Origin of the sequence: Streptomyces cinereoruber (assembly GCF_009299385.1) — a bacterium.
Taxonomy (GTDB): domain Bacteria; phylum Actinomycetota; class Actinomycetes; order Streptomycetales; family Streptomycetaceae; genus Streptomyces; species Streptomyces bikiniensis.
Map to the genome: position 1 here is coordinate 5,393,132 of NZ_CP023693.1, position 228,421 is coordinate 5,621,552.

A 228,421-nucleotide genomic window follows, 5' to 3' on the forward strand; every position below is an offset into this window, starting at 1 on the left:
CACCGGCTCGGTCATCGCCAACGACCGCGCGGCCGCCGCGTACACGATGGAGAAGCTCCGCTACGCCGCGGGCAACTTCTACATCAACGACAAGTCGACCGGCGCCGTCGTCGGCCAGCAGCCCTTCGGCGGCGGCCGCGCCTCCGGCACCGACGACAAGGCCGGCGCCCCGCAGAACCTGATGCGCTGGACGCTGACCCGCGCCATCAAGGAGACCCTGGTCCCGCCGACCGAGTACGGCTACCCGCACATGGGCTGACGCCCGCCCGCCGCGCGAGCGGCCCCTGCCCCTGCCGGGCAGCCACCTGCCCCTCGCGGGCAGGCCCCTGACACCGCCCCCTTCCTCGGTCCCCCAACCGAGGTCGGGGGCGGTTCCCATGGGTGGGGTCAGCGCACCCGCCGGGTCAGGAAGTCGTCCATCAGCTCCGCGATCCGCGGCGCGTGGGTCTCCAGGGCGAAGTGGCCGGTGGGCAGGAGGTGGACCTCGGCGTCCGGGAGGTCGCGGCGGAAGGCCTCGGCGCCCGCCGGGACGAAGACCTCGTCGCCCTCGCCCCAGACGGCGAGGAGGGGGACCCGGGAGGTGCGGAAGTACTCCTGGAAGGCCGGGTACAGGGCGAAGTTGGAGCCGTAGTCGGTGATCAGGGCCAGTTGGATGCCGTCCTGGCCCTCGCGGGCCATCAGAGCGGCGTCGTGGTGCCAGGCGTCGGGGCTGAGGAGGTCGCGGTGTTCGGCGGGGACGCCCGTCTCGTACTGCCACCGGATGCCGTCGACGGAGCGGATGGCGCGGACCGGGGCCTCGGTCTCCGGGGTGCGCTCCTCGATCAGGGCGAGGACCGGGGCCCAGGCCTCGGCGCCGAGCCCCTCCTCGTACGCGTTGCCGTTCTGGGTGACGATCGCGGTGATCCGCTCGGGGTGGGCGAGGGCGAGGCGGAGGCCGATGGGGGCGCCGTAGTCCTGGACGTAGAGCGCGAACCGGTCCAGGCCGACGGCCTCGGTGAACTCTGCGGTGAGGGAGGCCAGTTCGGCGAAGGAGTAGGGGAAGTCGTCGGCGGAGGGCGCGGAGCTGCGGCCGAAGCCGAGGTGGTCGGGGGCGATCAGGTGGTAGCGGTCGGCCAGGAGCGGGATCAGGTCGCGGAACATGTGCGAGCTGGTGGGGAAGCCGTGCAGCAGGAGCAGGGCGGGCGCGTCGGCCGGGCCGGCCTCCCGGTAGGCGATCTCGTGCCCGCGGACGGTGGCGGTGCGGTGGCGGGTCGGCAGTACGGACATCTTCTAACCCCTTGGTCGACAATGAACGGTTAGGCCTCGGCGGGGTGATCCCAGCAGGCCGGGAGTAACCTGTCAATTTACTTTCAACGGTTAGTTCGATGTGGGAGGGTGAGGCGCATGACCGTGAGGACCGCGCCCACCCATGAACTCGGAGCCGCCCGGCTCCGCTCCGTACGCGAGATGCTCGACACCGCCTTCGAGGGCGGCTTCGACGACGAGGACTGGGACCACACCCTCGGCGGCGTCCACGCCTGGATCGAGGACGAGGTGGGCATCGCCGCCCACGGCGCCGTCGTCATGCGCCGGCTGCTCCACGCGGGCCGCTCGCACCGCGTCGGGTACGTGGAGGGGGTCGCCGTCCGGGCCGGCCTGCGCCGCCGGGGGCTCGGCGGGGCGGTCATGGCCGAACTGGAGCGGGTGATCGACGGGGCGTACGCCTTCGGGGCGCTCTCCGCCTCGGACGAGGGGGCCGCGCTCTACCGGGCGCGCGGCTGGCGCGTCTGGGAGGGGCGCGTCGAGGCGCTCTCGCCCGCCGGGATCGTGCGCCTCCCGGAGGAGGAGGGGGGCGTCTTCCTGCGCCCGGCGGGCGGACGCGTCCTGCCGGGCCCCGCCGCCCCGCTGGTCTTCGACTGGCGGGACGGCGATGTGACGTGAGGGGGGAGGGGGCCGCCCGGTGCGTGCGGGATGCGGGATGCGGGGTGCGCGGTGTGCGCTGCCCGCTCGGTGCGTGCGGGCGTTCAGCTCTTCCCGGTCGTCCCCGCGCCCCCCGGCACCGCCTCCCGCCTCGCCATGACCGCCGTCGTGACGGCCCAGCCGACCCCCATGAGCACCATCGCGTATCCCGGCGGGCCGAGGGCGACGAAGGCGGTCGCCGCCAGTACCGTCCAGACGGCGAGCGCCGCCTTCCCGCGCCGGCTCAGGAACAGCCACTGCGCGGGCGGCGGCGGCACGGAGGCCGGGGTCCCCGCAGGGCCCGCGGTCGCCGCCTTCGGGCGCTTGAAGTAGCCGTACGTCAGCCACTCGCCGCACGGCTCCCAGCCCTCCGGCTCCAGCTCGTCCAGGACCTGCGCGCGACGGCGGTCCGTGATCACCTCGCGCCGGTACTCCCAGGCGAGCTCGGCCCCCGGCACCCGGCGGCAGACGAAGCGGCCGATCGCGTCCAGGGACTCGACCTCCCACCCCTGGTCCCCGTGGACGGCCAGCATTTGGCGGTCGTTGAAGAGGTCGGCGGTCCACGTCCAGTGCTCCGCCGACCCGTCCGGCTCCCCGGGGGCCGGGGCGAGTCCGCCGAGCCGGGCCGCGAACCGGGCGGCGGGCCCGAACTCCTCCTCCGGCGCGGTTCCCGTCTCCGCGAGGTGCCCGCGCAGTTCGGCGACGGTCCGCCCGATCTGCTCCTCGGGCACGTCCGCCGCGCGCAGTGCGCCCGCCAGTTCCTCGAAGTAGGCGTCGGTCGTCATGGTGCCGTCCCCCCTGTGCGCAGTTGCGTCCGTACGGCCCGGTGGAACTCCTCCCAGGCCGCGCCCTCGGCCGCCAGGTGCTCCCGGCCCGGCCCGGTGAGCCGGTAGTAGCGGCGGCCCGGCCCGCGCTCGGCGGCGCGGAACTCGGCCTCCACCAGACCGGCCTCCTCCAGGCGGTTCAGTACGGGATAGAGCGTCCCGCCCTTGATCTCGCCCAGGCCCGCCCCGGCGAGCGCCTTCGCGATCTCGTACCCGTAGCTCTCGCCGTCGGTCAGGCAGGAGAGGACGAGCAGGTCGAGGACTCCCTTGAGCCAGCTGGATCTGCGGTCTGCGGCCATGAACGCATTCCATCACTACCTAAGTAGGAAAGCAATCTAGGTGGGTGTGCCGAGTCGGGTGGTGGCGAGCGTCTTTCCCGGGAGCCGCGGGCCGTCGTCGGGTGACCCTCGGTGCCCCGCCGTCTCAGATAGTAGGAAGTCCGAGTAATTGTGGAGACAGATGCGGCACCCTGCCCTAGCTTTGTAGGAGCCGAACGTCTCGCCCCATCGGCGAATGGCGGTCGTGAGTGCGACGCCCCGTGCAGGCAACCCCTGCGGCGGCGCTCCCCGCCCCTTCCGGCACCTTCGATCACCACTGGTCCCCGCGCGCCGCCGACCGTCACCGGTCCGCGTGCGTCGCCGGCCCCCGCACGTCGGATCACCACTGATCTCTAGGAGTCGATCCCCATGGCCCCCACCGCCACCCAGGCCGCCCGCCGCGTCCGCCACTCCGCCGCCCGTCCCGCCGACGAGGCCCGCCAGAACGCCGCCGCCGCCCTCCAGCGCGCCCTCGACCGCCGCGACAACGGCGGCTCCACCGGCCACTGATCCACGCCGTTCCCCCCTCGGACGTTCGTCCACATGGTGGACGTAACGTGTCAGACGATGGGACGACCAGTAGGGTGCCGACATGTCTCACAGCATCGATCTCGCAGTCATCCCCGGCGACGGCATCGGCCAGGAGGTCGTGGCCCAGGGCCTCAAGGTCCTCTCGGCCGTCCTTCCCCAGGACGTGAAGCTGGAGACCGAGGAGTACGACTTCGGCGCCAAGCGCTACCACGCCACCGGTGAGACCCTCACCGACGCCGACCTGGACTCCCTCAAGAAGCACGACGCCATCCTGCTGGGCGCCATCGGCGACCCGTCGGTGCCCTCCGGCGTCCTGGAGCGCGGCTTCCTCCTGAAGCTCCGCTTCGCCTTCGACCACCACGTGAACCTGCGCCCCTCGAAGCTGCTCCCCGGCGTCGCGACCCCGCTCGCCGGGCAGCCCGAGATCGACTTCGTCGTGGTCCGCGAGGGCACCGAGGGCCCGTACACGGGCAACGGCGGCACCATCCGCAAGGGCACCCCGCACGAGGTCGCCACCGAGGTCTCGGTCAACACCGCCTTCGGCGTCGAGCGCGTGGTCCGGGACGCCTTCGCCCGCGCCCAGGCCCGCCCGCGCAAGAAGCTCACGCTGGTCCACAAGAACAACGTGCTGACCTTCGCCGGCCACCTCTGGACGGACACCTTCACCCGTGTGGCCGCCGAGTTCCCCGAGGTCACCACCGACTACCTGCACGTCGACGCCGCGACGATCTTCCTCGTCACCGACCCGGCCCGCTTCGACGTGATCGTCACCGACAACCTCTTCGGCGACATCATCACCGACCTCGCCGCGGCCGTCTCCGGCGGCATCGGCGTCGCCGCCTCGGGCAACATCAACCCGAGCGGCGAGTTCCCGTCCATGTTCGAGCCGGTCCACGGCTCCGCGCCGGACATCGCGGGCCAGGGCAAGGCCGACCCCACGGCCACCGTCCTCTCCGTCGCCCTCCTGCTGCGCCACCTCGGCTACGAGGCCGAGGCCGTCCGGGTCGAGGAGGCCGTCGCGGCCGACCTCACCGAGCGGGGCGACAGCGTCCGCACCACGGACGAGATCGGCGACGCGCTCGCCGCGCGAGTAGCGAGCTGACCCGCGCCGACTGACACACGACATCAGCCGCCGGGTCGCACTGCGCCCGGCGGCTGTCCCATGCGCGGCCGCGGGGTGCGCACCCGAAAGAACCCCGGACCGCGCCCGCCTGTTTCACGCACCGGTCCCCGCGCGCGATAATCGAACGCGGGGCCGCCGTATGCGGGCATCGTCGGACGTCCACTCCGTCAGGGACGAGCCGTCTCCGACAGTGGCGTACGCGCGCGGTCCTCTCCCCACGACCGGTGAAGGACACGCACTCATGACGACGCCCACGATCGAGCTCAAGCCCTCCTCCAGCCCGCTGTCCGACGCGGAGCGCGAGGCGATCCTGGCCAACCCGGGATTCGGCCGCCACTTCACCGACCACATGGTCACCATCCGGTGGACCGAGGGTCGCGGGTGGCACGACGCCCAGCTCGTCCCGTACGGACCGCTCGCGCTCGACCCGGCCACCAACGTCCTGCACTACGCGCAGGAGATCTTCGAGGGCCTGAAGGCCTACCGCCGCCCCGACGGCTCGGTCGCCAGCTTCCGCCCCGACGCCAACGCCCGCCGCTTCCAGGCCTCCGCCCGCCGCCTGGCCATGCCCGAGCTGCCCGTCGAGACCTTCGTCGAGGCCTGCGACGTCCTCGTCCGGCACGACAAGGCGTGGGTCCCGGAGCACGGCGGCGAGGCCTCGCTCTACCTGCGCCCGTTCATGATCGCGACCGAGGTCGGCCTGGGCGTCCGCCCGGCGAACGAGTACCTCTTCGTCGTCATCGCCTCCCCGGCCGGCCCGTACTTCCCCGGCGGCGTGAAGCCCGTCTCCATCTGGCTCTCCGAGGACCGCGTCCGCGCCGTCCCCGGCGGCGTCGGCGACGCCAAGACCGGCGGCAACTACGCGGCCTCCCTGCTCGCGCAGGCCGAGGCGGCGGCCAAGGGCTGCGACCAGGTCGCCTACCTCGACGCCGTCGAGCACAAGTGGGTCGAGGAGCTGGGCGGCATGAACCTGTACTTCGTGTACGGGGCCGAGTCCAATGAAAAGCCCAAGCTGATCACCCCCACCCTCACCGGCTCGCTGCTCGCCGGCATCACCCGCGACTCGCTGCTCAAGCTCGCCGCGGACCTGGGCCTGGAGGCCGAGGAGGGCCGCGTCTCCATCGACCAGTGGCAGGCCGACAGCGAGAACGGCACCCTGACCGAGGTCTTCGCCTGCGGCACCGCCGCCGTCATCACCCCGGTCGGCACCGTCAAGTCCGCGCGCGGCGAGTGGCGGCAGTCGGGCGGCGAGCCCGGCGAGGTCACGATGAAGCTGCGCGACGCGCTCCTCGCCCTCCAGACCGGCAAGGCCGAGGACACCCACGGCTGGATGCACGAGCTGGGATAGCCCTTACGGCTCCACCCGCAGCGGGGTCTCCGAGGCCGTCACGGTCCCGGGGGCCCCGTTCGGCGTCAGTACGGCGTACAGCGCGCCGCCCACGATCCCCGAGAGCACGAAGCTGCAGTCGATCCCGCCCGTCAGGGCGAGCAGCGGCCCCTCGTAGAGCGGCGTCGACACCGCGGCCAGGCCGACCGCCGCGCCGATCGCCCAGGAGGCGGTGGCGCGCGGGTGCCAGCCCGCCGAGAACCAGTAGACCCCGCCGCGCGAGCGGCGGTTGTAGACCTGGAGCGCCTCGGGGTCGTAGACGCCCCCGCAGCGCGCGTGCCCGATCAGGGCGATCACCGCCCACGGGGTGCCGATCGCGGTGAGCAGCAGCACGAACGAGGTCATCGCCGTCTGCGCGTCCGAGGCGAAGTGGCCGAGGAAGACGAAGGCCGTGGCCACCGCCGCGACCACGAGGGTGGCGCGCGCCCGGGTGGCCCGGGGCAGGATCGCGTCCAGGTCGAGCCCCATGGAGTACAGCATCAGACCGGCGTTGCCGACGGTGCCGGCCGTGGCCGCGACGAGCAGCGGCACCAGGTACCAGCCGGGCGAGGCGGCGACGAGCGGACCGGCGTAGTCGAGCGCCCCGTGGGCCGCGAGCGCCGTGTACGTGCCGAAGAGCTGCGGGACGAGCAGGCCCACGAGCAGGCCCAGACAGGTCGCCCGCCACACGGTCCGGGCGCTGTGCCGCTCGGGGGAGACGTACCGCGTGTAGTCGCCGAGCAGGGTGATGAAGGCGACCGGCCCGCTGAGCCCCGCCGCCACCGCAGAGAGCAGCCAGGTCGGCCAGAAGGAGCCCAGGAGGTACGGGGTGTCCGGCACCGCCGCCGTCGTGAAGTCCCCGGCGTACGCGACCAGGCCGACGGCCAGGAGCGCGGTCATGCCGACCGCGAGCGCCTTGCTCAGCCGCAGCAGCAGCCGGTAGCCGTACACCGCACCGACCACGGTGCAGGCGGCGAGCAGCGCGTAGACGACGGCGTGGGCGGCGCCGCCCGTGGGCAGGCCGGTCAGCCGGGAGAGGGTCCCCACCACGACGTCGCCGCCGATCCAGAGGGCCAGGGCGGTGTAGCCGAGCGAGAGCAGCAGCCCCACCACCGAGCCGACGAGCCGGCCGCGGACGCCGAAGAAGGCGCCGGAGGAGGTGGAGAGGTTGGTCGCGGTACGCAGGGAGATCAGCGCGAGCGGGGCGGTGACCGCGACGCCGACGAGGGTGCCGGTGACGACGGAGGTCACCGAGGCCCACAGGCCCAGGCCGAAGGAGACGGGGAGCCAGCCGAAGACGATCACCCCCAGGCAGAGGTTGGAGCCGAGCAGGATCGAGACGAGGTCGCGGGGGCCGCTGGTGCGTTCGGCCTCGGGGACGGTGTCGACTCCGCGCTGTTCTATCGGCATGGCGCCTCCTGGGGAGCTGGGAGAGGGGGCTGAGTGGACTGCTTTTGGAGTGGCGCTCAATGTGAACCGTGCCTGCACTCCGCGTCAATGCTTGGAACCGAGCGTCTCAACATTTAGAGTGATGCTCAAACAGGAGGTGTTTGGGACGTGCGACTGACTCCCACGGAACGCGACCGGCTGCTGCTCTTCGGCGCCGCCGAGCTCGCCCGGGCCCGCCGGGCCCGCGGACTGCGGCTCAACGTGCCCGAGGCGACCGCGCTCGTCGCGGACACGGTCTGCGAGGCCGCCCGCGACGGCAAGCGACTCGCCGAGGCGATCGAGGCCGCCCGCTCCGTCCTCGGCCCCGACGACGTCCTGCCCGGCGTCGCCGACGTCGTCACCGAGGTGCACGTCGAGGCCGTCTTCGACGACGGCTCCCGCCTCGCGGTCGTCTCCGACCCGATCGGCGGAGGAGGTCTCGGCCCGGACGCGCCCGGCGCGCTGCGCCCCGGTCCCGGCCACCCGGAGACCGAGCCCGCGCTCACCCTCCGCGTACGGAACACCGCGACCGTCCCCGTCAGCGTCACCTCCCACTTCCACTTCTTCGAGGTCAACCCGCGCCTGGACTTCGACCGGGCCGCCGCCTACGGCATGCGGCTCGCCATCCCCGCCGGCGCCTCCTTCCGCTTCGACCCGGGCGGCGAGGCCGAGGTCGGACTCGTGCCCATCGGCGGCGCCCGCGTCGCCATCGGCTTCGCGGGCCTGGTCGACGGCCCGCTGGACGCCCCCGGCGCCAAGGAGGAGGCCCTGCGCCGTGCGGCGGCCTGCGGCTACCTGGGGACCGGGGACCACGCGAAGGACGGAGAGAGCTGATGGACCCGTACGAGTACGCCTCCGTGCACGGCCCCCGCGCCGGCGACCGCGTCGTCCTCGGCGACTCCGGCCTCGTCGTCCGGGTCGAGTCCGACTCCCAGAGGCCGGGCGACGAGTTCCTCGCCGGCTTCGGCAAGACCGCCCGCGACGGACTCCACCTCAAGGCCGCCGCCGTCCGCGAGACCTGCGACGTCGTCATCAGCAACGTCCTGGTCATCGACGCCGTCCAGGGCATCCGCAAGGTCTCCATCGGCATCCGCGAGGGCCGGATCCACGCGATCGGCCGGGCCGGCAACCCCGACACCCTCGACGGCGTCGACGTCGTCGTCGGCACCGGCACCTCGATCGTCTCCGGCGAGGGCCTGATCGCCACCGCCGGAGCCGTCGACACCCACGTCCACCTCCTCTCGCCCCGGATCATGGAGGCCTCCCTGGCCTCCGGCGTCACCACCGTCATCGGCCAGGAGTTCGGCCCCGTCTGGGGCGTCGGCGTCAACTCGCCCTGGGCCCTCAAGCACGCCTTCAACGCCTTCGACGCCTGGCCCGTCAACATCGGCTTCCTCGCCCGCGGCTCGTCCTCCGACGGCGCGCCCCTGGTCGAGGCCCTGGCCGAGGGCGGCGCGTCCGGCTTCAAGGTCCACGAGGACATGGGCGCCCACACCCGCGCCCTCGACACCGCCCTGCGGGTCGCCGAGGAGCACGACGTGCAGGTCGCCCTGCACAGCGACGGCCTCAACGAGTGCCTGTCGGTCGAGGACACCCTGCGCGTCCTGGAGGGGCGCACGATCCACGCCTTCCACATCGAGGGCTGCGGCGGCGGGCACGTCCCCAACGTCCTCAAGATGGCGGGCGTGCCGAACGTCATCGGCTCCTCCACCAACCCCACCCTCCCGTTCGGCCGCGACGCGGTCGCCGAGCACTACGGGATGATCGTCTCCGTCCACGACCTGAAGACCGACCTGCCCGGCGACGCCGCCATGGCGCGCGACCGGATCCGGGCCGGGACCATGGGCGCGGAGGACGTCCTGCACGACCTCGGCGCGATCGGGATCACCTCCTCCGACGCGCAGGGGATGGGAAGGGCCGGCGAGACCGTACGCCGGACCTTCGCCATGGCCGGGAAGATGAAGGCCGAGCTGGGCCCCCTGGAGGGCGACGGCGCGCACGACGACAACGCGCGCGTCCTGCGCTACATGGCCAAACTCACCATCAACCCGGCGATCGCCCACGGCCTCGCGCACGAGATCGGCTCGATCGAGGCCGGCAAGCTCGCGGACATCGTGCTGTGGCGGCCCGAGTTCTTCGGCGCCAAGCCGCAGCTCGTCCTCAAGGCGGGCTTCCCCGCGTACGGGGTCGTGGGCGATCCGAACGCCGCCACCGACACCTGCGAACCGCTCGTCCTCGGCCCGCAGTTCGGCGCCCACGGCGCCACCGCCGCCGACATCTCCGTGGCGTTCGTCGCCCAGGCCGCCGTCGACCTCGGCGCCGACCGGATGCCGACCCGCCGCCGGCGCGTCGCCGTGCGCGGCACGCGCGGCATCGGCCCGGCCGACCTGCGGCTCAACTCCCGCGTCGGCGACGTCCAGGTCGACGACCGGACCGGCCTCGTCTCGCTCGACGGCTCCCCGATCCGCTCCGAGGCGGTCGAGTCCGTCTCCCTCAACCGCCTCTACTTCCTCTAGGACCCGCTGACCATGACGTACCGCATGCCCGCCGAGTGGACGCCCCACGAGCGCACCTGGATGGCCTGGCCCAGTCCCAACCCCACCTTCACCGACGCCGAGGAACTGGCCGCCGCCCGCGCCGCCTGGGCCTCGGTGGCCCGCGCCGTCCGCCGCTTCGAGCCGGTCACGATGGTCGTCGCCCCCGGCGACGCGGAGGGCGCCCGCGCGCTCCTCGGCGAGGACGTAGAGCTGGTCGAGCGCGACCTCGACGACGCCTGGATGCGGGACATCGGCCCGACCTTCGTCACGGACGGCACCGCACTGGCCGCCGTGGACTGGGTGTTCAACGGCTGGGGCGCCCAGGACTGGGCCCGCTGGGAGCACGACTCCAAGATCGCCCGCCACGTCGCGGACGTCGCGGACGTCCCCGTGCTCTCCTCCCCCCTCGTCAACGAGGGCGGCGCCATCCACGTCGACGGCGAGGGCACGGTCCTCCTCACCGACACCGTCCAGCTCGGCCCCGGCCGCAACCCCGAGTGGACCCGCGAGCAGGTCGAGGCCGAGATCCACGCCAAGCTGGGCACCACGAAGGCGATCTGGCTCCCGCACGGCCTCACCGCCGACTACGGCATGTACGGCACCCAGGGCCACGTGGACATCGTCGCCGCCTTCGCCCGCCCCGGCACGGTCCTCGTCCACAGCCAGCGGGACCCCGCCCACCCCGACTACGAGCGCTCCCGCATGCACGCGAGCATCCTGCGCGCCGCCACCGACGCCCGGGGCCGTCCCCTGGAGGTCATCGAGATCCCGGCCCCCACCGTCCTCAAGGACGAGGAGGGCGACTGGGTCGACTACTCCTACATCAACCACTACCTGTGCAACGGCGCCGTGATCCTCTGCGCCTTCGACGACCCCCACGACGAACTCGCCGCCGAGATCTTCCGCCGCCTCTTCCCGGACCGCGAGGTCGTCCCGACCGACGCCCGCACGATCTTCGCGGCCGGCGGCGGCATCCACTGCATCACCCAGCAGCAGCCGAAGGTCTGAAACCCGCTGGTGGCGCCCGCACGCCCCGTGGGAGCGTGCGGGCATGCCGATTCCGCACCCCGACGGCCGCTACGCCCTCACCACGATGTACTCCGTGCCCGACGACGCCTGGTACCTGGAGCTGGACGAGGTGGCTCGCGGCCGGACGGCGGTCACGGCGATCGTGCCCGACGAAGATCCCGCGCGGGAGCCCACCGTCTGCTTCGATCCGAACGGCGGGCACCAGGACGTCCCGTACGCGGTCATGCGCTGGTTCATGGACCGGGTGGACGAGGAGGTCCGCTCCTCCCGGGCCTGGATGGAGCTGCGTCCCGCCCTCGTCGCCGTGATCCACCGGCTCCGGCAGGAGTACCTCGGCGTCGTCGGCGACGACGACTTCCCCCTCGTCCTGGCCGAGGTGCGCGCCGAGGTCCCCGAGGGGGACCTGCCCGCCGTCCTGGAGGCCGCCTTCGGGCGGCGGCCCGACGGAACCACCATCCTGTAGAACGTACGAGTGAGTCAGAGCAGCAGCCCCCCGCCCCACCCCCGCCGCCGCAACCAGGCCGCGCCTCCCCGTGAGGAGGTGCTCGCCGCCGCCATGGGGACCATCGCCGAGCGCGGGCTCGACGGGCTCACCATGGCCGGGCTCGGGCGGCAGGTCGGGATGAGCAGCGGGCACCTGCTGTACTACTTCCGCACCAAGGACGAGCTGCTGCTCCAGACCCTGGAGTGGAGCGAGGGGCGGCTCGGGGCCCGGCGCGGCGCCCTGCTCTCCCGGCCCGGGACCGCCCGCGAGCGGCTCGACGGGTACGTGGACGTGTACGTGCCCGAGGGGCCGCGCGACCCGCACTGGACGCTCTGGCTGGAGGTCTGGAACCGCTCGCAGTACGCCGACGGCGACGCCCGCGCCCGCCAGGCCGCCATCGAGGGGGCCTGGCACCGGGACCTGGTCGCGATCCTGGCCGAGGGCGTCTCGCGCGGCGAGTTCCGGCCGGTCGACCCGGACCGGTTCGCCACCCGGATGCGCGCCCTGCTCGACGGCTTCAGCGTGCACGTCGCCGTCGGTCTCCCGGGCACGGGGAGGGGCCAAGTGCTGGAGCACGTAAGGGAGTTCGTCGAGCAGGAGTTGCTCGCGCGACCGTAATGCACGCAAGTACACAGGATCGTTGCCCCTCGCACCCTTGTTGGCCGGGCCGCCGCTCCGGCACGGTTCCTGCCCATGGGACGAGAGCAGTGGAAGAAGATCTGGGTCGGCTCCGCCGGCAACATGGTCGAGTGGTTCGACTGGTTCGTGTACGCGAGCTTCGCCACCTACTTCGCGGGGGCGTTCTTCCCCGAGGGCAACGACACCGCCAAACTCATGAACACCGCCGGCATCTTCGCCGTCGGCTTCTTCATGCGCCCGGTCGGCGGCTGGCTCCTCGGCCGCGTCGGCGACCGCAAGGGCCGCAAGGCGGCCCTCACCCTCACCGTCACCCTGATGTCCGCCTCCGCCGTCCTGATCGCGGTCGCCCCCACCTACGCGGTCGCCGGGTACGGCGGCGCCGCCGTCCTCCTGGTCGCCCGCCTCCTCCAGGGCCTCTCCGTCGGCGGCGAGTACGCGGCCAGCGCCACCTACCTCACCGAGGCCTCCGCCCCCGAGCACCGCGGCTTCGCCTCCAGCTTCCAGTACGTGTCGATGACCGCGGGCCAGGTCCTCGGCCTCGGCCTGCTCCTGGTCCTCCAGCAGACCCTCTCCGACGCGGCCCTGCACTCCTGGGGCTGGCGCATCCCCTTCGTCGTCGGCGCCCTCGGCGCGGCCGTCGTCTTCTACCTGCGCCGCACCATGCTGGAGACCGAGGTGTACGAGGAGTCCGCGGGCGACGGCGTCGAGCAGGGCCGGCAGGGCACCCTCAAGGCCCTGTGGGCGCACCGCCGCGAGGCCTTCCTCGTCGTCGCGCTCACCATGGGCGGCACCGTGGCGTACTACACGTACACCACCTACCTCACCAAGTACCTCTCCAACTCCGCCGGGCTCCCCAAGCAGACCGCCACCCTGGTCTCCTTCTGCGCCCTGATCGTCTTCGCCTGCCTCCAGCCGCTCGCCGGCCGGCTCTCCGACCGGATCGGGCGCCGCCCCCTCCTCATCACCTTCGCGGTCGGCTCCACCCTCCTCACCGTGCCGATCATGGCGATGCTCAAGCACGCGGGCTCCTTCTGGCCGGCCCTCGGCCTCTCCCTCCTCGCGCTCCTCGTCGTCACCGGCTACACCTCCATCAACGCCTGCGTGAAGGCCGAACTGTTCCCGACCGGCGTCCGCGCCCTCGGCGTCGCCCTGCCGTACGCGATCGCCAACGCGCTCTTCGGCGGCACCGCCGAGTACGTGGCCCTCTGGTTCAAGGACGCGGGCATCGAGTCGGGCTTCTCCTGGTACGTGGCCGGCTGCGCGGCCGTCTCCCTGGTCGTCTACCTCACGATGCGCGAGACCCGCGACATCGACCTCGGCCGGGTCGGCAGGAACGGCGGCGCGTCGGCCGAAGCCGGACGGAAACCGGACAGCCTGCCCGTATCGTGAGACCCCCGCCCCACGGGGCGGTCACCTGTGCCAGACTTCCGGCGTGCCTGCTACCACGATGATTATCGGCAGCGGCGCGCCGGTCCGCAGTGACCGCTGACGCGTGGAACGACCCCCACGCAGGCGGACACCGTGCCCCAGACCCGCGCGCAGACCTCTCGCACCCGCGAGGGGTTTTTTCGTTTTCCGGCCCCACCCACGCCGGAGACGGACGCGGCGCGAGAATGGGGGCAAGTGGAGCCAGACATTCCGGAGCCACATCCGACAGGAGCCATGACAGCCATGACCACGGAGAACGCCGAGGCCTCACCCCTCGACGACAGTTTCCACGTCTTCGACACGACGCTGCGCGACGGGGCGCAGCGCGAGGGCATCAACCTCACCGTCGCGGACAAGCTGACCATCGCCCGGCACCTCGACGACTTCGGCGTCGGCTTCATCGAGGGCGGCTGGCCCGGCGCCAACCCGCGCGACACGGAGTTCTTCGCCCGCGCCCGCCAGGAGATCGCGTTCAGGAACGCGCAGCTCGTCGCCTTCGGCGCCACCCGCAGGGCCGGCGGCACCGCCGCCGAGGACCCGCAGGTCAAGGCCCTCCTCGACTCCGGCGCCCCGGTCGTCACCCTGGTCGCCAAGTCGCACGACCGGCACGTCGAGCTGGCCCTGCGCACCACCCTCGAAGAGAACCTGGAGATGGTCCGCGACACCGTCTCCCACCTGCGCGAGCAGGGCCGCCGCGTCTTCGTCGACTGCGAGCACTTCTTCGACGGCTACAAGGCGAACCCGGACTACGCCAAGGCCGTCGTCCGCGCCGCCCACGAGGCCGGCGCCGACGTCGTCGTCCTCTGCGACACCAACGGCGGCATGCTCCCCGCCCAGATCCAGGCCGTCGTCACCACCGTCCTCGCCGACACCGGCGCCCGCCTCGGCATCCACGCCCAGGACGACACCGGCTGCGCCGTCGCCAACACCCTCGCCGCCGTCGACGCGGGCGCCACCCACGTCCAGTGCACCGCCAACGGCTACGGCGAGCGGGTCGGCAACGCCAACCTCTTCCCCGTCGTCGCGGCCCTGGAGCTCAAGTACGACAAGCGGGTGCTGCCCCCCGGCGCCCTCGCCGAGACGACCCGGATCTCGCACGCCATCGCCGAGGTCGTCAACCTCACCCCCTCCACCCACCAGCCGTACGTGGGCGTCTCCGCCTTCGCCCACAAGGCCGGACTGCACGCCTCCGCGATCAAGGTCGACCCCGACCTCTACCAGCACATCGACCCCGAGCTGGTCGGCAACACCATGCGGATGCTGGTCTCCGACATGGCCGGCCGCGCCTCCATCGAGCTCAAGGGCAAGGAGCTGGGCGTCGACCTGGGCGGCGACCGGGAACTCGTCTCCCGGGTCGTGGAGCGGGTCAAGGAGCGCGAACTCCAGGGCTACACGTACGAGGCCGCCGACGCCTCCTTCGAGCTGCTGCTCCGCGAGGAGGCCGAGGGCCGGGCCCGCCGCTACTTCCGTACGGAGTCCTGGCGGGCGATCGTCGAGGACCGCCCCGACGGCACCCACGCCAACGAGGCCACCGTGAAGCTCTGGGCCAAGGGCGAGCGGATCGTCGCCACCGCCGAGGGCAACGGCCCGGTCAACGCCCTCGACCGGGCGATCCGGGTCGGCCTGGAGCGGATCTACCCGCAGCTCGCCAAGTTCGAGCTGACCGACTACAAGGTCCGCATCCTGGAGGGCCGCCACGGCACCGAGTCCACCACCCGGGTCCTGGTCACCACCACCGACGGCAACGCCGAGTGGTCCACGGTCGGCGTCGGCGAGAACGTCATCGCCGCCTCCTGGCAGGCCCTGGAGGACGCCTTCACCTACGGCCTGCTGAGGGCGGGGGTCGACCCCGCCGAGTAGTCGCCTTCGGCCCTCTGTGTCCTGTTGGTCTCTTTGGTCCTCCATGTTCTGTTCGGCACCGTTCGGGTAGCGTCGTTGTATGAGGACCAGGCCGCTCGCCCGCCCCGCGGTTCTCGGCGGGTTGATACTGCTGCTGCTCCTGGTCCTGGTGCCCGCTGCGGGTGCCGGGGCCACGGGCGTGTCCGACGCGGCCGCCGCCCTGCGACGGGGCCCGGTCTACGTCGACCCCGGCGCCGCCGACCAGCTCTCGAAGGCCGACGCGGACGCCCTCGCGCGGAAGATCGAGGACGCGGACAAGCCGCTCTTCGTGGCCGTGCTGCCCGCGAACGCGCAGTTCCCGCCGCAGGGGCTCATCGACAACCTGCGGGCCCAGACCGGCGCCACCGGCCTGTACGCCGTACGGCTCGGCGACCGGTTCGACGCCGGGGTGGACCCCTCCGTGATGTCCCCGGCCGCCGTCCGGAACCTCGCCGCCTCCGTCCGGGCGCCGGACGCGGACGCCGCCACCGAGCTGAACGCCTTCGTGGACCAGGCCCTGCCCGCCATGCGCGGCTCCGCCCCCTCCTCCTGGGGCTCCGCCGGCTCCGACTCCGGAGTCCCGGTCGCCGGACTCGCCGTCCTCGGCGGCGTCGTCCTCGCGGCCGGCGCGGGCGGCTACGCCGTCGTCCGCCGCAACCGGCTCCGCAAGGAGGCCGAGGAGCGGGCCGCCCTGGAGAAGCTCCGGGTCGTCGTCGACGAGGACATCACCGCCTTCGGCGAGGAACTCGACCGCCTCGACTTCCACCCCGCCGAGCCCGGCGCCGACGACGCCATGCGCGGCGACTACGAACGCGCCCTCGACGCGTACGACAGCGCCAAGTCCCTCATGGGCTCCGCCACCCGCCCGCACGACGTGCGCGGGGTGACCGAGGCCCTGGAGGACGGCCGCTTCTCCCTCGCCGTCCTGGCCGCCCGCCGCGAGCACCGCCCGCCGCCCGAACGGCGCGCCCCCTGCTTCTTCGACCCGCGCCACGGCCCCTCCACCGAGGACCGGCTCTGGACCCCGGCCGGCGGAACCGCCCGCGAGGTCCCGGTCTGCGCCGCCGACGCGGCCCGTCTGGACGACGGCCGCGACCCGCTCGCCCGCACGGTCGACACCGACTCCGGCCGCCGCCCCTACTGGGAGGCGGGGCCCGCGTACGGCCCCTGGGCCGGCGGTTACTTCGGCGGCGGCCTGCTCCCCGGCCTCCTCATGGGCACCGTCCTCGGCTCCATGCTCTCCACCCCGGCCTACGCCTCCGAGTACGGCGGCGGCGACTTCCAGGGCGGCGACTTCTCCTCCGGCGACTTCGGATCCGGAGACTTCGGCGGCTTCGACGGAGGCGGCTTCGGGGGCGGCGGGGACTTCGGCGGGGGCGGCGGCTTCGACGGCGGGGGCGGCGGCTTCTAGACCAGGGCTCAGACCAGCGGCTTCACCGACATCAGCAGATGGCGGTGGACCGAGTCCGGGCCGCCGGTGAGCAGGGCCCGCTGGCCGGGGCCCAGGAGGTGGAAGCGGACCTCCGGGCTGTCCAGGGCGGTCAGGGCGTCCAGGAGGTAGCCGGGGTTGAAGGCGACCGTCAGGGAGTCCGCCCCGGTGAGGGAGGCCGGCAGCCGCTGGGACGCCACGTCGTCCTCGTACCCCGCCCGCAGGTGCAGCCCCTCGGAGGAGAAGGCCAGCTGGACCGGGCTGTCGCCCTCCGCGACGACCGCGACCCGCTTCACGGCCTCGGCCAGCGGGGCCCGCTCGGTGACCGCGAGGGCGTGCTCGCCGAGGGCGAAGAGCTTGTCGTGGCGGGGGAGCCGGCCGTCGAGCAGCCGGGTGGTGGTCCGCATGCCGCCGCTCTCGAAGCCCAGGGAGCCGGAGTCGAGCGCGATCCGGGCCGGACCCGCGCCGGCGAGGGAGCGGGCGATCTCGGTCAGGCGCCGGGCCGGGACGACCACGTCTGCGTCCGCCGCCTCCGCCCCGGCTCCGGGCTTCCACTCCAGGGTGCGGACGGCGTAGCGGTAGCGGTCGGTGGCGGCGAGGGTCATGACCGGCCCGTCCAGGGAGAGTCGCACCCCGGTGAGGACGGGCAGCGAGTCGTCCCGGCCCGCCGCCACCGCCACCTGGCCGACCGCCGCCGCGAAGGCGTCCCCGTCGACCAGGCCGAGCACCTCGGGCAGCGGCGGCGGGGCCGGACGGTCGTCGAGCGGCAGCAGCGAGAGGCCGAACCGGGCGTCGCCCGAGGACACCGAGAGGCGGGCGCCCTCCACGGCCAGCTCGGCGCGGCCCCGGGGGAGCACCTTGCAGATGTCGAGCAGCCGCCGGCCCAGGACCAGCGCCCGGCCCCCGGCGAGCGTCTCGGCCTCGACCTCGATCCGCGCCGAGGCCTCGTGGTCGAGCCCCGAGACGCTCAGCCCGTCCTCCGCCGCCTCCAGGAGCAGGCCCCCGAGGACGGGCATCGGGGAGCGGGCCGGCAGGACGCGCGCGGCCCAGGCCACGGCATCGGTCAACACGGCGCTGTCGATACGGAATTCCATGCCGCCGACGGTAGCGACCCGCACTGACAACGGCTCCGACCTGCGGGTCCGCCCTCGGCCGCCCCGCCGCCGACTCCGTTGTCAGTGGCGGTCGTTACCGTCGACGGAGACGACCGGTACGACTGACACGATTGACACAGCCGGGGCCACGGCCGCGGCGACGGCACGCAGGGGAAGAGGCGCGATGAACGACGTCCACGTCCACGTCCACGGCACGGTGGAGCCCGGCTTCGAGTCCGTACGGGAGGTGTTCGCCGGGATCGCCGCGGACGAGGCGCGGGACGGCGGCGCGCAGCTCGCCGTCCACCACCGCGGCCGCCTCGTCGTCGACCTCTGGGGCGGTGACGGCGTCGACGGGGACTCCCTGCTCGCCCTCTACTCCTCCTCCAAGGGCGCCATGGCCCTGGTCGTCGCCCTCCTCGTCCAGGACGGCGTCCTCGACCTCGACCGCACGGTCGCCTCCTGGTGGCCCGAGTTCGCCGCCGAGGGCAAGGGGGAGACCACCCTGCGGCAGCTGCTCGCCCACCGCGCCGGGGTGATCGGCGCGGACGACGGCCTCTCCCTGGAGGAGCTGGCCGACGACCGCAGGACCGCCGCCCGCCTCGCGGGCCGGCGCCCCTTCTGGGAGCCGGGCACCGCACACGGCTACCACGCCCTCGTCATCGGCGCCCTGGTCGGCGAGGTGGTCCTGCGGGCCACCGGCCGGACGGTCCGGGAGCTGTTCGAGGAGCGGGTCCGCGCCCCGTACGCCCTGGACTACTACCTGGGCCTGCCCGAGGAGCTGGAACCCCGCTTCCGCACGGCCCTGCCGCTGGTCCCCACCCCCGAGGAGCGGGCGTTCCTCGACGCGAACCCGATCGCGCCCGACAGTTTGGCGGCCGTCGCCTTCAACCTCCGCGCCGACCCTCCGGTGGACATGGTCGACTACGGCAACTCCCGCGCCGTGCGGGCCCGGGCGCCGCTCTCCGGCGGCGGCGTCGGCTCCGCCCGGGGCCTGTCCCGGATGTACGCGGCGATCGCGGGCGAGCTGGACGGGCGGCCCCCGCTCCTCGCCCCCGGCACCCTCGCCGAGTTCGCCCGGGTCCACTCCGAGGGCACCGACCTCGTCACGGGCTCGCGGAACGCCTTCGGGCTCGGCTTCGTCCCGCTCGCCACCCGCTACCCGTCGCTGGGCCCCGGTGCCGTCGGCCACAGCGGCGCCCCCGGCTCCCAGGCCTTCGCCGACCCGGCCGCCGGCCTCGCCTACAGCTATGCCCGCCGCCGCTTCGCCCTCATGGGAGGCCCGGGCGCCCCGGAGAACGACCGGCTGGTCCCGGCGGTGGTGGAGGCGGCGGCCAAGGCGGCCTGACACCCGCCGGGCCCGCCCCGGAAACGCCGAGCGCCCGCCGTCCACCGTGTTCCGGCGGACGGGCGGGCGCGCTCGTGCGGCCTCGCGGCCGGGGGAGGGGATCAGGCGGCGTTCTTGATCGCGGAGATGTCGAAGGTCAGCTTGACCTTGTCGCTGACCATGACGCCGCCGGCCTCCAGGGCCGCGTTCCAGGTCAGGCCCCAGTCGGAGCGCAGGATCTCGGCGGAGCCCTCGAAGCCGACGCGCTCGTTTCCGTAGACGTCCGTCGCGCTGCCGTTGAGCTCCAGGTCGATGGAGAGCGGCCGGGTGACGTCCTTGATGGTCAGGTCGCCGGTGATCCGGTACGTGTCGCCGCCCAGCTGCTCGGCCCGGGTGGAGCGGAAGGACATCAGCGGGAACCGCTCGGCGTCGAAGAAGTCGCTGCTGCGCAGGTGGTTGTCGCGGTCGGCGATGCCGGTGTCGACGGAGGCGATCCTCACGTCGATCGAGGCGGTGGAGGCGCCCGGGTCCGTCCCGTCCAGCTTCAGCGTGCCCTCGTGCTCGGCGAAGGTGCCGCGGACGTTGGTGACCATGGCGTGGCGGACGGTGAAGCCGATGCTGCTGTGGGCGGGGTCGATGGTGTACTCGCCGGTCAGGGCGGCCAGGGCCGGGTCCACCGGGAGGGTGGCGACGGCGGTGGCGGACTCGGTGTTCTTGCGGCCGAAGAGACCCATGACTGCTCCTTGCTCGGGGGCGGGCTGGACGCCCCGAATTGGTTGAACCTTCAACGAGAACGACTGTAACCCCATTCCGTTCAACATTCAACATCTTCGGAAGATGTTCACCCGGAAGCCCCCGGGAAAGCGCCGAGGCCCTCTTCCGGACGCGCGTAGAACTGCGGCACCATCTCCCTGCGCCGTACGGCACACCGGCGCCACGAGTGCCGTGCGCGCCCTCCGCACCACCTGCACCGCCGTCCCACCCCCTCACGGTCACCAGCAGGAGGAACCCCCGATGAAGCTCCGCTCCGTCCTGACCGCCCTCGCCCTCGTCCTCGGCGCGCTCTTCGCGCCCGGCGTCGGCGTCCTCGCCTCCGCCGGCGAGGCCCACGCGGTCACCAAGATCAGCCACGCCACCGCGACTTCGATGTTCCGGTCCTCCGGGATCACCTGGTCCTCGTCCGGCGGCTGCTCCAACCGCAACGTCCCGACCTGCACGTCCTTCGACCAGCTCAACCTCGCCACCGCCCAGGGCGCCCAGACCCTCAGGAGCGCCAGCGGCTGCGCCCTCAACATCACCGGCGGCACCGAGACCGGGCACGCGAGCGGCACGTACTCCCACTGGAACGGCTACAAGCTGGACTTCAGCAAGTACACCTGCCTCGGGAACTACATCAAGAACACCTTCACCTACATCGGCGTGCGCGGCGACGGAGCCCCGCAGTGGAGGTCCGGCGCGGGCAACGTCTACGCCGACGAGGGCAACCACTGGGACGTGACCTTCTACAACTGCGGCGGCTGCTGACCCCGTACGAGAACGGCCGAAGCGACCCGGCCGGGAACGACCGACGAACCCCCTTCGGAGCCCACTTGGACTAACCGAAGGGGGTTCTTGGACTGGAGGGGCCCGTGCGGCGCGATCTCGTTGACGGTGCCGCCGGGCCGGGGCCAACTAGTGCGCATGCCCCTCCCTCACTCGCCGCGAGGCCGCAGGATCCGTGCGGCCTGCGCGCTCGCCGTCGCCTCCTCCGCCGTGTTCGCCCTGGCAGGACCCGCCGACGCCCGGAGCCCGCTCGCCGGGACCGCGGCGGACGCCGCCACGGGCGCCACCGCGGACGCCGTCCTCTCCTCCCGGCAGCTCTCCGTCGCCGTCGCCCGGGACTTCCCCCGCGTCCTCTCGTACACCGACCGCGCGAGCGGAGCCCGCCTCCTCGGCAGTACGGCCCCGGTCACCCAGGTCGTCCTCAACGGCACCGCCCGCGCCGTCCGGGCCAAGGCCGACCCCGTCCTGACGCCGTCCTCCGCCGCGTACACCCTCGTCCTCCCCGACCTGCCCGGCGTCGAGATCGACGCGCGGCTGAGCGTCGAGGGCCGGACCACCACCTTCCGGATCACCGCCGTCCGCGACACCGAGGCCTTCCGGGTCGGGACCATCGACATACCCGGCCACGACCTGGTCTCCGTCGGCTCCTCGGACACCGGCGGCGCCACGACCGCCTTCACCCGCCTCGACCCGGACTCCACCCGTACCGCCGACGTCTTCGCGCGGGTCACCGACGCCACCCCGGCCGAGGCGAGCCCCGTCGGCGCGACCTACGCGATCGTCGGCACCGGCCGCCTCGCCGCCGCCGTCGAGTCCAACTCCAGCTACGACAAGCCCTCCGGCGCCTCCGCCCGCGACGGCGCCCGCTTCTGGCACCAGGCCCGCAAGAACGGCACCGAGACCCGCGTCGGCGTCTGGTCCGGCCAGTGGACCCACCGCGGCGAGGGCGCCCCGAAGCCCGAGAGCGGCGACGACCTGCCCTGGGCCAAGGTCGTCGTCACCCCCGACGCCAACGCCGACGGCACCGTCGACTGGCAGGACGGCGCCATCGCCTTCCGCACGATCGGGACCAGGGCCCCCGGCAGCGAGCGGACCCCCGGCCGGGTCGTCGCCCACATCCCGTTCAACTTCGCCTCCCAGGCCACCCACCCCTTCCTGCGCACCCTGGACGACGTCAAGCGGATCTCGCTCGCCACCGACGGACTCGGCCAGTTCGCCCTGCTCAAGGGGTACGGCTCCGAGGGCCACGACTCCGCCCACCCCGACTACGGCGGCAACTACAACGAGCGCGCCGGCGGCCTCGCCGACCTCAACACCCTCCTCAAGGAGGGCCGGAAGTGGAACGCCGGCTTCGGCGTCCACGTGAACGCCACCGAGTCGTACCCCGAGGCCGAGAACTTCAGCGAGACCCTGGTCGACAGGACCAAGCCCGGCTGGAACTGGCTCAACCAGAGCTACTACATCGACCAGCGCCGGGACATCAACAGCGGCGACCTCGCCCGCCGCTTCCAGCAGCTCCGCGACGAGACCGACCCCAACCTCTCCACGCTCTACATCGACGTCTACTACACGCACGGCTGGATCGCCGACAAGACGATGCAGGCGGTGCGGGCGCAGGGCTGGAACGTCGCCACCGAGTGGGCCGACAAGTTCGAGCGCTCCTCCCTCTGGTCCCACTGGGCCAACGACCTCGACTACGGCGGCGCCACCAACAAGGGCCTCAACTCGCAGATCATCCGCTTCATCCGCAACGGCGAGAAGGACGTCTGGAACGACCACCCGGTCCTCGGCCAGACCGCCCTGGTCGACTTCGAGGGCTGGACCGGCGAGACCGACTGGAACGCCTTCACCGCCAACGTCTGGCAGCGCAACCTCCCCGCCAAGTACCTCCAGCAGCAGAGGATCACCCGCTGGAACGGCGACGACATCACCTTCACCGGCGGCGTCCGCGGCACCGTCGAGGACGGCCGACGCACCTTCTACGAGAACGGCCGCAAGGTCCTCGACGGCGAGAAGTACCTGCTCCCCTGGGACGGCGGCAAGAAGCTCTACCACTACAACGAGTCCGGCGGCACCAGCAGTTGGCAGGTCCCGGCCGGCACCCGCTCGTACACCGTGTACCGGCTCACCGACAACGGGCGCGTGAAGACCGCCACCGTGCGGCCGGTCGGCGGGAAGGTCACCCTGGAGGCCGCCGCCGGACAGGCCTACGTCCTTTACCCCGGCAAGGCCCCCGCCCAGGCCGACCCGCAGTGGGGCCGGGGCACCCCGGTGAAGGACCCCGGCTTCAACGACGCGAAGCTCACCGCCTGGACGAAGACCGGCACCGTCGCCCGCGACACCGACGAGCAGGGCCGCACCAGCGCGAAGCTCACCGGCACCGCCGCCGCCTCGGTCGGACAGCGGATCACCGGCCTCACCCCCGGCAAGCGGTACACCGCCTCCGCCCTCATCGAGGTCGAGCCCGGCAGGACCCGCCCCACCACCCTCTCCGTCGGCGGCGCGTCCGTCACCGTCGAGCGCTCCCCGCTCCAGAACCGGATCGCCGCCTCCGACTGGAACGACACCCGCCTCCAGCGCGCCAAGGTCACCTTCACCGCACCGCGCGGCGCCACCACCCTGAGGATCGAGGCCGCGGCCGGAAGCGCCGCCGCCGTCCGGGCCGACGACGTCCGGATCGTCGCCAACGACCCCGCCACCAGGGCCGGGACCACGGTGTACGAGGACTTCGAGGCCGTCGACCAGGGCTGGGGCCCCTTCCTCAAGGGCGACGCCGGCGGCACGAACGACCCGCGCACCCACATCGCCCAGCTCCATGCCCCCTACACCCAGGCCGGCTGGAACGGAAAGCTCGTGGACGACGTCATCGGCGGCGCCGAGTCCCTCAAGTCGCACGACGAGAACAGCGGCCTCGTCTACCGGACCGCGCCCTGGACCGTCCCCATGAAGGACGGACACCGGTACCGCGTCGAATACGCCTACCAGTCCAGCCACGCGGGCGCGTACGAGTGGGTCACCGGCTACGACCGCACGAGCGGCACCGGAGCGGCCGTCGAGACCCGGCGCACCCCGATCGGAGAGCAGCGGACGACCGGGCACTTCACCGAGACCGTCACGGCGGGCTGCGGCGACACCTGGACCGGTCTGCGCAAGCGCACCGACGCCCCCGACGGCGCCGACTTCGTCCTCGACGGCTTCACCGTGACCGACCTCGGCCCGGCCCCCGAGCGCGCCGCCTGCGGCACCCTCGCCGTCGCCGCGCCCGAGACCCTGGAGCCCGGCCGTCCGAACCGGGTCACCGTCACCTTCGGCAACGACGAGACCACCGGGGCCACCGGCGCGCGGGCCGTCCTCGACCTGCCGGACGGCTGGACCGCCGAACCGGCCGCGCCCGTCGACCTCGGCACGGTCGCGGCGGGCGGAAAGGCCACCGCCACCTGGCAGGTGACCCCGCCGGTGGACGCCGCCTACCGCTCGTACCCGCTGAACGCCACCCTCACGTACACCGTCGGCGGGGACGGGCGGAGGCTGACCGCCGCCGCCACCGTCCGCACCCTGCCCCCGCCGCCCACCGCCGACACCTGGGCGAGCGACCACGACTGGACCTCGGCGACCAGCGGCTGGGGACCCGTCGAGCGCGACCTCTCCAACGGCGGGACCGCCGCCGGGGACGGCTCCCCGCTGACGATCGGGGGAGTGGCGCACGCCAAGGGCCTGGGCACCCACGCCCCCGCCACCGTCCGCTACTACCTCGGCGGCCGGTGCGCCTCCTTCACCGCCGAGGTCGGCGTGGACGACACCCAGGTCGGCCGGGGCAGCGTCCGGTTCACCGTCCTCGCCGACGGTACGGAGAAGGCGAAGTCCCCGGTCCTCAAGGCCGCGGACCCCGCTTGGCCCCTCACCGCCGACGTCACCGGCGCGGCCTACGTGGACCTGGTGGTGGACGACGGCGGCGACGGCAACGGCAACGACCACGCGGACTGGGGGAGCGCCCGCTTCCACTGCGGCGGCTGACCCGTACGGCCCCTCGACGCCGGGGGGACTTGTAGGGAAGTGAAGAACGCGGGCGGCACCCCGGTACGGTGGGGTGCCGCCCGCGGACGCGCGGCCCCGGCCGAGGTCTATGTCGAACCCCTACAAACACAGGGGGTGTCCGGCTGTTGACTCGGGACGTACGGGACACGGTTCTGTTCGGCCCCGCCAGGAATCGACACGCGAGACTGTACGGAGTGGACGGCAAGGTTTTCTTGTTCGACTTCGTAGGGTCGGTACATGACCGTTGTGGACCAGATCCCGAGCGAGCCCGTCGACGCCCGCGGCCGCGTGGCCGAGCTGCACGTCCTGCGCGAGCAGGCCCTGGCGGGCCCGAGCGAGAGGGCGACCGAGGCCCAGCACGCCAAGGGCAAGCTGACGGCGCGCGAGCGCATCGAGCTCCTGCTCGACCCTGGTTCCTTCAACGAGGTCGAGCAGCTGCGCCGGCACCGCGCGCAGGGCTTCGGCCTGGAGGCCAGGAAGCCGTACACCGACGGCGTCATCACCGGCTGGGGCACGGTCGACGGCCGCACGGTCTTCGTCTACGCGCACGACTTCCGGATCTTCGGCGGCGCCCTCGGCGAGGCCCACGCCACCAAGATCCACAAGATCATGGACATGGCCATCGCGGCCGGTGCCCCGCTGGTCTCCCTGAACGACGGCGCCGGAGCCCGCATCCAGGAGGGCGTCTCCGCCCTCGCCGGCTACGGCGGCATCTTCCAGCGCAACACCCGCGCGAGCGGCGTCATCCCGCAGATCTCCGTGATGCTCGGCCCCTGCGCGGGCGGCGCGGCCTACAGCCCCGCCCTGACCGACTTCGTCTTCATGGTCCGCGAGACCTCGCAGATGTTCATCACAGGCCCGGACGTCGTCAAGGCGGTCACCGGCGAGGAGATCACCCAGAACGGCCTCGGCGGCGCCGACGTCCACGCCGGCACCAGCGGCGTGGCGCACTTCGCGTACGACGACGAGGAGACCTGCATCGCGGAGGTCCGCTACCTCCTGTCGATGCTCCCGCAGAACAACCGCGAGAACCCCCCGGCCGTCCCCTCCGAGGACCCGGCCGACCGCCGCTCCGACGTCCTGCTCGACCTGGTCCCCGCCGACGGCAACCGCCCGTACGACATGCACAAGGTCATCGAGGAGCTCGTCGACGACGGCGACTACCTGGAGGTCCACGAGCGCTGGGCCCGCAACATCATCTGCGCCCTGGCCCGCCTGGACGGCCAGGTCGTCGGCATCGTCGCCAACCAGCCGCAGACCCTCGCCGGCGTCCTGGACATCGAGGCCTCCGAGAAGGCCGCCCGGTTCGTGCAGATGTGCGACGCCTTCAACATCCCGATCATCACCCTTCTGGACGTCCCCGGCTTCCTTCCCGGGGTGGACCAGGAGCACGGTGGGATCATCCGGCACGGCGCCAAGCTCCTCTACGCCTACTGCAACGCGACCGTGCCCCGGATCAGCCTGATCCTGCGCAAGGCGTACGGCGGCGCCTACATCGTGATGGACTCCCAGTCCATCGGCGCCGACCTGACGTACGCCTGGCCCACCAACGAGATCGCGGTCATGGGCGCCGAGGGCGCCGCCAACGTGATCTTCCGCAAGCAGATCGCGGAGGCCGAGGACCCCGAGGCCATGCGCACCCGCATGGTCAAGGAGTACAAGGCCGAGCTGATGCACCCGTACTACGCCGCGGAGCGCGGTCTGGTCGACGACGTCATCGACCCCGCCGACACCCGCCAGGTCCTCATCCGCTCCCTGGCCATGCTCCGCACCAAGCACGCCGACCTGCCCTCCCGCAAGCACGGCAACCCGCCGCAGTAAGAGGAGCCCCCTTCCATGAGCACTCCCGCCAATCTCCTGCGCGTCGAGAAGGGTCACGCCGACCCCGAGGAGCTCGCCGCCATCACCGCGGTCCTCCTCGCCCGCGCCGCCGCCCAGCCGTCCGCCGACACCGCCCCCGCGCACCGCGGCCGCACCGCGGCCGGCTGGCGCCGCCTGGAGCGCGAGCACGGCTTCCGCGCCCCGCACAGCTGGCGCTAGCCGGCACGGAGCACAGAGCACGACGCACAGAGCACGGCGAAGGGCCGGAACCCGGTGGAGACCGGGTTCCGGCCCTTCGCGCTGCCCGTACGCACGCCGAAGGCCGCGCCCCCCTTGCGGGGAGCCGCGGCCTTCGGGACGAGCGGGTACGGACGGAACGCCGGGGGACAGCTACCGCAGCCGGGCCATGAGGGCGTGCTCGACGAGGGTGATGAGCGCGCTCTTGGCGTCGGCGCGGTGGCGGGCGTCGGTGGTGATGATGGGGGTGTCGGGACCGATCTGCAGGGCCTCGCGCACCTCCTCCGGCTGGTAGGGCTGGTTGCCGTCGAAGCCGTTGAGGGCGATGACGAACGGCAGGCCCGAGTTCTCGAAGTAGTCGACGGCGGGGAAGCAGTCGGCGAGCCGGCGGGTGTCCACGAGGACGACGGCGCCGATGGCGCCGCGGACGAGGTCGTCCCACATGAACCAGAAGCGGTCCTGGCCCGGCGTACCGAAGAGGTACAGGATCAGGTCCTGGTCCAGGGTGATGCGGCCGAAGTCCATGGCGACGGTCGTCGTCGTCTTGTCGCCGGTGTGGGTGAGGTCGTCGATGCCCGCGGAGGCGGACGTCATGACGGCTTCGGTACGCAGCGGGTTGATCTCCGAGACCGCGCCGACGAACGTGGTCTTGCCCACGCCGAAGCCGCCCGCCACCACGATCTTCGCGCTGGTGGTTGAACGGGCCGCGCCGCCGTTAGAGCTTGCGAAGTCCACTGAGCACCCTTTCGAGCAGTGTCACGTCTGGCTGACCGCCGGCGGCCTCGTCGCCGCCGGGCTGGTGGATGGCGACGAGTCCGGCCTCGGCCAGGTCGGCGACGAGGATTCGGGCGACGCCGAGGGGGATGGAGAGAAGAGCCGAGATCTCGGCGACCGACTTGATCTCGAAGCAGAGCCGGCAGATCCGCTGGTGCTCGGGCAACTGCCCCTGCAGCCGGGACGGATCGGCCGTCGTACTGACCAACGCCTCGATGGCGAGCTGGTAACGCGGCCGGGTCCGGCCGCCGGTCATCGCGTACGGACGCACCAGCGGGTTGTGCCCGCCCGAACCGCCCTGGGCGGACGGGCCGCGCGAAGCGGACGGGGCTGCGGGTGCCGACGGGACGTGCGGCTGCCGGTAGGGCTGCGACACGCCCTGTCCGCTCGGCGCGGAGGGAAAGTTGAACCGGTTCTGCGCGGCGTCGCCCAGCGGCGCCTGGTGCGCGTCATAACCGTTGTAGGGGCTCGCGCCCGGGGGTGTTCCCACGTTTCCTCCTCCGACTGCCTCGCGGTCCATGTCCCTTGGAGCCGCGCCACCGCACCTTACGGGGCGGTGGCGCGAAACGCACGGTGTGTCTGTTGGTTGAGAACTGTTAGTTGAGAAGACTGCCCTGGAGTTCCGCCCGGAGGTCGGGGGTCAGGACGGTGCCCGCGCGGTCCACGAGCAGGGCCATCTCGTAGCCCACGAGGCCGATGTCCGCCTCGGGGTGGGCGAGCACGGCCAGCGAGGAGCCGTCCGAGATCGACATGATGAAGAGGAAGCCGCGCTCCATCTCCACCACGGTCTGGTTGACCGCACCGCCCTCGAAGATCCGGGACGCGCCCGCGGTCAGCGAGGTCAGTCCGGAGGCGACGGCCGCCAGCTGGTCGGCGCGGTCCCGGGGGAAGCCCTCGGACATCGCCAGCAGGAGTCCGTCGGCGGAGACCACCACCGTGTGGGACACCCCGGGGGTGTTGTCCACGAAGTTGGTGATCAACCAGTTCAGATTCTGCGCCGCCTGGCTCATGCTCACACTAACGCTCCTGGTTGTAGGTACTGCCCGGGCCGAGGCCCGATCCGTTCGTGTCCGTTCCCGCGTTGCGTCCCTGCTGAACGCCCCGGCGCAGGTTGCTCAACCTGCCCCGTACGTCCTCGGGTGCGCGGGAGACCTGGGGGCCGCCCTGCGGGGTCTGCTCAGCCGTGCCCTCGACCAGGTTGGCCTTCGGGACGCGTCGGGGGAGACCGGACGAGGTGACCCCGCCCGCCTTCGGGTCCTTGAGCTTCCCGGCCCGCTGCCAGCGCTCGTCGTTGGTCGAGCGCCATGCGTCGGAACCGTCGGCTTCGCTCTGCTGCTGTTCCGGCTGCGCGGGCCCGGCCGGCTGCGGCGTCCGCTGCGTCGGCGGGGCGACGCTGCCGCGGCGCGGCAGTCCGGCGTCGGTCATCGCGTGGCCGGCGTCCGGGGCGGGACTGGGAGTCGGACCCGGACGGTCGAAGCCTACGCGGTCGGCGGCCTGTTCGGGAGCGCCCGGAGCAGATTCCGGTTCCGCGCGGTACTCCTGCCCGTAACCGCCCTGGTAAGCGTTCTGATCCGGCCACTGTGCCTGGTGGGGCTGGGGGTCGAACGCATTGTCGTACTGCTGGTGTTCGGTTTCCGGAGTCTCGTACGAGGCTTCCGCATAGCCCTGCTGCGGGTAGGCCTCGTAACCCTGCTGCCCGTACGCGTAGCCGTCCTGCTGCGGGTAGCCGGCCGCGTACTCCTGGCCGTACTCCTGCTGCGGCTGCTGCCCGTACTCCTGCGCGGGGGCGTACTCCTGCTGCTGCCCGTACTCCTGGCCCTGCGGCTGTCCCTGGCCGTACTCCTGCTCCTGGGCGTACTCGTCCTGCCGCTGCTCCGCCTCGTCGCGGAAGAGCGGGCGGTCGCCGTTCTGCGCGCGGTCGCCCAGGGCGGCCCGCCGCCCCTCGCGCCGCAGCGAGCGGTTCACCGGGTCGAGGCTCTGCTGCTCCCCGTCCGGCTGCTGCTCGTAGCGCGAGTCGTCGAAGCCGAGGTCGGCCGCGGTCAGCATCGGCTGCGCGGGAGCGGCCTCGAAGGCGTTCTGCTGCTGCTGTTCCGGGATGATCTGGGAGACGGTGAAGTCGTCCTGGATCGGCTGTTCGCCGCCACCGCCGTGCGTGATCGCGTCCGGCAGCATGACGAGCGAGGTCGTCCCGGCCTGCTCGCCCGAGGGGCGGAGCTGGACCCGGATGCCGTGCCGGTCGGCGAGCCGGCCGACCACGAAGAGGCCCATGCGCTGCGAGACGGCGGCGTCCACGGTCGGCGGGTTGGCCAGCTTGTGGTTGATGTCCGCGAAGTCCTCGGCGGTGAGGCCGATGCCCTTGTCGTGGATCTCGACCATCACGCGGCCGTCGGGGAGACGGGTCGCGGTGACGCGGACCTTGGTCTGCGGGGAGGAGAACGTGGTGGCGTTCTCCAGGAGCTCGGCGAGCAGGTGCACGAGGTCGGTCACGGCCTGGCCGTGGATCTCGGCCTCCGGGACGCCCGCCAGCTCGATGCGCTCGTACTGCTCCACCTCGGAGGAGGCGGCGCGCATGACGTCGACCAGCGGGACCGGCTGGTCCCAGCGGCGGCCCGGCTCCTCGCCGGCGAGGACGAGGAGGTTCTCGCCGTTGCGGCGCATGCGGGTCGCCAGGTGGTCCAGCTTGAAGAGGTTCTCCAGCTGGTCCGGGTCGGCCTCGTTGTTCTCCAGGTCGGTGATGAGGGTCAGCTGGCCCTCGATCAGCGACTGGTTGCGGCGCGAGAGGTTGGTGAAGATCGCGTTGACGTTGCCCCGGAGCATGGCCTGCTCGGCGGCGAGCCGGACGGCCTCGCGGTGGACCTGGTCGAACGCGCGGGCGACCTCGCCGATCTCGTCACGGGAGTCGATCGGGATCGGCTGGACGCGGGTGTCGACCCGGCCCGGCTCGGTGCGGGAGAGCTGGTCGACCAGCATCGGCAGGCGCTGCTCGGCGATGCCGAAGGCGGCGGTCCGCAGGGTGCGCATCGAACGGCTCATCTGGCGGGCCATCATCCCGGCCAGGATGAACGCGGCGAGCAGGGCGATCACGACGATGGCGCCGTTCAGCCAGGCGTCCGACTTGGCGTCGTCGGAGATCTTGACGGCCTCGTTCACGGCCTTGTCGACGAGGGCCTTCTCGACCTCGCTGTAGCCCTCGATCTTGGCGGTGGCGATCGCCATCCAGGTGTCGGAGGTGATGCCCTTGGCCTTCAGGGCCTTGATGCCCTCGGGGCTCTTGGCCGTACCGATCGCGGCGGCCGCGCCGGAGTAGACGGAGCCGTCCTTGCCCTTGGGCGGCTCGACGTCGGCGGCCTGCATCTGCTTGGCGCCCTCGGCGGCCTTGGAGGCCATGACCTTCTTGAGGAGCTCGACGTCCTCGGGCATGCCGCCGGAGCTGAACTCGCCGAGGGCGATCTGCTCCAGGTAGTTGTACGAGTTGAACGCCACGGACTGCTGGGCGAAGACGGCCTCGGTGGTGCTGGGCCGGACGAGCAGCTGGGTGCCGATGGAGCGCTGGAGGGACGCGGCGCCCTTGGCGAGCTGGACCGCGTAGACGCTGCGGCCGTACGCGGTGACGTTGCCGGTGCCCAGGCCGAGCTCGTTGGAGAACTCGCTCAGGTAGTGCTGGACGCCCGTGTACGCGAGCTGGGTGTTCACCGGGTCGTAGGAGCGGGCGTAGGCGTCCTTGCGGAGCGCTTCGAGCTTCGGCTCCTCGTCCTTGAACAGGCGCAGCCGGCGCTCCAGGCCCTGGCCCGAGGGCAGGTTCTTGGTGGCCTCGTCGAACTTGAGCCGGGCGGCGTCGGTCGCGGCGTACACCCGGGTGATCTCGTCGGCCTTGCGGTCCTCGGGGGTCTTGGCGACGAGGAGCGGGGCGGCGGTGAGGTCCCGCTCGTTGAGCAGCGCGGTGCTGTACTCCGAGGCGGCGCGCACGATGAGCGCCGTCTTCTCGGCGTCCTGGGCCTCCTGCCAGGTGTCGATCGACCCCTTGACCTGGAAGCCGCCCATGACGAGGCCGACGAGCACGGGTATGAGGAGGATCGCGTTCAGACGGGTGGGCACCCGCCAGTTGCGGGGCGACAGCTTGCTGGAGCTTCCCCCGGCCGTCTCGGCGGGCGGCGGCGGCGTGACGGGCACGTCCGCGGGCGACACCGCCGTGCGCGACGGCGGCGTGAAGTTGCCCCGCGTCTCCTGCTCCGCGGAGCTTTCCTTGCTTCGCCTCACTCGACCAACAACCTCTCGGCGTCGGCACCTACGTTGTGCCGGTGTTTCGTTCAGGGCCGTACTACTCGGGAGTTCATGAATTGCAGCACGTGAAGGGGGTCCGTTCCAAACAGTGGGACACGGCTACTTTCCGTGGTCCGGGCCGCGAATAAATCGGGCATAAAGAGCGAGCCCCGCCAAAAAGCGGGGCTCATGTGAGCGCAGTGGTACCGGCCGGATGCGTCGGGTGTCCGGGGCGCCCCAATTCTCTGTCGAAACGTTATGAACACGGGGGCGGCCGTGTCGAACGACACAGACCACCCCCGGCGGCGGCACGGGGCAACCGCCCGTCCCGTCCCCCTACTTGAGCCGGGCCATGAGGGCGTGCTCGACGAGGGTGATGAGCGCGCTCTTGGCGTCGGCGCGGTGGCGGGCGTCGGTGGTGATGATGGGGGTGTCGGGACCGATCTGCAGGGCCTCGCGCACCTCCTCCGGCTGGTAGGGCTGGTTGCCGTCGAAGCCGTTGAGGGCGATGACGAACGGCAGGCCCGAGTTCTCGAAGTAGTCGACGGCGGGGAAGCAGTCGGCGAGCCGGCGGGTGTCCACGAGGACGACGGCGCCGATGGCGCCGCGGACGAGGTCGTCCCACATGAACCAGAAGCGGTCCTGGCCCGGCGTACCGAAGAGGTACAGGATCAGGTCCTGGTCCAGGGTGATGCGGCCGAAGTCCATGGCCACGGTCGTCGTCGTCTTGCCACCCGTGTGCGTGAGGTCGTCGATGCCCGCCGAGGCGGACGTCATCACGGCCTCGGTACGCAGCGGGTTGATCTCCGAGACCGCGCCGACGAACGTGGTCTTGCCCACGCCGAAGCCGCCCGCCACCACGATCTTCGCGCTGGTGGTCGAACGGGCCGCGCCGCCGTTAGAGCTTGCGAAGTCCACTGAGCACCCTTTCGAGCAGAGTCACGTCCGGCGTGCCGCCGGTCTCTCCGTTGCCCGGCTGGTGGATCGCCACCATGCCGGCCTCCGCCAGGTCGGCGACGAGGATCCGGGCGACGCCGAGCGGCATCGACAGGAGGGCCGACACCTCGGCCACCGACTTGACCTCACGGCACAGGTGGCAGATCCGCTGGTGCTCGGGGAGCAGCGTGGCGAGGTGCGCCGGGTCGGCCGTGGTGCTGACCAGCGCCTCGATGGCGAGCTGGTAGCGCGGCCGGGTCCGGCCGCCGGTCATCGCGTACGGACGCACCAGCGGCTGGTCGCCCTCGTGCCCGTACTCGTCGACTGAGGCGCCGTACGGATCGTGAGAGGCGGGGGGCGGGGTCATGAATCCTCCGGGCGTGACAGCAAGACTTCTGCCGTCTGATGGGGCCGGTGGGGGGCCGGGTGGGGCGGCCGGACGGTGAACGGTTTCCAGGGCGGTACGGAGGGGCGTACCGCCCTGTCGGTCATTCGGTGCGGGGATCGGGGGGTCCGGGTGCGGATCCCGTCACTAGTGGAGCAGGCTGCCCTGGAGCTCCGCGCGGAGGTCCGGGGTGAGCACGCTGCCGGCCCGGTCGACCAGCAGCGTCATCTCGTAGCCCACGAGGCCGATGTCGCACTCGGGGTGGGCGAGCACGGCCAGCGAGGAGCCGTCCGAGACCTGCATGAGGAAGAGGAAGCCGCGCTCCATCTCCACGACGGTCTGCGCGACCGGGCCCCCCTCGAAGATCCGGGACGCGCCCGCGGTCAGCGAGGTCAGTCCGGACGCGACCGCCGCCAGCTGGTCGGCACGGTCGCGGGGGAATCCTTCGGACATCGCCAGCAGGAGTCCGTCGGCGGAGACCACCACCGTGTGGGACACCCCGGGGGTGTTGTCCACGAAGTTGGTGATCAACCAGTTCAGATTCTGCGCCGCCTGGCTCATCGCGTTCAACTAACGCTCCTGCTGATGGTTCGGACCGAGGTGGTGATTACCCGTGGTCGAGTTACCGGCCTGACGGCCCTGCTGAATGCCGCGGCGCAGGTTGGTGAGCCGGCCGCGGACGTCGTCGGGTGCACGCGAGACCTGGGGGCCGGCCGTGTGGGCCTGCTCCTGGGCGGTCCCGGGTACGAGGTTGGCCTTCGGCACGCGCCGGGGGAGGCCGGAGGTGGTGACGCCGCCGGCCGCGGGCTTGCGCACCCGCTCGGCCTGGCGCACCAGCTCGTCGTTGGGCGAGGTCCGCCAGGCGGCCCCGCCGTTCTGGTCGCCCTGGCGGGGGGCCGGGGCGGCCGAGCGCGGTACGACCGGGGTCTGCGCCGTCTGCGCCGGGTCCTGGGCCTGGGCCTGCTGGGCCTGGCCCTGGTCCTGGTGGAACCAGTTGGTCTCCAGGTTGTCGTACAGCGGCGTGCGGCCGTCGCCCGCGCCGCTCGCCGGCGGCAGCGCCTCCGGACGGCGCGGCTGCTGGAGCTGGGGCTGCTGCGGCTGCTGCTGACGGCCCGGCTCGGCCGGACGCGGGGCGCCGAAGTCGTTCCCGTCGACCGGCCGGCGCGGGGCCGGGGGCTGCGGGACCTGGGACTGCGGCTGCGGTGCGAAGGGCTGCCGGCCGAACTGCTGCTGCTGGCCGCCCTGGTAGCCCTGCGGGGCCTGGGGCTGCTGCGGGGCCTGCGGGGCGCCGAAGTCGGGGCGCGGGAACTGACCGGTGGAGCCGGGACCCTGCGGGGCGCCGAAGTCCGGGCGCGGGAACTGCGCCGTGGACGCCGGGTCCTGCGCACCGCCCTGGTACCCCTGCGGGGCCTGCGGCTGCTGGGGCGCCTGGGGCTGCTGCGGGGCGCCGAAGTCGGGGCGCGGGAACTGGCCCGTGGAGCCGGGACCCTGCGGGGCCGCGAACCGGCCCGTCGTCTCCGGGTCCTCGTGGCCGCGCGGGGCGTCCAGCGGGGACATCTCCTGCTGGGGACGCCGCACCGGCTGCTGCTGCGCCTGCTCGTTGCCCCAGCTCGCGGCCTGCGGACGCTGCTGCTGCGACTGCTGCGGACCGCCGGGCAGTTCGGGGCGCGGGAAGTCGTACCCGCCGCCCTGCGGCGCCTGCTGCTGCGCACCGGGACCGGCCTGCGGGCCGCCCTGGTTGCCCCACACGTCCGTACGGGAGGGGATGGCGCTCGCGGCGCCGCCGATGAGACCGCCACCGCCCGGGCGCGGGGCCTCGGGGGCCTGGGGCGCCTGCGGGATCTGCGGAGCCTGGCCGGTCTGCGCCGGCTGGGCGTTCTGCGGCTGCGGGGTGCGGGACTGCGGCGCGCCCTGCGGGCCGCCGGCGAGCGGGGCACCGTCACGGGCGGGCAGCGCGGCCCGGGGGCCGCTTCCCGCGCCGACCTGGCCGCGCGCGGCACCGGCACCGGCGCCGAGGCGCCCGGCCGCCGAGGACGGCGCGCCGCCCTGGCCCGGACGTCCGCCGGGGCCGCCGGCCGCGCCGGGACCGGCGGGGAGCCGGCCGCCGGGGGCGGAGGCGCCCGGAGGCATCGCGCCCTGGCCGCCCGCGCCCGGCTTGGGCATGGGCTTCTTGCCGCCCTGGGCGACGTCGACCGGGAGCATGACGAGCGCGGTGGTGCCGCCCGAGTCGGAGGGGCGCAGCTGGATGCGGATGCCGTGTCGCAGGGACAGGCGGCCGACCACGAACAGACCCATGCGGCGGGAGACCGAGACGTCCACGGTGGGCGGCGAGGCGAGCCGCTCGTTGATCGCCGCGAGGTCCTCGGGGGAGAGGCCGATGCCGGTGTCGTGGATCTCGACCAGGACCCGGCCGTCGGGCAGCGCGTGACCGGTGACCCGGACCTTGGTCTGCGGGGAGGAGAACGAGGTGGCGTTCTCCAGCAGCTCGGCGAGGAGGTGCACGAGGTCGTTGACGACCCGGCCGGCGACCTCGGTCGCCGGGACCGCGGCCAGTTCGATCCGCTCGTACTGCTCCACCTCGGAGGCGGCGGCGCGGAGCACGTCGACCAGCGGGACCGGGCGGGTCCAGCGGCGGCCCGGCTCCTCGCCGGCGAGGACGAGGAGGTTCTCGCCGTTCCGGCGCATACGGGTCGCGAGGTGGTCGAGCTTGAAGAGCGAGGAGAGCTGGTCCGGGTCGGCCTCGCGGGACTCCAGCTCGGAGATGAGCGAGAGCTGGCGCTGGATGAGGCCCTGGGAACGGCGCGAGAGGTTGGTGAACATCGCGTTGACGTTGCCCCGGAGGAGGGCCTGCTCGGCGGCGAGGCGGACGGCCTCGCGGTGCACGTCGTCGAAGGCCGCGGCCACCTGGCCGATCTCGTCCCGGGAGTGCACGCCGACGGACTCGACGGAGGTGTCGACGTCCTGCGGGTCGGACTCGGAGAGCTGCTTGACCAGCTCGGGCAGGCGCTCCTGGGCGACCTTGGTCGCGGTGTCCTGGAGGCGGCGCAGCGAGCGGATCATGGACCGCGCCACGACGAAGGCGCCGACGAGCGAGACGCCGAGGACGAGCAGGATCAGCGCACCGTTGATGATGGCGTCGCGCTGAGCCTCCTGGCGCAGCTCGCGGGCCATGGACTCCATGTCGCCGAGCAGGATGCTCTCGATGCGGTCCATGGCGTTGATCTTGGTGTCGTACTCGTCGGTGAAGTTGAGGTGACCACGCCCGATGGTCTGCATCGCGTTCTCCGTCGTCAGCACGCGCTCGGCGTACTTGTCGGCGGTGGTGATCGACGGGTTGCCCCGGTTCAGGGCCGAGGTCAGGTCGTCGGCGTCGCCGCCGGACGACTTGTAGATCGCCTGGAAGGACTTGAGCTCGTCGTCCTCACTGTTGAGCGCGGCCTCGCCGTACAGCCGGTCGCCCTGGGCGATCGTGCCGCGGGCCCGGTCGCTCGGGGGCAGCGCCGCCGCGATGATCGCCTGCTGGATGGAGGCGTACTCCTTGGCGGACGAGAACGCGGCGAGCGCGCGCGTCCGCTTGATCATCTCGGGGTTGCTGGTCGCCTGCGCCATGTCCTGGGACAGGCTCAGGAGCGAGCGGATGAGACGGCTGTACGCCTCGACCGTCACCGAGTTGGAGACGTCCTTCTTGTACGCGCTGCCCCGGATCGAGTGGAGCTCGGTGACCTGCGAGGCGATCTGGCTGACGTTCTGGCGGATGCTGCGCAGCGCCTCGTCGCCCTCGACCGAGGAGATCTCCTCGGTGGCGGCGAGGAAGGCCTTGAGGTCCAGGTCCGTCTTCCGGCGCGGGTTGGCGACCTGGTAGTCGCTGACCGGGCGGCCGTTGGCCAGCGGGCCGGCGGAGTGGCCGCGCTCGGCCTGGAGGGCCTTGGCGAGGTCCGTCGCCTCACGGGTCAGCTTGGTGAGCAGCTGCATGTGGTCGAGCTGCTCCATGTCCTGGAGCGACTCGTTGATGCGGACGCCGCCCAGGGCGGTCGCCGCGACCACGGGCAGGGTGAGGAGCGCGACCAGGCGCGTGGAGATGCGCCAGTTGCGAAGAGCTATTCGGGGGCCGACCTCGTTCTCGGCCTTGGCCTTGGGGGCGGGGGCGGCGGAAGGCTCGGACGGGGAGGCCCCGGCGCCCGCGCGACGGCCGCCGTCACCGCCCTCGCCGGACGGTCCCTGACCCTGGTTCGGGGTGCGCGGGGCCGAGGGACCGCGGTCGGTCCCGGCACGCGGTTCCTGCTCCGCCGGAGCATCCGCTCGGCCCTGGCGGGCCTGGGGAGACCCCGAGCCATCCCTCTTGAAACGTCCCTGCACTAGCGTCGCAACCTCTGGACCAGGCGTCCTTCCGGGTGAACGGAGAGGACGGTGTCGGTGTCGATCGGGGTGCGTGGAGCACCCCAGGTGGTCGTCGGTGACCGGCGCAGTTCCCCCTTCGTCCCGCCACTCGGCCGGCGCTGCGTTGCGCCTCCTGCGCGCCGGCTTGAAACCCGCGGCGGTGCGGGAATTCCAGCACAGTGCCGGATCTCCAACAAGGGCCGCGTGTCGCGCCGGGTAGGCTATGACAACGCGTGCACATCGTGTCACCCCATGTAGAAGATGATCACGGAGGATTCGGACTTTTCCGTGCCAATGGCACGGCATCCCCGTGTGTCCCAGTCGGCATGATCGGGAGCGGAATAGAACATTCAGTGGCGGAATGTCCCTTTCCGTGGCACCCGACGACTGTCCGTAATGCCGGTAATCTACCGTCGTTGGTGAGCAAACTCACACGCTGATCGATGTCTCAGCCATGCATTCGAAGGGAATCCCGCGTTTAGCCTGACGCTTTACGCCCCATACGCGCCCGCACGGGCGCCCGTCCCGGAACAAGGTCTGATCACCGCGATGAAGAAGACGACGCTCCGCACCACGGCCAACCCCCGCCGCTCCACCCTCGTCCACCTCGCGGACGCCGCGCAGCTCGGCCGGGGCGCCCAGCCGGAGTACGCGGCCGAGCTGCCCGGCCGGACGGCCAACCCGCGCCGCACCGTCCTCATGCAGCCCCCGGCCCCGTACGAGCCCGCCCCGTACGCCACGGTCGCCCGCTGACGGACGCCCCGCGCCCCGGCCCCGCCCCCACCGGCCCGTGCGCCCGGACATCGCCGTTCGGCGGCCCCTCGCCGCGTTAGCCTGGAGCGTCAGACTCCAGCCAGTACCAAGTGAGGGGCGACAGCACGCGTGCGCATCGCCAGATTCTCCATCGACGGCAACGTGGCCTTCGGCGCGGTCGAGGGCGAGGGACCTGCCGAGTCCGCCGCGTCCGGCGGCCTCGTCCTCGACATCATCAAGGGCATCCCGTACACCGACTTCGAACTCAGCGGCACCAAGGTCCCGCTGAGCAAGGTGCGGCTCCTGCCCCCCGTGCTCCCCAACAAGGTCGTGGCCATCGGCCGCAACTACGCCGAGCACGCCGCCGAACTCGGCCACGAGGTCCCCGACGTCCCCGTCGCCTTCTTCAAGCCCACCACCTCGGTGATCGGCCCCGGCGACGCCATCGAGCACCCCTCCTTCTCCGACGAGCTGCACCACGAGGCCGAACTGGCCGTGGTGATCGGCCGCATGTGCCGCGAGGTGCCCCGCGAGCGCGTCCAGGACGTGATCTTCGGCTACACCTGCGCCAACGACGTCACCGCCCGCGACGTCCAGCGGCGCGAGAACCAGTGGGCCCGCGCCAAGGGCTTCGACACCTCCTGCCCGCTGGGCCCCTGGGTCGAGACCGGCCTGAGCCTCGCGCAGGCCGGCGACCTGACCGTCCAGGCCACGGTCAACGGCGAGCAGCGCCAGCTCGGGCGCACGAGCGACATGGTCCGCTCCATCGAGGACCTGGTCGTCCACATCACCGAGGCCATGACCCTGCTCCCCGGCGACGTCATCCTCACCGGCACCCCGGCCGGGGTCGGCCCCCTCAACGTCGGCGACGAGGTCGCCGTCACCATCGAAGGCATCGGCACTCTCACCAATAAGGTGATCAAGCGTGGCTAACGCGAATATCCGCGTCCGTTTCTGTCCCTCGCCGACCGGCAACCCCCACGTGGGCCTGGTCCGCACCGCCCTCTTCAACTGGGCCTTCGCCCGGCACAACCAGGGCACCATGGTCTTCCGCATCGAGGACACCGACGCGGCGCGCGACTCCGAGGAGTCGTACCAGCAGCTGCTCGACTCGCTGCGCTGGCTCGGCCTCGACTGGGACGAGGGCCCGGAGATCGGCGGCCCGCACGCGCCGTACCGCCAGTCGCAGCGGATGGACATCTACAAGGACGTCGCCGACAAGCTGCTCGCCGGCGGCCACGCGTACCCCTGCTACTGCACCACCGAGGAGCTCGACGAGCGCCGCGAGGCCGCCCGCGCCGCCGGCCGCCCCTCCGGCTACGACGGCCACTGCCGCGACCTCACCGACGAGCAGAAGGCGGCGTACGAGGCCGAGGGCCGCACGCCGATCGTCCGCTTCCGGATGCCCGACGAGCCGATCACCTTCACCGACCTGGTCCGCGGCGAGCTCACCTTCACCCCGGAGAACGTGCCGGACTACGGCATCCTCCGGGCCAACGGCGCCCCGCTCTACACCCTGGTCAACCCGGTCGACGACGCCCTGATGGAGATCACCCACGTCCTGCGCGGCGAGGACCTGCTCTCCTCCACCCCGCGCCAGATCGCGCTCTACAAGGCGCTGATCGAGCTGGGCGTCGCCAAGGAGATCCCCGCCTTCGGCCACCTGCCGTACGTGATGGGCGAGGGCAACAAGAAGCTCTCCAAGCGCGACCCGCAGGCCTCCCTCAACCTCTACCGGGAGCGCGGCTTCCTCCCCGAGGGCCTGCTGAACTACCTCTCCCTGCTCGGCTGGTCCTTCTCCGCCGACCAGGACCTCTTCACCGTCCCCGAGATGGTCGAGAAGTTCGACATCGCCGACGTCAACGCCAACCCGGCCCGCTTCGACCTCAAGAAGGCCGAGTCGATCAACGCCGACCACATCCGCAGGCTGGACGTGAAGGCGTTCGCCGAGGCCTGCGAGCCCTGGCTGCGCGCCCCGCACGCCCCCTGGGCGCCCGAGGACTTCGACCGGGCCGCCTGGGAGGCCATCGCGCCGCACGCCCAGACCCGCCTGACCGTCCTCTCGGACATCACGGCCAACGTCGACTTCCTCTTCCTGCCCGAGCCGGTCTTCGACCAGGCCTCCTGGGACAAGGCGATGAAGGGCGAGCCCGCGGCCCTGCTCACCACCGTCCGCGAGAAGCTGGACGCCGCCGACTGGAGCGACCCCGAGTCCCTCAAGAACGCCGTCCTGGCCGCCGGCGAGGCCCACGGCCTCAAGCTCGGCAAGGCCCAGGCCCCGGTCCGCGTCGCGGTCACCGGCCGCACGGTCGGCCTGCCGCTCTTCGAGTCCCTGGAGATCCTGGGCAAGGAGAAGACCCTGGCCCGCATCGACGCGGCCCTGGCGAAGCTCGCCGCGTAGGGACCGCTCGTACGACGCCGGAGGGGTACGGTCACGGGCCGTACCCCTCCGGCGCGTCCGGACACCGGGGCTCACCCGGCACCCGGGCTCAGCCCTCGGCGATGATCCTCCGGGCCGCCGCCACCTTCCGGACGTGCCGGTCGCGCAGCTCCTCCAGGACCGCCGCCTCCGGGCCGATCATCCGCCGCTGGATCCCCGACTCCACGCCGAACCAGGTCTCCAGGAGACCGGTGCTCCGCTTGCAGGCGACATCCGTTCCGGCGGTCGCCCGTTCCTCGGCCGTGACGGGCCCTTCGAGGTATTTCCCCAGCGGTTCCATCGGGGACGCGTAGGAATATCCGGACTCCGCCATGCAGGCGGACCATTTTCCGAGCGCGGCCCGCACCTTCGGATCGGTCAGGGATTCCTGATGGCTCCGCGTCGCTATCCGGCTCGCCGCGTCGGTTCCCTCGGGATGTTCGTACCCCTTGCGGAAATCCTCCATGGCCTGACCGAGGCAGCCCTTCTCCGGAATGGCCTTCCCGTGGTGTTCGAGCTTTCCGGCCCGGCCCCCGGCGCCCTGCCGTCCGTAAAGGACGAGAATCTCCGCCGCGCCGGGCCGCTCGTCGGCCGGAGCAGGGGAGGGCGTCGGGGCCGGCGGCAGGCGATATCCGAACCGGTCGGCGTTGCCTTTCTCCGCCAGACCGTAACGCCGGTCCACGGGCGGAGGCGGGGGAGCGGGCGCCGGCGGCCGGTAGGAGAGCGAATAGCGCGCCATGCACCGTCTCGCCAGCACGTGCTCGGCGGATTGGACAAGGGCGTATTCGGCCTCGGTGTAGCTGTAACGGGCCATCGGCAGCCGGAAGGTGTACGCGCTCTCGGCGGCGGGGGTCGCGGTGGAGGCGGCGGGGGCGCTCGCCGTCGGAGCGGGCCGCGCGGATTGTCCGGACCGCTCGGGCGCGGAGCACCCGGCCAGGACGGCGCAGAGGAGGACGAGCGCGGCCGGTGCCGGACGTCTCATCCCCGTCAGCTGAACTTGTAGCAGTTGACTCCGGACCGGCCGAAACCGAGCGAGGCGTTGTCGTTGTACGTGTTCCGGAGCTGCTTGGCCGTGCTGTGCGGCTCGAAGGTGTCGCACGGACCGCCGTAGTTGCTGTTGAAGAAGACCGTGGTGATCTGGAAGCTGCCGTTGTAGAACGAGGCGGCGTTGTTCTTCACCGGCTGGCCCTTGCCGTTTCCATTGCCCAGGAACTTGTACGCGGCGAGGTCGGGAACGCTGCCCTGCTGGCCCTTCAGGCCGGTGAAGATGGTGTAGGAGCCGCTGAGGTTGCTGTTGAAGTAGAAGGCGCCGCAATTGTCGTAGTAGTTGTTGCAGGAAATGCCCGCCTCGGCCTGGGCGGGCGTGACGCCGAAACCGACGGCGAGTACGGCGGGGATCGCTATGGAGGCGGAGCGGCGCAGCAGGCTCATCTTTTTCTCCCCTTGAAGAAATGGGTTGCGGGCAGGGCTGAAGGATCCTATCCGGGCCGTTCCGGCCAGCGTCAAGGTCGATCCCCGCCACAAGATGCGGAATTTTTAATTCCGGGTGCAATGGAATGTTTGGTCGTCTTCCACGCCGTTCGGGTACGGTGAATGCCATGGTTATCCGGGCGGTCCTCTGGGACATCGACGACACGATCTTCGACTACGCCACCGCCGACACGGCCGGGATGCGCGGCCACCTCGCGGCCGAGGGGCTCCTGGAGGGGTTCGGCACCGTGGAGGCGGCCCTCGACCGGTGGCGGGAGCTCACCGTCCTCCACTGGCGCCGCTTCGAGCGGGAGGGCGGCGACTTCCTGGATCAGCGGCGCGACCGGGTCCGCGACTTCCTCGGCCGGCCGGAGCTCACCCCGGACGAGGCCGACGCCTGGTTCGACCGGTACGTCGTCCACTACGAGGCGGCCTGGGCGCTCTTCCCCGACACTGTCCCCGTGCTCGACCTCCTGGCCCGTGACTACCGTCACGCGGTCCTGTCGAACTCCAGCATCCGCAACCAGGAGCGCAAGCTCCGCGTCCTGGGCGTCCGGGACCGCTTCGAGGCCGTCCTGTGCGCCGCCGAGCTCGGCGTGGCCAAGCCCGCCCCGGAGGCCTTCCACGCCGCCTGCACCGCCCTCGGCCTGCCCCCGCACCAAGTGGCGTACGTCGGGGACCAGCCGGACATCGACGCTCGGGGCGCGGTCGAGGCGGGGCTCATGGGCGTCTGGCTGGACCGCGCGGACGCCGGCGGCCGGCCCGAGCTTGAGCGGATCACGGAGCTGGGCCAGCTCCCCGGCCTGCTGCGCGGGGATACCCGTTTTGGAGCGCGGTCCACCTTCGGGTAATGTTCTTCCTGCGCCGAGGGGAGCAAGCCGAAAGGCAAGAACCCGGAAAGCGCAAGCCGAGCAAGATCCTCCCTGGTGGGGACGTTGCCCCGGTGGCCTATGGTGTAATTGGCAGCACGACTGATTCTGGTTCAGTTAGTCTTGGTTCGAGTCCAGGTAGGCCAGCTCGCAGAGCTTCATCTGCAATCCGCGGATCTTGATCCGCAAGGCCCCCGTTGTGTAGCGGCCTAGCACGCCGCCCTCTCAAGGCGGTAGCGCCGGTTCGAATCCGGTCGGGGGTACAGATCCATCCTGTAGGTCACTTGGGTAGCTCCCGGTGCATCTACGGTGACATCACCCGGCTCCGGCCGGGTGGGATCGCTAGGGCCCCCGTTGTGTAGCGGCCTAGCACGCCGCCCTCTCAAGGCGGTAGCGCCGGTTCGAATCCGGTCGGGGGTACCAACTGGTCTAAACCACCAGTGGCCTATGGTGTAATTGGCAGCACGACTGATTCTGGTTCAGTTAGTCTTGGTTCGAGTCCAGGTAGGCCAGCGGATCATCCCAGATCTTGCCCCCGTTGTGTAGCGGCCTAGCACGCCGCCCTCTCAAGGCGGTAGCGCCGGTTCGAATCCGGTCGGGGGTACGCACAGGAGAAGCCCTTCCCTTCGGGGGAGGGCTTCTTCGCTGTCCCCGGCCGTGTGCTGGACACAACTCCGGCCCACCGCTGCGGCGTTGGAGCGGTGGGCCGGGACGAACGGGGGAGGGGCGGAGGCGTCAGCCGTTGCGGCGGAGCGCCTCGGAGAGGCGGGCGGCGGCGTCGATGACCGCCTGGGCGTGCATGCGGCCCGGGTGGCGCGTCAGGCGCTCGATGGGGCCCGAGACCGACACGGCGGCCACCACCCGGTTCGAGGGGCCGCGCACCGGCGCGGAGACGGACGCCACGCCCGGCTCCCGCTCGCCGATCGACTGGGCCCAGCCGCGGCGCCGTACGCCCGACAGGGCCGTCGCCGTGAAGCGGGCGCCCTGGAGGCCGCGGTGCAGTCGCTCGGGCTCCTCCCAGGCCATCAGGATCTGCGCCGACGAGCCGGCCTTCATGGTCAGCGTCGAGCCGACCGGGACCGTGTCCCGGAGGCCCGAGAGCCGCTCGGCCGCCGCCACGCAGATGCGCATGTCGCCCTGGCGCCGGTAGAGCTGGGCGCTCTCGCCGGTGACGTCGCGCAGATGCGTGAGCACCGGGCCCGCGGTCGCGAGGAGGCGGTCCTCGCCGGCCGCGGCGGCGAGCTCCGCGAGGCGCGGTCCGAGGATGAACCGGCCCTGCATGTCGCGCGCCACCATCCGGTGGTGTTCCAGTGCCACGGCGAGACGATGTGCCGTGGGTCGTGCGAGTCCCGTCGCCGCGACCAGTCCTGCGAGGGTGGCCGGACCGGACTCCAGGGCGCTCAGGACAAGGGCTGCCTTGTCGAGAACGCCTACGCCGCTAGAGTTGTCCATGCAACGATATTCGCGTCTCACTCTGTGAAACGCAAGTTCAATTTCCCGAGGAACTTGTCACTCTGGTGGGGCGGCCGCACAACGGCCCGCGAAACGGGTCTCTAGTTGTGCCGGCGTAGACGTCGGCCGGAGGGAAAGCGATGGGTAGGACACTCGCGGAGAAGGTCTGGGACGACCACGTCGTCCGGCGCGCCGAGGGCGAGCCCGACCTTCTCTTCATCGATCTGCACCTGCTGCACGAGGTGACCAGCCCGCAGGCCTTCGACGGCCTCCGTCAGAACGGCCGGCAGGTGCGGCGCCTCGACCTCACCATCGCCACCGAGGACCACAACACCCCGACCCTCGACATCGACAAGCCGATCGCCGACCCGGTCTCCCGCGCCCAGCTGGAGACCCTCCGCAAGAACTGTGCCGAGTTCGGCGTCCGGCTGCACCCGCTGGGTGACGTCGAGCAGGGCGTCGTCCACGTCGTGGGCCCCCAGCTGGGCCTGACCCAGCCCGGCACCACGGTCGTCTGCGGCGACTCCCACACCTCCACGCACGGCGCGTTCGGCGCGCTGGCGTTCGGCATCGGCACCAGCCAGGTCGAGCACGTCCTCGCCACCCAGACCCTGCCCATGGCCCGTCCGAAGACCATGGCCATCACGGTCGACGGCGAGCTGCCCGAGGACGTCACCGCCAAGGACCTGATCCTGGCGATCATCGCGAAGATCGGCACCGGCGGCGGCCAGGGCTACGTCCTGGAGTACCGCGGCTCCGCCGTCGAGAAGCTCTCGATGGAGGCCCGGATGACCATCTGCAACATGTCGATCGAGGCCGGCGCCCGCGCGGGCATGATCGCCCCCGACGAGACCACCTTCGCCTATCTGAAGGGCCGCGCCCACGCCCCCGAGGGCGAGGACTGGGACGCCGCCGTCGCGTACTGGAAGACCCTGAAGTCCGACGAGGACGCGGTCTTCGACGCCGAGGTCGTCATCGACGCCGCCTCCCTGGCGCCGTTCGTCACCTGGGGCACCAACCCCGGCCAGGGCGCCCCGCTTTCGGCGAACGTCCCCGACCCGGCTTCGTACGAAGACGCTTCGGAGCGCCTCGCCGCCGAAAAGGCCCTGGAGTACATGGGGTTGACCGCCGGGCAGCCGCTGCGCGACATCAAGGTCGACACCGTCTTCGTAGGCTCCTGCACCAACGGCCGCATCGAGGACCTGCGCAACGCCGCCGGCCTGCTCCAGGGCCGCAAGGTCGCCGACGGCGTCCGGATGCTGGTCGTCCCCGGCTCCGTCCGGGTCGCCCTCCAGGCCGTCGAGGAGGGCCTGGACAAGGTCTTCAAGGAGGCCGGCGCCGAATGGCGGCACGCGGGCTGCTCGATGTGCCTGGGCATGAACCCCGACCAACTGGCCCCCGGCGAGCGCTCCGCGTCCACCTCCAACCGCAACTTCGAGGGCCGGCAGGGCAAGGGCGGCCGCACCCACCTGGTCTCGCCCCAGGTCGCCGCCGCCACCGCCGTACTGGGCCATCTGGCCTCCCCGGCCGACCTGTCCGACGCCGCCACGCCCGCGGGAGTCTGAGGAATCATGGAAGCTTTCACCACGCACACCGGCCGGGCCGTCCCGCTGCGCCGCAGCAACGTCGACACCGACCAGATCATCCCCGCGCACTGGCTGAAGAAGGTCACCCGCGACGGCTTCGAGGACGGCCTCTTCGAGGCCTGGCGCAAGGACTCCGAGTTCGTCCTCAACCGCCCCGAGCGGCAGGGCGCCACGGTCCTGGTCGCCGGCCCCGACTTCGGCACCGGCTCCTCCCGCGAGCACGCCGTCTGGGCGCTCCAGAACTACGGCTTCCAGACCGTGATCTCCGCCCGCTTCGCCGACATCTTCCGCGGCAACTCGCTGAAGAACGGCCTGCTGACCGTCGTCCTGCCGCAGGAGACGGTGGACGCGCTCTGGGAGCTGACCGAGGCCGACCCGACCGCCGAGATCACCGTCGACCTGGAGCGCCGCAAGGTCCTGGCCGCCGGGATCGACGCCGACTTCGAGCTCGACGAGAACGCCCGCTGGCGCCTCCTGAACGGACTCGACGACATCAGCCTCACCCTTCAGAACGAAGCCGACATCGCGGCCTACGAGGCGGCCAGGCCCTCCTTCAAACCCCGTACAATTACGGTCTGAGCAGCGCTTTTCCACGACTGCGCCCCCCACCTTCCGGTGGGGGGCGCAGTCGCTTGTTGAGCCCCTGTCGGGCGACAACTCGCCCTAGATGGCACAATCGGTGCATGGAACGCGACAGCCAACTCGAGCTCTACGAGGCAGTCGCCGCCCGATTGAAAGAAGCGCACACAAGGGTGCGCTCACTGCAAGTCCCGGAGGGCGTAAGGATGGCGCTGTCCCGGAAGCTGCTGGTCGTGACGGCCGCGGCGAAGCACGATCTCAAGGACGCGGCAGCGCGTCTGGACCGGTTGATGAAGGACCTCGACGAGGGCCGATTCCCAGAGGACGACTGACACCAGGAACTCCGCAACGGCTCTTCCGCGTTGCGGCACTAGGGTGATTAGACCGTTTCGTGTTTGATTTGCGGTATATACATGCCTAACGTGCGAAAAAGCTTGAACACTTTCGTTCTGGCAATGTCTCCGAAGGGGAAGACGTGAACAAGGCGCAGCTCGTAGAAGCGATTGCCGACAAGATGGGCGGTCGCCAGCAGGCCGCCGAAGCCGTCGACCACGTGCTCGACGCCATCGTGCGTGCCGTGGTCGCCGGCGACCGGGTCTCCGTCACGGGTTTCGGCTCGTTCGAGAAGGTCGACCGGCCGGCCCGCTACGCCCGCAACCCGCAGACGGGTGAGCGGGTCCGCGTGAAGAAGACCTCCGTTCCCCGCTTCCGCGCCGGTCAGGGCTTCAAGGACCTGGTCAGCGGTTCGAAGAAGCTCCCCAAGGGCGGCGAGGTCTCCGTCAAGAAGGCCCCCAAGGGCAGCCTCACCGGCGGTGCCTCCGCGACGGTCAAGAAGGCCGCCGCCAAGAAGGCCACCACCGCCAAGAAGGCCGCCGCGAAGAAGGCGACCCCGGCGAAGAAGACCACCGCGGCCGCCGCCAAGAAGACGACGCCCGCCAAGAAGACCACCACGGCCGCCGCCAAGAAGGCGACCCCCGCGAAGAAGACCGCGACCACCGCCGCGGCCAAGAAGACCTCCGCCGCCGCGAAGAAGACCACCACGGCCGCCGCCGCGAAGAAGACCTCCGCGGCCAAGAAGACCGCGCCGGCCGCGAAGAAGGCCACGGCGACGAAGGCGCCCGCCAAGAAGACCACGGCGCGCAAGACCACCGCCAAGAAGACCGCCGCCAAGAAGTAGGACGTGCGGGAACGATCCGCCGGGCCGGGCTCCCCTCGGGGAGCCCGGCCCGCGGCGCGTCGAACAGCCCCGGAAAGCCTGGAAGGGCTCTAGAACGTCTGCAGCGTCACCAGCGTGATCCGCGGGCCGCCCCCCGGGCCGCCCGGCTCCGTCTCGATCCGTACGCGCTGGCCCGGCCGCAGCAGGAGGAGCCCGCCCGCCTCGAAGGCCTCCGCCCCGAACTCCACCGGGGTGCCGTCGTCGAGCAGCACGCTGCCGCTGCGGGTCTCGGGGTCGTACGTGTACGCGGTCGCCTGCATGGACCGCAGCCTATCCGGCCGCCGGCAGCCACCGGGCGGCCGTCCGCGGGCCGAGCCCCAGCTCCCGGGCCGCCGCCAGGTCCTCCCCGGTGTCCACGTCCCGGCGCACGGAATCCACCCCCGCGAGCCGGATTTCCACCGCGCCCGACGACAAATGCCGCCGCCTCGACGCGCCCCCGAATGCCGGTGCCAATTCCACCCCCGGAGCGGCCGAGAGGAATGTCGTACCGATTTCGGCGGCGTCCGCGAGAAATGCCCTCGGAAATGCCAGGGCCGCGTCCAGGACCCGGGCCAGCTCCGCCGGGCGCAGCGCGGGCAGGTCCGCGTTGAGCGCCGCCACGCGCGCGTGCGGGCGCCGGGCCCGCACGGCCCGCGCCCCGTGCGCGAGCGCCGCGTTGAGCCCCGCCGCCGGCGCGTCCGGCACGACCCGCGCGCCCAGCGCCGCGAGGACCTCGCGGGCCGCCGGGTCGTCGGTGACGACCACCGCCTCCCGTACCCGTACGCACTCCAGCGCCGCCCCCACGGTGTCCTCGGCGAACGCGAGCGCGAGCCGGGGGCGCAGCCGCGCGCCCGCCGCCGCGGCCAGCCGGCTCTTCGCCACGGCCAGGGGCTTCAGGGGTACGACGAGGGACCAGCCGCCGTCCGCATCGGTGTTCATCGCGGACCATTCTGTCCCGCCCGTGCGGTCCGCCGGAGGGGCCGGGGCGTACGGTGTCACTCGACAGAGCAGGAGCATGGGGCGACACTGACCCCCTGCCAGCCCGTCCCGGAGAAAGGTGTCCGCGTGCCCCGCCGCAGAATCGGCTTCTGGTACCGCCTCGCGGCGGTCATCGCCAAACCCCCCCTGGTGGTTCTGTTCAAGCGGGACTGGCGCGGCATGGAGCACATTCCGGCCGACGGCGGATTCATCACCGCCGTGAACCACAACTCCTACCTGGACCCGCTCTCCTACGCGCATTACCAGTACAACACCGGCCGCGTCCCGCGCTTCCTCGCCAAGGCCGCCCTCTTCAAGGGCTCCTTCGTCGGCACGATGCTGCGCGGCACCGGACAGATCCCCGTCTACCGCGAGACGACCGACGCGCTCGACGCCTTCCGCGCCGCCGTCGACGCCATCGAGCGCGGAGAGTGCGTCGCCTTCTACCCCGAGGGCACCCTGACCCGCGACCCCGACATGTGGCCGATGGCCGGCAAGACCGGCGCCGCCCGCGTCGCGCTGCTCACCGAGGCCCCCGTCATCCCGGTGGCCCAGTGGGGCGCGAACCTGGCGATGCCGCCGTACGCCAAGGAGAACAAGTTCCGGCTGTTCCCCCGGAAGACGCTGATCGTGCAGGCCGGACCGCCGGTCGACCTCTCCCGCTTCCACGGCCTGGAGCCCACGCCCGAGGTCCTGCGCGAGGCCACCGAGACCATCATGGCCGCCATCACCGCCCTCCTGGAGGAGGTCCGCGGCGAGAAGGCGCCCGCCGAACCGTACGACCACCGCAGGGCCCGCCTGGAACAGCGGCGCAAGGCCGCCGAAGGGGGCACCAAGTGACCAAGGCAGCCGTCTTCGGCAACGGATCCTGGGGCACCGCCTTCGCCATGGTGCTCGCCGACGCGGGCTGCGAGGTGAGCCTCTGGGGCCGCCGCGCGGAGCTCGCGAAGGAGATCAACGCCACCCGCGTCAACCCGGACTACCTGCCGGGGGTCGAACTCCCCGCAGCGGTCACGGCCACCGCCGACCCGGCCGAGGCCGCCGCGGACGCCGACTTCACCGTCCTCGTCGTCCCCTCCCAGACCCTCCGCGGCAACCTCGCCGCCTGGACGCCGCTCCTCGCCCCCGACACCGTCCTCGTCTCCCTCATGAAGGGCGTCGAACTCGGCACCGCCAAGCGGATGAGCGAGGTCATCACCGAGGTCGCGGACGTCCCCGCCGAGCGCGTCGCCGTCCTCACCGGCCCCAACCTGGCCAAGGAGATCGCCGCCCGGCAGCCCGCCGCCGCCGTCGCCGCCTGCGTCGACGAGACGGTCGCCCAGCGGCTCCAGACCGCCTGCCTGACCCCGTACTTCCGCCCGTACACCAACACCGACGTGGTGGGCTGCGAGCTCGGCGGCGCCGTCAAGAACGTCATCGGCCTCGCCGTCGGCATCACGGACGGCATGGGCCTCGGCGACAACTCCAAGGCCACGCTCATCACCCGCGGCCTCGCCGAGACCACCCGCCTCGGCCTCGCCATGGGCGCCGACCCGCTCACCTTCTCCGGCCTCGCGGGCCTCGGCGACCTCGTCGCCACCTGCTCCTCGCCGCTCTCCAGGAACCACACCTTCGGCACCAACCTCGGCCGCGGGATGACCCTCCAGGAGACCATCGCGGCCACCAAGCAGACCGCCGAGGGCGTCAAGTCCTGCGAGTCCGTGCTCGATCTGGGCCGCCGCCACGGCGTCGACATGCCCATCACCGAGACCGTCGTCTCCATCGTCCACGAGGGCAAGCCGCCGATCGTCGCCCTCAAGGAGCTCATGTCGCGCTCGGCGAAGCCCGAACGCCGCTGAGCCCGGGCGACTCGGACGCGCGCGCGGCGGGGCGCTCAGGAGTTCGGGAACCGCAAGGTACCCTCATCGCGATATGAGCGAGAACACCCAGAGCCCCCGCAAGCCGCGCGTGGCCGTCGTCTTCGGCGGACGCAGCTCCGAGCACGCCATCTCCGTCGTCACGGCCGGCGCCGTCCTGAGCGCCATCGACCGGGACAAGTACGACGTGCTGCCCATCGGCATCACGACGGACGGGCGCTGGGCGCTCACCGCCGACGCCCCGGAGCGGATGGGCATCGCCGACCGCGTCCTGCCGAACGTCGCCGACCTCGCCGAGTCCGAGCGGGGCGGCGTCGTCCTCTCCGTCGACCCCGCCAACCGCGAGGTCGTCCTCGCCGAGCCCGGCGCCGTGCCGCGCGCCCTCGGCGAGGTCGACGTGGTCTTCCCCGTGCTCCACGGCCCGTACGGCGAGGACGGCACCCTCCAGGGCCTCCTGGAGCTCTCCGGCGTCCCGTACGTCGGCGCGGGCGTCCTCGCCTCCGCCGTCGGCCAGGACAAGGAGTACATGAAGCGGGTCTTCGTCTCCTTCGGCCTCCCCGTCGGCCCGTACGAGGTCGTCCGGCCGCGCGAGTGGGAGCAGAACCCGGCCGCCGCCCGCAAGAAGATCGTGGAGTTCGCCGCCGACCACGGCTGGCCGCTCTTCGTGAAGCCCGCCCGCGGCGGCTCGTCCGTCGGCATCACCAAGGTGGACGACCTCTCCGGCCTCGACGAGGCGATCGAGGAGGCCCGCCGCCACGACCCCAAGGTCATCGTGGAGGCGCTGGTCCGCGGCCGCGAGATCGAGTGCGGCGTCCTGGAGTTCGAGGACGGCCCGCGCGCCAGCGTGCCCGCCGAGATCCCGCCCGTCACCGACCACGACTTCTACGACTTCGAGGCGAAGTACATCGACTCGGCCTCCGGCATCGTGCCCGCCCCCATCGGGGACGAGGCCACCGCCGAGATCCAGCGCCTGGCCGTCGCCGCCTACGAGTCCGTCTCCTGCGAGGGCCTGGTCCGCGCGGACTTCTTCCTCACCGAGGACGGCGAGTTCGTCATCAACGAGATCAACACCATGCCGGGCTTCACGCCCATCTCCATGTACCCGCGCATGTGGCAGGAGAGCGGCGTGAGCTACCCCGAGCTGGTCGACCGGCTCCTCCAGGCCGCGCTGACCCGCTCCACGGGCCTGCGCTAGCGGAACGCCGACCGGTCGCCCCCCGGGCACGTCCGGGCGGCGTCAGGAGCACTCCGGTTCGAGCGCGCACGGGACCGTCTCCGCCACGGGGGCGGCGAGATCGGCGAGCGGTCCCGCGTCGTGCTCGAACCGCGCGTCGAGGCTCACCTCGACGTACGTCTCCCGGTACACCGAGGTGAACCGGGGGCCGGAGCCCTCCGGCCGCTCCAGCAGCCAGCGCACGCCGTTCGCGGAGACGCCCTGCGCCTTCGCGTCGCTCATCTTTTCGGGTCGGGGGACCCCGCAGCGCAGTACGATCGCACCGTCACCCCACCCGGCGGTCAACTCGGAGCCGGGCTCCGGGTCACTCCGCTCCAGCCCCGCCACGGTGCCGGGCAGCTCCTTAGCCAGCGCCTGGCAGAGAGCGGCCTCCTCCGCGGGAGGGCCGGGAACCGCGACGGACGCCGGGGCGCCGGACGCGGAACAGCCGGCGGACGCCAGCAGCAGCACGGCGGCCGCGACGGCGGCGGGCAGGCCGAAGGGCCGGTGGGAAGAGGTCACCGGCCAAGCGTAGACGGGGGCTACAGATGAACGACCGGGCAGGTGAGGGTGCGCGTGATGCCGTCCACTTGCTGGACCTTGGCGACCACCATGCGGCCCAGCTCGTCGACCGTGTCCGCCTGCGCGCGCACGATCACGTCGTACGGACCGGTCACGTCCTCCGCCTGGATCACCCCCGGGATCTTGGAGATGGTGTCGGCGACGGTCGACGCCTTGCCCACCTCGGTCTGAATGAGGATGTACGCCTGTACCACGGAGCCTCCAGGGCGACCACGAGGATCTTGTGGGAGAAAGGGACGCCACGGTACCGCGTCGCCGCGGGCCGCGGGGAGACCCGCGCGTCCGGGGGCACCCGGGGCGTGGCGTACGCAGGACAGAAGTTGACGGTCTACTTGACGGTACCCAGCACGGTGACGGCCCGCGACCCGCGGCGCGCCCAGGCGCGCCCCCGCCCGCCGGCCGGCACGAAGACACGAGGTGAGACGCGGTGAAGGGCACAGTCGGAGAGCTGGGCGAGTTCGGGCTCATCAGAGAGCTCACGTCCCGGCTCACCTCCACCCCGGCGGTACGGATCGGGCCCGGCGACGACGCCGCGGTCGTCTCCGCCCCCGACCGGCGCGTGGTGGCCAGCACGGACATCCTCCTCGAAGGACGTCACTTCCGCCGCGACTGGTCGACGGCGTACGACGTCGGCCGCAAGGCCGCCGCGCAGAACCTCGCCGACATCGCCGCCATGGGCGCGGTCCCCACCGCCCTCCTCCTCGGCCTCGTCGTCCCCGCCGAACTCCCCGTCACCTGGCCCACCGAACTCATGGACGGCCTGCGCGACGAATGTCAGGTCGCGGGCGCGGCCGTGGTCGGCGGCGACGTCGTGCGCGGCGACACGATCATGGTCTCCATCACCGCCCTGGGCGACCTGCGCAACCACGACCCGGTCACCCGGGGCGGAGCCCAGCCCGGCGACGTCGTCGCCTACACCGGCTGGCTCGGCTGGTCCGCCGCCGGATACGCGGTCCTCTCGCGCGGCTTCCGCTCCCCGCGCGCCTTCGTCGAGGCCCACCGCAGGCCCGAACCGCCGTACCACGCGGGCCCGGCCGCCGCCGGACTCGGCGCCACCGCCATGTGCGACGTCAGCGACGGCCTCATCGCCGACCTCGGCCACATCGCGGAGGCCAGCAAGGTCCGCATCGACCTGCGCTCCGGACTCATCGACATCCCCACCCAGATGCACGACATCGGCCAGGCCGTCGGCGTCGACCCCATGCAGTGGGTGCTCACCGGGGGAGAGGACCACGCCATCGTCGCCACCTTCCCGCCGGACGTGAAGCTCCCCGCCCGCTGGAAGGTCATCGGCGAGGTCCTCAACCCCTCGGCGCTGCCCCAGGTCACCGTGGACGGCGCGCCCTGGCACGCGGCCGGCGGCTGGGACCACTTCGGGGAGACGGAGTGAGCGCGGGAGATTCGGGGCGGCCGCCGCTGGTCCTCACCGTCGCCGGGTCCGACTCCGGCGGCGGCGCGGGGATCCAGGCCGACCTCAAGACGATGCTGGCGCTCGGCGTCCACGGCATGAGCGTCCTCACCGCCGTCACCGCGCAGAACTCCCGGGGCGTCCAGGGCGTCTGGGAACTGCCCGTGGAGGCCGTCCGCGCCCAGTACCGGTCCGTCGTGGACGACATCGGCGTCCAGGCCGTGAAGACCGGCATGCTGGCCACCGCCCCGCTCGTGGAGACCGTCGCGCAGCTCCTCGCGGACACCGGCGCGCCCGTCGTCGTGGACCCGGTCGGCGTCTCCAAGCACGGCGACCCGCTCCTCGCCGCCTCCGCGCTCGACGCCGTCCGCACGGAACTGCTGCCCCGCGCCACCGTCGCCACGCCCAACCTGGACGAGGTGACACAGCTCACGGGCGTGCGCGTCGCGCGCGAGGACGACATGAGGGCCGCCGCCGAGGCCGTCCTGGCGTACGGGCCGGCCTGGGCCCTGATCAAGGGCGGGCACCTGTCCACGGGCGGGGAGGCCGTGGACCTGCTCACGGACGGCGAGGAGGAGCACTGGTTCCGCGCCCCGCGCCTCGACAACCGGCACACCCACGGGACGGGCTGCACGCTCGCCTCGGCGGTCGCCTCCGGGCTCGCCAAGGGGCGCACGGTGCCGGAGGCGGTGCGGGAGGCCAAGGAGTACGTGACCGGGGCCATCGGCGCCGGATTCGCCCTGGGCGGGGGCATAGGCCCGGTCGACCACGGCTGGCGGTTCAGGGGCTGAAGGGGCCCGGGGGCGTCACGCGCCTCCGGACCCGATCCCGTTTCCGGGCATGGCAAAAGGCCGGTTCACCGAGGTGAACCGGCCTCTCAAGGCAACCGCAGGGGCTGCGCTACGACAGAACGTCGCGGTTAGCGCGAGACCTTGCCGGCCTTGATGCACGAGGTGCAGACGTTGAGCCGCTTCGGCGTCCGACCGACCACGGCACGCACGCGCTGGATGTTCGGGTTCCAGCGACGGGACGTACGGCGGTGCGAGTGCGAAATGTTGTTGCCGAAGCCCGGCCCCTTGCCGCAGACGTCGCAGTTGGCAGCCACGGGTCACTCCAAAGACTTCAGAATTACAGTGAAATCCGGCGCACCGGAATCAGGAGTCTGAAGTGGCTTGCCGGGGAACGGCCCGGACTGAACCGGGCAACCGAAGCAGCATACAACGCCTGCTTCCGTGGAACGAAACTACCATGTTCCCCGCCGGCCCCGCCCCGGGCCCCGGTCACGCCCGGGACACCTCCGGTCTACCCTGCGGTGAGCTCACCGCCGAAGGAGGACCCCCCGTTGTCGCGAGCCCTTCAGCCTGACGAGGAGCTCGTCGAGCTCGACGCCGAAGCGGTCCGGACCTGGTGCGCGAGGGCCTTCGACGCCCTCGGACGGGAGCGCGAGGAGATCGACGCGATCAACGTCTACCCGGTCGCGGACGGGGACACCGGCACCAACCTCTACCTGACGGCGGAAGCCGCCCACCGGGCCGTCGAGGCGGTCTTCGCCGCCTCCGGCCCGGACACCGCCGAGACCGTACGGGCCATGGCCCACGGCGCCCTCCTCGGCGCCCGCGGCAACTCCGGGACCATCCTCTCCCAGCTCCTGCGCGGCATGGCGACCGTCCTCGCCGACGGATGTGACGGGGATCATCTCGCCCGCGCCCTCGCCGAGGCCGCGCGCGCGGCCCGGCAGGCCGTCGCCCACCCCGTGGAGGGCACCATCCTCACCGTGGCGAGCGCCGCCGCCGGGGCGTGCGCGGCGGGCGGCCCGCTCGTACGGGTGGCCCGCGACGCCTACGAGGGCGCCGCGACCGCCCTGACGGCCACCTCCGGCCAGCTGGACGTCCTCGAACGCGCCGGGGTCGTGGACGCGGGCGGCCGGGGCCTGGTGGCCGTCCTCGGAGCCCTCCTGGAGACCGTCACCGGACGGGCCCCGGACCGCGCCGCGCCCGCCCCGCTCCCGCCGGCCGCCCCCCGCGAGAAGTGCGCGGGCGAGGACGGCCCCGCCTACGAGGTGATCTACCTCCTGGAGGCCGACGACGCGGCCGTCGACCTGCTGCGCTCCCGCCTCGACGCCCTGGGGGAGTCCCTGGTCGTCGTCGGCGGCGACGGGCTCTGGAACGTCCACGTGCACGTGGACGACGCGGGCGCCGCCGTCGAGGCCGGCGTCGAGGCCGGCCGCCCCCACCGCATCCGGATCACCCACTTCGCCTCCGACGCGACGCCCGCGCCGGGACGCGGCACCGCACGGGGGGCCGGGAGCGGGACCGACGGCACTCACACGCACCGGTACGGGACCGACGACGGGTACGCGCACGCGTGCGGCCCCGAGAACGACGGGTACGTGCACGCGTGCGGCACCGGAGACGACGCCGCACGCGCCGCACGCGGGGAACGGGTCCCGCGCGCGGTCGTCGCCGTCGTCCCCGGCGAGGGCCTCGCCGGGCTCTGCGCCGAGGCCGGCGCCACCACCGTACGCACCCGCCCCGGCGAACCCCCCGCCGAGGACGAGCTGGTCGAGGCCGTCCGCCGGGCGCACGCACGCGAGGTCGTCCTCCTGCCCAACGACACCGACCTGCGCGAGACCGCCGCGGCGGCCGCCGAACGCGTCAGGGCCGAGGGCGTCCGCGTCGCCCTCATCCCCACCCGGGCCGCCGTCCAGGGCATCGCCGCCCTCGCCGTCCACGAACCGGACCGGCGCTTCGACGAGGACGTCGTCGCCATGACGGCCGCCGCCGGCGCCACCCGCTACGCCGAACTCGCGGTCGCCGAGCACCGGTCCTTCACCTCGGCCGGCGTCTGCCAGGCCGGCGACGTCCTCGGCCTCATCGAGGGCGACGTCGCCGTCATCGGCAAGGACCTCACCGAGACCGCCCGCACCGTCCTGGACCGGATGCTCTCGGCGGGCGGCGAACTCGTCACCCTCGTCGTCGCCGACGACACCCCGCCCGGCCTCGCCGCCGACCTCGAACAGCACGTACGGCGCGGCTACCTGGCCGTCGACACCACCACGTACCACGCGGGCGCGGAGGCCCCGCCGCTGCTCATCGGGGTGGAATAGGGCCCGGTTCCGGGGGTTGTCCACAGGCCTCGCCCCGACTGTCGGTCCCGTGGTGTGCAATGGAACGCGTGCCCGCGCTCGACGAACCACTCAAGAAGTCCCTCGGCCCCGCCACCGCCAAGGTCATGGCCGAGGCGCTCGACCTGCACACGGTCGGGGACCTGCTCCACCACTACCCCCGCCGGTACGCCGAGCGCGGGGAGCTGACCACCCTCTCGGACCTGCCGCTGGACGAGCACGTCACGGTGGTCGCGCAGGTCGCCGACGCCCGCGTGCTGACCTTCAACGGCTCCAAGGGGCGCGGCCAGCGCCTCGAAGTGACCATCACCGACGGCAGCGGCCGCCTCCAGCTGGTCTTCTTCGGCAAGGGCGTGCACAAGCCGCACAAGGACCTGCTGCCCGGCACCCGCGCGATGTTCGCCGGCAAGGTCTCGCTCTTCAACCGGCGCCTCCAGCTCGCCCACCCGTCGTACGAACTCCTGCGCGGCGACCGCGAGGAGGCCGTGGACGTCTGGGCCGGGGCCCTCATCCCGATCTACCCGGCCACCACCAAGCTGGAGTCCTGGAAGATCGCCAAGGCCGTCGACGCGGTCCTGCCGAGCGTCACCGACGCCGTCGACCCGCTCCCGGACGCCCTGCGCGAGGGCCGCGGCCTCGCCGAACTGCCCGACGCCCTGCGGATGATCCACCGGCCCCGCACCAAGGCCGACATCGCCGCCGCCCGGGACCGGCTCAAGTGGGACGAGGCCTTCGTCCTCCAGGTCGCCCTGGCCCGCCGCCGGCACGCCGACACCCAACTGCCCGCCGTCCCCCGCAAGCCCGCCCCCGGCGGCATCCTCGACGCCTTCGACGCCAAGCTCCCCTTCACCCTCACCGACGGCCAGCAGAAGGTCTCGAAGGAGATCTTCGACGACCTCGCCACCGACCACCCGATGCATCGTCTCCTCCAGGGGGAGGTCGGGTCGGGCAAGACCATGGTGGCCCTGCGCGCCATGCTCGCCGTGGTCGACTCCGGGGGGCAGGCCGCGATGCTCGCGCCCACCGAGGTCCTCGCCCAGCAGCACCACCGCTCCGTCACCGAGATGATGGGCGAGCTGGCCGAGGGAGGGATGCTCGGCGGCGCGGACCGGGCCACCAAGGTCGTCCTGCTGACCGGTTCGATGGGCGCCGCCGCCCGTCGGCAGGCCCTCCTCGACCTGGTCACCGGCGAGGCCGGGATCGTCATCGGCACGCACGCGCTGATCGAGGACAAGGTCAAGTTCCACGACCTGGGCCTGGTCGTCGTCGACGAGCAGCACCGCTTCGGCGTCGAGCAGCGCGACGCCCTGCGCGGCAGGGGCAAGCAGCCCCCGCACCTCCTCGTCATGACCGCGACGCCCATCCCGCGCACGGTCGCCATGACCGTCTTCGGAGACCTGGAGACCTCCGTCCTCGACCAGCTGCCCGCCGGCCGCTCCCCGATCGCCAGCCACGTCGTCCCGGCCGCCGACAAGCCGCACTTCCTCGCGCGCGCGTGGGAACGGGTCCGCGAGGAGGTGGAGAACGGGCACCAGGCGTACGTGGTCTGCCCCCGGATCGGGGACGAGGAGGACCAGAAGAAGGCCGGCTCCAAGGCGAAGTCCGCGGAGGACGAGGCCGAGAAGCGGCCCCCGCTCGCCGTCCTCGACGTCGCCGAGAAGCTCCGCACCGGTCCCCTCGCCGGCCTGCGGATTGCGGTCCTGCACGGCCGCATGCACCCCGACGACAAGGACGACGTCATGCGCCGCTTCGCCGCCGGCGACCTCGACGTCCTCGTCGCCACCACCGTCATCGAGGTCGGCGTCAACGTCCCCAACGCCACCGCCATGGTCATCACGGACGCCGACCGCTTCGGCGTCTCCCAGCTCCACCAGCTCCGCGGCCGCGTCGGCCGCGGCTCCGCCCCCGGCCTCTGCCTCCTCGTCACCGAGATGCCCGAGGCGAGTCCCGCCCGGCAGCGCCTCGGCGCCGTCGCCTCCACCCTCGACGGCTTCGAGCTCTCCCGCATCGACCTCGAACAGCGGCGCGAGGGCGACGTCCTCGGCCAGGCCCAGTCCGGCGTCCGCTCCTCCCTGCGGGTCCTCACCGTCATCGACGACGAGGAGGTCATCGCCGCCGCCCGCGAGGAAGCCACCGCCCTCGTCCTCGCCGACCCGGACCTCACCGCGAACCCGGGCCTGCGCACCGCCCTCGACGCCCTCCTCGACAAGGACCGGGAGGAGTACCTGGAGAAGGGCTGACCACCCACCGGCCCCCCTGCGGCCATATCCTGAGACGTACGCACTGGACGACGCAGGACGAGGACACCGATGACCCGCGTGATCGCCGGTACGGCCGGCGGCCGGCGCCTGGCCGTGCCGCCCGGCAACGGCACCCGCCCCACCTCCGACCGGGCGCGCGAGGGCCTCTTCTCCACCTGGGAGGCGCTCCACGGCACCCTCGACGGGACCAGGGTCGCCGACCTGTACGCGGGCTCCGGCGCCGTCGGCCTGGAAGCCCTCTCCCGGGGCGCCGCCCACGCCCTCCTCGTCGAGGCCGACCCCCGCGCCGCGAAGACGATCCGGGACAACGTCCGCGCGATCGGCCTGCCGGGCGCGGAGCTCCGTACCGGCAAGGCCGAGCAGATCGTGACCGGACCGGCCCCCGCCGACCCGTACGACCTGGTCTTCCTCGACCCGCCGTACGCCGTCGGGGACGCCGATCTCCGCGAGATTCTCCTCACACTGCGCTCGGGGGGCTGGTTGAGCGAGGATGCCCTCGTCACCGTGGAGCGCAGCACCCGAGGCGGAGAATTCGGCTGGCCGGCCGGTTTCGAGCCACTGCGGGCCCGTCGTTACGGCGAGGGAACGTTTTGGTACGGTCGCGCCGCCTCTACGTGCGAAGACGCACGATGACCGGACCGGAGAGCGAGGGACCCAAGTTGCGCCGCGCCGTCTGTCCGGGGTCATTCGACCCCATCACCAACGGACACCTCGACATCATCGCCCGCGCCTCCAAGCTGTACGACGTCGTACACGTGGCCGTGATGATCAACCAGTCGAAGAAAGGTCTCTTCACGGTCGACGAGCGGATCGAACTGATCCGCGAGGTCACCGCCGACTTCGGCAACGTCCAGGTGGAGTCCTTCCACGGCCTGCTGGTCGACTTCTGCAAGCAGCGCGACATCCCGGCCATCGTCAAGGGCCTGCGCGCGGTCAGCGACTTCGACTACGAGCTGCAGATGGCCCAGATGAACAACGGCCTCTCGGGCGTGGAGACCCTCTTCGTCCCCACCAACCCGACGTACAGCTTCCTCTCCTCCTCCCTGGTCAAGGAGGTCGCGGCCTGGGGCGGCGACGTCTCCCACCTGGTCCCGCCGCTGGTCCTCGGACGCCTGACCGAGCGGCTCGCGCAGAAGTGACGCGCGGCCACCGCCGCTGACGCTCCGTCACCTGGTGTCGGACGGGCGCCGACTGCCCTTACAGTCGTCCCGTCCTTCTCCAACCGGCTGTAGAGAGTGGCGAGCACCAGGTGGACGTGCAGAAGAAGCTCGACGAGATCACGGCGACCGTGCAGGGCGCCCGCTCCATGCCCATGTCGGCATCCTGCGTGGTCAACCGCGCCGAGCTGCTCGCCCTGCTCGAAGAGGTGCGCCAGGCCCTGCCCGGCTCCCTCGCCCAGGCCCGGGAGCTGATCGGCGACCGCGAGCAGATGGTCGAGCAGGCCCGCCGGGAGGCCGAGCGGATCATCGAGGCCGCCCACGCCGAGCGCGGCTCGATCGTCTCCGACACCCAGGTCGCCCGGGAGTCGCAGGAGGAGGCCGACCGGATCCTCTCCGAGGCCCGCCGCGAGGCCGAGGAGATCCGCGCCGAGGCCGACGACTACGTCGACTCCAAGCTCGCCAACTTCGAGGTCGTCCTCAACAAGACCATCGGCTCCGTCGACCGGGGCCGCGAGAAGCTCCTCGGCCGCGGCCCGGGGATCGGCCCGGACGGCTACGCCGACGAGGACGCCCCCGAGTACAGCGCCGATCCGCAGACCCTGATCCAGCGGGCCGACGAGTACGTGGACGCGAAGCTGGGCGCCTTCGAGGCCGTCCTCAGCAAGACCCTGGAGGCCGTCGGGCGGGGCCGGCAGAAGCTGCACGGCCGGATCGCCTCCGACGCCCTCGGCGAGCACATGGCCGCCCAGGACGGCCTCGGCGGCACGGTCCACACCAGCGACGCCGACTACCTGGCGGGCCTCGCGGAGCTCTCCGACCCCGAGCCGGCGCAGAGTCCGGCGCAGGCGCCCGCCCCGGTCCCGGCGCAGGTCCCGGCCCCGCCGCAGCAGCAGCCCGACCCGTACGGGTACCCGCAGCAGGACCCGTACGCGGCCTACCAGCAGGTCCCGCAGCCGGACCCCTACGCCTACCAGCAGCCGCAGCAGCCCGACCCGTACGGCTACCAGCAGCACGACCCCTACGCGTACCAGCAGCCGGCCCCGCCGGCCCACCAGCCCCAGCAGGCCGCCGCGCTCGACGAGACCAGCTTCTTCGACACGAGCATGATCGACCTGGACCAGCTGCGCCGCTACGAGCAGCAGTACGACCAGGGCGGGCAGCAGTAGGGGAACGGGCGAAGGGCCCGGATTGGGCCCTGGGCGAAGCGTCCAGTATCCTGGCTCTTCGGTCGCGCGTATGCCCGTGACCCGTGCTGCCCACGGTCGGCAGCCCACGAACCTTCCCCGACGCAGAACGATCCGAAAGCAGGAAGAGCCCTGAGCACGCGCCTCGACCACCGCAACCCCCTCGTGTTCGACACGCACGAGCTGGGGCGGCGTCCTGGTGCCCTGCAGCGGCTCTCGCGATCGGTCGAGGCCCCCGCGGCCATGGGCGTCGAAGGAGTGATCGGAGTGCCCGAGGGCGCCCCGATCGACATCGATCTCCGTCTTGAGTCGGTCATGGAAGGGGTGCTTGTCACAGGCACCGCCCGTGCGTCGGCCGAGGGGGAGTGCGTAAGGTGTCTGGAGCCCGTCGAGCTGGAGCTCGACGTGGACTTCCAGGAGATGTTCTCGTACCCCGAGTCCGACGACCGGGGCCGCTCCAAGGCGGCCGCGGACGACGAGGCCGAGGGCGAAGAGGACATGATCCCCCTCGAGGACGGCATGTTCGACCTCGAACCCGTGCTGCGTGATGCGGTGGTGCTCGCACTGCCGATGCAGCCGGTGTGCCGGGAGGACTGCGAGGGTCTGTGCTCCGAGTGCGGAGCGAACCTCAACGAGAACCCGGACCACCACCACGACGCCGTCGACATCCGTTGGGCGGCACTGCAGGGACTCGCCGGTTCGCTGGGAACCGATGAGAAGGACAACATGAGCGGCAAAGCCTCTGACGGGGACGTCCGAAGCGCCGCCGAGAAGCAGGAGAAGTAGCCGTGGCTGTTCCGAAGCGGAAGATGTCGCGCAGCAACACGCGCCACCGCCGGTCGCAGTGGAAGGCTGCGGTCCCCACCCTGGTTTCGTGTGAGCGTTGCCAGGAGCCGAAGCTGCAGCACATCGCGTGCCCGAGCTGCGGCACCTACAACAAGCGCCAGGTCCTCTCGGTCTGATTGGGCTGGTGAGAGGCGCAATGTCTGAGTCCCGCAAGACGGACGACAAGACGGACCATGCCTCGTCCCACACGCTTCTGGAAGGGCGGCTCGGCTACCGGCTCGAGTCCGCCCTTCTGGTGCGTGCGCTGACCCACCGTTCGTACGCGTACGAGAACGGCGGTCTGCCCACCAACGAGCGCCTGGAGTTCCTCGGGGACTCCGTGCTCGGCCTGGTGGTCACCGACACGCTGTACCGCACCCACCCCGACCTGCCCGAGGGCCAGCTGGCCAAGCTGCGGGCCGCGGTGGTCAACTCGCGTGCGCTGGCGGACGTGGGTCGCGGACTCGAACTCGGCTCCTTCATCCGGCTCGGCCGGGGCGAAGAGGGCACGGGCGGCCGGGACAAGGCGTCCATCCTCGCCGACACCCTCGAAGCGGTGATCGGCGCGGTCTATCTCGACCAGGGCCTCGAAGCGGCGTCCGAGCTGGTGCACCGGCTCTTCGACCCGCTGATCGAGAAGTCCTCGAACCTCGGTGCCGGCCTGGACTGGAAGACCAGCCTCCAGGAGCTCACCGCGGCCGAGGGCCTGGGCGTCCCGGAGTACCTCGTCTCCGAGGAGGGCCCGGACCACGAGAAGACCTTCACCGCTGCCGCCCGCGTCGGTGGTGTCTCGTACGGCACCGGCACCGGCCGCAGCAAGAAGGAAGCGGAACAGCAGGCGGCGGAGTCCGCGTGGCGCGCGATCCGCGCGGCCGCGGACGAGCGCGTGGCGGCGGCGAAGGCCGCGGCCGAGGCGGGAGCGGTCGCCGACCCCTCTCCTGCCAAGGACCGGGCCTCGGCCTGACCTCACGTCCTGCCCGCTTTCGGAGCTTTCCGGGAACCCCGCCCCAGGGCGGGGTTCCCGTCTTTCCGCACGCCGTCGGGGCGGCAGTAGGGTGGTTCCGGCCGTCGAAGAAGTGATGAACGAGTCCGGAGGAACACCGTGCCCGAGCTGCCCGAGGTCGAGGTCGTACGGCGCGGTCTGGAGCGCTGGACCGCCGGACGGACCGTGGCCGGGGTCGAGGTCCTGCACCCCAGGGCCGTACGACGGCACCCGGCGGGCGGCGAGGACTTCGCGGCCCGGCTGAAGGGGCAGCGGTTCGAGGGCGCGCGGCGGCGCGGCAAGTACCTCTGGCTGCCGCTGGCCGACACCGGGACGGCCGTCCTCGGGCACCTCGGCATGAGCGGCCAGCTGCTCGTCCAGCCGCACGACGCCCCCGACGAGAAGCACCTGCGGATCCGCGTCCGCTTCGACGACGAGGCCGGCAGCGAGCTCCGCTTCGTCGACCAGCGCACCTTCGGCGGGCTCTCGCTCCACGACCAGAGCCCCGACGGCCTCCCTGACGTCATCGCGCACATCGCCCGCGACCCGCTGGACCCGGAGTTCGACGACGCCGCCTTCCAGAGCGCGCTGCGCCTGCGCCGTACGACGATCAAGCGGGCGCTCCTGGACCAGTCGCTGATCAGCGGCGTCGGCAACATCTACGCGGACGAGGCGCTCTGGCGCTCGCGGCTGCACTACGACCGGCCGACCGCCACCCTGACCCGGCCCCGCTCGGCCGAACTCCTCGGGCACGTCCGGGACGTGATGAACGCGGCGCTCGCCGTCGGCGGCACCAGCTTCGACAGCCTGTACGTGAACGTCAACGGCGAATCCGGCTACTTCGACCGCTCCCTCGACGCCTACGGCCGCGAGGACGAGCCCTGCCGCCGCTGCGGCACCCCGATGCGCCGCCGCGCCTGGATGAACCGCTCCAGCTACTTCTGCCCCCGCTGCCAGCGCCCGCCGCGCGTGGTCACGGTGTGAGCCGGGCCCTGGCGGCAGCTCAGTAGCCGAAGAAGTGAGGGGCGGGGTCTCTGACCTGCGGCTGTGTAATCGATCAAGGCGGTGACCTGGGACTTAGCTGCCGATGGTTGTCAGCGTTGGTCATCGTTGAGCGCCCTTCTACGGCCCCACGACGGCCCGGGAGGGCGCTCTTGGAGTGCGCACAACCTGAGCCGGATCGGGCAAGAAGGAGTAGACACCTGCTGTAGGAGCCGAACGATAGACTCGGGTCGTGACGTCAGGCGGCGGGGCTGGGCCCATCAGAGTCAACACCTCCCTCGAAACAGTGCTTGCCCGGATTACACAGGCAGACAAAAAGACTCTGTCATTGTTTGTTGAGGGCGTTTCTCTAGAGGCTCGAACCTCACGAGTCATATCGGATTTGCAGCACCAGGTTTGTGCCGACCGAATAGACCTTTCTAACTCGTTTCTTGTTTCGGCTGACAAGCTACTCCGCACTAGGCCAGGTCAATACCGGAGTGCCATTAGTCGTTACTACTATTCGATGTATCATTCGGCGCGCGCTGTGGTCTACTTTGCTCACGGTGGCGACGACCACGAAAAGCATTCAGTGCTTCCAACGAAGTTGCCAGGAGATTTCCCCAATAGTAGTTTCTGGCAGAACGAGCTGAAGGATGCCCGTCTAAATCGAAACAGTGCCGATTATGACCCGTATCCGTCGTCTTGGAGGCACTGGCAGGCTCTGGCTAAAGGCCTAAGTGCGACAGCGCCGAACTTCCTGCAACTTGCCACGCAGTATTTGAAGCAGAAAGGATGCGCGCACGTATGAGTACGCCCGCTTCAGGTGACTGGACCGCGCACATTAAGAGCGCTTTTGAGGGGCGTGGCGGAATCTGGGTTGCAGATATCGCCATCCGCGAGTACCCGGATGAGACTAATTACATCGTATATGTTCGAGAAAATGATGTGCCGGATGCGGCGGTCATCGGAAACGAGCTCGATGAAGAAATCTCTTCTCCAGGTAATAGGGCGTTCGTAATTGTCCGGAAGGCCCCTGATGAGCTTCTAGAAAAGGAGATGAGCCCGCTGGCGAGTGGTGTGCAAGATACCCGCTCGACAGACTTGGGTAATTTGATTAGTGCCCGATCCAGGGTTTCCGAGGCGCAGCCGAGTCTGTCCTATGTGAAGGATGCTGATCGAAACCTTTTTGCAGTTACAACCCCGCGTCACCATTTGATCTTTGGTAGGCGAGGTGCAGGTAAGAGTGCATTGCTGGTTGAAGCTAAGCGCAGCCTGGATGGCGATTCCAACATCTCAAGCTGGACGAATATGCAGACGCTTCGCAATGAGTCTGCCGGCAGGGTGTTCCTGCACGTAGTTGAGGACCTTCTCCAAGCAGTTGTGACGCGGCAGCAGAGGATTAGGTCGCAGTCACCGCTCTCTGTGCAAGCAGTCGACGTATATGAAGAGGTGCGTTCCCTTCTCTCGGTTGAGTCGCCTGAGCCTGATTGGCCAACGCGGCTAATCCCCAAAGTGCAGCGCACATTGAAGCGATTCCTGGACTCGAACGGCCTGCGCCTTTACATCTTTGTAGATGACTTCTATTACATCCCTCGCGGGGATCAGCCAATGCTCCTGGACATGCTCCATGGGTGCGTTCGAGACTGTGACGCATGGCTGAAGATCGCATCCATTCGTCACCTCACTAAGTGGTGGCAGTCCTCGCCCCCGCTTGGTCTGCAAACTATGCACGACGCTGATTTGCTGGACCTCGATGTCACTTTGCAGGATCCAGGAAGGGCAAAGCGTTTCTTGGAGAGTATTCTTACGGAGTATGCCCGCCATGTCGGAATTCCTTCCCTTGGTCGCATCTTCAGTTCCCCAGCCCTTGACCGCCTTGTGCTGGCGTCGGGAGGGGTCCCGCGCGATTATTTGATTCTCGCGCAAAGTTCAATTCTCAAGGCTCAGAGGCGGCAAAAGTCAAAGCTTGTTGGTGTGCAAGACGTCAACCAGGCCGCTGGCGACGCAGCGCAAGCCAAGGTCCAGGAGCTCGAAGAGGACATGGCTTCGGATATTCAGTCAGCCACGAGGACATTGGAAGCCCTGAAGCGGGTCCGAGCATTCTGCCTGGAAGAGACAAGCCATACGTATTTCCTTATTGGGTATCGGGATAAGGAAAACGCCCCAAATTGCTACAACGTGCTCACCGATCTTCTTGATCTCCGGCTGATCCATCTAGTGGATGATGGGGTTTCCGACCCGCATTCTGCTGGTCATCGATCAGAGGCGTACATGCTAGACCTGAGTCAGTTCTCTGGTTCGCGGTTGAAGCAGGGTATTGAAGTGCTGGACTTTCAGGCAGGAAATATCATTTCAAGGAAGACTCGGGGTTCATATAGAGGGAAAAGTGAATCCAAGCCAAAGGTTGGAGACACTCCGCTCCGTGCTATCGCAATTCTGCGAACTGCTCCGACCTTTACCTTGAATCGAGTGGCTGATCTTGCCTAAGTTCCTATTCTCCCCACAGTGGGGCACCTAACCACGCGGTCGGTGGAGCGGCTTTGGGCTGGAGCTGCTTTGGGGCGAGTGATCATGGCCCCGTAAGCTTCCGGCGCGTCGGGCAGTCTGTGGACCTGCCCGGTAAAGCACGACGTTGGGGCCATGATCTTAGAGGCTCGCCCCAAAGTGGCTGCCTAAAGCCGTGGAGCCGACCGCCCCAGCCACAGAGGGGTTCTCCACCCATCAACCCGAGCTGTCAGGCGTGCGGCCGGCGGTCGGGCTGGAGCGGGGCGGAGACAGGAGCGCAGGCCCGGGCGACGGGCCGCGCGCGCCGCGCTGTGCGCGGCGGGTGCCTTGATGAGGTAGAGAAACTTGTAACAGCTCCCTGCCATTCCTTGGCTACTCCGCCGCCAGTGCGTCGGCGATGTCCTGCATGTGCTCGGTAACGACATCGGCTTGCGCCTCGCTGAACAGATCCGCCTTGTGGGGCTTGTTGGCGTAGCCGATGACCGTTGCGCCAGCCGCATGGGCCGCCTGAATGTCGGTGAGGGAGTCGCCGATCAGGGTGCAGCTCGTGACGTCGATGTGCATCCGCTCGGCCGCCGTGATGAGCGGGAACGGGTTCGGCTTCATGAGGTGGGGCTGTTCGGAGGGGCGGCCCACGATCTCCGTGACGTACTCCTCCAGACTGTGGAGCTCCAGGAAGGCCCGTACGCACTCGGCGGAGTTGTTGCTCACCACCGCGACTCCTCGACCGGCCGCGCGTGCCGCCTGGAGGGCTTCCGTCGCTCCCGGAATCGGCTGTCCGGCCACCGCGACGGCTCGCACCTCGGCGGCCGTCAGAGCCTGCTCGATCCGCTGACCTAGTTCGGTGTCGGCTTCGTGCGCGATGCGGAGGACCTCGATCGGATCGTTCGTCTGGGCAGCCTTCGCGCCCGCGGCTTCGTCCTGGGCGGAGAGGAGCGCGGTCAGTTCTCCTGCGACCTCGGGTGCCGGCAGTCCCGCGAACACGTCGCACACGGGTCCGTCGAAGTCGAAGAGGACGACGCGGGCGTTCGCCAGGGTTTCGATGAGCGGGTCAGCGTGCGTCAAGGTCAAAGTCCCTTCCGATGGTCTCCCAGACGCTGTCGAACCACATCTGGGCTTGCTGGACCTGCTGGGCTCCGCCGGACGTCTCGCCGTCGTTGATCGAGTGGTGGAAGAGGACGGTGTCCTTGCCCACGAGGTCGTAGATCTCGATCGTCTCGCCCTGGGCGACGACCTTATTCGGGCGGATCGGGTAGTACCCGAAGAAGGCGTCTTCATTGTTGATCACGTAGAGCTTGAAGAACTGCGTGCCGCTGTGGACGCGGACGCTGATCCTGGTTTCAGCGACCAGGCCGAGGTGCCCGAGCTCGGTGATGGCGTCCCGGATGCTGCGGGTGTAGCCGACCATGATGTCGTGCATACGGTCGCGGAGCCGCTTGTCGTCGGCTCCGTCTTCCATGCGTACGGGTGCGGCCTGCGGCACGGACATGTCCGGGACGAGTATCCGCATGGTGATGCTCGACGGCGTGAGCCTGCCGATCCGGATCTTGTCGAGCGGCTCTTGAAGGGCACCGTGCAGGGTCTCGCTGGAGAATCCCGCGAAGTCGATGGTGACGTGGTCCTTGGCGAACGCCTGCTCAACGTACGGCCGTAGCCCCGCCGGCCTTTCCGTTCGATTGCGCACGTAGACGCCACTGCCCTTGCGGGAGACGACGAGCCCTTCGTCTTCGAGGTCACGCAACGCACGCTGGATCGTCGCCCGCGCGAACCCGTACAGCTCCGTCAGTTCCTTGTGGGACGGAAGCTTTTCGCCGGGGCCCAGTCGGCGTGTACGGATGGCGGCTCCCAGGCTGCTGGCCACCTGCTCGTAGGGCGCTCGGTCGTCGTCTGGGTCGAGGGGCTCGGGGACAAAGGTCATGAGCCGATGGTAGGCGAGTGGCCTAGGTCAGGACAGTCATGGCAGTCATGTCATTGACATGGCTAGCCATCTCTCGTACCTTCAAGATGTGACCAACCGGGTTAGCCAAGTTGGTCATCCAGCTTCCTGCTGTCTTCTCTGAAGGAGAGACCATGCCGTCGTTCAAGGTGGACACGTCGACCGCCATGGTGTTCGTCGCCACGGCCCCCGTACCGAAGCTCGTGAGCAAGCAGACCGGTGAGCGCGCGGTGGACCGGGAGACCGGCGCCAACCTCTCCACGGTCGGCCTGCTGATCTCGGACGAGGGGGAGGGCAACCTCTACCAGGTGACCGTTCCGGAGACCGGTCTCCCGGAGAATCTGGCGCCGGGTATGCCGGTGTCGGTGATCGGGCTCAAGGCCCGGGACTGGGAGAACACGTTCAACGGCCAGACCCGTCACGGCATCTCGTTCCGCGCCGTCGCCCTCACGGCCGGGGCCTGACCGTGACGGACCTGTCGATGTTATGGGAGGTCGGTCTCCCGCTCGCCGGAACTGCCGGCGGTCTCGGCTACGCCAAGGTTCGCGCGCCTCGCGTGTTCTGGTCGCTGGTGGGCCTGCCGGTGGCAACGACGCGGTTCGCGGTGACCTACCGGTCCACGATGGACGTGTGCGGGCTGACGGTCCAGCCCTCCCGCTTCCGCGCCTTCCTGGTCCGCAACGTCGCCCGCCGCGCCGACGTCCAGCCGGTCCCGCCGAAGGTCCGCCGGATCCGGGCCAGCATGACCGGCCTGCGCATCACCCTGCGGCTTCCGGCCGGTCTGGAGCCCGCTGATGTGATGGCGGCCTCCGAGCGGTTGCGGCACGCCTGGGGCGTCCACTCGGTCAACGTGGTGACGGTGAAGCCGGGGTTCGTGGAGCTGCGGATGACTGGCTACGACGTGCTTCGCCGGGTGCGGATGCCGCGCCGGATCGTGTCGGGGCCGATGTCGGTTCCGGTCGCGCTGCGGGAGGACGGCACCGCCTTCGTCCGCGACTACCTCAAGGTCCCCCACGCGCTGACCCTGGGGGCGAATCAGTCGGGCAAGTCGATGTATCAGCGCAACCTCATCGCCGGACTCGCCTGCCTGCCCGTCGCCCTGGTCGGCATCGACTGCAAGCGCGGTGTCGAACAGCGCGGCTACGCGCCCCGGCTCTCCGCCCTGGCCACTACCCCCGAAGAGGCCGATGACCTGCTGGATGTGCTGGTGGGGGAGATGGAAGAGCGCTTCGACCTCCTCAGTGCCTACGGGGCCGGTGACATCTGGGCCCTGCCTGACGACGTCCGCCCCGCCCCGGTCGTGGTCCTGGTGGACGAGGTCGCGGAGCTGTTCCTCGTCGCCACGAAGAAGGACGAGGAACGCCGGGACCGCATGGTCACTCAGCTCATCCGCCTGGGGCAGATGGCGCGTGCGGCCGGCATCTTCCTGGAGGTGTGCGGGCAGCGCTTCGGCTCCGACCTCGGCCGCGGCGCCACCGCCCTGCGGGCCCAGCTCACCGGCCGGGTAGTGCACCGGGTCAACGACAAGCAGACCGCCGAAATGGGCGTCGGCGACATCGCCCCCGACGCCGTCGTAACCGTACTGACCATTCCCCCGGACAGGCCTGGCATCGCGGTGGCCGGGGATACCTCCGGCGGCTGGTCCCGCATCCGCACTCCCCAGCTCACCGCCGCCGAAGCCGCCGCCATCTGCGCCGCACACGCCCACCTCACCCCGGACCTGCCCGCCCTCACCCCTTACCGCCCGGCCGCCCCGGTCCACGTCGGCGTTCCGGCTTTCGCCCCGCTGGTCAAGCCGTCCCCGGTGACCCCGTAGCGACTCCCCTCCCCACCTCGGTGGCGTGACCGTCTCACGCCAGGTCCCTACCCGACCCATGCCTGAAAGGAGGTGAACCCCTCATGTTCCGCACCCTCCGCTTCGACGCCGTGCTGATCCAGGCCGTCATCGCCGGGGCCCTGTCCTTCGCCCACCTGCACGACCTGGCGGCCGCTGCCGGTCAGGACGGCTGGAAGGCCTGGGCCTACCCCGTCTCCGTCGACCTGCTCCTGGTCGCCGCGTGGCGCCGGATGCGTAAGGACGGCGGCAACCGCGACGCCTGGCTGTGGTTCGCCATCGCCCTGACCGCCTCGCTCGGAGCCAACGTCGCCACTGCCGGACTCCTCGACATGAACGACGTCCCAGCCTGGCTGCGCATCCTCGTCGCCGGATGGCCCGCCCTGGCCTTCCTCGGCGGCACCCTCCTCGCCCACGCACCCCACCCCGAACCAGAACCCGAACCCGCCCCGGAGCCCGAACCCGCCGCGGCGGAAGAACCCATGACCGAGCTGGTCGTAGAACGCGCTCCGGAACCTGCTCCGCAACCGGCACCGGAGCTCCCGCCGGCCGAACCCGCCGCCGTGGAAGTCCCGCCGGAGCCTGTCCCCTCGGCACCCGTCGTCCCGGTGCCGCCCGCGCTCCTCGCGCATGCGCAGAAGATCGCGGACGCCCACCGGGCCCAGACCGGTGAGCCGATCGACGCGGAAACCCTCCGCACCCGCCACGGCCTCCCGCCCGCCCTCGCGGACTCCATCGCCCTCCAACTCGCCTGACCAGAAAGGAGACAGCACCCGTGCGTCCGAACCGCTTCTACGACGTCACCCGCATCGGCCCGGTCCAGGTCGGCACCCACCACGACGGCCGGGGCCGCACCAAGCACACGGCCGTGTGCACCGCCCCGCGCTGCGACTTCTCCGCCGACTACAACACCCGCGCCGCCGCCGAACTCGCCGCCCGCACCCACCGCTGCCAGCCCCGCTGACAAGGAGACCCGCGCCATGAACGTCCCGCTCTGGCTCGCCCTGCTCGTCGTCGGCGGACTCGGCATCAAGCTCATCCGCCCGCCCTGGTGGCTCGTCGCCGTCCTCCTCCTCGGCGGCTACCTCCTGGCCGACAGCCTCCTCGCCCCCGTCATCGACACCACCATCAAGTAGGGAGACCCGCCTCATGCTCCAGCCCCGCATCCCGGTCAACCCGCTCCCGACCGGCGCCCCCAACCCCCTCAACCACCCGGCACCCGCCCCGCCCGTCGACGTCGAACCGACCGCCTCGGCCCCGGCCCCGGTTGTTCCGGCTCGTACGACGGTGCAGCTCACCCCCGGCAGCGCGCTCGCCCTCGCGGCCGGCGGCGGCGCGGTCGTCCTGGTCGTCGGCACGGTCCTGGTCTCCATGCTCCTCGCGGTCGCCATCACCGGCGTCTCCGTCGCGGTTATCGCCGTGGTGCTGCGGCTCCTGGTCCGCGACATGCAGAAGGGCCGGTGACCCCCATGGACACCTACACCATGGCAGCCGCGGGCTTACCGGCCCTGGGCTGGGCTCTGCACGGTGGGCTGCTTGCGCGTCGTCTGGCCACCGCCCGCCGCGACCCGCTGACCGGCTTGCACACCCGGGCCGGATGGACCGCCCGCGCCGAACGCCTCATCGCCAAACACCCCGGCGCCCTGGTGCTCCTGGTCGACCTGGACGACTTCAAGGCCGTCAACGACACCCACGGCCACGCCGCCGGAGACGCCGTCCTCACCGCCACGGCCCAGCGGCTGGACGACTGGTGTGGGCGATTCGGGGTCGCGGCCCGGCTCGGTGGCGACGAGTTCGCCGCCATCGTCGCCCACCCCGACCGCACCGCCGGCCTTCTCCCGCTCTGGTCCGCGCTGGACAGCCCGGTCACCCACCACGGGCACGTCCTGCCGGTCTCCGCGTCGGTCGGCTGCGCCTACCCCGCCCACCTGCCGGTCCCCACCCTCACCGACGCCCTGTCCGCCGCCGACAAGGCGATGTACGCGGCCAAGGGCCACGGCAGGCGCAACACACACTGAGCGGCCCCCGGGACGGCTCTCTCGCCAAAGAACCGCCGCCCCGGGCGCCTTCAACCCCCTCCAGATCCACCGGACCCGAAAGGGAAAACCCATCATGTCCCAGACCAGCCTGCCCCCGCGCGTCTGCCATCACTGCGACGGCTTCCCCGTCGTCCACATCACCACCGGCACCCGTACCCCCGACGGACAGCGCCGCACCCTGGCCGCCACCTGCCCGGCCTGCAAGGGCACCGGCACCCGCGCCACGGCCGCCGCCCTCACCCACGCCGGGAAGTGACTGCCGTGAACGGTCTCTCGGTCAACGGCCACCTCCAGGTGGACACCCGCATCCGCGTCACCCCCTTCCCCGACCGTCTTCGCCCGTTCGTGAGCCTGCGTATCGAGGGCGACGCCATCGATATCGCGCTCCTGGTCTCCTCCGGCTCGGCCGACGCCCTGCGCGCCCTCGCCACCGCCGCGACCGAAGCCGCCACCGTCCTCGACGCCCTCACCGCCGAAGCAACGGAGGTTCCCGCGTGACCGACTCCGCCCTCGCGGCGGGCCTGGACCCGGCCACCCTGAGCGACCTGCTCAAGGTGGCCGGGTCTCCCGGCTTCGACCGCCTCACCGAACAACTCCGACGCACCGGCGGCTGCACCAACCCCATCCGCCTGACCGGCGGCACCAAGCTCCTCGACCCCGCAACCAAGACCGTCCTGCACGCCTACACCACCGACGCCGAACCCGGTGGGGTGCTGCGGGTGGCGTGCGGCAACCGGCGGGCCTCCCGCTGCCCGGCCTGCGCCTGGACCTACGCGGGCGACACCTACCACCTCATCCGCGCCGGACTCACCGGCGCCCCCGACAAGGGCACCCCGGAAACGATCCGCGACCACCCCCGGGTCTTCGCCACGCTGACCGCGCCGTCCTTCGGCCCGGTGCACAACCGGCCTGGTACCCGGCCCTGCCGCTGCGGCACCCGCCACCCCGAGGACGCCCCCGAGCTGGGCACCCCGCTCGACCCGTCCACGTACGACTACGCAGGGGCGGTGCTGTGGAACAACCACGCCTCCGACCTGTGGCGCTACTTCACGATCTACCTGCGCCGGGAGATCGCCGCCCGCGCCGGCCTCACCCAGAAAGCCGCCCGCGAACAGTCCCGCGTCTCCTTCGGCAAGGTCGCCGAGTACCAGAAACGCGGCGCCGTGCACTTCCACGCCGTCATCCGCTTCGACGGCCCCGACGGACCGCACACTCCGCCCCCGGCCTGGGCCACCCTCGACCTGCTCACCGACGCCATCCGCGCCGCCGCCACCCGCGTCCGCGTCGTCGTCCCCGCCGCCCCCGCCCATGGTGTCGGCCAGGACCTCGCCCTCACCTGGGGCACCCAGCTCGACATCCAGCCCATCAACGCCTTCGGCCAGGGCGAAGACCTCACCGAACAGGCCGTCGCCTCCTACGTCGCCAAGTACGCCACCAAAGCCGCCGAGACCACCGGCACCACCGACCACCCCGTCGGCAACAAAGAAGCCCTGATCCTCCTCGACGTCCCCGACCACCCCCGGCGGCTGATGGAGGCCTGCCTCGACCTCCACGCCGCCTACCCCGACCGCCGCTTACGCGACTGGGCCCACATGCTCGGCTTCCGCGGCCACTTCTCCACCAAATCCCGCAGCTACTCCACCACCCTCGGCGCCCTCCGCCAGGTCCGCGCCGACTACCGCGCCCACCAGCAACGCACCGCCCTCGGCCTCCCCCACCCCGATGAACACCCCGAAGCCACCGTCCTCACCGTCGCCCACTGGACCTACGCCGGACACGGCCACACCGCCGGCGAATCCTGGCTCGCTGCCAACATCCACCGCGACATCCAGCACAACCGCCAACACGCCCGCGAGATCCGTACCGAACTTGAAGCCACCGACATGGGGGAGTGGTGACCATGGCCCGTGCTCTGCCCGATCGATATCTCACGCCGACCGACCTTGCTGACCTCCTGGGCGTTCCACTGGAGACCATCTACCAGTGGCGCCGGAAGGACACCGGTCCCAGGGGCTTTCGAGTCGGCCGGCATCTCCGCTTCGACCCCGAGGACGTTCGTGTCTGGGTGGCCTCCCTTATGTATAAGGAAGCTGCCTGATGGCCGGACACATCCAGGACCGCTGGTTCAAGGTAGAGAACGGCCCGGACGGCAAGCCTCAGCGAATCAAGACGGAGCGTCACGGGACCGGCCTGCGATACCGCGCCCGCTACATCGGCCCGGACGGGACAGAGAAGTCGAAGAGCTTCCCCGACAAGCAGAAGCGCAAGGCTGAGGTCTGGCTGTCCAACATCGAAGCGGACATGTCCCGGGGCGACTACATCGCTCCTGAGGCAGGCAAGGTCACGTTCGAGCAGTACGCGAACCAGTGGATCAAGACTCAGGGAACCGACCCCTCCACGAGAGAATCCGTCGAGATGCGGCTCCGGCTCCACGCGCTTCCGCACATAGGGACGCGCCCCATGAGCTCCTTCAACCCGACGCACCTTCGACTGTGGATGCGGACGCTGGAAGACGCGGGCCTCTCCGCTTCCTATCGGCGTGGAATCTTCGCGCACGTCTCCACGGTCTTCACGGCCGCAGTGGAGGACCGGGTCATCAGGGTCAACCCTTGTAGCGCCCGGTCCGTAAAGGCGCCCCGGCTCGACCCTCGCAAGGTCAAGCCGTGGTCGGCTGCCCGCGTCATGGCGGTCCGGGCCGAGCTGCCCGAGCGGTACCAGGCGCTTGTCGATCCCGCTGCCGGGTGCGGTCTGCGCCAAGGGGAGGTGTTCGGCCTCGCCGTCGAGGACCTGGACCTCAAGGGCGGTGTCGTCCACGTCGTTCGGCAGGTGAAACTACTCCGCAACCGTCCGGTCTTCGCCCCGCCCAAGGGCGGCAAGGAGCGTGACGTGCCCCTGCCCGAGTCCATCGCCCTCGCGCTCACGGATCATCTTCACCAGTTCCCGGCCGCCGAGGTGACGTTGCCCTGGAAGACGCTCGACGGTCCTCCGGTCACGGCGACGCTGATCTTCCGGAGTCCAGAGGGGTTCTCGCTGAACCGGAACCGCTTCAACGACCGGCAGTGGCGCCCGGCCCTACGTGCCGCCGGCATCGTGGGCGGCCGGGACAACGGAATGCACGCGCTGCGTCACTTCTACGCGTCCGTACTCCTGGACGCCGGGGAGAGCATCAAGGCACTGAGCGAGTACCTGGGGCATCACGACCCCGGATTCACGTTGCGGACCTACACCCACCTCATGCCGTCGAGTCAGACGCGCACGCGGGCCGCCGTGGACGCAGTGTGGGCCGCCCCGGATGCCGATCACGGCCCCGGGACGGCCCACACAGAAGGGTAGGGCTCTGACCTGCGGGAATCTCAGTAGCCGAAGTCCTGGGTCCACCACGGGCCGCCGTCGCCGAAGTGGACGCCGACGCCCATCGTCTTGAAGTCGCAGTTCAGGATGTTGGCGCGGTGGCCGTCGCTGGTCATCCAGGACTTCATCACGGCCGCCGCGTCCGCCTGGCCGCGGGCGATGTTCTCGCCGGCCAGGGTCGAGACGCCCGCCTGCTGGGCGCGCGCCCACGGGGTGTCCCCGTCGGGGTCCGTGTGGTCGAAGAAGCCGCGGGCGGCCATGTCCGCGCTGAACGCGCCCGCCAGCGATGCGAGCCGCGCGTCGGCGGTCACCGGGGTGCAGCCCACCGTGGCGCGCTCGGCGTTGACCAGGCGCAGGACCTCCGCCTCGGCGGCGCTGCCCCGGCTCGCGGTGGAGGCGGCCGCGGACTTCCGGGTCGGGGCCTGGGCGGTCGGCTTCGGCTTCGTCCTCGGCGCGGGCGCCTCGGTGGTGGGCGCGGCCTTCGGGGCGACCGGCTTCGGGGCGGCGGGCTTCGCGCTCGCCGTCTTCGCGGGCCCGGTGGCCTCGGGGGCCGCCGGCTTCGTGGCCTTCGGCTTCGGCGCGGGAGACGTGGGAGACGGGGTGGCGCTCGCCTTCGGCTTCGCGCTCGGGGACGCCGTGGTCTTCGCGGGCTTCGGGCTCGGCTTCGCACCCGGCTCCGCGCCGGGCTTCGCGTTCGGCTTCGCCGACGGGGAGGACGGCTTCCCGCTGCTCGTCCCCGTGCGCGCGGTCGTCGGGGTGTCCGTCGCCCCGCCCTGCGTCGTCAGCTCCGGGGCCTGCCGGGACTGCGCCTGGTGGCCGGCCGTGTCGGTGCCGCCGACCGTGAGCGTGTCCCCGCCGGGCAGGAGGCCCGAGGCGACCAGGGCGGCGCCGACCGCGACGGCCGCGGAGGCGCCGAGCAGGCCGGTGCGCACGGACCGCCTGCGGCGGTCACCCCGGTGCCGGCGGCCCGTACCGGCCGCGTAGTCTTCTGCGGCGGGTGCGGCGCCGGAGCGACGGTGGCGTCCCATGGCTCTGCCTTCCTGCTGGTCTTCCGCGGGTCTTCCTGCTGATCTTTGCTGATCTTTGCGGTCGGTACCGTTGCGGTCCGACAGTCGAACGGCGCGCGCCCGAACGGGTGAGACGCGTTCGTCGGGACTGTACGCGAGTGGGAAGCGGGGGGCGATGTGCTCTTCGGGCGGGGTGCCCGCTAGCGTGCAGCCATGAGTGACGACGTACGGATGACCGCCTGGGTACGCGGCCGGGTACAGGGAGTGGGCTTCCGCTGGTTCACCAGGGCAAACGCCCTGGAGATCGGCGGCCTGACGGGCTTCGCGCTCAACCTCGACGACGGTCGGGTACAGGTCGTGGCCGAAGGGGCGCGTGAGAATTGCCACCGTCTGCTCGACTGGCTCCGCTCCGACGACACACCCGGACGCGTGGACGGAGTCACTGAGATCTGGGACACCCCGCGCGGCGGCTACGACGGATTCGCCATCCGCTGACGATCACTCTCCGAGACCCCTTCCGGTGACCCGGAGGGGCCTCGTGCGAACGCGCCGTAACGGGCGTGTGAAGGGGAAAGCCCCTGGTGGTTGCCAAGGAGCGCCCGTCGTGGAAGGCTGCCGTGCAGATGGATCGCGACGCCCCGACGGCGCCGGGTCGAGAGGTGCGGACGCCCCCTGAGCGGCCGCGGACTCCCCGGTCGTCCCTTGGAACGGGGCGTGATCGTGTTGACCGTCAAACTTTTTGGTGAGACTCTGGAAGCCCCGCGCACCTTAGTTGTTGGGCAGTGGAACCGGCACAACGCGTCACTGCCGAACACCGCGGGTGCGAATCCCTCACGACCCACACCGCTTCGGTCGGTCACTCATTGTGGAGGACCATCCATCATGGCAAAGGCGCTTCTCGGTTACGTCGGCGGCTCCGACCCGCGACTCCTCGCCGAGATGCGACGGCTCCAGCAGCGCGTCCAGGACCTCGAATCCGAGCTGGTACGGATCCAGTCCGAGAACGACGCGCTCGCCGCTGCCGCCGCTCAGCACCAGGGAGAGTCGCTGCTGGACAGCATCGATCTCGACGTACCCCAGGCGGAGCCTGCGCTCACCTGACAACCCAGCCCCGAGGGGCCAGGTGGGAAACACACAGGTCGGCGTGGCCGGCCGCCGTACAGCCGCATATGGAGCTCGACACATGCCGGCTGAACACGCAAGGGGCGCTTCGGCGTCCCTTCTTGCTTTCACCCGCTGTTTCCCCGGAGTCCCCCACGTCTCCCCCTTCCTCACACGAGGATCTGCCCTGCACGTTCGCGGGTGAAACGCGCGGGCCCCGGTAGAGTCCCCGACGTGCACCTCAAGGCCCTGACGCTCCGCGGATTCAAGTCGTTCGCCTCGGCCACCACGCTGAGGTTCGAACCGGGAATCACCTGCGTCGTGGGCCCCAACGGATCGGGCAAGTCCAATGTCGTGGACGCCCTCTCCTGGGTCATGGGCGAGCAGGGCGCCAAGTCGCTGCGCGGCGGCAAGATGGAGGACGTCATCTTCGCCGGCACGACCGGGCGCCCCCCGCTCGGCCGCGCCGAGGTCTCGCTGACCATCGACAACTCCGACGGCGCCCTGCCCATCGACTACGCCGAGGTCACCCTCACCCGGATCATGTTCCGCGGCGGCAGCAGCGAGTACCAGATCAACGGCGACACCTGCCGCCTGCTCGACTTCCAGGACCTGCTCTCCGACTCCGGCATCGGACGCGAGATGCACGTCATCGTCGGCCAGGGGCAGCTCGACTCCGTGCTGCACGCCGACCCGATGGGCCGCCGCGCCTTCATCGAGGAGGCCGCCGGCGTCCTCAAGCACCGCAAGCGGAAAGAGAAGGCGCTGCGGAAGCTCGACGCGATGCAGGCCAACCTCGCGCGCGTGCAGGACCTCACCGACGAACTGCGCCGACAGCTCAAGCCGCTCGGCCGGCAGGCCGCCGTCGCCCGCCGGGCCGTCGTCATCCAGGCCGACCTGCGCGACGCGCGCCTGCGCCTCCTCGCCGACGACCTCGTCCACCTCAGGGCGGCGCTCACCGCCGAGGTCGCCGACGAAGCCGCCCTCCTCGCGCGCAAGGAGGCCACCGAGACCGACCTGCGCGCCGCCCTCGACCGGGAAGCCGCCCTGGAGGCGGAGGCACGCGCGCTCGTGCCCCGCCTGGAGCGCGCCCAGCAGACCTGGTACGACCTCTCCCAGCTCGCCGAACGGGTCCGCGGCACGATCTCGCTGGCCGACGCGCGCGTGAAGAGCGCCACCACCGCGCCCCCCGAGGAGCGGCGCGGCCGCGACCCCGAGGACCTGGAGCGCGAAGCGGCCCGCGTCCGCGAACAGGAGGCCGAGCTCGAAGCGGCCCTGGAGGCGGCCGAACGCGCCCTGGAGGACGCCGTCGCCCACCGCTCCGACCTGGAGCGGGCCCTGACCGACGAGGAGCGGCGCCTCAAGGACGCCGCCCGCGTCCTCGCCGACCGGCGCGAGGGCCTCGCCCGCCTCCACGGCCAGGTCGACGCGGCCCGCTCGCGCGCCGCCACCGCCCGGGCCGAGATCGACCGGCTCGCCGCCGCCCGGGACGAGGCCGCCGAACGGGCCGCCGCCGCCCAGGAGGAGTACGAGCGGCTCAAGGACGAGGTCGACGGCCTCGACGCGGAGGACACCGAACTCGCCGAACGGCACGAGGCCGCCCGCCACGGGCTCGCCGAGGCCGAGGCCGCCCTGAACGCCGCCCGCGAAGCCCTCGACACCGCCGAACGCCGCCGCGCCGCCACCCGGGCCCGCCACGACACCCTCGCCCTCGGGCTGCGCCGCAAGGACGGCACGGGCGCCCTGCTCGCCGCCGGACTCACCGGCCTCCTCGGCCCGGCCGCCGACCTCCTCACCGTCACCCCCGGCTACGAGGTCCCCGTCGCCGCCGCCCTCGGCACCGCCGCCGACGCGGTCGCCGCCGGACCCTCCGCCGCCGTCGAAGCCCTCCGCCTGCTGCGCAAGCAGGACGCGGGCCGCGCCTCCCTGCTCCTCACCGGAGCCCAGGAGCCGGACCACGACCCGGACGGGCACCCGGGCCGGGGGCCCGGACCGGTGGGCCCCGCGCCCGGCGGGCATCCGTACGCCGCCGACCTCGTCCGGGGCCCCGCCGAACTCATGGGCGCCGTCCGCCGCCTGCTCGACGGCGTCGTCGTCGTGGACGACCTGGACGAGGCCGCGGAGCTGGTCAGGACCCGGCCCGCGCTGACCGCCGTCACCGTCGAGGGGGACCTGCTCGGCGCGCACGTCGCGCACGGCGGCTCCGCCGGCGCCCCCAGCCTCCTCGAAGTCCAGGCCTCCGTGGCCGAGGCCGCCGCCGAACTCGACGCCCTGGGCGCGCGGTGCGAGGAACTGGCGGCCGCCCGGGAGGAGGCCGGCGAGCGGCGCCGCACCGCCGCCGCGCTCGCCGAGGAACTCGACGCCCGGCGCCGTACCGCCGAGCGCGAGAAGTCCGCCGTCGCCCAGCGACTCGGCCGGCTCGCCGGACAGGCCAGGGGAGCGGCGGGGGAGGCCGAGCGCGCCGCCGCGGCCGCCGCCCGCGCCCAGGAGGCCCTGGAGAAGGCCACCGCCGACGCCGAGGAACTGGCCGAACGGCTCCTGGTGGCAGAGGAGGCCGCCGCCGGGGAGGGCGGCGACGAGGAGCCCGACACCTCCGCGCGCGACCGGCTCGCGGCCGACGGCTCCCGGGCGCGCCAGACCGAGATGGAGGCCCGGCTCCAGGTCCGTACCCACGAGGAGCGGGTCAGGGGGCTCGCCGGGCGCGCCGACTCCCTCGACCGGGCCGCCCGCGCCGAACGGGAGGCACGCGCGCGTGCCGAGCGGCGGCGGGCCCGGCTCCGCCACGAGGCGGAGGTCGCCGGAGCGGTCGCGGCCGGGGCCCGGACGCTCCTGGCCCACGTCGAGGTCTCGCTGTCCCGCGCCGAGCGCGAGCGGGCGGTCGCCGAGGCGGCCAGGGCCGACCGGGAGCGGGGGCTCACGGCGGCCCGCGCCCGGGGCCGGGACCTCAAGGCCGAGCTCGACAAGCTGACCGACTCCGTCCACCGGGGCGAGGTCCTCGGCGCCGAGAAGCGGCTGCGGATCGAGCAGTTGGAGGCCAAGGCCCTGGAGGAGTTCGGCGTCGGGCCGGCCGCCCTGGTCGCCGAGTACGGCCCCGACCAGCCCGTCCCCCCGCCCCCGGCGGCCGAGGGGGAGGAGGACGGGGAGCCCGCCGCGCCCCGGCCGTTCGTCCGTTCGGAGCAGGAGAAGCGCCTGAAGGCCGCCGAGCGGGCCCACCACCAGCTCGGCAAGGTGAATCCGCTGGCCCTGGAGGAGTTCGCCGCCCTGGAGGAGCGCCACAAGTTCCTCTCGGAGCAGCTGGAGGACCTGAGGAAGACCCGGGCCGACCTGCTTCAGGTCGTGAAGGAGGTCGACCTGCGCGTCGAGCAGGTCTTCACCGAGGCGTACCGGGACACGGCCCGCGAGTTCGAGGGGGTCTTCTCACGCCTCTTCCCGGGCGGCGAGGGCCGTCTCGTCCTCACCGACCCGGACGACATGCTCACCACCGGCGTCGAGGTGGAGGCCCGCCCGCCGGGCAAGAAGGTCAAGCGGCTCTCGCTGCTCTCCGGCGGCGAGCGCTCGCTGACGGCCGTGGCGCTGCTCGTCTCCATCTTCAAGGCCAGGCCCAGCCCGTTCTACGTGATGGACGAGGTCGAGGCGGCCCTCGACGACACCAACCTCCAGCGGCTGATCCGGATCATGCAGGAGCTCCAGGAGTCCTCCCAGCTCATCGTGATCACGCACCAGAAGCGGACGATGGAGGTCGCGGACGCGCTGTACGGCGTTTCCATGCAGGGCGACGGGGTATCCAAGGTCATCAGCCAGAGGCTGCGGTAGCGGCTCCGCTCCGGGCCGCCTTCAGGCTGCCTTCAAGACTTGAATCTAAGTGGTATCGCCCTGCCCTCAAATTCGCAGGAGGGGAACTCTTGACTTCGAAACTTGAACGCATAGTCTCTGCAACGTTGCTTTTACCTTCAAGTGGTGGGCGGCGTGAAGTTGTGCGCCACTTGAAGGGCTCGCCCCCCACGCCCCGACAACGCTGCCGGAGCATCCAGGAGTCCATGTGACCAGCACTGAGTCGGCGCCCCCGCCGCCCCCCTCCGAAGGCCGCGCCGCCCACCCGGACCACCTCGGTCACGTCATCTTCATCACGGCCTCCGCCGCGATGGGCGGTTTCCTCTTCGGCTACGACAGCTCCGTCATCAACGGCGCCGTCGAGGCGATCCGCCACCGGTACGACATCGGCTCCGGCACCCTCGCCCAGGTCATCGCCATCGCCCTGATCGGCTGTGCCATCGGCGCCGCCACCGCCGGCCGGATCGCCGACCGCATCGGCCGCATCCGCTGCATGCAGATCGCCGCCGTCCTCTTCACCGTCAGCGCCGTCGGCTCGGCCCTGCCCTTCGCCCTCTGGGACCTCGCCTTCTGGCGGATCGTCGGCGGCTTCGCCATCGGCATGGCCTCCGTCATCGGCCCCGCCTACATCGCCGAGGTCGCCCCCGCCGCCTACCGCGGCCGGCTCGGCTCCTTCCAGCAGGCCGCCATCGTCATCGGCATCGCCATCTCCCAGCTGGTCAACTACGGCATCCTCCAGCTCGCCGACGGCGACCAGCGCGGCAAGATCGGCGGCCTGGAGGCCTGGCAGTGGATGCTCGGCGTGATGGTCGTCCCCGCCCTCCTCTACGGCCTGCTCTCCTTCGCGATCCCCGAGTCCCCCCGCTTCCTGATCTCCGTCGGCAAGACCGACAAGGCCAAGGAGGTCCTCGCCGAGGTCGAGGGCAAGGGCGTGAACCTGGACCACCGGGTGGAGGAGATCAAGCAGGCCATGCGCCGCGAGCACAAGTCCACCTTCTGGGACCTGTTCGTCACCGGCAGCCGCTTCAAGCTGCTGCCCATCGTCTGGGTCGGCATCGGACTCTCGGTCTTCCAGCAGCTCGTCGGCATCAACGTCGCGTTCTACTACTCCGCGACCCTCTGGCAGTCCGTCGGCATCGACCCGTCCAGCTCGTTCTTCTACTCGTTCACCACGTCGATCATCAACATCGTCGGCACCGTGATCGCGATGGTCCTGGTCGACCGGGTCGGCCGCAGGCCGCTCGCCCTCGTCGGCTCCGCCGGCATGGCGGTCGCCCTCGCCTTCGAGGCCTGGGCCTTCTCCGCCGACCTCGTCGACGGCAAGCTGCCCGAGACCCAGGGCGTCGTGGCCCTCGTCGCCGCCCACGTCTTCGTGCTCTTCTTCGCCCTCTCGTGGGGCGTGGTGGTCTGGGTCTTCCTCGGCGAGATGTTCCCCAACAAGATCCGCGCCGCCGCCCTCGGCGTCGCCGCCTCCGCGCAGTGGATCGCCAACTGGGCCATCACCGCCAGCTTCCCGTCCCTGGCGGACTGGAACCTCTCCGGCACCTACGTCATCTACACGGTCTTCGCCGTGCTCTCGATCCCCTTCGTGCTCCGGTACGTCAAGGAGACCAAGGGCAAGGCGCTGGAGGAGATGGGCTGATCCCCGCTGCCCCTCTCCTCGCTCACCGAGACCGCCCCGGTCCGAGGCCCCGCGCCCGTACCGGGGCGGTCTTCGCGTCCGGCACCGCCGAACGGCGGACCGCCCCGGTACGCGGGGGCGTGCCCCACGGGGAGTACGGGGGCCGCGGGCGGGGTGACGCCATACTGGACCCGTTATGGAACTCATCCTTGCTGTAGTCATCGCTCTGGTCGTCGCGGTCGCCGTGACGAGCGGGCTCGTGATCAGCGGCCGCAAGAAGAAGCAGCTGCCGCCCGCCGAGCCGCCGTCCACCCCGCCGACCATCACCGCTCCGCCCGCCGAACCGCACGTCGGCGAGGAGGCGGAGACACCGCGGGAAGAACCACGCCGCACGGTCGAGGAGGTCCAGCTCCCCACGGCCGAGGAGGCCACCGGCACCCCGACCGCCGTCGAGGACCCGGTCGTCGCCGAGCCCCCGGCCCCCGTGATCGAGGTCCCCGAGCCCACCGCAGGCCGTCTCGTACGGCTCCGGGCCCGCCTCGCCCGCTCCCAGAACTCGCTCGGCAAGGGGCTGCTCACCCTCCTGTCCCGCGAACACCTCGACGAGGACACCTGGGAGGAGATCGAGGAGACCCTCCTCACCGCCGACGTCGGCGTCGCCCCCACCCAGGAGCTCGTCGAGCGGCTGCGCGAGCGCGTGCGGGTGCTCGGCACCCGCACCCCCGAGGAGCTGCGCGGCCTGCTCCGCGAGGAGCTGATCACCCTCCTCGGCCCCGACCTCGACCGCACGGTGAACACCGAGAGCCCCGCGGACGTCCCCGGCGTCGTCATGGTCGTCGGCGTCAACGGCACCGGCAAGACCACCACCACCGGCAAGCTGGCCCGCGTCCTCGTCGCCGACGGCAAGTCCGTCGTCCTCGGCGCCGCCGACACCTTCCGCGCCGCCGCCGCCGACCAGCTCCAGACCTGGGGCGAGCGCGTCGGCGCCCGCACCATCCGCGGCCCGGAGGGCGGCGACCCGGCGTCGATCGCCTTCGACGCGGTCAAGGAGGGCATCGCGGAGAACGCCGACGTCGTCCTCATCGACACCGCCGGCCGCCTCCACACCAAGACCGGCCTCATGGACGAGCTCGGCAAGGTCAAGCGCGTCGTGGAGAAGCACGGCCCGCTCGACGAGATCCTCCTCGTCCTCGACGCCACCACCGGCCAGAACGGCCTGATCCAGGCCCGCGTCTTCGCCGAGGTCGTCGACATCACCGGCATCGTCCTGACCAAGCTCGACGGCACCGCCAAGGGCGGCATCGTCATCGCCGTCCAGCGCGAGCTGGGCGTCCCGGTCAAGCTGATCGGCCTGGGCGAGGGCCCGGACGACCTGGCCCCCTTCGAGCCGGGAGCCTTCGTCGACGCCCTGATCGGCGACTGACCGCGCTCCCCGCGCACGCGTGAAGGGCCCCCACCGGGAGAACCGGCGGGGGCCCTTCACGCATGGGGGCGTCGGAAGCACGTGCTCAGAAGTACGCGCTCAGAGGTACGCGCGGAAGCACACGCAGGGGCACGCGCTCAGAAGTGCGTGCGGTGGCAGATGTACGCCAGGGTGCCCAGCAGCAGCCGCGCCTGCGGCGGCGCGCCCGCCGTGTCCAGGGTCGGGGGCCGCAGCCACCGCACCGGACCGAGGCCGCCCAGGTCCGACGGGGGAGCGGTCACGTACGAGCCGGGGCCCAGGCAGTGCAGGTCCAGATCGGCGTCGTCCCAGCCCATCCGGTAAAGGAGCTGCGGCAGTTCGGTCGCGGCCCCCGGCGCCACGAAGAACCGCGCCCGGCCGGTCGGGGTCGCGCACACCGGGCCGAGCGGAAGGCCCATGCGCTCCAGGCGGACCAGCGCCCGCCGGCCCGCCGCCTCCGCCACCTCGATCACGTCGAAGGCCCGTCCCACCGGGAGCAGCAGCGCCGCGCCCGGGTACTCCGACCACGCCTTGGTCGCGTCGTCAAGGCCGGCGCCCGCCGGGACCGGCTCCGCGAAGGAGAGCGGGTGCGCCCCGGGGGCCGCGCACACCGGATCGCCGCAGGAGCACTGACCGGAGACGGCCCGCGCGCCGGGGACCACGTCCCAGCCCCACAGCCCCGTGTACTCCGCCACCGCTGTGCACTCCGTGGCGCGTACGCGGCGGCGTGCGCCGGACCGCATCTCACGAATGCCGCCGATCGTGAAACCCATGTCCCCTCCAACGGGTCGAGCGCGCCGGTGGTTACGACCAGGAGCACCGCCGTCACTCCCCGTCACGCTCTGTCGCCGAGGGTGGCGCACGGTCGTGCGAGGGGTGGTGCGGGCCGCGACACGCGCCTCTCCGCGCATCCGTCCGCCGACTCCGGTTCGTCGCATGTCAAGTGAAGCGCGTTCCACGGGTGGGGGGTTCATTCGAAGGGGTGGCGAATGGTGGCGTTTCTTGAATCCCCCTCGTAGAGGGGTGATCGTAGGATTACTTTCGGTACTCGAACCACGGGGCGCACTGCACGCGTGGGTATGCCGGTGGCAACCCGGTTTCCAGTTCGAAGGAGTGCGAACGCCGGACGGATGCCGCGAGACACGGCATTCTGATAAGGGTTCGCACGACAGGCAATCAGGTGGATGGGGGCGTTCCAGTGGGCGGCAACGGCGCAGACGGTACGACTGCCGGCAAGCGCCCGAACGAGCAGCTGGGCTCGTGGTTCGTGCGCAGCGGCTGGTCCAAGGGCGAACTGGCGCGCCAGGTCAACCGCAGGGCGCGCCAGATGGGCGCGCACCACATCTCCACCGACACCTCGCGCGTGCGCCGCTGGCTCGACGGCGAACAGCCCCGCGAGCCCATCCCGCGGATCCTCTCCGAGCTCTTCTCCGAGCGCTTCGGATCCGTCGTCGCCGTCGAGGACCTCGGCCTGCGCGCCGCCCACCAGTCGCCCTCCGTCTCCGGAGTGGACCTCCCCTGGGCCGGTCCCCAGACCGTCGCCCTGCTCAGCGAGTTCTCCCGCAGCGACCTCATGCTCGCCCGCCGGGGCTTCCTCGGCTCCTCCCTCTCCCTCGCCGCGGGCCCCGCCCTCATCGAACCGATGCAGCGCTGGCTCGTCCCCACCCCGGCCGGCGAGGCCGTGCCCCCCGCCCCCACCGGCGACGCCCGTCGCCCCCAGCGGCTCTCCGAGGTCGAGCTCACCCTCCTGGAGTCCACCACCGCCATGTTCCGCAAGTGGGACGCCCAGTGCGGCGGCGGACTGCGCCGCAAGGCCGTCGTCGGACAGCTCCACGAGGTCACCGACCTCCTCCAGGAACCCCACCCCGCCGACGTCTCCAAGCGCCTCTTCACCTGCGCCGCCGAACTCGCCGAACTCGCCGGCTGGATGAGCTACGACGTCGGCCTCCAGCCCACCGCCCAGAAGTACTTCGTGCTCGCCCTGCACGCCGCCAAGGAGGCCGGCGACAAGCCCCTCGGCTCGTACATCCTGTCGTCCATGAGCCGCCAGATGATCCACCTCGGCCGGCCCGACGACGCCCTCGAACTCATCCACCTCGCCCAGTACGGCAGCCGGGACTGCGCCACCGCCCGCACCCAGGCCATGCTGTATGCGATGGAGGCCCGCGCCTACGCCAACATGGGCCAGCCCTCCAAGTGCAAGCGGGCCGTCCGGATGGCCGAGGACACCTTCGCCGACGTCGGCCTGGAGGCCGAGCCCGAGCCCGACTGGATCCGGTTCTTCTCCGAGGCCGAGCTCAACGGCGAGAACTCCCACTCCTACCGCGACCTCGCCTACGTCGCCGGACGCTCCCCGACGTACGCCTCCCTCGCCGAACCCCTCATGGAGCGGGCCGTCGAGCTCTTCGAGAAGGACGCCGACCACCAGCGGTCCTACGCCCTCAACCTGATCGGCCTCGCCACCGTCCACCTCCTCAAGCGCGAGCCCGAGCAGTCCGTCGTCCTCGCCGAGAAGGCCCTCGGCGTCGCCCGCAGCATCCGCTCCGAGCGGGTCAACACCCGGCTCCGCAAGACCGTCGACCACGCCGCCCGCGGCTTCGGCGACGTCGCCGAGGTCGTCCAGCTCACCGACCGGCTCGCCCAGCTCCTCCCCGAGGCCGCCGAAGCCGTCTGACCCCTCCCGCCCGGGCCCCGCAGGGCCCGCCCGGACCCCGGCCGCGCCGGACGTCCCGTACTGCCCGACTCGGCTCCCCCGCCGCAAGGACACACGGACGCCGGCGCGGCCGGTTCGCGTCCCCCGGCCCGTACCGGACCCCCGTCCGGCGCCGTACGCGCGGAGAGTACGCCGTTACCTGCCCGTGACCCGCGTGTTCACCGTCACGTAACACGCCCCACCCCTTCGTCACGGCTCCGAAACATCGAGCGGCACCGCCGGAAACCGCGCTGCGCGAATCTCTGGGCCATAACCGGCCACCCCTCACGGCCGGCCGCTCTCCGGCCCCGCCCCGCACAGGCCGTACCGACGACGAGGAGACGCCGATGGCACCAGCCATCACGACCCTGGCCGCAGACGCCCCCGCGCTGTCCGCCGCCAACACCGGGTTCATGCTCATCTGCTCCGCCCTGGTCATGCTGATGACCCCGGGACTCGCCTTCTTCTACGGAGGCATGGTCCGCGTCAAGTCGACCCTCAACATGCTGATGATGAGCTTCGTCAGCCTCGGGATCGTCACGATCCTGTGGGTGCTCTACGGCTTCAGCATCGCCTTCGGCACCGACGTCGGCTCGATCGTCGGCTGGTCCTCCGACTACGTCGGCCTCAGCGGCATCGGCATCACCGAACTGTGGGACGGCTACACCATCCCCGTCTACGTCTTCGCCGTCTTCCAGCTGATGTTCGCCGTCATCACCCCCGCCCTCATCAGCGGCGCCCTCGCCGACCGCGTCAAGTTCACCGCCTGGGCCCTCTTCATCACCCTCTGGGCCACGATCGTGTACTTCCCCGTCGCCCACTGGGTCTGGGGCTCCGGCGGCTGGCTCTTCGAGATGGGCGTCATCGACTTCGCCGGCGGCACGGCCGTCCACATCAACGCCGGCGCCGCCGCCCTCGGCGTCATCCTCGTCATCGGCAAGCGCGTCGGCTTCAAGAAGGATCCGATGCGCCCGCACAGCCTCCCGCTGGTGATGCTCGGCGCCGCCCTCCTGTGGTTCGGCTGGTTCGGCTTCAACGCCGGCTCCTGGCTCGGCAACGACGACGGCGTCGGCGCCGTGATGTTCGTCAACACCCAGGTCGCCACCGCCGCCGCCATGCTCGCCTGGCTCGCCTACGAGAAGATCCGCCACGGCTCCTTCACCACCCTCGGCGCCGCCTCCGGCGCGGTCGCCGGCCTCGTCGCCATCACCCCCGCCGGCGGCTCCGTCAGCCCCCTCGGCGCGATCGCCGTCGGCGCCGTCGCCGGCCTCCTCTGCGCCATGGCCGTCGGCCTCAAGTACAAGTTCGGCTACGACGACTCCCTCGACGTCGTCGGCGTCCACCTCGTCGGCGGCATCGTCGGCTCCCTCCTCGTCGGCTTCTTCGCCACCGGCGGCGTCCAGTCCGACGCCAAGGGCCTCTTCTACGGCGGCGGCCTCGAACAGCTCGGCAAGCAGGCGATCGGCGTCTTCGCGGTCCTCGCCTACTCTCTGATCGCCTCCGCGATCCTCGCCCTGATCGTCGACAAGACCATCGGGATGCGGGTCAGCGAGGACGACGAGGTCTCCGGCATCGACCAGGTCGAGCACGCCGAGACCGCGTACGACTTCAGCGGCGCCGGCGGCGGCACCTCCTCCCGCACCACCGCCGCCGCCCCCGCCCCGGCCGTCACGGAGAACAAGAAGGTGGACGCATGAAGCTCATCACCGCGGTCGTGAAGCCGCACCGGCTCGACGAGATCAAGGAGGCCCTCCAGGCGTTCGGCGTCCACGGCCTCACCGTCACCGAAGCCAGCGGCTACGGCCGCCAGCGCGGCCACACCGAGGTCTACCGGGGCGCCGAGTACACCGTCGACCTGGTCCCCAAGATCCGCATCGAGGTCCTGGTCGAGGACGAGGACGCCGAACAGCTCATCGACGTCGTCGTCAAGGCCGCCCGGACCGGCAAGATCGGAGACGGCAAGGTGTGGAGCGTGCCGGTCGAGACCGCCGTACGGGTCCGCACCGGCGAGCGCGGTCCGGACGCACTGTAGGAACACGTGAGGAGCCGCCGGGTGACGAGCCTCGAAGTCAACGCACAGAACGAAGATTCGGGACCCGGCGGTTACGCGGCGGACCGGCTGCTCCTCCTCCACGAGAAGGAGCGGTCCGGGCCGCCGCGCCGTACCGCCCTCGCCCGCCTCACCGACGACTGGCTGGCCGGCCTCTTCGCCGCCGCCGCACCGCCCCGCGGCACCGCCCTCGTCGCCGTCGGCGGCTACGGCCGCTCCGAACTCTCCCCCCGCAGCGACCTCGACCTCCTCCTGCTCCACGACGGCACCGCCGACAAGGCCGCGATCGCCGCCCTCGCCGACCGCATCTGGTACCCCGTCTGGGACCTCGGCCTCGCCCTCGACCACTCCGTCCGCACCCCCGCCGAGGCCCGCGCCACCGCCGCCGACGACCTCAAGGTCCACCTCGGCCTCCTCGACGCCCGGCCCCTCGCCGGAGACGCCGGACTCGTCGCCGCCCTGCGCACCACCGTCCTCGCCGACTGGCGCAACCAGGCCCCCAGGCGCCTCCCCGAACTCGACGCGCTCTGCCGCGAACGCGCCGAACGCATGGGCGAGCTCCAGTTCCTGCTCGAACCCGACCTCAAGGAGGCCCGCGGCGGACTGCGCGACGCCCAGGCCCTCCGCGCCGTCGCCGCCTCCTGGCTCGCCGACGCCCCCCGCGAAGGCCTCGACCGCGCCCGCCGCCGCCTCCTCGACACCCGCGACGCCCTCCACCTGACCACCGGCCGCGCCACCGACCGGCTCGCCCTCCAGGAACAGGACGCCGTCGCCGCCGAACTCGGCCTCCTCGACGCCGACACCCTGCTCCGCGAGGTGTACGAGGCCGCCCGGACCATCTCGTACGCCACCGACGTCACCTGGCGCGAGGTCAACCGCGTCCTCAAGGCCCGCTCGGCCCGCCCCCGGCTCCGCTCCCTCCTCGGCCGGACCGGAGCCGGCCGGACCGGCGGCAAACCCCCGGTCGAGCGCACCCCGCTCGCCGAGGGCGTGGTCGAGATGGACGGCGAGGTCGTCCTCGCCCGCACCGCCCGACCCGAGCGCGACCCCGTCCTGCCCCTGCGGGCCGCCGCCGCGGCCGCCCAGTCCGGCCTGCCGCTCTCCCCGCACGCCGTACGCCGGCTCGCCGCCACCGCCCCGCCCCTCCCCGCGCCCTGGCCCGCCGAGGCGCGCGAGGAACTCGTCACCCTCCTCGGCGCCGGCGAGGCCACCGTCCCCGTCTGGGAGGCCCTGGAGGCCGAGGGGATCGTCACCCGGCTGCTCCCCGACTGGGAACGCGTCCGCTGCCGCCCCCAGCGCAACCCCGTCCACACCTGGACCGTCGACCGCCACCTGGTCGAGACCGCCGTCCGCGCCGCCTCCCTCACCCGCCGCGTCGGCCGCCCCGACCTCCTCCTCGTCGCCGCCCTCCTCCACGACATCGGCAAGGGCTGGCCCGGCGACCACTCCGTCGCCGGCGAGACCATCGCCCGCGACCTCGCCGCCCGCGTCGGCTTCGACCGCACCGACACCGCCACCGTCGCCACCGCCGTCCGCCACCACCTCCTCCTCGTGGAGACCGCCACCCGGCGCGACCTCGACGACCCCGCCACCGTCGAGTCCGTCGCCGCCGCCGTCGGCACCCTCGGCACCCTGGAGCTCCTGCACGCCCTCACCGAGGCCGACGCCCTCGCCACCGGGCCCGCCGCCTGGTCCTCCTGGCGCGCCTCGTTGGTCGCCGACCTGGTCAAACGGGTCGCGGGCGTCCTCGCGGGCGAACCCCTGCCCGACCCCGAGGCCGCCGCCCCCAGCGCCGAACAGGAACGCCTGGCCATCGAGGCCCTGCGCACCGGCGAACCCGTCCTCGCCCTCCACACCCGGGACGAGCACGCGGCCGACCCCGACGACTCCGACCCCGACGACTCCGCTTCCGACGAAGTCGCCCCCGAGCCCGTCGGCGTCGAACTCGTCATCGCCCTGCCCGACCAGCCCGGCGTCCTGCCCGCCGTCGCCGGCGTCCTCGCCCTGCACCGCCTCACCGTCCGCGCCGCCGACCTGCGGGCCGTGGACCTCCCCACCGGACTCGGCTCCGGCTCCGTCCTCGTCCTCGACTGGCGCGTCGCCGCCGAGTACGGCTCCCTGCCCGAGGCCGCCCGGCTCCGCGCCGACCTCGTCCGCGCCCTCGACGGCTCCCTCGACATCCCCGCCCGCCTCGCCGAACGCGAGGCCGCCTACCCCCGGCGCCGGGGCCTCACCGCCCCGCCGCCCCGCGTCACCGTCGCCGCCGCCGACTCCCGCCTCGCCACCGTCATCGAGGTCCGCGCCCAGGACGCCCCCGGCCTCCTCCACCGCATCGGCCGCGCCCTGGAGGGAGCGGCGGTACGGGTCAGGAGCGCCCACGTCTCCACCCTGGGCGCCAACGCCGTCGACACCCTCTACGTGACCCGCCCGGACGGCTCCCTGCTGCCCCCGGAGGAGGCGGTGGACCTGGCGCGGACGCTGGAGGCGGCGCTGGGGTGACGCCCCGGGCCCGTACGTGACCCGCCCGCCGTATATCGGCGGGCGGGGGCGCACACTTCGACCAGCCCGATACTCTGGAGGGCAATCCGAACGCCCCCGACACCCGAGGACCCGCGACCGCCGTGTTCGATACCCTCTCCGACCGCCTTGCAGCGACCTTCAAGAACCTCCGTGGCAAGGGCCGTCTGTCCGAGGCGGACATCGACGCCACCGCCCGTGAGATCCGCATCGCCCTGCTCGAGGCGGACGTCGCCCTGCCGGTCGTCCGGTCCTTCATCAAGCAGGTCAAGGAGCGCGCCACCGGCTCCGAGGTCTCCCAGGCCCTGAACCCGGCCCAGCAGGTCATCAAGATCGTCAACGATGAGCTGGTCGCCATCCTCGGCGGCGAGACCCGCCGCCTCCGGTTCGCCAAGACCGCGCCGACCGTGATCATGCTCGCCGGTCTCCAGGGTGCCGGTAAGACCACCCTCGCCGGAAAGCTCGGCCTCTGGCTCAAGGGCCAGGGCCACTCCCCGCTGGTCGTCGCCTGCGACCTCCAGCGCCCCAACGCCGTCAACCAGCTCTCGGTCGTCGCCGACCGCGCGGGCGTGGCCTTCTACGGCCCCCAGCCGGGGAACGGCGTCGGCGACCCGGTCCAGGTCGCCAAGGACTCGATCGAGTACGCGCGCACCAAGCTCTACGACGTCGTCATCGTCGACACCGCCGGCCGCCTCGGCATCGACCAGGAGCTGATGCAGCAGGCCGCGGACATCCGCGACGCGGTCTCGCCCGACGAGATCCTCTTCGTCGTCGACGCCATGATCGGTCAGGACGCGGTCAACACCGCCGAGGCCTTCCGCGACGGCGTCGGCTTCGACGGCGTCGTGCTCTCCAAGCTCGACGGCGACGCCCGCGGTGGTGCCGCGCTCTCCATCGCGCACGTCACCGGCAAGCAGATCATGTTCGCCTCCAACGGCGAGAAGCTGGACGACTTCGACGCGTTCCACCCGGACCGCATGGCGTCCCGCATCCTCGGCATGGGCGACATGCTCTCCCTCATCGAGAAGGCCCAGCAGACCTTCGACGAGGAAGAGGCCGCCAAGATGGCCTCGAAGCTCGCGTCGAAGAAGGGCCAGGAGTTCACGCTCGACGACTTCCTGGCCCAGATGGAGCAGGTCCGCAAGATGGGCTCCATCTCGAAGCTGCTCGGCATGCTCCCGGGCATGGCCCAGATGAAGGAGCAGATCAACAACATCGACGAGAAGGACGTCGACCGCACGGCCGCCATCATCAAGTCGATGACCCCGGCCGAGCGCCAGGACCCGACCATCATCAACGGCTCCCGCCGCGCCCGTATCGCCAAGGGCTCCGGCGTCGAGGTCAGCGCGGTCAAGGGCCTGGTCGAGCGGTTCTTCGAGGCCCGCAAGATGATGTCCCGCATGGCCCAGGGCGGCGGCATGCCCGGTATGCCCGGCATCCCGGGCATGGGCGGTGGCCCCGGCCGGCAGAAGAAGCAGGTCAAGCAGGCCAAGGGCAAGCGCAAGAGCGGCAACCCGATGAAGCGGAAGGCCGAGGAGCAGGCCGCCGCCGAGCGCCGCGAGCAGGCCCAGCAGGGCGGCGCCTTCGGTCTGCCCGGGGCGGGCCAGAGCCCGAAGGACTTCGAGCTGCCGGACGAGTTCAAGAAGTTCATGGGCTGACGGCCCGTACGAGAAGGGGCCCGGGGCGGCGCGAAACCGCCCCGGGCCCCTCTTCATCCCTCCGGACCGCCCGCGATGCCCGGTTCCTCCCGCTCTTCGATACTGGGGCCACTGCCGCCCCGAGGAGAGTCACGTGGCCGACCCCGCACCCCCGCGCGACCGGACCGACCAGCCCTGGCGCTCGGAAGGGGCCCCGCCGCCCCCGTCGCCGAAGAAGCGGATGCCGGGCGGCTGGGGCGGACTGATCCTCACCGCGCTGGTCGTGTACCTGCTGACCAACATCGTCCTGTCGTTCTTCAACGACGGCGACGGCCCGACGATCTCGTACACTGAGTTCGACAAGCAGGTCGCCGCCGGGAACGTCACCAAGATCTACTCCAAGGGCGACGCGATCCAGGGGCAGCTGAAGAACAAGCAGCCCGTCCCCGACGGCGAGGGCGACTACACCAAGTTCACCACCCAGCGGCCCGCCTTCGCCGACGACGACCTGTGGGCGCAGCTGACGAAACGGAACGTCGTCGTCACCGCCGAGCCGGTCGTCCAGGAGCGCAGCTTCCTGGCCAATCTCCTCCTCTCGCTCGCCCCGATGCTGCTGCTCGTCCTGCTGTGGGTGTTCATCGCCCGCCGGATGAGCGCGGGCATGGGCGGGGCCGGCGGCATGCTGGGCCGCAAGCAGCCGCCCAAGCCGGTGGAGCTGGAGACAGGGAAGCGGACCACCTTCGCGGACGTCGCCGGCATCGACGAGGTCGAGGGCGAGCTGAACGACGTGGTCGACTTCCTCAAGAACCCGGACGCCTACCGGGCCATGGGCGCCAAGATGCCCCGCGGCGTGCTCCTCGCCGGCCCTCCCGGCACCGGCAAGACGCTCCTCGCGCGGGCCGTCGCGGGCGAGGCCGGGGTGCCGTTCTTCTCGGCCTCCGCCTCCGGGTTCATCGAGATGATCGTGGGCGTGGGCGCCTCCCGGGTGCGGGAGCTGTTCGCCGAGGCCCGCAAGGTCGCCCCGGCGATCATCTTCATCGACGAGATCGACACCATCGGGCGGGCCCGGGGCGGCGGCTCCGGGATGGGCGGCCACGACGAGCGCGAGCAGACCCTCAACCAGATCCTCACGGAGATGGACGGCTTCACCGGCTCCGAGGGGGTCATCGTCCTGGCCGCCACCAACCGCGCCGACGTCCTCGACCCCGCCCTCACCCGGCCCGGCCGCTTCGACCGGATCGTGCACGTCAACCCGCCGGACCGGGGCGGCCGCGAGGCCATCCTGCGCATCCACACCCGGGAGATCCCGCTCGCCAAGGACGTCGACCTGGAGCAGGTGGCCCGGACGACCCCCGGCATGACCGGCGCCGAGCTGGCCAACCTCGCCAACGAGGCCGCGCTGCTCGCGGTCAAGCGCGAGCAGAGGGCCGTCACCCAGTCCGATCTGTCCGACGCCCTGGAGAAGGTGCAGCTGGGGGCGGAACGGCCCCTGGTGATGCCGGAGGAGGAGCGGCGGCGGACCGCGTACCACGAGAGCGGCCACGCCCTGCTCGGCATGCTCCAGCCGGGCGCCGACCCGGTCCGGAAGATCACCATCGTGCCGCGCGGCCGGGCCCTGGGCGTCACCCTGTCCACCCCGGACGCCGACAAGTACGCCTACACCGAGGAGTACCTGCGCGGCCGGATCATCGGCGCCCTCGGCGGGATGGCGGCCGAACAGGTGGTGTTCGGGGTGATCACCACCGGCGCCGAGAGCGACCTGGAGCAGGTCACCACCATCGCCCGGGGCATGGCGGGGCGGTGGGGGATGAGCGAGAGCGTCGGCCGCCTCACCGCCATCCCGAGCGACGCCCAGCAGGCGTACGGCCTGTCGGCGGCCCCCGCGACCCTGGACACCGTGGACCGGGAGATGCGGCGGATCGTCGACGAGTGCTACGAGGTCGCCCTGCGGCAGCTGGACGACCACCGGGACAAGCTGGACGCCCTGGCCGAGGCCCTCCTGGCGAACGAGACCCTGGAGGAGGACGCGGCCTACCGGGCGGCGGGCATCGTCCGCCCGGCCCCGGGCCCCGAGCCGGGCGTGGGCCCGAACCCGGAGCGGCCGGGGGAGTGACGGGGCGGCTTTCCCGAGGGCGCGTACGGGCCTCAGGGCGTGCGGGCGATCACGTACCGGAAGACGTTCGGCATCCACACCGTCCCGTCCGGGCGGACGTACGGGGCGAGCGCCTCCTCGATCTCCTTCTCCACCTGGGAGGGGTCGGTCGCGCGGACCGCCTCCTCGAAGGCGCCCGTCGAGAGCAGCCCCCGCACCGCGCTGGCCTCGTCGGCGTACCCGAAGGGGCAGGCCACCCGGCCCGAGCCGGCCGGCCGCAGTCCCGCCGCGGCCGCGAGCGCCTCCAGGTCGGGGCCGAGCCCCGCCGCCGGGCGGCGGTCGGCGAGCCGGGCCGCGACCCGGAGGACCGGTTCCGTGGCGCACCGCTCCGGGGGTCCCCAGCCGGCGAGGACGACGGTCGTGCCCGGTTGGGCCGTACGGGTGACGGCCGCGAGCTCCGGGAGCAGGGCGTCCGTCGCGTGGAAGGCGGTGACCACGTCGTACGGGGCGCACTCCGGCGCCTCCTCGGTGACGGCGACGCACTCCGGGAGCCGCTCCCTGGCCAGCTCCACGCGCGCGTGGTCCCGGTCCGCGCCGGCCACCCGGGCGCCCCGTGCGGCCGCCATGAGGAGGGCCAGGCCCGAGCCGCAGCCCAGGCCGAGGACCCGGGAGTCCCCGCCCACGCCGAGGCGGTCGTACACCGCCTCGTAGAGGGGGACGAGCATCCGTTCCTGGATCTCGGCCCAGTCGCGCGCGGGGTGGTGCGGGACGAGCGTAGGTGTCATGGATAAGCGCCCCAATCAGTGCTCGGACGACAGCCCCCCGTAGTCAGGGAACTGCGCATCGGGGGCCGCGTCCAGTGGTCGGGGCGGACCGATTCGTCCGGGGGAGGGGCGGTGTGCGCCCGCGCGCGGGGACCCGGTAATGTCCCCGCAACACTTCGTGCCCGCTCCAGGCCCCTGGTGGAGGCGGCGCACGTGCCCGGGTCCTCCGGATCACGGGGGGCGTACGCAGCCGGGCTACGTGCCGGGGCGTATGCGCCGCTACGTACGGGCTTGGACCTTCCCGCGCGGCTTCTCCGCAGATCGGCGCACTGGCCCTCGTCGGGACGCATCAACGGCAACTGACTGGTAAGTGCAAAATATTTGGGATGCCCCGGAATGGAACCCGGGAGCGTTCCGGCTCGTTGTACCCGACGTGAGCACGACACCACCTGTTCTCGCCGCAGAGCTGGCACAGGCGTGGGCCGACATTCAGCGGCACCACCCCGAGCTGCCCGACCTTGCCGCGCCCGAATCCCTCATCGGAGAGTCCTCGTCCGCCTGCGGCGCCGAGCTCTCCTTCGAACGACTCCTCCACGAGGCAGTCCACGGCATCGCCGCCGCCAGAGGTGTCCGCGACACCTCCCGCGCCGGCCGCTACCACAACCGCCGCTTCCTCGCGATCGCCGAGGAGATGGGCCTCGACCACCCCGAGGAGCCGCACGCCAGCAGCGGCTTCTCCCTGGTCACGCTCAACGCCGAGGCCAGACGGCGCTACCGGCCCACCATCGAACGGCTCCAGCGCGCCCTCAAGGCCCACACGGTCGCCACCGCCGCCGACACCAAGCGCTCCTTCCGCGGACCGGCCGCCCGGCACGGCTCCTCGGGCGGCGGCGTGCGCGTCAAGGCCGTCTGCGACTGCGGGCGCAACGTGCGCGTGGTCCCGTCGGTGCTCGCCCAGGCCCCGATCGTCTGCGGCGGCTGCGGCAAGCCCTTCCGCATCCCGGAGACGGTGGGCGCCGCCAACTGACCCCGCGGCGTGTGGCACAATGGCTAGCTGTACTCGACAGTCGCACAGGACCCCTCTCTCCTCCGGCTGACGCGTCCATCGGGCATCCGAGTACCGCAACCCCACGTGGCATCTCAAGTGCCCAACCACGTCATAGACCAGGAGACACCACTCCAGTGGCAGTCAAGATCAAGCTCAAGCGCCTCGGTAAGATCCGCCAGCCGCACTACCGCATCGTCGTCGCCGACTCGCGCACCCGCCGCGACGGTCGCGCGATCGAGGAGATCGGCCTCTACCACCCGACGTACAACCCGTCGCGTATCGAGGTCGACTCCGAGCGCGCGCAGTACTGGCTGTCCGTCGGCGCCCAGCCGACCGAGCCGGTCCTCGCCATCCTGAAGCTCACCGGCGACTGGCAGAAGCACAAGGGCCTCCCGGCCCCCGAGAAGGCGCTGCTCGTCCCCGCCACCAAGGAGGCGAAGCGCGCCTCGTTCGACGAGTTCGCGAAGACCCTCGAGGGCGGCGACGACAAGGGTGAGGCCATCACCCCGAAGGCCAAGAAGGCCGACAAGAAGGCGGACGAGGCCGAGGCCGCGTCCACCGAGTCGACCGAGGCCTGATCATGCTCGAGGAGGCTCTCGAGCACCTCGTGAAGGGCATCGTCGACAACCCCGACGAGGTGCAGGTCGCCTCGCGCAACCTGCGCCGTGGCCGCGTCCTGGAGGTCCGGGTCCACCCCGACGACCTCGGGAAGGTGATCGGCCGCAACGGCCGCACCGCGCGTGCGCTGCGCACCGTCGTGGGGGCCATCGGCGGCCGTGGGATCCGGGTCGACCTCGTCGACGTGGACCAGGTCCGCTGAGAAGGTCGGCAGCATCACCTTGAGTTGTGCCGGCACGGGCCGGGGAGGGCTTACGAGCCCGCCCCGGCCCGTTGTCGTACGAGCTGTGTGACAGGAGAGAGTGAAGCAGTGCAGTTGGTAGTCGCGCGGATCGGGCGCGCCCACGGCATCAAGGGCGAGGTCACCGTCGAGGTGCGCACGGACGAGCCCGAGCTCAGGCTCGGCCCCGGCGCCGTCCTGCTCACCGACCCGGCCTCCACCGGGCCGCTGACCATCGAGGCCGGCCGCGTCCACAGCGGCCGCCTGTTGCTGCGCTTCGAGGGCGTCCGCGACCGCACCGCCGCCGAGGCCCTGCGCAACACCCTCCTCATCGCCGAGGTCGACCCCACGGAGATGCCCGAGGAGGAGGACGAGTACTACGACCACCAGCTGATCGACCTCGACGTCGTCCTCGCCGACGGCACCGAGATCGGGCGCATCACCGAGATCTCCCACCTGCCGTCCCAGGACCTCTTCATCGTCGAACGCCCCGACGGCACCGAGTTGATGATCCCCTTCGTCGGGGAGATCGTCACCGAGATCGACCTGGAGGAGCAGCGGGCCGTGATCGACCCGCCGCCCGGCCTGATCGACGACCGCGCCGAGATCGCCTCCTCCCGCGAGGACGAGGCCGGTTCCGGTTCCGGCGAGGAGCGGGCATGAGGCTCGACGTCGTCACGATCTTCCCCGAGTACCTCGAACCGCTGAACGTCTCCCTCGTCGGCAAGGCACGCGCGCGCGGACAGCTCGACGTCCACGTCCACGACCTGCGCGCGTGGACCTACGACCGGCACAACACGGTCGACGACACCCCGTACGGCGGCGGCCCCGGCATGGTCATGAAGACCGGCCCCTGGGGCGACGCGCTCGACCAGACCCTCGCCGACGGGTACGAGGGCGGCGCCCACGGCCCCGTCCTCGTCGTCCCCACCCCCAGCGGCCGCCCCTTCACCCAGGAGCTGGCCGTCGAACTCTCCGAGCGGCCCTGGCTGATCTTCACCCCGGCCCGCTACGAGGGCATCGACCGCCGGGTCATGGACGAGTACGCGACCCGGATGCCCGTCTACGAGGTCTCCATCGGCGACTACGTCCTGGCCGGCGGGGAGGCCGCCGTCCTCGTCGTCACCGAGGCCGTCGCCCGCCTCCTGCCCGGCGTCCTCGGCAACGCCGAGTCCCACCGGGACGACTCCTTCGCCCCCGGGGCCATGGCCAACCTCCTGGAGGGCCCCGTCTACACCAAGCCCCCCGAGTGGCGCGGCCGGGGCATCCCCGACGTCCTCCTCAGCGGCCACCACGGGAAGATCGCCCGCTGGCGGCGCGACGAGGCCTTCCGCCGCACCGCCGCGCACCGGCCCGACCTCATCGAGCGCTGCGACCCGGCCGCCTTCGACAAGAAGGACCGGGAGGTCCTCTCCATGATGGGGTGGGCCCCCGAGCCCGGCGGCCGATTTTGGCGCAGGGTCGAGGGCGTGGAAGAATAGGCCGCTGCCGTCCGTCCGGCGCGCGCCCCTGCCACAGGGGGAACGACGCCGCCAGGAGCGGACGGTCTCCGAAACCCTTTCGAACGTACCGCTGATGACCTGTGGCATCAGCGAGGAAAGAGACCTCCATGGCCTCCCTGCTCGACCAGGTCAACGCGGCTTCGCTCCGCTCCGACCTCCCCGCCTTCCGCCCGGGCGACACCGTCAACGTGCACGTCCGCGTCATCGAGGGCAACCGCTCCCGCATCCAGCAGTTCAAGGGCGTCGTCATCCGCCGCCAGGGCTCGGGCGTCAGCGAGACCTTCACGGTCCGCAAGGTCTCGTTCTCCGTCGGCGTCGAGCGCACCTTCCCGGTCAACAGCCCGATCTTCGAGAAGATCGAGCTCGTGACCCGCGGTGACGTGCGCCGTGCCAAGCTCTACTACCTCCGCGAGCTGCGCGGCAAGGCCGCCAAGATCAAGGAGAAGCGCGACCGCTGAGCCCCGGCTCCCGGCACGCGCCGCGCTTCCGGTTCCCCTCACAGACAGGCCGGATAGGCTTGTCCGGCGATGGACACCGAAGCACAGCACACGGAGCGCGGCCCCTCTTCCGACACGGACCCCGACAGGGAATCCGATACGGGGGAGGGGCCGCGCTCCGCGCGCGTTTCCGAGGACTCCGCCGCTTCCGACGAGCCCGACGGCGCGCCCTCCTGGCGGCGCACGCTCCTCGTGGGCGCCGCCTGCGTGGCCTTCCTGCTGCTCATGAGCCACTTCGTGGCACAGCCGTTCCTGATCCCCAGCCGCTCCATGGAGCCGACGCTCCAGGTCGGCGACCGGATCCTGGTGAACAAACTGGCGTACCGCTTCGGGGACGAGCCGCGCCGCGGCGACGTCGTCGTCTTCGACGGCACCGGCTCCTTCGTACGGGAGGAGCCCGAGGACGACCCCGTCGGCGGCCTGCTGCGCGACGGGGCCGCGGCCCTCGGACTCGCGGAGCCCGCCGAGACCGACTTCGTGAAGCGGGTCGTCGGCACCGGCGGCGACCGGGTCGTCTGCTGCGACGAGGACGGCCGTCTCACCGTCAACGGCACCGTCGTCGTGGAGCGGTACCTGGTGCCCGGCGACCAGCCCTCCGCCGTGCCCTTCGACATCGTCGTCCCCCCGGACCGGCTCTGGGTCATGGGCGACCACCGCAGCCAGTCCAGCGACTCCCGGGACCACCTGGGCAGCCCCGGCGGCGGCATGGTCCCCGTCGACAAGGTCGTCGGACGCGCCGACTGGATCGCCTGGCCCTTCGGCCGCTGGAGCGGAGTGGCGGGCACGGATGCCTTCGACGCCGTACCGGCACCACCGACCGGTGGGCACCCGACGGGGCCGGCGGTCCCGGGAACGGGGAGCCGTGGGTAGCCGGGGCCGGCCCGCCCGCGGGGCCGGCCCCGTCCCCGAGCAGGGCCCCGCACTGCCCGGCCGGGCCGAGCGGCGCAAACTCGCCCGCAAGGTCAAACGGCGCCGACAGCGCTCCGCGCTCCGGGAGATCCCGATCCTGGCCGTGGTCGCCGTGCTCATCGCCCTCGTCCTCAAGACCTTCCTCGTCCAGGCGTTCGTCATCCCCTCCGGCTCCATGGAGCAGACGATCCGGATCCAGGACCGGGTCCTCGTCGACAAGCTCACCCCCTGGTTCGGCTCCCGCCCGCAGCGCGGCGACGTCGTCGTCTTCAAGGACCCCGGCAACTGGCTCCACCAGGACCCCGTTCCGCCCTCCGACGACCCCGTCGGCGTCAAGCAGGCCAAGCAGGCCCTGACCTTCATCGGGCTGCTGCCCTCGGCCGACGAACGGGACCTCATCAAGCGGGTCGTGGCCGTCGGCGGCGACACCGTCCGCTGCTGCGGGGAGGACGGGCGGCTCACCGTCAACGGCGTACCGCTGGACGAGCCGTACCTGCACCCGGGGAACGCGCCGTCCACCATCCCCTTCGAGGTGAAGGTCCCCGAGGGCCGGATCTTCGTCCTCGGCGACCACCGTTCCGACTCGGCCGACTCCCGCTTCCACCTCGACGAGAAGGACCGCGGCACCGTCGCGGAGGAGCAGGTCGTGGGGCGTGCCGTGGTGATCGCCTGGCCCGTCGGCCACTGGCGGAGCCTGGAGGAGCGGGACACCTTCGCCGGGGTACCGGACGCCCGTACGGGCTCCGGCGACGCGCTCGGCCCTTCGCATAGTGTGTCCCAGCGGAATCTGAACGGATTGCCCGGACTCCCGACCCCTGCGGAACTTCTGCTCGTTATGGGAGTGGTGGGCCTGTCCCTGATCCGGGGCAGGCGTTCGCACGGACTGAGGAGTGGATGTGGGGGATTTGGCCGTCGGCGCACGATCCGGACACGATGGGCCCGAGAAGAGGGCCGACGAGGCCAGGGCTGACGACGTGGCGGGTGGCAACGTGACGGATGACGAGGTGTCGCACGGCGGCGGGGCGCCGCACGACGACGGGACGGGCGGGTCCGGTCGGGCCCCCAAGAAGCAGCGCTCCTTCTGGAAGGAGCTGCCCCTCCTCGTCGGCATCGCGCTGGTGCTCGCCCTGCTGATCAAGACCTTCCTGGTGCAGGCGTTCTCGATCCCCTCGGAATCGATGATGAACGCCCTCAAGAAGGGCGACCGGGTCCTCGTCGACAAGCTGACCCCGTGGTTCGGCTCCGAACCCGAGCGCGGCGAGGTCGTCGTCTTCCACGACCCGGGCGGCTGGCTGGAAACCGCCGTGACGCCCAAGCCGAACGTGGTGCAGAAGTTCCTCAGCTTCATCGGCCTCATGCCGTCCGCCGAGGAGAAGGACCTCATCAAGCGCGTCATCGCGGTCGGCGGCGACACCGTCTCCTGCAAGGAGGGCGGCAAGGTCGTCCTCAACGGGGTGCCGCTCGACGAGACCTCGTACCTCTACCCCGGCTCCGTGCCCTGCCAGGACTCCTTCGGCCCGGTCAAGGTCCCCGAGGGCCGCATCTGGGTCATGGGCGACAACCGCCAGAACTCCCTGGACTCCCGCTTCCACCAGGAGCTCCCCGGCGGCGGCACCGTCGCCAACGACCTGGTCGTGGGCCGCGCCGTCGTCGTCGCCTGGCCCGTCACCCGCTGGGCCACGCTCCCGGTGCCCGGCATCTTCGACAACCCCGCCCTGAACAAGGCGGTGGCCGCCGCCCCGCTCGGCGCGGCGAGCCTCGCCGGAGCGCTCCCGCTAGTGCTGTGGCGCCGGAAGAAGCAGCTCGCGGGGCATACCGCCGGGTAATGACCCGCGGGTAGTGTGCCGTCCCGGACCGTCGACCGACCTCTGGGGTGCACATGAGCGGAACCATACGGACCAAGGACGGCCACGGCCGCCTCGGCAGCGTGCTGTCGGGGCTGGCCGTGGCCGTCGGCTGTGCGCTCTTCCTCGGCGGGTTCGTCTGGGGAGTCCTGGTCTACCGGCCGTACACGGTTCCCACCGACTCCATGACCCCCACCCTCGACGTCAACTCCCGCGTGCTCGCCGAGCGGATCGACGGGGCCGAGGTGAAGCGCGGCGACGTCGTCGTCTTCGAGGACCCCCTGTGGGCCTCCTCGCCCATGGTCAAGCGGGTCGTGGCCGTCGGCGGCGACACCGTCGCCTGCTGCGACGGGGACGGGCGGCTCACCGTCAACGGCAGGGCCGTCGACGAGCCGTACCTCGGACCGGGCATCGACGGCCGGAAGACCGCTTCCGGCGAGGAGTTCTCGGCGACCGTCCCCGAGGGCAGCCTCTTCCTCCTCGGAGACGACCGGCACACCTCCCTCGACTCCCGCACCCACCTCGAAGAGGCGGGCCAGGGCTCGGTGCCCCGCTCCGCGGTCGTCGCCAGGGTCGACGCCGTCGTCTGGCCCGCCAAGGGCCTCCTGGACCGCCCGGCAAGCTTCGCCGGCCTTCCGGGGGGCCTCTCGGAGCCGGGGCCGTTCACGACCCTCCTCACGATGATCACGGCCGGCGGCATACTGGTCTTCGCGGGGGCCGCGTACGGGCCGGTGGCACGGCTCCTGGGGCGCCGGTCGGACGGCGGGCGGGCCGGGGCGGCCGGGACCGGAGCCGGGGCCGGAGCCGGGTCCGGGGCTGTGAAGAGGACGGGTACGGGCACGGGGACGGGGACATGACGGAGCGGGTACGAGGTACGGGCGCGGGGCCCGTGGTCCGGAAGGTCGCGCGGGTCGTCCTGCTCGACCCCGACGACCGCGTCCTGCTGCTGCACGGCCACGAGCCCGACGACCCCGGTCTCACCTGGTGGTTCACCCCCGGCGGGGGCCTGGAGGGCGACGAGACCCGGGAGAAAGCGGCGCTCCGCGAGCTCGCGGAGGAGACCGGCATCACCGACGTCGACCTCGGACCCGTGCTCTGGACCCGGCACTGCTCCTTCCCCTTCGACGGACGCCGCTGGGACCAGGACGAGTGGTACTACCTCGCCCGCACCCGCCGGGCCGATGCCGCGCCCGGGCCGCAGGCCCTCACGGAGCTGGAGACCCGCAGTCTCTCGGGCCTGAGATGGTGGACCTCCGCCGAACTGTCGGCCGCCCGTGAGACGGTGTACCCGACCAGACTCGCCGAGTTGCTGCGCACGCTGCTCGACGAGGGACCTCCCCCCGCGCCGGTCGCCCTCGCCCCGGAAATCGTCTAGGGGCGCGTACGACTGGCGCACAATGGGGGGACGCACGGCTGAAGGGGAACATGCCATGAGCGCCGAGGACCTCGAGAAGTACGAGACCGAGATGGAGCTGAAGCTCTACCGGGAGTACCGCGACGTCGTCGGCCTGTTCAAATACGTGATCGAGACCGAGCGACGCTTCTACCTGACCAACGACTACGAGATGCAGGTGCACTCGGTGCAGGGCGAGGTCTTCTTCGAGGTCAGCATGGCCGACGCCTGGGTCTGGGACATGTACAGGCCGGCCAGGTTCGTCAAGCAGGTCCGCGTCCTCACGTTCAAGGACGTGAACATCGAGGAGCTCAACAAGAGCGACCTCGAACTCCCCGGCAGCTGAGCACGGCGGCGGGGGTGCCGCAGGAAACGCACCCCCACGGGTGAGGGGGTTTTCCACAACCCCCCGGTCATCCACAGCGCCGCACACGGAACGCCCCGGGCCGTCACAGTCGGTGACGGAGGTGGTCCGTATGAACACGACCGACAAGACCAGCACGACCGAGACGACCAGCCTGACCGGCGCGACGGAGACGACTGCCGCGACCGGGACAGCCAGCCTGATCGGCGCGGCCGAGGCGACCGACGCGGTCGAGGCGACCGACTCGTCCGGCAAGACCGGCGCCACCCGCGCGCTCGGGCGGTACGGGGAGGAGCTGGCGACCCGCCGGCTCACCGCGACCGGCATGCACGTCCTCGCCCGCAACTGGCGCTGCGGCCGGGCCGGCGAGATCGACATCGTCGCCCGCGACGGCGACACCCTCGTCATCTGCGAGGTCAAGACCCGGCGCCACGGCTCCTACGAGCACCCGATGGCCGCCGTCACGCCCCGCAAGGCCGAACGGCTCCGCCGCCTCGCCGACTGCTGGCTCGACCGCAGCGGCACCCCGGCCCCCGCCGGCGGCGTGCGCATCGACCTCGTCGGCATCGTCCTGCCCCGCCGCGGCGCCCCCGTCCTCACCCACGCCCGTGGGGTGGCCTGAGATGGGATTCGCCCGCACCTGCTCCGTAGCACTCGTCGGCGTCGAGGGCGTCGTCGTCGAAGTACAGGCCGACCTCGAACCCGGCGTCGCCGCCTTCACCCTCGTCGGCCTCCCCGACAAGAGCCTCACCGAGAGCCGCGACCGCGTCCGCGCCGCCGTCGTCAACTCCGGCGCCGAATGGCCCCAGAAGAAGCTCACCGTCGGCCTCAGCCCGGCATCCGTCCCCAAGGGCGGCAGCGGTTTCGACCTCGCTGTCGCCGCCGCCGTCCTCGGCGCCGCCGAGCGGATCGACCCGCGCACCATCGCCGACCTCGTCCTCGTCGGCGAACTCGGACTCGACGGGCGCGTCCGCCCCGTCCGCGGCATCCTGCCCGCCGTCCTCGCCGCCGCCGACGCCGGATACCGGCAGGTCGTCGTCCCCGAGCAGACCGCCGGCGAGGCCTCCCTCGTCCCCGGCGTCTCCGTCCTCGGCGTTCGCAGCCTCCGCCAGCTGATCGCCGTCCTCACCGACGAACCCGTCCCCGACGAGGAACCCGCCGAGGAAGGACGGCCCGACGCCATGCTCGCCGGACTCTTCGTCCCCGGCGCCGGCATCGGCACCGGCCTCGCCGCCGACCCCGCCGAGGGGCCCGACCTCGCCGACGTCGCGGGCCAGCACCACGCCCGCCGCGCCCTGGAGATCGCCGCAGCCGGCAGTCACCACCTGCTGCTCTCGGGACCGCCCGGCGCGGGGAAGACCATGCTGGCCGAACGCCTCCCCGGCATCCTCCCGCCCCTCACCCGGCAGGAGTCCCTGGAGGTCACCGCCGTCCACTCAGTCGCCGGCATCCTCCCGCCCGGCGAACCCCTCGTCCGCCGCGCCCCCTACTGCGCGCCCCACCACTCCGCCACCATGCAGTCCCTCGTCGGCGGCGGGAACGGGCTCCCCAGGCCCGGCGCCGTCTCCCTCGCCCACCGAGGCATCCTCTTTCTGGACGAAGCCCCGGAATTCTCGGGCAAGGCACTCGACGCGCTCCGCCAGCCCCTCGAATCCGGGCACGTCGTCATCGCCCGCGCCGCCGGCGTCGTCCGCCTCCCCGCCCGCTTCCTCCTCGCCCTCGCAGCCAACCCCTGCCCCTGCGGACGGCACACCCTGCACGGCGCCGGCTGCGAATGCCCGCCCTCGCTCGTCCGCCGCTACCAGGCGCGCCTCTCCGGACCCCTGCTCGACCGGGTCGACCTGCGTGTCGAGGCCGAGCCCGTCACCCGCGCCGACCTCCTCGGCCAGGGCGGCAGGGGAGAGAGCACCGAGGTCGTCGCCGAGCGCGTCCGCGAGGCCCGCGCCCGGGCCGCCGACCGGCTCGCCGACACCCCCTGGAGGGTCAACAGCGAGATCCCCGGCCACGAGCTCCGCACCCGCTACCACGCCGCGCCCGGAGCCCTCGCCGCAGCCGAACGCGACATCGAGCGCGGCCTCCTCACCGCCCGCGGCCTCGACCGCGTCCTGCGCGTCGCCTGGACCGTCGCCGACCTGGCCGGCCACGACCGGCCGGACCACCAGGACGTCGCCCTCGCCCTGGAGATGCGCACCGGCGTCGCCCGCGGCGTACCCGTCGGAACGGGGGCTCGCGCATGAACCCCGCCGCGCCTGACACTCCTGACACCTCTGCCACTCCGGACGTCCCCGCCGCGCCTGACATCCCCGTCACGCCTGGCGGCCCCGCCGCACCCGCGGACGAACGGCTCGCCCGCGCCGCCCTCACCCGCACCGTCGAACCCGGCGACGAGCACGCCGGCCGCTGGATCCGCCGGTACGGAGCCACCGGCTTCCTCGAACGGCTCCTCCGGCCGGACGGCGGCGCCCACTCCGACGAGGGGGCCTTCCCCGGCACCGGTCGCAAACGCGTCGCCTCCTGGCGCCTGCGCGCCACCGCCGCCGAACCCGCCCGCGACCTCGACACCGTCCACGCCCTCGGCGGCCGCTTCCTCGTCCCCGGCGACACCGAATGGCCCCGGCAGCTCGACGACCTCGGAGACGCCCGCCCCGTCGGCCTCTGGCTCCGGGGCCCCGCCGACCTGCGCACCTGGGCCCTGCGCTCCGTCGCCCTCGTCGGCGCCCGCGCCTGCACCCCCTACGGCGCCCACGTCGCCACCGACCTCGCCACCGGCCTCGCGAAAAAGGGCTGGGTCGTCGTCTCCGGAGCCGCCTACGGCATCGACGCCGCCGCCCACCGGGGAGCCCTCGCCGCCGACGGCGCCACCGTCGCCGTCCTCGCCTGCGGCATCGACGTCCCCTACCCCCGCGGCCACGACCGGCTCATCCGCCGCGTCGCCGAACAGGGCCTCGTCGCCGGAGAACTGCCGCCCGGAAGCCATCCCGCCCCCAGCCGCTTCATCCTCCGCAACCGCGTCATCGCCGCCCTCACCCGCGGAACCGTCGTGGTCGAGGCGCAGCACCGCAGCGGCTCCCTCGCCACCGTCCGCGCCGCCGCCCGGCTCGGCCGCCACACCATGGGCGTGCCCGGACCGGTCACCAGCGCCCTCTCCGCGGGCGTCCACGAACTCCTGCGCGGCGACGCCACTCTCGTCACCGACGCCGAGGAGATCGTCGAACTCGTCGGGGACATGGGCCAGCTCGCCCCGGCACGCCGCGGCCCCGTCCTGCCCCGCGACCTCCTCGCCCCCGCCACGGCACACGTCCTGGAGGCCGTCCCCGCCCGCGGCCCCACCCCCACCACCGCCATCGCCCGCCGCGCCGGCACCCACCCCGACGAGACCCTCGCCAAGCTGTACGAACTCCACTCCCTCGGCTTCGTCGAACGGTACGGAGAGGGCTGGCAGTTGACGAACACCGCCACACAGGCGTCGAACGCGCGGCGAGGCGGTACTTGACCCGGAGCATTCGGGTGAAAAGGTGAAGGCGATGAACAATCGAGTTCTCTCGGCCGCATCCGAGGGGCCGACCCGCGTCACGGCCCCGGTTCGAAGATGTGGCCGACGGCGTCCACCCGGAGCGGCGCGATCCACCGATGTTCGCTCACCGCGACGGCACACTCACGCTACGCTCACCGGGATTCCCTCCACGACACCCTCACCCACCCCGACACACCCCACAGCAGAACGGCTCAAGGCAACGCATGCCCCAGCACACCTCCGGGTCTGACCGCGCTGCGGTGCCCCCAGCAGCCCGGGGCACCGTGCGACCGCCCGCACCGACCTCCCTCGACGAACTGTGGCGTTCGTACAAGGACACGGGCGACGAGCGGCTGCGGGAGCAGCTGATCCTGCACTACTCGCCCCTCGTCAAGTACGTCGCGGGACGGGTCAGCGTCGGGCTGCCCTCCAACGTGGAACAGGCCGACTTCGTCTCCTCCGGCGTCTTCGGCCTCATCGACGCCATCGAGAAGTTCGACGTCGAGCGCGCCATCAAGTTCGAGACGTACGCCATCACCCGCATCCGCGGCGCCATGATCGACGAACTCCGCGCCCTCGACTGGATCCCGCGCTCCGTCCGCCAGAAGGCGCGCAACGTCGAACGCGCCTACGCCACCCTGGAGGCCCAGCTCCGCCGCACCCCCTCCGAGAGCGAGGTCGCCGCGGAGATGGACATCACACTGGAGGAACTGCACGCGGTATTCAGCCAGTTGTCCCTGGCCAACGTGGTCGCCCTGGAAGAGCTGCTGCACGTCGGCGGCGAGGGCGGCGACCGGCTCTCCCTGATGGACACGCTGGAGGACACGGCCGCCGACAACCCCGTCGAGATCGCCGAGGACCGCGAGCTGCGCCGACTGCTCGCCCGCGCCATCAACACCCTCCCCGAACGCGAGAAGACGGTCGTCACCCTCTACTACTACGAGGGCCTCACGCTCGCCGAGATCGGCCACGTCCTCGGCGTCACCGAGAGCCGCGTCAGCCAGATCCACACCAAATCCGTCCTCCAGCTCCGGGCCAAGCTGGCCGACGTCGGACGCTGAGCGCGGCGCTCCGGTCGTACAGTGGAGCCGTGCCCAGGATTCGAGCGGCCTCCGTGGCCGAGCACCGGACGATGCAGCGCGGCGCCCTGCTGGACGCCGCGCGTTCCCTGCTGTCCGAGGGCGGGACGGAGGCGCTGACCTTCCCCGCACTCGCCGAGCGCACGGGCCTGGCCCGCTCGTCGGTCTACGAGTACTTCCGATCGCGCGCCGCCGTCGTCGAGGAGCTGTGCGCCGTCGACTTCCCGGTCTGGGCCGCCGAGGTCGAGCTGGCCATGGCCGACGCGGAGACGCCCCAGGGCAAGGTCGAGGCGTACGTCCGCAAGCAGCTGGAACTGGTCGGGGACCGGCGCCACCGCGCGGTCGTCGCCATCTCCGCCGGCGAGCTGGACGACGGCGCCCGCGAGAAGATCCGCGCCGCCCACGGCGGCCTCGTCACCATGGTCGTCGAAGCCCTCGCCGCCCTGGGCCAGCCCCGCCCCCGCCTGGCCGCCATGCTCCTCCAGGGCGTCGTCGACGCCGCCGTCCGCCGCCTCGAACTCGGCGCCGCCGAGGACCCCGCGGACATCACCGAAGCGGCGGTCACGATGGCCCTCCACGGCGTCAACGGCTCCCCGGCCTGACCGCTCGATCCCGCCGTCCGGACCTCCCTTGAGCTGGAACGTCCTCCTGCTGCCGCTGCCGGCCGGTCTCGTCTCGATCGACGACCTGCCCGCCGACCACGAGCCGCCTCCCGTCGGGAGCCGGGCCGACGTCCACGACGCCCTGAGAGCGGCGGTGCCCGGCATCGACCTCACCGACCCCGCGTGGGGCGTGCTGCTCGGACCGGCCTGGGGCATCGAGCTGGGCATCGGCGAGGACGACCCCGTCGAGTCGGTCATGCTCCACGTCCGGGGCGGGACGGACGACGTACTGCCGGTGATCTTCCGCATCGCCCGCGCCCTCGGCTGCCGCCCCTTCGACTGCTCCACCGGAGACCTGCTCGCGGACGGGGCCCCGGCCGGGTGGCACGCCTTCCAGACGTTCAGGGACGGGGCCGTCACCCCCGACCCCTAGCCTCCGAGCGGCAACAGCCGCGACGGCCCCCGTTTCGTGAGGAGTAGAGGATTCAGATAGCGGTCTCCTCTGAGGAGGCCCCAGTGGAGGCAGGTCTCCGGGCAGTGGGTGCTCGGGGTGACCCGGGCGATCGGGGTGCCCGCGGCGACGGGTGCGCCGGCCGGGACCAGGGGGGTCACCGGGGAGAAGGTCGTGCGCAGCGGGGGAGTGCCCGTGCCCGGCAGGGTCAGGGTGAGGACGCCCCGGCCGCCGACCGGGCCCGCGAAGGTCACCGTGCCCGCCACCGGGGCCAGGACCGGGACGTCCGGCGGGGCGGCGAGGTCGACGCCGCGGTGGCCCGCCGCGTACGGGCCCGGTGGCGGCTGCCAGCCGCGGACGATCTCGGGCGGGGGCGGGCCGCCCACCGGCCAGAGGGCGCCGAGGGCCAGGAACAGGGTCGTGACGCAGGTCGTGACGTAGGTCGTGAAGTGCATGGGGGAAGGTTCTCCCCGTCGTCCGGTCCGCAGGGGGCGCGGGCGGTTTCTGTGGAGTACTCACCGGTTGTGGACAGCGCCGTCACCCGCCGCCCCCGGGGTCCCGTACACTTCCTATGGCGACTCGGGTCACCGGGTCGACTTCGCACGCCCCGCCACGGTCCTCAGACGGTGGCAGCGCCTTTCGGTCCCTCGTGGGCATGGCGCGCCGGGGCGTCAGGAACACAACCGAGAAACCCAAGGAGATACGGCCATGGCCGTCGTCACGATGCGGGAGCTGCTGGAGAGCGGCGTCCACTTCGGTCACCAGACCCGTCGCTGGAACCCGAAGATGAAGCGCTTCATCTTCACCGAGCGCAACGGCATCTACATCATCGACCTGCTCCAGTCGCTGTCGTACATCGACCGCGCCTACGAGTTCGTCAAGGAGACCGTCGCGCACGGCGGCTCCATCATGTTCGTCGGTACGAAGAAGCAGGCCCAGGAGGCCATCGCCGAGCAGGCGACGCGTGTCGGCATGCCGTACGTCAACCAGCGTTGGCTCGGTGGCATGCTCACCAACTTCTCCACCGTCTACAAGCGTCTGCAGCGCCTCAAGGAGCTCGAGCAGATCGACTTCGAGGACGTCGCCGCCTCGGGTCTCACCAAGAAGGAGCTCCTGGTCCTCTCCCGCGAGAAGGCCAAGCTGGAGAAGACCCTCGGTGGCATCCGCGAGATGCAGAAGGTGCCGAGCGCCGTCTGGATCGTCGACACCAAGAAGGAGCACATCGCCGTCGGTGAGGCGCGCAAGCTCCACATCCCGGTCGTCGCGATCCTCGACACCAACTGCGACCCCGACGAGGTCGACTACAAGATCCCGGGCAACGACGACGCGATCCGCTCCGTCACCCTGCTCACCCGCGTGATCGCCGACGCCGTCGCCGAGGGCCTCATCGCCCGCTCCGGCGCCGCGACCGGCGACTCGAAGCCGGGCGAGAAGGCCCAGGGCGAGCCGCTCGCCGAGTGGGAGCGCGACCTGCTCGAGGGTGAGAAGAAGGCCGACGAGACCGAGGCTCCGGCTCCGGCCGCCGCCGAGGCCGCCGAGGTCCAGACCTCCGCCGAGACCGAGAAGGTCGCGGACGCCGAGGCCGCCGACGCTCCGGCCGAGGCCGCCGAGCAGGCCTGACCCTTCAGGACCCAGGTCCTTCGGTGACGACGGCGGGGGCCCACGAAGCCCCCGCCGTCCCCCCGTGGACCCGCCCGATCTTTCAGACTTCGAGAGAGAAACAGACTCATGGCGAACTACACCGCCGCTGACGTCAAGAAGCTCCGCGAGCTCACCGGCGCCGGCATGATGGACTGCAAGAAGGCCCTGGACGAGGCCGACGGCGACGTCGACAAGGCCGTCGAGGCCCTGCGCATCAAGGGCCAGAAGGGCGTCGCCAAGCGTGAGGGCCGCTCCGCCGAGAACGGCGCCGTGGTCTCCCTCATCGCCGACGACAACACCTCCGGCGTCCTCGTCGAGCTGAAGTGCGAGACGGACTTCGTCGCCAAGGGCGACAAGTTCCAGGCCGTCGCCGCCCAGCTGGCCGCGCACGTCGCCGCCACCGCCCCGGCCGACCTGGAGGCCCTGCTCGCCTCCGAGATCGAGCCCGGCAAGACCGTGCAGGCCTTCGTGGACGAGGCCAACGCCAACCTCGGCGAGAAGATCGTCCTCGACCGCTTCGCGCAGTACGCCGACGGCTACGTCTCCGCGTACATGCACCGCACCATGCCGGACCTCCCGCCGCAGATCGGTGTCCTCGTCGAGTTCGACAAGGAGAACGCCGAGGTCGCCAAGGGCGTCGCCCAGCACATCGCCGCCTTCGCGCCGAAGTACCTCACCCGTGAGGACGTCCCGGCCGAGGTCGTCGAGTCCGAGCGCCGCATCGCCGAGGAGACCACCCGCGCCGAGGGCAAGCCCGAGGCCGCGATCGCCAAGATCGTCGAGGGTCGCGTCAACGGCTTCTTCAAGGACGCCACGCTGCTCGGCCAGCCGTACGCCCTGGACAACAAGAAGTCCGTCCAGCAGATCCTGGACGAGGCCGGTGTCACCCTGAAGCGCTTCACCCGCATCAAGGTCGGCATCTGAGTCCGGTCGCGAACGCGACGGACACCGGACCCCGGTAGGGTCTGAAGCAGTCGTCCGCGCCCGCGCAGGACGACCGCAGATCTGACGAGGAGGCCATTGCCGCACGGGATACCGCGAGGACCCAGGGCAATGGCCTCCTTCGTATGTGCACGAGGAGAGCTCCATGAATCAGGGCGCCGTACAGGGCGACGACAACAACGGCAAAAAGGCCGGCCGCTACATGCTGAAGCTGTCCGGAGAAGCGTTCTCCGGCGGTACCGGCCTGGGCGTCGACCCCGATGTCGTGCACGCCATCGCGCGGGAGATCGCGGCCGTCGTCCGCGACGGCGCGGAGATCGCGATCGTGATCGGCGGGGGCAACTTCTTCCGTGGCGCCGAACTCCAGCAGCGCGGCATGGACCGGGCCCGCTCCGACTACATGGGCATGCTCGGCACCGTGATGAACTGCCTCGCCCTCCAGGACTTCCTGGAGAAGGAGGGCATCGACTCCCGCGTCCAGACCGCCATCACCATGGGCCAGGTCGCCGAGCCGTACATCCCGCTGCGCGCCGTGCGCCACCTGGAGAAGGGCCGCGTGGTCATCTTCGGCGCGGGCATGGGCATGCCGTACTTCTCCACGGACACCACCGCCGCCCAGCGCGCCCTGGAGATCGACGCCGAGGCCCTGCTCATGGGCAAGAACGGCGTCGACGGCGTGTACGACTCCGACCCGAAGCGGAACCCCGACGCGGTCAAGTTCGACGCGCTCGAGTACGGCGAGGTGATCGCCCGCGACCTCAAGGTCGCCGACGCCACCGCCGTCACCCTGTGCCGGGACAACAACCTCCCGATCCTCGTCTTCGAACTGCTCGCCGAGGGCAATATCGCGCGCGCGGTGAAGGGTGAGAAGATCGGCACGCTCGTGAGCGACCAGGGCACCCGGGCCTGACCCGAACCGGGAACCGCCCCGCACGGGGCTGGACGACAGCCCTGCCGGTCGTACACCGTGCAGGACACAACGCGACGACACGCAGGAGCATGTGGTGATCGAAGAGACCCTCCTCGAGGCCGAGGAGAAGATGGAGAAGGCCGTCGTGGTCGCCAAGGAGGACTTCGCCGCGATCCGCACCGGCCGTGCGCACCCGGCGATGTTCAACAAGATCGTGGCGGACTACTACGGCGCCCTCACCCCCATCAACCAGCTCGCGTCCTTCTCGGTGCCCGAGCCGCGGATGGCCGTGGTGACCCCGTTCGACAAGAGCGCGCTGCGCAACATCGAGCAGGCGATCCGCGACTCCGACCTCGGCGTCAACCCGAGCAACGACGGCAACATCATCCGGGTGGTGTTCCCCGAGCTGACCGAGGAGCGCCGCCGCGAGTACATCAAGGTCGCCAAGGGCAAGGCCGAGGACTCGAAGATCTCGATCCGCTCGGTGCGCCGCAAGGCCAAGGAGTCCATCGACAAGCTCGTCAAGGACGGCGAGGTCGGCGAGGACGAGGGCCGCCGCGCGGAGAAGGAGCTCGACGACACCACCGCGAAGTACGTCACGCAGGTGGACGAGCTGCTCAAGCACAAGGAAGCCGAGCTGCTCGAGGTCTGATGAACGACTCTTCCTGGGACGCCCCGGCCGGTCACGGCCGCGGGGGACCCCACCAGGGGCCCGCCCCGGCGGGTCCCGCCCACGAGGGGCGCCCGGCGGCGCAGACTCGCCCCATGCCCATCGTGCCCGACGTTCCCGCCGGCGGATTCCAGGACGGTCACGGCCGGGGGGCCGCTCACCCGAGCGGCCCCCTGTTCCGCGACGAGACCCCGCACGAGCACCCGCAGGAGCCCATGACCAGCCGCACCCCGCCTCCGCCGCCCGCGCCGCCGGCGCCACGGCAGAAGAAGAGCGCGGGGCGGAACCTGGGCGCGGCCATAGGGGTCGGGGTCGGCCTCGGCGCCGTCATCATCGCCTCGCTGTACATCTGGGCGCCGGCGTTCGTCGGAGTGATCGCGGTCGCCGTGGTGGTCGGGCTGTGGGAGCTGACCTCCCGGCTCCAGGAGCGCAAGCAGATCAAGGCGCCCCTGGTGCCGCTCGCGATCGGCGGCGCGGCGATGGTCGTCGCCGGGTACGTGCGCGGGGCCGAGGGCGCCTGGGTCGCGATGGCCCTGACGGCGCTCGCGGTCCTGGTCTGGCGGATGACGGAGCCGCCCGAGGGGTATCTGAAGGACGTCACGGCGGGCGTGTTCGCCGCGTTCTACGTGCCGTTCCTGGCGACGTTCGTGGCGCTGATGCTGACTGCGGACGACGGCCCGGAGCGGGTCCTCACCTTCCTGATCCTGACGGTGGTCAGCGACACCGGGGCGTACGCGGTCGGCTGGCGCTTCGGCAAGCACAAGCTGGCGCCGAGGATCAGCCCCGGCAAGACCCGCGAGGGCCTGGTCGGCGCGGTGACGTTCGCGATGGCGGCGGGCGCGCTGTGCATGCAGTTCATGATCGACGACGGGGCCTGGTGGCAGGGCCTGGTCCTCGGCCTCGCGGTGGCGGCGAGCGCGACGCTCGGTGACCTCGGCGAGTCGATGATCAAGCGGGACCTGGGCATCAAGGACATGGGCACGCTGCTGCCCGGCCACGGCGGCATCATGGACCGGCTGGACTCGCTGCTGCCGACGGCGCCGGTGGTGTGGTTGCTGCTCGCGCTGTTCGTCGGTACCGGCTGACCTGCGGTTCTTCGGGCGAGGGGCCCGTTGTCCACAGGGTGTTCTTCCGGGAGGGGCCCGCTGTCCACAAGGGCGGCGGGCCCCTCTTTGTATCTCTGCGACACTGGTAGCACCATGCCCAAGCCCGGAGAACTCACTTTCGTCGCCCCCCGCGGAGCCAAGAAGCCGCCGCGGCACCTGGCCGACCTCACGCCCGCCGAGCGGAAGGAGGCCGTCGCCGCGATCGGCGAGAAGCCCTTCCGCGCCAAGCAGCTGTCCACCCACTACTTCGCGCGGTACGCGCACGACCCCGCCGAGTGGACCGACATCCCGGCCTCCGCGCGGGAGAAGCTGGCCGGGGAGCTGCTGCCCGACCTGATGTCCGTGGTGCGGCACATCTCGTGCGACGACGACACCACCCGCAAGACCCTGTGGCGGCTGCACGACGGCACGCTCGTCGAGTCGGTGCTCATGCGCTACCCGGACCGGGTCACCATGTGCATCTCCTCGCAGGCCGGCTGCGGGATGAACTGCCCGTTCTGCGCGACCGGGCAGGCCGGCCTCGACCGGAACCTGTCGACCGCCGAGATCGTGCACCAGATCGTGGACGGCATGCGGGCCCTGCGCGACGGCGAGGTGCCCGGCGGCCCGGCCCGCCTGTCGAACATCGTGTTCATGGGCATGGGCGAGCCGCTCGCCAACTACAAGCGGGTCGTCGGCGCCATCCGCCGCCTCACCGACCCCGAGCCGGACGGCCTGGGCCTGTCCCAGCGCGGCATCACCGTCTCCACCGTCGGGCTCGTGCCCGCGATGCTCCGCTTCGCCGACGAGGGCTTCAAGTGCCGCCTCGCGGTCTCCCTGCACGCCCCGGACGACGAGCTGCGCGACACCCTCGTGCCCGTCAACACGCGCTGGAAGGTGCGGGAGGTCCTCGACGCGGCCTGGGAGTACGCGGAGAAGTCCGGACGCCGGATCTCCATCGAGTACGCCCTCATCCGGGACATCAACGACCAGGCCTGGCGCGGCGACCTGCTCGGCCGGCTGCTCAAGGGCAAGCGGGTCCACGTCAACCTGATCCCGCTGAACCCGACGCCGGGCTCGAAGTGGACCGCCTCCCGTCCCGAGGACGAGAAGGCGTTCGTGGAGGCCATCGCCCGCCACGGCGTGCCGGTGACCGTGCGCGACACCCGGGGACAGGAGATCGACGGTGCCTGTGGACAGCTCGCGGCCGCCGAACGCTGACCTTGTACTCTGAGCTCGAACACATCTTCATAGTCATTCCGACAGGGGAGCGCCACAGCGCTGAGAGTGCGGTGTCCGTCAGACCGCAGACCCTCTGAACCTCGCCCAGGTCATTCTGGGTAGGGAGTTCGGTCGTAACTCGAGCTGTTGCGCCCTGCCCGCGTCCGGTCCGCCGGACACGGGCAGGGCCGCGTCTCTTCCTGGTCCCACCCAGGAGGAAAACTCAGTGAGCACCAAAAACCCGGCGAGCATCAAGAGGCAGGCCGCCGTCGCGGTCCTCGCGGCGCTCGGCGTCACCGCCCTCGCCGCCTGCGGCACCGACGACGGCGGCGAGGCCGCCGGCAAGTCCGGCGCGCCCGCGCCGAAGACCGTGACCCTCGTGAGCCACGACTCGTTCAACGCCTCCAAGGAGGTCCTGGCCGAGTTCACGAAGCAGACCGGCTTCACCGTCAAGGTCCTCAAGGCCGGCGACGCGGGCGAGGCCGTCAACAAGGAGATCCTGACCAAGGGATCCCCGCAGGGCGACGTCTTCTTCGGCGTCGACAACACCCTGCTCTCCCGCGCCCTCGACAACGGGATCTTCGTCGGATACCAGGCGAAGGGGCTCGACCGGATTCCGGCGGAGTACCACCTGGACGAGGAGCACCGGGTCACTCCGGTCGACTCCGGCGACATCTGCGTCAACTACGACAAGAAGTACTTCGCCGACAAGAAGCTGGCGCCGCCGGTGACCTTCGACGACCTGGCGAAGCCGGAGTACAAGGACCTGCTCGTGGTCGAGAACCCGGAGCGGTCCTCCCCGGGCCTCGGCTTCCTCCTCGGCACGGCCGCGAAGTACGGCGACGACGGCTGGCAGGACTACTGGAAGAAGCTCAAGGCCAACGGCGTGAAGACCGTCGACAGCTGGGAGCTCGCCTACAACCAGGAGTTCTCCGGCTCGGCCGGCGGCAAGCAGGCCAAGGGCGACCGTCCGCTCGTCGTGTCGTACGCCTCCAGCCCGCCGGTCGAGGTGCTGTACGCCGAGCCGCAGCCGAAGGAGGCGCCCACCGGCGTCTCCACCGGCACCTGCTTCCGGCAGACCGAGTTCGCGGGCCTGCTGAACGGCGCGAAGAACCCCGAGGGCGGCAAGGCGCTGATCGACTTCCTGATCTCGAAGAAGTTCCAGGAGGACATGCCGCTCCAGATGTTCGTCAACCCGGTGGCAAAGGACGCGGTGCTGCCGGAGCTGTTCACGAAGCACGGCGTGGTCGTGGAGAAGCCGGAGACGATGGAGCCCGGGAAGATCGCCGAGAAGCGCGACGCGTGGATCCAGCAGTGGTCCTCGATCGCCCGGTAGACAAGCGTCCGGCAGGCGGGCGCCCGGCGACCGGCCGCCCGGTGAGGAGGAGGGACGCGCGCGGGAGCGCGGCGCGGCTCGGGCTCATGGCCCTGCCCGTCGCGTTCTTCGCGGTGTTCTTCGCGTGGCCCGTCGTGTCCATCGTGGACCGCGGGCTGCGGCCCGACGGCAGCTGGCGGTTCGGCCGGATCGGCGAGACGCTGAGCCGGCCGGACATCCTCGACGTGCTCGGCTTCACCGCCTGGCAGGCGCTCGCCTCCACCGGCCTCACCCTGCTCGTCGCGCTGCCCGGCGCGTACGTCTTCGCCCGCTTCGACTTCCCCGGCAAGGGCGTCCTGCGGGCCGTGGTCACGGTGCCGTTCGTGCTGCCCACCGTACTGGTCGGCACGGCGTTCCTGGCCCTCGTCGGACGCAACGGGCTCACCGACGAGCTGTGGGGGCTGCGGCTCGACACCGGCGTGTGGGCGATCCTGCTCGCCCACGTCTTCTTCAACTACGCGGTCGTCGTCCGGACCGTCGGCGGCCTCTGGTCGCAACTCGACCCGCGCCAGGAGGAGGCCGCCCGGGTCCTCGGCGCCTCGCGCCTCACGGCCTGGCGGACGGTGACGCTGCCCGCGCTCGTCCCGGCCGTGTCGGCGGCGGCCCTGATGGTCTTCCTCTTCACCTTCACCTCCTTCGGCGTCGTGCAGATCCTCGGCGGGGACGCGTACACGACCCTGGAGGCGGAGATCTACCGGCAGACCGCCCGGCTGCTCGACCTGCCGACGGCGGCCGTCCTCACCCTCGTGCAGTTCGCCGCGGTCGGCGCGATCCTCGCCCTGCACGCGTGGACGGTACGGCGGCGGGAGACCGCGCTGCGGCTCGTACCGCCGGAGCGGACCGCGCGCCGGCCGCGCGGCGCCGGGCAGTGGGCGCTGCTCGGCGGCGTCCTCCTCTCGGTGGCCCTGCTGATCCTGCTGCCGCTCGGGGTGCTCGTGGAGCGGTCGTTCGCCGGCCCCGGGGGGTACGGGCTCGGCTACTACCGGGCGCTCGGCTCGCTGGACGAGAGCGGGACCTTCCTGGTGCCGCCCCTGGAGGCGATCGGGAACTCGCTGCGGTACGCGCTGGCCGCCACCGCCATCGCCGTCGTGATCGGCGGCCTCGCGGCGGCCGCCCTCACCCGGCGGGCCGGGCGGCTCGTCCGCGGCTTCGACGCGCTCCTCATGCTGCCGCTGGGGGTCTCCGCCGTCACCGTCGGCTTCGGCTTCCTCATCACGCTGGACGAACCGCCGCTCGACCTGCGGGCGAGCTGGATCCTCGTGCCCCTCGCGCAGGCCCTCGTCGGCGTCCCCTTCGTCGTCCGGACGATGCTGCCGGTCCTGCGCGCGGTGGACGAGCGGCTGCGGGAGGCGGCGGCCGTGCTCGGCGCCTCGCCGTGGCGGGCCTGGCGGGAGGTGGACCTGCCGCTGGTGCGGCGGGCGCTGCTCATCGCGGCCGGGTTCGCGTTCGCCGTCTCGCTCGGCGAGTTCGGCGCGACCGTCTTCATCGCCCGGCCCGACAGCCCGACGCTGCCGGTCGCGGTCGCCCGGCTGCTCGGCCGGCCCGGCGAGCTCAACTACGGCCAGGCGATGGCCCTCTCGACGATTCTGATGGTGGTGTGCGCGGTGTCCCTGCTGCTGCTCGAACGGCTCCGCACCGACCGGACCTCCGGGGAGTTCTGATGCTGAGACTCGACGGGGCGACCGTACGGTTCGGGGCGCGGGCCGTGCTCGACGCCGTGGACCTGGAGGTCGCCGACCACGAGACCGTGTGCGTGCTCGGGCCCAGCGGCAGCGGCAAGTCCACGCTGCTGCGGGCCGTCGCGGGCCTCCAGGTGCTCGACGGCGGCCGGGTGCTCCTCGACGGCGCCGACCAGGCCGGGGTGCCGACGCACCGGCGGGGCGTCGGCCTGATGTTCCAGGACCACCAGCTCTTCCCGCAGCGGGACGTCGGCGGCAACGTCGCCTTCGGCCTGCGGATGCGGGGCGACGGCAAGGCCGAGCGGGCGGAGCGGGTGCGGGAGCTGCTCGACCTCGTCGGCCTGCCGGGCGCCGAGCGGCGGTCCGTCGCCGCGCTCTCCGGCGGCGAGCAGCAGCGGGTCGCGCTCGCCCGGGCGCTCGCGCCCCGACCCCGGCTCCTCATGCTGGACGAACCGCTCGGCCAGCTCGACCGGGGCCTGCGGGAACGGCTCGTCGTGGAGCTGCGGGAACTCTTCGGGCGGCTCGGGACGACGGTCCTCGCCGTCACCCACGACCAGGGCGAGGCCTTCGCGCTCGCCGACCGGGTCGTGGTCATGCGGGACGGGCGGATCGCCCAGTCGGGGACGCCCGTCGAGGTGTGGCGCCGCCCGGCCTCCGAGTTCGTCGCCCGCTTCCTCGGCTTCGACAACGTGGTGCCCGCCCGGGTCACCGGGACGGTCGCGGAGACCGCCTGGGGGAAGGTCCCGGTGCCGGACGGCTCCCCGCAGGGCGAGCGGCGGCTCCTGGTCCGCCCCGGCGGGGTGCGGCCGGTCCCGGCGGCCGGGGGCGCGCCCGCCTGGACGGTGGAGTCGCGGACCTTCCGGGGCAGCCACGTCGTCGTACGGCTCCGGCCGGCCGACGGCCCGCCCCTGGAGGCCGAACTCCCGCTGCGGGACGCGCCCGGGGAGGGCACGGAGACGGGGCTCGCCTTCCGGCCGGAGGACGTGGTGGTGCTCGGCGACGACACGCCGTAGGGCGCGGGCCGGACCGATGAGTTCCGCCCGCCGGGGGAGTCCTCCGTACGTACGGTGCCTTCGCCGCCCGTACGTCCCGCAGGTCCCGCACCGGAGGAACCCATGGCCCAGCAGCTGCTCAGAGTCCAGAACTTCAACGTCTCGTCCGACGGGTACGGTGCCGGGGAGGGCCAGACCCTCGAACGGCCCTTCGGGCACGCGGACCCGGAGGCGATGTTCGCCTGGGCCGGTGCCACGGCGAGCTGGCCCCGGCGCACCGACCCCGGCGGCAGCCGGGGCCTCGACGACTACCTGACGCGGGACTACGGGCGGAACATCGGCGCCGAGATCATGGGCCGCAACAAGTTCGGGCCCCAGCGCGGGCCCTGGCGGGACCACGAGTGGCGCGGCTGGTGGGGCGACGAGCCGCCGTTCCACACCCCGGTGTTCGTCCTGACCCACCACCCGCGCCCCTCGTTCGCGCTCGGCGACACCACGTTCCACTTCCTCGACGCCGACCCGGCCACCGCCCTCGCGACGGCGCGGGAGGCGGCGGACGGCAAGGACGTGCGGCTCGGCGGCGGGGCCGCCACCATCCGCGCGTTCCTCGACGCAGGCCTGGTCGACACCCTGCACGTCGCGGTCTCGCCGGTGGCGCTCGGCGGCGGCTCGCGGCTCTGGGAGTCGCCCGACGAACTCCTCGACCGCTACCACCGCGACGTCGTGCCCAGCCCGGGAGGCACGGTCACGCACCACCTGTTCTGGCGGAAGTGAGCGGGGGGACCCCGGTCCGGCACCGCCCGCACGCCGCCCGTCCCGACCGCTGCCGGACGAGGGTCGCCCGGCCCAGGGCCAGGCCGTAGCAGGAGAAGCCGCCGTAGGCGACGACGGGCACCCAGGGGGCGTGGTCGGCGGGCCCGGTGCCGATCGCCCCCGTCCAGGACAGGACGCCGAGCGCGGCCAGGAACGCGCCGAACGGGGCGAGCGCGCCCGCCCCGGCCCAACCGAGGGCGAGCAGCGGCAGCCGGGGCAGCCGCCGGCCCCAGGGGCGGGTCAGCGCGAGCGCGAGGAGCATCCCGAGGACGGCGAGGACCGCCGTGACGTCGACCCCGTGGTCGTACAGCCACAGGCCGAAGTCGCTGGTGTATGCGGGGTCGGCGCCCGGGCGGCCGGTGCCGGTGTACCCGACGGTGAGGCCCAGCGCCCAGGCCGTCTTCAGGACGGTGTACGGGACGAAGGCGGTGACCGCGACCAGCCCGGCGCGGGTGCGGACGGGTCCGGGCGGGGCGGTGGAGCGCCCGCCGCAGTGCGGGCAGAGGCCGAGGACCCGGCGGCGGCGGGCGAGGGCCGCGCACCCCCACAGCACCGCGCCGAGGACGGCGAACGCCTGGTTGGCCAGGGCCGCCGGGTCGACCGGCGGCTGGTTCCGGGAGAGGAAGGACAGCAGGTGGAGCGGGCTCAGGAGGGCGGGGAAGCCCGAGGTCAGACAGAGCGCGACGACCGGCCACGCCGCCGCCGACAGCCGCCGTGCGGCCGGGCGGCGGAGCAGCGCGTACGCGAGGGCGGCGGCGGCTCCGTACAGGACGGCCGCGGTCGCCTCGGGGGCGGTGCCGGTCGCCTTCCCGAGGAGCGCGTAGCCGAACGCGGGACCGGTGAGGGCGGCGAGGGCCGCGCCCGCCGCGTACAGCAGGGACCAGACGAGGGCGGCGCGGTCGGCCCAGGACGGCCACGCGGCCATGAGCTTCTTCGGTGTCATGTCCCGAGCCTCGCGGTGGCCCGGCCCGGTGGCGTCGGCCCGTGGGCGGGTCCGGCTCCGTCGCGCGGCGGAGCCGGACCGCTCCTCCGTCAGCCCTTGAGGGGCAGCGCCGCCAGTTCCCCCACCGCCCACGTCAGCGGCAGGAAGACGGCGAGCAGGACCCCGGCGCGCAGGAGGGCCGCCGTGCGCAGGGCCGTGGGCGGGGCGCCGGCGTCGAGGAGGGCCTCGGTGACGGCGGCGCGGCCCTGCCGGGACTCCAGGGCCGCGGTCAGGAGCGTGGCGCAGGTGCAGGCCAGGATCAGGGTGGCGCCCAGGCCGGTGAGCGGTCCGAAGGCGTCGGAGCCGGTGTCCGACCCGTACAGGGAGGCCGCCGCGAGCAGGCCGGAGAGCACCGCGCAGACCACGCCGAGCGGTCGGCCGACGCGGCGGGACTCGGTCATCAGGACGCGGCCCGCGAGCAGCCGGACGGCGCCGGGGCGGGCCGTCTGGAGGAGGCGGCCGCAGCCGTGGACGAGGGCGGGGCCCGCCGTCGCGAGGCCGATCGCGGTGAGGACCCAGCCGGCCAGGACGGCCGCCGGGCTGCCGTCGAAGCGGCCCGGCAGCGGGAGGCCGTCCCCGCCGCCGCCCCGGCCCGCGTACGTCTCGACGGCGAGGCCGACCGCGATCAGGGCGACGCCCCACGGGAGGCCGGACGGCATGGTCTCGTCCTCACCGGAGGCCTCGGAGGCCTCGGAGGACACGGGTGGCGCGGGGCGCGGGCGCAGGGCCAGGGCCGCGGCCGCGGCGGCGGTCACGGGGACGACGGCGAGCAGGGTGAGGACGGCGGCGAGCGGCACCGGCTGGTCGCCGGCGAGCAGCCCGGCGGCCGCCCCGTCGAAGGGCAGGCCGGTGAGGTCGCCGCGCAGGTGCAGGTAGAGCAGGAGCGCGACCGCCGAGCCGAGCGCGCAGGTGACGGCCGTCGAGGCGGCGGCGAGCAGGGCGAGCCGGGCCGGGCCGAGGCCGATCGCGGAGAGCCCGGGGCGCGGCCGGGTGCTGGGGTCGGTCCGGGCCACGGCGACGGCGAACTGGACGGTGGCGGCGAGCGGCAGGACGCACCAGAGGAGCCGGAGCGTCGAGGCCGGGGCCTGTTCCGGGTGTCCGAGGGCGTGGCCGAGGGTGCAGAGCAGGAGGAAGCCCACCCCGGCGGACGCGGCGGCGACGAGCAGCCGGCGCGCCAGGACGAGGGGGTGGGTGCCCCGGGTCAGACGGAGAGCGAGCACGCGGCGACGCCCTCCGCCCCGGTCGCCGGGGACACGGCGCCGGCCCGGCGCCCGTCGAGGAGCGCGACCGCGCGGTCGGCGAGCGCCGCGACCTCGGCGTCGTGGGTGGCGAGGACCATGGTGATGCCGTGCGAGCGGGCGGCGGCCGTCAGGGTGCGCAGCACCTGGGCGCCGTCGGCGCGGTGCAGGGTGGCGGTGGGTTCGTCGGCGAAGAGCACCGGGGGAGTGGTGACGAGGGCGCGGGCGATCGAGATCCGCTGGCGCTGCGACTGGGTGAGGGCGCGGGGGCGCTTGCGGGCGCAGGCCCCGGCGTCGAGCCGGTCCAGCCACTCCAGGGCGGTGGTCTTCGCGGCGCGGCGGGGGGCCCCGCGCAGCAGCAGGGGCAGGGCGGTGTTCTCCCAGCCGGTGAGTTCGGGGACGAGCCCGGGTTCGGGGCCGATCCAGCCGAAGCGCTCGCGGCGGAGCCGTTCGCGCTGGGCGGGGCTCAGGGTGTGCACGGGGCCGCTGTTGAACCAGACCTCGCCCTCCTGGGGGACGAGCCGGCCGGAGAGGCAGCGCAGCAGGGTGGTCTTGCCGCTGCCCCGCGGGCCGGTCACGGCGAGGATCTCGCCCTCGCGGACGCCGAGGGAGACGCCGCTGAGGGCCTCCGAGCCGCCCAGGGAGCAGTGCAGGGAACGCGCCCAGAGCACGTCGTTGTCCGGTGGGGCCATCGCGTACACCTCTGTCGATCCGATCTGTGTCCCCCGTACGGCGGGGGGTTTCCCCCGTACGGGTGAACGAAGGACGGGCCTGTCGGTCACTCGGCACCGTAAGTATTCGGATCGGTTCGTAGGGACAGCACACGGCCCGGGCCGCCGCCATCCACTCGGATGGCGGGCAGGCCCGGGCCGTGGCGTCACGCCGTGAGGGCGGCGTGAGGTCCCGCTAGAGCTTGGTCCACGCCTCGGTGAGCACCGAGCGCAGGATTCCCTCGATCTCGTCGAAGGTGCCCTGGTCGGCGATCAGCGGCGGGGCCAGCTGGATGACCGGGTCGCCGCGGTCGTCGGCACGGCAGTACAGGCCGTTGTCGAAGAGGGCCTTGGAGAGGAAGCCGTACAGGACGCGCTCGGTCTCCTCGTCCGTGAAGGACTCCTTGGTGACCTTGTCCTTGACGAGCTCGATGCCGTAGAAGTAGCCGTTGCCGCGGACGTCGCCGACGATCGGCAGGTCGTGCAGCTTCTTCAGCGTCGAGAAGAAGGCGTCCTCGTTGTCCAGGACGTGCTGGTTGAGGCCCTCCTTGTCGAAGATGTCGAGGTTGGCGATGGCGACCGCCGACGACACCGGGTGGCCGCCGAAGGTGTAGCCGTGCAGGAAGGTGTTGTCGCCCTTGTAGAACGGCTCCGCGATGCGGTCCGAGACGATGCAGGCGCCGATCGGGGAGTAGCCCGAGGTCATGCCCTTGGCGCAGGTGATCATGTCCGGGACGTAGCCGAACTTGTCACAGGCGAACATCGTGCCGAGGCGGCCGAAGGCGCAGATCGTCTCGTCGGAGACGAGGAGCACGTCGTACTGGTCGCAGATCTCGCGGACCCGCTGGAAGTACCCGGGCGGCGGCGGGAAGCAGCCGCCGGCGTTCTGCACCGGCTCCAGGAAGACGGCGGCGACGGTCTCGGGGCCCTCGAAGAGGATCTGCTGCTCGATCTGGTCGGCGGCCCAGCGGCCGAAGGCCTCGGGGTCGTCGCCGTGGATCGGGGCGCGGTAGATGTTGGTGTTCGGCACCTTGTGCGCGCCGGGGACCAGCGGCTCGAAGGGGGCCTTGAGGGCCGGCAGACCGGTGATGGACAGGGCGCCCTGCGGGGTGCCGTGGTAGGCGACCGCGCGCGAGATGACCTTGTACTTGGTGTGCTTGCCCTGCAGCTTGAAGTACTGCTTGGCGAGCTTCCAGGCGGTCTCGACGGCCTCTCCGCCACCGGTGGTGAAGAAGACCTTGTTCAGGTCGCCCGGGGCGTAGTCCGCGAGGCGCTCGGCCAGCTCGACGGCCTTGGGGTGCGCGTACGACCACACGGGGAAGAACGCGAGCTCCTGGGCCTGCTTATACGCGACCTCGGCCAGCTCCTGGCGGCCGTGTCCGGCGTTGACCACGAAGAGGCCCGCGAGACCGTCGAGGTAGCGCTTGCCCTTGTCGTCGAAGATGTAGGTGCCCTCGCCCCGCACGATGGTGGGGACGGGCGAGTTCTCGTACGACGACATGCGGGTGAAGTGCATCCACAGGTGGTCGTAGGCGGTCTTGGAGAGGTCCTTGCTCACGGCTATCGGGTTCCCCACATATAGGTCTGCTTCTTGAGCTTGAGGTAGACGAAGCTCTCGGTGGAGCGCACGCCGGGGAGGGTGCGGATGCGCTTGTTGATCACATCCAGCAGGTGGTCGTCGTCCTCGCAGACGATCTCCACCATGAGGTCGAAGGAGCCCGCGGTCATCACCACGTACTCGCATTCGGCCATGCCCGTCAGCGCTTCCGCAACCGGATCAAGGTCACCCTCGACGTTGATGCCGACCATCGCCTGCCGCCGGAAACCCACGGTGAGCGGGTCGGTGACGGCGACGATCTGCATGACGCCCTGGTCAAGCAGCTTCTGGACGCGCTGCCGCACGGCGGCTTCGGAGAGGCCGACGGCCTTGCCGATCGCCGCGTAGGGACGGCGACCGTCCTCCTGGAGCTGTTCGATGATCGCCAGGGAGACGGCGTCGATCGTCGGGGACGAACCGGTTCCGGTTCTGGAGTCTGCGCTTCGACTGGCCACACCTCACTGTGCACCGAGACTCGTCGGTCTTGCAACCCCGGAGCGATGTAATTCGTTGTGTCGGGCTCCCGATCTCACTGAATCCGAAGTTGTGGAGGGTCGGGCCTGTTGAAAGCGTCAGCCGAACGATTAGGCTGGGGTGTCTCACCCATCGGGACAGCGCACGAGGACGTGCGAAGTCAGAACGTGACAGGAGGGGTGGCAAGTGACCACCGAGCTGCGCCGGCTGCGTAACTACATCAACGGGGAGTTCCGCGACGCGGCCGACGGCCGCACGATCGACGTGATCAACCCGGCCACCGGCGAGGTGTACGCCACCTCCCCGCTCTCCGGCCAGGCCGACGTCGACGCCGCCATGGAGGCCGCCGCGGCCGCCTTCCCCGCCTGGCGCGACAGCACCCCGGCCGAGCGCCAGAAGGTACTTCTCAAGATCGCGGACGCCTTCGAGGAGCGCGCCGAGGACCTGATCGCCGCCGAGGTCGAGAACACCGGCAAGCCGGTCGCCCTCACCGCGAGCGAGGAGATCCCGCCGATGGTGGACCAGATCCGCTTCTTCGCGGGTGCCGCCCGGCTCCTCGAAGGCCGCTCGGCCGGCGAGTACATGGAGGGCCTGACCTCCATCGTCCGCCGCGAGCCCGTCGGCGTCTGCGCCCAGGTCGCGCCGTGGAACTACCCGATGATGATGGCCGTCTGGAAGTTCGCCCCGGCCCTCGCCGCGGGCAACACCGTCGTCCTCAAGCCCTCGGACACGACCCCCGCGTCGACCGTCCTGATGGCCGAGATCATCGGGCAGATCGTCCCCAAGGGCGTCTTCAACGTCGTCTGCGGCGACCGCGACACCGGCCGCGCGATGGTCGAGCACCCGACCCCCGCCATGGCCTCCATCACCGGCTCCGTCCGCGCCGGCATGCAGGTCGCCGAGTCGGCCGCCAAGGACGTCAAGCGCGTCCACCTGGAGCTGGGCGGCAAGGCCCCCGTCGTGGTCTTCGAGGACACCGACATCGACAAGGCCGTCGAGGACATCTCCATGGCCGGCTTCTTCAACGCCGGCCAGGACTGCACGGCCGCCACCCGCGTCCTCGTCCACGAGTCCATCCACGACGAGTTCGTCTCCGCGCTCGCCAAGGCCGCCGCCGCGACCAAGACCGGGCAGCCGGACGACGAGGACGTGCTGTACGGCCCGCTCAACAACGCCAACCAGCTGAAGCAGGTCTCCGGCTTCATCGACCGCCTCCCGGCCCACGCCAAGGTCGAGGCCGGCGGTCAGCGCGTCGGCGACAAGGGCTACTTCTACGCCCCGACCGTCGTCTCCGGCCTCAAGCAGGACGACGAGATCATCCAGAACGAGGTCTTCGGCCCGGTCATCACCGTCCAGTCCTTCGCGGACGAGGCCCAGGCCCTGGAGTACGCCAACGGCGTCGAGTACGCCCTCGCCTCCTCCGTCTGGACCAAGGACCACGCGCGCGCGATGCGCATGTCCAAGGCGCTCGACTTCGGCTGCGTGTGGATCAACACCCACATCCCGCTGGTCGCCGAGATGCCCCACGGCGGCTTCAAGAAGTCCGGCTACGGCAAGGACCTCTCGGGCTACGGCTTCGAGGACTACACCCGGATCAAGCACGTCATGACCTCGCTCGGCTGATCCCCCCTCGCGTCACACGGCCCCGGCATCCCGCTCGACAGGGTGTCGGGGCCGCGGCGTACCGCCCGCACGGACCGTCCATTGCCGCGGGCGGCGGCCGGCCGGGATGCTGCCCGGATGAGAGCGACAGCCAGGAAGAACATGTCCCGCCGGTCCCTGCTGCGCGGCATGGGCGGTGCCGGGGCCGCCGCCCTGCTCGCCGGGTGCGGGGTGCCCGCCGCCTTCGTGGAGGAGGGCGACCGGGCCGCCGCCCGGGACCTCTCGGTCCGCGACCGGATCCTCGACTTCGCCAACTGGCCGCTCTACATCGACACCGACGAGGACGACGAGTCGAAGCGCCCCACCCTGGACGCCTTCCGGAAGCGGACCGGGATATCCGTCCGCTACACCGAGGAGATCAACGACAACGACGAGTTCTTCGGCAAGATCAGCCCCTCCCTGATGAACCACCAGGAGACCGGCCGGGACCTGATCGTCCTCAGCGACTGGATGGCCGCCCGCTTCGTCCGCCTCGGCTGGGTCCAGGAGATGGACCGCGCCGCCCAGCCGAACGTCGCCGCGCACCTCGACCCGCAGCTGCGCTCGCCCGCCTTCGACCCCGGCCGGCTGCACACCGTGCCCTGGCAGTCCGGCATCACCGGCATCGCGTACAACCGCCGGAAGCTGGGCCGGGAGCTGCGCTCCGTGAAGGAGCTGTGGGCCGACGACCTGCGCGGGAAGGTCACCCTGCTGTCCGGGCTCGACGAGTCCTTCGCCCTGCTGATGCTGGGCAACGGCGTCGACGTCACCCGCTGGACCGCCGACGACTTCCACACCGTGTGCGAGCAGACCGAGCGGCTCGTCCGCGCCGAGCACATCCGCCGCTTCACCGGCAACGACTACATCAAGGACCTCTCCTCCGGCGACGTCCTGGCCTGCCAGGCGTACTCCGGGGACGTCATCCAGCTCCGGGCCGACAACCCCGACATCGAGTTCGTCGTCCCCGAGGAGGGCGCCGAACTCTGGGCCGAGTCCCTCATGGTCCCCAACCTCGCCCGGCACAAGGCCAACGCCGAGAAGCTGGTCGACCACTACTACGACCCCGAGGTCGCCGCCGAACTCGCCGCCTGGGTCAACTATGTCTGCCCCGTACCGGCCGCGCAGCAGGTCCTCGCGGACTCCGGCGACGAGGAGCTGGCCGCCCTCGCCGAGGACCCGCTGATCTTCCCCGACTCCGCCATGCGGAGCCGGCTCGCCATCGCCCGGGACGTCACCGCCGAGGAGCGACTGACCTTCGCCAAGAAGTGGAACTCGATCGTGGGCCTGTGAGTTGGTCCCGGTATGACGGACTCACGCCTCAACTCCCTTGCCACGTACGGCCTGTTCCTCGCCTGGGCCGTGCACGACGCCGAGGAGCTCGCGTACGGGCCGCGCTGGCTCCGGGAGAACCTGCCCGCCCTGCGCGAGCGCTTCCCCGGGGTGCCGGAGGGGGTGTGGCGGGCGGCGGAGAAGGTCGACGAGCGCGAATTCGCCGCGGCCGTGGGGGTGATGGGCGTGATCGTCGGCGCAGCCGCCGTGGCCGGGGCGCGCTCCGGCGGGCGGTCCGCCTTCTACCAGGGCGCGGTCGACGGCTTCGGGCTGCACGGCCTCGTCCACCTCGCGCAGGCGGCGGCCGTGCGCGGCCGGACGCCCGGCTCGGTCACCTCGCCGCTCGTGGTGATCCCCTTCTCCCTGTGGGCGCGCGGCCGGCTGCGCCGCGCCGGGGTGCTGCGGCCGGCCAGGGCCCGGGACGCGGTGGCGGGGCTCGCGCTCGCGGCGGGGGCGACCGTGGTCGCGCACGGGGTGGGAAGGCGGCTGGCCCGCGCGTTTTGAACGCGTTCCAAAAAACGGCACCCCGGCTTTTGAACGCGTTCAGGGCGGGCGTACGCTGACCCCATGAGCGACACGAACGGGCCGAGAGCCCTTCTCAAGCGCATCCGCATCTGGCTGGCCCTCTTCGTCGTCTGTCTGGTCCTGAGCGGACTCACCGCCTTCCCGCTCGTCACCGAACTCCGCCTCCTGGACTCCGCGCTGACCAGCTGGGCCGCCCCCGTCGCCGACGCCCTCCCCGGCCTCGCCGAATGGATCCACCGGGTCCGGGGAGGCCTGGAGGACGCCGACCGGGACGCCCCCTACCTCCTCTACGGCAACGACTGGCTGGCCTTCGCCCACCTCGTCATCGCCGTCGCCTTCTACGGCGTCTGGCGCGACCCCGTCCGCAACGTCTGGGTCGTCGAGTTCGGCATGATCGCCTGCGTCGGCATCATCCCGCTCGCCCTGATCTGCGGCCCGATCCGCGACATCCCCTTCTGGTGGTCGGTCGTCGACATGTCCTTCGGCGTCTTCGGCATCCTGCCGCTGCTCCTCGTGCGCCGGCTGATCAAGCGCCTGGAGGCCGCCACGACTGCGGCGGCGGCCCCGGAGGCCGTACCCGCCGCCTGACGGCCGCCGGCCGCGCGCCCCGGCGGTCAGTCCGGCAGGCCGTACGCCGCCACCATCACCCTCAGCGCCGTCGGGTTCGTGTCCTGGCCCTTGGCGTCGGTGGAGTTGACGCTGTAGACGAGGGTCCGGGAGCCGTCCCGGGTCGAGCCGATCGCCGCGTTGTACCCCCAGCGGCCCCCGGTCTTCCCCCACACCTCGCGCCCGCCCAGCCGCTTCATCGACAGGCCGACGGAGTACGCGGCCGGGGCGCCGGTCTCCAGGTCCGTCACCTCCGGCAGCGTGAACATCTCCTCCAGGAGCGGCCCGCGCACCACCCGGCCCGCGAACAGCGCCCGGGTGAACCGCTCCAGGTCCGCCGTGGTCGAGACGAGGTCCCCGGCCGCCCAGGCGTCCGACGTCCCCCACACCGAGACGTCCCGGAGGCCGGTGGTGCCGTCGCCGAGCCGCATCGTCTGGTAGCCGTGGTTGTACGGGCCGGTGATCCCGGCCGCCCCGCCCGGCAGGTACGTGTCCTCCAGACCGAGCGGGCGCAGGATCCGACGTTCCACCTGGCGCTCGTACGAGTCGCCCGTGACCCGCTCCACGATCAGCCCGGCGATCGTGTAGCCGATGTTCAGGTAGTGCTGCCGGGTCCCCGGCCGGAACTCGCGCGGCTTCGCCGTCGCCGAGCGGACCAGCTCCTCGGGGGTGTGTACGTCGAAGCGGTGCTCGTACCACTCCTCCACCGTCTCGCCCGGGAGGTCGGGGGCCGGGATGCCGTGGGTGTGGTTCAGGAGCTGCCGGACCGTCACCCCTGCGTAGCGGGCGGGGATCAGGTCCGGCAGGTACGCGCGGGCCGGACGGTCCAGGTCGATCCGGCGCTCGGCGACGAGCCGGAGGACGGTCGCCGCCGTGAACACCTTCGTCACCGACCCGGCCCGGAAGCGGGCGGCCGGGTCCGCCGGAGCGCCCGACTCCAGATCGCGGACGCCCGAACTCCCCCGCCAGGTGCCGGCGGTGCCGCCGACCCGGACGAGCGCGGCCGTCGCGTCGGCGCGGGGGAGGCCCGCGATCGCCGCCGCCATCGTCTTCGCGAGGTCGGCCTCCCGCGCGGGGCGGGCGGTCGCGGCCGGCTGCGCCGCCACGGCCGGGCCGAGGACCGGACCGACGGCGACGCCCAGGACCAGGGCGGCGGCGAGCAGGGTGCGGGTGGATGTGCGCATGATGGTCAACTCCGTGGACGGGGGCCGTCGTTCTCGACACCTCCATCCTGCGGACCGGGGCCGCTCCGGGGATCGCCCGCACGGGCGGTCCTCCGAGAGCGCCCCTCTCGCCGACACGGGGGAGGGCCGTCCCTCCGTCTCCCCCACGCGGGGGAGAGGCCGGGGCCGCTCGGAGCCGGGCCGCCCGGGGCCCGGGGCCCTCAAAGGCGGGGCGGCCCCGCCGTGACCAGACCCGTCTCGTACGCGCAGATCACCGCCTGGATCCGGTCCCGCAGGCCCAGCTTCGCGAGGACGTTGCCCACGTGGGTCTTCACCGTGTGGTCGCTGACGACCAGCTCCGCCGCGATCTCCGCGTTGGACAGGCCCCGCGCGAGCAGCAGCAGCGTCTCGCGCTCCCGGGCCGTGAGGACGTCCAGGCGCGGATCGGGGGCCGCCCGGCGCGGGCCGCCCGCCGTGTACTGCTCCACCAGGCGCCGGGCCACCGACGGCGCGAGCAGCGAGTCGCCCGCAGCCACCACCCGGACCGCGTGCACCAGGTCGTCCCGCCGCACGTCCTTGAGCAGGAAGCCGCTCGCGCCCGCGTGCAGCGCCTCGTACACGTACGCGTCGGTGTCGAAGGTCGTCAGCATCACCGTCCGGCAGCCGGACTCCGCGCAGATCGTCCGGCAGGCCTCGATGCCGTCCGTCCGGGGCATCCGGATGTCGAGCAGCGCCACGTCGGGGGAGAGCCGGCGGACCGCCTCGACGGCCTCCGCCCCGTCCCCGGCCTCCGCCACCACCTCGATGTCCGGCTGCGCGTCCAGGATCATCGCGAAACCGCTGCGGACCAGCTCCTGGTCGTCCGCGACCACCACCCGGACCGTCACGTCCCCGCCTCCGCCGCCGGCACGGGCAGCAGGACCCGCACCTCGAAACCCCTGCCGTCCGGGCCGGGGCCCGTCTCCGCCGTCCCGCCGTGCGCGGCGGCCCGCTCCCGGATTCCCACCAGGCCGTGCCCGCCGGAGCCCGGCCGCGCGCCGCGCCCGTCGTCGGTGACCGTGACCCGCAGGACGCCGTCCGCGTGGGCGAGCCGTACGCCGGCGGTGCGGGCGCCCGCGTGCCGGACCACGTTCGTCAGCGCCTCCTGCACGATCCGGTAGACGCTCGCGCCGGTCGCCGCGGGCAGCGCCCGTACCCCGCCCTCCGTCGTGTAGTCCACGTCCAGGCCGCCCGCCCGCACCCGCTCCACGAGTGCCGGGATCGCGGCGATGTCCGGCTGGGGCCCGCGCGGGGCCGCCGTCCCGTCGCCCTCGCGCAGCACCCCCAGCATCCGCCGCAGCTGGTCCATCGCGTCGCGGCCGGTCGCCGAGATCGCCTCGAAGGCGGCCTCGGCCCGCTCCGGCGCCGTGCGCACCGCCACCGGGCCGGCCTCCGCCTGCACGACCATCAGGCTCACCGCGTGCGACAGGACGTCGTGCATCTCCCGGGCGATCCTGGCCCGTTCGCGCGCCGCGGCCCGCTCGGCCTCGACCCGCTGCGCGCGCTGCCGGGCGTCCGTGAGCCGTCCGAAGACGTAGGCGGCGGCGAACACGAAGAGCGAGAAGGTCAGTTCGCGCGCCGACCGGGTGTTGAGCCACACCGACACCGGCACCGCGACCACCAGCAGCCCCGCCGTGAAGAGCCGCTTCCCCGCGGGCGAGAGCGCGGCGATCGTGTAGACGGCGACGAGCCCGGTGTACGGCAGAGGCTGCCCCGGCCCCTCCACCGCGACCCGGTAGAGGACGCTCGTCGCCAGGATCGCGAGCAGCACGCCCAGCGGCGCGCGCCTGCGCCAGACCAGCGGCAGCACGGTGAGCGTCATCAGCCCGTACGCCGGCCAGGTCGCCGGTTCGGACCCGGGCGGGCGCGGCACCACGAACGGCATCGTCACCGCCGCCTGGACCAGGAGCGCGATCCCGGCGTCCACCGCCCGCGGGTGGTCCGCGGCCCAGGCCCGCGCCCGCTCCCGGCCGTCGCGCACGTCCCCCCGTACGCCCATTACGGCTTGCGGCCCACCGCGCCGAACTGCGCCACCACGTCGCCCTCCTCGGAGCGCCAGCGGGAGCAGGAGACGATGCCGGGGGCGAGGAGGTCGAGGCCGTCCAGGAAGGAGGTGAACTCGGCGCGGGTGCGGGCGGTGATCGGCGGGGTCGCGTTCTCGTTCCAGAACGCCATCGCGGCCTTGTTGCCCTCGCCGCCGAGCTCCGGATCCAGGGTGGGGTGGGTGAGGACGAGGAAGCTGCCGGAGGGGACGGTGTCCATCAGGGTCCGCACGATCGAGCGGGCCTCGTCGGTGTCCATCACGAAGTTGAGGATGCCGAGCATCATCACCGCGACCGGGCGGGACAGGTCCAGGGTGGCCGAGGCCGCCGTCAGGATGCGCTCGGGGCCGTGCGCGTCGGCGTCGACGTACTCGGTGACGCCCTCCGGGGCGCTCGTCAGGAGCGCGCGGGCGTGGGTGAGGACGATCGGGTCGTTGTCGACGTAGACGACCCGGGTCTCGGGGGCGACCCGCTGCGCCACCTCGTGGGTGTTGTCGGCGGTCGGCAGGCCGGTGCCGATGTCCAGGAACTGCCGGACGCCCTCCTCGGCGGCCAGATGGGTCACCGCCCGGCCGAGGAACGCCCGGTCCGCGCGCGCCACTTCGCCGATGCTCGGGTAGAAGCCGGTGACCTGCGCGCCGACCGCGCGGTCCACCGGGTAGTTGTCCTTGCCGCCCAGCCAGTAGTTCCACACGCGGGCGTTGTGGGCGATGTCGGTGCGGATGCGGTCGTTCACGCGGTCGTTCACGCTGTCGTTCACCTCAGGAGTCCTCTCGCAGGACGGCGGCGAGGGCGTCGACGCGGTTCGTGGTGATCGCGTCCGCCCCGTTCATGATCAGCTTACGCATCGTGCGCTTCGTGTCCGCCGTCCAGGCCGACAGGAGCAGCCCGTCCCGGTGCACCCGCTCGGCCAGCTCCCGACTCACCAGGCCGAAGCGGTAGTTGAGCCAGCGCGGGCGCACGGCGTCGAGGAGCACCGGCCGGGGCGGGGCGAGCGAGTTCCAGGTCAGGGCGATCTCGGCGGCCGGGTCGGCGGCCCGCACCTGGAGCATGGCGACGGTTCCGGCGCAGTAGTGGACCCGCTCCCCGGCCCCGCACTCGCGGACCGTGCCGACGATCTTCCGGACCGAGTGCTCGTTCCCGCCCGGCAGGTCCAGCATCAGCCGGTGGTCCCCGGCGGCGAGCAGCGCCTCCCGCAGGGTCGGCACCCCGCCCGCCGTCACCTCCTCCACCTGCGCGTGCGTGAGCGCGGAGAGCGCCCGGTCCGGGCCCCAGAGGCGCTTGAGGGTGTCGTCGTGGAGGAGGACCGGCACCCCGTCCTTCGTCAGCCGGACGTCCACCTCGACCGCGTCCGCGCCCCGTTCGATCGCCGAGGAGATCGAACGGAGCGTGTTCTCGCGGAAGCGGTACGGGTCGCCGCGGTGCCCTACGACAGTGACGGATCGCATGGGGCCATTGTGGCGGGGGACGACCGCCGGTGTCGCCGGTGCGCCGGCCCCGATGGCCTTCCGTGTCGCCGGTGCGCCGGTCACGCGCCGACGCGGACGACCGCCCGTGTCGTCAGCGGGCCGGCCAGGCGTCGGTGTACGCGTCGATCTCGGCGGCGATCCGGGCCTTGCCGGCCTCGTCCAGGAAGGAGGCCTCCACCGCGTTCTTCGCGAGGGCGGCGAGGCCGCGCTCGTCCAGGTCGAGGAGCCGGGCGGCGACCGCGTACTCGTTGTTCAGGTCGGTGCCGAACATCGGCGGGTCGTCGCTGTTGACGGTGACCAGGACCCCCGCGTCCACCATCTTCCGGATCGGGTGCTCGTCCAGGGTGGCGACGGCCCGGGTGGCGATGTTGGAGGTCGGGCAGACCTCCAGGGCGATCCGGTGCTCGGCCAGGTACGCCAGGAGCTCCGGGTCCCGCACCGAGCTGGTGCCGTGCCCGATGCGCTCGGCGCCCAGGTCGCGGATCGCGTCCCAGACGGTCTCCGGGCCGGTCGTCTCGCCCGCGTGCGGGACGGAGCGCAGGCCGGCCGCCCGGGCCCGGTCGAAGTACGGCTTGAACTGGGGGCGCGGCACCCCGATCTCCGGGCCGCCGAGGCCGAAGGAGACCAGGCCCTCCGGGCGCAGCCCCTCGGTGGTGGCGAGCCGCGCGGTCTCCTCGGCGGATTCGAGCCCGGCCTCGCCGGGGATGTCGAAGCACCAGCGCAGGACCGTGCCGAACTCGGCCTCTGCCGCCTTGCGGGCGTCCTCGATCGCCTCCATGAAGGCGTTCTCGTCGATGCCGCGGCGGGTGGAGGAGTAGGGGGTGATGGTCAGCTCGGCGTAGCGGATGTTCTGCCGGGCCATGTCCCGGGCGACCTCGAAGGTCAGCAGCCGGACGTCCTCGGGGGTGCGGACCAGGTCGACCACCGACAGGTAGACGTCGATGAAGTGCGCGAAGTCGGTGAACGTGAAGTAGTCGGCCAGGGCCTCCGGGTCCGTGGGGACCTTGGAGTCCGGGTGGCGGGCCGCGAGCTCGGCGACGATCCGGGGCGAGGCGGAGCCCACGTGGTGGACGTGCAGCTCGGCCTTGGGGAGGCCCGCGATGAAGGGGTGCAGATCGGTCATCGGGTCATCGTAGGCCGGACGGTTCCCCCGCAGGGGTGAGGCCGTAGCATGACGTGACCACGATGGGGGAGGCCCATGTCTGACAACCGAGACCAGCAGCCGGGCGGCTACGACCCGGCGGACCCGTGGGCTCCGCCGAACCGCGACGGGGTGGAACTGAGCAAGCCGGCGGCCCCGTCGCCCCCGCCGGTGCACGACCAGCAGACCGTCACGTCCATGCCGATCGGGCCCGGCCCCGGCGACGTCCCGCCGCCCCCGGTCGCGCCCGGCGGCCCGGCGGCGGCGCCCGGCGCGTACGGCTATCCGGCCGACACCGTCGGGAGCTACGGCTACCCGTCCCCGGCCGCCTCGGCGCCCCTGACGACCTCCGGGTACGGCTACCCCGGCTATCCGGGGTCGGGGTACGGCGGCCAGCCCGGCTGGCAGCAGTCCCCCTCCAACGGCATGGGCACGGCCGCGCTGGTGCTCGGCATCGTCGCGGTCGCGGGCTTCTGCCTGTACGGCCTGGGGGTGATCCTCGGCGTCCTGGCCCTGATCTTCGGCATCATCGGGGTGAAGAAGGCGGGCCGGGGCGAGGCGACGAACCGGGGGATGGCGGTCGCCGGCATCGTCCTCGGTGCCATCGGCACCGTGGTCAGCGCGGTCTTCCTCGGCTTCGTCATCTGGGCGATCGCCCAGGACCCCTCGTCCTTCGAGGACTCCGGCGGCTACGAGGACGACCCGTTCGCCTCCTCCCTGGTCCTGGAGACCACCCGCTGAGGCGCCGTACGCACACGAAAGGGCCCCGCACCGGACATCCGGTGCGGGGCCCTTCCGCATGAGGCACGACGCACGGCTTCACACGCCCCGCAGCCGCTCCCGCGCCTCCATGAGCGCGAAGCCCAGCAGGTTGAGGCCGCGCCAGCGCGCCGGGTCGTGGGCGCCGGGGTCGGTCGCGGCGAGCCCGATGCCCCAGATCCGGTCCACCGGACTGGCCTCCACCAGGACCCGGTCGCCGGTGCCGAGCAGGTACGCGCGCAGGGCCCCGTTCGAGGAGAACTTGTGGACGCTGCCCTCCACCACGATCCCGAACCGCTCCCGCTCCCACACCGCGTCGTCGAAGCCGCGCACGAGACGGCCCGCCTTCTTGGCCTCGGCGGGGGTGGGGGCGGTCAGCGCGGCCCGCTCGGCGTCCGCGTCCCCGAAGAGCCGCGCCTTGGCGGCCATCATCCAGTGCTCGGCGGTCGCGTAGGACGTCCCCCCGACCGTGAAGGGGGACGGCCACCACTGGCTCAGACAGCTCGCCGAGAGGTGTCCGTCCGGATGCGGACGGTGACCCCAGAAGTGCAGCCACTTCACCCCGTCACCCCTGCTGACCTGCTGTGTCAGCTGCTCGATCGCGCTCATGCATGCGAGTCTGGCATCCGCCACGGACACTCCGTACGGAGATTTTCCGGCGACCTCGACACATGGTCGACCGAATCCGTCGCGTAACCAAAAGGCAACAACGGAATCACTTGTTGGGTGGTCGTCCCTCTGTCAGGATCGGCACTCAATTCGAGCTGGGACAACGGAGAGCGTCATGGGCAACCGCTTCCAGGTGACGGACCGCTTCGCGGACGGCGCACAGTACATCGGCGGAAGGCTCCGCCCCGGAACGTCCGGCCGGGACCACCACGTGATCGACCCGGCGACCGGCGAGACCGTGTACACGTACGCACTCGCCTCCACCGCCGACGTGGACGCGGCCGTGGCCGCCGCCAAGGCCGCCTTCCCGGGCTGGGCGGGCGCCACCCCCGGCGAGCGCTCCGACGCCCTGCACCGCTTCGCGGGCGTCCTCGCCGAGCGGGCCGAGGACTTCGCCCGCGTCGAATCCCTCCAGTGCGGCAAGCCGCTGAAGCTCACCACCGAGTTCGACGTGCCCGGCACGGTCGACAACACCGCCTTCTTCGCCGGGGCCGCCCGCCACCTCCAGGGCCAGGCCGCCGCCGAGTACTCCGGCGACCACACCTCCTACGTGCGGCGCGAGCCCCTCGGCGTCGTCGGCTCCATCGCCCCCTGGAACTACCCCCTCCAGATGGCCGCCTGGAAGATCCTCCCGGCGGTCGCCGCCGGCAACACGATCGTCCTGAAGCCCGCCGAGCTCACCCCGCTCACCTCCCTGATGTTCGCGCAGGCCGCGACCGACGCCGGCATCCCCGACGGCGTGATCAACATCGTCAACGGCGCCGGCCGGACCGTCGGCGAACACCTCGTCGGCCACCCCGACGTCGTCATGACCTCCTTCACCGGCTCCACCCCCGTCGGCAAGCGGGTCGCCGAGATCGCCACCGCCACCGTCAAGCGCCTCCACCTCGAACTCGGCGGCAAGGCCCCCTTCGTCGTCTTCGACGACGCCGACCTGGAGGCCGCCGCCCACGGCGCCGTCGCCGCCTCCCTCATCAACAGCGGCCAGGACTGCACCGCCGCCACGCGCGCGTACGTCCAGCGCCCCCTCTTCGACGCCTTCACCGCCCGCGTCGCCGAACTCATGGAGTCCGTACGGCTCGGCGACCCCTTCGCCCCGGACACCGACCTCGGCCCGCTGATCAGCCACGCCCAGCGCGACCGGGTCGCCGGCTTCGTCGACCGCGCCCGCGGCTACGCCACCGTCGTCACCGGCGGCGAAGCCCCCGGCGGGGACCTCAAGGACGGTGCGTACTATCGACCGACCCTGATCACCGGCGCCGCGCAGGACAGCGAGGTCGTGCAGTCGGAGATCTTCGGCCCGGTCCTGGTGGCCCTGCCCTTCGACACCGACGACGAGGGCATCGAGCTCGCCAACGACACCCCCTACGGCCTCGCCGCCTCCGCCTGGAGCCGCGACGTCTACCGGACGGGACGGGCCACCCGGGAGATCAAGGCCGGCTGCGTCTGGGTCAACGACCACATCCCGATCATCAGCGAGATGCCCCACGGGGGAACCCGGGCCTCGGGCTACGGAAAGGACATGTCGGTGTACTCCTTCGAGGAGTACACGCAGGTCAAGCACGTGATGTACGACAACACCGCGGTCGCCGCGAAGGACTGGCACCGCACGATCTTCGGGGACCGATAGCCGACCGTCGCCCGACCGGCGACGCAACCCTCCCGAAAGGGCACAGCGCATGGAGCAGTACGAGCCCGACAGCCTCTCCGCCGCCCAGCTCGCGGCGATACGGCGCAGCCTGACGAGCGGCCGGGGCGCCCTCAGCCGCCGTTCGATGCTGCGCGCGGGCGGCGTCGGAGCGCTCACCGTCGGCGGCCTCGCGTCCCTGAGCGCCTGCGGCATCCCGCCCGCCAAGCGGGAGGGCCCGGGCGCCGCCTCCGCGGACGACTCGGCCAAGGAGAAGACGGTCGCCTTCTCCAACTGGACCGAGTACATGGACGTCAGCGAGGACGAGAAGTCCCGCCCCACCCTGGAGGCGTTCGAGAAGCGCACCGGGATCAAGGTCAAGTACACCGAGGACATCAACGACAACGTCGAGTTCTTCGGCAAGATCAAACCGCAGCTCGCCGCCGGCCAGGACACCGGCCGCGACCTCATATGCGTCACCGACTGGCTCGCCGCCCGGATGATCCGCCTCGGCTGGGTGCAGAAGCTCGACCCCTCGAACCTCCCCCACGCCTACACCAACCTCTCCGCCCAGTTCCGCAACCCCGACTGGGACCCGGGCCGCGCCCACTCGTACCCCTGGACCGGCATCTCCACCGTCATCGCGTACAACGTCAAGGCGACCGGCGGGAAGAAGGTCGACTCGGTCACCCAGCTCCTGGACGACCCCTCGCTCAAGGGCCGGGTCGGCTTCCTCACCGAGATGCGCGACACCGTCGGCATGACCCTGCTCGACCTCGGCAAGGACCCCGGCAGCTTCACGGACGCCGACTACGACGCGGCGATAGGACGCCTCCAGAAGGGCGTCGACAAGAAGCAGATACGCCGCTTCACCGGCAACGACTACACGTCCGACCTCGACAAGGGCGACATCGCCGCCTGCCTCGCCTGGGCCGGCGACATCATCCAGCTCCAGGCGGACAACCCCGACATCCGCTACTCCATACCGGCGGCCGGCTACATCACCTCCACCGACAACCTGCTGGTCCCCGCGCAGTCCCGGCACAAGACCAACGCCGAGAAGCTCATCGACCACTACTACGAGCTCCCCGTCGCCGCCCAGCTCGCCGCGTACATCAACTACGTCTGCCCCGTCGACGGGGTGAAGGACGAGCTCACCAAGATCGACCCCGAGCTCGCGGACAACACGCTGATCCTCCCCGACAAGGCCATGGCGAAGAAGTCGCGCGCCTTCCGCTCGCTCACCGGCGCGGAGGAGACGGCGTACGAGGAGAAGTTCGCCAAGCTCATCGGCGCCTGAGTCCGGCCTCGTCCACCCCTCTCACTCCCCGGGACCACGACCCATGACTGACAAGACTGCTCACACCGGAAAGAACACCGGCGGCGGCGACGTCCGCCTCACCGGGATCAGCAAGACGTACGGCTCCTTCACCGCCGTCCACCCGCTCGACCTGACCGTCCCGCAGGGCTCCTTCTTCGCCCTCCTCGGCGCCTCCGGCTGCGGCAAGACCACCACCCTGCGCATGATCGCCGGCCTGGAGGACCCCAGCACCGGCACCGTCTTCCTCGGCGACACCGACGTCACCGACCTCCCGCCCTACAAGCGGCCGGTCAACACCGTCTTCCAGTCCTACGCGCTCTTCCCGCACATGGACATCACCGAGAACATCGCCTTCGGCCTGCGCCGCCGCGGCATCAAGTCGGTCAAGAAGCAGGTCGACGAGATGCTGGAGCTGGTCCAGCTCGGCGACAAGGCCCGGCACAAGCCGCACCAGCTCTCCGGCGGCCAGCAGCAGCGCGTCGCCGTGGCCCGCGCCCTCATCAACCACCCGCAGGTCCTCCTCCTCGACGAGCCGCTCGGCGCCCTCGACCTCAAGCTGCGCCGCCAGATGCAGCTGGAGCTCAAGCGGATCCAGACCGAGGTCGGCATCACCTTCGTGCACGTCACCCACGACCAGGAGGAGGCCATGACCATGGCCGACCAGGTCGCGGTGATGAACGGCGGCCGGGTCGAGCAGCTCGGCGCCCCCGCCGACCTGTACGAGAACCCGCGGACCACCTTCGTCGCCAACTTCCTCGGCACCTCCAACCTGATCGAGGCCGAGGTCCTGGAGACCGGCTCCGACGTGCTCGTCACGGTGGGCGGCGGCAAGCTCCGGGTCCCCGGCGACCGCTGTACCTCCGCCGTCCGCGCGGGCGGCCGACTGCTCGTGGGCGTCCGCCCCGAGAAGATCTCCCTCGCGCACGCGGACGACGCCGGCGCGATAGCCGACGGCCGCAACCGCGTCACCGGCCGGATCGCCGACTCCTCCTTCATCGGGGTCTCCACCCAGTACGTGGTGAACTCGCCCGCCGGGGCCGAACTCCAGGTGTACGAGCAGAACGTCGAGCGCGACACCCGGCTCGTCCCGGGCGCCGAGGTGGTCCTGCACTGGAACCCGGCGCACACCTTCGGACTCGACGCGGACCAGTCCCTGCTTGCGGGGACAGTGGGCGACGCGGGCGTGGAGACGGTGGAGGACGCCGGATGAGCGCTTCGACCCTGACGAAAGAGACGCCGGAATCGGTGGAGGAACCGGTTCTGCGCAAGCCCGCCACCCGCAAGCGGCTCGTCCCCTACTGGCTGCTGCTCCCCGGCATCGTCTGGCTGCTCGTCTTCTTCGCGCTGCCGCTGGTCTACCAGGCCTCCACCTCGGTCCAGACCGGCTCCCTCGAAGCCGGCTTCAAGGTCACCTGGCACTTCCCGACCTACTGGGAGGCCCTCCAGGAGTACTGGCCCCAGTTCGTCCGCTCCCTGCTCTACGCCGGGACCGCGACCGTCCTCTGCCTGCTGCTCGGCTACCCGCTCGCGTACCTGATCGCCTTCCGGGCCGGCCGCTGGCGCAACCTGCTCCTCGTCCTGGTCATCGCCCCCTTCTTCACCAGCTTCCTCATCCGGACCCTGGCGTGGAAGACGATCCTGGCGGACGACAGCCTCGTGGTCGACGCGCTGAACGCGCTGCACGTCCTCGACGTGACCAGCTGGCTCGGCTGGACCGAGGGCGACCGCGTGCTCGCCACCCCGATGGCGGTCGTCTGCGGCCTCACGTACAACTTCCTGCCCTTCATGATCCTGCCCCTCTACACCTCCCTGGAGCGGATCGACGGGCGCCTCCACGAGGCCGCGCAGGACCTGTACGCCTCCCCGGCGACCACCTTCCGCAAGGTGACCTTCCCGCTGTCGATGCCCGGCGTCGTCTCCGGGACCCTGCTCACCTTCATCCCGGCGAGCGGCGACTACGTCAACTCCGAACTGCTCGGCTCGACCGACACCAAGATGGTCGGCAACGTCATCCAGTCGCAGTTCCTGCGGGTCCTCGACTACCCGACGGCCGCCGCGCTCTCCTTCATCCTCATGGCGATCGTCCTGGTCATGGTCACCGTCTACATCCGCCGCGCCGGAACGGAGGACCTCGTCTGATGCGCTGGATCCGTAAGAACCTCGTCGTCGTCGCGGGCCTGCTGACGCTCGCGTACATGATCCTGCCGAACCTCGTCGTGATGGCGTTCTCGTTCAACAAGCCGAACGGGCGCTTCAACTACTCCTGGCAGAAGTTCTCCCTGGACGCCTGGAAGGACCCCTGCGGCGTCGCCGACATGTGCCAGTCGCTGTCGCTCTCGCTCCAGCTCGCCGCCTGGGCCACCCTCGGCGCCGTCGCCCTCGGCACGGCGATCGCCTTCGCGCTCGTCCGCTACCGCTTCCGGGCGCGCGGCGCGATCAACTCGCTGATCTTCCTGCCGATGGCGATGCCCGAGGTCGTCATGGCCGCCTCGCTGCTCACCCTCTTCCTCAACATGGGGATCGAGCTGGGCTTCTGGACGGTCCTGATCGCCCACATCACCTTCTGCCTGTCGTTCGTCGTGACGGCGGTCAAGGCCCGGGTCATGTCCATGGACCCGCGTCTCGAGGAGGCCGCGCGCGACCTCTACGCGGGGCCCGCGCAGACCTTCCTGCGCGTCACCCTGCCGATCGCCGCCCCCGGCATCGCCGCCGGCGGACTGCTCGCCTTCGCGCTCTCGTTCGACGACTTCATCATCACCAACTTCAACGCGGGACCCTCCACGGTGACCTTCCCCATGTTCGTCTGGGGCTCGGCGCAGCGCGGAACACCCGTTCAGATCAACGTCATCGGCACCGCGATGTTCGTCCTCGCGGTACTGGTGGTGGTGGCCGGACAGATCATCACGAACCGGCGCAAGAAAACAGCAACAGCCTGAGCGAAGGCCGCCCAGGCACCGAAGGAGTTGGAAACCATGGCCCCAGTCGCCATGCGTCTCGCCGCCCAATCTCTCTCCGACGCCCAGCCCGTCCCCTTCTGGCTGGAAGACCCCGGCAAGCCCGGCGCCCTGCCCGCCCTCACCGGCACCGAGACGTGCGACCTCCTCGTGGTCGGCGGCGGCTACAGCGGACTGTGGACCGCGCTCCTCGCCAAGGAGCGCGACCCCTCCCGGGACGTCGTCCTGATCGAGGGGCGCGAGGTGGGCTGGGCCGCCTCGGGCCGCAACGGCGGCTTCTGCGCCGCCTCCCTCACCCACGGCTTCGGCAACGGGCTCGCCCGCTGGCCGGGCGAGCTGCCGAAGCTGGAGGAGCTGGGCGAGCGGAACCTCGACGCCATCGAGGAGGCCGTCGCCCGCTACTCCCTGGACTGCGACTTCGAGCGCACCGGCGAGATCGACGTGGCCACCGAGCCGTACCAGGTCGAGGAGCTGCACGAGGTGTACGGGGAGCTCGACCGGCTCGGCCTCGCCGACGGCGTCGACGTCCTCGACCGGGACGCGGTGCGCGCCGAGGTCGACTCGCCGACCTTCCTCGGCGGCCTGTGGGACCGCCGCGGCGTCGCCATGCTGAACCCCGCCAAGCTGGCCTGGGGCCTCAAGCGGGCCTGCCTGGGCCTGGGCGTCCGGATCTACGAGAACACCCCCGGCCTCGACCTGGTCTCCGTCGGCGCCGGCACGGGCGTGCGCACCCCGTACGGCAAGGTCCTCGCCCGCCGGGTCGCGCTCGGCACCAACGTCTTCCCGTCCCTGGTGAAGCGCGTGAGGGCCTACACGGTCCCGGTCTACGACTACGCCCTGACCACCGAACCGCTCAGCGCCGAACAGCTCGCCTCGATCGGCTGGCGGAACCGGCAGGGGCTCGGCGACTCCGCCAACCAGTTCCACTACTTCCGGATCACCGCCGACAACCGGATCCTGTGGGGCGGATACGACGCGATCTACCCCTTCGGCGGCAAGGTCAGCGCCGAGAGGGACCACCGCCCCGAGACGTACCTCAAGCTGGCCGAGCACTTCTTCCACTGCTTCCCGCAGCTCGAAGGGCTCCGCTTCAGCCACGCCTGGGGCGGCGCGATCGACACCTGCTCCCGCTTCTCGGCCTTCTTCGGCACGGCCCACAAGGGGAAGGTGGCGTACGCGGCCGGGTTCACCGGCCTCGGCGTCGGCGCCACCCGCTTCGGCGCCGACGTGATGCTCGACCTGCTCGCGGGGGAGCGCACCGAGCGCACCGAGCTGGAGATGGTCCGCTCCAAGCCGCTGCCGTTCCCGCCCGAGCCGGTCGCCTGGGCCGGCATCGGCCTCACCAAGTGGTCCCTGGCCCGCGCCGACGAGAACGGCGGCCGGCGGAACCTGTGGCTGAAGGCGATGGACCGCCTGGGCCTGGGCTTCGACAGCTGACCCGAGGACGGCGACGTACGCCCGAGTGACGTACGGCTGGGTGACGTACGTCACAACCGACAAGTAGGTGAAGCCGCGTAAGAGCGGCCGCCCTCCCCGCTCTCTCCGTGTGGACACCGTGTCCACACGGAAGGAGAACGTCGCGATGACTGGTACGGGGGCCACGGGCGCCAGGAGTGCGGTGGAGTGGCTGCTCTCGGCCGCGCCCGATCCCGACGCCTGCCGGTGGGAGTGGGAGCGCAGCCCGCACGGGGTCGCGCTCCTTCCCGCCGGCGTGCGGTGGGACGTGCTGATCCTGCCGGCCGAGCTCGGCTATCCCACGCTCGACGTGCTGACCCGCCTGGTGGGCCGTCCCGGCCCGGTCCTGGCCGACTTCGGCGACGCCCGCATGGGCTTCTTCGTCCCGCCGGGCACGGCCACCCGCTGGCTCGGCACCGGGATCCGCAGCGCGGGCGCCGGGACCTGGATCGTCGTTCCGTACCCGGGCCGGGCGACCGGCGCGGTGCGCTGGCTGGTGGTCCCGGACGGCTCGGGAACCCTCACCGACGCCCCGCTCCTGGAGCTGGCGATGCACGAGGCGGCGGGTCAACTGGCCCGGGGGGAGGGGGCGGTGGACGGGGGCTGAGCGAAGACGCCGTCCGTGCAGAGGTCTTGACCACTCGATTGGTCTGGACCATGCTGTGGCGCGCTCCCTTCGATTCCCCCACCTCCCCTCTCCCCCTCCCGGAGGCAGTCGTGGCCCGCTCCAGACCCCTCACCCTGATACTGGCGGGCGCCCTCGCCGCCGGTGGACTCCTCGCGCTCACCCCCGGCGCCCAGGCCACCGACGCCGAACTCGCCCGCAACGGCGGCTTCGAGGCCGGCCTGGACGGCTGGACCTGTACGGCGGGCAGCGGCGCCGCCGTCTCCTCGCCCGTGCACGGCGGGACGAAGGCGCTCCAGGCCACCCCGGCCGGCAGCGACAACGCCCGCTGCTCCCAGACCGTCACCGTGAAGCCCAACTCCACGTACGCGCTCAGCGGCTGGGTGCGCGGCAGCTACGTCTACCTGGGCGCCACCGGCACCGGCACCACCGACGTCTCCACCTGGACGGGCTCGGCCCCCGACTGGCAGAAGCTCGGCACGAGCTTCACCACGGGCCCCTCCACCACCTCGGTCACGATCTACACCCACGGCTGGTACGGCACCCCCGCCTACCAGGCCGACGACCTCTCCCTGTACGGCCCCGGCGGCGACCCGGTCCAGCTCCCCACCGCCCCCACCGGGCTCGCGGCCGGCTCCCCGACCTCCACCACCGTGCCGCTGACCTGGAGCGCGGTCTCCGGCGCCACCTCGTACCACGTCTACCGGGGCACCACGAGGATCCAGACGGTCACCGGCACCTCGGCCACCGCGACGGGCCTCACGGCCTCCACCGCGTACACCTTCCAGGTCAGCGCCGTGAACGCGGCGGGTGAGTCCCCGAAGTCCGCCGCCGTCACCGCGACCACCACCAGCGGCGGCGGTGGGGACGGCGGTGATCAGGGCCTGCCCGCGCACGCCCTCGTCGGCTACCTCCACGCCAGCTTCGCCAACGGCTCCGGCTACACCCGCATGGCCGACGTCCCCGACTCCTGGGACGTCATCAACCTGGCCTTCGGCGAGCCGACCTCGGTGACCTCGGGCGACATCCGCTTCAAGCTCTGCCCGGTCGCCGAGTGCCCCAACGTCGAGTCGGAGGCGGAGTTCAAGGCGGCGATCAAGGCCAAGCAGGCCGCCGGCAAGAAGGTCCTCATCTCCATCGGCGGCCAGAACGGGCAGGTCCAGCTCTCCAGCACGGCCGCCCGCGACGCCTTCGTCACCTCCGTCTCGAAGATCATCGACGAGTACGGGCTCGACGGCCTGGACATCGACTTCGAGGGCCACTCCCTCTCGCTCCAGAACGGCGACACCGACTTCCGGAACCCGACCAGCCCGGTCGTCGTCAACCTGATCCAGGCGGTCAAGACCCTCAAGGCCAAGTACGGCGCGAAGTTCGTCCTGACCATGGCCCCGGAGACCTTCTTCGTCCAGCTCGGCTACCAGTTCTACGGCTCCGGCCCCTGGGGCGGCCAGGACCCGCGCGCCGGCGCCTACCTGCCGGTCATCCACGCCCTGCGCGACGACCTCACCCTGCTGCACGTCCAGGACTACAACTCGGGCCCGATCATGGGCCTGGACAACCAGTACCACTCGATGGGCGGCGCGGACTTCCACATCGCCATGACCGACATGCTCCTCGCCGGCTTCCCGGTCGCGGGCAACGCGGACCGCTTCTTCCCGGGCCTCCGCGCCGACCAGGTCGCCATCGGTCTCCCGGCCTCCACCCAGGCGGGCAACGGCCACACCAGCCCGGCCGAGGTCGACAAGGCCCTGGACTGCCTCACCAAGAAGGTCAACTGCGGCTCGTACCAGACCCACGGCACCTGGCCCGCCCTGCGCGGCCTGATGACCTGGTCGATCAACTGGGACCGCTTCAACCAGTGGGAGTTCTCGAAGAACTTCGACGCATACGACTGGAGCTGACGGCCAGCACCCACAGCCCCAGACAGAGACTGGCCACCACGTCCAGCGGCCAGTGGTAGCCCCGCAGCACCAGCCCGGTCCCCGTCACCGCCGTCAGCACGGCGGCGACGGGGACCAGCCGGTTCGAGACGAGGAAGGCCGCGCCGAAGTAGGCCACCATCGCGGTGGCCGTGTGGCCCGACGGGTAGTAGCCGTGCGCCCACGGCTCCAGGGGCCCGGGCCGCGCGGTCCACAGCTTCATCGGAACCACGAGGAGCGGTACGGCGGCCATGGCGAGGCCCGCGTACAGGGCGGCCCGCCACCGCCCGCGCCACACCGCGTACGCCATGGCGCAGCCGAGCACGGGCAGGGCGACGGGCATGTTCCCGAGGTCGGAGGCGAGTTCGCTCAGGGGCCGGGGGACCGTGTCCACCAGGGCCCGGGACACCCGCTCGTCGAGCCTGGCCAGAGGGCCGTGGACGAGCACCTGCCAGGTCACGACGGCGAGGGCGACGAGCGCCGAGAGGAGAGCCGGCCGCCCTGGAACAGGGGGGGTGGTTCCAGGACGGCCGGGAGGACCGGTCCGCCGCGCGCCCCGGGGGGTATGGGGCGTGCGGCCGTCCGATCGGTGAGGAGTGCCGGGGCACGAGGCGCCGGCGGCGTGCGCGGAGGCACGGTGCGGGCGGTGCTGGGGAGGCTCCGCCCGGGGTGTTTCTCTCATCCGTGGAAACCGTACGCCAGAGAACGGGGGGCCGACAGCGGGAAACGCGTCCCGCCATCGGCCCCCCACAGAGTCTTCACACCGTGGCCCTCACGGGCCCGCGCGTCAGATCCGGGCGAACGCGTTCTCGATGATGTCGAGGCCCTCGTTCAGCAGGTCCTCGCCGATGACCAGCGGCGGCAGGAAGCGGAGCACGTTGCCGTAGGTGCCGCAGGTCAGGACCAGGAGGCCCTCCGCGTGGCAGGCCTTCGCCAGGGCGCCGGCGGCCTCCGCGTACGGCTCCTTGGTGGCCGGGTCCTTCACCAGCTCGATGGCGACCATGGCGCCGCGGCCTCGGATGTCGCCGATGACCGGGAACTTCTCCTGCATGGCGGTGAGGCGGGCCTTCATGACCTCCTCGATGCGCTTGGCCTTCCCGTTGAGGTCGAGCTCCTTCATCGTCTCGATGGCGCCGAGCGCACCGGCGCAGGCCACCGGGTTGCCGCCGTAGGTGCCGCCGAGGCCGCCGCCGTGGACGGAGTCCATGATCTCGGCGCGGCCGGTGACGGCGGCGAGCGGCAGGCCGCCCGCGATGCCCTTGGCGGTGGTGATGAGGTCCGGGACGATGCCCTCGTCCTCGCAGGCGAACCACTGGCCGGTGCGGCAGAAGCCGGACTGGATCTCGTCCGCGACGAAGACGATGCCGTTGTCGTTGGCGAACTTCACGATCGCCGGCAGGAAGCCCTTGGCCGGCTCGATGAAGCCGCCCTCGCCGAGGACCGGCTCGATGATGATCGCGGCGACGTTGTCGGCGCCGATCTGCTTGCTGATCTGGTCGATCGCCTGGGCGGCGGCCTCGGGGCCGCAGTTCTCGGCACCGGTGGGCCAGCGGTAGCCGTAGGCCACCGGCACGCGGTACACCTCGGGCGCGAACGGCCCGAAGCCCTGCTTGTACGGCATGTTCTTCGAGGTGAGCGCCATCGTCAGGTTCGTACGCCCGTGGTAGCCGTGGTCGAAGACGACGACGGCCTGGCGCTTGGTGTAGGAACGGGCGATCTTGACCGCGTTCTCGACGGCCTCGGCGCCCGAGTTGAACAGCGCCGACTTCTTGGCGTGGTCGCCCGGGGTCAGCTCGGCGAGCGCCTCGCAGACCTCCACGTAGCCCTCGTACGGGGTCACCATGAAACAGGTGTGGGTGAAGTCCTGGAGCTGCGCGGAGGCGCGGCGCACGACGGCCTCGGCGGAGGCGCCGACCGAGGTCACGGCGATGCCGGAGCCGAAGTCGATCAGGCGGTTCCCGTCGACGTCCTCGATGATGCCGCCGCCGGCCCGCTGGGTGAAGACCGGCAGCGTGGAGCCCACGCCACCGGCGACCGCGTCGAGGCGTCGGGCCTGAAGCTCCTGCGACTTCGGACCGGGGATGGCGGTGACGACGCGCCGCTCCTGCGGGACAGCGTTCATGCGGGGCTCCTGGGGGTGTTCTGGACGCACTTGTGGGTTTCCTCCGCAGGCTAGGCGCGGGGGAAGGGCGGAGGCATGCGCCGATCGGGAGTGGTGGGGGGTGTGTCGTTGTCCGGGATGGACATGAAGCTCGGTGGGAGGGCGCCGGCGCCGCATGACAGGGGCCGGCCCACGCCGCGTGGCGGGCCCTGCGGGAGGCGGCCGGGCCGCGACGGCGGGGATCGGCCGCACGGGTGGTCGAAATCCCTCCGGCGCGCCGCGGGCCCACTAGATTGACGGTGGCACAGACGCGGCGACCTGGCTGGTCAGGGGGCAGGGGTTCATGGAGACCGACGGCACGTACGAGTCACGCGACACGAGGGGGGGAGCGGTGCCACGGCCTGGGGGACCACCGCCGTCCTTCCCCCCGCCCCAGGGGCCGCCCCCCGTGCCGTACGCCGGACAGACCGCGCCCGCGCCGCAGACCGGAACGGGCCCGCGTCCGGCCGCCCCGCCCTCCGTGCCGCCGCCCCCCGCTCACGCGCCCGCCCGGCTCGGAGTCGCCGAGTGGCTCCGCATCCCCCGTCCCGCGGCCGCCCCCGGCATCTGGCGTCTCGGGCACCGCGAGCGGCCCGACCGGGAACCGGAGCTCGTGCCCGGCCGCCAGCTGGTCACCGGCGCGTTCGTCGCGTACCTCTCCGGCTGGCTCCTCTGGTCGCTGCTGTGGAACGGCTACCTGGAGGGAGGGTGGATCTTCGTCGACGAGTGGTGGCTGCTGCCGATGCTGTGGCTCGTGCCCTCCGACTGGCGGAACCCCGACAGCCCCGACTTCGAGGCGTACATCGGCGCGCTCTACCTCTGGTACGCCGTCGTCCTCGCCCTGTTCGCCGTCGGCTTCGGCCGCGTCGGCAACTGGCGGGAGGTCTGGCAGCGCTACGGCGTCCCCGTGTGGCCCCTCTTCGTGCTCCTGCCGGGCGTCTGGCGCGAGATGCCCCGCACGCTCACCTGGCTCACCTGGGTCTCCAACCTCTACTACGTGCTCCTGGCCGCCGCCCTCGTCGCGGCCCTCGGCCGGGCCGGCACCTGGCCCCCCGTACGGCGGCGCTTCGGGACCGGGGGCGCCCAGGCCCCCGCCCCGCCCCCGCCGGTACCGCCGGGCGCCGACCCCGCGGAGTGGCCCGAACTGCGCGACGCCGGACTGGCCGAAGCCGCGGCCCGGCTCGCCGAGGCCACCCGCCAGGGCGCGCTCGGCGACGTCGACTACGCCCGGATCCAACGCGCCTGGCAGGGCGTACGGGCCCGGCCCGACCGTCTCGCCGCCTTCACGGACACCGTGCGCACCCGTGGCGCCGCCGCCTGCGGCCACCCCTCCGGGCTGCGCGACCTGCCCGTCCGCACCGCCACCCACGACCTCGTCACCGGCCAGGTCCTCATCGGCACCACCGCCGACCACCCGCGCAACCCCTATGCCCGGCGCACCACCGGTGTCGCTCTGGAGCCGGGCGTGCTCGGGACCTCGCTGCTCGCCGTCGGTCCCGCCGGATCGGGGAAGACCGTGCGGCTGGTGCGGCCCGTCGTCGAGGCGCTCTGCCTCCAGTCGCTCGCCAACCGCGCCGCCGTCGTCGCCGTCACCGCCCAGAGCGCCGCCCTGGGCCCGGACGGGGCCTTCGACGTCGTCGTCTCCGTCGGGCGGCGCGAGTCCACCCACGACCTCGACCTCTACGGCGGTGCCGACGACCCCGACGAGGCCGCCCGCATGCTCGCCGACGCCCTCGTGGGGGATCTGGTCGTCGACAGCCGCCGGGCCGCCACCGCGCTCGCCCAGCTGATCGGGCCCTTCCTGGCCGCGTACGGCCGCTTCCCCGGCGTGCCCGAGCTGCGCGAGCTGCTCGGCGGGGCACCCGATGCGCTCGCCGCGCTCCGGGCCGCCGTCGCGGGGGACTCCGCCCAGCTGCGCGAGCTCGACGCACGGCAGCGGCAGGCCGACCGCGGCGACGACGTCGGCACCCTGCTCGCCGAGCGCATCACCTTCCTCGACCGACCCGCCTTCGCCGGCTTCTTCCGCACGGAGAGCGAATCCCGCCACGGTGAAGGCGGAGACCGGCCGAAGTTCTCGCTCCGCGCGATCGAGCATCCGCTCCGGGTCCGCGTCGACCTGCCCGAACGCGGCCACGCCGAGGCCTCCCGGATCGTCTCCCGGCTGCTGCTCGCCCAGTTCACGGAGGCCGCCCTCGCCCGCCGCGACCGCTCCCTCTTCGCCTGCCTGGTCCTCGACGACGCCACCCACACCGTCACCGGCGACTCCGTACGAGCCCTGCAGCGGCTGCGCTCCGCCAACGCGGGCGTCCTCCTCGCGCTCCGCAGCCTGGAAGACGTGCCCGAGGCGCTGCGCGAGCCGCTGCTCGGTTCGGTCGGGTGCCGGATGGCGTTCGCGGGGATCGCGCCCTGGGACGGCGGACGGTTCGCAGAGGCATGGGGCACCGAGTGGGTGCAGACCCGGGACGTCACCAACCGGCAGATCATCGCGGACGAGCCGCTGACCAAGGCCCTGCACTTCATGCGGCGCCTGGTCACCGGCCGGGCGGCCACCGCGGAGGCCGTCACCGTACGGGAAGTGGAGCGGCAGCGCTGGTCCGCCTCCGACCTCGCCCACGCCGTCCCCCCCGGCCACGCCGTCCTCTCCCTCACCCATGTGAGGGGCGAGCACGTCCCCCCGCTCCTCGTCGACCTCAGAAGCTGAGGAAGCCGAGCGCGACCCTTCGCGCGGACTGGCACAATCAGGAGCGCACCGTCCGACGGACGGTGCGCCACCCTCCCCCCAAAGGTCCGACGGTCCCCAATGCCGCCCACCCTCTCCTCCCTCGCGCAGCACTCCGCCCTCAAGCTCGTCGTCCGTGCCGGGGAGGACCGGCTCGACACCCCCGTCCGCTGGGCGCACGTCAGTGAGCTCGCCGATCCCGTGCCGTACATGGAGGGCGGCGAGCTGCTGCTCACCACCGCGCTCACCCTCGACGCCGAGGACCTGGATGCGATGCGCCGCTACGTGCGGCGGCTGCTCGGGGCCGGGGTCGTCGGGCTCGGGTTCGCCGTGGGGGTGAACTACGACGAGATCCCGGCGGCGCTGCTCGAAGCGGCCCGCGAGGAGCACCTGCCGCTGCTCGAAGTGCCGCGCCGCACCCCCTTCCTCGCCATCAGCAAGGCCGTCTCCGCCGCCATCTCCGCCGACCAGTACCGCGCCGTCACCGCCGGCTTCGAGGTCCAGCGCGAGCTGACCCGCGCCGCGCTCGCCGAGGGCCCCGACGCCGTCGTCGCCCGGCTCGCCGCCCACGTCGACGGCTGGGCCGCCCTCTACGACACCTCCGGCAAGCCCGTCGCCGTCTCGCCCGAGTGGGCCGCCCGCCGGGCCGCCCGCCTCACCCCCGACGTCGAGCGGCTGCGCGGACGCCCCGCCCCCGCCAGCGCCGTCGTCGGCGGCACGGACGACCGCGTCGAGCTCCAGTCCCTCGGCACCGGCCGCCGCGTCCGGGGCGCCCTCGCCGTCGGCACCGCCGCCCCCCTCGGCACCGCCGAGCGGTACGCCGTCCACTCGGCCATCGCCCTGCTCACCCTCACCACGGAACGCTCCCGTTCCCTCCAGGCCGCCGAACAGCGCCTCGGCGCCGCCGTCCTGCGCATGCTGCTCGCCGGGCAGCCGGACCACGCGCGCGCGGTGGCCGGCGACGTGTACGGCGGGCTCCTCGACGCACCCTTCCGGCTCCTCGTCGCCGAACCCGCCGGCGGCGAACCGGCCGCCGAACCGCCCCTCCCCGTCCTCGCCGAGGCCCTGGAGGCCGCAGCCGCCCGCGCGGGCGAGGCGGTCCTCGCCGTCCCCGAGGGCGAACAGCGGCTCGTCGTCCTCGCCCGCGACGGCGGCGCGGTCGTCACCGCCTGCGAGGGGTACGCGGAACGCGAGGCCGAGGAGGCCGGCGTCGTCGTCGGCCTCTCCGCCCCGGCGGGCCCGATCGCGGCCGCCGCCGCGTACAAGCAGGCCGAGCAGGCGCTCTCGGTGGCCCGCCGCCGCGGCAGGGCCCTCGTCGAGCACGAGGACCTGGCGGCGGGCTCGGTCCTGCCGCTCCTCGCCGACGACGCCGTCCGCGCCTTCGCCGACGGGATGCTCCGCGCCCTGCGCGACCACGACGCCACCGGCCGCGGCGACCTCGTGGTCTCCCTGCGCGCCTGGCTCTCCCGGCACGGCCAGTGGGACGCGGCGGCGACCGACCTGGGCGTCCACCGGCACACCCTGCGCTACCGGATGCGCCGCGTGGAGGAGATCCTGGGGCGCTCCCTGGACGACCCGGACGTACGGATGGAGCTGTGGCTCGCCCTGAAGGCCACGGGGGAGGGGGGCGAGTAAGCACCCCCGACATCAGAGGGGCCTCGGCCCCAGGGCCTCGTCCTCAGCCGTCCGAGCCGCCGCCCCCGTCCCCCGGGCCCTCGCCCCCCGACCCCCGCTTCCCGCCGCCCCGCCTGCCCCCGGCGCGCACCAGTTCCCCGCCGAGCAGCACCACCGCGGCCACCCCGCGGGTCCAGCGCGGGCCGCCCCTCGCCGCCCACACCACACAGACGCAGCCGCCCACGACGAGGACCAGGACGGCGGTCAGTACGAACAGGATCATCGTTCCCCCTTGCGGTTCCGCGGTCTTCCTCATCCTTCCATTCCCGTCACGGCCCGCCCCGGCCGTCCGAATTCCGGGATGCCTGCCCGGACTCGGGCAAATTTCTGGCCGAACCGCCCCTCGGTCCCTAATCTCCTGCTCATGACAAAACCCGCCGCCGACCCGGCCCCCGGCACCCGTGCCGCCCTCCCCGCCGCACCCCCGGCCCCCGCCCGCCGGATCACCGGCGCCGTCTGGGCCGCCCTCGGCATCGTGTACGTCGTGTGGGGGTCCACCTACCTCGGCATCCGGGTCGTCGTCGAGACCCTGCCGCCGTTCCTCTCCGGCGGCGCCCGCTTCGTCACCGCCGGACTGCTGCTCGCCGGGATCGTCGCCTGGCGCCAGGGCCCCGCCGCCCTCAAGGTCACCCGCCGGCAGCTCGGTTCGGCCCTCCTCGTCGGCCTGCTCCTCATCCTCGGCGGCAACGGCCTCGTCGTCCTCGCCGAGACCTCCGTCCCCTCCGGCCTCGCCGCGCTCCTCGTCGCCGTCGTCCCCGCCTGGGTCGTCGTCCTGCGCGCCGTCGCCGGCGAGCGCCCCGGCCCCGGCGCGTTCGGCGGCGTCCTGCTCGGCCTCGCCGGGCTCGGCGTCCTCACCCTGCCGGGCCTGACCGGCGAGGTGCGCATCGGCGGCGTCCTCCTCGTGGTCGTCGCCGCCCTCAGCTGGTCCGTGGGCTCCTTCACCTCCTCACGCCTCCCGATGCCCGCCAACCCCTTCGCCGCCAGCGCGTACGAGATGGTCGCGGGCGGTCTCGCCGGAGTCGCCGTGGGCCTGCTCCGCGGCGAGCACCACGGCCTCGACCTCGCCGAGGTCTCCACCCGCTCCTGGACGGCCCTCGCCTACCTGGTCGTCTTCGGCTCGCTCATCGCCTTCACCGCGTACGCCTGGCTCCTCCAGGCCGCCCCGCTCTCCCTCGTCGCGACCTACGCGTACGTCAACCCCGTCGTCGCCGTCGCCCTCGGCGCCCTCATCCTGAACGAGGCCCTGACCTGGCCCGTCGTCCTCGGCGGCGCGATCGTCGTGGCCGGCGTCTGTCTGATCGTGTCGACCGAGCGGAGGCGATGAGCCGACACCCCGGACGGCCACCGCGGACGACCGCCGCGCCTCCCCTTCGGCCAATTCGGACAGGGCCCCGGCCCCACCACTCCACACCGGACAAACCCACACCCGCCGCCCCGGCCCTAACGTGTCACGAGAGCAATCGCTCGCACCCCCCGATACGGAAAGGGCCGGGACGCAATGACGACCACCCACGCCTTCTGGCTCGCCGGCCGCGAGGCCACCGGCGAGGCCGCCTTCGACGTCACGAACTCGTACGACGGACGTCTGGTCGGCAAGGTCAGCGTGCCCACCGAGGCCCAGGTCGAGGAGGCCGTCGCCGCCGCGCACGCCGTCGTCGACGAGTTCGCCGCCACCCCGGCGCACGTCCGCGCCGCCGCCCTCGACCACGTGTCGAAGCGGCTCGCCGAGCGCACCGAGGAGATCGCCCAGCTGATCTCCGCCGAGAACGGCAAGCCGATCAAGTGGGCCCGCGGCGAGGTCGGCCGCGCCGTCTCCGTCTTCCGTTTCGCCGCCGAGGAGGCCCGCCGCTTCAACGGCGGCGAGGCCCAGCGCCTCGACACCGAGGCCGGCGGCGTGGGCCGGCTCGCGCTGACCCGCCGCATCCCCAAGGGCGTCGTCCTCGGCATCGCGCCGTTCAACTTCCCGCTGAACCTCAGCGCCCACAAGGTCGCCCCGGCCATCGCCGTCGGCGCCCCGATCATCCTCAAGCCGGCCCCGTCGACCCCGATCTCCTCCCTGGTCCTGGGCGAGATCCTGGCCGAGACCGACCTGCCGGCCGGCTCCTGGTCGATCCTCACCGTGCCGAACGACCGGATGCCCGCCCTCGTCCAGGACGAGCGCCTCCCGGTCATCTCCTTCACCGGCTCCGACACGGTCGGCTACGCCATCCAGGAGTCCGTGCCGCACAAGCACTGCACCCTGGAGCTCGGCGGCAACGCCGCGGCCGTCGTCCTGCCCGACTGGTCCTCCGAGGCCGACCTGGACTGGGCCGCGACCCGCATCGCCACCTTCTCCAACTACCAGGGCGGCCAGTCCTGCATCTCCGTCCAGCGCGTGATCGTCGACTCCTCCGTCCACGACCGCCTGCTGCCGAAGATCGTCGCCGCCGTCGAGGCCCAGGTCACCGGTGACCCGGCGGACGACGCCACCGACGTCGGCCCGCTCGTCGACGAGGCCGCCGCCAAGCGCGTCGAGTCCTGGGTGGACGAGGCCGTCGCGGCCGGCGCCACGCTCCTGGCCGGCGGCAAGCGCGAGGGCGCCACCTACGCCCCCACCGTCCTCACCGACCTCCCGGCCGGCGTCACCCTGGCCCGCGCCGAGGTCTTCGGCCCGGTCCTGACGATCGCGAAGGTCGACGGCGAGGCCGAGGCGTTCGCCGCGGTCAACGACTCCGACTTCGGCCTCCAGGCCGGCGTCTTCACCCACGACCTGCAGGCCGCCTTCCGCGCCCACCGCGCCCTGGAGGTCGGCGGCGTGATCATCGGCGACGTCCCCTCGTACCGCGCCGACCAGATGCCGTACGGCGGCGCCAAGCGCTCCGGCGTCGGCCGCGAGGGCGTCAAGTACGCGATGGACGACTACACCTACGAGCGCGTCCTCGTCCTGACGGGCCTCGCCCTGTAGGACCCGCGGGACCCGAGGACGTACGACCTCCGGGGCCGTACGTCCTCCGGGCCGCGCGCCCCGAGCCGTACGACCTCCGGAGCCGTACGTCCTCCGGGCCGCGCGCCCCACCCGGACCAGGCGGTCCGGCTCCACTGTGCGGGGAGCCGGACCGCCTTTCCGCGCGTGCGGCCCGTTCGACGCAGGCCCTGGTCGAGCCGGGCGCGGACGCCGCCTTCCCGTGCGTGCGCGGCCCGTTCCGCCATGCGGAACGCCGGTCCGTCCCGCCGGGCGAGGCGGCAGGATGGCGTCCGTGACCGTCATCGACATCCCCGGCTCCAAGTCCGTCACCGCCCGCGCGCTCTTCCTCGCCGCGGCCGCCGAGGGCACCACCACCCTCCTGCGGCCCCTCGTCTCCGACGACACCGAGGGCTTCGCCGAAGGCCTCGCCGCCCTCGGCTACGCCGTCCGCCGCGAGCCCGGCGCCTGGCACATCGAGGGCCGCCCCGCCGGACCCGGCGCGGAGACCGCCGACGTCTACTGCCGCGACGGCGCCACCACCGCCCGCTTCCTGCCCACCCTCGCCGCCGCCGGCCACGGCACGTACCGCTTCGACGCCTCCGAGCAGATGCGGCGGCGCCCCCTCGGCCCGCTGACCACCGCCCTGCGCGGCCTCGGCGTCGACCTCCGGCACGGCGGCGAGGAGGGCCACCACCCGCTCGACGTGCACGCCCACGGCGTCAAGGGCGGCGCGCTCACCCTGGACGCCGGGCAGTCCTCCCAGTACCTCACCGCCCTGCTCATGCTCGGCCCGCTCACCGCCGAGGGCCTCGACATCACCGTCACCGACCTGGTCTCGGAGCCGTACGTCGAGATCACCCTCGCCATGATGCGGAGCTTCGGCGCCGAGGTGCGGCGGGAGGGGCGCACCTACCGGGTCGCCCCCACCGGCTACCGGGCGCGGACGTACGGCATCGAGCCCGACGCCTCCACCGCCAGTTACTTCTTCGCCGCGGCCGCCCTCCAGCCCGGCCGTTCCGTCACCGTCCCCGGCCTCGGCACCGGCGCCCTCCAGGGCGACCTCGCCTTCGTCGACGTCCTGCGCCGGATGGGCGCCGACGTCGAGATCGGCGCGGACGCCACCACCGTCCGCTCCACCGGCACCCTGCGCGGACTCACCGTCACCATGCGGGACATCTCCGACACCATGCCGACGCTCGCCGCGATCGCGCCGTTCGCCGAAGGACTGGTCCGCATCGAGGACGTCGCCAACACCCGGGTCAAGGAGTGCGACCGGCTCGACGCCTGCGCCGAGAACCTGCGCCGCCTCGGGATCACCGTCCGCACCGGCCCCGACTGGATCGAGATCCACCCCGGCACGCCCGCCGGACCCGTCGAGATCGCCACCCACGGCGACCACCGGATCGTCATGTCCTTCGCGGTCACGGCCCTGCGCACCCCCGGCGTCACCTTCGACGACCCCGGCTGCGTGAAGAAGACGTTCCCCGACTTCCACCGGGTCTTCGACACGTTCGTCCGCACCCCGTGAAGACCGCGGCGGGTTTGCGGCAAGAATGGGGGCATGACGGACCGCCCCTCACCCCTCGCCGACCCGCACGTCGCCTTCGACGTCTCCGAAGGACGCCGGGACATCGTCGTCCTCGGCTCGACCGGGTCCATCGGCACCCAGGCCATCGATCTGGTGCTGCGCAACCCCGACCGCTTCCGGGTCACCGCCCTGGCCGCCTCCGGCGGCCGGATCGGACTGCTCGCCGAGCAGGCGCACAAGCTGGGGGTCGCCGCGGTCGCGGTCGCCCGCGAGGAGGCGCTGCCCGAGCTGCGCGAGGCCCTGAAGGCGCTGTACGGCTCCGAGCCCCTGCCGGAACTCCTGGCGGGGCCGGACGCCGCCACGCGGCTGGCCGCCTCCCCGTGCCACACCGTCCTCAACGGCATCACCGGCTCCATCGGCCTCGCGCCCACCCTCGCCGCCCTCGAAGCGGGCCGCACCCTCGCCCTCGCCAACAAGGAGTCGCTGATCGTCGGCGGCCCCCTGGTGAAGGCGCTCGCCAAGCCGGGTCAGATCATCCCGGTCGACTCCGAGCACGCGGCCCTCTTCCAGGCGCTCGCCGCCGGCACCCGCGCCGACGTGCGCAAACTGGTCGTCACCGCCTCCGGCGGCCCCTTCCGCGGCCGTACGAGGGAGCAGCTGGCCCACGTCACCCGCGAGGACGCGCTCGCCCACCCCACCTGGGCCATGGGCCCGGTGATCACGGTGAACAGCGCGACCCTGGTCAACAAGGGCCTGGAGGTCATCGAGGCCCACCTGCTCTACGACGTCCCCTTCGACCGCATCGAGGTCGTCGTCCACCCGCAGTCGTACGTCCACTCGATGGTGGAGTTCACCGACGGCTCCACGCTCGCCCAGGCCACCCCGCCCGACATGGGCGGCCCGATCGCCATCGGCCTCGGCTGGCCCGAGCGGGTCCCGGACGCGGCCCCCGCCTTCGACTGGAGCAAGGCCTCCACCTGGGAGTTCTTCCCGCTCGACACCGAGGCCTTCCCGTCCGTCGGCCTGGCCCGGCACGTCGGCGAGCTGGGCGGCACCGCCCCCGCCGTCTTCAACGCCGCCAACGAGGAGTGCGTCGAGGCGTTCCTGGCCGGCCGGCTGCCGTTCAACGGCATCATGGACACGGTCACGGCGGTCGTGGCGGAACACGGCGTCCCCGCCGCGGGAACCTCCCTCACCGTGCCGGACGTCCTCGAAGCGGAGACCTGGGCACGGGCCCGGGCCCGAGAGCTCGCAGCGAAGGCAACAGCGGAGGCCCGCGCATGACCGAAGTGCTCCTGTACACCCTGGGCATCGTGCTGTTCGCGTTCGGACTGCTCGTCTCCATCGCCTGGCACGAGCTCGGCCACCTCTCCACGGCCAAGCTCTTCGGCATCCGCGTCCCGCAGTACATGGTCGGCTTCGGCCCCACGATCTGGTCGAAGAAGCGCGGCGAGACCGAGTACGGCATCAAGGCCATCCCGGCCGGCGGCTACATCCGCATGATCGGCATGTTCCCGCCCGGCGACGACGGACGGATCGAGGCCCGCTCCACCTCCCCGTGGCGCTCCATGATCGAGGACGCCCGCGAGGCCTCGTACGAGGAGCTCAAGCCCGGCGACGAGACCCGGCTCTTCTACACGCGCAGGCCGTGGAAGCGCGTCATCGTGATGTTCGCCGGGCCGTTCATGAACCTGGTCCTGGCGGCGGCGCTGTTCTTCGGCTCGATGATGACGCTGGGCATCGAGGGCCAGACGACCGGGGTCGCCGGCGTCCAGAAGTGCGTCATCGAGCAGAGCGAGAAGCGCGAGACGTGCGCGCCGGGGGACCCCGTCTCCCCGGCGTTCAAGGCCGGTCTCAAGGAGGGCGACAAGATCGTCGCCTTCAACGGCACCCCGGTGAGCGACTGGGACGTCCTCTCCGACCGCATCCGCGACACCATCGGCCCCGCGACGGTCACCGTCGAGCGGGCCGGACAGCGGATCGACCTGCACCCCACCCTCGTCACCAACAAGGTCCCGAAGAAGGACGAGGACGGCCGGGTCGTCCAGCCGCTGGCCTACATCGACGCCGGCTACCTCGGCTTCGCCTCCAAGACCGAGGTCGCGCCCCTCACCTTCGGCGAGACCACCGACCGGATGACCGACCTCCTGGAGAACGGCGTCCACTCGGTCATCGCCCTCCCGGGCAAGATCCCCGGCCTGTGGGACGCCACCTTCGGCGACGGCGAGCGGGCGGACGACTCGCCCGTCGGCGTCGTCGGCGCCGCCCGCCTCACCGGCGAGCTGATGACCGTGGACGCGCCGCCGGAGCGCATCCTCGTGATGTTCATGAACCTGCTGGTCATGTTCAACGTCTCGCTGTTCCTGTTCAACATGCTCCCGCTGCTGCCGCTCGACGGCGGCCACATCGCGGGCGCCCTGTGGGAGTCCGTGCGCCGCCACACGGCCCGGATCTTCAAGCGCCCCGACCCCGGCCCGTTCGACGTGGCCAGGCTGATGCCCGCCGCGTACGTGGTGGCCGGCGTCTTCGTCTGCTTCACCCTGCTCGTCCTCGCCGCCGACATCGTCAACCCGGTGAAGCTGACGTGAACCCCAGGGGGGCCGGACCCGGTGGTGTCCGGCCCCCCGCCGCCGGGGCGGTAACCTCGGAGACCTGAGCCCGCCGACGCACAACCTTGAGGTTGCACAACAGATGACCGCGATTTCTCTCGGTATCCCTACCGTCCCGACCCGGCTCGCCGAGCGGCGCAAGAGCCGTCAGATCCAGGTCGGCACCGTGGCCGTCGGCGGTGACGCACCCGTCTCGGTGCAGTCGATGACCACCACGCGTACGTCCGACATCGGCGCCACGCTCCAGCAGATCGCCGAGCTGACGGCCTCCGGCTGCCAGATCGTGCGCGTGGCCTGCCCGACCCAGGACGACGCCGACGCCCTCGCGACGATCGCCCGGAAGTCCCAGATCCCGGTCATCGCCGACATCCACTTCCAGCCCAAGTACGTCTTCGCCGCGATCGACGCGGGCTGCGCGGCCGTCCGCGTCAACCCGGGCAACATCAAGCAGTTCGACGACAAGGTCAAGGAGATCGCCCGGGCCGCCAACGACGCGGGCACCCCGATCCGGATCGGCGTCAACGCCGGCTCCCTCGACGCGCGGCTCCTCAAGAAGTACGGCAAGGCCACCCCCGAGGCGCTCGTCGAGTCCGCCCTCTGGGAGGCGTCCCTCTTCGAGGAGCACGACTTCCGCGACATCAAGATCTCGGTCAAGCACAACGACCCGGTCGTCATGGTCGAGGCCTACCGCCAGCTCGCCGCCCAGTGCGACTACCCGCTGCACCTCGGCGTCACCGAGGCGGGCCCCGCCTTCCAGGGCACCATCAAGTCCGCCGTCGCCTTCGGCGCGCTGCTCTCCCAGGGCATCGGCGACACCATCCGCGTCTCGCTCTCCGCGCCCCCGGCCGAGGAGATCAAGGTCGGCATCCAGATCCTGGAGTCGCTGAACCTGCGCCAGCGGCGCCTGGAGATCGTCTCCTGCCCGTCCTGCGGCCGCGCCCAGGTCGACGTCTACAAGCTCGCCGAGGAGGTCACCGCCGGCCTCGACGGCATGACCGTCCCGCTGCGCGTCGCCGTCATGGGCTGTGTCGTCAACGGCCCCGGCGAGGCCCGCGAGGCCGACCTCGGCGTCGCCTCCGGCAACGGCAAGGGCCAGATCTTCGTCAAGGGCGAGGTCATCAAGACCGTGCCCGAGTCGAAGATCGTCGAGACCCTCATCGAGGAGGCGCTGAAGATCGCCGAGCAGATGGAGAAGGACGGCGTCGCCAGCGGCGAGCCGTCGGTCGCCGTCGCCGGCTGACGCGCGCGACTCCTGTGCGAAGCCCCGCCGCCCGCTCCGGGAGGCGGGGCCTTCCGCTGCCGGAGGCGTGCCCCGGGGCCCTCCGGGTAAAGTGCGTGGAATCAGCGGAACCGCACGGTGAGGCCCCCTCGTGTTGACAGAGACCACCACTCGGGTCCTCGAACCCGCCGACCTCGGCGCCGCCCTCGCCGTCCTGGAGAGCGCCCCCGTCGAGAACGCGTTCGTGACCGCCCGCGTCCAGCTCGCCGGCCTCGACCCCTGGCGCCTCGGCGGCGAGATGTGGGGCTGGTACACCGAGGGACGGCTGCGCTCGCTCTGCTACTCCGGCGCCAACCTGGTCCCGATCTGCGCCACCCCCCAGGCCGTCCGCGCCTTCGCCGACCGGGCCCGCAGGACCGGCCGCCGCTGCTCCTCCATCGTCGGCCCCGCCGAGGCCACCACCGAACTGTGGCGGCTCCTGGAGCCCAGCTGGGGCCCCGCCAGGGACGTCCGGGCCAACCAGCCCCTGATGGTCGCCGAGGAGCCCTCCGCCACCGTCGAGCCCGACCCGCTGGTGCGCCGCGTCCGCAAGGACGAGATGGAGACGATCATGCCCGCCTGCGTGGCCATGTTCACCGAGGAGGTCGGCGTCTCCCCGCTCGCCAACGACGGCGGCCTGCTCTACCAGGCCCGGGTCGCCGAACTGGTCGGCTCGGGCCGCTCCTTCGCCCGCATCGAGGACGGCAGGGTCGTCTTCAAGGCCGAGATCGGTGCCGCCACCCGCCAGGCCTGCCAGATCCAGGGCGTCTGGGTCGCCCCCGAGCACCGCGGCAAGGGCCTCTCCGAGACCGGCATGGCGGCCGTCCTGCGGTACGCCCTGGCCGACGTCGCCCCCGTGGTCAGCCTGTACGTCAACGACTACAACACCCCCGCCAGGGCCGCGTACCGCCGCGTCGGCTTCCGGGAGACCGGGGCCTTCATGAGCGTGCTGTTCTGAGGGGCGGGCCGCTTGTAGGGTGCGCCGCATGGATGACGCGGAGATCGTGATCGGACCGGTCGACCTCGCGGCCCGGGTGGACGAGGCCCTCGCCGTGCAGGCGGTCGCCTTCGGCCTGGACGCCGAAGAGGTCGCCGTCCGCCGCCACATCGTGCTGCGCCACCTGCTGAGCCCCGGCGCCCGCGCCTACGGCGCCACCACCCCCGGCGGACGGCTCGTCGGCTTCGTGTACGGGATGCCCAACGACCGCGGCCACTGGTGGTCCACCGTCGTCGAGACGTACCTGCGCGCCACCGGCACCGCCGACTGGCTCGACGACTCCTTCACCATCACCGAACTCCACGTCCACCCCGACTTCCAGGGCCGGGGCGCGGGCCGCACCCTGCTCACCACCATCACCGACACGGCCGACGAGCCGCGTTCGATCCTCTCCGCGATCGACACCGAGAGCCCCGCCCGCCGCCTCTACCGGTCCCTCGGCTACCGGGACCTGGCCCGCCGGGTGCACTTCCCGAGCGCCCCCCGCCCGTACGCCGTGATGGGCGCCCCGTTGCCGCTGCCGCGGGGTAACTGATTTCTCGTCCCCGGGGCCGCCCGGCTAACCTCGGGCCATCACCAACAGTCCCGGCAGGAGTACGAGAACCATGGCCAACGCACCGGTCCAGCGCATGTCGAAGTTGATGGCGAAGACGCTGCGCGACGACCCGGCGGACGCCGAGGTCCTCAGCCACAAGCTCCTCGTCCGCGCGGGGTACGTGCGCCGCACCGCCGCCGGCATCTGGAGCTGGCTGCCCCTCGGCAAGAAGGTCCTCTCCAACGTCGAGCGGATCGTCCGCGAGGAGATGGACGCCATCGGCGCCCAGGAGGTCTCCCTGCCGGCCCTGCTGCCCCGCGAGCCGTACGACGCGACCGGCCGCTGGGACGAGTACGGCGCCGAGCTGTTCCGCCTCCAGGACCGCAAGGGCGGCGACTACCTCCTCGGCCCGACCCACGAGGAGATCTTCACCCTCCTGGTGAAGGACCAGGCGTCCTCCTACAAGGACCTGCCGGTCATCCTCTACCAGATCCAGAACAAGTTCCGCGACGAGGCCCGCCCCCGTGCCGGCATCCTGCGCGGCCGCGAGTTCCTCATGAAGGACTCGTACTCCTTCGACACCGAGGACGAGGGCCTCGCCGAGTCCTACGCCCTGCACCGCCAGGCCTACCAGCGGGTCTTCGAGCGCCTCGGCCTCGACTACCGCATCTGCGCCGCCACGGCGGGCGCGATGGGCGGCTCGAAGTCCGAGGAGTTCCTCGCCCCGGCCGAGGCCGGCGAGGACACCTTCGCCGACTGCCCGAACTGCGACTTCGCCGCCAACACCGAGGCGGTCTCCTTCGCCCTGACGGCCGTGGACGGCTCCGCCGTGCCCGCCGCCGAGGAGATCCCCACCCCGGACACCCCGACCATCGAGACCCTCGCGGCCTCCCTCGGCGTCCCGGCCTCCGCCACCCTCAAGAACCTCCTGGTGAAGGTGGACGGCGAGATCGTCGCCGTGGGCGTCCCCGGCGACCGCGAGGTGGACCTCGGCAAGGTCGAGGCGCACTTCGCGCCGGCCGCCGTCGAGATGGTCACCGAGACCGACTTCGCCGCCCGCTCCGACCTGGTGCGCGGCTACGTCGGCCCGCAGGGCCTCGACAAGGTCACGTACATCGCGGACCCCCGGGTGGCCCCGGGCACGGCCTGGATCACGGGCGCCAACAAGGAGCACACCCACGCGAAGAACGTGGTCGCCGGGCGCGACTTCGAGGTCACCGAGTACGTCGACGTGGTCGTCGTCGAGGAGGGCGACCCCTGCCCGAAGTGCGGCACCGGCCTCAAGCTGGACCGCGCCATCGAGATCGGCCACATCTTCCAGCTCGGCCGCAAGTACGCCGACGCCCTCAAGCTCGACGTCCTCGGCCAGAACGGCAAGCCGGTCCGCGTGACCATGGGCTCGTACGGCATCGGCGTCTCGCGCGCCGTGGCCGCGCTCGCCGAGCAGACCGCCGACGAGAAGGGCCTGTGCTGGCCCGCCGAGGTCGCCCCGGCCGACGTCCACGTGGTCGCCGCCGGCAAGGCCCTCCAGATCGAGCTGGCCCTGGAGGTCTCCGACAAGCTGTCCGCCGCCGGTCTGCGCGTCCTGGTCGACGACCGCGCGGGCGTCTCCCCGGGCGTCAAGTTCACCGACGCGGAGCTGATCGGCGTCCCGAAGATCCTCGTCGCGGGCCGCCGCTCCGGCGAGGGCGTCGTGGAGCTGAAGGACCGCCGCACGGGCGAGCGCGAGGAGCTGACGGTGGACGAGGCGATCGCCCGCCTGACCGCCTGATCCTTGCTGTACGACGGCCCCGCACCCCTCCGGAGGGGTGCGGGGCCGTCGCCGTGTCAGTCCTCCCGGGGCGGCGCGGGCGCGGGCTCCACCGACGTGCCCGTCAGGTCCTCGATGGCGTCCTCCGCCGCCGCCGTCCGGCTCCTCGGGTACGCGTCGGCGTCGTCGAGCAGGGACGGTATCTCCCTCTCCGGGGCCCGGTGCGGCGTGTGCGACGCCGCGTCCGGCTTGGCCTCCGGGGTCGCGCGCTCCAGGAAGCGGAGCAACTCCACCGGGAACGGCAGCACCAGCGTGGAGTTCTTCTCGGCGGCCACCGCCACCACCGTCTGGAGCAGCCGCAGCTGGAGCGCCGCCGGCTGGTCGGACATCACCGACGCCGCCTCGGACAGCTTCTTCGACGCCTGGAGCTCCGCGTCCGCGTTGATCACCCGCGCCCGCCGCTCCCGGTCCGCCTCCGCCTGCCGGGCCATCGACCGCTTCATGGTCTCCGGCAGCGACACGTCCTTGATCTCGACCCGGTCGATGGCGACGCCCCACCCCATCGCCGGACTGTCGAGCATCAGCTCAAGACCCTGGTTCAGCTTCTCCCGGTTGGACAGCAGGTCGTCGAGGTCGCTCTTGCCGATGATCGACCGCAGCGAGGTCTGCGCCATCTGCGAGACCGCGAACCGGTAGTCCTCCACCCGTACGAGCGCGTCCGCCGGGTCGACCACCTTGAAGTACACGACCGCGTCCACCCGGACCGTCACGTTGTCCCGCGTGATGCCCTCCTGCGCGGGCACCGGCATCGTGACGATCTGCATGTTCACCTTGTGCAGCCGGTCCACCACCGGGACGATCATCGTGAAGCCGGGGGAGCGCACCCGGCCGCGCAGCCGGCCGAAGCGGAAGACGACCCCGCGTTCGTACTGCTTGACCACCCGCGCCGCCGCGCCCGCGTACACCGCCGCCGCGGCGCCCGCGCCGGCCACCGCCATCAGCAGCTCTTCGATCATCACGGCCCCCTGGAGTCGGGCCGGACGTCGCGGTCCGGCCGCCCGGCGAACGGTACAAAAGGGGTATTCCCCTCCAGCCCGCCCGCGAACGTACGACCGGTCCGGGCCCTACAGCCAGCCCGCGAACTCCAGGAGCAGCTCCGCGTCCTGCCGCCGTCCCGCCGTCAGCGCCCGGGTCCCCGACTCCACCGCGCGGAACAGGGTCCAGCCCCGCAGCCGCTCCCGGTCCACGTCGAGCGAGTCCGCCAGCTTGTTCATCCGCCGCCGGGCCGCCGAGGCGCCCGCCGAGGCCGCCACCAGGTCCTCCACCCGGTCCCGCACCAGTCGGGCCAGGTCGTAGGCCCGCTCGCCGACCAGCGGCTCCGGCCCCACGGCCAGCCAGGGCGCCCGGTCACCGGCCAGGACCTTGCCCTGCCGGAAGTTGCCGTGCAGGAGCACCGTCTCGGCCTCCCCGGCCACCAGCTCCTCGCGCGCCGCGAGCGCCGCGGCGGTCAGCCCGCCCGCGGCCGCGTCCGCGCGGTAGTGGTCCATCGGCTCCGCCTGCCGGGCCGTCCGCTCGGCCACCGACTCGAAGCCGTGGTCCGCCGGGGGCTCGACCCACAGCTTCCGCACGGTCCCGGCCGCCTCCAGGAGCGCCTTCGCCTCCGGCAGGGAGCGCAGGGACACCTCGGGCTGGAGCCGCTCCAGGAGCAGCCCCTCCTCCCCGACGCCCTCGATCAGCCGCACCGCGCCCCAGCCGTTCCAGTGGGCCAGCGCCTCCCGCTCCCGGTCCGGCCGGGCGAACGGCGGCGCCACCTTGAGCGCGGCGGGGGAGCCGTCGGACCGCCGGACCAGCACCACCAGGCTGCTCCGCCCGCCGGGGGCCGTCACCCGCTCGGCGTCCAGGGAGCCCCGGTCGAGCGCGGCCCGCGCGTGCTCCGGCAGCCGCCCCAGCCACTCGGCCGCGACGGTCTCCCCGTACGTCTCGCCGAGCGCCCGGACGAGTCGCTGCGGCGGTTCGAAAGCCATGCGTGCGTTGTTCCTTCGGTCGGGACGGGGCTGTCGGGGGAGGGCTGTCGGGGCGGGGCTCAGGCCCGCTCGGCGAGCCCAGGAAAGGTTACGTCGCCGCCGCGCCACCGCACGGCGCGCACCGCGGCCTCCTTGAGCGCGGCGGCCGCCTCGCGCCGGGCCGGGCCCTCGGTGGCCCGGACCAGGTCGGAGTAGACGCCCGCGACCCGGTCCTCCAGGACGGCGGCCAGCCGCACCGCGCCCGCCGGGTCGGTCACCCGGAACGGCAGCGCGTACGCGGCCGCGGCCGCCGCCGGCGCGCCGCCGAGGTCCCGCACCGCCCGGCGCAGCACCTCCCGGCGGGCCCGGTGGGCCTCGTACGCGGCCGTGGCCTCCGCCCGGCGCTCCGTACCGATCCGGCCGCCGACGACCCCGTACCCGTACACCGCCGCGTGCTCGGCGGCCAGGGCCGCCTGGGTGGCGTCGAGGGCGCTCATGCCCGGGCTCCTTCGGTCAGCAGATGGACGTGGACGGCGCCCGAGGCCGCCACCGAGGCGAGCAGCCGGGCGTACTCGGGCGGGGCGGCGAGCAGCGCGTCCGTGTGCCCGTCGGAGGCGGCCCGCTCGGCCGCCGCCAGCTCCCTGAGGGCCGTCCCGGGATCGGCGGCCACCGGCACGGGCGCGGGGGAGGGCGCCGTCGTGGGGCGGGCCGAAGCGGAGGCGGAGGCCGCGGCGGGCTTCAACGCGCCCGTGACTCCCTCACCCACGCCCTCCCCACCCGTACCGCCCTCGCCGAGCGCCCCCACGTGGGCCGCCACCGAGCGGCGCAGCGGGGTCAGCCGGGGCGCCAGGGCCGGGTGCGCGGCGAGCACCGCGTCGTACCGTTCGAGCAGTCCGCGCGCGACCGCCACCGAGCGGGCCCGCAGCGCCGCCTCGGCGCGCGCCACCCGTTCGGCCTCCCGCTCGGCGGCGCCCGGCCGCCGGGGCCCCTCCCCGCCGGAGGAGGTGCAGCCCACCAGGGCCGTGGCCCCCGCGGCCGCCCCCGCCGCGAGGAGCGCGCGTCTGCCCGTCGTCGTCACGCCTTCTCCCTCGGCCGCCGTCCACTGTTCGAAGATCCGTCCGCACGGGGATCCGTCCGTACCGGAAGATCGTTCGGATCACCGCAGGCGAGCGTACCCGCGGGCCCCGGGGCGGTGGACGGCAACACCCTCCCGGACCGGATACCCTTTGGTCTGACACGCGACGACACACAACAGCACACGCGGCCGAGGAGTCACCCGGATGAGCACCACCCAGAGCGACAGGCTGCGCGGACTCGTCGAGCCGCTCGTCCGCGCGAAGGACCTGGATCTGGAAGAGATCGAGGTGTCCCGGGCGGGCCGCCGCGGACTGCTGCGGATCGTCGTCGACTCCGACGAGGGCGTGGAGCTGGACGCCTGCGCCGAGCTGAGCCGCGCGATCTCCGAGAAGCTGGACGAGACCGACGCGATGGGCGAGGGCGAGTACGTCCTCGAAGTCAGCTCCCCCGGCGCCGACCGCCCCCTCACCGAGCACCGCCACTACGTGCGCGCCACCGGCCGCCTCGTGCGCCTCCAGCTCGCCGACGAGGGGGAGCTGGTCGCCCGGATCCTCGCCGTGGACGAGGACGGCCTCGACCTCGAAGTCCCGGGCGTGAAGGGGCGCAGGCCCACCGCCCGCAGGATCGGGTTCGCCGACATCTCCAAGGCGCGTGTCGAGATCGAGTTCAACCGCAAGGACAAGAAGGAAGAGGAGGCGTAGCCGTGGACATCGACGTGAAGCTTCTCAAGGGCTTGGCGCATGAGAAGGAGATCTCCTTCGACCTGCTGGTCGAGGCGATCGAGTCGGCCCTCCTCATCGCGTACCACCGCACCCCCGACGCCCGCCGCCACGCGCGCGTGGAGCTGGACCGGCACACCGGCCACGTCACCGTGTGGGCCAAGGAGGACCCCTCCGACCTGGAGGAGGGCCAGGAGCCCAAGGACTTCGACGACACCCCCTCGGACTTCGGCCGGATCGCGGCGAGCACCGCCCGCCAGGTCATCCAGCAGCGGCTGCGGGACGCCGAGAACGACGTGACCTTCGGCGAGTACGCGCGCCGCGAGGGCGACGTCGTCGCCGGTGTCGTGCAGCAGGGCAAGGACCCGAAGAACGTCCTGGTCAAGCTGGACGACAAGCTGGAGGCCATCCTCCCGGTCCAGGAGCAGGTGCCGGGCGAGGAGTACAGCCACGGCCTGCGCCTGCGGACGTACGTCGTCCGGGTCGCCAAGGGCGTCCGCGGCCCCTCCGTCACCCTCTCGCGCACCCACCCCAACCTGGTGAAGAAGCTCTTCGCCCTGGAGGTGCCGGAGATCGCGGACGGCTCGGTCGAGATCGCGGCCATCGCCCGCGAGGCCGGCCACCGCACCAAGATCGCCGTCCGCGCCACCCGTTCGGGCCTGAACCCCAAGGGCGCCTGCATCGGCCCGATGGGCAGCCGCGTCCGCAACGTGATGGCGGAGCTGCTCGGCGAGAAGATCGACATCGTCGACTGGTCGGACGACCCGGCCGAGATGGTGGCGAACGCGCTCTCCCCGGCCCGGGTCTCCAAGGTCGAGATCGTCGACCTGGCCGCCCGTTCGGCCCGGGTGACGGTGCCGGACTACCAGCTCTCCCTGGCGATCGGCAAGGAGGGCCAGAACGCCCGCCTGGCCGCCCGCCTCACCGGCTGGCGGATCGACATCCGCCCGGACACGGAGCAGTCCGAGCAGGCCTGAGACAGTTTTTGGCCAACAAGTGTTCGATTCTTGCCCCAAACGGGCGAGGTCGGTACGGGGAGGTAGACTTAATCGTGTCTGGCCGGACGCACGCCCGCGTGTGCCCTGAGCGAACCTGCGTGGGATGCCGGGAGCGAGCGGCCAAGAGCGATCTGCTGCGGATCGTGGTGAACAAGGACGAGTGCGTTCCGGATCATCGCGGTACGCTGCCCGGCCGGGGTGCGTACCTGCACCCCGCCGTGGTCTGCCTCGATCTGGCGGTCCGCCGCCGAGCGTTCCCGAGGGCCTTCAGGGTCCAGGGCCCGCTCGACACCGCGGCACTCCGCCACCACGTCGAGCGATCGGCACAGCAGTGAAGAAGTACGGCACGGAACACCGTGCGGTCAGGTACCTCGCGAGTTGGAAGTAGGTCGAGATTGCGATGAGCACTCGATGAGTACGCGATGAGTACGCCCATGAAGTAGCGACGGTCCGGCGGTAACCGGACCTCAAAGGAGCGAAGTGGCTAAGGTCCGGGTATACGAACTCGCCAAGGAGTTCGGCGTGGAGAGCAAGGTCGTCATGGCCAAGCTCCAAGAACTCGGTGAATTCGTCCGTTCGGCGTCCTCGACGATCGAGGCGCCGGTCGTGCGCAAGTTGACTGACGCTTTGCAGGGTCCCGGTGGCAACGCCGGCAAGACCGCTGCCAAGCCCGGCGCGCCCCGCAAGGCGACGCCCACCCCCGCCGCGCCGAAGCCGGCGCAGGCATCCCCCGCGCCGTCCCCGGCGCAGGCCTCCCGTCCGGCTGCCCCGAAGCCTGGCGCGCCCACCCCGGCGCCCAAGCCCGCGGCAGCGGAGAAGCCCTCGACGCCGGCCCCCGGCCCGCGTCCCACCCCGGGTCCGAAGCCCCCGGCCGCGCCGAAGCCGGCGCCGGCCTCCCCGGCTCCGACCACCCCGGAGTTCACCGCGCCTCCGGCGGCCCCCGCCGCCGGCCAGCAGCGTCCCGCCGGCGCGACCCCGGGCCCCCGCCCGGCCGCCCGTCCGGGCCAGCAGGCGCCCCGCCCGCAGGGCCAGGGCGCGCCGCGCCCCGGCGGCCAGCAGGCCCCCCGTCCGGGCGGTGCCCGTCCGGCCGGTCCCCGTCCGGGCAACAACCCGTTCACCTCGGGCGGCTCCACCGGCATGGCGCGGCCGCAGTCGCCCCGTCCCGGTGGCGGTGCCCCGCGTCCCGGCGGCCCCGGTGCCGTTCCGGGCGCCCCGCGTCCGCAGGGCGGCCCCGGCGGCGCTCCGCGCCCGCAGGGTCAGGGCGGTGCCCGTCCCACTCCGGGCGGCATGCCCCGTCCGCAGGCTCCCCGTCCGGGCGGCGCGCCCGGCGGCAACCGTCCGAACCCGGGCATGATGCCGCAGCGTCCCGCTGCCGGCCCGCGTCCCGGCCCCGGCGGCCGTGGCCCCGGTGGCCCCGGCGGTCGTCCGGGCGGTCCCGGTGGCGGCGGCGGCGGTCGTCCCGGCTTCGCCGGTCGTCCGGCCGGTCCCGGCGGTGGCGGCGGCGGCTTCGCCGGCCGTCCCGGTGGTCCCGGTGGCGGCGGCGGTCGTCCGGGTGGTCCCGGCGGTGGCGGCGGCTTCGGCGGTCGTCCCGGCGGCTTCGGCGGTCGTCCCGGTGGTCCGGGTGGCCGTGGTGGCACGCAGGGCGCCTTCGGCCGCCCCGGCGGTCCCGCGCGTCGCGGTCGCAAGTCGAAGCGTCAGAGGCGCCAGGAGTACGAGGCCATGCAGGCCCCGTCCGTGGGCGGCGTGATGCTGCCCCGCGGCAACGGCGAAGCCATTCGCCTGTCGCGCGGTGCGTCCCTCACCGACTTCGCGGAGAAGATCGGCGCCAACCCGGCGTCGCTCGTCGCGGTCATGATGAACCTCGGCGAGATGGTCACGGCCACGCAGTCCGTCTCCGACGAGACGCTGCAGCTCCTCGGCGACGAGATGAACTACCAGGTTCAGATCGTCAGCCCCGAGGAGGAGGACCGCGAGCTGCTCGAGTCCTTCGACATCGAGTTCGGCGAGGACGAGGGCGGCGAAGAGGCCCTGGTCTCCCGTCCGCCGGTCGTGACCGTCATGGGCCACGTCGACCACGGAAAGACCCGCCTCCTCGACGCGATCCGCAAGACCAACGTGGTCGCGGGCGAGGCCGGCGGCATCACCCAGCACATCGGCGCCTACCAGGTGGGCACCGAGGTCAACGGCGAAGAGCGTCGCATCACCTTCATCGACACCCCGGGTCACGAGGCGTTCACCGCCATGCGTGCCCGTGGTGCGAAGTCGACCGACATCGCGATCCTCGTGGTCGCGGCCAACGACGGCGTCATGCCGCAGACGATCGAGGCGCTCAACCACGCCAAGGCCGCCGGCGTCCCGATCGTCGTCGCGGTCAACAAGATCGACGTCGAGGGTGCCGACCCGACCAAGGTCCGCGGCCAGCTGACCGAGTTCGGTCTGGTGGCCGAGGAGTACGGCGGCGACACCATGTTCGTCGACATCTCCGCCAAGCAGGGTCTGCACATCGACTCCCTGCTCGAGGCCGTCGTCCTCACCGCCGACGCCTCGCTCGACCTGCGGGCCAACCCGAACCAGGACGCGCAGGGCATCGCGATCGAGTCCCACCTCGACCGCGGCCGCGGTGCGGTCTCGACCGTCCTGGTCCAGCGCGGAACGCTGCGCATCGGCGACACGATGGTGGTCGGCGACGCGTACGGCCGCGTCCGGGCGATGCTCGACGACAAGGGCAACAACGTCGAGGAGGCGACCCCGTCGACTCCCGTCCTCGTCCTGGGTCTCACCAACGTCCCGGGTGCCGGCGACAACTTCCTGGTCGTCGACGAGGACCGCACGGCCCGCCAGATCGCCGAGAAGCGCGCCGCGCGGGAGCGCAACGCCGCCTTCGCCAAGCGCGTCCGCCGGGTGTCCCTGGAGGACCTCGACAAGGTGCTCAAGGCCGGTCTCGTCCAGGAACTCAACCTCATCATCAAGGGCGACGCGTCCGGTGCGGTCGAGGCCCTGGAGTCCTCCCTGCTCCAGCTCGACGTCGGCGAGGAGGTCGACATCCGCGTCCTGCACCGCGGCGTGGGTGCGGTCACCGAGTCGGACATCGACCTGGCCATGGGCTCCGACGCCATCGTCATCGGCTACAACGTCCGCGCGGCCGGCCGTGCCGCGCAGATGGCGGAGCGCGAGGGCGTCGACGTCCGGTACTACTCGGTCATCTACCAGGCGATCGAGGAGATCGAGGCGGCGCTCAAGGGCCTCCTCAAGCCGGAGTACGAAGAGGTCGAGCTCGGCACGGCGGAGATCCGCGAGGTCTTCCGCTCGTCCAAGCTGGGCAACATCGCCGGTGTCCTCATCCGTTCGGGCGAGGTCAAGCGCAACACCAAGGCGCGCCTCATCCGCGACGGCAAGGTCATCGCGGAGAACCTCAACATCGAGGGTCTGCGCCGCTTCAAGGACGACGTCACCGAGATCCGCGAGGGCTTCGAGGGTGGTATCAACCTCGGAAACTTCAACGACATCAAGATCGACGACGTCATCGCGACGTACGAGATGCGCGAGAAGCCGCGCGCCTGATCGCGTCCGATCGCAGCAGTGAGCAGGGGCCGGTCGGCGGAACTTATTCCGTCGATCGGCCCCGGCCGTTGCGTGTACGGTTCCCGGTGTACCCGCCCTCTGGTGGGCGGGGCCACTGACCCCGAACCGGCGGGACATCCGGACACACATGTACGTGGGGACACTGTCCTTCGATCTGCTCCTCGGCGACGTACGGTCGCTGAAGGAGAAGCGTTCCGTCGTCAGGCCGATCGTCGCCGAGCTCCAGCGCAAGTTCGCGGTGAGCGCGGCGGAGGTCGGCGGCCAGGACCTCCACCGGCGGGCCGAGATCGGCGTCGCGATGGTGACGGGGGACCCGGGACACCTCAGCGACGTGCTGGACCGGTGCGAGCGGCTCGTCGCCGCCCGGCCGGAGGTGGAGCTGCTGTCGGTGCGCCGCAGGCTCCACACTGATGAAGACTGATTTTGAGCAAGGCGAGAAGGAGAAGGACCAGTGGCCGACAACGCGCGGGCGAAGAAGCTGGCGGACCTCATCCGGGAGGTGGTCGCCGAGAAGCTGCAGCGCGGCATCAAGGACCCCCGCCTGGGTACGCACGTGACCATCACGGACACCCGCGTCACCGGTGACCTGCGGGAGGCCACGGTCTTCTACACGGTCTACGGCGACGACGAGGAGCGCGCGAGCGCCGCGGCCGGCCTGGAGAGCGCCAAGGGCATCCTCCGCTCGGCCGTGGGCCGGGCGGCGGGGACCAAGTTCACCCCGACGCTGACCTTCGTGGCCGACGCCCTCCCGGAGAACGCCCGCACCATCGAGGACCTCCTCGACAAGGCGCGCGCCTCCGACGCCCAGGTGCGGGAGGCGTCCTCGGGCGCCTCCTTCGCGGGTGAAGCCGACCCGTACAAGAAGCCGGGCGAGGACGACACCGCCGAATGAGCGACAGGACCCCCACGCCCGACGGCCTCGTCATCGTCGACAAGCCGTCGGGCTTCACTTCGCACGACGTCGTGGCCAAGATGCGCGGGATCGCGAAGACCCGCCGCGTCGGCCACGCCGGAACGCTCGACCCCATGGCCACGGGCGTCCTCGTCCTCGGCGTGGAGCGGGCGACCAAGCTCCTCGGTCACCTCGCGCTGACCGAGAAGGAGTACCTGGGCACCATCCGCCTGGGCCAGACCACGATCACCGACGACGCCGAGGGCGAGATCACGGCGTCGGTCGACGCGTCGAAGGTCACCCGCGAGCGGATCGACGCCGGTGTGGCGGAGCTGACCGGCGCCATCATGCAGGTGCCGTCGAAGGTCTCCGCGATCAAGATCGACGGCAAGCGGTCGTACGCGCGCGTGCGCGGTGGCGAGGAGTTCGAGATCCCGGCCCGCCCGGTCACCGTCTCCTCCTTCCGGGTGTACGACGTCCGCGAGGCCGTCGCCGAGGACGGCACCCCCGTGGTCGACCTGGTCGTCTCGGTGGTCTGCTCCTCCGGTACGTACATCCGGGCGCTCGCCCGGGACCTCGGCGCCGGTCTCGGCGTCGGCGGCCACCTGACCGCGCTGCGCCGCACCCGGGTCGGCCCGTACAAGCTGGACTCGGCCAGGACCCTGGACCGGCTCCAGGAGGAGCTGACGGTCATGCCGGTCGCGGACGCGGCCGCGGCGGCGTTCCCGCGCTGGGACGTGGACGAGAAGCGGGCCAGGCTGCTGCTCAACGGCGTGCGCCTGGAGATGCCGGAGTACCCGAAGGGCCCCGTCGCGGTCTTCGGGCCGGAGGGGAAGCTGCTCGCCCTGGTCGAGGACCAGCGGGGCAAGGCGAAGAGCCTCGCGGTCTTCGGCTGACGAGCCGACGGGCCCCGGGCCCATGAGTGGGGCGGGTACGCGCGCGCGTACCCGCCCCACTCTCGTCCCCCCAGGAGGGCCCTGTCCGCGAAAGTCACGGGAATTCACTCCACCGGGGAGGCGCTCGGGGCGAAAAGGGGAGTGCGAGGGGGCGCGTTCGCCCTCGCGCGCCGCCGTGCGATCACGGGCCGCCTACCGTCGTCACCATGGGACGCGGGGACCTGGCGACGCTGGTGCGGATCTGCGATCCGGCGGGGCGGACGCGCGGCACCGGTTTCCTCGCCGACCACCACGGAACGGTCGTCACCAGCCATGAGGCCGTCGACGGACTCAGCCGCGTGCTGCTGCGCGCGCCCGACGACCGCAGCTGGCTCGCCGAGGCCGGGGCCGTCACCCCCCTGCCCGAGAGCGGACTCGCCCTCGTCCGCAGCGAAGGGCTCGGCGTCCGCCCCCTGCCGCTCGCCACCCGCCCCGAGATCGAGCCCGGCACGTACGTCCGGATCGAGGCCCACGGCTGGCGCGAGGCCCGCGTCCTCGGCCCCGCCGCCGTCACGTACACCGCCGCCGACCGCTTCCACGACCTCGACCAGGCCCTCGAACTCGCCATCGGCACCGAGGGCGCCGAGGCGCTCCGGCGCGGCGGCCGGGCCGCCGGCAGCCCCGTCCTCGACACCGCCACCGGCACCGTCCTCGCCGTCCTCGGCACCGCCCTCCACGGCGGCCGCAGAGCCGCCGGGTACGCGGTCCCGCTCCGGCCCGACGGCCCGCTCACCGACCTGCTGCGGCGCAACGCCGCCACCGTCCCCGCCTACGGCCCCGACCTCAACCTCGCCGGGATCCTGGAGCTCACCGCCACCTCCACCGGCCCCGTGGGCGACCCCGGCCCCTGGCCCGAACCCGTCGAGCGCGCCGCGTGCGCCCGCGAACTCGACCGCTTCACCACCGGGGACGCCCCCGTCCTCGCCCTGGTCGGCGCCCCCGGCACCGGCCGCACCACCGCCCTCGCCGCGCTCTGCGCCCGCCGCGCCCGGGGCGAGGCCCCGGCCCCCACGATCCGGCTGCGCGGCGCCGACCTGCGCTCCGAGGACCACTCCCTCGCCGACGCCGTCGGCCGCGCCCTGGAGCGGGCCGGGCGGATCGTCGCCGCCTCCGGGGCCCTCGGCGACACCACCACCGCCACCCCCGAGCGGGCCGCCGCCCTCGCCCGGGAGGCCGGCCGGCCGCTCCTCGTCGTCCTCGACGGCCCCGAGGAGATGCCCCCGCTCCTCGCCCACCGGCTCCCCGCCTGGACCGGGGCCACCGAACGGTGGCTCCGCGCCCACGGGGTCCGGCTGGCCACCGCCTGCCGCCCCGAGCACTGGGAGCGGGCGGGCGCGCTCTACGGCTCCGGGGCCCTGCACCGCCCCGCGCCCGGGGAGAACGGGGACGGGCTCCCGCCGGCCGTCGTCCTCGGCCCGTACACCGAGGCGGAGGCCCGGGCCGTACGCGAGGGGTACGGGCTCCGCGAGACGGACCTCGCCGAGGCGGACGCCCGGCACCCGCTCGCGCTGCGGCTGCTCGCCGAGGTCCGGGCCGCGCTGCCCGGCGAGGTGCCGGGGCGGCCCTGCCGCGAGGAGGTCTTCACCGCCCACCTCGACCTGATGTGCCTGCGGACCGCCGTCCGCATCGCCGCCGGGACCCGGCCCCTGATCCGGGGGACCGCCGTCCGCCGGCTCGCCGCGCGCGTGACCGGCCGGGTCCACGAGGCGGCCCGCCGCTGCCTCGGCCCCGGCCACGGCGTCCTCGACCGCGCCTCCTTCGAGGAGCTGTTCCCCTGGCGGGAGGGCTGGGCCCCGGCCGTCCTCACCGAGGGCCTCCTCGTCCCGGCCGGCTCCGGCTACCGCTTCGCCCACGAGGAGCTCGCCGACTGGCTCCAGGCCGCCCACCTGGACCTGGACACGGCCCTCCACGCCCTGGTCCACACCCACCACGAGAACCGGACACCGGACGCGCCGGGCAGCACCAGCCTCCAGGGCCCGGGCGGTACGGCCGCTGTCGGCCCCTTCGCATCCCCGGGAGTTCCCGGTCCAGGGGCCGTGCGTGCCCAGAGCCCCGGCAGTACGGCCGCTGCCGGGCCCTTCGCGCCTCCGGACGGCCCCGGCGGTACGGAAGCAGGCCCCCGGCTCCTCGACGGGGCGGTCGCCTCCGACTTCCCCGCGAGCCCGGGTGCCCCCGGCTCCCCGGACTTCCCCGCCGGCCCCGGAGCCGTCACGGGTTCCGAAGCTCCCGGCTCCCCGGCGGGCCCGGGCGTGTCCGGGCCCCGTACGGCCCCGGACGTCTCCGGGTCGCCCCCGGGGTCCGGCGCCCCCGGGGCCGCCGCAGGCCCGGCGCCCCTCCCAGGGGCGGGCGCCGCGCGTCCGCAGGCGCCCCCCGTCCCCCGGCACCGGATCGGGCCCGTGCTTCAGGCGCTGCTGCTCGAACACCGGGAGCGGGGGGCCGGCGGGTCCGTGCCGCGGCTCGCCGGGCTCGTCGAGGCGCTCGCGCGGTTCGCGGACGCCGGCGAGGACGGGGGCGGGGACGGGGCCTGGTGGGCCGCGCGGCTGCTCGGGGAGAGCCTGCGGCGCGTGCCGGACCCCCGGCCCTGCCTGCCCGTCCTGCGGCTGCTCGCCGACCGGATCGGCGCCCGCCCGGGGCGCCGCCCCGCCTTCGCCGCCTTCGGGCCCGAGTTCTGGCGGGGCCTCGCGGTCGGCGAGGACGAGCGGATCGACCTGCTGCGCCGGCTCGTCACCGCCGACCCGCCGGGCGAGGACCGCTGGTTCGCCGCGGTCGCCGGGCTGCTCGCCGCCGACCCCCGGGGCGTCCAGCCGCTCCTGTGCCGCTGGTTCGGCGACGCCCGTCCGCTGCCCGCCGCCCCGCACGCCACCGTCGCCACCGGCGCCCAGGCCCTCCTGCACGCCCACCGGCACCTCGCCGTGGACGACCTGTGCGAGGCGCTGGTCGCCACCGCCCACCCCCTCGCCGAAGGCCTCCTCACCGCGCTCGCCCGGGACGATACCTCCGCCCTCTGCCGGGCCGTCGACCGCTGGGCCCACGACGACGGGCGCCCGGAGCGGCGCGCCGCGGCCGCCGCGTACGGGCACCTGGCCGCCGGCCGCGCCACCGCCCCCGCCGACCGCGAGCTCCTGCGCTACGCCGCCCTCGCCCTCCTCGCCCGCCCCGCCGACCGGGACCTGCACGGCGCCGCCCTCGGCCTCCTGATCCGCGACCCCGAGTCCCGCGACCGCCACCTGCCCCGCGCCGCGATCGACCCCGGCGTCCCCGTGGACGCCCTCGTCGAAGCCCTCGCCACCCACCCCGACGAAGTCCTCGACGCCCTCTGGAGCCGGCTCGACGCCCCCGGAGGGGACCCGGCCGCCGTCCTGGGGGCCCTCGCCGGGATCGACGCGCCCGCCCCCGCCCGCCGCGTCGCCGCCCTCGTCCGCGACCACGCCCTCCTGCGCCCCGGGGACGCCCCGCACGTGGCCGCCTTCGTGGACCAGCGCCTCGAAGCCGGTCCCGAGGCCGGGACCGTACTGCTCCCGCTGGTCGGCGATCTGATCCGGAGCCGGTCCGTCCCCCTCCGCCGCGCCCTCGCCCCCGTGCTCGCCGCCCCCGGCACCGGCGCCTCCCGCCACCTGCGGGCCGAGCTGCTCGACGTACTCCTGGAGCACGAGCGGTACGAGGCCGAGGCCGGGGAGACCTCCGTCCTGGAGGCCCTTCTGACCGCCGCCGCCGAGGACGCGGAGCGGCGCAGCGAGCCCCGCACCCGGCGGCTCACCCACCGGGCCGGCCTGCTGTGCGTCCGCACCGCCGAGGGCGCCGCGCGGCTCGACCGGCTCCTCGCCGCCCTCGTCCGCGAGTGGCCCGTCTTCACCGAACTCCTCGGCGGCTGGATCGTCGCCGACCCCGGCGACTGGGCGCCGCTCCTCGGCATCGAGACCCTCGACGCGCTGCGCTTCCCCGGCACCCCCATGCCGATGCGTGCCGACGGGCGTGGGCATGGCAGTCTTAGACCTGCGTAATCGGCGAACAGGCGGACGAGGAGCGGTCACAGTGCAGCGCTGGCGTGGCTTGGAGGACATCCCCCAGGACTGGGGGCGCAGCGTCGTCACCATCGGCTCCTACGACGGCGTGCACCGCGGGCACCAGCTGATCGTCGGGCGGGCCGTCGAGCGCGCCCGCGAGCTCGGCGTCCCCTCCGTCGTGGTCACCTTCGACCCGCACCCCTCCGAGGTCGTACGCCCCGGCAGCCACCCGCCGCTGCTCGCCCCGCACCACCGGCGCGCCGAGCTGATGGCCGGGCTCGGCGTGGACGCGGTGCTCGTGCTGCCGTTCACCGCCGAGTTCTCCCAGCTCTCCCCGGCCGACTTCATCGTCAAGGTCCTCGTCGACAAGCTGCACGCCAGGACCGTCATCGAGGGCCCCAACTTCCGCTTCGGCCACCGGGCCGCCGGCGACGTCGCCTTCCTCGCCGAGCTCGGCGCCACCTACGACTACGAGGTCGAGGTGGTCGACCTGTACGTCAGCGGCAGCGCGGGCGGCGGCGAGCCCTTCTCCTCCACCCTCACCCGCCGCCTGGTCGCCGAGGGCGACATGGCCGGGGCCGCCGAGATCCTCGGCCGCCCGCACCGCGTCGAGGGCGTCGTGGTCCGCGGCGCCCAGCGCGGCCGCGAGCTCGGCTTCCCGACCGCCAACGTCGAGACCCTGCCGCACACCGCGGTCCCGGCCGACGGCGTCTACGCGGGCTGGCTGACGGCCGCCGGGGAGCGGATGCCGGCGGCCATCTCGGTCGGCACGAACCCGCAGTTCGACGGCACCGAACGGACCGTCGAGGCGTACGCGATCGACCGCGAGGGCCTCGACCTGTACGGGCTGCACGTGGCCGTCGACTTCCTGGCGTACGTGCGCGGGATGCTGCGCTTCGACACCCTGGACGACCTGCTCCTGGCGATGGCCGACGACGTGAAGCGCTGCCGCGAGCTGACGGGGGAGTACGACCGGGAGCACCCGGAGCAGGTCTGATCCGTCGGGGCCGAAGCACCCGGAGCGGGCCCGGCCCGCCGGGTCCGGGGCTCCCTCCCGGCCCGCTCAGTCAGCCTTCTCCCTCCCCACCCAGTGGCAGGCCACCGCGCCCGCCCCGCCGCCGGGCAGGACCGGCAGGTCCTCGCCCCGGCACCGGTCCGCGACCGCCTCCGCCGCGCCCGAGGCGAGGACCTGGCAGCGGGCGTGGAAGCGGCAGCCGGAGGGGATCCGGGACGGGTCCGGGGGCTCGCCCGTCAGCACCACCGGCGTCCCCTCGGACTCGGGGAGCACCGAGAGCAGCGCCCGCGTGTACGGGTGCCGGGGGTTCGTCAGGACGGACTCCACCGGGCCCGTCTCCACGACCCGGCCCAGGTACATCACCGCCACCCGGTCCGCGATGTTCCACGCGAGGCCCAGATCGTGCGTCACCACCAGGGCCGACAGGCCCAGTTCGTCGCGCAGCCGCAGCAGCAGCGCCAGGATCTCGCCCCGTACGGACGCGTCCAGGGAGGCCACCGGCTCGTCCGCGACGATCAGTTCGGGCTCCAGGACCAGCGCGCCCGCGATGACCACCCGCTGACGCTGCCCGCCGGACAGCTCGTGCGGGTAGCGCAGGAAGAAGCGCTCCGGCGGGCGCAGTCCGGCCCGCGCCAGGGCCTCGGCGACGGCGGCCCGCTCGTCCCCCGCGTACCCGTGGATCCGCAGCCCCTCCGCCACCGCGTCGTACACGGTGTGCCGGGGGTTCAGCGAACCGCTCGGGTCCTGGAGGACCAGCTGCGCCCGCTTCCGGTACGACTTGAGGGCTCCGGAGGAGTACGCGAGCGGCCTCCCGTCGAAGGCGACCGTGCCCGAGGTGGGCCGGACCAGGCCGAGCAGCGAGCGGGCCAGGGTCGTCTTGCCGCAGCCCGACTCCCCGACGAGGGCCACGATCTCGCCCGCGCCGATGTCCAGGTCCACCCCGTCCACCGCCCGGGCGGGCGGCGCGCCCCGGCGCCCGGGGAAGACCACGCGCAGGTCCCGCGCCGAGAGCAGCGCCCCGGTCGCCGTCCCCGGCTCCGGGCGCGCGGTGGTGTCCGTACTCATGAAGCGCTCCCCACGTGCACGCAGGCGGCCCGGCGTCCCGCGCCCGCCTCCCGCAGTTCCTGGTCGAGCTCCCCGCAGGCGTCGAGCGCCACCGGGCAGCGCGGGTGGAAGGTGCAGCCGCCGGGCAGGGCGGCCGGGTCCGGCGGATCGCCCGGCAGACCGCGCGGCGCCCGCCGGGAGGCGAGGTCCCCGATGCGCGGGAACGCCGAGGACAGCGCCCGCCCGTAGGGGTGCGCGGCCGCCTCGTACACCTCCCGGGCCGGGCCCTCCTCGACGACCCGGCCCGCGTACATCACGGCGAGCCGGTCGCAGGTGTCGGCCAGGACCGCCAGGTCGTGGCTGATCATCAGGAGGCTGATCGACTGCTCGGCGACCAGGCCCTCGATCAGGCGCAGGATCTGCGCCTGGATCATCACGTCGAGCGCGGTCGTCGGCTCGTCCGCGACGATCAGCCGGGGGTCGCAGGCGAGCGCCATCGCGATCATCACGCGCTGCCGCTGCCCGCCGGACAGCTCGTGCGGATACGCGGCGGCGCGGGCGGCGGGCAGGCCGACGTGTTCGAGGAGTTCCCCGACCCGCTTGCGGGCCGCCGCCGGGGTCGCCCGGCCGTGCACGAGCAGCGGCTCCGCGATCTGGTCCCCGATCCGGTGCACGGCGTTCAGCGAGTGCATCGCGCCCTGGAAGACGATCGACGCGCCCGCCCAGCGCACGGCCCGCAGCCGCCCCCAGGACATCGCGAGGACGTCCTCGCCGTCGAGCAGGATCTCGCCCTCCAGGCGCGCCGACGCCGGGAGCAGCCGGAGCAGCGCGAGCGCGAGCGTGGACTTGCCGCAGCCGGACTCCCCGGCCACGCCCAGCTTGGTGCCCGCCTCCAGGGTCAGGTCCACCCCGCGCACGGCGGGCACGGCCGTCGCGCCCGACCCGTACGTCACCCTGAGGTCCCGTACCTCCAGCAGGCTCATCGCCCCACCCCCAGCTTCGGGTTGAGCACGGACTCGACGGCCCGGCCGCACAGCGTGAACGCGAGCGCGACGAGTGCGATCGCGATGCCGGGCGGGGCCAGGTACCACCAGTGCCCGGACGAGACCGCGCCGGCCTCGCGGGCGTCCTGGAGCATCCCGCCCCAGGAGACCACCGTCGGGTCGCCCAGGCCCAGGAAGGCGAGGGTGGCCTCGGTGAGGATGGCGGTCGAGATGCCGAGCGTGGTCTGCGCGAGGACCAGCGGCATCACGTTCGGCAGCACGTGCCGGGTCATGACGTGCCGGTGGCCGCCGCCGAGCGCGGTCGCCCGCTCGATGTACGGGCGGGACTCCACCGCGATGGTCTGCGCCCGCACCAGACGGGCGGTGGTCGGCCACGAGGTCACCCCGATCGCCAGGACCACCGTCCACATCGACCGGGACATCACGGTGGCGAGCACGATCGCCAGGACGAGCGCCGGCATCACCAGGAACCAGTCGGTGATCCGCATGACGACGGTCGAGAACCAGCCGCCGTAGTGCCCGGCGACGATCCCCACCAGGGTGCCGATGGCGACCGAGAGGGCCGCCGCGAGCAGACCGACGAGCAGCGAGATCCGCGCGCCCCAGATCAGCAGCCCGAGCAGCGAGCGCCCGAACTGGTCGGTACCGAGCGGGAACGCGGCGCTCGGGGACTCCAGGGCCGTGCCCGGCGCCTTCGTCACCGACTGCACGTCGGCGCCGACGAGCAGCGGGGCGGCGAGCGCGAGCAGGGCGATCAGGACGAGTCCGGCGAGGCCGTGGAGCCCGGCGCGGTGGGTGCGGTACTGCTTCCAGAAGCGGACCGCCGAGGCCTTGCGGCGCTGCCGGGCGAGGGAGGCCGCGGAGGGCGGCTTCCGCGCGGGCTCCGGTCGTTCGGGGGCCGGCTCCAGGGGTTCCGGCGCGGATTCCGCAAGGGGCTCCGGGACGGATTCCGGTGTGGGTTCCGGCGCGGGCGTCGCGGAGGTCGTGGAGGAGGTCATCGGCCCACCCGGGGGTCGAGCAGCGGATAGAGCAGGTCGGCGAGCAGGTTCATCAGGATCATCGCTCCGGCGAAGACCACGAACAGGCCCTGCACCAGCGGCAGGTCGGGCACGCTCAGCGCCTGGTAGAAGAGCCCGCCGAGCCCCGGCCAGGAGAACACCGTCTCCACCAGGATCGAACCGGCCGCCACGTGGCCCAGATTGATGAAGATCATGGTCACGGTCGGGAGCAGCGCGTTCGGCACGGCGTGCCTGCGGCGCACGACGTCGTCGCGCAGCCCCTTCGCCCGCGCCGTCGTCAGGTAGTCGCCGCCCATCTCGTCCAAGAGTGAGGAGCGCATCACGAGCAGCGTCTGCGCGTAGCCGACCGCCACCAGCGTCACCACCGGCAGGACCAGGTGGTGGGCGACGTCCAGGACGTACGCGAGACCGGTCTCGCCCGTGCCCGACTCCATGCCGCCGGTCGGGAAGAGCCCGGGGACCGGCCCCATGCCGACGGAGAAGACGATGATGAGGAGCAGACCGAGCCAGAAGGACGGCACCGACCACAGGGTCAGCGCGATCCCGGTGTTCAGCTTGTCCCCGAGGCCGCCGTGGCGCCAGGCCGAGCGGGTCCCGAGCCACAGCCCGAGCGCCGAGTAGATCACCACCGCGACCCCGGTGAGCAGCAGCGTCGCCGGCAACTTCTCCCAGATCAGCTCCCCGACGGGGGCGCGGAACTGGAACGAGGTGCCGAGGTCGCCCGTCAGGGCCTTCGCGCAGTAGTCGGTGAACTGCTGCCAGAGCGGCAGGTCGAGCCCGAACTGGCGCCGCAGCGTGGCCAGTTGCTCGGCCGAGGTGGGCACGCCGTGGGTCATCGCCTTCACCGGGTCGCCGGGGATGATCCGGAACAGGAAGAAGCTGGTGACGAGCACGGCGAAGAGCGAGACGAGCGCGCCGCCCAGCTTCCCCGCCGCGTGGCGGAGGTAGCCGGAGGAGGCGCCGGTGCGGGGCGCGCCGTCCGCGGCGCGGGCCTGGTCGGCCCGCACCGCGTCGGCGGGGGTGCTGGTCGTCGCCACGGACTACTCGCGGTCGTCGGCGGTGGAGCGGCGGCGACGGGCGGCCCAGACGCCCGCGCCGAGGAGGACGACCGCGGCGGGGCCGACGACCAGCCAGATCCCGGCCGACGCGGAGTCCTTCGCGGCCCCCGGGGCCGAGGCCGCGGGCACGGCCGACCACCAGCTCCAGTAGCCGTCCTGCCCCCACAGGTTCCCGGCCGCCTCGGGCATGGTGGTGATGGACGCGATCTGGTCCGTGCGGTACGCCTCCAGGGCGTTCGGATAGGCCATGACGTTCATGTACCCCGTGTCGTACAGGCGGGACTGCATCCGCTTCACCAGATCCGCCCGCTTGGCGGTGTCGTACTCCACCGCCTGCTGCGCGTAGAGCCCGTCGAACTCCTCGTCGCAGATGAAGTTGTCGGTGGCCCCGCTGTCCTTCGGGGTGGCCGGGAGGGCGCCGCAGGTGTGGATGGAGAGGACGTAGTCCGGGTCCGGGTTGACCGACCAGCCGTCGAACGCGAGGTCGTAGTCGCCCTTCGTCCACGGGTCCGAGACGCTGTCCAGGCACTCGACCTTCAGGCCGATGCCGAGCTTCCCCCACCACTCCTGGAGGTACTTGCCGACCGCCTTGTCGTTCGGGTCGGTGGCGTGGCAGAGGATCCGGAAGTCCAGCGGCCTCCCGTCCTTGCCGACCCGCTTGCCCTCGGCGTTCTTCCGGTACCCGGCGGCGTCGAGGACCTTCTCGGCCTCCTCCGGGTCGTACCTCCGCTTCTGGTCCCCGTCGGGCTTCCAGAAGTACGAGCCGAAACGGGGCGGGATGTAGCCCTCGCCCTCGACGGCGTGGCCCTGGAAGACCTTGTCGACGAGGGTGGTGCGGTCGACCGCGAGGAAGAGCGCCTTGCGCACGGCCGGGTCGAGCAGCGCCTTGTGCCCGTTGCCGAAGGTCTTGCCGTCCTGCGACCGGGCGCCCGGGTTGGTGGCGAGGGCGAAGAAGCGGCGGCCGGGCGCGTCGTTGACCTTGATGTTCTTCTGGGTCTTCAGCGCGTCGGCCTGGGCCGGCGTCAGGTTCGGTACGAAGGACACCTCGCCCTTCTGGAGGGCGGCGACGGCGGCGTCCCCGTCCTTGTAGTACTTGAAGACCAGCTCGTCGAACTTGGGGGCGCCCCGCCAGAACTTCCTGTTCGGCTTGAGCTTGATGTACTGGTCGACCTTGTAGTCGGTGATGACGAAGGGCCCGTTGCCCACGATGGGGAACTGCTGGTCGTTGTTGAACTTCGAGAAGTCGCCGACCTTCTCCCAGACGTGCTTGGGCACGATCGGCACGTCGAGCGCGGTCATCGTCGCCTGCGGCTTCTTCAGCTTGACGACGAGGGTCTGCGGGTCGGGCGCGGTGACCTTCTCGAAGTTCGCGGTGAAACTGCCGTTGGCGGTGGCGGCGTTCGGGTCGGTCATCATCTTGTTGAAGGTCCAGGCCGCGTCCTCGGCGGTCGCCTGCGTCCCGTCCGACCAGTACGAGTCCCCGCGGATCGTGTACGTCCACGTCAGCTTGTCGGGCGAGGGCTTCCACTCGGTCGCCAGGCCCGGGACCGTACGGGCGTCCTTCGGGTCGTAGTTCGTCAGGTACTCGTAGGCCAGGCGGTGGATGCTGGTCGAGGTGAGCTTCTGGGCGAGGAACGGGCTCAGCGAGTCGATGCTCTGCGAGACCGCCACCGTGAGCGTGGTGCCGCCGGCCTTGTCGTCCTCCGCCCGCGCGGCGCCGGGGGCGACGGCGAGCGAGGTGGCGGCGACGCCGGAGGCGAGCAGGACACGGAGGGCTCCGTGGGCTCTGTGGGGTCTGCGGGCGGGGCGGGGTGGGACCTTCGTGACCATGACCATGGGACGTGACCTCGCGTCGGAGTTTCTGTCGTGGATCTTGGGCTGACGGTGAGTGAAGCGAAGGTGTATCAGCGGTGGTCTGCCGTCGTCAACGATGGCTCAAACCCCTTGTGGGCTGCGGGAATGCCAAGAGGCCCCGTATCGGACGACCGATACGGGGCCTCATTGGTCTACTCCTGTGACGCCCTACTGCTGAGGGGCTGGCGGCGCCTGCGGAGGGGCCGGCGGGCCGGCCTGCGGGGGCAGCGGCTGTCCGGCGTGCTGCTCGGGAAGCTCCTGCGGCGGAGCCGGCTGCTGCTGCCAGGCCGGGGGGACGCCGGGGACGCCGGGCTGTCCGGAATGCGCCGGGTAGGGCTGACCGGGATACGGCGCCTGGGGGGCGTACGGCTGTCCGGGCGCCGCCGCCTGGCCGGGCAGCGGCTGCGCGGGCCGGGGCTGGGCCGGGGCGAACTGACCGGGCATCGGGCCGGGGGCCTGCCCCGGCTGTCCGGGCTGCCCCGGTACGGCCTGGCCGGGGGCCGGGTACGCCTGCGGCGGGTAGGGCTGCCCGGGCTGGGGGGCCTGGGGCGCGTACGGCTGACCGGGGGAGGGCTGACCGGGCGCGTACTGCCCCGGCAGCGGCTGTCCGGGCTGGCCGGGCTGACCCGGCTGGGCGGGCGGGAACTGCCCGGGCTGGCCGTACTGCCCGGGCTGACCGTACTGCCCGGGCTGGCCGTACTGCCCGGGCTGATCGTGCTGGCCCGGATACGGCTGTCCCGGCATCGGCGGGGCCATGTGCGGGGGCACCGCGCCCGGGCCGTCGCCGGTCCACAGGCCCTGCGCCTGCTGCGCCCGCGCGAAGTCCTCGGCCACCATCGCCGACAGGTGGAAGTACGCCTCGCGGGTCTTCGGCCGCATCATGTCGAGGTCGACCTCGGCACCGGCCGCCAGGTGCTCGTCGAAGGGCACGACCACGACCCCGCGGCAACGGGTCTGGAAGTGCTGCACGATGTCCTCGACCTTGATCATCTTGCCGGTCTCGCGGACCCCGGAGATGACGGTGATGGAGCGCTGCACCAGGTCCGCGTAACCGTGCGCGGAGAGCCAGTCCAGGGTGGTCGACGCGCTGGAGGCGCCGTCCACGGAGGGCGTCGAGATGATGATGAGCTGGTCGGCGAGGTCGAGCACCCCGCGCATGGCGCTGTAGAGCAGGCCGGTGCCCGAGTCGGTGAGGATGATCGGGTACTGCTTGCCCAGGACGTCGATCGCCCGCCGGTAGTCCTCGTCGTTGAAGGTCGTGGAGACGGCCGGGTCCACGTCGTTGGCGAGGATCTCCAGACCCGAGGGCGCCTGCGAGGTGAACCGGCGGATGTCCATGTACGAGTTGAGGTACGGGATCGCCTGCACCAGGTCGCGGATGGTCGCCCCGGTCTCGCGCCGCACCCGGCGGCCCAGGGTGCCGGCGTCCGGGTTGGCGTCGATCGCCAGGATCTTGTCCTGCCGCTCGGTCGCCAGGGTCGCGCCGAGCGCGGTGGTCGTCGTGGTCTTGCCGACGCCGCCCTTGAGCGAGATGACCGCGATCCGGTAGCAGGAGAGGACCGGCGTCCGGATCAGGTCCAGCTTCCGCTGCCGCTCCGCCTCCTCCTTCTTGCCGCCGAGCTTGAAGCGGGAGGCGGCGCCGGGGGTGCGGCTGGACTTGGGCTTCTGCTTGTTGTTCCGCAGCAGCCGGTCGGAGGAGAGCTCGACGGCCGCGTTGTACCCGAGCGGGGCGCCCGGCACGGACCGCTCCCGCTGGTCGTGCGTCACGGGCGAGGGCCAGGCGGCCCCGGTGCGGGGATCGACGGGCGGCTGCGCGTCGTGCGCCGCCTGCGGCTGGGACTGCTGAGGGGCCTGCGGCTGTGCCGGTGCCTGGGGAGCCTGCGGGGGTACGGCGCCGGGGTGCGGGAATCCGTACCCGCCCGGGCCCTGGGCCTGCGGCGGCACACCGCCGGGCGGCTGCTGCGGGTAGCCGTAACCGGCCTGCTGCGGAGGCGTACCGGGGTGGGGGAAGCCGTAACCGCCCTGAGGGGCCGGAGCCGGGGCAGGGGGCTGCTGGTGCTGGGGCGCCTGGGGGGCCTGAGGAGGCTGCGGGGCCTGCGGGTAGCCGTAGCCGCCGGGCTCCTGGGCCTGCGGGGGTACAGGGGCGGGCGCGCCGGGCGCGGACGCGGGCGCCGGCCAGGCGGCGGCGGGCGGCAGCGGCGCGGCCGGGGGCACCGGCTGGGCGCCCGGCACCGGCTGCGCGGGCCACTGCTGGGCGGCGGCGGGGGCGGCCGGCTGGAACGACGGCGGCAGCGGCGGCAGTCCGGGCGCGGCCCCGGCCTGCGGCCCGGGGGGCGGGAAGGAACCGGGGGCGGGGGCGGCGGGTGCCGGAGGAGCCTCGGGCGCCGGGGAGGCGACCTGGGGCCCGGCGGGCCGCTCGGGGGCCGGGGCCTCTCCGACGGGAGCGTCCTCGGCCCGGGCCTCCTCGGCCGGAGCGTCCTCGGAGCGGAAGCCCTCGGGGGAGGCGCTGTCGAAGGAGGCGCCGTCAGTGGTGGCGCCCTCAGCGGTGCCGCCGTCAGTGGTGCCGGCCGTCGCGTCGGCCCCGTCCGGGCGGGCCTCGTCCGCGACGGACTTCGCCGCGTCCTCGCCGTCCCGGTCCGCCGGGGCCCGCGTGACGTCGTCCTCGGAGGCCCGCCCGGACGCGGTGCCGGCGTCGTCGGCCGACTCCTCCCGCACCGCGGCGGAAGACGCGTCGCCGTCGGACGACGGCACGGAGGACGCCTCGGGCGATGCGGAGACGGCCTCGGACGGTACGGAGGGCACCTCGGGCGACGCGGGGACGGCCTCCAACGGCACGGAGGGCACTTCCGAAGGAACAGGGGTCGCACCCGGAGAAGCCGCCGCGCCCCCGTCCTCGCCGCCCGCCGAGGCGGACCGCGCCGCCGCGGCGCGCTCCGCGATCTCCTCCATCTCCCGCCGCATCGCCACGGGGGAGAACCGCATCGTCGCGCCGCTCTCCAGATCACCGTTGCCGAAGGGCCCCGAGGACGCCTCGGGCGACAGGGGCGCGGCGGGGGCGGGCGGCACGGGAGCCGCCGGCGGGTGCGCCGGGTTCGCGGGGAAGCCGTTTCCGGCGGGCGGGCCGGGCACGCCGACCGGCGCCCCCGTCGGCGGAGGCGGGTACTGCTGCCCGGTGACCGCGCCGGAGGCTTCGCCCGACGTGCTCTGCGCGTACCAGGCGGGCGGCGTGTAGTCGATGGTGAACTCGCCCGTCAGCTCCGCGGCGTCCACGTCGGAATCGTCGGCAGAGGGGTCCCAGCCCCCGTGGATGTCGTCCCGATCGCCGTTCACTCTGCCTCCTGGTGTGGTCGAGCACCCTCGTGCCGTCGTGGGTGGGGGCCACCGTTCACTTCCGATGGGCCCGGCTCTCCCCCTGGAGCACGGCGGACGGGTCCGAGGGTTCTCCTGCCGTGCCCCGGTCCAGCCTAATCGTCCCCGCCACCGCCGCGGCAGGCCCGTCCGTCCCGCGCCCGCCCCGCACCCGTCCCTTCCGTCGCGCGGTGCCCCGAAGTGACGCCGGTGCGGCGCAGCGTGAGGGAGAAGGCGGGCGAAACGGTATGACCGCGCACGATTTCGGGCCCGGAACGCCGGACCGGCGGTCGCGGGCCCGTCTCCGGGCACACGACCGCCGGTCCGTGGAGCTCCGGGATTCCCGGGCGGCCCCGACGCCTCAGCGGAGGTCGAACTCCCCGTCCCGGGCGCCGAGCACGAACGCCCGCCACTCGGCCTCGGTGTAGCGCAGCACGGTGTCGTGGTCCAGCGAGGAGCGCATGGCCACGCCCCCGCCCGGCAGGTGAGCGATCTCGACGCGCTCCTCGTCCGGGCTCGTGCCGGGGGCACCCTGCCATTCGACGTCGGAGATGTCGAGGGCGTACAGCTCGTCCTTTTCCTGCGCGCTCCCCATGGGGTTCCTTTCGCTCACGGCCGGTCGAACCGGCCCAAGTCTCGCACGGTGCCGAGCCGTTCGCCGGAGCCCGGCGGACTCCGGGGCGACGGCCCGTCGGGGTCATAGTAGGGAGCCCGGCGCTCCGGCGGGCGCGGTTCGGCGCCCCGCTCACCCGGCGGCGGATCGGTCCATCCGGCGGGCCGTGCCGAGCAGTCCCGCCTCCACGTCCGTGGGGCTCGTCATGACCCACTGCCGCTCCCCGCCGGAGCACCAGAGCGTGACCCCGTCCGCCAGCGTCGGCAGTGCCTCGACCTCGCCCCGCGACAGGCCCAGGATGCGGCCGGTCTGCTGCGCCTCCTGCGGGGAGAGCCGCTGGACGCCCACGAGCGTCGCGGACCGCATGAGCCGCGGCGCCACCGGACTGAGGTACGGAAGGAGGGTCAGGACCGACTGCCAGGGGGCGGAGACGACGCGTCCGCGCGGCGGGCGCATGCCGCAGTCGCGCACGACCACCGCCGGGCTGCCGACGGTCGCGCCCAGCGGGGGCACCCGCCCCACGTCGTGGAGCGTGATGCACTCCAGGCCCGCCCCCGCCGCCTGCGCCAGGGCGACCCACTCGTGGGGGCGCCCGGTCTCCACCACCACGCGCGCCCCGGTGCCGGCCGCGCGCAGCGCCAGCACCTGCGCCGTCCACAGGCCGCCGACGAGAAGCACGTCGTACGGCGTCGAGCGGTGGAACCCGACCAGCTGCGACCGCCCCTCGGCGTCCTCGCCGACGACCACGCCGTCGTCGCCCACGGGCAGCGACAGGGCGGAGAGGTGGTCCGCGGGCATGGTGTGCCCCGCGTGCCGCGGCCCGGTCAGACCGCGCGGCCCGGCCGGCTTCCGGCCACGTCCGATCATCGGGCGCCTCCCAGGGGCATCGTCGCCAGCACGCCCGGCAGCTGCTCGCGGTCCAGGCGCAGCAGGCCGACCTTCGCGGCGCGCGCCGCCTCTTCCAGGGCCCGGCGCACCCGGACCAGTTCGTTGTCGGAGCCGCCGGTGACCCGCACGTGGCCGTCGAGGTCCATGGCCCCCTGGCGCGTGCCGCGCCGGACGGTCAGGCTGAACGTCGTGGCGTACGCCGGTACGGAGGTGAGCAGCGAGACCAGCCGGGGCAGCGGCGTCGCCCCCCGCCCGAGCTCGGGCCAGCGGCCGATCGCGTACGTGGTGTGCCAGCGGTCGTCGCACCGCCAGACCCGGGAGGTCTCGGCGGTCCGCCGCTGCGGCGCGCTGTCGGGCAGGCCCGCGCGGGCGACGGCCCGCGGGTTGGTGCAGATCGCCGTGGCGACGGTGGAGTTGAGCTCCTCCTGGTCCATCACGGTGGCCTGGAAGCCCGCCCCCGTGATGCGGCTGGCCAGGTGGTCGGCGATCCGCACCAGGCAGCGCTGCGCGCCTTCCAGGCCGCCGCCGCGGGCCTCCACGGCCTCCCGGCAGAGTTCGGGGTCCAGCTTCACGGCCACCCAGGTCAGCCGCAGCGCGGGGGCGCCGGTCCGTTCCTGGAGCGGGGCGTACGAGAGCCGGGCCACGGCCTGCTGGGGGAGGTGCAGCGCCGGGGCCGGGCGCACCTGCTGCACCAGCTGCACCGACTCCACCGTGATGCCGTCGACCTCCAGGGCGCCGCCCAGGACGGAGAGCGGGAAGGCGCGCGCGCCGAAGACCGGACGCAGCGCCGAGCCGCTCGCCTCGACGCGCAGCACGGCGGTCAGGAAGGTGCCGTCGCCCAGCATGCCGACGGTGCGGTGGTTGCGGTCGACGTACGGCGAGGCGCGGAAGCCCGGCACGTTCTCGCCCACCGGGGCGAGGGAGGGGTCCGTGTCGGCCGCGGCGGGAGCGGCGGCGCTCCGGCGCGCACGGAGCGCGAGCACGGTCCCCAGCCAGTCCTGCACGGCCTGTCCGCGGCGCCGGATCACGGCCAGCAGGACCAGGACGCCGGCGACGACGCAGGCGGGCACGAGCCAGAGGCCGCCCGCCACCAGACCGACCGCGACGAGGGCCAGCGCCGCCTCCACGAGGACGAGCTGCCGCAGCTGGAACGGGCCCACCCGGCCGGCCCGGGACAGGGGGCGCAGGACCGTGGTCGCGGGGACCTCCCGCGAAGCGCCCGGCGTTCGAACGCCGACGCGGTCATTGCTGCGTTGCCGTCGGGAAGTTCCGGGCGCCGGGTCGGTGGCCCGCCCGCGCCGTGCACGCGTCGCCGTACCCGTCGCCACGTTGCCCCCTCGTGTCCGTAATAGCCGAATTCCCATGGGCGTTGACTGGGCGATCACCCTACCTGAGCAGTGGGACGCAAGCGCCGACAGGCATAGTAGGGGGCGGCTGAACGGCAGGCCGGGTCCGCGGGTGTGGGACCCTGGTCGCCCATCGGGGAGAGGGACAAGCGAACAGATGGCATCACGTCGGGATGAACTGAACGCCTACACCTTCGCGAAGCGGAGGCTGATCGCACAGTTCGTGCAACCGAACGCGACGGGCTCGGAGGAAGGCGCACCGCGCCCCCTGCGCGCGGTGGTGCCGGGAGCCATCGTCGGCGCGGTGGTCCTCGCGGTCTTCGGGGCCTGGGGCATGTTCAAGCCCGTCGCCCCCAAGAACTGGGACAAGCCCGGCGAGAACGTCATCATCGCCAGCAAGTCGACCACCCGTTACGTCGTCCTCAAGACCGGCGACAAGACCCAGCTCCACCCGGTGCTCAACATGTCGTCGGCCAAGCTGCTCCTCGACCCCGACAAGGGCAAGGTCATCAACGTCGACGAGTCCGTCCTCGACAGCGGCAAGATCCCGCACGGCGCCACGCTCGGCATCCCCTACGCCCCCGACCGCCTCCCCGGCGACAAGGAGGCCGGCGCCGCCAAGCGCTGGGCCGTCTGCGAACGGCCGGGCGAGGGCGGCCGGGCCATCCAGAAGGCGGCGTTCGTCCTCGCCGCCCGCGAGGAGGCGAAGACCGACGGCGCCGAGCGGCTCACCGGCGGCCAGCTCCTCTACGTCGAGGGCCCCGACCGCACGCGCTACGTGGTCGACGCCAAGGGGACCGCGTACCCCGTGGAGAAGGACGAACTGCTCCTGCGCCAGCTCGTCGGCCAGGGCCGCGCCGCCCAGCGGGTCTCCGACGCGTGGCTGAACACCCTCCACAAGGGCGACGCCATCTCCTTCCCGAGCGTCCCGGGCCGGGTGGGCGACCCCGCCGGGATCGGTGACCTCCCGTCCGGGGCCGACCGGATCGGAATGGTGCTGTCCGCGACGGACGGCACCCGGAAGCAGATGTACGTCGTGCTCCGGGGGACGGTCGCCCCCGTCACGGACTTCACGGCCAAGCTGCTGCTCAACAGCCGTCAGCTCGTCGACCTCGGCCAGGCGGGCCAGGCGACCTCGGTCAGCGGCGGCGCCTTCCAGCCCGGCCGCGCCTTCGCCCAGGACAAGAAGTGGCCCCGGGCCGTCCCGGTGCCCGTCAACGAGGCGAGCACCGCCGAAGGCAGCCGGAACACCGTGTGCAACGTGCTGCGCGAGGTCGACGCGGGCAACGGGGCGACCAAGCTGAGCACCTGGGCGGGCAAGGACTTCCCCGCCGCCCTGCCGACCGGCTCCAGCAGCGCGTACGTCACCCCCGGCTCGGGCCAGCTGTTCCGGCAGTTCAAGGGCTCCACGACGGCCAGCGGCTTCCTGTTCCTCGTCACCGACACCGGCCTGCGCTACGCGATGCAGTCCAACGGCGACAGCGCCGCCGACGACGCCGGGATCGGCTCGTCCGGCTCCGCGGAGGAGAAGCAGGCCCGACAGGCGGAGGCGCAGCAGGCCCAGAACCGCCTCGGCTACAAGAACGTCGAGCCGCTGCCCATCCCCGCCGAGTGGTCCACCTTCCTGCCCACCGGCCCCCGCCTCTCCACGGGCGGCGCGCGTCAGCCGCAGGGCTCATGAGGACCCGGACGCCGGCCCACCGGCTCTCCGCCCCCTCCCGGCGCGCGCTCGCCGTCGCGGCCACGACGGCGCTCTGCGCCCTCGGCCTGCCGTTCTCCGCGCCGGCGGTCGCGGACGACGGCTCCCAGTGCACGTACCCGGGCAAGATGTACGAGGGCCGCCCCTGGGCGCTCCAGCGCGTCCTGCTGGACGAACTGTGGTCGCAGTCCACCGGCAAGGGCGTCCGGGTCGCGGTCATCGACACGGGCGTCGACGTGAAGAACCCGCAGCTGGCCAAGGCCGTGGACGTCAAGAGCGGAATCAACCTCATCCCCAAGGACGCCAAGGACGCCAACGGGTACAAGCTGAAGCGCGGCAACGAGCAGGGCACCACGGACACCGTGGGCCACGGCACCAAGGTCGCCGGCATCATCGCCGCCCGCCCCGCCAAGGGCACCGGGTTCGTCGGCCTCGCACCGGACGCCGTGATCATCCCCATCCAGCAGAACGACGCCGAGGGCAACGGCACCGCGGAGACGCTGGCGACGGCGATCCGGCACGCCATCGCCAAGAAGGCCGACGTGATCAACATCTCGCAGGACACGGCCGACGCGGTGCGGCCCACCAAGCTCCTCGAAGACGCCGTGAACGAGGCCCTGAAGCGGGAGATCGTGGTCGTCGCGTCGGCGGGCAACGACGGCCTGGGCGGCAACGTCAAGAGCACGTACCCCGCCTCGTACGAGGGCGTCCTCGCCGTCGCCGCGTCGGACCGCAACAACGAACGCGCGCAGTTCTCCCAGTCCGGCGACTTCGTCGGCGTGGCCGCGCCCGGCGTCGACATGGTCTCCACGGTGCCGGGCGGCGGCCACTGCGCCGACAACGGCACCAGCTTCTCCGCCCCGTACGTCGCCGGTCTGGCTGCCCTCGTCAAGGCCGAGCACCGCGACTGGACGCAGGAGCAGATCGTCGCCCAGATCCAGCAGACCGCCGAACGCTCGGTCGCGGGCCACGACCGCCTGGTCGGCTGGGGCGTGGTCGACCCGGTCAGGGCCCTGACCGAGGACGACAAGCCCATCGAGAAGCCCGTCGCCCACGAGGGGGTGACCCGTGCCGAGGCCCCGACCCCGGCGGCCCTCCCCCTGGGGGAGACCCCGGAGCAGCGTGCGGCCCGCCTGGCGACCTACGTGGTGGTCGGCGGGGGCGTCCTGGTGGCGGCGATCGTCGGCACGGCGGTGGCACTGCGGGACCACCGGCGCGGAACCGCGCGAAGGCCCGCCCCGTGACGGTTGCAGCCGCACACGGCTGATAGCGTCGACGGGCGGAAGTCTCCTGCGATGCAAGTCACTTGGGAGTGTCGGCCCCAGTCATTACAGTGGTATGCGTGCGATCGATGAATGCCGAGCCGTCACGATCGCAATGGGGCAGTAGGCGTAAACGGGGAGGAATGTCGTGTACGAGGCGACGGACGACGGGGGCGACGGTGACGAGTGACCTCGAGCGCGGTGTCGGCGCGCTGAAGAAGTTCCGCGACCGGGTCGACGGAATCATCACGGACCTGGCGAGCGGCCCCGGCGGCGCCGCCCGGCTGAGCGCGCGGCAGGTGACGCGCGAATCCCTCGGCGTCGGGATCCCCTTCGCGGAGGCCGACGAGTTCTTCAACGAGTACGACCGGGTGCAGAAGGCGCTCGTGGCGCTCTCGAAGTCCCTCGGCGGCCAGATCGAACTGCTGCAGATCGGGGTCCACGCGGCCGACGTCGGCTACAACAACGTGGAGGACGACCAGCGCAGGCGTTTCTACGAGATCCGGACGAACCTGGAGACCGAGCGCAGGGACGCGATCGAGCAGGAGCAGGAGAAGCAGCAGAAGGCGGCCGGTGTGCCCGCCCAGCCGCCCCCGCCCCAGCAGGATGTCAAGGGCGGCGAGGAGAACCTGAGGTGACGAACGATGAGTGAAGAGAAGCAGCCGAGCCTGACACCTCAGGAAAAGCAGCAGGCCGATGACGAGCTGTACATCCACGGGGTGTACGCGTTCACGAACTTCGCGGAGTTCGTGAACGACGTCTTCCCGTCCGGGGCGCAGGATCGAAGCGTCTTCGGCAAGTCGTCGTTCGAGGGCCAGCGGCTCAACGCGATGCTCGACTTGCTCGACAGCGCGACCCCGTCGGACCTGGAACAGGCCGGCGAGGCCCTGGAGAAGGCGACGACCGCCCTCAACGAGGCCGCGAAGGACCTGAACGTCTTCGTCCACAGCGTCGACTGGAAGGGCGCCGCCGCCACCGAGTTCCAGCGCTACGGCTCCGAGGTCGTGTCCTACGCCTGGGGCATCGGCAAGGTCGCCAACGCGGTCGGCGCCCAGATGAAGGTGGCCAGCACCGGCCTCGCCTCGGTGCGCAACGCCAGGCCGCCCCGCGACAACCGCCTGGTCCAGAAGAAGCCCGAGGACTTCACGCTTCCGGAGCGCACCCAGGACAACAAGGACTACCAGAAGGCCCTCCAGGTCGAGAAGGACCGCCAGGAGGCCATCAACCAGATGCACCGCCTGGCCTCGTTCTACGCGGTCTCCAAGAACATCCTGAGTTCCCAGGAGCTGCCCAAGCCGCCGAAGTCGTACAGGGCGGCGGTCCCGCCGCCGTCCGGCGGGATCGGGAGCTTCGACGATCCTGGCGCCTCACGTGACGGCGGTCTGGCGCGCGAGGGCGGCCTGTCCCGGGAAGCACCCGGACACATCAGCGCCGGCGAGGACCGCACCACCCAGACGGCGCCCCGTACCGGACACATGCTCGACGGTTCCGAGCCGATCAGGGAGGAGCAGCCGGGCACGAAGGTCCGGATCGACTCGGTCGCCACGCCTCCGGCGCCCACGATCACGACCACCGCGCCCACGCCGACCGCACCCACGAACACCCCGAACCCGACCGGCCCCACGATGGCTCCGCCGATCGCGCTCGGCACCTCGCCGCGTACGACAGGACCCCGGACCACCGGAATGCCCGGCGTACCGCCCACCACTGGCCGTACTGCCGTGGGTCGTTCGGGCGGACCGGGAACTTCCCCCGCCGTGGGGCGTGCGAGCGGCCCGACGGGCGGCTCGCAGGCCGTGGGACGCTCCGGCGGCCCGGGAGCCTCCCCCGCCGTGGGCCGTTCGGGCGGCCCGACCGGCAGTTCTCCGGCCGTGGGCCGTTCGGCCGGCCCGATGGGCGGCTCGCAGGCCGTGGGGCGCTCCGGTGGCCCGACGAACTCTTCCGTCATGGGACGGCCGAGCGGTCCGACCGGCTCTCCGGCGGCGGGACGCTCCGGCGGCCCCGTCGGACGGGCGGCCGGCCCGCAGCCCTTCGGCCAGTCGTCCCAGACCGGGCGTGCCGGCGGCCCGGGACAGTCCGCCACCGGTCGTGGCGCGGGCGCTGGGCGGTCCACCCCCATCGTCGGCGGTACTCCGCAGCGGACTTCCGCCGGGGGCGCCGGATCGCGGATCCCCAGGGGAACCGTCGTCGGCGGCGACGCCCCGGCAGCGGGCCGTACGGCCGCGGCACGGCCCAGCCAGGCCGGAGTGGTGGGTGCCAACACCGGCCAGGGAGCGGCACGCCCCACCGGCCGCGGCACCCCCAGCACCAATGGCGTCGTCGGAAGCCCCCGCGGCGCCGGCACGCCCGTCGGCGGTGGGCGCGGTGACCGGCGTCCGGACCGTGACGAACAGGACCGCGACGGCTCCTCGCGCCCCGACTACCTCACGGAGGACGAGGAGACCTGGATGAACCGGCGGCACGGCACCGTACCGCCGGTGATCGGCTAACCCCGGAAGGCTCGGAAGTCAGGATGACGGCAGGAATGATCGGGAGCGGCAGGCTTCGGCGAGCGCTGCTCGGCGCCACGGCGGCAACGGCGCTGACGGCGGCTCTCGTCGGGGTCGCTCCGACGGCAGCCGCCGCCGACGTGCGTTCGCAGCAGTGGTACCTGGACGCCATGGGCGCCGAGGACATCTGGAAGAAGGCGACCGGCAAAGGCATCAAGGTCGCCGTCATCGACAGCGGAGTCAACCCGAACACCCCCTCGCTCAAAGGAAAGGTGCTCAAGGGCTGGGACGCCACCGGGACGAAGGGCGACGAGACCGACGATTACACGGGCCACGGAACGACCATGGCCGAGTTGATCGTCGGGTCCGGGGCGAACGGCGGCATCAGGGGACTGGCACCGGATGCCAAGGTGATCCCCTATCGGGTGAGCGACACCGAGCGGCAGCACGAACGCGGCATCAACGCCTTCGACATGGAGCAGTCGATCAAGGCCGCGGTCAACAGCGACGCGCAGATCATCAACATTTCCTGGGGCAGCGACTACTCCGACATCTACACCCAGGAAGCTCTCCGACTTGCGAATGAGAAGGGGAAGCTGGTCTTCGCGGGAGCCGGAAACAGCGCCAAGGAGGGCAACAAGCCGCAGTATCCGGCGGCCTACCCCGAAGCGGTCGCCGTCGCGGCGACCGACCGGAAGGGCGTCGTGGCCGACTACTCGCAGCACGGCGACCACATCGACATCGCCGCACCGGGCAGCGACATCCCCGGCTGGTGCGACAAGGAATTCAAGAGTTACTGCACGGGCAAGGGCACCAGTATCGCCACCGCCATCGCCTCCGCCACCGCCGCCCTCATCTGGTCGGTGCACCCCGACTGGACCGCCAACCAGGTCCTCCGGGTCATGATGGAGTCCGCGTCGCGCAGCGAGGAATGGGAGCCGGGCACGGTCAGCACCTACCTCGGCCACGGGATCGTGCGGCCCAACGCCCACATCAACCGCGGCCTCGGCAAGCCGGGCGACCCGAACGTCAACCCCCTGACCGGAACGAAGACCATCGGCGCGCCCGGGGCGACCCCGTCGGCGGGCGCGTCGGCGCCTTCGAACGCGCCGTCCTCGACCGGCTCCCCGGCTCCGTCTGCATCAGATGTGACACAAGCTCCCGACGGCAAGGCGACTTCCGGCACCGTTGTGGCAGGCTCCGGCGGGAGCGCGGAGAGCGGCGGGGGCACGGGGCTCGTCATCGGCGCCGTCGCGGCCGTGGCCGTGGTCGCCGGAGCGGGCTTCCTGATCGTGCGCCGACGGCGCACCACCTGACCGTGCCCGTGGCCGGCGGTACGGGCCGGGCAGACCGAACAGACCGAACCGCGTGCGCGTGAACCGGGCGGACGCGGCCTCAACGAGAAACCCAGAGAGGGAGAGGGACACATGTCAGTCCTGAAGGTTGGCGATCAGAGTCTCAAGGATTTCCAGGACGAACTCACCCGCAAGTTCGAGGACGTCAAGGGGCAGCTGCAGTCCCTCCAGGGCGTCATCGACAGCCTCGAGGGCCGCTGGAAGGGCATCGGCGCCGGCGCCTTCGACGTCAAGCAGAACGAGATCAACCAGGGCATGGTGCGCATCGCCAAGCTGATGCTCAACTTCCAGGAGGCCATCCAGGTCACCCGGACGACCTCCAGCAACACCGACGACGAGGTCGAGGCGGCCCTGCGCGGCGTCGACGTGACCGCGGGCTTCTCCGGTGACGCCGGGGCCGAGCGCGCGGCCAGGTCGAACATCGCCGGTCTCTGACCCGAGCGCCGGACACGGCACCAGCCACCCCGTACACACCACCGACACCCGGAGGAACCATGTCGTCCAAGAACGACGGCGTCATGCTCGTCACGTACTCCTCACTCGATGACGCGGCGAACACCATCGAGGCGCAGGCGAAGCGACTGGACCAGGCGCTGGAGGACATCCAGACGAGGATCCGCTCGGTCTCCAACACCTGGGAAGGTGAGGCGAAGACCGCCGCGGACGGCGCGCACGCCAAGTGGGACAAGGAGACCCGCGCCATCCACACCGCCCTGCAGGGCATCGCCAAGGCGGTCCGCCAGGCCTCCCCGGCCTACCAGGCGGGCGACAAGCGGGCCGCGGGCTTCTTCTAAGCCACGACCGAACAGCACACGGGGTGGACGCGCGCGGGAGGCGTCCACCCCGTTCTGCTGCCCGCCCCGTCACCGCGAGGACGAGACGACGTCATGGGGGCAGGCGGCCGACTTCTCGACCGTCGTGGTGTAGCCCGTGATCAGTTGCTTCATGGTGGACTTGTCGTCCCGGCCGACGGCGAACACCTGGATGACGGTGTACAGCTTCTGCTGCGGGTGGTCGGAGTCGACGCATCCCGCAGGCCTGCCGACGGCTCCGGTTCCCGAGTGAAGGTACTTCTGGTCGCTGCTCACCTATCCGGTTCCCACCATCGCCTGCACGGAAGCTACTTCGGCGATGCTGTCCTCCTCCCTCCACCAGATCGGCTTGACGAAGAGGCCAGGTTTCCCGTCGATGAAAAGCTCACACGTCTCGGTTCCCCCGTCGGGAACGTCTTCCTTCACCGAGAGCTCCTCCCCGGGCGGCAGGAACGGCGACAGCAGATCGGGTGCCACCTCCACCCCGCACAGGGAGTCGGGAAGGGCGTACTTCCGCTGCTCCTCGTGAGGCTGTGAGCAGGCCGAGAGCGCCATACCGGCGACGAGGAGGGCCAGGGTTTTCGCGTACTTCCTGCTCCGCCTTCTGGTTGGCGCCCTCGCAAGGGGCGCGGTGGCCCGCCCTATGTCAGAACCTTGCTGCACTCGCCCGATGTGGCGGCGGAGTCGGCGTACGCCGTGATGAGGTCCTTCATCTGCTCCGCGGTCGTCCCGTCGCGCGTCGTGCGAACCGTCGCCCACACGGACCCGCCCGCGTCGTCCGCGGCCCGGCAGTCCACCCTCCCGACCGCGCCCGTGGCCGAGTAGACGAACCGGGCGTCCTCACTCTGCGCGTCGCCGGGACCGACCGACTGCGCCGGGCCGGCCACGTCCCGAGCGGACGCGCCCTCCTCCCACCGCTCGATGCTCGCCGAGAACACGGACTCGCCGTCGACGTGCAGTCGGCAGCGCGCGATTCCCGTGCCCTTCGGGTCCGTGGGGTGGGCGCTGATCTCCTTGCCGGGCGGCAGGACCGGCTCCAGCGCCGAGGCCGGGACCTCGATGCCGCAGAGGTCGGTGGGCACCGCGTACTCACGCGCGGGTGACGAGCACGAGACCGTCAGCGCGAGCACGGCGCCGGCAGCAGCTCCCCACAGACGCGCCGGATGACGTGGAACTGTGCGCATCGACTTCATGGGTTCTTCCTGATCCGGTCGATCGTCGGGCCGCCCGGAGGTCGGCGGCACGAGTGGTGGGTCGAGCGGTGGGCGTTCCGTGGTGACCTGGCGGTCAGCCCGAATCCGCACCGACCCGGGGGCTTTCGACGGGAAGCCCGACGGCAGATCGCATTTGGCGTTCCGGTGGGCGAATCGAGCCGCCTCCACGACCAGGTCCACCAACCGCTGCTTCACCTTCGCGTCGTTCGCTCCGTCGTGGGACCGCAGGTGCACCACGATGCTGATGCTGTAGCTACCGCCCACCACGGTGCCCGGAGCCGAACAGGGCGTGAGTACGGCAGCCTTCAGGCCCGGGAGGTCGACGACGCCCAACGCGCCCGCCTCGAACTCCTCGGACCTCTCGGTCCGTTCTTCCCCCAGGGCTTCCGTCACCCATTCCTTCGAAGGGGCGGCGAGCACCATCCGGCTCCGGGTGCTGAGAAGCAGATCGCCGTCGCCCCGCACGAAGCAGTAGGCGTTGTAGCTGGAGCCGCCTTCCGGGGTCCCCGGCCGAGGCGCAGACGTTCTCGCAGTCGATCACTCCGCGCCCGGCGAACGGAGGGACCTCCAGCACGTATGCCGCGCCGACGGCCAGACCGGCGACGACAACCGCGGTCGAAAGCGAAAGGATGGACCCTCTGTGCTTAATGCCCATGGAAGCCCTTTTGGTCTGATTCAGGTCGCCCGGCCTGCTCGCGGCACTGTGTGTCGAAGCGGGTCGCTCAGTTTCCGTTTTTCGAATGAAAACAGAAGTGGGAAATGCTCACTTCTGAACGCACTCGGGCAGTTTTTCCAGAGCCTTCGCATAGCTCCTGATCAGATTTTCTGAAGCTGCTGCGTCTGGTCTTCCTTTGTCTGAAACAATGATTCGGGCGTACATTTTCCCTCCTTCTTTCAAGCTGACTTGTACCGGCTCGCAGGTGACGTGACTGACGCCCCCTTTGTCGGCGTAAACGTATGTGCCGTCCTTGCCCTTATGGGTACCGAGGTTCACGTACGGGTTGCTTCGTGCCACTTTGGCCAGGTCTGTTTCGATCCTCCACTCCCAGAAGGACGACAGGACGGCGGAGCCGTCCACCGTGAGGTGGCAGCTCGAAGCGCTGGCGGCAGCGCGGGGTGCGGCCTTCATTTCGAGCTTCTCGCCTCCGGCCGGGAGGAGAGGGGACAATAGATCAGGAGGGACAGGTGTTCCGCACAGGGAGTCCGGCACCTTGAAGGCTCGCTCCGGCTCTTCCGATTGTGAGCATCCGGAGACTGTGATCATGAGCGCGAGGATTGTCAGGGCTCTTGGGCGCTTCATTCCTTAGCCTTCTGGTCTCGGTTCCTGGGAAGTAGTGTGTATGGGTGAAAACTGATTTGCCGCGTTAATGATGTGGCGGATTATTCGGGCTGGATCTCGGTATTGAGGTCGTCAGCCATGCGGCTTGTGTTGTCCGAAGCGTCGGAGAGTCCGTCGTCAGTTCCCTTAAGGGTCCGTGTTGCTACCTGATCCGTATAGGGAAGGTTATGGGACTTTGCCGCTTCTTCAGCCGCGATGCGGCTCATTGCGATGTTGTCCTGCCTGGCTTGTTCCCAGACTCTTGATGATTCCTTACCCGCTTCCTTCAAAACATCTGTTTCAGACTGCTGGAAGATGTGTTCTAGCACCACGGAACTGACCGTGCTGGCGACACCGCTGGCGACCGCTCCACCAACAGGAGTGGCAATGAAGCTGACACCTACGCCGATACCTGTGCTGACTGCCCCGGACCAGGCGTTCTTCTGCTGAGCGATCGAGTCCGCGAAGTCCTTGGCTTCCTTGGCCGCCGGGCCGACAATCGCTTCCTGACGGCCTAGCGCCAACGTTCCGCCGATCTCGGCAGAACGCCGTGAGATCATCTCAGCAGTGTCCTGCGGCGATTGCGGATAGCGCATGTCTTGCGGGATGTTCGGGTTGAGGTGGTGATCCATGAGATTCCCCAGATACGCGGCCTGACCGACTTCGACGGCTGCGTTGCCTTTGGGATCCTGGCCCACGCTGAACAGCAAACGCGTGACATCCGCGTGCTCAAACTCCGCGGGCGTGCCGACGATGGGGAAGAGCTTGTGGCTGTTGCCGCCCTTGTCGTCGGAGATGGCCCGGTTGATGTCCGGCAGGTACTCGGACGTCATCTGGCCGATGCTGTCCGCCATGTGGATGTGCTTGGTCAGCCGCTCGGGATCACTGCCGATCGAGGAGACGACCTTCTGCATGAGATCCGCCTGATCCTTGTTGTGCGGCAGAGTGTCCTCGGTGCGCATCTCCCCCGCCGGATGCCCCGTCGTCGCCGCCTCCAAGGCCATCGCGAGGCTGTTGCGGCCCTCGGTGCTCTCCTTGCCCTTGTCGTCCTGGTCCTTGGGCCAGTCCCGCTCCTCGAAGAAGTAATCGAAGTTACTCAGCCCGATCTTCTCCTCCTTGCCGTTGACCTTCTTCTTGAACTCGTGGTCCTCGTCCTTGGTCACGAAGTCCGACTTGAAGAAGTCCGTGGCGGCGTCCGGGCTGTTCGAAAGTGCCCTGAGGAAACCCGTCATCGGGTCCGAGCCGGAATCGGTGCCGGTCCGGTTGAGGAGCGGGTCGGTGACCATGTGCTGCCAGGCCAGCGGGACGTGACGGCCGTTCTCGGAGAGTTTCTTCTCGGTTTCGATCAGTTTCGTCCCGTAGTCCTTCAGGAACTGGTCGTCGAAGTTTCCCCAGCGCATCAGGTTGCTCATGACCTGCGCCCCGAACATGGTGCCGCTCTTGGAAAGGGGCTGGTCCGCCATGTTGACCATGTCGTGCTTCCAGCGCGTCATCTCTGGGGTGTCCGCCTGGGTCGCCGCGGCGAGCGTGAGGCTCAGGTTCTTCTGGAGGTCGTCGTACTGCTGGAACCTCTCGCTGGCCACCTTGTAGGCGAGACGGGGGTCGTTCAGCCCGGTCCAGAACTCGAGCGTTCCCTTCGGGCCGAGGGTGCTCGCGAAGTGCTCGGCGAAGATCGGGTCCCCCGAGTACTTCCCGAGCCCGGCGTTGAGCGCGTCGAAGTCCGCCGGCGTGAGGTCCTCCGGCTTCTTCTTCGCGAGCGCCGCCAGCTTCTCGGCCTCCTTGACGGCGTTCGCCGCCGAGTCGCGGTCCTTGTACACCGCGTCGGAGAAACCGTGGTCGGCGAGGTCGACCAGCGCCTTCAGGGACGTGGAGGCGGAGGTGTCGATCTCCGTCGCCCTGTTCAGGATCCCCTGGAGTTCGTCCCGGAGGCCGTTCACGTCGCTCTGCCCGCCGGGGGCCTTCTTGTCCGGGTTCTCCCGGACGATGAACCCACCGCCGTTCGCGGTGACGGTCAGGTTCTTCCCCCGGCCGCGCTCGACGGCCTCCTTCAGGAGACGCTGCTGCGTCTTCAGCTCGTCCCGGGTGTCGCGCATGATGTTGCGGATCGACGTCGCCTGGGTGAGGGCGTCACCGAACTCGCCGGCGGTCTTGCCCACGAACTCGCGGCCGATCACCGCGTTGTCACCCGCCCAGTTGGCCTTCCGCGCCTTTCCCTGGAGGCCGTCGCGGGCGTCCTGCTTCAGGGCCTGGAGCCTGCCGAGCATGCTCGTCCAGTCCGCGACCGTGTCGTCGAGCAGTTTGAAGTTCGCCGAGTGAAGGGCTTCGAAATCCATCGGGGTCTCCTCTAGTCCTTCTCGGTCTTCTCGTTCTTCTCGGCGTAGACCGGATTGGGCTTACCACGCCCCTCCCAGTCGTCGTCGAAGCCCGCTTCCAGCGTCTGGATGCTGGAGACGCGCCGCTCGATGAAGATCTCGTCGCCCGCGTGCGCGTTGTTCGTGAAGTCCATGTGGTTCGAGATGAGCGCGCAGGCGTCCATCACCGAACCGAGCTGCTTCTCCCAGCGCATCGACACGTGCTGGAGGGCGCCGCCGAGGGCGAAGCCCTGGACGGAGAGGTCGGACGCGGTCGAGTCCGTGGAGGTGACCCGCGCCTCCTTCCACAGCCGGTTGTACAGCTTGAACGCCTCGTTGCCGATCGCGGCGAGGTCCTGCTGGTCGGTTGCCAGGAACCCACCGGACGGACTGCCCGCGTTGGGCCTGTCCTCGGGCGGCAGCCCGTTCAGCTGCATCCGTGCCGCGTCCTTGTCGGCCGCCGAGGCCTTCAGCTGTTCCCACTCGTCCCAAGCCATGGATGTCACATCTCCTCGTGGTTTCGGGCTAGTTCGAACCTAACCGGGGGAGTTCTCCAGGGAAGGCGATCGTCTCCCCGCACTCCCCGGCCTCGTACGCGTGCCGGGCCATCTGACAGGCGAAGCCGGCCACCACCTGGCGCAGGGCGGTACCGTGCAGCCGGGTCTCGCCGATGGTCCTGGCCCTGACGGTCAGGCACCGTCTTTCTTTCGCGCCCGCCTCCGTCCGGCGGGGAGCGCAGGGTACGTACACCCGGGCGCGGGTGGGCAGCGCCAGGGCCTTCACCTCACCCGCCGACACCGGGACGGCGCCGTCCTCCCGGTCGGACCGGTGAGCCTCCTGCCACGTGGCCTCCGTGGCCCGCCCCGCCTGGACCTCGCCGGAAACGATCGAGTCGTCGGTGCGCACGTAACAGGAGAAGAAGAGGTCGTCCGGCGATGTGAGCTTCCCGCGCTCCTCCGCCTTCCGCGCCGAAGGCAGCGCGTCGGCCGCCAACCCCCGGTCCACGGCACCCCCGCACGGCTTCTCGGGAAGCCGGTCGATCCCCTTGGTGAAGACCTCCACGTACCCGAAGACCGCCCCGGCCATGACGGCACGGGCCGTTCCCGCCACCGCAGTCCGCTTCCCGGTCACGGTCCGCACCCCCCTTCCCCGCCTTCCGTACGAGGGGATTCGTCGAGCAGTCCCGGCACCGGCCCGGCGGCGCGCCGCAGACGCGCGTCGGGCCTCCCCGGGCGCACCCGTGCGAGCAGCGGGGCCGGGCCTCCAGGGGCGAACGCGGGTGTCCGCACCGTCACACCTCCGGCACGCGTCCGGTCTGCACCAGTGGGTTCCCCCGCTGCCGCGACACGTAGACGCCACGGCCCGCCGGCATCGGACGCATGCGGACGCCGCCGAGCACGTCGCCCTCCTGCGGGTCGCCGGAGAGCAGGACGCCCTGGGCGCCGAGCTCCATCATCCGCTGCATGAAGGACTCGTACGCCGCCCGGCTCGCACCGGCCGCGCTGCGCGCGATGATGAAGCGGACGCCCACGTCCCGCGCGAACGGCAGCAGCTCCGTCAGCTTCGACAGCGGGTTGCCGCTGGACGTGGACACCAGGTCGTAGTCGTCCACGACCACGAAGAGGGACGGCCCCTGCCACCAGCTGCGCTCCCGCAGCTGCTGCGCCGTGACGTCCGCCGACGGCGACCGCCGCCGCATCAGGTCGGCGAGCGCGTCCACGTGGTGCTCCATGTTGTTCGACATGGGCACGTACTCCGCGAGATGGCTCGCCGGGGCGACGTCGAGCAGCGCCCGCCGGTTGTCGATCACGAAGAACTTCGCCGCGCTCCCGTCGTACCGCTCCGAGATCTGCTTGATGAGCAGCCGCAGCAGGTTCGACTTGCCCGACTCGCTCTCGCCGAAGACCAGGAAGAACGGATCGCGGTCGAAGTCCACGAAGACCGGCTCCAGGCCGTTCTCGTCGATGGCGAACGCCACGCCGCGCCCCGGCTCCGCGTCTCCGGCGGGCAGTTCGCGCACGTCCAGCTCGCGCGGCAGCAGCCGCACCTCCGGCGCGCCGGGCGCCGTCCAGTGGCGCGTGACCTCCTGCGTCATCGCGGCCGTCGCCTCGGACAGGTCGCTGTCGGAGTTGATGCCGTCGATGCGCGGCACGGCCGCCATGAAGTGCAGCTTCTCCGGCGTGAGACCCCGGCCGGGCACCCCCGTCGGCACGTTGGCGGCGATCTTGCGGTCCAGCTCGGAGTCCATCGTGTCGCCGAGCCGCAGTTCCAGCCTGTTCATCAGGTGGTCCTTGAGGTTGGCGCGGACCTCCATGGAGCGCGAGGCCGTCAGGATCACGTGGATGCCGTAACCGAGCCCGCGCGCGGCGACGTCGACGACGGCGGCCTCCAGACCCTCGTACTCGGTGCGGAAGTTGCCCCAGCCGTCGATCACGAGGAAGACGTCGCCCCACGGCTGGTCCTTCACCGAGATGTCGCCGCGGGCCCGGAGCCTGCGGTACGTCGAGATGGAGTCGATCCCCGCGCTGCGGAAGTACTCCTCGCGCCGGGACATGACCCCGTAGACCTCGGCCACCGTACGGCGCACCCGCTCGGGGTCGAGCCGGGACGCCACCCCGCCGACGTGCGGCAGACCCGCCACCGACGACAGACCGCCGCCGCCGAAGTCCAGTCCGTAGAACTGCACTTCGTGCGGGGTGTGGGTCAGCGCGAAGGCGGAGACGATCGTCCGCAGCAGCGTCGACTTGCCGGACTGCGGACCGCCGATGATCTGCATGTGGCCCGCGGCCCCGGAGAAGTCCCGGTAGAGCGTGTCGCGACGCTGCTCGTACGGCTTGTCCACGACGCCCAGGGGTACGACGAGCCGGCCGGCCCCCTCGTACCCCGGCTGCGTCAGGCCCCGGCCCTCCACGCCCGCGAGACCGGGCAGGACCGCGTCGAGCGGCGGCGGGTTGTCGAGCGGCGGCAGCCACACCTGGTGCGCCTCGACGCCGCGCCCTTCGAGCCGGCGCACGATCACGTCGAGCACCGAGTCGGCCAGGGCGTCGTCCTCCGGCCTCCGGGCCTCCGGGACCCGCTCCCGGGCGGCCGGCTCGACGTGGTGGACCGGGACGTGCGCCGCGGTGAACAGGGCCGGCCGGCGGTCCACCGGCAGCGGCCCGCCCGGCACGGCGGCGTGCTGGTTCGTGCGGTACACCCCGGAGACGTACGCCGCCTTGAAGCGGACCATCTCGTCGGTGCCGTACTTGAGGTACCCGGAACCGGGCACGTTCGGCAGCGTGTAGGCGTCGGGCACGCCGATGGCCGCGCGGGACTCGGCCGCCGAGAAGGTCCGCAGACCGATCCGGTACGAGAGGTACGTCTCCAATCCGCGCAGCCGGCCCTCTTCCAGGCGCTGCGAGGCCAGCAGCAGGTGCACGCCGAGCGAACGCCCGATGCGGCCGATCTGCACGAACATCTCGATGAAGTCCGGCATGGCCGTGAGCAGCTCGCTGAACTCGTCGATGACGAGGACGAGCGACGGGATCGGCTGGAGCGGCGCGCCCGCCGCTCGGGCCTTCTCGTAGTCGTGGATGTTGGCGTAGTTGCCCGCGTCGCGCAGCATCTCCTGGCGCCGGTTCAGCTCGCCCCGGATGGAGTCGCCCATGCGGTCCACCAGCGTGAGGTCGTCCGCCAGGTTGGTGATCACGGCGGCGACGTGCGGCATCTGCGACATGCCGGCGAAGGTGGCGCCGCCCTTGAAGTCCGCGAGGACGAAGTTCAGCGTCTCCGAGGAGTGCGTCACCGCCAGACCGAGGACGAGCGTGCGCAGCAGCTCCGACTTGCCGGAACCGGTCGCGCCCACGCACAGGCCGTGCGGGCCCATGCCCTCCTGGGCCGCCTCCTTCAGGTCGAGCATCACCGGGACGCCGTCCTCGCCGACGCCGATCGGCACCCGCAGCCGCTCCGAGCGGGACCGCGGGCGCCAGGTGCGGGCGACGTCGACCGACGCCGCGTCGCCGAGGTTCAGCAGATCGGTGAAGTCCAGGTTGGCGAGCAGCGGTTCGTCGTCGTCCGCACCGGACGCGACCCGCAGCGGGGCGAGCTGGCGGGCCAGCGCCTCGGCGGCGTCCGGGCCCAGCCGGTCGGGCGTCCCGTCGTACACGTGCCCGTGGCCGGACTCCAGGCGCAGCGAGTCGCCCTCCACGATCACGGACAGGTCGCCGCGGGGCCCGTGGTTCCGGCCCTGGACGACCTCGATGATCGTCACGCCCTGGATGCCCTCGGGGGACGCGAGCGCCGAGGCCTGCGGCACCGACTGCCCGTCGAGGACGACGACGAGGTGCGGGTGGTCGAGCAGGGGGTGGGCCGCGCCCTGGAAGCGGGGGCGCCCTTCGAGCCGGGCGCCGAGCATGTCCTCCAGTTCGCGCGCGTCCGTGGTGATCAGGCGCCGGCTGCCCGCGCCGTCCCCGGGACCCGAGGCCTGCACGTGCGGCAGCCACTTCGCCCACTCCCATGAGGGCGCCGCCCCGGCGTCGGCGGCGACCGCGACGACCAGGTCCTCGGGGGAGTGCAGCGCCGCGAGCGAACCGACCATGGCGCGCGCGGTGGAGCGCGCGGACTCGCCGTCCCCGCTCACGGTGAGGTGGTAGAAGGCGCGGAGCGACACCGCCATGGGCAGGCCGTCCAGGGTGCCGTGCGCGGTGAGGAACTGCCGCATCGCACCGGCGGTCAGCGGCTCCAGCTCGTCCACGGGGGCGGTCTCGGGGGCGATGAGCGGAGTCGCGAGCTGCTGGCTGCCGAGCCCGACGCGGACCTGCGCGAAGTCGTCGTCGCCGATGCGCCGCTCCCAGACCCGGCTGCCCTCGGCGACCAGCGCCCACAGCTGCTCGGGCGACGGATGCAGGTAGAACTGCGCGTCACGCTGGAGGCGGGCGGTCCTCAGGACCGCCCGCCGCGTCTGCGTCAGGTACTTCAGGTAGTCGCGCCTCAGGTCGGCGAGCTGACCCTGCGTCCCGCGCCGGTAGCGGACCAGCATCGCGATCGCCATGGCGACCGTCGACGCGATCATGATCATGCCCATGATCCGCATGATCGGATTCGGAGTCATGAAGAAGAAGACCACCGAACCGCCCATGCCGAGCATCGGCAGGAGCTGCATCAGGGCGCCCTCCTGCTGCCCCCTGGGCAGCTCCGGAGGTGATTGCAACTGCACCTGCTCACTCGGCACTTCGGACGGCAGGGCCCGTGGTGGGCGCTTGACGACGATCTGACTCACAGCTCACCAATTTCCGTTGCCGGACGGAAAGTTCCTCTGGGCGCCCCCGTGGCGACGAGATCCATCCGCGGGGACGGATCTTACTTTGGTGCGGAGTCGCGGGCGGGCGGTAGGGTGGCCCGAAATCTTTGCGCTCCCATGAGCTATCGCAAAAAAGGGTCATACGGAGCGCATCGTCCAGAGCGCACCGCACCGGGCCTCCACGACGCCCGGAGCACGGCGTCAGGCCTGCCGGCCAGTATCACCACGAGGGGAAGCAGCAGGTGAGTATGACGGCCCCAGCCATGGCCAGCGGACCGGGCCAGTCGGCCCCCGCCGCCGTGTTCCACGGCGGCACCGGCTTCTGCCGGGTCACCGTCGTCGCGCCCGACGGCCGCGTCGACGTCGCCCTGCCCGAGGACGTCGCGGTCGCGGACCTCTACCCGGAGGTCCTGCGCCTGTCCGGCCAGACCCCGGCACCGGGCGCCCCGGTCGGCTACCACCTGGTGCGCCGCGACGGCACCGTCCTCGACGGCGGCCGCTCGCTCGCCGCCCAGCGCATCCTCGACGGCGAACTGCTCTCGCTGCGCCCCTTCGCCGAGTCCCTGCCGCCCGCCGTCTTCGACGACGTCTCGGACGCCGTGGCCTCCGCCGTGGCGCGCGACCGCGCGCTCTGGTCCGACGCGCTGATGCGCGGCGCCGGACTCTTCGGGGGCTCGGTCCTCCTCGTCCTGCTCGCCTTCGTCCTGTGGACGGCCGACCCCCGGCACGACATGCACGGCCTGCCGGGCATCCTCGCCGCCGTCACCGGCGTACTGCTCCTCGCGCTCGCCGCCGTCCGCTCCCGGGTCTACGACGACCGCGGCTCCGCCGTCGCCCTCGGCGTCGGCGCCCTGGCGAACGCCGCCGTCGCCGGCTCCGGACTGCTGCCCCTGGCGGCGGGCCAGGGCATAGGCAGGCTCCAGTTCCTCCTCGCCTGTGCGGCCGTCCTCGTCTTCGCCGTGATCCTGACGATCGTCTCCCCGAGCGGCGACGGCCCGTTCGTCGCGTTCGTCCTCGCCTCGGCCATCGGCCTCCTCGTCGTCTTCACGGCCATCCTGACCGGCCTGACGCCGTCCGAGACCGCCGCCGTCTGCGCACCCCTCGCCGTCGGCGCCCTCGCCTTCCTGCCCGGACTCTCCACCCGCTTCGCCCGGCTCCCCATCGGCTTCGACCCACCCAGGACCGCCGTCGGCGGCTACGGCACCGAGGCCGAGCCCCAGGGCCCGGTGGACGCCGCCCGCATCGCCGCGCAGGCCCGCCGCGGCCACGAGCTCCTGGTCGGCCTCGTCGGCGGCTGCGCCCTCGTCGCCGTCGCCTCCGCGGCCGTCCTCGGCTTCTCCGAGAACGTCTGGGGCCAGCTCCTGGCGCTCGCCACCGGCGTCGCCATGCTGATGCGCGCCCACCTCTTCCGCTACACCGCGCAGGTCGGCTGCGCCCTCGGTGCCGGCCTCGGCGCCCTGGTGCTCCTCGGCCTCGGCCTCTGCCTCAACCCGCCCCTGGAGCTGATCCAGGAGGCCCTCAAGGGCGACGGCACGGGTCTGGACATCCGTACGATCTGGCTCTCCGCCGCCGTCGCGGGCGTCGCCGCGCTGATCACCGCCATCGGCCTGATCGTCCCGCGCAAGGGCGTCACCCCCTTCTGGGGCCGCTTCCTGGAGATCGCCGAGACCTTCGTCCTGCTCACCCTGCTGCCGCTCTGCCTGGCGGTCTTCGACGTCTACCATTCCGTCCGGGCGATGACGTCCTGACGCCCGGAACCGGTCGACGGCGCCCCGGCCCGGGCGTACGGGACCTCCCGAGCCCGGCCGCCGGACGGCGACGTCCCGAGCCCTGGTACGCTGTGTGACGGCCGTTTGTGTACGCGCTCCCGGAAGCCCCCGAAGCCTCTGGAAGCTGCGCCCATCGGACCTTCGCCCGCCGAGTCACGGAAGCTTCCCCTGAGACCAAGACCAGGGGCACTCGCGGGCGCGTGAACCAAGAGGAGATCCGCGTGGCTCTCGACGCCGCCGTCAAGAAGCAGATCATGGCCGAGTTCGGCACCAAGGAGGGCGACACCGGCTCCCCCGAGGTCCAGGTCGCGATGCTGTCCCGTCGCATCTCGGACCTGACCGAGCACCTCAAGCAGCACAAGCACGACCACCACTCCCGTCGTGGTCTGCTGATCCTGGTCGGCCAGCGCCGCCGCCTGCTGCAGTACCTGGCCAAGAAGGACATCCAGCGCTTCCGTACGCTGGTCGACCGCCTCGGCATCCGCCGCGGTGCGGCCGGCGGCGCCAAGTAAGACGCCGTGAAGGGAGCGGTTCCCACGTTCAGGGGGCCGCTCCCTTTGCCGTACACGCGTTGCCGTACACGCGCCCGTACGCGTCGCACACACGGCCGCACGGGCCGTCGCACGCGCTGCCGTACGTGCGCGAAGTGCACCCGGACATTTAGTCTGGTAGCTACAACCCCATAACAACGACGAGCGAGAAGCCGCCGGCCAGCCGCCGGTCCTCGGTAGTGGCCCCCGGAACCGAATCCCCGGGTGCTTCGATCGAAGACCGGCCCGCCCTCCGAGTGCGAGCTTCTCCGCCGCCGTCGCACACCGTCCCCGGCCACACGGGCCCCGGACGCAAAGACGAACACGTAGGAGAACCCCATAGTGGAGAACGAGACCCACTACGCCGAGGCCGTCATCGACAACGGAGCCTTCGGCACCCGCACCATCCGCTTCGAGACCGGCCGCCTCGCCAAGCAGGCCGCCGGCTCCGCCGTCGCCTACCTGGACGACGACACGATGGTCCTCTCGGCGACCACCGCCTCGAAGCGCCCCAAGGACCAGCTCGACTTCTTCCCCCTGACGGTGGACGTCGAGGAGCGGATGTACGCGGCCGGCAAGATCCCCGGCTCCTTCTTCCGCCGGGAGGGCCGCCCCTCCGAGGACGCCGTCCTCACCTGTCGCCTGATCGACCGCCCGCTGCGCCCCTCCTTCAAGAAGGGCCTGCGCAACGAGATCCAGATCGTCGAGACGATCATGGCGCTCAACCCCGACCACCTGTACGACGTGGTCGCCATCAACGCCGCCTCCTGCTCCACGCAGCTGGCCGGCCTGCCCTTCTCCGGCCCGATCGGCGGCACCCGCGTCGCCCTGATCAAGGGCCAGTGGGTCGCGTTCCCGACGCACACCGAGCTCGAGGACGCCGTCTTCGACATGGTCGTCGCCGGCCGCGTCCTGGAGGACGGCGACGTCGCGATCATGATGGTCGAGGCCGAGGCCACCGAGAAGACCATCCAGCTGGTCAAGGGCGGCGCCGAGGCGCCGACCGAGGAGGTCGTCGCCGCCGGTCTCGAGGCCGCGAAGCCCTTCATCAAGGTCCTCTGCAAGGCCCAGTCGGACCTCGCCGCCAAGGCCGCCAAGCCCACCGGCGAGTTCCCGGTCTTCCTCGACTACCAGGACGACGTCCTGGAGGCGCTCTCCGCCGCCGTCAAGGGCGAGCTCGCCCAGGCGCTCACCATCGCCGGCAAGCAGGAGCGCGAGGCCGAGCTCGACCGCATCAAGGAGCTCGCCGCCGAGAAGCTCCTCCCGGCCTTCGAGGGCCGCGAGAAGGAGATCTCGGGCGCCTACCGCGCGCTGACCAAGAAGCTGGTCCGCGAGCGCATCATCAAGGACAAGGTCCGCATCGACGGCCGCGGCATCACGGACATCCGTACGCTCGCCGCCGAGGTCGAGGCCATCCCGCGCGTGCACGGCTCCGCCCTGTTCGAGCGCGGCGAGACCCAGATCCTGGGCGTCACCACCCTCAACATGCTCCGCATGGAGCAGCAGCTGGACACCCTCTCCCCGGTGACCCGCAAGCGCTACATGCACAACTACAACTTCCCGCCGTACTCCGTCGGCGAGACCGGCCGCGTGGGCTCGCCCAAGCGCCGCGAGATCGGCCACGGCGCCCTCGCCGAGCGCGCCCTCGTGCCGGTCCTCCCGACCCGCGAGGAGTTCCCCTACGCGATCCGCCAGGTGTCCGAGGCCCTCGGCTCCAACGGTTCGACGTCCATGGGCTCGGTCTGCGCCTCCACCATGTCGCTGCTGAACGCCGGTGTGCCCCTCAAGGCCCCCGTCGCCGGCATCGCCATGGGCCTGATCTCCGAGGAGATCGACGGCCAGACGCACTACGTCGCCCTCACCGACATCCTCGGTGCGGAGGACGCCTTCGGCGACATGGACTTCAAGGTCGCCGGTACGAAGGACTTCGTCACCGCCCTCCAGCTCGACACCAAGCTGGACGGCATCCCGGCCTCCGTCCTGGCCGCGGCCCTCAAGCAGGCCCGCGACGCCCGCCTCCACATCCTCGACGTGATGATGGAAGCGATCGACACCCCGGACGAGATGTCCCCCAACGCCCCGCGGATCATCACCGTCAAGATCCCCGTGGACAAGATCGGCGAGGTCATCGGCCCCAAGGGCAAGATGATCAACCAGATCCAGGAGGACACCGGCGCCGAGATCACGATCGAGGACGACGGCACCATCTACATCGGTGCCGCCGACGGCCCGGCCGCCGAGGCCGCCCGCGCCACGATCAACGGCATCGCCAACCCGACCATGCCGGAGGTCGGCGAGCGCTACCTGGGCACGGTCGTCAAGACCACCACCTTCGGCGCCTTCGTCTCCCTGCTCCCGGGCAAGGACGGCCTGCTGCACATCTCGCAGATCCGCAAGCTCGCCGGCGGCAAGCGCGTGGAGAACGTCGAGGACGTGCTCGCGATCGGCTCCAAGGTCCAGGTCGAGATCGCCGAGATCGACCAGCGCGGCAAGCTCTCCCTGATCCCCGTGATCGCGGACGAGGACGCCGAGGGCGAGAAGGACGACGCCGCCAAGTGACGTCCCGTAGTCCCCGCGCGACGGCCCGCCCCTCTTCGGAGGGGCGGGCCGTCGCCCGTACCCAAACGCTTCTCCCGGGCAAGGACGGCATCGGCACGGTCCGCCGCACGACCCTCCCCGGCGGCCTCCGCATCGTCACCGAGACCCTTCCCTCCGTGCGCTCCGCCACCTTCGGCATCTGGGCGCACGTCGGCTCCCGCGACGAGACCCCGGCGCTCAACGGCGCCACGCACTACCTGGAGCACCTCCTCTTCAAGGGCACCCGCAAGCGGTCCGCCCTCGACATCTCCGCCGCGATCGACGCGGTCGGCGGCGAGATGAACGCCTTCACGGCGAAGGAGTACACCTGCTACTACGCCCGGGTCCTCGACACCGACCTGCCGCTCGCGATCGACGTCGTCTGCGACATGCTCACCGGCTCGCTCATCCTCGACGAGGACGTGGACGCCGAACGCGGCGTCATCCTCGAGGAGATCGCGATGACCGAGGACGACCCCGGCGACGTCGTGCACGAGCTGTTCGCGCAGACGATGTTCGGCGACACCCCCCTGGGCCGCCCGGTCCTCGGCACCGTCGACACCGTCGAGGCGCTCACCCGGAGCCAGATCGCCCGCTTCTACAAGAAGCACTACGACCCCACCCACCTGGTCGTCGCCGCCGCCGGCAACGTCGACCACGCCACGGTGGTGCGCCAGGTCCGCCGCGCCTTCGAGAAGGCCGGCGCCCTCGGGCACACCGACGCCGTCCCCGTCGCCCCCCGCGACGGCCGCCGCGCCCTGCGCGCCGCGGGCCGCGTCGAGCTCCTGAACCGCAAGACCGAGCAGGCCCACGTGGTCCTCGGCATGCCGGGCCTGGCCCGCACCGACGAACGCCGCTGGGCCCTCGGCGTGCTGAACACCGCCCTCGGCGGCGGCATGTCCTCCCGCCTCTTCCAGGAGGTCCGCGAGAAGCGCGGCCTGGCCTACAGCGTGTACTCGTACACCTCGGGCTTCGCCGACTGCGGCCTCTTCGGGGTGTACGCGGGCTGTCGGCCCGGCCAGGTCCACGACGTCCTGAAGATCTGCCGGGACGAGCTCGCCAAGGTCGCCTCCGACGGCCTCACGGACGAGGAGATCCGCCGCGCCGTCGGCCAGCTCTCCGGATCGACCGTGCTCGGCCTGGAGGACACCGGCGCGCTGATGAACCGCATCGGCAAGAGCGAGCTGTGCTGGGGCAGCCAGATGTCGGTCGACGACATGCTGGCCCGGATAGCCGCCGTCACCCCGGACGAGGTCCGGGAGGTCGCCCGCGATGTACTGGAGCAGCGGCCCTCGCTCGCGGTGATCGGCCCGCTGAAGGACAAGCAGGCCGACCGCCTCCGGCGAGCGGTCTCCTGACCCACGAGTCCCCCTTAAGGAAGAGCAATGAGCAAGCTGCGCGTGGCGGTCCTCGGAGCACGGGGCCGCATCGGCTCCGAAGCGGTCCGGGCCGTCGAGGCCGCCGAGGACATGGAACTGGTCGCGGCCCTCGGCCGCGGCGACGAGCTGTCGAAGCTCGTCGAGGCGGACGCCCAGGTCGTGGTCGAACTGACCACGCCCGACTCGGTGATGGAGAACCTCGAGTTCTGCCTGAGCCACGGCGTCCACGCGGTCGTCGGCACCACCGGCTGGACCGAGGAACGCCTCGCGCGGCTGCGGACCTGGCTCGACGCCTCGCCGGAGACCGGCGTCCTCATCGCCCCGAACTTCTCCATCGGCGCGGTCCTCACCATGAAGTTCGCCCAGATCGCGGCCCCGTACTTCGAGTCGGTCGAGGTCGTCGAGCTGCACCACCCCAACAAGGTGGACGCCCCCTCGGGCACCGCCACCCGCACCGCCCAGCTGATCGCCGAGGCCCGGTCGAAGGCGGGCTGCGCCCCGCAGCCCGACGCCACGGCCACGGCCCTGGACGGCGCGCGCGGCGCCGACGTCGACGGCGTCCCGGTGCACGCCGTGCGCCTGCGCGGCCTCCTCGCCCACCAGGAGGTGCTGCTCGGCGGCGAGGGCGAGACCCTCACCGTCCGGCACGACTCCCTGCACCACTCCAGCTTCATGCCGGGCATCCTGCTCGGCGCCCGTCGCGTGACCGCCGCCCCCGGCCTCACCTTCGGCCTGGAGCACTTCCTGGACCTGGGCTGACGGCCATGGGCGGAAAGATCACGTACGTCTTCCTCTCCACCGTGCTCGTGCTCGTCTTCGGCGTGGTGGCGATGGAGGGCGTCCTGCTGCTCCTCACGGGCGAACCGGCCGCCATGGGCATGGGCGCGGTGGCGTTCCTGCTGCCGCTGGTCGGCGGCTGGTTCCTCTGGAAGAACACCCGCTTCGCGCGCCGGGCGAACCGCCTCGCCGCCGAGCTGGAGGCGGAGGGCGGCCTGCCCGTCGACGAGCTGAAGCGCACGGCGGGCGGCCGGATCGACCGGGACTCGGCCGACGAGGTCTTCGCCCGGCGCAAGGCCGAGACGGAGGACTCGCCCGAGGACTGGCGCTGCTGGTTCCGGCTCGCGGTCGCCTATCACGACGCCCGCGACACCCCCAGGGCCCGCAAGGCGATGCAGCGGGCCATCGCGCTCCACGAGGGGCGCCCGGTCAGCGCGTAGCGGCGACCGGGGCCGTGCCGTACTCGGCGTTCCAGGCCTCGACCGTGTCGGCCGCCCGGTCGAAGGCCTCGACCCGGGAGAGGAAGTCGGCGCTGTGGTCGGTGAGCAGCACCAGCTGCTCACCGCCCTGCCGGCCGAGCACCAGGGCCTGTCCCTGGACGGTGCGGGGGAGCCCCAGCCAGCGCACCGGCTGCTGGACGGTCCGTACGGACGTCACCTTGGCCCACGGCACGGTGACGGTCGACAGGAAGCCCACGCGCCGCACGCCGGCCCGGCTCACCCAGGTGCCCATCCGCAGCGCCCGCAGGGTGGCCGCGATGACGACCCCCGCGATGCCGAAGGTGGCGGACGCGCCGCCGACGGAACCCGCCGCGGCGATGATCACCGCGGCGAGGAGGACGAAGGAGGCGAGCAGCAGCGAGAGCGCCGCCGCCCCGACCCGCCAGGACCCCGGCCGGTACGGACGACGCCACTGGTCGTGGTCGTCGAACGGCAGGGCGACCTGGTCGTTCGCGTCAAAAGCACGGTCGGCCGTCAGAAAGGGCAGGGGCACGACAGATCCTCACTCACAAGCACGCTCGAAGGGGCGATGCCCGGTGAGGCTACCTCAGCGGTTGTCGGAGGCCTCGGACTGCTGCTGACGAGTGGCCGAGTCACCCGACTGGAGCGAGGGCATCCCGAGGACCAGCGACCCGACGAGGCCGGCCACGACGGTCAGCCCGAGCAGGGTGCGGCCCACGAGCTGCGAGGCGCTGAGGCGCTCCCGGGGCGGTGGAGTGACGTTACTGCGAAAGTTGTCGGCCTCCGCGACGAACGCGAACGGTACGGGCTCTCGCCGGCGCAGCATCAGGTCCACTCTCCTCAGGTGTCGTCGTGCTTCACAGGTACAGACGACAGAACCGGTCTTTCGGTGCCCGTTTTCGCCAAGGATTTCACCAAACCGGCCGAATGCAGTCCTCCGGTAGGAGGGGGTCCGCCCTACGGAGGATCCTCCCTCGGCCCCTCGTTAAAGTGGGCGGCTGCACCCCGACTGGAAGGACCGCTGGTGAGCGACAGCCCCACCGAGAACGTGAAGATCGACTTCCGGAGCGACGTCACCGTCGACCTGGTCAAGAGCGCGGCGGCCGACTCCGACGTCCTGTGGGCCGCCCGGGTCTCCACGGCGGGCGAGCAGTCCCTCGAAGAGCTCCAGAAGGACCCGGAGCGCTCGAAGGGCCTCATCAACTTCTTGATGCGCGACCGCCACGGCAGCCCGTTCGAGCACAACTCGATGACCTTCTTCATCAGCGCCCCCATCTTCGTGTTCCGCGAGTTCATGCGGCACCGCGTGGGCTGGTCGTACAACGAGGAGTCGGGCCGCTACAGGGAGCTCCAGCCGGTCTTCTACGTCCCCGACGCCTCCCGCAAGCTCGTCCAGGAGGGCCGCCCCGGCAAGTACGTCTTCGTCGAGGGGACCCGGGAGCAGCACGACCTGGTCACCCGCACGATGGAGGACTCGTACCGCCAGGCGTACGAGACGTACCAGGAGATGCTGGCCGCCGGCGTCGCCCGCGAGGTCGCCCGTTCGGTCCTCCCGGTCGGCCTCTTCTCCTCGATGTACGCCACCTGCAACGCGCGCTCGCTCATGCACTTCCTGGGCCTGCGCACCCAGCACGAACTGGCCACCGTCCCGTCCTTCCCGCAGCGGGAGATCGAGATGGTCGGGGAGAAGATGGAGGAGCACTGGGCCCGGCTGATGCCGCTGACCCATGCCGCCTTCAACAAGAACGGGCGTGTGGCCCCGTAGGGCACACATGTCCGACCCGTGACGCGAAGTGTCCGTATTGCGACGTTTCACGAAGTTCATCTAGGCTGATCAAACGGACCCGGCGCTGTCTGAACCCCCGAGCAGGCAGCGCCGGGCTCCCTTTCTCCCGTCCCCCAGGGGGACACCCGGCGCTGAGCAGCGAGTAGCGTGTTACCCATGGCTCCGATCTCCACTCCGCAGACCCCCTTCGGGCGGGTCCTCACCGCCATGGTCACGCCCTTCACGGCGGACGGCGCACTCGACCTCGACGGCGCCCAGCGGCTCGCCACCCACCTGGTGGACGCGGGCAACGACGGTCTCGTCATCAACGGGACCACCGGCGAGTCCCCCACCACCAGCGACGCGGAGAAATCGGAGCTGGTACGAGCGGTCCTGGAGGCCGTCGGCGACCGCGCCCACGTCGTCGCCGGCATCGGCACCAACGACACCCACCACTCCATCGCGCTCGCCCGCACGGCCGAGCGCGACGGCGCCCACGGCCTCCTCGCCGTCACGCCGTACTACAACAAGCCCCCGCAGGAGGGCCTGTACCGGCACTTCTCGGCCATCGCCGACGCCACCGGCCTCCCGGTCATGCTCTACGACATCCCCGGCCGCAGCGGCGTCCCGATCGACACCGAGACGATCGTCCGCCTCGCCGAGCACCCGCGCATCGTCGCCAACAAGGACGCCAAGGGCGACCTCGGCCGCGCCAGCTGGGCCATCGCCCGCTCCGGCCTCGCCTGGTACTCCGGCGACGACATGCTCAACCTGCCGCTGCTCTCCGTGGGCGCCTGCGGCTTCGTCTCCGTCGTGGGCCACGTCGTCACCCCGGACCTCCGCGCCCTCCTCGACGCCCACCTGGGCGGCGAGGTCCAGAAGGCCACCGAGATCCACCAGAAGCTGCTCCCGGTCTACACCGGCATGTTCCGCACCCAGGGCGTCATGACCACCAAGGCCGCCCTCGCCCTCCAGGGCCTCCCGGCCGGCCCGCTCCGACTGCCGCTCGTGGAACTCTCCCCCCAGGAAACGGAGCAGCTCAAGGTCGATCTGGCCGCCGGCGGGGTAGAACTCTGACAACGGACTTCACAACTGAACAAAGTCTCGACAACTGAAGACGTTCGACAACTGAACACCCACAACAGCAAGTGCACGATTGTCATGCGCGCCACGTGCCAGGGGGTACGTGGCGCGCGTGGTGAGGAGAGTCTTTTGAGTCATCCGCATCCCGAACTCGGCGCCCCGCCGAAGCTGCCCAAGGGCGCCCTGCGCGTCATCCCGCTCGGCGGCCTCGGCGAGATCGGCCGCAACATGACGGTCTTCGAATTCGGCGGCCGCCTGCTCATCGTCGACTGCGGCGTCCTCTTCCCCGAGGAGGAGCAGCCCGGCATCGACCTGATCCTCCCGGACTTCACCATCATCCGGGACCGCCTCGACGACATCGAGGGCATCGTGCTCACGCACGGCCACGAGGACCACATCGGTGCCGTCCCCTACCTGCTCCGGCTCAAGCCGGACATCCCGCTGATCGGCTCCAAGCTGACCCTCGCCCTGATCGAGGCCAAGCTCCAGGAGCACCGCATCCGCCCCTACACCCTCGAGGTGAAGGAGGGCGACCGGGAGGTCCTGGGCGCGTTCGACTGCGAATTCATCGCGGTCAACCACTCCATCCCGGACGCGCTCGCGGTCGCGGTCCGCACCCCCGCGGGCATGGTCGTCGCCACCGGCGACTTCAAGATGGACCAGCTGCCGCTGGACGGGCGCCTCACCGACCTGCACGCGTTCGCGCGGCTCAGCGAGGAGGGCATCGACCTCCTGCTCTCCGACTCGACGAACGCCGAGGTCCCGGGCTTCGTCCCGCCGGAGCGGGACATCTCCAACGTCCTGCGGACCGTCTTCGCGAACGCCCCGAAGCGCATCATCGTGGCCAGCTTCGCCAGCCACGTGCACCGCATCCAGCAGATCCTCGACGCCGCCCACGAGTACGGGCGCCGGGTCGCCTTCGTCGGCCGCTCGATGGTCCGCAACATGGGCATCGCCCGCGACCTGGGCTACCTCCGGGTCCCGGCCGGCCTCGTCGTGGACGTGAAGACGCTCGACGACCTGCCGGACGACGAGGTCGTGCTCGTCTGCACGGGCTCCCAGGGCGAGCCGATGGCGGCCCTGTCCCGCATGGCCAACCGCGACCACCAGATCCGGATCGTCCCCGGCGACACCGTGATCCTCGCGTCCTCCCTGATCCCGGGCAACGAGAACGCGGTCTACCGCGTGATCAACGGCCTGACCCGCTGGGGCGCGAACGTCGTCCACAAGGGCAACGCCAAGGTCCACGTCTCGGGCCACGCCTCGGCCGGCGAGCTGCTGTACTTCTACAACATCTGCCGACCGAAGAACCTCATGCCGGTCCACGGCGAATGGCGCCACCTGCGCGCCAACGCCGAGCTCGGCGCGATGACGGGCATCCCCAAGGACCACATCGTCATCGCCGAGGACGGCGTCGTCGTCGACCTGGTCGACGGCCGCGCCCGGATCACCGGCAAGGTCCAGGCGGGTTACGTGTACGTCGACGGCCTCTCGGTCGGCGACGTCACCGAGACCTCCCTCAAGGACCGCCGGATCCTCGGCGAGGAGGGCATCATCTCGGTCTTCGTCGTGGTCGACTCCTCCACCGGCAAGATCGTCGGCGGACCGAACGTCCACGCCCGCGGCTCCGGCATCGAGGACTCCGCCTTCGACGCGGTGCTCCCGAAGATCGACCAGGCGCTCAACAAGTCCTTCCAGGACGGCGTCGTCGACGCCCACCAGCTCCAGCAGCTGATCCGCCGCACCGTCGGCAAGTGGGTCTCCGACACCTACCGCCGGCGCCCGATGATCCTCCCGGTCGTCGTGGAGGTCTGACAGGCCTGACCAGCGCGTTACCGGAGCGGGGCCCCTCGATTTGCATCGGGGCGCCCCGCTCCAGTACGTTTACGGCTCCGCCAGAACGGGAAGCCCCGGCGCCGACGTGCGCCCGGAAGGCCGAACGGGAGGCGGGAAATCCGACTCAGAACTTCTGATAAAGTCGGAACCGCCGAAAGGCCCCCGGAGCGAAAGCGAAAGGGACCGGAAAGCACCGAGGAAATCGGGTCGGAAAGATCTGATAGAGTCGGAAATGCAAGACCGAAGGGAAAAGCCCGGAGGAAAGCCCGAGAGGGTGAGTACGAAGGAAGCGTCCGTTCCTTGAGAACTCAACAGCGTGCCAAAAATCAACGCCAGATTAGTTGATACCCCGTCCAGCCGGTTCCGGTTGGTCGAGGTTCCTTTGAAAAAGTCCACCCCTTCGGGGTGGCACACACAGCGAGGACGCTGTGGACAGCCGGCCTTATTCCGGTCTGGCTGTCCCGCTCAACGCGAGTGTCTGACCCGATTACGGGTAAACATTCACGGAGAGTTTGATCCTGGCTCAGGACGAACGCTGGCGGCGTGCTTAACACATGCAAGTCGAACGATGAAGCCCTTCGGGGTGGATTAGTGGCGAACGGGTGAGTAACACGTGGGCAATCTGCCCTTCACTCTGGGACAAGCCCTGGAAACGGGGTCTAATACCGGATACGACCTGCCGAGGCATCTCGGCGGGTGGAAAGCTCCGGCGGTGAAGGATGAGCCCGCGGCCTATCAGCTTGTTGGTGGGGTAATGGCCTACCAAGGCGACGACGGGTAGCCGGCCTGAGAGGGCGACCGGCCACACTGGGACTGAGACACGGCCCAGACTCCTACGGGAGGCAGCAGTGGGGAATATTGCACAATGGGCGCAAGCCTGATGCAGCGACGCCGCGTGAGGGATGACGGCCTTCGGGTTGTAAACCTCTTTCAGCAGGGAAGAAGCGCAAGTGACGGTACCTGCAGAAGAAGCGCCGGCTAACTACGTGCCAGCAGCCGCGGTAATACGTAGGGCGCAAGCGTTGTCCGGAATTATTGGGCGTAAAGAGCTCGTAGGCGGCTTGTCACGTCGGGTGTGAAAGCCCGGGGCTTAACCCCGGGTCTGCATCCGATACGGGCAGGCTAGAGTGTGGTAGGGGAGATCGGAATTCCTGGTGTAGCGGTGAAATGCGCAGATATCAGGAGGAACACCGGTGGCGAAGGCGGATCTCTGGGCCATTACTGACGCTGAGGAGCGAAAGCGTGGGGAGCGAACAGGATTAGATACCCTGGTAGTCCACGCCGTAAACGTTGGGAACTAGGTGTTGGCGACATTCCACGTCGTCGGTGCCGCAGCTAACGCATTAAGTTCCCCGCCTGGGGAGTACGGCCGCAAGGCTAAAACTCAAAGGAATTGACGGGGGCCCGCACAAGCAGCGGAGCATGTGGCTTAATTCGACGCAACGCGAAGAACCTTACCAAGGCTTGACATATACCGGAAAGCATCAGAGATGGTGCCCCCCTTGTGGTCGGTATACAGGTGGTGCATGGCTGTCGTCAGCTCGTGTCGTGAGATGTTGGGTTAAGTCCCGCAACGAGCGCAACCCTTGTCCTGTGTTGCCAGCATGCCCTTCGGGGTGATGGGGACTCACAGGAGACCGCCGGGGTCAACTCGGAGGAAGGTGGGGACGACGTCAAGTCATCATGCCCCTTATGTCTTGGGCTGCACACGTGCTACAATGGCCGGTACAAAGAGCTGCGATGCCGCGAGGCGGAGCGAATCTCAAAAAGCCGGTCTCAGTTCGGATTGGGGTCTGCAACTCGACCCCATGAAGTCGGAGTTGCTAGTAATCGCAGATCAGCATTGCTGCGGTGAATACGTTCCCGGGCCTTGTACACACCGCCCGTCACGTCACGAAAGTCGGTAACACCCGAAGCCGGTGGCCCAACCCCTTGTGGGAGGGAGCTGTCGAAGGTGGGACTGGCGATTGGGACGAAGTCGTAACAAGGTAGCCGTACCGGAAGGTGCGGCTGGATCACCTCCTTTCTAAGGAGCACAGCACCGGATGCAGACGAACGTTCTGCACGGTCAGCTCATGGGTGGAACGTTGATTAGTTGGCGTGAGTGTGACCTGAGGGTCTTCGAGTACTGCTTCGGCGTGGAAAGAAGTCACCGACGGCGGCTCACGCTTGGCACGTTGTTGGGTGTCTGAGGGTACGGCCGTCATGGTCTGCCTTCGTGGATGCCGGCCCCAGTAAAGCGACACAGCAGTGTCGTGTGGTGGGTGGCTGGTCGTTGTTTGAGAACTACACAGTGGACGCGAGCATCTGTGGCCAAGTTTTTAAGGGCGCACGGTGGATGCCTTGGCACCAGGAACCGATGAAGGACGTGGGAGGCCACGATAGTCCCCGGGGAGCCGTCAACCAGGCTTTGATCCGGGGGTTTCCGAATGGGGAAACCCGGCAGTCGTCATGGGCTGTCACCCATGCCTGAACACATAGGGCATGTGGAGGGAACGAGGGGAAGTGAAACATCTCAGTACCCTCAGGAAGAGAAAACAACCGTGATTCCGGGAGTAGTGGCGAGCGAAACCGGATGAGGCCAAACCGTATGCGTGTGAGACCCGGCAGGGGTTGCGCATGCGGGGTTGTGGGATCTCTCTTTCACAGTCTGCCGGCTGTGAGGCGAGTCAGAAACCGTATGGATAGGCGAAGGACATGCGAAAGGTCCGGCGTAGAGGGTAAGACCCCCGTAGCTGAAATTCATGCGGCTCGTTTGAGAGACACCCAAGTAGCACGGGGCCCGAGAAATCCCGTGTGAATCTGGCGGGACCACCCGCTAAGCCTAAATATTCCCTGGTGACCGATAGCGGATAGTACCGTGAGGGAATGGTGAAAAGTACCGCGGGAGCGGAGTGAAATAGTACCTGAAACCGTGTGCCTACAAGCCGTGGGAGCGTCGGACGTGCCTTCGGGTGCGTCTCGTGACTGCGTGCCTTTTGAAGAATGAGCCTGCGAGTTTGCGGTGTGTTGCGAGGTTAACCCGTGTGGGGAAGCCGTAGCGAAAGCGAGTCCGAACAGGGCGATTTTAGTAGCACGCTCAAGACCCGAAGCGGAGTGATCTAGCCATGGGCAGGTTGAAGCGGAGGTAAGACTTCGTGGAGGACCGAACCCACCAGGGTTGAAAACCTGGGGGATGACCTGTGGTTAGGGGTGAAAGGCCAATCAAACTCCGTGATAGCTGGTTCTCCCCGAAATGCATTTAGGTGCAGCGTCGTGTGTTTCTTGCCGGAGGTAGAGCACTGGATAGGCGATGGGCCCTACCGGGTTACTGACCTTAGCCAAACTCCGAATGCCGGTAAGTGAGAGCACGGCAGTGAGACTGTGGGGGATAAGCTCCATGGTCGAGAGGGAAACAGCCCAGAGCATCGACTAAGGCCCCTAAGCGTACGCTAAGTGGGAAAGGATGTGGAGTCGCAGAGACAACCAGGAGGTTGGCTTAGAAGCAGCCACCCTTGAAAGAGTGCGTAATAGCTCACTGGTCAAGTGATTCCGCGCCGACAATGTAGCGGGGCTCAAGCGTACCGCCGAAGTCGTGTCATTGCAGCATGTACTCCCAACGGAGGCTGTGATGGGTAGGGGAGCGTCGTGTGCCGGGTGAAGCAGCCGCGGAAGCGAGTTGTGGACGGTTCACGAGTGAGAATGCAGGCATGAGTAGCGATACACACGTGAGAAACGTGTGCGCCGATTGACTAAGGGTTCCTGGGTCAAGCTGATCTGCCCAGGGTAAGTCGGGACCTAAGGCGAGGCCGACAGGCGTAGTCGATGGACAACCGGTTGATATTCCGGTACCCGCTTTGAAACGCCCAATATCGAGCCCATTAATGCTAAGGCCGTGAAGCCGCCCCGGAGCCTTCGGGCAAAGGGGAGTGGTGGAGCCGCCGGCCCAAGGTGGTAGTAGGTAAGCGATGGGGTGACGCAGGAAGGTAGTCCAGCCCGGGCGGTGGTTGTCCCGGGGTAAGGGTGTAGGACGTCACGTAGGCAAATCCGCGTGACACATAGTCTGAGACCTGATGCCGAGCCGATTGTGGTGAAGTGGATGATCCTATGCTGTCGAGAAAAGCCTCTAGCGAGTTTCATGGCGGCCCGTACCCTAAACCGACTCAGGTGGTCAGGTAGAGAATACCGAGGCGTTCGGGTGAACTATGGTTAAGGAACTCGGCAAAATGCCCCCGTAACTTCG

The 228,421-nt window shown here is 71.8% G+C and carries 208 protein-coding genes, 5 tRNA genes and 2 rRNA genes (2 of these 215 cut by a window edge); 149 read left to right on the forward strand and 66 right to left on the reverse strand.

The window, feature by feature from the left end; all coding sequences use genetic code 11:
• Positions 1 to 259, forward strand: the 3' end of a protein-coding gene (gene pruA / locus CP977_RS24410; RefSeq protein ID WP_062752076.1) for an L-glutamate gamma-semialdehyde dehydrogenase. The gene continues 1,373 nt to the left of window position 1, outside the view; 259 of the gene's 1,632 nt are visible here — the last part of the coding sequence; its start codon lies beyond the left edge, outside the window; the stop codon is at positions 257 to 259.
• Positions 260 to 387: 128 nt separating this feature from the next.
• On the opposite strand, the gene CP977_RS24415 is transcribed toward pruA, so the two are convergent.
• A complete protein-coding gene (locus tag CP977_RS24415; protein WP_062752075.1) occupies positions 388 to 1,266 on the reverse strand; it encodes an alpha/beta fold hydrolase in 879 nt (292 codons plus the stop codon).
• Positions 1,267 to 1,383: 117 nt separating this feature from the next.
• On the opposite strand from CP977_RS24415, the gene CP977_RS24420 reads away from it, so the two are divergent.
• Positions 1,384 to 1,920: a GNAT family N-acetyltransferase gene (locus CP977_RS24420; RefSeq protein ID WP_062752074.1), complete on the forward strand. Its 537-nt coding sequence runs from the start codon at positions 1,384 to 1,386 to the stop codon at positions 1,918 to 1,920.
• A gap of 83 nt (positions 1,921 to 2,003) precedes the next feature.
• On the opposite strand, the gene CP977_RS24425 is transcribed toward CP977_RS24420, so the two are convergent.
• Positions 2,004 to 2,723, reverse strand: a complete 720-nt coding sequence (locus CP977_RS24425) for a hypothetical protein (RefSeq protein ID WP_152370807.1) — start codon at positions 2,721 to 2,723, stop codon at positions 2,004 to 2,006.
• Complete coding sequence (locus tag CP977_RS24430) at positions 2,720 to 3,061, reverse strand: PadR family transcriptional regulator (protein WP_062752072.1); 342 nt, start codon at positions 3,059 to 3,061, stop codon at positions 2,720 to 2,722. Before CP977_RS24430 ends, CP977_RS24425 begins: the two co-directional genes overlap by 4 nt.
• 387 nt (positions 3,062 to 3,448) lie before the next feature.
• Between CP977_RS24430 and CP977_RS34200 the strand changes: the two genes are divergently transcribed.
• The 3 genes from CP977_RS34200 to CP977_RS24440 all read left to right on the forward strand — a co-directional run bounded on the left by CP977_RS34200 (position 3,449) and on the right by CP977_RS24440 (position 6,081).
• A complete protein-coding gene (locus tag CP977_RS34200) occupies positions 3,449 to 3,589 on the forward strand; it encodes a hypothetical protein (protein WP_167308891.1) in 141 nt (46 codons plus the stop codon).
• 82 nt (positions 3,590 to 3,671) lie between these two features.
• Positions 3,672 to 4,712: a 3-isopropylmalate dehydrogenase gene (locus CP977_RS24435; protein WP_062752071.1), complete on the forward strand. Its 1,041-nt coding sequence runs from the start codon at positions 3,672 to 3,674 to the stop codon at positions 4,710 to 4,712.
• Between the two features lie 262 nt (positions 4,713 to 4,974).
• Positions 4,975 to 6,081: a branched-chain amino acid aminotransferase gene (locus CP977_RS24440; protein WP_109185445.1), complete on the forward strand. Its 1,107-nt coding sequence runs from the start codon at positions 4,975 to 4,977 to the stop codon at positions 6,079 to 6,081.
• Positions 6,082 to 6,084: 3 nt separating this feature from the next.
• On the opposite strand, the gene CP977_RS24445 is transcribed toward CP977_RS24440, so the two are convergent.
• Positions 6,085 to 7,509 carry a cytosine permease gene (locus CP977_RS24445; RefSeq protein ID WP_152370808.1) on the reverse strand — a complete coding sequence of 475 codons (1,425 nt, stop codon included), beginning with the start codon at positions 7,507 to 7,509 and terminating at the stop codon, positions 6,085 to 6,087.
• Positions 7,510 to 7,656: 147 nt separating this feature from the next.
• Between CP977_RS24445 and ureA the strand changes: the two genes are divergently transcribed.
• From ureA to CP977_RS24490, 8 genes are all read left to right on the forward strand, one after another.
• The gene (ureA, locus tag CP977_RS24450) at positions 7,657 to 8,361 is read left to right on the forward strand and encodes an urease subunit gamma (RefSeq protein WP_152370809.1); all 705 of its coding nucleotides are present in this window, start codon (positions 7,657 to 7,659) and stop codon (positions 8,359 to 8,361) included.
• Positions 8,361 to 10,043, forward strand: a complete 1,683-nt coding sequence (locus tag CP977_RS24455) for an urease subunit alpha (RefSeq protein ID WP_109185447.1) — start codon at positions 8,361 to 8,363, stop codon at positions 10,041 to 10,043. The genes ureA and CP977_RS24455 overlap by 1 nt, the downstream gene beginning before the upstream one ends.
• A 12-nt stretch (positions 10,044 to 10,055) precedes the next feature.
• A complete protein-coding gene (locus CP977_RS24460) occupies positions 10,056 to 11,072 on the forward strand; it encodes an agmatine deiminase family protein (RefSeq protein WP_062752067.1) in 1,017 nt (338 codons plus the stop codon).
• 43 nt (positions 11,073 to 11,115) lie between these two features.
• Entirely contained in the window at positions 11,116 to 11,556 is a 441-nt protein-coding gene (locus CP977_RS24465; protein ID WP_062752066.1) for a hypothetical protein, read from the forward strand.
• Between the two features lie 93 nt (positions 11,557 to 11,649).
• Positions 11,650 to 12,195, forward strand: a complete 546-nt coding sequence (locus CP977_RS24470) for a TetR/AcrR family transcriptional regulator (protein ID WP_208420764.1) — start codon at positions 11,650 to 11,652, stop codon at positions 12,193 to 12,195.
• A gap of 75 nt (positions 12,196 to 12,270) precedes the next feature.
• On the forward strand, positions 12,271 to 13,605 hold the full coding sequence (locus CP977_RS24475; RefSeq protein ID WP_062752064.1) for an MFS transporter: 1,335 nt from the start codon (positions 12,271 to 12,273) through the stop codon (positions 13,603 to 13,605).
• Positions 13,606 to 13,887: 282 nt separating this feature from the next.
• Positions 13,888 to 15,504 carry a citramalate synthase gene (gene cimA / locus CP977_RS24485; protein ID WP_062752063.1) on the forward strand — a complete coding sequence of 539 codons (1,617 nt, stop codon included), beginning with the start codon at positions 13,888 to 13,890 and terminating at the stop codon, positions 15,502 to 15,504.
• Positions 15,505 to 15,583: 79 nt separating this feature from the next.
• Positions 15,584 to 16,933, forward strand: a complete 1,350-nt coding sequence (locus CP977_RS24490) for a hypothetical protein (RefSeq protein ID WP_152370810.1) — start codon at positions 15,584 to 15,586, stop codon at positions 16,931 to 16,933.
• Positions 16,934 to 16,941: 8 nt separating this feature from the next.
• Here CP977_RS24490 and dnaN read toward each other — a convergent pair whose 3' ends face one another.
• Complete coding sequence (dnaN, locus tag CP977_RS24495; protein WP_062756846.1) at positions 16,942 to 18,045, reverse strand: DNA polymerase III subunit beta; 1,104 nt, start codon at positions 18,043 to 18,045, stop codon at positions 16,942 to 16,944.
• Positions 18,046 to 18,229: 184 nt separating this feature from the next.
• Here dnaN and CP977_RS24500 point away from each other — a divergent pair, with 184 nt between their 5' ends.
• The gene (locus tag CP977_RS24500) at positions 18,230 to 19,393 is read left to right on the forward strand and encodes a serine hydrolase domain-containing protein (RefSeq protein ID WP_152370811.1); all 1,164 of its coding nucleotides are present in this window, start codon (positions 18,230 to 18,232) and stop codon (positions 19,391 to 19,393) included.
• Between the two features lie 101 nt (positions 19,394 to 19,494).
• On the opposite strand, the gene CP977_RS24505 is transcribed toward CP977_RS24500, so the two are convergent.
• Entirely contained in the window at positions 19,495 to 20,106 is a 612-nt protein-coding gene (locus CP977_RS24505) for a YceI family protein (RefSeq protein WP_152370812.1), read from the reverse strand.
• Between the two features lie 280 nt (positions 20,107 to 20,386).
• Here CP977_RS24505 and CP977_RS24510 point away from each other — a divergent pair, with 280 nt between their 5' ends.
• The 4 genes from CP977_RS24510 (at position 20,387) to CP977_RS24525 (ending at position 26,989) form a co-directional block, all read left to right on the forward strand.
• Entirely contained in the window at positions 20,387 to 20,896 is a 510-nt protein-coding gene (locus CP977_RS24510) for a hypothetical protein (protein ID WP_062752059.1), read from the forward strand.
• Positions 20,897 to 21,052: 156 nt separating this feature from the next.
• Positions 21,053 to 24,928, forward strand: a complete 3,876-nt coding sequence (locus CP977_RS24515; protein WP_152370813.1) for an endo-alpha-N-acetylgalactosaminidase family protein — start codon at positions 21,053 to 21,055, stop codon at positions 24,926 to 24,928.
• Between the two features lie 258 nt (positions 24,929 to 25,186).
• Entirely contained in the window at positions 25,187 to 26,770 is a 1,584-nt protein-coding gene (locus tag CP977_RS24520; protein WP_079131015.1) for an acyl-CoA carboxylase subunit beta, read from the forward strand.
• A gap of 15 nt (positions 26,771 to 26,785) precedes the next feature.
• Positions 26,786 to 26,989: an acyl-CoA carboxylase subunit epsilon gene (locus CP977_RS24525; protein WP_104860392.1), complete on the forward strand. Its 204-nt coding sequence runs from the start codon at positions 26,786 to 26,788 to the stop codon at positions 26,987 to 26,989.
• A gap of 171 nt (positions 26,990 to 27,160) precedes the next feature.
• Here CP977_RS24525 and CP977_RS24530 read toward each other — a convergent pair whose 3' ends face one another.
• From CP977_RS24530 to CP977_RS24565, 8 genes are all read right to left on the reverse strand, one after another.
• Complete coding sequence (locus tag CP977_RS24530) at positions 27,161 to 27,742, reverse strand: GTP-binding protein (protein ID WP_052499319.1); 582 nt, start codon at positions 27,740 to 27,742, stop codon at positions 27,161 to 27,163.
• On the reverse strand, positions 27,723 to 28,271 hold the full coding sequence (locus CP977_RS24535; protein WP_062752056.1) for a DUF742 domain-containing protein: 549 nt from the start codon (positions 28,269 to 28,271) through the stop codon (positions 27,723 to 27,725). Before CP977_RS24535 ends, CP977_RS24530 begins: the two co-directional genes overlap by 20 nt.
• A 106-nt stretch (positions 28,272 to 28,377) precedes the next feature.
• Positions 28,378 to 28,791, reverse strand: a complete 414-nt coding sequence (locus CP977_RS24540) for a roadblock/LC7 domain-containing protein (protein WP_026057603.1) — start codon at positions 28,789 to 28,791, stop codon at positions 28,378 to 28,380.
• A gap of 7 nt (positions 28,792 to 28,798) precedes the next feature.
• The gene (locus tag CP977_RS24545) at positions 28,799 to 32,038 is read right to left on the reverse strand and encodes a sensor histidine kinase (protein ID WP_109185519.1); all 3,240 of its coding nucleotides are present in this window, start codon (positions 32,036 to 32,038) and stop codon (positions 28,799 to 28,801) included.
• Between the two features lie 339 nt (positions 32,039 to 32,377).
• Positions 32,378 to 32,959 carry a GTP-binding protein gene (locus CP977_RS24550; protein WP_062752054.1) on the reverse strand — a complete coding sequence of 194 codons (582 nt, stop codon included), beginning with the start codon at positions 32,957 to 32,959 and terminating at the stop codon, positions 32,378 to 32,380.
• On the reverse strand, positions 32,940 to 33,344 hold the full coding sequence (locus CP977_RS24555) for a DUF742 domain-containing protein (protein ID WP_017235980.1): 405 nt from the start codon (positions 33,342 to 33,344) through the stop codon (positions 32,940 to 32,942). The genes CP977_RS24550 and CP977_RS24555 overlap by 20 nt, the downstream gene beginning before the upstream one ends.
• Positions 33,345 to 33,509: 165 nt before the next feature.
• Positions 33,510 to 33,923: a roadblock/LC7 domain-containing protein gene (locus CP977_RS24560; protein ID WP_053644606.1), complete on the reverse strand. Its 414-nt coding sequence runs from the start codon at positions 33,921 to 33,923 to the stop codon at positions 33,510 to 33,512.
• 9 nt (positions 33,924 to 33,932) lie between these two features.
• Positions 33,933 to 37,718, reverse strand: coding sequence for a sensor histidine kinase (locus tag CP977_RS24565; RefSeq protein WP_104860391.1), 3,786 nt, complete (start codon positions 37,716 to 37,718; stop codon positions 33,933 to 33,935).
• Positions 37,719 to 38,288: 570 nt separating this feature from the next.
• Here CP977_RS24565 and CP977_RS24570 point away from each other — a divergent pair.
• The 3 genes from CP977_RS24570 (at position 38,289) to gltX (ending at position 40,893) form a co-directional block, all read left to right on the forward strand.
• Positions 38,289 to 38,492, forward strand: a complete 204-nt coding sequence (locus tag CP977_RS24570) for a hypothetical protein (protein WP_062752053.1) — start codon at positions 38,289 to 38,291, stop codon at positions 38,490 to 38,492.
• 129 nt (positions 38,493 to 38,621) lie between these two features.
• The gene (locus CP977_RS24575) at positions 38,622 to 39,425 is read left to right on the forward strand and encodes a fumarylacetoacetate hydrolase family protein (protein ID WP_109185521.1); all 804 of its coding nucleotides are present in this window, start codon (positions 38,622 to 38,624) and stop codon (positions 39,423 to 39,425) included.
• A complete protein-coding gene (gltX, locus tag CP977_RS24580; RefSeq protein ID WP_152370814.1) occupies positions 39,418 to 40,893 on the forward strand; it encodes a glutamate--tRNA ligase in 1,476 nt (491 codons plus the stop codon). Before CP977_RS24575 ends, gltX begins: the two co-directional genes overlap by 8 nt.
• Positions 40,894 to 40,981: 88 nt before the next feature.
• Here gltX and CP977_RS24585 read toward each other — a convergent pair whose 3' ends face one another.
• Together CP977_RS24585 and CP977_RS24590 are read right to left on the reverse strand one after the other, a co-directional pair.
• Positions 40,982 to 41,893 (reverse strand): hypothetical protein, encoded by a 912-nt coding sequence (locus CP977_RS24585; RefSeq protein WP_152370815.1) that lies wholly within the window; start codon positions 41,891 to 41,893, stop codon positions 40,982 to 40,984.
• 5 nt (positions 41,894 to 41,898) lie between these two features.
• On the reverse strand, positions 41,899 to 42,342 hold the full coding sequence (locus tag CP977_RS24590; protein WP_152370816.1) for a hypothetical protein: 444 nt from the start codon (positions 42,340 to 42,342) through the stop codon (positions 41,899 to 41,901).
• 167 nt (positions 42,343 to 42,509) lie between these two features.
• Here CP977_RS24590 and CP977_RS24595 point away from each other — a divergent pair, with 167 nt between their 5' ends.
• The 6 genes from CP977_RS24595 to CP977_RS24620 all read left to right on the forward strand — a co-directional run bounded on the left by CP977_RS24595 (position 42,510) and on the right by CP977_RS24620 (position 43,854).
• Positions 42,510 to 43,232, forward strand: coding sequence for an HAD family hydrolase (locus CP977_RS24595; RefSeq protein WP_062752048.1), 723 nt, complete (start codon positions 42,510 to 42,512; stop codon positions 43,230 to 43,232).
• A gap of 93 nt (positions 43,233 to 43,325) precedes the next feature.
• A tRNA-Gln gene (locus CP977_RS24600) sits at positions 43,326 to 43,397 on the forward strand.
• Between the two features lie 43 nt (positions 43,398 to 43,440).
• A tRNA-Glu gene (locus CP977_RS24605) sits at positions 43,441 to 43,513 on the forward strand.
• A gap of 84 nt (positions 43,514 to 43,597) precedes the next feature.
• Positions 43,598 to 43,673, forward strand: a tRNA-Glu gene (locus tag CP977_RS24610).
• A gap of 18 nt (positions 43,674 to 43,691) precedes the next feature.
• A tRNA-Gln gene (locus CP977_RS24615) sits at positions 43,692 to 43,763 on the forward strand.
• A gap of 18 nt (positions 43,764 to 43,781) precedes the next feature.
• A tRNA-Glu gene (locus CP977_RS24620) sits at positions 43,782 to 43,854 on the forward strand.
• A 131-nt stretch (positions 43,855 to 43,985) separates the two neighbouring features.
• Here the strand turns inward: CP977_RS24620 and ndgR are convergent.
• The gene (gene ndgR, locus CP977_RS24625) at positions 43,986 to 44,702 is read right to left on the reverse strand and encodes an IclR family transcriptional regulator NdgR (protein WP_005311436.1); all 717 of its coding nucleotides are present in this window, start codon (positions 44,700 to 44,702) and stop codon (positions 43,986 to 43,988) included.
• 140 nt (positions 44,703 to 44,842) lie between these two features.
• On the opposite strand from ndgR, the gene leuC reads away from it, so the two are divergent.
• From leuC to CP977_RS24645, 4 genes are all read left to right on the forward strand, one after another.
• Positions 44,843 to 46,267, forward strand: a complete 1,425-nt coding sequence (gene leuC, locus CP977_RS24630; RefSeq protein ID WP_062752047.1) for a 3-isopropylmalate dehydratase large subunit — start codon at positions 44,843 to 44,845, stop codon at positions 46,265 to 46,267.
• 6 nt (positions 46,268 to 46,273) lie between these two features.
• Positions 46,274 to 46,867, forward strand: coding sequence for a 3-isopropylmalate dehydratase small subunit (gene leuD, locus CP977_RS24635; protein ID WP_062752046.1), 594 nt, complete (start codon positions 46,274 to 46,276; stop codon positions 46,865 to 46,867).
• A gap of 104 nt (positions 46,868 to 46,971) precedes the next feature.
• Positions 46,972 to 47,199 carry an SCO5555 family protein gene (locus CP977_RS24640; RefSeq protein WP_030206244.1) on the forward strand — a complete coding sequence of 76 codons (228 nt, stop codon included), beginning with the start codon at positions 46,972 to 46,974 and terminating at the stop codon, positions 47,197 to 47,199.
• Positions 47,200 to 47,342: 143 nt separating this feature from the next.
• Complete coding sequence (locus CP977_RS24645) at positions 47,343 to 48,044, forward strand: HU family DNA-binding protein (protein ID WP_062752045.1); 702 nt, start codon at positions 47,343 to 47,345, stop codon at positions 48,042 to 48,044.
• An 89-nt stretch (positions 48,045 to 48,133) separates the two neighbouring features.
• On the opposite strand, the gene CP977_RS24650 is transcribed toward CP977_RS24645, so the two are convergent.
• Both CP977_RS24650 and cofC read right to left on the reverse strand, forming a co-directional pair.
• Positions 48,134 to 48,343, reverse strand: coding sequence for a hypothetical protein (locus tag CP977_RS24650; protein ID WP_030220621.1), 210 nt, complete (start codon positions 48,341 to 48,343; stop codon positions 48,134 to 48,136).
• A gap of 10 nt (positions 48,344 to 48,353) precedes the next feature.
• Complete coding sequence (gene cofC, locus CP977_RS24655; protein WP_109185523.1) at positions 48,354 to 49,001, reverse strand: 2-phospho-L-lactate guanylyltransferase; 648 nt, start codon at positions 48,999 to 49,001, stop codon at positions 48,354 to 48,356.
• A 126-nt stretch (positions 49,002 to 49,127) separates the two neighbouring features.
• On the opposite strand from cofC, the gene CP977_RS24660 reads away from it, so the two are divergent.
• The 3 genes from CP977_RS24660 to CP977_RS24670 all read left to right on the forward strand — a co-directional run bounded on the left by CP977_RS24660 (position 49,128) and on the right by CP977_RS24670 (position 52,091).
• Positions 49,128 to 49,880, forward strand: a complete 753-nt coding sequence (locus CP977_RS24660) for a lysophospholipid acyltransferase family protein (protein ID WP_062752042.1) — start codon at positions 49,128 to 49,130, stop codon at positions 49,878 to 49,880.
• Positions 49,877 to 50,878: an NAD(P)H-dependent glycerol-3-phosphate dehydrogenase gene (locus CP977_RS24665; RefSeq protein ID WP_152370817.1), complete on the forward strand. Its 1,002-nt coding sequence runs from the start codon at positions 49,877 to 49,879 to the stop codon at positions 50,876 to 50,878. The genes CP977_RS24660 and CP977_RS24665 overlap by 4 nt, the downstream gene beginning before the upstream one ends.
• Positions 50,879 to 50,951: 73 nt before the next feature.
• Complete coding sequence (locus CP977_RS24670; RefSeq protein ID WP_062752041.1) at positions 50,952 to 52,091, forward strand: D-alanine--D-alanine ligase family protein; 1,140 nt, start codon at positions 50,952 to 50,954, stop codon at positions 52,089 to 52,091.
• Positions 52,092 to 52,133: 42 nt separating this feature from the next.
• On the opposite strand, the gene CP977_RS24675 is transcribed toward CP977_RS24670, so the two are convergent.
• The gene (locus CP977_RS24675) at positions 52,134 to 52,631 is read right to left on the reverse strand and encodes a DUF3515 domain-containing protein (RefSeq protein WP_109185525.1); all 498 of its coding nucleotides are present in this window, start codon (positions 52,629 to 52,631) and stop codon (positions 52,134 to 52,136) included.
• Between the two features lie 20 nt (positions 52,632 to 52,651).
• The gene (locus CP977_RS24680) at positions 52,652 to 52,885 is read right to left on the reverse strand and encodes an Lrp/AsnC family transcriptional regulator (RefSeq protein ID WP_017947604.1); all 234 of its coding nucleotides are present in this window, start codon (positions 52,883 to 52,885) and stop codon (positions 52,652 to 52,654) included.
• A gap of 233 nt (positions 52,886 to 53,118) precedes the next feature.
• On the opposite strand from CP977_RS24680, the gene CP977_RS24685 reads away from it, so the two are divergent.
• Both CP977_RS24685 and thiD read left to right on the forward strand, forming a co-directional pair.
• Positions 53,119 to 54,081 (forward strand): thiamine-phosphate kinase, encoded by a 963-nt coding sequence (locus CP977_RS24685; RefSeq protein ID WP_062752039.1) that lies wholly within the window; start codon positions 53,119 to 53,121, stop codon positions 54,079 to 54,081.
• Entirely contained in the window at positions 54,078 to 54,890 is an 813-nt protein-coding gene (gene thiD, locus CP977_RS24690) for a bifunctional hydroxymethylpyrimidine kinase/phosphomethylpyrimidine kinase (protein ID WP_062752038.1), read from the forward strand. Before CP977_RS24685 ends, thiD begins: the two co-directional genes overlap by 4 nt.
• 128 nt (positions 54,891 to 55,018) lie before the next feature.
• On the opposite strand, the gene rpmB is transcribed toward thiD, so the two are convergent.
• On the reverse strand, positions 55,019 to 55,204 hold the full coding sequence (gene rpmB, locus CP977_RS24695) for a 50S ribosomal protein L28 (protein ID WP_003957616.1): 186 nt from the start codon (positions 55,202 to 55,204) through the stop codon (positions 55,019 to 55,021).
• Positions 55,205 to 55,441: 237 nt separating this feature from the next.
• On the opposite strand from rpmB, the gene CP977_RS24700 reads away from it, so the two are divergent.
• From CP977_RS24700 to CP977_RS24750, 11 genes are all read left to right on the forward strand, one after another.
• A complete protein-coding gene (locus CP977_RS24700; protein ID WP_152370818.1) occupies positions 55,442 to 57,205 on the forward strand; it encodes a DAK2 domain-containing protein in 1,764 nt (587 codons plus the stop codon).
• A 59-nt stretch (positions 57,206 to 57,264) separates the two neighbouring features.
• A complete protein-coding gene (gene recG, locus CP977_RS24705) occupies positions 57,265 to 59,463 on the forward strand; it encodes an ATP-dependent DNA helicase RecG (protein ID WP_152370819.1) in 2,199 nt (732 codons plus the stop codon).
• A gap of 69 nt (positions 59,464 to 59,532) precedes the next feature.
• A complete protein-coding gene (rsmD, locus tag CP977_RS24710) occupies positions 59,533 to 60,117 on the forward strand; it encodes a 16S rRNA (guanine(966)-N(2))-methyltransferase RsmD (protein WP_109185527.1) in 585 nt (194 codons plus the stop codon).
• Between the two features lie 26 nt (positions 60,118 to 60,143).
• The gene (gene coaD, locus CP977_RS24715) at positions 60,144 to 60,623 is read left to right on the forward strand and encodes a pantetheine-phosphate adenylyltransferase (RefSeq protein WP_183953281.1); all 480 of its coding nucleotides are present in this window, start codon (positions 60,144 to 60,146) and stop codon (positions 60,621 to 60,623) included.
• A gap of 110 nt (positions 60,624 to 60,733) precedes the next feature.
• On the forward strand, positions 60,734 to 61,810 hold the full coding sequence (locus CP977_RS24720; protein ID WP_062752033.1) for a hypothetical protein: 1,077 nt from the start codon (positions 60,734 to 60,736) through the stop codon (positions 61,808 to 61,810).
• 150 nt (positions 61,811 to 61,960) lie between these two features.
• A complete protein-coding gene (locus CP977_RS24725; protein ID WP_062752032.1) occupies positions 61,961 to 62,614 on the forward strand; it encodes a YceD family protein in 654 nt (217 codons plus the stop codon).
• A gap of 2 nt (positions 62,615 to 62,616) precedes the next feature.
• A complete protein-coding gene (gene rpmF / locus CP977_RS24730) occupies positions 62,617 to 62,790 on the forward strand; it encodes a 50S ribosomal protein L32 (protein ID WP_015036448.1) in 174 nt (57 codons plus the stop codon).
• Positions 62,791 to 62,810: 20 nt separating this feature from the next.
• Positions 62,811 to 63,617, forward strand: coding sequence for a ribonuclease III (gene rnc / locus CP977_RS24735; protein WP_109185528.1), 807 nt, complete (start codon positions 62,811 to 62,813; stop codon positions 63,615 to 63,617).
• A gap of 138 nt (positions 63,618 to 63,755) precedes the next feature.
• Positions 63,756 to 64,619 carry a bifunctional DNA-formamidopyrimidine glycosylase/DNA-(apurinic or apyrimidinic site) lyase gene (gene mutM, locus CP977_RS24740; protein WP_152370820.1) on the forward strand — a complete coding sequence of 288 codons (864 nt, stop codon included), beginning with the start codon at positions 63,756 to 63,758 and terminating at the stop codon, positions 64,617 to 64,619.
• A gap of 304 nt (positions 64,620 to 64,923) precedes the next feature.
• Positions 64,924 to 65,427, forward strand: a complete 504-nt coding sequence (locus CP977_RS35560) for a HEPN domain-containing protein (RefSeq protein ID WP_425281919.1) — start codon at positions 64,924 to 64,926, stop codon at positions 65,425 to 65,427.
• Positions 65,424 to 67,106, forward strand: coding sequence for an ATP-binding protein (locus CP977_RS24750; protein ID WP_152370821.1), 1,683 nt, complete (start codon positions 65,424 to 65,426; stop codon positions 67,104 to 67,106). The genes CP977_RS35560 and CP977_RS24750 overlap by 4 nt, the downstream gene beginning before the upstream one ends.
• A gap of 390 nt (positions 67,107 to 67,496) precedes the next feature.
• On the opposite strand, the gene CP977_RS24755 is transcribed toward CP977_RS24750, so the two are convergent.
• Positions 67,497 to 68,189 carry an HAD family hydrolase gene (locus tag CP977_RS24755; protein ID WP_152370822.1) on the reverse strand — a complete coding sequence of 231 codons (693 nt, stop codon included), beginning with the start codon at positions 68,187 to 68,189 and terminating at the stop codon, positions 67,497 to 67,499.
• On the reverse strand, positions 68,176 to 69,042 hold the full coding sequence (locus tag CP977_RS24760) for a GntR family transcriptional regulator (protein WP_109185030.1): 867 nt from the start codon (positions 69,040 to 69,042) through the stop codon (positions 68,176 to 68,178). The genes CP977_RS24755 and CP977_RS24760 overlap by 14 nt, the downstream gene beginning before the upstream one ends.
• A 152-nt stretch (positions 69,043 to 69,194) precedes the next feature.
• Here CP977_RS24760 and CP977_RS24765 point away from each other — a divergent pair, with 152 nt between their 5' ends.
• From CP977_RS24765 to CP977_RS24820, 12 genes are all read left to right on the forward strand, one after another.
• The gene (locus CP977_RS24765; RefSeq protein WP_152370823.1) at positions 69,195 to 69,524 is read left to right on the forward strand and encodes an SCO3933 family regulatory protein; all 330 of its coding nucleotides are present in this window, start codon (positions 69,195 to 69,197) and stop codon (positions 69,522 to 69,524) included.
• A gap of 2 nt (positions 69,525 to 69,526) precedes the next feature.
• Positions 69,527 to 70,876 (forward strand): FtsK/SpoIIIE domain-containing protein, encoded by a 1,350-nt coding sequence (locus CP977_RS24770; RefSeq protein ID WP_152370824.1) that lies wholly within the window; start codon positions 69,527 to 69,529, stop codon positions 70,874 to 70,876.
• Between the two features lie 83 nt (positions 70,877 to 70,959).
• Positions 70,960 to 71,649: a DUF2637 domain-containing protein gene (locus tag CP977_RS24775; RefSeq protein ID WP_152370825.1), complete on the forward strand. Its 690-nt coding sequence runs from the start codon at positions 70,960 to 70,962 to the stop codon at positions 71,647 to 71,649.
• A 20-nt stretch (positions 71,650 to 71,669) separates the two neighbouring features.
• The gene (locus tag CP977_RS24780; protein ID WP_152370826.1) at positions 71,670 to 71,858 is read left to right on the forward strand and encodes a mobile element transfer protein; all 189 of its coding nucleotides are present in this window, start codon (positions 71,670 to 71,672) and stop codon (positions 71,856 to 71,858) included.
• Between the two features lie 16 nt (positions 71,859 to 71,874).
• On the forward strand, positions 71,875 to 72,030 hold the full coding sequence (locus CP977_RS24785; protein ID WP_109185025.1) for a hypothetical protein: 156 nt from the start codon (positions 71,875 to 71,877) through the stop codon (positions 72,028 to 72,030).
• Between the two features lie 13 nt (positions 72,031 to 72,043).
• A complete protein-coding gene (locus CP977_RS24790; protein ID WP_152370827.1) occupies positions 72,044 to 72,358 on the forward strand; it encodes a SpdD-like protein in 315 nt (104 codons plus the stop codon).
• Between the two features lie 5 nt (positions 72,359 to 72,363).
• Positions 72,364 to 72,912, forward strand: a complete 549-nt coding sequence (locus tag CP977_RS24795; protein ID WP_152370828.1) for a GGDEF domain-containing protein — start codon at positions 72,364 to 72,366, stop codon at positions 72,910 to 72,912.
• Positions 72,913 to 73,006: 94 nt separating this feature from the next.
• Entirely contained in the window at positions 73,007 to 73,189 is a 183-nt protein-coding gene (locus CP977_RS24800) for a hypothetical protein (RefSeq protein ID WP_152370829.1), read from the forward strand.
• A gap of 5 nt (positions 73,190 to 73,194) precedes the next feature.
• Positions 73,195 to 73,431 (forward strand): hypothetical protein, encoded by a 237-nt coding sequence (locus tag CP977_RS24805; RefSeq protein ID WP_152370830.1) that lies wholly within the window; start codon positions 73,195 to 73,197, stop codon positions 73,429 to 73,431.
• Positions 73,428 to 74,831, forward strand: coding sequence for a replication initiator protein RepSA (gene repSA, locus CP977_RS24810; protein ID WP_152370831.1), 1,404 nt, complete (start codon positions 73,428 to 73,430; stop codon positions 74,829 to 74,831). The genes CP977_RS24805 and repSA overlap by 4 nt, the downstream gene beginning before the upstream one ends.
• A gap of 2 nt (positions 74,832 to 74,833) precedes the next feature.
• Positions 74,834 to 75,031 carry a helix-turn-helix transcriptional regulator gene (locus CP977_RS24815; protein ID WP_152370832.1) on the forward strand — a complete coding sequence of 66 codons (198 nt, stop codon included), beginning with the start codon at positions 74,834 to 74,836 and terminating at the stop codon, positions 75,029 to 75,031.
• A complete protein-coding gene (locus tag CP977_RS24820; RefSeq protein WP_152370833.1) occupies positions 75,031 to 76,266 on the forward strand; it encodes a tyrosine-type recombinase/integrase in 1,236 nt (411 codons plus the stop codon). The genes CP977_RS24815 and CP977_RS24820 overlap by 1 nt, the downstream gene beginning before the upstream one ends.
• Positions 76,267 to 76,286: 20 nt before the next feature.
• Here CP977_RS24820 and CP977_RS24825 read toward each other — a convergent pair whose 3' ends face one another.
• On the reverse strand, positions 76,287 to 77,312 hold the full coding sequence (locus CP977_RS24825) for a CAP domain-containing protein (RefSeq protein WP_152370834.1): 1,026 nt from the start codon (positions 77,310 to 77,312) through the stop codon (positions 76,287 to 76,289).
• Positions 77,313 to 77,504: 192 nt separating this feature from the next.
• Here CP977_RS24825 and CP977_RS24830 point away from each other — a divergent pair, with 192 nt between their 5' ends.
• The 5 genes from CP977_RS24830 (at position 77,505) to ftsY (ending at position 85,267) form a co-directional block, all read left to right on the forward strand.
• Positions 77,505 to 77,786, forward strand: a complete 282-nt coding sequence (locus CP977_RS24830; RefSeq protein WP_062752029.1) for an acylphosphatase — start codon at positions 77,505 to 77,507, stop codon at positions 77,784 to 77,786.
• 387 nt (positions 77,787 to 78,173) lie between these two features.
• Positions 78,174 to 78,392, forward strand: a complete 219-nt coding sequence (locus tag CP977_RS24835; protein ID WP_030220558.1) for a hypothetical protein — start codon at positions 78,174 to 78,176, stop codon at positions 78,390 to 78,392.
• 234 nt (positions 78,393 to 78,626) lie between these two features.
• Entirely contained in the window at positions 78,627 to 82,205 is a 3,579-nt protein-coding gene (gene smc / locus CP977_RS24840) for a chromosome segregation protein SMC (RefSeq protein WP_152370835.1), read from the forward strand.
• 226 nt (positions 82,206 to 82,431) lie between these two features.
• On the forward strand, positions 82,432 to 83,865 hold the full coding sequence (locus tag CP977_RS24845; protein WP_062752027.1) for a sugar porter family MFS transporter: 1,434 nt from the start codon (positions 82,432 to 82,434) through the stop codon (positions 83,863 to 83,865).
• Positions 83,866 to 84,040: 175 nt separating this feature from the next.
• Positions 84,041 to 85,267 carry a signal recognition particle-docking protein FtsY gene (gene ftsY, locus CP977_RS24850; RefSeq protein ID WP_062752026.1) on the forward strand — a complete coding sequence of 409 codons (1,227 nt, stop codon included), beginning with the start codon at positions 84,041 to 84,043 and terminating at the stop codon, positions 85,265 to 85,267.
• A 137-nt stretch (positions 85,268 to 85,404) separates the two neighbouring features.
• Here ftsY and CP977_RS24855 read toward each other — a convergent pair whose 3' ends face one another.
• Positions 85,405 to 86,058, reverse strand: a complete 654-nt coding sequence (locus tag CP977_RS24855; RefSeq protein ID WP_062752025.1) for a bifunctional DNA primase/polymerase — start codon at positions 86,056 to 86,058, stop codon at positions 85,405 to 85,407.
• A 425-nt stretch (positions 86,059 to 86,483) separates the two neighbouring features.
• Between CP977_RS24855 and nsdA the strand changes: the two genes are divergently transcribed.
• The 6 genes from nsdA (at position 86,484) to ftsH (ending at position 96,294) form a co-directional block, all read left to right on the forward strand.
• On the forward strand, positions 86,484 to 87,959 hold the full coding sequence (gene nsdA / locus CP977_RS24860; protein ID WP_109185531.1) for a transcriptional repressor NsdA: 1,476 nt from the start codon (positions 86,484 to 86,486) through the stop codon (positions 87,957 to 87,959).
• A 365-nt stretch (positions 87,960 to 88,324) separates the two neighbouring features.
• Entirely contained in the window at positions 88,325 to 89,674 is a 1,350-nt protein-coding gene (locus CP977_RS24865; RefSeq protein ID WP_062752023.1) for an ammonium transporter, read from the forward strand.
• Positions 89,671 to 90,009 carry a P-II family nitrogen regulator gene (locus CP977_RS24870; RefSeq protein ID WP_015036464.1) on the forward strand — a complete coding sequence of 113 codons (339 nt, stop codon included), beginning with the start codon at positions 89,671 to 89,673 and terminating at the stop codon, positions 90,007 to 90,009. The genes CP977_RS24865 and CP977_RS24870 overlap by 4 nt, the downstream gene beginning before the upstream one ends.
• 21 nt (positions 90,010 to 90,030) lie before the next feature.
• Positions 90,031 to 92,526: a [protein-PII] uridylyltransferase gene (locus tag CP977_RS24875; protein ID WP_152370836.1), complete on the forward strand. Its 2,496-nt coding sequence runs from the start codon at positions 90,031 to 90,033 to the stop codon at positions 92,524 to 92,526.
• 122 nt (positions 92,527 to 92,648) lie between these two features.
• The gene (ffh, locus tag CP977_RS24880; RefSeq protein ID WP_152370837.1) at positions 92,649 to 94,202 is read left to right on the forward strand and encodes a signal recognition particle protein; all 1,554 of its coding nucleotides are present in this window, start codon (positions 92,649 to 92,651) and stop codon (positions 94,200 to 94,202) included.
• Between the two features lie 133 nt (positions 94,203 to 94,335).
• On the forward strand, positions 94,336 to 96,294 hold the full coding sequence (gene ftsH, locus CP977_RS24885; protein WP_062752020.1) for an ATP-dependent zinc metalloprotease FtsH: 1,959 nt from the start codon (positions 94,336 to 94,338) through the stop codon (positions 96,292 to 96,294).
• A gap of 32 nt (positions 96,295 to 96,326) precedes the next feature.
• Here the strand turns inward: ftsH and CP977_RS24890 are convergent, their stop codons facing one another.
• Positions 96,327 to 97,058 (reverse strand): class I SAM-dependent methyltransferase, encoded by a 732-nt coding sequence (locus tag CP977_RS24890; RefSeq protein ID WP_062752019.1) that lies wholly within the window; start codon positions 97,056 to 97,058, stop codon positions 96,327 to 96,329.
• Between the two features lie 412 nt (positions 97,059 to 97,470).
• Here CP977_RS24890 and CP977_RS24895 point away from each other — a divergent pair, with 412 nt between their 5' ends.
• The 18 genes from CP977_RS24895 (at position 97,471) to CP977_RS24980 (ending at position 111,060) form a co-directional block, all read left to right on the forward strand.
• Positions 97,471 to 98,064 carry a hypothetical protein gene (locus CP977_RS24895; protein ID WP_030223094.1) on the forward strand — a complete coding sequence of 198 codons (594 nt, stop codon included), beginning with the start codon at positions 97,471 to 97,473 and terminating at the stop codon, positions 98,062 to 98,064.
• A gap of 155 nt (positions 98,065 to 98,219) precedes the next feature.
• Complete coding sequence (gene rpsP, locus CP977_RS24900) at positions 98,220 to 98,663, forward strand: 30S ribosomal protein S16 (protein WP_015036470.1); 444 nt, start codon at positions 98,220 to 98,222, stop codon at positions 98,661 to 98,663.
• Positions 98,664 to 98,665: 2 nt separating this feature from the next.
• The gene (locus tag CP977_RS24905) at positions 98,666 to 98,905 is read left to right on the forward strand and encodes an RNA-binding protein (protein WP_020868149.1); all 240 of its coding nucleotides are present in this window, start codon (positions 98,666 to 98,668) and stop codon (positions 98,903 to 98,905) included.
• A gap of 108 nt (positions 98,906 to 99,013) precedes the next feature.
• Positions 99,014 to 99,586 carry a ribosome maturation factor RimM gene (gene rimM / locus CP977_RS24910; RefSeq protein ID WP_062752018.1) on the forward strand — a complete coding sequence of 191 codons (573 nt, stop codon included), beginning with the start codon at positions 99,014 to 99,016 and terminating at the stop codon, positions 99,584 to 99,586.
• Positions 99,583 to 100,404, forward strand: a complete 822-nt coding sequence (gene trmD, locus CP977_RS24915) for a tRNA (guanosine(37)-N1)-methyltransferase TrmD (protein WP_062752017.1) — start codon at positions 99,583 to 99,585, stop codon at positions 100,402 to 100,404. The genes rimM and trmD overlap by 4 nt, the downstream gene beginning before the upstream one ends.
• A 128-nt stretch (positions 100,405 to 100,532) precedes the next feature.
• The gene (rplS, locus tag CP977_RS24920) at positions 100,533 to 100,883 is read left to right on the forward strand and encodes a 50S ribosomal protein L19 (protein ID WP_030223083.1); all 351 of its coding nucleotides are present in this window, start codon (positions 100,533 to 100,535) and stop codon (positions 100,881 to 100,883) included.
• A 69-nt stretch (positions 100,884 to 100,952) separates the two neighbouring features.
• Positions 100,953 to 101,792, forward strand: coding sequence for a signal peptidase I (gene lepB / locus CP977_RS24925; RefSeq protein WP_152370838.1), 840 nt, complete (start codon positions 100,953 to 100,955; stop codon positions 101,790 to 101,792).
• A complete protein-coding gene (lepB, locus tag CP977_RS24930; RefSeq protein ID WP_109185646.1) occupies positions 101,785 to 102,801 on the forward strand; it encodes a signal peptidase I in 1,017 nt (338 codons plus the stop codon). Before lepB (CP977_RS24925) ends, lepB (CP977_RS24930) begins: the two co-directional genes overlap by 8 nt.
• A complete protein-coding gene (lepB, locus tag CP977_RS24935) occupies positions 102,737 to 103,657 on the forward strand; it encodes a signal peptidase I (protein WP_062752015.1) in 921 nt (306 codons plus the stop codon). Before lepB (CP977_RS24930) ends, lepB (CP977_RS24935) begins: the two co-directional genes overlap by 65 nt.
• Positions 103,658 to 103,710: 53 nt before the next feature.
• Positions 103,711 to 104,532, forward strand: a complete 822-nt coding sequence (lepB, locus tag CP977_RS24940) for a signal peptidase I (RefSeq protein WP_152370840.1) — start codon at positions 103,711 to 103,713, stop codon at positions 104,530 to 104,532.
• Positions 104,529 to 105,050 carry an NUDIX hydrolase gene (locus tag CP977_RS24945; protein WP_062752013.1) on the forward strand — a complete coding sequence of 174 codons (522 nt, stop codon included), beginning with the start codon at positions 104,529 to 104,531 and terminating at the stop codon, positions 105,048 to 105,050. The genes lepB (CP977_RS24940) and CP977_RS24945 overlap by 4 nt, the downstream gene beginning before the upstream one ends.
• Before the next feature lie 55 nt (positions 105,051 to 105,105).
• A complete protein-coding gene (locus tag CP977_RS24950; RefSeq protein WP_005311352.1) occupies positions 105,106 to 105,414 on the forward strand; it encodes a DUF2469 domain-containing protein in 309 nt (102 codons plus the stop codon).
• A 220-nt stretch (positions 105,415 to 105,634) separates the two neighbouring features.
• Positions 105,635 to 106,054, forward strand: coding sequence for a YraN family protein (locus tag CP977_RS24955; protein ID WP_152371635.1), 420 nt, complete (start codon positions 105,635 to 105,637; stop codon positions 106,052 to 106,054).
• A 1-nt stretch (position 106,055) separates the two neighbouring features.
• Complete coding sequence (locus CP977_RS24960; protein WP_152370841.1) at positions 106,056 to 107,669, forward strand: YifB family Mg chelatase-like AAA ATPase; 1,614 nt, start codon at positions 106,056 to 106,058, stop codon at positions 107,667 to 107,669.
• The gene (dprA, locus tag CP977_RS24965) at positions 107,666 to 108,925 is read left to right on the forward strand and encodes a DNA-processing protein DprA (RefSeq protein WP_152370842.1); all 1,260 of its coding nucleotides are present in this window, start codon (positions 107,666 to 107,668) and stop codon (positions 108,923 to 108,925) included. Before CP977_RS24960 ends, dprA begins: the two co-directional genes overlap by 4 nt.
• A gap of 245 nt (positions 108,926 to 109,170) precedes the next feature.
• A complete protein-coding gene (gene whiG / locus CP977_RS24970) occupies positions 109,171 to 110,007 on the forward strand; it encodes an RNA polymerase sigma factor WhiG (protein WP_062751998.1) in 837 nt (278 codons plus the stop codon).
• Positions 110,008 to 110,060: 53 nt separating this feature from the next.
• Positions 110,061 to 110,627 carry a TetR/AcrR family transcriptional regulator gene (locus tag CP977_RS24975; protein WP_062751997.1) on the forward strand — a complete coding sequence of 189 codons (567 nt, stop codon included), beginning with the start codon at positions 110,061 to 110,063 and terminating at the stop codon, positions 110,625 to 110,627.
• A gap of 28 nt (positions 110,628 to 110,655) precedes the next feature.
• Complete coding sequence (locus CP977_RS24980) at positions 110,656 to 111,060, forward strand: hypothetical protein (RefSeq protein ID WP_062751996.1); 405 nt, start codon at positions 110,656 to 110,658, stop codon at positions 111,058 to 111,060.
• Here CP977_RS24980 and CP977_RS24985 read toward each other — a convergent pair.
• A complete protein-coding gene (locus CP977_RS24985; protein ID WP_062751995.1) occupies positions 111,057 to 111,533 on the reverse strand; it encodes a murein hydrolase activator EnvC family protein in 477 nt (158 codons plus the stop codon). The two genes, CP977_RS24980 and CP977_RS24985, sit on opposite strands and share 4 nt — an antisense overlap.
• Before the next feature lie 253 nt (positions 111,534 to 111,786).
• Here CP977_RS24985 and rpsB point away from each other — a divergent pair, with 253 nt between their 5' ends.
• From rpsB to CP977_RS25035, 10 genes are all read left to right on the forward strand, one after another.
• Positions 111,787 to 112,698, forward strand: a complete 912-nt coding sequence (gene rpsB, locus CP977_RS24990; RefSeq protein WP_062751994.1) for a 30S ribosomal protein S2 — start codon at positions 111,787 to 111,789, stop codon at positions 112,696 to 112,698.
• 108 nt (positions 112,699 to 112,806) lie between these two features.
• Positions 112,807 to 113,643: a translation elongation factor Ts gene (gene tsf / locus CP977_RS24995; RefSeq protein WP_062751993.1), complete on the forward strand. Its 837-nt coding sequence runs from the start codon at positions 112,807 to 112,809 to the stop codon at positions 113,641 to 113,643.
• A 163-nt stretch (positions 113,644 to 113,806) separates the two neighbouring features.
• On the forward strand, positions 113,807 to 114,571 hold the full coding sequence (gene pyrH / locus CP977_RS25000) for a UMP kinase (RefSeq protein WP_030217948.1): 765 nt from the start codon (positions 113,807 to 113,809) through the stop codon (positions 114,569 to 114,571).
• 94 nt (positions 114,572 to 114,665) lie between these two features.
• On the forward strand, positions 114,666 to 115,223 hold the full coding sequence (gene frr, locus CP977_RS25005) for a ribosome recycling factor (RefSeq protein ID WP_062751992.1): 558 nt from the start codon (positions 114,666 to 114,668) through the stop codon (positions 115,221 to 115,223).
• Positions 115,223 to 116,326 carry a phosphatidate cytidylyltransferase gene (locus CP977_RS25010; RefSeq protein ID WP_062751991.1) on the forward strand — a complete coding sequence of 368 codons (1,104 nt, stop codon included), beginning with the start codon at positions 115,223 to 115,225 and terminating at the stop codon, positions 116,324 to 116,326. Before frr ends, CP977_RS25010 begins: the two co-directional genes overlap by 1 nt.
• A 114-nt stretch (positions 116,327 to 116,440) precedes the next feature.
• Complete coding sequence (gene rlmN, locus CP977_RS25015) at positions 116,441 to 117,547, forward strand: dual-specificity RNA methyltransferase RlmN (RefSeq protein WP_062751990.1); 1,107 nt, start codon at positions 116,441 to 116,443, stop codon at positions 117,545 to 117,547.
• A gap of 226 nt (positions 117,548 to 117,773) precedes the next feature.
• Positions 117,774 to 118,883: a thiamine ABC transporter substrate-binding protein gene (locus CP977_RS25020; RefSeq protein WP_062751989.1), complete on the forward strand. Its 1,110-nt coding sequence runs from the start codon at positions 117,774 to 117,776 to the stop codon at positions 118,881 to 118,883.
• Between the two features lie 86 nt (positions 118,884 to 118,969).
• Positions 118,970 to 120,583: an ABC transporter permease gene (locus CP977_RS25025; protein WP_062751988.1), complete on the forward strand. Its 1,614-nt coding sequence runs from the start codon at positions 118,970 to 118,972 to the stop codon at positions 120,581 to 120,583.
• Entirely contained in the window at positions 120,583 to 121,614 is a 1,032-nt protein-coding gene (locus tag CP977_RS25030; RefSeq protein ID WP_109185543.1) for an ABC transporter ATP-binding protein, read from the forward strand. Before CP977_RS25025 ends, CP977_RS25030 begins: the two co-directional genes overlap by 1 nt.
• 102 nt (positions 121,615 to 121,716) lie before the next feature.
• Positions 121,717 to 122,367, forward strand: coding sequence for a dihydrofolate reductase family protein (locus CP977_RS25035; protein WP_109185544.1), 651 nt, complete (start codon positions 121,717 to 121,719; stop codon positions 122,365 to 122,367).
• Here the strand turns inward: CP977_RS25035 and CP977_RS25040 are convergent.
• From CP977_RS25040 to CP977_RS25060, 5 genes are all read right to left on the reverse strand, one after another.
• Positions 122,339 to 123,349, reverse strand: a complete 1,011-nt coding sequence (locus CP977_RS25040) for a hypothetical protein (protein WP_152370843.1) — start codon at positions 123,347 to 123,349, stop codon at positions 122,339 to 122,341. The two genes, CP977_RS25035 and CP977_RS25040, sit on opposite strands and share 29 nt — an antisense overlap.
• Before the next feature lie 89 nt (positions 123,350 to 123,438).
• Positions 123,439 to 124,608: a hypothetical protein gene (locus CP977_RS25045; RefSeq protein WP_152370844.1), complete on the reverse strand. Its 1,170-nt coding sequence runs from the start codon at positions 124,606 to 124,608 to the stop codon at positions 123,439 to 123,441.
• Complete coding sequence (locus CP977_RS25050; protein ID WP_109185547.1) at positions 124,590 to 125,318, reverse strand: ABC transporter ATP-binding protein; 729 nt, start codon at positions 125,316 to 125,318, stop codon at positions 124,590 to 124,592. Before CP977_RS25050 ends, CP977_RS25045 begins: the two co-directional genes overlap by 19 nt.
• Positions 125,319 to 125,532: 214 nt before the next feature.
• The gene (locus CP977_RS25055; RefSeq protein WP_183953269.1) at positions 125,533 to 126,912 is read right to left on the reverse strand and encodes an aspartate aminotransferase family protein; all 1,380 of its coding nucleotides are present in this window, start codon (positions 126,910 to 126,912) and stop codon (positions 125,533 to 125,535) included.
• Positions 126,897 to 127,388 (reverse strand): Lrp/AsnC family transcriptional regulator, encoded by a 492-nt coding sequence (locus CP977_RS25060; RefSeq protein WP_062751981.1) that lies wholly within the window; start codon positions 127,386 to 127,388, stop codon positions 126,897 to 126,899. The genes CP977_RS25055 and CP977_RS25060 overlap by 16 nt, the downstream gene beginning before the upstream one ends.
• Positions 127,389 to 127,593: 205 nt before the next feature.
• On the opposite strand from CP977_RS25060, the gene CP977_RS25065 reads away from it, so the two are divergent.
• The 4 genes from CP977_RS25065 to CP977_RS25080 all read left to right on the forward strand — a co-directional run bounded on the left by CP977_RS25065 (position 127,594) and on the right by CP977_RS25080 (position 131,490).
• Entirely contained in the window at positions 127,594 to 129,030 is a 1,437-nt protein-coding gene (locus CP977_RS25065) for a gamma-aminobutyraldehyde dehydrogenase (protein WP_062751980.1), read from the forward strand.
• Between the two features lie 141 nt (positions 129,031 to 129,171).
• The gene (locus tag CP977_RS25070) at positions 129,172 to 130,338 is read left to right on the forward strand and encodes a polyamine ABC transporter substrate-binding protein (protein WP_183953280.1); all 1,167 of its coding nucleotides are present in this window, start codon (positions 129,172 to 129,174) and stop codon (positions 130,336 to 130,338) included.
• Between the two features lie 12 nt (positions 130,339 to 130,350).
• A complete protein-coding gene (locus tag CP977_RS25075) occupies positions 130,351 to 130,881 on the forward strand; it encodes an HXXEE domain-containing protein (RefSeq protein ID WP_062751978.1) in 531 nt (176 codons plus the stop codon).
• A 63-nt stretch (positions 130,882 to 130,944) separates the two neighbouring features.
• Positions 130,945 to 131,490 carry a hypothetical protein gene (locus CP977_RS25080; RefSeq protein WP_152370845.1) on the forward strand — a complete coding sequence of 182 codons (546 nt, stop codon included), beginning with the start codon at positions 130,945 to 130,947 and terminating at the stop codon, positions 131,488 to 131,490.
• Positions 131,491 to 131,516: 26 nt separating this feature from the next.
• Here the strand turns inward: CP977_RS25080 and CP977_RS25085 are convergent, their stop codons facing one another.
• The 6 genes from CP977_RS25085 to CP977_RS25110 all read right to left on the reverse strand — a co-directional run bounded on the left by CP977_RS25085 (position 131,517) and on the right by CP977_RS25110 (position 137,344).
• On the reverse strand, positions 131,517 to 132,692 hold the full coding sequence (locus CP977_RS25085) for a serine hydrolase domain-containing protein (RefSeq protein WP_062751976.1): 1,176 nt from the start codon (positions 132,690 to 132,692) through the stop codon (positions 131,517 to 131,519).
• 200 nt (positions 132,693 to 132,892) lie between these two features.
• Positions 132,893 to 133,558 carry a response regulator transcription factor gene (locus CP977_RS25090; protein WP_062751975.1) on the reverse strand — a complete coding sequence of 222 codons (666 nt, stop codon included), beginning with the start codon at positions 133,556 to 133,558 and terminating at the stop codon, positions 132,893 to 132,895.
• On the reverse strand, positions 133,555 to 134,709 hold the full coding sequence (locus CP977_RS25095; protein ID WP_152370846.1) for a sensor histidine kinase: 1,155 nt from the start codon (positions 134,707 to 134,709) through the stop codon (positions 133,555 to 133,557). The genes CP977_RS25090 and CP977_RS25095 overlap by 4 nt, the downstream gene beginning before the upstream one ends.
• A complete protein-coding gene (locus tag CP977_RS25100; RefSeq protein WP_152371636.1) occupies positions 134,709 to 135,488 on the reverse strand; it encodes an SAM-dependent methyltransferase in 780 nt (259 codons plus the stop codon). The genes CP977_RS25095 and CP977_RS25100 overlap by 1 nt, the downstream gene beginning before the upstream one ends.
• A 25-nt stretch (positions 135,489 to 135,513) precedes the next feature.
• A complete protein-coding gene (locus CP977_RS25105; RefSeq protein ID WP_062751972.1) occupies positions 135,514 to 136,200 on the reverse strand; it encodes a glycerophosphodiester phosphodiesterase in 687 nt (228 codons plus the stop codon).
• A gap of 112 nt (positions 136,201 to 136,312) precedes the next feature.
• Positions 136,313 to 137,344, reverse strand: a complete 1,032-nt coding sequence (locus CP977_RS25110) for an adenosine deaminase (protein ID WP_062751971.1) — start codon at positions 137,342 to 137,344, stop codon at positions 136,313 to 136,315.
• A gap of 75 nt (positions 137,345 to 137,419) precedes the next feature.
• On the opposite strand from CP977_RS25110, the gene CP977_RS25115 reads away from it, so the two are divergent.
• Positions 137,420 to 138,103: a DUF4190 domain-containing protein gene (locus tag CP977_RS25115; protein ID WP_062751970.1), complete on the forward strand. Its 684-nt coding sequence runs from the start codon at positions 137,420 to 137,422 to the stop codon at positions 138,101 to 138,103.
• Between the two features lie 78 nt (positions 138,104 to 138,181).
• On the opposite strand, the gene CP977_RS25120 is transcribed toward CP977_RS25115, so the two are convergent.
• Positions 138,182 to 138,730 carry an NADAR family protein gene (locus tag CP977_RS25120; protein ID WP_062751969.1) on the reverse strand — a complete coding sequence of 183 codons (549 nt, stop codon included), beginning with the start codon at positions 138,728 to 138,730 and terminating at the stop codon, positions 138,182 to 138,184.
• A 175-nt stretch (positions 138,731 to 138,905) separates the two neighbouring features.
• Between CP977_RS25120 and CP977_RS25125 the strand changes: the two genes are divergently transcribed.
• From CP977_RS25125 to CP977_RS25160, 8 genes are all read left to right on the forward strand, one after another.
• Positions 138,906 to 140,420 (forward strand): gamma-aminobutyraldehyde dehydrogenase, encoded by a 1,515-nt coding sequence (locus tag CP977_RS25125; RefSeq protein ID WP_062751968.1) that lies wholly within the window; start codon positions 138,906 to 138,908, stop codon positions 140,418 to 140,420.
• Positions 140,421 to 140,469: 49 nt separating this feature from the next.
• Positions 140,470 to 141,717 carry an ABC transporter substrate-binding protein gene (locus tag CP977_RS25130; protein ID WP_062751967.1) on the forward strand — a complete coding sequence of 416 codons (1,248 nt, stop codon included), beginning with the start codon at positions 140,470 to 140,472 and terminating at the stop codon, positions 141,715 to 141,717.
• 43 nt (positions 141,718 to 141,760) lie between these two features.
• Positions 141,761 to 142,948, forward strand: coding sequence for an ABC transporter ATP-binding protein (locus CP977_RS25135; protein WP_152370847.1), 1,188 nt, complete (start codon positions 141,761 to 141,763; stop codon positions 142,946 to 142,948).
• Positions 142,945 to 143,877, forward strand: coding sequence for an ABC transporter permease (locus tag CP977_RS25140; RefSeq protein WP_062751965.1), 933 nt, complete (start codon positions 142,945 to 142,947; stop codon positions 143,875 to 143,877). The genes CP977_RS25135 and CP977_RS25140 overlap by 4 nt, the downstream gene beginning before the upstream one ends.
• Entirely contained in the window at positions 143,877 to 144,674 is a 798-nt protein-coding gene (locus CP977_RS25145; RefSeq protein WP_062751964.1) for an ABC transporter permease, read from the forward strand. Before CP977_RS25140 ends, CP977_RS25145 begins: the two co-directional genes overlap by 1 nt.
• A 36-nt stretch (positions 144,675 to 144,710) precedes the next feature.
• Positions 144,711 to 146,129 (forward strand): NAD(P)/FAD-dependent oxidoreductase, encoded by a 1,419-nt coding sequence (locus CP977_RS25150; protein WP_062751963.1) that lies wholly within the window; start codon positions 144,711 to 144,713, stop codon positions 146,127 to 146,129.
• Between the two features lie 145 nt (positions 146,130 to 146,274).
• Complete coding sequence (locus tag CP977_RS25155; protein ID WP_152370848.1) at positions 146,275 to 146,754, forward strand: bifunctional DNA primase/polymerase; 480 nt, start codon at positions 146,275 to 146,277, stop codon at positions 146,752 to 146,754.
• Between the two features lie 110 nt (positions 146,755 to 146,864).
• Positions 146,865 to 148,673, forward strand: a complete 1,809-nt coding sequence (locus CP977_RS25160; protein WP_152370849.1) for a chitinase — start codon at positions 146,865 to 146,867, stop codon at positions 148,671 to 148,673.
• Here the strand turns inward: CP977_RS25160 and CP977_RS25165 are convergent.
• Together CP977_RS25165 and gabT are read right to left on the reverse strand one after the other, a co-directional pair.
• Positions 148,624 to 149,373 (reverse strand): phosphatase PAP2 family protein, encoded by a 750-nt coding sequence (locus CP977_RS25165; protein ID WP_079131006.1) that lies wholly within the window; start codon positions 149,371 to 149,373, stop codon positions 148,624 to 148,626. The two genes, CP977_RS25160 and CP977_RS25165, sit on opposite strands and share 50 nt — an antisense overlap.
• Positions 149,374 to 149,478: 105 nt before the next feature.
• Positions 149,479 to 150,813 (reverse strand): 4-aminobutyrate--2-oxoglutarate transaminase, encoded by a 1,335-nt coding sequence (gene gabT, locus CP977_RS25170; protein ID WP_062751960.1) that lies wholly within the window; start codon positions 150,811 to 150,813, stop codon positions 149,479 to 149,481.
• A gap of 322 nt (positions 150,814 to 151,135) precedes the next feature.
• Here gabT and CP977_RS25175 point away from each other — a divergent pair, with 322 nt between their 5' ends.
• Entirely contained in the window at positions 151,136 to 153,532 is a 2,397-nt protein-coding gene (locus CP977_RS25175) for a type IV secretory system conjugative DNA transfer family protein (RefSeq protein ID WP_208420647.1), read from the forward strand.
• A gap of 99 nt (positions 153,533 to 153,631) precedes the next feature.
• The gene (locus CP977_RS25180) at positions 153,632 to 155,185 is read left to right on the forward strand and encodes a PucR family transcriptional regulator (RefSeq protein WP_062751959.1); all 1,554 of its coding nucleotides are present in this window, start codon (positions 153,632 to 153,634) and stop codon (positions 155,183 to 155,185) included.
• 43 nt (positions 155,186 to 155,228) lie between these two features.
• On the opposite strand, the gene CP977_RS25185 is transcribed toward CP977_RS25180, so the two are convergent.
• Positions 155,229 to 155,447, reverse strand: a complete 219-nt coding sequence (locus CP977_RS25185; protein WP_104860389.1) for a hypothetical protein — start codon at positions 155,445 to 155,447, stop codon at positions 155,229 to 155,231.
• 141 nt (positions 155,448 to 155,588) lie between these two features.
• On the opposite strand from CP977_RS25185, the gene CP977_RS25190 reads away from it, so the two are divergent.
• The 9 genes from CP977_RS25190 (at position 155,589) to CP977_RS25230 (ending at position 166,866) form a co-directional block, all read left to right on the forward strand.
• Positions 155,589 to 156,548, forward strand: a complete 960-nt coding sequence (locus CP977_RS25190) for an EamA family transporter (protein ID WP_062751958.1) — start codon at positions 155,589 to 155,591, stop codon at positions 156,546 to 156,548.
• 174 nt (positions 156,549 to 156,722) lie between these two features.
• Complete coding sequence (locus tag CP977_RS25195) at positions 156,723 to 158,168, forward strand: aldehyde dehydrogenase family protein (RefSeq protein WP_062751957.1); 1,446 nt, start codon at positions 156,723 to 156,725, stop codon at positions 158,166 to 158,168.
• A 292-nt stretch (positions 158,169 to 158,460) separates the two neighbouring features.
• Positions 158,461 to 159,696, forward strand: a complete 1,236-nt coding sequence (aroA, locus tag CP977_RS25200; RefSeq protein WP_152370850.1) for a 3-phosphoshikimate 1-carboxyvinyltransferase — start codon at positions 158,461 to 158,463, stop codon at positions 159,694 to 159,696.
• A 33-nt stretch (positions 159,697 to 159,729) separates the two neighbouring features.
• On the forward strand, positions 159,730 to 160,980 hold the full coding sequence (dxr, locus tag CP977_RS25205; RefSeq protein WP_062751956.1) for a 1-deoxy-D-xylulose-5-phosphate reductoisomerase: 1,251 nt from the start codon (positions 159,730 to 159,732) through the stop codon (positions 160,978 to 160,980).
• Entirely contained in the window at positions 160,977 to 162,284 is a 1,308-nt protein-coding gene (locus CP977_RS25210) for a M50 family metallopeptidase (protein WP_062751955.1), read from the forward strand. The genes dxr and CP977_RS25210 overlap by 4 nt, the downstream gene beginning before the upstream one ends.
• Positions 162,285 to 162,387: 103 nt before the next feature.
• Positions 162,388 to 163,545 carry a flavodoxin-dependent (E)-4-hydroxy-3-methylbut-2-enyl-diphosphate synthase gene (ispG, locus tag CP977_RS25215; RefSeq protein ID WP_030217821.1) on the forward strand — a complete coding sequence of 386 codons (1,158 nt, stop codon included), beginning with the start codon at positions 162,388 to 162,390 and terminating at the stop codon, positions 163,543 to 163,545.
• Between the two features lie 130 nt (positions 163,546 to 163,675).
• Positions 163,676 to 164,521, forward strand: coding sequence for a GNAT family N-acetyltransferase (locus CP977_RS25220; protein WP_062751954.1), 846 nt, complete (start codon positions 163,676 to 163,678; stop codon positions 164,519 to 164,521).
• Between the two features lie 28 nt (positions 164,522 to 164,549).
• Positions 164,550 to 165,095 carry a GNAT family N-acetyltransferase gene (locus CP977_RS25225; RefSeq protein WP_062751953.1) on the forward strand — a complete coding sequence of 182 codons (546 nt, stop codon included), beginning with the start codon at positions 164,550 to 164,552 and terminating at the stop codon, positions 165,093 to 165,095.
• 70 nt (positions 165,096 to 165,165) lie between these two features.
• Positions 165,166 to 166,866, forward strand: a complete 1,701-nt coding sequence (locus CP977_RS25230; RefSeq protein WP_152370851.1) for a proline--tRNA ligase — start codon at positions 165,166 to 165,168, stop codon at positions 166,864 to 166,866.
• Positions 166,867 to 166,922: 56 nt separating this feature from the next.
• Here CP977_RS25230 and CP977_RS25235 read toward each other — a convergent pair whose 3' ends face one another.
• From CP977_RS25235 to CP977_RS25250, 4 genes are all read right to left on the reverse strand, one after another.
• Positions 166,923 to 167,861 (reverse strand): slipin family protein, encoded by a 939-nt coding sequence (locus CP977_RS25235; protein WP_062751951.1) that lies wholly within the window; start codon positions 167,859 to 167,861, stop codon positions 166,923 to 166,925.
• A gap of 108 nt (positions 167,862 to 167,969) precedes the next feature.
• Positions 167,970 to 168,869: an aminoglycoside phosphotransferase family protein gene (locus CP977_RS25240; RefSeq protein ID WP_062751950.1), complete on the reverse strand. Its 900-nt coding sequence runs from the start codon at positions 168,867 to 168,869 to the stop codon at positions 167,970 to 167,972.
• A 59-nt stretch (positions 168,870 to 168,928) separates the two neighbouring features.
• On the reverse strand, positions 168,929 to 169,345 hold the full coding sequence (locus CP977_RS25245) for a ferritin-like domain-containing protein (RefSeq protein ID WP_062751949.1): 417 nt from the start codon (positions 169,343 to 169,345) through the stop codon (positions 168,929 to 168,931).
• A complete protein-coding gene (locus CP977_RS25250; RefSeq protein WP_152370852.1) occupies positions 169,342 to 169,926 on the reverse strand; it encodes a hypothetical protein in 585 nt (194 codons plus the stop codon). The genes CP977_RS25245 and CP977_RS25250 overlap by 4 nt, the downstream gene beginning before the upstream one ends.
• A 202-nt stretch (positions 169,927 to 170,128) precedes the next feature.
• Between CP977_RS25250 and rimP the strand changes: the two genes are divergently transcribed.
• From rimP to CP977_RS25295, 9 genes are all read left to right on the forward strand, one after another.
• Complete coding sequence (gene rimP, locus CP977_RS25255) at positions 170,129 to 170,626, forward strand: ribosome maturation factor RimP (protein ID WP_062751947.1); 498 nt, start codon at positions 170,129 to 170,131, stop codon at positions 170,624 to 170,626.
• Positions 170,627 to 170,628: 2 nt separating this feature from the next.
• Positions 170,629 to 171,621 carry a transcription termination factor NusA gene (gene nusA / locus CP977_RS25260; RefSeq protein WP_062751946.1) on the forward strand — a complete coding sequence of 331 codons (993 nt, stop codon included), beginning with the start codon at positions 170,629 to 170,631 and terminating at the stop codon, positions 171,619 to 171,621.
• A gap of 74 nt (positions 171,622 to 171,695) precedes the next feature.
• On the forward strand, positions 171,696 to 171,977 hold the full coding sequence (locus tag CP977_RS25265; protein ID WP_078489512.1) for a YlxR family protein: 282 nt from the start codon (positions 171,696 to 171,698) through the stop codon (positions 171,975 to 171,977).
• Between the two features lie 145 nt (positions 171,978 to 172,122).
• On the forward strand, positions 172,123 to 175,203 hold the full coding sequence (gene infB / locus CP977_RS25270; RefSeq protein WP_109185556.1) for a translation initiation factor IF-2: 3,081 nt from the start codon (positions 172,123 to 172,125) through the stop codon (positions 175,201 to 175,203).
• Positions 175,204 to 175,351: 148 nt separating this feature from the next.
• Positions 175,352 to 175,645 carry a DUF503 domain-containing protein gene (locus CP977_RS25275; protein WP_030217805.1) on the forward strand — a complete coding sequence of 98 codons (294 nt, stop codon included), beginning with the start codon at positions 175,352 to 175,354 and terminating at the stop codon, positions 175,643 to 175,645.
• A 30-nt stretch (positions 175,646 to 175,675) separates the two neighbouring features.
• Complete coding sequence (rbfA, locus tag CP977_RS25280; protein ID WP_062751943.1) at positions 175,676 to 176,116, forward strand: 30S ribosome-binding factor RbfA; 441 nt, start codon at positions 175,676 to 175,678, stop codon at positions 176,114 to 176,116.
• On the forward strand, positions 176,113 to 177,012 hold the full coding sequence (gene truB, locus CP977_RS25285) for a tRNA pseudouridine(55) synthase TruB (RefSeq protein WP_062751942.1): 900 nt from the start codon (positions 176,113 to 176,115) through the stop codon (positions 177,010 to 177,012). The genes rbfA and truB overlap by 4 nt, the downstream gene beginning before the upstream one ends.
• Before the next feature lie 206 nt (positions 177,013 to 177,218).
• Positions 177,219 to 181,052 carry a trypsin-like peptidase domain-containing protein gene (locus tag CP977_RS25290; RefSeq protein WP_152370853.1) on the forward strand — a complete coding sequence of 1,278 codons (3,834 nt, stop codon included), beginning with the start codon at positions 177,219 to 177,221 and terminating at the stop codon, positions 181,050 to 181,052.
• A 31-nt stretch (positions 181,053 to 181,083) separates the two neighbouring features.
• Entirely contained in the window at positions 181,084 to 182,052 is a 969-nt protein-coding gene (locus CP977_RS25295) for a bifunctional riboflavin kinase/FAD synthetase (RefSeq protein WP_079131004.1), read from the forward strand.
• A gap of 66 nt (positions 182,053 to 182,118) precedes the next feature.
• On the opposite strand, the gene CP977_RS25300 is transcribed toward CP977_RS25295, so the two are convergent.
• From CP977_RS25300 to eccE, 9 genes are all read right to left on the reverse strand, one after another.
• A complete protein-coding gene (locus CP977_RS25300; RefSeq protein WP_062751939.1) occupies positions 182,119 to 183,135 on the reverse strand; it encodes an ABC transporter ATP-binding protein in 1,017 nt (338 codons plus the stop codon).
• The gene (locus CP977_RS25305) at positions 183,132 to 184,097 is read right to left on the reverse strand and encodes an ABC transporter ATP-binding protein (RefSeq protein WP_062751938.1); all 966 of its coding nucleotides are present in this window, start codon (positions 184,095 to 184,097) and stop codon (positions 183,132 to 183,134) included. Before CP977_RS25305 ends, CP977_RS25300 begins: the two co-directional genes overlap by 4 nt.
• Complete coding sequence (locus CP977_RS25310) at positions 184,094 to 185,116, reverse strand: ABC transporter permease subunit (RefSeq protein ID WP_229991719.1); 1,023 nt, start codon at positions 185,114 to 185,116, stop codon at positions 184,094 to 184,096. Before CP977_RS25310 ends, CP977_RS25305 begins: the two co-directional genes overlap by 4 nt.
• Positions 185,113 to 186,174 (reverse strand): ABC transporter permease, encoded by a 1,062-nt coding sequence (locus CP977_RS25315; RefSeq protein ID WP_062751936.1) that lies wholly within the window; start codon positions 186,172 to 186,174, stop codon positions 185,113 to 185,115. The genes CP977_RS25310 and CP977_RS25315 overlap by 4 nt, the downstream gene beginning before the upstream one ends.
• A 3-nt stretch (positions 186,175 to 186,177) precedes the next feature.
• The gene (locus CP977_RS25320) at positions 186,178 to 188,025 is read right to left on the reverse strand and encodes an ABC transporter substrate-binding protein (protein ID WP_062756840.1); all 1,848 of its coding nucleotides are present in this window, start codon (positions 188,023 to 188,025) and stop codon (positions 186,178 to 186,180) included.
• A 192-nt stretch (positions 188,026 to 188,217) separates the two neighbouring features.
• Entirely contained in the window at positions 188,218 to 191,379 is a 3,162-nt protein-coding gene (locus CP977_RS25325; protein ID WP_152370854.1) for an SCO5717 family growth-regulating ATPase, read from the reverse strand.
• A gap of 379 nt (positions 191,380 to 191,758) precedes the next feature.
• Positions 191,759 to 191,992 (reverse strand): DUF397 domain-containing protein, encoded by a 234-nt coding sequence (locus tag CP977_RS25330; RefSeq protein WP_062751935.1) that lies wholly within the window; start codon positions 191,990 to 191,992, stop codon positions 191,759 to 191,761.
• A 150-nt stretch (positions 191,993 to 192,142) separates the two neighbouring features.
• Positions 192,143 to 192,877 (reverse strand): hypothetical protein, encoded by a 735-nt coding sequence (locus tag CP977_RS25335; protein ID WP_062751934.1) that lies wholly within the window; start codon positions 192,875 to 192,877, stop codon positions 192,143 to 192,145.
• On the reverse strand, positions 192,874 to 194,262 hold the full coding sequence (gene eccE / locus CP977_RS25340; RefSeq protein ID WP_183953268.1) for a type VII secretion protein EccE: 1,389 nt from the start codon (positions 194,260 to 194,262) through the stop codon (positions 192,874 to 192,876). Before eccE ends, CP977_RS25335 begins: the two co-directional genes overlap by 4 nt.
• A gap of 139 nt (positions 194,263 to 194,401) precedes the next feature.
• Here eccE and eccB point away from each other — a divergent pair, with 139 nt between their 5' ends.
• The 7 genes from eccB (at position 194,402) to CP977_RS25370 (ending at position 201,843) form a co-directional block, all read left to right on the forward strand.
• Positions 194,402 to 195,925, forward strand: a complete 1,524-nt coding sequence (gene eccB, locus CP977_RS25345) for a type VII secretion protein EccB (protein ID WP_062751933.1) — start codon at positions 194,402 to 194,404, stop codon at positions 195,923 to 195,925.
• Positions 195,922 to 197,187, forward strand: a complete 1,266-nt coding sequence (mycP, locus tag CP977_RS25350; protein WP_062751932.1) for a type VII secretion-associated serine protease mycosin — start codon at positions 195,922 to 195,924, stop codon at positions 197,185 to 197,187. The genes eccB and mycP overlap by 4 nt, the downstream gene beginning before the upstream one ends.
• A gap of 197 nt (positions 197,188 to 197,384) precedes the next feature.
• Positions 197,385 to 197,843, forward strand: coding sequence for a hypothetical protein (locus CP977_RS25355; RefSeq protein ID WP_183953267.1), 459 nt, complete (start codon positions 197,385 to 197,387; stop codon positions 197,841 to 197,843).
• A 6-nt stretch (positions 197,844 to 197,849) separates the two neighbouring features.
• Positions 197,850 to 199,694 (forward strand): mediator complex subunit 15 domain-containing protein, encoded by a 1,845-nt coding sequence (locus CP977_RS34205; RefSeq protein WP_167308890.1) that lies wholly within the window; start codon positions 197,850 to 197,852, stop codon positions 199,692 to 199,694.
• 23 nt (positions 199,695 to 199,717) lie between these two features.
• Positions 199,718 to 201,010 (forward strand): S8 family serine peptidase, encoded by a 1,293-nt coding sequence (locus CP977_RS25360; RefSeq protein ID WP_152370855.1) that lies wholly within the window; start codon positions 199,718 to 199,720, stop codon positions 201,008 to 201,010.
• 111 nt (positions 201,011 to 201,121) lie between these two features.
• Complete coding sequence (locus CP977_RS25365; protein ID WP_030217782.1) at positions 201,122 to 201,484, forward strand: WXG100 family type VII secretion target; 363 nt, start codon at positions 201,122 to 201,124, stop codon at positions 201,482 to 201,484.
• A 59-nt stretch (positions 201,485 to 201,543) separates the two neighbouring features.
• Positions 201,544 to 201,843 carry a WXG100 family type VII secretion target gene (locus CP977_RS25370; protein WP_030217781.1) on the forward strand — a complete coding sequence of 100 codons (300 nt, stop codon included), beginning with the start codon at positions 201,544 to 201,546 and terminating at the stop codon, positions 201,841 to 201,843.
• Between the two features lie 69 nt (positions 201,844 to 201,912).
• Here CP977_RS25370 and CP977_RS25375 read toward each other — a convergent pair whose 3' ends face one another.
• The 8 genes from CP977_RS25375 to eccCa all read right to left on the reverse strand — a co-directional run bounded on the left by CP977_RS25375 (position 201,913) and on the right by eccCa (position 212,001).
• Positions 201,913 to 202,137 (reverse strand): hypothetical protein, encoded by a 225-nt coding sequence (locus CP977_RS25375; protein WP_152370856.1) that lies wholly within the window; start codon positions 202,135 to 202,137, stop codon positions 201,913 to 201,915.
• Positions 202,138 to 202,416 (reverse strand): hypothetical protein, encoded by a 279-nt coding sequence (locus tag CP977_RS25380; protein WP_152370857.1) that lies wholly within the window; start codon positions 202,414 to 202,416, stop codon positions 202,138 to 202,140.
• A gap of 86 nt (positions 202,417 to 202,502) precedes the next feature.
• The gene (locus CP977_RS25385; RefSeq protein ID WP_152370858.1) at positions 202,503 to 203,498 is read right to left on the reverse strand and encodes a hypothetical protein; all 996 of its coding nucleotides are present in this window, start codon (positions 203,496 to 203,498) and stop codon (positions 202,503 to 202,505) included.
• Positions 203,499 to 203,838: 340 nt separating this feature from the next.
• Complete coding sequence (locus tag CP977_RS25390) at positions 203,839 to 204,339, reverse strand: hypothetical protein (protein WP_152370859.1); 501 nt, start codon at positions 204,337 to 204,339, stop codon at positions 203,839 to 203,841.
• Positions 204,340 to 204,455: 116 nt separating this feature from the next.
• Positions 204,456 to 206,726, reverse strand: a complete 2,271-nt coding sequence (locus CP977_RS25395) for a DUF6571 family protein (RefSeq protein WP_152370860.1) — start codon at positions 206,724 to 206,726, stop codon at positions 204,456 to 204,458.
• A gap of 11 nt (positions 206,727 to 206,737) precedes the next feature.
• Positions 206,738 to 207,241: a hypothetical protein gene (locus CP977_RS25400; RefSeq protein WP_062751924.1), complete on the reverse strand. Its 504-nt coding sequence runs from the start codon at positions 207,239 to 207,241 to the stop codon at positions 206,738 to 206,740.
• A 28-nt stretch (positions 207,242 to 207,269) separates the two neighbouring features.
• Positions 207,270 to 207,875, reverse strand: a complete 606-nt coding sequence (locus CP977_RS25405) for a hypothetical protein (protein ID WP_152370861.1) — start codon at positions 207,873 to 207,875, stop codon at positions 207,270 to 207,272.
• Between the two features lie 160 nt (positions 207,876 to 208,035).
• On the reverse strand, positions 208,036 to 212,001 hold the full coding sequence (gene eccCa, locus CP977_RS25410; protein WP_152370862.1) for a type VII secretion protein EccCa: 3,966 nt from the start codon (positions 211,999 to 212,001) through the stop codon (positions 208,036 to 208,038).
• Between the two features lie 269 nt (positions 212,002 to 212,270).
• Here eccCa and eccD point away from each other — a divergent pair, with 269 nt between their 5' ends.
• The 6 genes from eccD to CP977_RS25440 all read left to right on the forward strand — a co-directional run bounded on the left by eccD (position 212,271) and on the right by CP977_RS25440 (position 219,494).
• Complete coding sequence (gene eccD / locus CP977_RS25415; protein WP_109185566.1) at positions 212,271 to 213,770, forward strand: type VII secretion integral membrane protein EccD; 1,500 nt, start codon at positions 212,271 to 212,273, stop codon at positions 213,768 to 213,770.
• 242 nt (positions 213,771 to 214,012) lie between these two features.
• Complete coding sequence (gene rpsO / locus CP977_RS25420; protein ID WP_015036567.1) at positions 214,013 to 214,303, forward strand: 30S ribosomal protein S15; 291 nt, start codon at positions 214,013 to 214,015, stop codon at positions 214,301 to 214,303.
• Between the two features lie 360 nt (positions 214,304 to 214,663).
• Positions 214,664 to 216,880 carry a polyribonucleotide nucleotidyltransferase gene (locus tag CP977_RS25425; RefSeq protein ID WP_062751920.1) on the forward strand — a complete coding sequence of 739 codons (2,217 nt, stop codon included), beginning with the start codon at positions 214,664 to 214,666 and terminating at the stop codon, positions 216,878 to 216,880.
• Positions 216,877 to 218,256, forward strand: a complete 1,380-nt coding sequence (locus tag CP977_RS25430) for a M16 family metallopeptidase (protein WP_062751919.1) — start codon at positions 216,877 to 216,879, stop codon at positions 218,254 to 218,256. The genes CP977_RS25425 and CP977_RS25430 overlap by 4 nt, the downstream gene beginning before the upstream one ends.
• A gap of 27 nt (positions 218,257 to 218,283) precedes the next feature.
• The gene (gene dapB / locus CP977_RS25435) at positions 218,284 to 219,036 is read left to right on the forward strand and encodes a 4-hydroxy-tetrahydrodipicolinate reductase (protein ID WP_152370863.1); all 753 of its coding nucleotides are present in this window, start codon (positions 218,284 to 218,286) and stop codon (positions 219,034 to 219,036) included.
• A gap of 5 nt (positions 219,037 to 219,041) precedes the next feature.
• Entirely contained in the window at positions 219,042 to 219,494 is a 453-nt protein-coding gene (locus tag CP977_RS25440) for a hypothetical protein (protein WP_062751917.1), read from the forward strand.
• Here CP977_RS25440 and CP977_RS25445 read toward each other — a convergent pair.
• Both CP977_RS25445 and CP977_RS25450 read right to left on the reverse strand, forming a co-directional pair.
• Positions 219,484 to 220,047, reverse strand: a complete 564-nt coding sequence (locus CP977_RS25445; RefSeq protein ID WP_062751916.1) for a hypothetical protein — start codon at positions 220,045 to 220,047, stop codon at positions 219,484 to 219,486. The two genes, CP977_RS25440 and CP977_RS25445, sit on opposite strands and share 11 nt — an antisense overlap.
• A gap of 54 nt (positions 220,048 to 220,101) precedes the next feature.
• Entirely contained in the window at positions 220,102 to 220,341 is a 240-nt protein-coding gene (locus tag CP977_RS25450) for a hypothetical protein (RefSeq protein ID WP_104860384.1), read from the reverse strand.
• 198 nt (positions 220,342 to 220,539) lie between these two features.
• Here CP977_RS25450 and thyX point away from each other — a divergent pair, with 198 nt between their 5' ends.
• The 5 genes from thyX to CP977_RS25480 all read left to right on the forward strand — a co-directional run.
• Positions 220,540 to 221,280 carry an FAD-dependent thymidylate synthase gene (gene thyX, locus CP977_RS25455; protein WP_109185567.1) on the forward strand — a complete coding sequence of 247 codons (741 nt, stop codon included), beginning with the start codon at positions 220,540 to 220,542 and terminating at the stop codon, positions 221,278 to 221,280.
• 177 nt (positions 221,281 to 221,457) lie between these two features.
• Positions 221,458 to 222,357, forward strand: coding sequence for a 4-hydroxy-tetrahydrodipicolinate synthase (gene dapA, locus CP977_RS25460; protein WP_109185568.1), 900 nt, complete (start codon positions 221,458 to 221,460; stop codon positions 222,355 to 222,357).
• A gap of 135 nt (positions 222,358 to 222,492) precedes the next feature.
• Positions 222,493 to 224,178 carry a ribonuclease J gene (locus CP977_RS25465; protein ID WP_152370864.1) on the forward strand — a complete coding sequence of 562 codons (1,686 nt, stop codon included), beginning with the start codon at positions 222,493 to 222,495 and terminating at the stop codon, positions 224,176 to 224,178.
• Positions 224,179 to 224,699: 521 nt separating this feature from the next.
• Positions 224,700 to 226,225 (forward strand): 16S ribosomal RNA (locus tag CP977_RS25475).
• Between the two features lie 285 nt (positions 226,226 to 226,510).
• Positions 226,511 to 228,421 (forward strand): 23S ribosomal RNA (locus tag CP977_RS25480); it runs 1,212 nt beyond the window's last position.
• Together the 16S and 23S rRNA genes form the textbook arrangement of a ribosomal RNA operon.

What these genes read in the sequence shown, in the direction of transcription:
- CP977_RS24415 (WP_062752075.1), bottom strand. Translation starts at nt 1,266, where the DNA reads ATGTCCGTACTGCCGACCCGCCACCGCACCGCCACCGTCCGCGGGCAC.
- CP977_RS24420 (WP_062752074.1), top strand. Translation starts at nt 1,384, where the DNA reads ATGACCGTGAGGACCGCGCCCACCCATGAACTCGGAGCCGCCCGGCTC.
- CP977_RS24425 (WP_152370807.1), bottom strand. Translation starts at nt 2,723, where the DNA reads ATGACGACCGACGCCTACTTCGAGGAACTGGCGGGCGCACTGCGCGCG.
- CP977_RS24430 (WP_062752072.1), bottom strand. Translation starts at nt 3,061, where the DNA reads ATGGCCGCAGACCGCAGATCCAGCTGGCTCAAGGGAGTCCTCGACCTG.
- CP977_RS34200 (WP_167308891.1), top strand. Translation starts at nt 3,449, where the DNA reads ATGGCCCCCACCGCCACCCAGGCCGCCCGCCGCGTCCGCCACTCCGCC.
- CP977_RS24435 (WP_062752071.1), top strand. Translation starts at nt 3,672, where the DNA reads ATGTCTCACAGCATCGATCTCGCAGTCATCCCCGGCGACGGCATCGGC.
- CP977_RS24440 (WP_109185445.1), top strand. Translation starts at nt 4,975, where the DNA reads ATGACGACGCCCACGATCGAGCTCAAGCCCTCCTCCAGCCCGCTGTCC.
- CP977_RS24445 (WP_152370808.1), bottom strand. Translation starts at nt 7,509, where the DNA reads ATGCCGATAGAACAGCGCGGAGTCGACACCGTCCCCGAGGCCGAACGC.
- CP977_RS24455 (WP_109185447.1), top strand. Translation starts at nt 8,361, where the DNA reads ATGGACCCGTACGAGTACGCCTCCGTGCACGGCCCCCGCGCCGGCGAC.
- CP977_RS24460 (WP_062752067.1), top strand. Translation starts at nt 10,056, where the DNA reads ATGACGTACCGCATGCCCGCCGAGTGGACGCCCCACGAGCGCACCTGG.
- CP977_RS24465 (WP_062752066.1), top strand. Translation starts at nt 11,116, where the DNA reads ATGCCGATTCCGCACCCCGACGGCCGCTACGCCCTCACCACGATGTAC.
- CP977_RS24470 (WP_208420764.1), top strand. Translation starts at nt 11,650, where the DNA reads ATGGGGACCATCGCCGAGCGCGGGCTCGACGGGCTCACCATGGCCGGG.
- CP977_RS24475 (WP_062752064.1), top strand. Translation starts at nt 12,271, where the DNA reads ATGGGACGAGAGCAGTGGAAGAAGATCTGGGTCGGCTCCGCCGGCAAC.
- cimA (WP_062752063.1), top strand. Translation starts at nt 13,888, where the DNA reads ATGACCACGGAGAACGCCGAGGCCTCACCCCTCGACGACAGTTTCCAC.
- CP977_RS24490 (WP_152370810.1), top strand. Translation starts at nt 15,584, where the DNA reads ATGAGGACCAGGCCGCTCGCCCGCCCCGCGGTTCTCGGCGGGTTGATA.
- dnaN (WP_062756846.1), bottom strand. Translation starts at nt 18,045, where the DNA reads ATGGAATTCCGTATCGACAGCGCCGTGTTGACCGATGCCGTGGCCTGG.
- CP977_RS24500 (WP_152370811.1), top strand. Translation starts at nt 18,230, where the DNA reads ATGAACGACGTCCACGTCCACGTCCACGGCACGGTGGAGCCCGGCTTC.
- CP977_RS24505 (WP_152370812.1), bottom strand. Translation starts at nt 20,106, where the DNA reads ATGGGTCTCTTCGGCCGCAAGAACACCGAGTCCGCCACCGCCGTCGCC.
- CP977_RS24510 (WP_062752059.1), top strand. Translation starts at nt 20,387, where the DNA reads ATGAAGCTCCGCTCCGTCCTGACCGCCCTCGCCCTCGTCCTCGGCGCG.
- CP977_RS24515 (WP_152370813.1), top strand. Translation starts at nt 21,053, where the DNA reads ATGCCCCTCCCTCACTCGCCGCGAGGCCGCAGGATCCGTGCGGCCTGC.
- CP977_RS24520 (WP_079131015.1), top strand. Translation starts at nt 25,187, where the DNA reads ATGACCGTTGTGGACCAGATCCCGAGCGAGCCCGTCGACGCCCGCGGC.
- CP977_RS24525 (WP_104860392.1), top strand. Translation starts at nt 26,786, where the DNA reads ATGAGCACTCCCGCCAATCTCCTGCGCGTCGAGAAGGGTCACGCCGAC.
- CP977_RS24540 (WP_026057603.1), bottom strand. Translation starts at nt 28,791, where the DNA reads ATGAGCCAGGCGGCGCAGAATCTGAACTGGTTGATCACCAACTTCGTG.
- CP977_RS24555 (WP_017235980.1), bottom strand. Translation starts at nt 33,344, where the DNA reads ATGACCCCGCCCCCCGCCTCTCACGATCCGTACGGCGCCTCAGTCGAC.
- CP977_RS24560 (WP_053644606.1), bottom strand. Translation starts at nt 33,923, where the DNA reads ATGAGCCAGGCGGCGCAGAATCTGAACTGGTTGATCACCAACTTCGTG.
- CP977_RS24570 (WP_062752053.1), top strand. Translation starts at nt 38,289, where the DNA reads ATGAAGAAGACGACGCTCCGCACCACGGCCAACCCCCGCCGCTCCACC.
- CP977_RS24585 (WP_152370815.1), bottom strand. Translation starts at nt 41,893, where the DNA reads ATGAGACGTCCGGCACCGGCCGCGCTCGTCCTCCTCTGCGCCGTCCTG.
- CP977_RS24590 (WP_152370816.1), bottom strand. Translation starts at nt 42,342, where the DNA reads ATGAGCCTGCTGCGCCGCTCCGCCTCCATAGCGATCCCCGCCGTACTC.
- CP977_RS24595 (WP_062752048.1), top strand. Translation starts at nt 42,510, where the DNA reads ATGGTTATCCGGGCGGTCCTCTGGGACATCGACGACACGATCTTCGAC.
- ndgR (WP_005311436.1), bottom strand. Translation starts at nt 44,702, where the DNA reads ATGGACAACTCTAGCGGCGTAGGCGTTCTCGACAAGGCAGCCCTTGTC.
- leuC (WP_062752047.1), top strand. Translation starts at nt 44,843, where the DNA reads ATGGGTAGGACACTCGCGGAGAAGGTCTGGGACGACCACGTCGTCCGG.
- leuD (WP_062752046.1), top strand. Translation starts at nt 46,274, where the DNA reads ATGGAAGCTTTCACCACGCACACCGGCCGGGCCGTCCCGCTGCGCCGC.
- CP977_RS24640 (WP_030206244.1), top strand. Translation starts at nt 46,972, where the DNA reads ATGGAACGCGACAGCCAACTCGAGCTCTACGAGGCAGTCGCCGCCCGA.
- CP977_RS24650 (WP_030220621.1), bottom strand. Translation starts at nt 48,343, where the DNA reads ATGCAGGCGACCGCGTACACGTACGACCCCGAGACCCGCAGCGGCAGC.
- cofC (WP_109185523.1), bottom strand. Translation starts at nt 49,001, where the DNA reads ATGAACACCGATGCGGACGGCGGCTGGTCCCTCGTCGTACCCCTGAAG.
- CP977_RS24670 (WP_062752041.1), top strand. Translation starts at nt 50,952, where the DNA reads ATGAGCGAGAACACCCAGAGCCCCCGCAAGCCGCGCGTGGCCGTCGTC.
- recG (WP_152370819.1), top strand. Translation starts at nt 57,265, where the DNA reads ATGGAACGCGTGCCCGCGCTCGACGAACCACTCAAGAAGTCCCTCGGC.
- rsmD (WP_109185527.1), top strand. Translation starts at nt 59,533, where the DNA reads ATGACCCGCGTGATCGCCGGTACGGCCGGCGGCCGGCGCCTGGCCGTG.
- rnc (WP_109185528.1), top strand. Translation starts at nt 62,811, where the DNA reads ATGTCTGAGTCCCGCAAGACGGACGACAAGACGGACCATGCCTCGTCC.
- CP977_RS24750 (WP_152370821.1), top strand. Translation starts at nt 65,424, where the DNA reads ATGAGTACGCCCGCTTCAGGTGACTGGACCGCGCACATTAAGAGCGCT.
- CP977_RS24760 (WP_109185030.1), bottom strand. Translation starts at nt 69,042, where the DNA reads ATGACCTTTGTCCCCGAGCCCCTCGACCCAGACGACGACCGAGCGCCC.
- CP977_RS24765 (WP_152370823.1), top strand. Translation starts at nt 69,195, where the DNA reads ATGCCGTCGTTCAAGGTGGACACGTCGACCGCCATGGTGTTCGTCGCC.
- CP977_RS24775 (WP_152370825.1), top strand. Translation starts at nt 70,960, where the DNA reads ATGTTCCGCACCCTCCGCTTCGACGCCGTGCTGATCCAGGCCGTCATC.
- CP977_RS24785 (WP_109185025.1), top strand. Translation starts at nt 71,875, where the DNA reads ATGAACGTCCCGCTCTGGCTCGCCCTGCTCGTCGTCGGCGGACTCGGC.
- CP977_RS24790 (WP_152370827.1), top strand. Translation starts at nt 72,044, where the DNA reads ATGCTCCAGCCCCGCATCCCGGTCAACCCGCTCCCGACCGGCGCCCCC.
- CP977_RS24795 (WP_152370828.1), top strand. Translation starts at nt 72,364, where the DNA reads ATGGACACCTACACCATGGCAGCCGCGGGCTTACCGGCCCTGGGCTGG.
- CP977_RS24800 (WP_152370829.1), top strand. Translation starts at nt 73,007, where the DNA reads ATGTCCCAGACCAGCCTGCCCCCGCGCGTCTGCCATCACTGCGACGGC.
- CP977_RS24815 (WP_152370832.1), top strand. Translation starts at nt 74,834, where the DNA reads ATGGCCCGTGCTCTGCCCGATCGATATCTCACGCCGACCGACCTTGCT.
- CP977_RS24820 (WP_152370833.1), top strand. Translation starts at nt 75,031, where the DNA reads ATGGCCGGACACATCCAGGACCGCTGGTTCAAGGTAGAGAACGGCCCG.
- CP977_RS24825 (WP_152370834.1), bottom strand. Translation starts at nt 77,312, where the DNA reads ATGGGACGCCACCGTCGCTCCGGCGCCGCACCCGCCGCAGAAGACTAC.
- CP977_RS24830 (WP_062752029.1), top strand. Translation starts at nt 77,505, where the DNA reads ATGAGTGACGACGTACGGATGACCGCCTGGGTACGCGGCCGGGTACAG.
- CP977_RS24835 (WP_030220558.1), top strand. Translation starts at nt 78,174, where the DNA reads ATGGCAAAGGCGCTTCTCGGTTACGTCGGCGGCTCCGACCCGCGACTC.
- ftsY (WP_062752026.1), top strand. Translation starts at nt 84,041, where the DNA reads ATGGAACTCATCCTTGCTGTAGTCATCGCTCTGGTCGTCGCGGTCGCC.
- CP977_RS24855 (WP_062752025.1), bottom strand. Translation starts at nt 86,058, where the DNA reads ATGGGTTTCACGATCGGCGGCATTCGTGAGATGCGGTCCGGCGCACGC.
- CP977_RS24865 (WP_062752023.1), top strand. Translation starts at nt 88,325, where the DNA reads ATGGCACCAGCCATCACGACCCTGGCCGCAGACGCCCCCGCGCTGTCC.
- CP977_RS24870 (WP_015036464.1), top strand. Translation starts at nt 89,671, where the DNA reads ATGAAGCTCATCACCGCGGTCGTGAAGCCGCACCGGCTCGACGAGATC.
- CP977_RS24890 (WP_062752019.1), bottom strand. Translation starts at nt 97,058, where the DNA reads ATGACACCTACGCTCGTCCCGCACCACCCCGCGCGCGACTGGGCCGAG.
- CP977_RS24905 (WP_020868149.1), top strand. Translation starts at nt 98,666, where the DNA reads ATGCTCGAGGAGGCTCTCGAGCACCTCGTGAAGGGCATCGTCGACAAC.
- trmD (WP_062752017.1), top strand. Translation starts at nt 99,583, where the DNA reads ATGAGGCTCGACGTCGTCACGATCTTCCCCGAGTACCTCGAACCGCTG.
- rplS (WP_030223083.1), top strand. Translation starts at nt 100,533, where the DNA reads ATGGCCTCCCTGCTCGACCAGGTCAACGCGGCTTCGCTCCGCTCCGAC.
- lepB (WP_152370838.1), top strand. Translation starts at nt 100,953, where the DNA reads ATGGACACCGAAGCACAGCACACGGAGCGCGGCCCCTCTTCCGACACG.
- lepB (WP_152370840.1), top strand. Translation starts at nt 103,711, where the DNA reads ATGAGCGGAACCATACGGACCAAGGACGGCCACGGCCGCCTCGGCAGC.
- CP977_RS24945 (WP_062752013.1), top strand. Translation starts at nt 104,529, where the DNA reads ATGACGGAGCGGGTACGAGGTACGGGCGCGGGGCCCGTGGTCCGGAAG.
- CP977_RS24950 (WP_005311352.1), top strand. Translation starts at nt 105,106, where the DNA reads ATGAGCGCCGAGGACCTCGAGAAGTACGAGACCGAGATGGAGCTGAAG.
- CP977_RS24960 (WP_152370841.1), top strand. Translation starts at nt 106,056, where the DNA reads ATGGGATTCGCCCGCACCTGCTCCGTAGCACTCGTCGGCGTCGAGGGC.
- dprA (WP_152370842.1), top strand. Translation starts at nt 107,666, where the DNA reads ATGAACCCCGCCGCGCCTGACACTCCTGACACCTCTGCCACTCCGGAC.
- whiG (WP_062751998.1), top strand. Translation starts at nt 109,171, where the DNA reads ATGCCCCAGCACACCTCCGGGTCTGACCGCGCTGCGGTGCCCCCAGCA.
- CP977_RS24985 (WP_062751995.1), bottom strand. Translation starts at nt 111,533, where the DNA reads ATGCACTTCACGACCTACGTCACGACCTGCGTCACGACCCTGTTCCTG.
- rpsB (WP_062751994.1), top strand. Translation starts at nt 111,787, where the DNA reads ATGGCCGTCGTCACGATGCGGGAGCTGCTGGAGAGCGGCGTCCACTTC.
- tsf (WP_062751993.1), top strand. Translation starts at nt 112,807, where the DNA reads ATGGCGAACTACACCGCCGCTGACGTCAAGAAGCTCCGCGAGCTCACC.
- pyrH (WP_030217948.1), top strand. Translation starts at nt 113,807, where the DNA reads ATGAATCAGGGCGCCGTACAGGGCGACGACAACAACGGCAAAAAGGCC.
- CP977_RS25010 (WP_062751991.1), top strand. Translation starts at nt 115,223, where the DNA reads ATGAACGACTCTTCCTGGGACGCCCCGGCCGGTCACGGCCGCGGGGGA.
- rlmN (WP_062751990.1), top strand. Translation starts at nt 116,441, where the DNA reads ATGCCCAAGCCCGGAGAACTCACTTTCGTCGCCCCCCGCGGAGCCAAG.
- CP977_RS25025 (WP_062751988.1), top strand. Translation starts at nt 118,970, where the DNA reads ATGGCCCTGCCCGTCGCGTTCTTCGCGGTGTTCTTCGCGTGGCCCGTC.
- CP977_RS25030 (WP_109185543.1), top strand. Translation starts at nt 120,583, where the DNA reads ATGCTGAGACTCGACGGGGCGACCGTACGGTTCGGGGCGCGGGCCGTG.
- CP977_RS25035 (WP_109185544.1), top strand. Translation starts at nt 121,717, where the DNA reads ATGGCCCAGCAGCTGCTCAGAGTCCAGAACTTCAACGTCTCGTCCGAC.
- CP977_RS25040 (WP_152370843.1), bottom strand. Translation starts at nt 123,349, where the DNA reads ATGACACCGAAGAAGCTCATGGCCGCGTGGCCGTCCTGGGCCGACCGC.
- CP977_RS25050 (WP_109185547.1), bottom strand. Translation starts at nt 125,318, where the DNA reads ATGGCCCCACCGGACAACGACGTGCTCTGGGCGCGTTCCCTGCACTGC.
- CP977_RS25070 (WP_183953280.1), top strand. Translation starts at nt 129,172, where the DNA reads ATGTCCCGCCGGTCCCTGCTGCGCGGCATGGGCGGTGCCGGGGCCGCC.
- CP977_RS25075 (WP_062751978.1), top strand. Translation starts at nt 130,351, where the DNA reads ATGACGGACTCACGCCTCAACTCCCTTGCCACGTACGGCCTGTTCCTC.
- CP977_RS25080 (WP_152370845.1), top strand. Translation starts at nt 130,945, where the DNA reads ATGAGCGACACGAACGGGCCGAGAGCCCTTCTCAAGCGCATCCGCATC.
- CP977_RS25085 (WP_062751976.1), bottom strand. Translation starts at nt 132,692, where the DNA reads ATGCGCACATCCACCCGCACCCTGCTCGCCGCCGCCCTGGTCCTGGGC.
- CP977_RS25095 (WP_152370846.1), bottom strand. Translation starts at nt 134,709, where the DNA reads ATGGGCGTACGGGGGGACGTGCGCGACGGCCGGGAGCGGGCGCGGGCC.
- CP977_RS25105 (WP_062751972.1), bottom strand. Translation starts at nt 136,200, where the DNA reads ATGCGATCCGTCACTGTCGTAGGGCACCGCGGCGACCCGTACCGCTTC.
- CP977_RS25110 (WP_062751971.1), bottom strand. Translation starts at nt 137,344, where the DNA reads ATGACCGATCTGCACCCCTTCATCGCGGGCCTCCCCAAGGCCGAGCTG.
- CP977_RS25115 (WP_062751970.1), top strand. Translation starts at nt 137,420, where the DNA reads ATGTCTGACAACCGAGACCAGCAGCCGGGCGGCTACGACCCGGCGGAC.
- CP977_RS25120 (WP_062751969.1), bottom strand. Translation starts at nt 138,730, where the DNA reads ATGAGCGCGATCGAGCAGCTGACACAGCAGGTCAGCAGGGGTGACGGG.
- CP977_RS25125 (WP_062751968.1), top strand. Translation starts at nt 138,906, where the DNA reads ATGGGCAACCGCTTCCAGGTGACGGACCGCTTCGCGGACGGCGCACAG.
- CP977_RS25130 (WP_062751967.1), top strand. Translation starts at nt 140,470, where the DNA reads ATGGAGCAGTACGAGCCCGACAGCCTCTCCGCCGCCCAGCTCGCGGCG.
- CP977_RS25135 (WP_152370847.1), top strand. Translation starts at nt 141,761, where the DNA reads ATGACTGACAAGACTGCTCACACCGGAAAGAACACCGGCGGCGGCGAC.
- CP977_RS25140 (WP_062751965.1), top strand. Translation starts at nt 142,945, where the DNA reads ATGAGCGCTTCGACCCTGACGAAAGAGACGCCGGAATCGGTGGAGGAA.
- CP977_RS25145 (WP_062751964.1), top strand. Translation starts at nt 143,877, where the DNA reads ATGCGCTGGATCCGTAAGAACCTCGTCGTCGTCGCGGGCCTGCTGACG.
- CP977_RS25150 (WP_062751963.1), top strand. Translation starts at nt 144,711, where the DNA reads ATGGCCCCAGTCGCCATGCGTCTCGCCGCCCAATCTCTCTCCGACGCC.
- CP977_RS25155 (WP_152370848.1), top strand. Translation starts at nt 146,275, where the DNA reads ATGACTGGTACGGGGGCCACGGGCGCCAGGAGTGCGGTGGAGTGGCTG.
- CP977_RS25165 (WP_079131006.1), bottom strand. Translation starts at nt 149,373, where the DNA reads ATGAGAGAAACACCCCGGGCGGAGCCTCCCCAGCACCGCCCGCACCGT.
- gabT (WP_062751960.1), bottom strand. Translation starts at nt 150,813, where the DNA reads ATGAACGCTGTCCCGCAGGAGCGGCGCGTCGTCACCGCCATCCCCGGT.
- CP977_RS25175 (WP_208420647.1), top strand. Translation starts at nt 151,136, where the DNA reads ATGGAGACCGACGGCACGTACGAGTCACGCGACACGAGGGGGGGAGCG.
- CP977_RS25180 (WP_062751959.1), top strand. Translation starts at nt 153,632, where the DNA reads ATGCCGCCCACCCTCTCCTCCCTCGCGCAGCACTCCGCCCTCAAGCTC.
- CP977_RS25185 (WP_104860389.1), bottom strand. Translation starts at nt 155,447, where the DNA reads ATGATCCTGTTCGTACTGACCGCCGTCCTGGTCCTCGTCGTGGGCGGC.
- CP977_RS25190 (WP_062751958.1), top strand. Translation starts at nt 155,589, where the DNA reads ATGACAAAACCCGCCGCCGACCCGGCCCCCGGCACCCGTGCCGCCCTC.
- CP977_RS25195 (WP_062751957.1), top strand. Translation starts at nt 156,723, where the DNA reads ATGACGACCACCCACGCCTTCTGGCTCGCCGGCCGCGAGGCCACCGGC.
- dxr (WP_062751956.1), top strand. Translation starts at nt 159,730, where the DNA reads ATGACGGACCGCCCCTCACCCCTCGCCGACCCGCACGTCGCCTTCGAC.
- CP977_RS25210 (WP_062751955.1), top strand. Translation starts at nt 160,977, where the DNA reads ATGACCGAAGTGCTCCTGTACACCCTGGGCATCGTGCTGTTCGCGTTC.
- ispG (WP_030217821.1), top strand. Translation starts at nt 162,388, where the DNA reads ATGACCGCGATTTCTCTCGGTATCCCTACCGTCCCGACCCGGCTCGCC.
- CP977_RS25225 (WP_062751953.1), top strand. Translation starts at nt 164,550, where the DNA reads ATGGATGACGCGGAGATCGTGATCGGACCGGTCGACCTCGCGGCCCGG.
- CP977_RS25230 (WP_152370851.1), top strand. Translation starts at nt 165,166, where the DNA reads ATGGCCAACGCACCGGTCCAGCGCATGTCGAAGTTGATGGCGAAGACG.
- CP977_RS25235 (WP_062751951.1), bottom strand. Translation starts at nt 167,861, where the DNA reads ATGATCGAAGAGCTGCTGATGGCGGTGGCCGGCGCGGGCGCCGCGGCG.
- CP977_RS25240 (WP_062751950.1), bottom strand. Translation starts at nt 168,869, where the DNA reads ATGGCTTTCGAACCGCCGCAGCGACTCGTCCGGGCGCTCGGCGAGACG.
- CP977_RS25245 (WP_062751949.1), bottom strand. Translation starts at nt 169,345, where the DNA reads ATGAGCGCCCTCGACGCCACCCAGGCGGCCCTGGCCGCCGAGCACGCG.
- rimP (WP_062751947.1), top strand. Translation starts at nt 170,129, where the DNA reads ATGAGCACCACCCAGAGCGACAGGCTGCGCGGACTCGTCGAGCCGCTC.
- CP977_RS25275 (WP_030217805.1), top strand. Translation starts at nt 175,352, where the DNA reads ATGTACGTGGGGACACTGTCCTTCGATCTGCTCCTCGGCGACGTACGG.
- truB (WP_062751942.1), top strand. Translation starts at nt 176,113, where the DNA reads ATGAGCGACAGGACCCCCACGCCCGACGGCCTCGTCATCGTCGACAAG.
- CP977_RS25290 (WP_152370853.1), top strand. Translation starts at nt 177,219, where the DNA reads ATGGGACGCGGGGACCTGGCGACGCTGGTGCGGATCTGCGATCCGGCG.
- CP977_RS25300 (WP_062751939.1), bottom strand. Translation starts at nt 183,135, where the DNA reads ATGAGTACGGACACCACCGCGCGCCCGGAGCCGGGGACGGCGACCGGG.
- CP977_RS25305 (WP_062751938.1), bottom strand. Translation starts at nt 184,097, where the DNA reads ATGAGCCTGCTGGAGGTACGGGACCTCAGGGTGACGTACGGGTCGGGC.
- CP977_RS25310 (WP_229991719.1), bottom strand. Translation starts at nt 185,116, where the DNA reads ATGACCTCCTCCACGACCTCCGCGACGCCCGCGCCGGAACCCACACCG.
- CP977_RS25320 (WP_062756840.1), bottom strand. Translation starts at nt 188,025, where the DNA reads ATGGTCACGAAGGTCCCACCCCGCCCCGCCCGCAGACCCCACAGAGCC.
- CP977_RS25330 (WP_062751935.1), bottom strand. Translation starts at nt 191,992, where the DNA reads ATGGGGAGCGCGCAGGAAAAGGACGAGCTGTACGCCCTCGACATCTCC.
- CP977_RS25335 (WP_062751934.1), bottom strand. Translation starts at nt 192,877, where the DNA reads ATGATCGGACGTGGCCGGAAGCCGGCCGGGCCGCGCGGTCTGACCGGG.
- eccE (WP_183953268.1), bottom strand. Translation starts at nt 194,262, where the DNA reads ATGGGAATTCGGCTATTACGGACACGAGGGGGCAACGTGGCGACGGGT.
- eccB (WP_062751933.1), top strand. Translation starts at nt 194,402, where the DNA reads ATGGCATCACGTCGGGATGAACTGAACGCCTACACCTTCGCGAAGCGG.
- mycP (WP_062751932.1), top strand. Translation starts at nt 195,922, where the DNA reads ATGAGGACCCGGACGCCGGCCCACCGGCTCTCCGCCCCCTCCCGGCGC.
- CP977_RS34205 (WP_167308890.1), top strand. Translation starts at nt 197,850, where the DNA reads ATGAGTGAAGAGAAGCAGCCGAGCCTGACACCTCAGGAAAAGCAGCAG.
- CP977_RS25360 (WP_152370855.1), top strand. Translation starts at nt 199,718, where the DNA reads ATGACGGCAGGAATGATCGGGAGCGGCAGGCTTCGGCGAGCGCTGCTC.
- CP977_RS25365 (WP_030217782.1), top strand. Translation starts at nt 201,122, where the DNA reads ATGTCAGTCCTGAAGGTTGGCGATCAGAGTCTCAAGGATTTCCAGGAC.
- CP977_RS25370 (WP_030217781.1), top strand. Translation starts at nt 201,544, where the DNA reads ATGTCGTCCAAGAACGACGGCGTCATGCTCGTCACGTACTCCTCACTC.
- CP977_RS25380 (WP_152370857.1), bottom strand. Translation starts at nt 202,416, where the DNA reads ATGGCGCTCTCGGCCTGCTCACAGCCTCACGAGGAGCAGCGGAAGTAC.
- CP977_RS25385 (WP_152370858.1), bottom strand. Translation starts at nt 203,498, where the DNA reads ATGGTGCTCGCCGCCCCTTCGAAGGAATGGGTGACGGAAGCCCTGGGG.
- CP977_RS25390 (WP_152370859.1), bottom strand. Translation starts at nt 204,339, where the DNA reads ATGATCACAGTCTCCGGATGCTCACAATCGGAAGAGCCGGAGCGAGCC.
- CP977_RS25395 (WP_152370860.1), bottom strand. Translation starts at nt 206,726, where the DNA reads ATGGATTTCGAAGCCCTTCACTCGGCGAACTTCAAACTGCTCGACGAC.
- CP977_RS25400 (WP_062751924.1), bottom strand. Translation starts at nt 207,241, where the DNA reads ATGGCTTGGGACGAGTGGGAACAGCTGAAGGCCTCGGCGGCCGACAAG.
- eccD (WP_109185566.1), top strand. Translation starts at nt 212,271, where the DNA reads ATGACGGCCCCAGCCATGGCCAGCGGACCGGGCCAGTCGGCCCCCGCC.
- dapB (WP_152370863.1), top strand. Translation starts at nt 218,284, where the DNA reads ATGAGCAAGCTGCGCGTGGCGGTCCTCGGAGCACGGGGCCGCATCGGC.
- CP977_RS25440 (WP_062751917.1), top strand. Translation starts at nt 219,042, where the DNA reads ATGGGCGGAAAGATCACGTACGTCTTCCTCTCCACCGTGCTCGTGCTC.
- CP977_RS25450 (WP_104860384.1), bottom strand. Translation starts at nt 220,341, where the DNA reads ATGCTGCGCCGGCGAGAGCCCGTACCGTTCGCGTTCGTCGCGGAGGCC.
- dapA (WP_109185568.1), top strand. Translation starts at nt 221,458, where the DNA reads ATGGCTCCGATCTCCACTCCGCAGACCCCCTTCGGGCGGGTCCTCACC.